Source organism: Mesorhizobium sp. L2C066B000, from assembly GCF_000502335.1.
Classification (GTDB): domain Bacteria; phylum Pseudomonadota; class Alphaproteobacteria; order Rhizobiales; family Rhizobiaceae; genus Mesorhizobium.
This window is the reverse complement of the sequence record NZ_AYWZ01000007.1, coordinates 1-188,088: the sequence shown is the minus strand read 5'-3', so window position 1 is coordinate 188,088 and position 188,088 is coordinate 1. Positions and strand designations below refer to the sequence as shown.

Here is a 188,088-nt window from a genome sequence, read left to right as displayed (position 1 = left end):
CTGCGATCAACTCTTCGCCGCCCAGAAGCTCAATCGTCTCGGCCCAGCCGTCATCAACAAGCGATTCGTGTGTCATCGCAGCGTAGAATCACACCCGATTCCGCAAGGCAATACCTATCTTAGCGCCTATGCCCTCAAGGGGGGGAGATTATCCGCGTTCGGGGAACATCGCCTTCAACCCTTCGCGCGAAGCCTTGGCCACACCGCGCTCGGTGATCAGCCCTGTCACGAGCCGTGCCGGCGTCACATCGAACGCCGGATTGGCCGCCGGCGTCGCTTCGGGCGAAACCCGCACCTGCGCAATCTTGCCGTCCGCCGTCTTGCCCCAGACCAGCGACACCTCGTCACCGGAGCGTTCCTCGATCGGGATTTCGGTCAGCCCATCACCCACCGTCCAGTCGATGGTCGGCGAGGGCAGAGCGACGTAGAAGGGCACCTCATTATCGGAGGCGGCGAGCGCCTTGAGATAGGTGCCGATCTTGTTGCAGACGTCGCCATTGGCCGTGGTGCGGTCGGTGCCCACGATCACCATGTCGACCGCGCCACGCTGCATCAGATGGCCGCCGGCATTGTCGACGATCAGCGTGTGCGGCACGCCGTGGCCGGCCATCTCCCAGGCGGTCAGCTGGGCGCCCTGGTTGCGCGGGCGCGTCTCGTCGACATAGACATGGACCGGAATGCCGGCCTCGACGGCGAGATAGATCGGCGACGTGGCGGTGCCGTAATCGACCGTCGCCAGCCAACCGGCGTTGCAATGGGTGAGGATGTTGACCGGCTCGCCCGGCTTCTTGCGTGCCGCGATCTCCTTGATGATGGCAAGCCCGTTCTCGCCGATGGCGCGATTGAGACCGACATCCTCGTCGGCGATTTCCGCGGCGCGCTTATAGGCCGCCTCCGCGCGCTGTCCCAATACGATCGGCCTGAGGAACCGCCGCATCTCGTCCAGTGCCCAGCGTAGATTGATCGCAGTCGGCCGCGTCTTGTGCAGCGTCTCCCAGACCGCGTCGAGCGCTTCGTCAGACGGATCGTCCGCCATCTGGATGGCGACGCCGTAGGCCGCGGTGACGCCGATCAGCGGCGCGCCACGAACCCACATGTCACGGATCGCGGTGGCGATGCCGGCAACGCTCCCGATCGTCTCGACCCGGAACTCGTGCGGCAGCCAGCGCTGGTCGATGATCTCGACCGAACGCTGGTCGTCGCTCAGCCAGATGGTGCGGTAGTGGCGCTCGCCGACGTTCAAATCCTGCTCTCCCGTTCGATCAAAGCGGCCAGATTATTGACCTCGTCCATGCCGTGAATCTGGCGCCGGTTGACGGCGATGTGACGGCCGAATTTCAGCGCCTTGGCCTCGCAGGAGGCTCGCAGATCCTCGTCCTCGATGGTCTCGAAATCGGCATTGTGGGCGAGGCCGAGGATGCGCCGGTGCACCTCGATGCCGGCAAAGCCCAAGAGGTCGGTCCAGATCTGGTGCAGCACATGGTCGAGCGCCTGCTCCGAGGCGAGAATGTCGCCCTGATCCTCGAACAGGCTCTTCTGGTAAAGCATGCCGGTGCGCTCGGTGCGCCATAGATGCGAGAACTCGGCGCGGAACACCGTCCAGGTGTCGTTGGTCACCCCGAGCAGATAGGCACGCATGGCGTCACGCTTGCCCTTCTGTTCATGGCCGCGCTGCGAGAAGTAGGACATCCAGAAATTGGCGAGCAGCATGCCGACATCGAAGGCCATCGGACCGTAGAAGGCGAACTCCGGATCGATCATCCGCGTCTCGGTGTCGGTGACCATGATCGAGCCCGAATGCAGGTCGCCATGCAGCAGCGTCTCGGCGTTGGCGGCGAAGATATGCTTCAGCCGCTGCGCTTCGACCTTGAGGTCGCGGTCGGCGCGCAGTTCGGCAACCAGGCCGTCGAGCTGCGGCGAGGTGTGCCGGTTCAGCTTGGCATCGAAATATGGGTCGGAAAACACCAGGTCTTCGGTGATGCCGCAGAGCTCGACATTGTCGGCAAACAGCGCCAGGTCGGCCTTGCGGTCCTTGGTGGGCATGGAGAGATCAGAGCCGCGGAACAAAGTGCGGGCCATGAACAGGCCGATGTCGCGGGCGATATTTGGCAACTCGCGGCCGTCGATCAGGGCACGGCGCAGGATGATGTGCGGCGGCGCCAGATATTCCATGATGATCAGCGCCTGGGCTTCGTCGAAATGGAGGATCGCCGGCACCGAGCCCGGCGCGCGCGCCTCTTGCCGCGTCAGCGCGTGATACTCGAAGAAGGAGCGTTTGAGCGGCAACGGCCAGCTGTCGCCGACGAGGCGAACATAGGGCAGGGCCTGCTTGACCACGGCCGCACCCGAGCCGCCTTCGACGATGAAGACGAGGTTCAGATTGCCGTCGCCGACCTCGCGCACCTTCCAAGGGCCCTTGCCGATTTTGGCGCACAGCGCTTCGTTCGTACCGAGGCGCGTTGCAAGCGTCTCCACCGACAGTGCTTCAAACGGCAATTTCGCAGTCATTCCTCACCCTCCCGCTTGCTCGCTCCAATCATAGTGGAGCGATGGCGGTGAGGCCAAGCTAGGAAGCTGACTGGCAATTGTCAATCGAGTTGACAATTGATCACGTAGCCCATAGCGTCATCGTCAGGGAGGAACGAATGGGCAATGATGCCGTGTTCCGCGTGGACGGGCTGAGGAAATCCTTCGGCCATATCGAGGTGCTTGGCGGCGTCTCGCTCGAACTGCATGCCGGTGAGATCACCGTGCTGATGGGCGCCAACGGCGCCGGCAAGTCCACCCTCGTCAAGATCATCAGCGGCGTCTACGACCATGAAGGCGGCATCATGCACCTCGCTGGCGGCAACTTTGCGCCGAACACGCCGGCAGAGGCGATCCGCGCCGGTGTCGTTACCGTGCACCAAAACATCAATGACGGCGTCGTCGCCGATCTCGATGTCGCCACCAATCTGACGCTTGGCCGGCTGAGCGGCAAGGGCGCGCCGCTGCTGTTCAACCCCGGCCGGGTGCGCCGCGAAGCCAAAGCGGTGGCCGACCGCATGGGGCTCGCCATCGACCTCAAGGCCCGCATCAGCGACCTGTCGCTGGCCGATCGCCAGATGGTGGCCATCGCGCGCGCCATGGCGCACCAGCCGAAAGTGCTGATCCTCGACGAGCCGACCTCGTCGCTGTCCAGCGCCGAGGCCGACCGGCTGTTTGCGCTGCTCGACCGCTTGCGCGAGCAGGGCGTCGCCATCCTCTACATCTCGCATCGCATGTCGGATATCAGGCGGCTGGCCGACCGCATCGTCTCGATGCGCGATGGCGTCATCTCAGGCGTCTTCGACAGCAAGCCTCTCGACTATGAGGGTGCCGTTAACGCCATGCTCGGCCGCAAGATCCATCTTGACCGCATCGAAGCCAGGAGTTCTGCCAAGCCGATCCTGACCGTCGATTCCTTGCGCATCGCCCCTGGTGCCCGGCCATTCTCGCTGACGCTCGGCGACGGCGAGGTCGTTGCCATCACCGGCCTCGTCGGCGTCGGCAAGACAGCGCTCGCCGAGACGCTGTTCGGCCTGCGCAAGCCGCTGTCCGGCACGATGACTTTATATGGCAAGCCCTATGCGCCCGCGTCGACCGGCGAAGCCATCGCCGCCGGCGTGTTTCTGGTCGCCAAGGACCGTGGCGAAAACGGCATCGTCGGCGGCTTCAACATCCAGGAAAACATCAGCCTGCCCTTCCACAAGCGCATGTCGCGCTTTTCAGTTCTCAAAAGCGGCCTTGAACGCACTATTGCCCGCCGGCAGATCGAGGATCTCGGCATCGTCTGCCGCTCGGAGAAGGACGAGATGACCACTCTGTCGGGCGGCAACCAGCAGAAGGTGATGGTGGCCCGCTGGATGGCGCAGGACGCCCGATTGTTCATTCTCGACGAACCGTTCCAGGGCGTCGATATCTCCGCCAGGCGCGACATCGCCGCCAAGCTGAGGGCCAGCGCCAATGGCCGCGCCACGCTGCTGTTCGTCACCGAACTCGACGAGGCACTGGAGACGGCCGATCGCATATTGGTGATGTCCGAGCAGACCATCGTCGGCGAACACCGCAACGCCGATGTCGATCTCGACCGTCTGCTGGCCGAAGTCGCGGGCGGGCCGTTGCACAGTGCGGCCTGAGCCACGATGATTGAAGAACTGAGGGTTGGAATGGAGTGCACGGGTTTGAGTTGGGTATTGACGGCGGGCGCTGAATGACGCTGCGCGATTACGCTATCCGCTACGGGTTCATCGTGCTTCTGTTCGGGCTGATCGCGTATTTCGCCATCGCCGCCGACGGGTTCGTCTCGCCGCAAAGTGCCGTCTTCATTTTCCAGTCGGTCGCCATCACCGGCGTGCTGGCGCTGGGCGTCACCGCCACACTGGTTGTCGGCGGCTTCGATCTCTCGATCGGCTCGGTCGCCACATCGGCCATGATGGCGGCTGCCTATGTCATGGTGGTGCTGGAGCAGAACGTTGTCGTCGCTGTCCTCATCTGCCTGCTCATCGGCGCCCTTGTCGGCCTCATCAATGGCTGGCTGATCGTCTATATGCGCGTGCCCGATCTGCTGGCGACGCTCGGCATGATGTTCCTGCTCGTCGGCTTGCAGCGCATCCCGACTGAAGGACGCTCCATCGCCACCGGTATGACAATGCCGGACGGCTCGGTCGCCAACGGCAAATTCTCCGACGCCTTCCTGGCGCTCGGCCGCCACCGCTTCGACTTCTTCATCCCGAACCTCATTCCGGTCTCGGTGGTCGTGCTGATCGTGCTCGCCGTGCTGATCTGGTTCTTCCTCGAATACACACGCTTCGGCCGCATGATGTATGCCGTGGGCAGCAATGAACGGGCCGCCGAACTCGCCGGCGCGCCTGTCAAGGCATACAAGATCTGGGCCTACGTCATTTCAGGAGTTTTTGCCTCGATCGGCGGGATTTTGCTGGCCGCACGGCTTGGACGCGGTGACATCGCGTCGGGTAATAATCTGCTGCTCGATGCGGTTGCCGCGGCGCTGATCGGCTACGCGGTGCTCGGCGCCGCCAAGCCGAACGCCTTCGGCACCGCCATCGGCGCGCTGTTCGTCGGCATCCTGCTGCAAGGCCTGACGATGATGAACGCGCCTTACTACACGCAGGATTTCGTCAAGGGCGTGGTTCTCGTCGTCGCCCTTGTCTTTACCTTCGCCCTTTCCGGCCGGGGCAGGAGATAGAATGGCTGCCGGGACAGTTTTGGGTTCCACAAACGGAGGAAAGAACGTGAACATCACAAGACGACTTTTGGGGAAGGTCGCGCTCGGATTGGCCGGCGCAACAATGCTGATGCAGGTCCCGGCCTTTGCCGCCGACAAGCCGGCGCCGTTCGACAAGCCCGGCGTCAAGATCGCGCTGGTGCGCTATCTCTCGACCGGCGATTTCTTCCAGGCCTATCTCTCGGGCGTCGAGTCCCAGTCCAAGGCGCTCGGCATCGATCTGCGCGTGCTCGACAGCCGCCAGGACGCCGCCCTTCAATCCGACATGGTCGACCAGGCCATCGCACTCGGCGTGCAGGGCATCATCATCCAGCACGGCCTGACGGAATCGATGAAGGACGCCGCCCAGCGCGCGGTCGATGCCGGCATCAAGGTCGTCGCCTTCGACGTCAATGTCGAAAACCCCAAGATCCCGCAGATCGAACAGTCCGACAAGGACCTTGCGCGCCTGGCGCTCGAGCAGGCGGTCAAGGACAATGGCGAGAGCTGGAACGCCGGCTATGTCTATGTCGCTGGCATCGCGCCGCTCGACCGCCGCAACGAGACCTGGGTCGACGTGAAGAAGAAACATGCCGGCATCAAGGAAGTCGCGATGTTCGGCACGCTCGACAACCCGATCGCCAACTCGGTCGCCAACCAGGCGCGCTCGGTGCTGCAGGCGCATCCCGACATCAATGTGATGTTCGCGCCCTATGACGAGTTCGCCAAGGGTGTGAAGATCGCCGTCGACGAGGCGGGGCTGAACAAGAAGATCAAGATCTACTCCGCCGACATCTCTACCTCGGACATCGCGGCCATGCGCGAGACCGACAGCGCCTGGGCCGCCACCGCCGCCACCAACCCTGCCGTCGTCGGCCAGGTCTCGGTGCGCGCGCTGGCGCAGCTGCTCGCCGGTGAAGATCCCGGCCACAACGTCGTCGTGCCGCCGACGCTGATCACCCAGAAGGACCTGATCGACAAGGACATCAAGAACATGGAGGACCTGTCGGCCAAGCTGCCGCAATTCGCCCATGCCGATGTCGCCATGCCGGCCTGGATGCCGAACCCGAACGCGAAGTAGGATCGGTCGTCTGATAGATGCGAAGGGCGGCTATGGGCCGCTCTTTTCATATTGATGGTAAGCCTGCCGGCCTACAACCAATGGTCTGGATCGCGCATCCCGGGGACAATCGCCACAGCGATAACACCATCGGGCTGCGGCTCGTAGATGATGATATAGCGGTCTTCGACGAGCACGCGGGCCGTTGCGCTTAACTCGGGCCGTGCGCTGCCCATCTTGGGGTGCTGCGCCGCCAGCTCCAGTCTTTCGAAAATGCGCATCAACAGTCTGTCTGCTGCCTTTTCATTGTCGGCGGCGATGGTGTGCCAGATGTCTCGCAAATCCTGCGAAGCGCGCGGTGTGAGCCGATGGCTAGCCACGGGCGCGGCGTTCTGCCTTCAGGCTGCGAATGAACTCGGTGTGGTCGACAGCCACTGGCTTGCCGCTGCCCATCCCGTCGGCATAGGCCCGCTTCAAGTGCTGGAGTTCGAGCGTGCGCAATTCCTCGCGCTGCTCCCATAAGCGCAGGGCGTCGCGGACAATCTCGCTGTTGGAAGCATAACCGCCACCTTCGATAGCGCTTTGCAGGCGAGCTATCTGCTGCGCGGTAAGGGATATGGTGAGGGTGCGCATAGGTTCGTTTTTCATACCCACATTATAATGCAGCCAACAAGATCTAACAATATCTGTTAGGAATCTGCCCGTGCATCATGACCGCCCGACGCGCACCAGCCACCGCGCCGTCCTCGCCATGCAGGCGTGCAGCACCGGAACACCATATTCGATGGCAGGCAGGTCATGCGGCGCCCTTGGCGGGATCGCCAGCATCCGCCATGCCCGCCCGGCGGCAGGCAAAGCTGCGTCCCATCAGACGGTGTCGCCAGCGCGCCGTCCTTGAAATCGCTTAGCAGCCATTGGCCTTCGCGGGTGACGAAGGTGGGAACGGAGTCGTATTTCGCCGATCCAGAGTACGCATGACATGGTTGCCGAAAGCAGCGAAACCTCATGCTCGGCGGAGCGCCCGCCGAACAGCACGCCGACACGAAGTCTCTTCGCAGCCATCGACAACTCCACCAAGGATCAGGGTCGGAGCTCGCATGCGAAACACAAGGCGCGCCCTAAAGTGGTCGAGCAATAGGCCAAGGATTGGAGTGGATTTTGACCAGTTCGAGCAGTTTTTCAGCACGACCTGCAAAAGCAGTTCTCCGCCTGGAGTCCTTCAGGTGGGAGAGCGGTTCGTCGTTTTGGTGAACGATGAACCGCTCCAGGTCTATGTCTAGCGCAGCGCTGCGGCGATGTTGCCACCGTCGACCGTCGTCACATCGGCGGTGGTGCGTTCGGCCAATGCTTGGTGCAGGAAGGCCTGCGCCACGTCTTCTGCCGTCACCTCCTGTCCGAGCAGATTGCCCGACATGTATTCCTTCTCCGACACGCCGCGCGCGCCGGAACGGCTGGCGATCATGGCGTCGGTCAACAGGCCGGAGCGGATGCGGTCGGCGTTGACCGCATTGGAGCGGATGCCGTGCGCGCCGTAGTCGAGCGCATATTGCCGGGACAGGAATAGCGTCGCCGCCTTCGGCACACCATAGGCGCCGAATTTCGGACCCGGGTTGACCGCCTGCTTGGAGGTGTTGAACAACAACACACCGCCGGTGCCCTGTTCCAGCATGATGCGCACCGCGTTCTGCGCCGCCGACTGGTGGGCGAAGAAGTTGAGCTCGAAACTCTTGCGCAGCAGGGCATCGTCGAGCTCGCCGATGCGGCCTTCCCAGGCGGCACCGGCGTTGGAGACCAGAATGTCGACGCCGCCATAGACAGCGACAGCTTTGTCGAAGGCGGCGCGCAGCTCGGCCGGGTTGGTGATGTCGGCGCCGACGCCGATCGAATTGTTGCCGGCTGCCTTTGCCGCCTCGGCCGCCCTGGCCGCATCGAGATCGACGACGACGGCATGCGCGCCATTGGCGGCGAACNGCCTTTGCCGCCTCGGCCGCCCTGGCCGCATCGAGATCGACGACGACGGCATGCGCGCCATTGGCGGCGAACAGTTTTGCCGTCGCAGCACCGATCGCGCCGGCGCCGCCAGTGATCAGCACCACCTGGCCGGTCAGCGGCTTCGGCTTGTTGGAGGCGAGCTTGGCCTGCTCAAGCGACCAGTACTCCAGCGGGAAGAGGTCGGCCTTCGATAGAGGATGGAAGCTGCCGACGGCCTCGGCGCCGCGCACCGCCTCGATCCACATCTCGCCGACATCAGATGCGATCTTCGCATCCTTCAGCGTGCGGCCATGGCCGAACATGCCGAGGCCCGGCACCAGCGTCAGCCGCGGCATCGGGTCGAGCATGGTGCGCTGGACGTCGTCCAGCGCATCGTTGGTTTCGAAATAGGCGCGATAGTCGTTGGCGAAGGCGTCGACATGGCTCTTGATGACGGCCTTGTAGTCGCCAATCTTGTCGGCGTCTGGCGCCGGAACCGCCATCGGTCCGGTCTTGATGCGGATCGACAGGTCGGGCGTCGACACCCCGCGTCCGGCATAGTCTGCAATGCCGGCCGAATTGATGAAATCGACAATGGCATCCGAGGTGCGGAAGTCGCTGATCATGCGGTCGAAGCGGCCTTCGCCACGCGCCACCGCCACCGCGCCACGCAGCATCGGCGCGATCGCTGCCGGCGTTGCGAGCTTGGCCGGCAGTGCGGCTTTCGCTGCCTTCGGCTTGCCGTTCTTCGCCACATAGTCTTCGGCCACGTTCACATAATGGATCATGCGGTCATAGGCCTGCTTCGCAGCGTCGCCGAAGGTGAAGATGCCATGCTTGTCGAGGATCAGGCCTTCGACGCTGGGGTCGGCGTCGTAGACATCGGCGGCCACCTTGGCGAGGTCGAAGCCCGGCTTGATGTAGGGCACGTACCCCATCTTGTCGCCGAACACGGTCTTGATCAGCGGCTTGCTGTCCGCCTGGTCGACGATGGCGAGGATCGCGGTCGAATGCGTGTGGTCGACGAATTTATGCGGCAGGAAGGCGTGCAGCAGCGTCTCGACCGATGGATTGGGGGAGGCGGGGTCGATGAGGTTCGCCCGCTGCAGCGCCACCATGTCCTCGTCGGCGAGGCTGGCCAGCGCACGCGCCTTCAGCAGCGCGCCGAGCTTGACCGCCGGCAGGCCTTGCGGCTCGATCACACCCATGTCCCAGCCGCTGCCCTTGACGCACAGCACATCCCATTCGTCGCCGACGAGATCGGTGGCCTTGGTCTTGCAGGAGGTGTTGCCGCCGCCATGCAGCACCAGCCGCGGCTCGCCGCCGAGCAGCCGGGTCGTGTAGACGCGCAGCGCGAGGTCGCGGGCAACGCCCTTTTTCGCATAGTCGGCAACCAGTCTTTCCGCGTCGCCGTCATTCCAAAGGTTCTTCATGTCGCTATGTCCGCTTTGCTGTCTTTGATGTTGCTGTGAACAGGAGTGCCGCGACGCCTTGATGACAATGCGCCTGCTGCTGGGATTTCGTTGGTCAGGAAGCCTTTTTTGCCCCCGCACTGGCTCCGGCATGGTCGAGCAGCCGCCGCGCCATGCTGGCGCCGACGACGAGATGCGTGCAGAGTCCGCCGGCGAGCGCGGCGAGCAGCGGTTCGAACTTGCTGTCTTCCTGCACCACCATCAGCCGCTTTTCGATCTGGCGCAGTGACGACAGCGAGGCCGAGATGACGCGGCGGTTGTAGCTGCAGTCGAGCGCCTTGCCGGTGGCATCGATGATCTGGCCGGCAACGACGCCGGCGGCGCCCGCTTCGCGCAACAGCCCCATCTCGCCGGGGCTGAGCGCGCCGCATTTGACGACATGGCTGTCGCCATCGACGGTGCCGACCGAATAGAGCGCCAGATCGCAGTTGGCAATATCGGCCAGTTGTTCGCGGATCACCGGTTCGGCGCGCAGCCCATGCGCCAGCAATTCCGTCGTCAGCACCAGCGGCGCGTAGAAATTGAGGCCCTTGGCGTTGAGCCGCCGGGCGATCTCCATCGTGCACTGGTCGGGACGGTAGGAGTAGGGCGCGCCGAGATTGCCGCAGAGCTGCACAACGGTGACGTCCTGCAGGTCGGCATAGGACATGACGTCGGCGATGGTGTAGACGGTGCGGCCCCAGGCGACGCCGATCCGGTCGCCCTTCTTGACCAGTTCGAGAAAGACGCCCGCCGCCAGCACCGCAACGTCCGTCGAAGGGTCGACGACATAGGCATTCTCCGGCGCGATCCACACCGCATCAAGCTTGAGCGCGTCCTCGAGCTGGCGCGCAAGCACGTCGTCGGTGAACAGCTGCGTCGAGGTCGAGATGTTGACGATGCCGGTCTCGCGCGCCTTGCGCAAATACATGGCGACCGAGGCCCGGGAGATGTTAAGCTGGCTGGCGACCTGGTCCTGGCGCAGGCCATGGGCATAATAGAGCCATGCGGCCTTGTGGATAAGCTGTTCTGCCGGTCGGATCGCCATGCCGTCTCCTCGGCTGACATTATTCACGGCTCTCGACAAAAGTCAAACTGGCGTGGGTACACGATACCTCTTTGCCCATCGAATCTGGACGATCATTGCGCCAAATGTGCCCGGTCGGGAATCGCCGATGGTGACGTGGCGGGAAGCTGTGGTTAGAAGTTCTCAACAATGAAAATTCGGGGAGCACGGGATGGGCAGTCCCTACGAGCAGGATCTCGGCAAGAACGCCGCCAACCATCAGCCGCTGACGCCGCTCACCTATCTGGAGCGGGCGGCAAGCACCTATCCCGATCATGTCGCCATCATCCATGGCAGCCAGCGCATCACCTATCGCACCTTCTGGCAGCGCTCGCTGAAGCTCGCCTCGGCTCTGTCGAAGCGCGGCATCGGCAAGGGTGATACGGTGACCGTCATGCTGTCCAACACGCCCCCCATGCTGGAGGCGCATTTCGGCGTGCCGATGGCCAAAGCGGTGCTGCATTCGCTCAACACAAGGCTCGATGCCGCCGTCATCGCGTTCCAGCTCGACCATGCCGAGACCAAGGTGCTCATCGTCGACCGCGAATTCGCTGCTGTCGTCAAACAGGCACTGGCACTGGCCAAGGTGAAGCCGCTGGTCATCGACTATGACGATCCCGACTATGCCGCCGATGCACCCTATCCCAAGGGCGAGCGCATCGGCGCGATCGACTATGAGGCGTTCGTCGCCGGCGGTGACCAGGGCTACGCCTGGTCGATGCCCGACGACGAATGGGACGCCATCTCGCTCAACTACACCTCCGGCACGACAGGCAATCCGAAGGGCGTCGTCTACCACCATCGCGGCGCTGCCCTGATGGCTTACACCAACACCATCCATGCCGGCATGGCCAAGCACGCCGTCTATCTGTGGACGCTGCCGATGTTCCACTGCAATGGTTGGTGCTTCCCATGGACAATGGCCGTCCAGGCCGGCACCCATGTCTGCCTGCGCTGGGTGCGGCCGAAGCCGATCTATGATGCCATCGCCGACCACGGCGTGACGCATCTGTGCGGTGCGCCGGTCNGAAGCCGATCTACGATGCCATCGCCGACCACGGCGTCACACATCTTTGCGGTGCGCCGGTCGTCATGTCGGTGCTCATCAACGCCAGCGATGAGGACAAGCGCCACTTCCCGCAGACCGTTACCTTCAACACCGCTGCCGCGCCGCCGCCGGAAGCCGTGCTGTCAGGCATGGCCGACGCCGGCTTTGCCGTCACCCATCTCTACGGCCTGACCGAGACCTATGGCCCGGCGGTCGTCAACGAATGGCACACCGCCTGGGACGGTCTCGACAAGGGCGAACGCAGCGCCAGAAAGGCCAGGCAGGGCGTGCGCTATGCCGCACTCGAAGGCCTGACGGTGATGGACGCGGAGACGATGCAGAAGACGCCGGCCGACGGCGAGACCATCGGCGAGGTCATGTTCCGCGGCAACATTGTCATGAAGGGCTATCTGAAGAACAGGAAGGCGACCGACGAGGCTTTCGCCGGCGGCTGGTTCCACTCCGGCGACCTCGGCGTCATGCATCCCGACGGCTACATCCAGCTCAAGGACCGCTCCAAGGACATCATCATCTCCGGCGGCGAGAACATTTCATCGATCGAGGTCGAGGAAGCCCTCTACAAACACCCGTCCGTGGCGTCCTGCGGCGTCGTCGCCAAGGCAGACGACAAATGGGGCGAGGTGCCGGTCGCCTATGTCGAACTGAAGCCCGGCAAGGTGGCAAGCGAGGCCGAGATCATCGAACACTGCCGCGCGCTGCTCGCCCGCTTCAAGGTGCCGAAGGCGGTGATTTTTGCCGAGATCCCGAAGACATCGACGGGGAAGATCCAGAAGTTTCAGCTGCGGGAAATGGCGAAGGGATCTTAGTTCCAGAGCGCAACGGCACGCGCAAGGTCGAGTTCGCGCACACCCTCTGTCACCCTCTGTCACCAAATTATACGCGTACGTCGAATTCGCATTGACACTTCCCTCTTTTCGATTTACGACTGACGAAAGTTGAAATTCGTCACTCATAAATCGACAGAGAGCCATGTCCGAAGCCGCCAGCATAATGGCCGACTCCACCCGCCAGGAGAATGTCACCCGCATTCTCGACTGTGCCGAACGCCTGTTCCGGCACTATGGTTACGGCAAGACCAATGTCGCCGACATCGCCCGCGAACTCGGCATGTCGCCGGCCAATATCTACCGTTTCTTCGCATCCAAGGTCGAAATCCACCAGGCCGTTTGCGGCCGCATGCTCCTCGCCAGCTACAACATGGCCTACGAGATTTCCCGGTTGCCGATCAGCGCCGAGGAGCGGCTGCGCCGCTACGTGCATGCGCAGTACAAGATGACGCTGGAAGTCATGCTCGACGACCAGAAGGTCCACGAAATGGTCATCGTCGCGCTCGAGCGCGACTGGGGCGTCATCGACAAGCATATCGACAGCATTCACGACCTGTTTGCCGAGGTCATCCGCGAGGGCATCGAGGCCGGCGAGTTTGCCGACCAGGATCCGGTCATCGCATCGCGCTGCTTCGGCGCCGCCACCGTCATTCTGTGCCACCCGCAAATGGTGGCGCAGTGCCTTGCCAAGACCAATCGGGCGATGCCCGACGATCTCATCGATTACGCGATCAAGGCTCTGAAGTAATAGCCGCCGCCCGCCGGGCGCCGGTGTCGACCGTTCATCTCCAGTCGGGAGTACGAAAGTGTCTTTGTCCAGTTCCATCATCCGCAAGCTGCCGGTCGCCGGCCTGATCGTCGCCACGCTCGGGCTCGCCGCCTGCAGCCAGGAGAAGACCGAGGTCCAGGACATCATCCGTCCGGTCAAGGTGGTCGAGATCGGCCAGGCCGAAAAGAGTCGCGAACTCACCTATTCCGGCTCGGTGCGAGCCCGTACCGAAATGAACCTCGGCTTTCGCATCTCGGGCAAGGTCACTGAGCGTCTGGTCGACATCGGCCAGCATGTGACGACAGGCGATGTGCTAGCCCGTATCGATCCCACGGACTATGAGTTGTCGGTCAAGAGCGCCAAGGCCAGCCTCGACGCCGCCGAGCGGCAGGTCGAGACGGTCGATCTGTCCCGCAAGCGCGCCGAACAGCTTTTTGCCAAGAACTTCACCTCCAAGTCGCAGCTCGAACAGGCGACGCTGAGCTACAACCAGGCGGTAGCGACGCGCGATGCCGCCCGCTCTACCCTTGCCCAGGCGCAGAACCAGGTCGTCTACACCGATCTCAAGGCGAGCGAGAACGGCATCGTCACGGCGGTCTCGGCCGATGTCGGCCAGGTGGTCGGCGCCGGAACGCCTGTGATGACCGTTGCCGTCGACGGCGAAAAGGAAGTGCTGATCGCGGTTCCCGAAATGGACATCGCCGCCTTCAAGCCGGGAAAGGACGTCAAGGCCAGCTTCTGGTCCGATGACGCGCTGGCGCTCTCCGGCAAAGTGCGTGAAGTCGCCGGCAGCGCCGACCAGCAGTCGCGCACCTTTGCCGTCCGCGTCTCGCTGCCCGACGACCCGCGCGTGCTGCTCGGCATGACCGCCAACATCGAGGCCTCGGTGGCCAAGAAGCAGGAGATGGTGTCGATCCCGCTCAGCGCGCTTGCGGAAAAGGATGGTCGCAAGATTGTCTGGACCGTCGACCGCGCCGGCGAGACGGTGCACGAGCGCCTGGTCAAGGTTGCGGAGTTCACCGCCGACGGCGTCAGCGTCGCCGACGGGCTCAAGCCGGGGGATGTCGTCGTTGCCGCCGGCACCCAGTTCATGACCGAGAATCTCAAGGTCAAGCTGACCGGCGATGCGGTCCAGGCCGCCTCTGCGGAAGGCGATGCCGCAAAGGCCCTGCGCTGACCGCAGGCATGAAGCCGGCTTGATCGTCGCTTCGGCGAAAGGGCTGGGCAAGCGAATTCAGGGTTTCCGGGCGGCGAGCGCCCGATGGTCGAGACGCCAAGATCGAGTTCCCCCGCATCGATCCGCGCGTCCCACCGCGATGAGTGTCTCTCCGCTCGGAAAGCCTCGCCGCCCGGAAGCCAGCATCGGAATATCCTAGCTGCATGCAAAGCGTATGCGCGCACGATCAACGAATTGGACTGACGCCGATGACCACCACCGACAGCACTGAAAAGCAGCCTTTCAATCTTTCGCGCTGGGCCATCGGCCATCCCTCGATCGCGCGCTTCCTGTTCGGTCTGATCATCATTGCCGGCGCGCTCGGCCTAATGCGCATGGGCCAGAAGGAAGACCCCGATTTCACTTTCCGCGTCATGGTCGTCCAGGCGATCTGGCCGGGCTCCTCGATCCAGGAGATGGAAGACCAGGTCGTCAACAAGATCGAGCGCAAGCTGCAGGAAACGCCGCACCTCGACTTCGTCCGTTCCTACACCCGCGCCGGCAGCGCCATCATCACCGTCCAGATCAAGGGCGACACCAATGCAGAGGAGGTGAAGGACGCCTTCTACCAGGTGCGCAAGAAGGTTGGCGACATCTCCGGCGACCTGCCGCAAGGCCTGCTCGGGCCCTATTTCAACGACGAGTTCGGCGACACCTTCATCACCCTGCACTCGATCGGCGGCGACGGCTACAGCTATCCGGAGCTGAAGAAATTCGCCACCCAGGCTCGCGACATGCTGCTGACGACGCCGGGCGTCGAGAAGGCCGTCATCATCGGCGACCAGCCGGAGAAGCTTTATATCGACGTCTCGTCCAAGGCCCTGGCCGAACGCGGCCTGACGCTGACCGACCTGCAGAACGCCATCAAGGGCCAGAACAATGTCGATCCGGCGGGCTCCGTCGACACCGGCCTGCGCTCGGTGCGCATCTCGGTCGAGGGCGATGTCACCAGGGCTGCCGACATCAGGGAATTGCGCCTGCGCGCCGGTGGTCAGGTGACACGTCTTGGCGACATCGCCACCGTGAGTTCCGGTCTCGAAGATCCCTATCAGCGCAAGTACCGCTTCAACGGCCACGAAAGCGTCCAGGTCGGCGTCGTCATGGCCAAGGGTTTCAACGTCAGGGACGTCGGCACGGATGTCGAGGCGACCTACAAGCGCTTTGAGGAAGCGCTGCCCTACGGCGTTGCGGTTGACCAGATCTCCAACCAGCCCGAGGTTGTCAAGGACGCCGTCAACGAGTTCATGGAGGCGCTCGGCGAGGCGCTGCTGATCGTGCTTGCTGTCTCGCTGCTGTCGATCGGCTGGCGTTCCGGCCTGGTCATCGCCATTGCCATTCCGCTGGTGCTGGCCGCCACCTTCGCCATCATGTACGAGCTCGGTATCGATCTGCAGCGCATTTCGCTCGGCGCCCTGATCATCGCGCTCGGGCTGTTGGTCGACGACGCCATGATCGTCGTCGAGATGATGGAGCGCAAGCTGGAGGAGGGGCTGGTCAAGATCGAGGCGGCGAGCTTCGCCTATTCCTCGACCGCCTTCCCGATGCTGAGCGGCACGCTGATCACCATAGCCGGCTTCATCCCGGTCGGCTTCGCCGCCTCGACCGCAGGCGAATATGTGCGCACGCTGTTCTATGTGGTCGGCATCGCGCTGGTCGTGTCGTGGTTCGTCGCCGTCTATTTCACGCCGTGGCTGGGCTACATGATCCTCAAGCAGCGCAAGCATGCCGGCAACCATCATGACGCCTTCGACACCGGCTTCTACCGGCGGCTGCGCGCCACGGTCGGCTGGGCGGTGCGCCACCGCATCATCGTTCTGGTGATGACGCTGGTCACCTTCGCCACCAGCCTGTGGGCGTTCCAGTTCATCCCACAAAACTTCTTCCCGCAATCCTCGCGGCCGGAAATCCTCGTCGATCTCTGGTTGCCTGAGGGAACCTCGATCAAGGAAGTCGAGACGCAGGCCAAGGCGCTGGAAGCCCGGATGATGGACGACAAGGACAAGCGCTTCATCGCCACCTATATCGGCGAAGGCGCGCCGCGCTTCTTCCTGCCGCTCGACCAGCAATTGCGCAATCCGAACTATGCGCAGCTTCTGGTGATGGCCAATGACGAACCGGCGCGCGAGCGGCTGATCCTCAAGCTGCGCTCAATCTTGGCGCAGGATTTCCCCTCGATCCGTTCCAAGGTCGACCGTCTGTTCCTCGGCCCGCCAACCGGCTGGCCGGTGCAGATGCGCATCATGGGTCCGGACCGCCAGGAGGTGCGCCGCATCGCCGACCAGGTGAAGGCGAAATTCGCCGAAAATCCGCTGCTCGGCGCCGTCCATGACGACTGGCTGGAGCCGGTACCGGCGATGAAGCTGGTCATCGACCAGGACCGCGCGCGAGCGCTTGGCGTCACCTCGCAACGCATCCGCCAGATGCTGCAGGCAGCGATGTCCGGCGCGCCGCTCGATGACTTCCGTGATGGCGAGGAGACGGTTTCCATCGTCGCCCGCGAACCGGACGCCAGCCGCAGCCTGCTGTCCTCGGTCGACTCGGTCTATATCCCGACCGATTTCGGCGGCTTCGTGCCGCTGTCGCAGGTGGCCAAGGTGGTGCCGGTGCTCGAGCAGGGCGTCGAATGGCGGCGCGACCGCCTGCCGACCATCTCGGTGCGCGCCACGCTGCCGGATGGCGTGCAGTCGAACGACGTCGTCACCAAGCTCTACAATGACATGCAGGGCATGCGCGCCGGCCTGGCGCCCGGCTACAAGATCGAGATCCAGGGCGGTGCGGAAGATTCCGCCGAAAGCCAGGCCTCGATTGCCGCCAAGGCGCCGATCATGCTGGCCGTCATCGTCGTGCTCCTGATGATCCAGCTGCAGCATTTCGGCAAGGCGATGCTCGTGCTGGCCACCGGTCCGCTCGGCATCATCGGTGCGGCGGCGGCTCTGTTGATCAGCGGCGCGCCGTTCGGCTTCGTCGCCATCCTCGGTGTCATCGCGCTGCTCGGAATCATCATGCGCAACTCGATCATCCTGGTCGACCAGATCGATCAGGACATCGCCAGGGGGATGGACCGATCGGAGGCCATCATCGGCTCGGCCGTGCGCCGTTTCCGGCCGATCGTGCTGACGGCGATGACGGCGGTGCTGGCGCTGATCCCGATCTCGCGTGCGGTGTTCTGGGGACCGCTCGCCTACGCCATGATGGGCGGCATCCTCGTCGCCACCGTACTCACCATCCTGGTGCTGCCGGCAGGCTACGCGCTGTTCTTCGGCCGCGAGCCGAAGAAAGGCAGGAAGCCGGCTGATGAGGCCGTGCAGGACAATGACAGGCCGCCACTGGCGCTGGCCGCCGAGTAGGCGCTGCTGGGGCACAGGATCTTCCTTGGAAAATGCTGGAACGCCGTACGCTTGACGTGCGGCGTTCTGGCTTTCTCCTTGCCGGTGGCACCGAGCACCCAGGCAAGTATCTCAACACCAGGCGGGTTCATCAAAATAGGTTGAACGGCCACCTGTATGAAAATGCTTCGCGGCGCCGGTTTTGCAAAACAGAATTCCTTCCCAGGACGGCAAAGCCGTCCGATCCTGCTTACATATCGGAGCGGCAACGCTCGTTCGCATCAGGTGATCATCCCATGGCAGACAATAAGCAATTGCGGCTCGGCGCCTTCATGCGTCCGGTCAGTCTTCACACCGGGGCCTGGCGCTATCCCGGCTCATATCCCGATGCCAACTTCAACTTCGCCCATCTGAAGCGCTTCGCGCAGACGCTTGAGGCGGCGAAGTTCGACGCCTTCTTCATGGCCGACCATCTGGCCGTGCTCAACATGCCGATCGAGGCGCTGCGGCGCAGCCACACGGTGACCTCGTTCGAGCCGTTCACGCTGCTGTCGGCGCTCGCCGCCGTCACCGACCATATCGGCCTTGTCGCCACCGCATCGACGACCTTCGACGCGCCCTACCACATTGCCCGCCGCTTCGCCTCGCTCGACCATATCAGCGGCGGCCGCGCCGGCTGGAACATCGTTACCACATCCAATCCCGACGCCGCGCTGAACTTCGGCCTCGACGAGCATGTCGAGCATGACGAGCGCTATCACAATGCGCGGGAGTTCTATGATGTGGTGACTGGCCTCTGGGACAGCTTTGCCGACGACGCCTTCATACGCGACGCCGAGAGCGGGCTCTATTTCGATCCCGCGAAGCTGCATGTGCTCGACCATAAGGGCGAGCATCTCTCGGTGCGCGGCCCGCTCAACATTGCGCGGCCGGTGCAGGGCTGGCCGGTCATCGTCCAAGCCGGCGCATCTGAGGCCGGGCGGCAGCTGGCAGCCGAAACGGCGGAGGTGATCTTCGCCGCCCATTCCGATCTGGCGGCCGGGCAGCGCTTCTTTGCCGATGTCAAAAGCCGGGCCGAGAAGCTCGGCCGTTCGCGCGACGACATCAAGATCCTGCCCGGCGCCTTCGTCATCGTCGGCGACAGTGTCGAGGAAGCACAGGCCAAACGCGCCAAGCTCGACAGCCTGGTCTATTACGAGAGCGGCATTGCCTCGCTGTCGATCGCGCTGGGGCACGACGCATCCGGCTTCGATCCCGACGCGCCCTTGCCCGAAATCCCCGAGACCAATGCCTCCAAGAGCGGCCGTGAGCGCGTCATCGAGCTGGCGCGCCGAGAGACTTTGACCGTCCGCCAGCTGGCGCAGCGGCTCGGCGGCTATTCCGGCCTTGCTTTCGTCGGCACGCCGAAAACCATCGCCGATTCGATGGAGGAATGGCTGTTTGCCGAAGGGTCAGACGGCTTCAACGTCATGTTCCCCTATCTGCCAGCCGGGCTCGACGACTTCGCCGAGAAGGTGGTGCCCGAGCTGCAGCGGCGAAAGCTTTTCCGGCGCGAGTATGAGGGCACCACCTTGCGCGAGAATCTCGGCCTGAAGCGGCCGCCGAACCGGTTCTTCGAAGGCTCCGAAGGGGCCATTCGCAAGGCCGGCTGACGTCCTGCCATAAAAAGAAACAGGCGCGCCGAAGCGCGCCCATTCTTTTCAAGCCATCACTTTCAGATGACGAAGTACCAGTTGGCGAGCAGCATCACCACCACGCCGGCGACCAGCGTCAGGTAGGGCAGCATGCCTGCCTTTTTGACCGAGAGGTCTGCGCCCGCCATGCCGAGGTCGGCCAGCATGTGGTCGGGGAACTTGCCCTTGTCTTGGACGTAGTGCCGGTAGCAGAACACCGGGATGATCAAGGCGGCTGTGATCAGGCCGGCCCAGAGCGCCATCGGGTTCCACACCTTGGCGCCGGCGCCCATGAAGATGGCGTTTACATAGGCGAAGATGGCGCCGAGGCCGAGCAGCCAGCTCGGCGCCTTCCAAGGCCGGTTGATGTGGCCGTTGTCGATGCGGTGGATCCAGCCGGCATTGAGGTTGAGGAAGTTGAAGATGATGTAGCCGCAGTTCGACACGGCGAGGATGAAGAAGAAGCTCGTCGCGTCGGCCGAGGCGATGGCCAGCACGATCAGGTTGAAGACGAGATCGGTCCACATGGCGCGCGTCGGCGCGCCATGCTCGTTGACGTGGCTGAGATAGCGCGGCAGCCAGCCATCGACCGAGCCCTGGTAGAGCGTGCGCGACGAGCCGGCCATTGCCGTCATGATGCACAGCACCAGCGCCAGGATCATCAGCATCACCAAGAGGCTGTGGATCAATGCGCCACCCCCGACCATGCCGGCCAGTGCATCGGCGACACCCGAGCCGTCGACGATCGGCGTCGCCAGCATGCCGTTGAGGCCCAGCACGCCCTGGAAGGTGAAGGGCACCAGGATGAACAGAAGCATGCAGAGCAGGCCGGAATAGAAAATCGCCTTGAACGTGTCGGTGCCCGGGTTCTTGAACTCCGATGTGTAGCAGACGGCGGTCTCAAAACCATAGGTCGACCATGCGGCGATGAACATGCCGCCCAGCACCAGCGTCCAGCCGGCAATGTTCCACGAGCCGGGCTCCGGCGCGTAAGCCGCCGCCAGCGGCACCAGCGGCGAAAAGTTCGCCCAGTTGATCTGGCCGGTGACGATCGGCACGACACCGACGATCAGCATCGGGATGATGACCAGGAGGCCGATATACTTCTGCACATTGGCGGTGCCGAGAATGCCGCGATGCTGGATCGAGAAGATGATCAGCATCAGCACCGCGCCGATGAAGAAAGTGGCATTGAGGGTGAAGGAGACAGGACCTAGCGTGTGGCTGAACAGCGTCCAGTTGCGGATCGCCGGCGTGGCCGCCGCGGTCACCGCGGCGATGGCGTCGGCAGGCACCGTTCCGGCATGCGCCGCGATATAGGCGACGACGTCCGGCGACGCCTCGGTGAACAGCGGCACCGGCGCCAGCGCGTTGAGAATATAGGCGGCGGCGATCGAGCAGCCCAGCGACAGCACCGGCGACCAGGCGAACCAGTTGCACCACACCGACAGCGGCGCGATGAACTTGGAATAACGCAGCCAGGCGGTGGCGCCGTAGATCGAGGCGCCGCCCGACTTGTTCGGGAACAGGCCGGCGATCTCGGCATAGGTGAAGGATTGCAGGAAGCCCATGATCATGGAAGCGATCCAGATCCCGAAGGCCAGCGTTCCCGTCGTTCCGGCAATGCCGCCGATCGAAAACAGGACAAGGGCAGGAACGCCGCTCGCCACCCAGAAGGCGCCGCGCCAGTCGATGTTGCGGAGCAGCTTGCCTTCAGCGGGCTGCTCCAGGGCAGTGGTAATCGTGCTCATCTGTCTGAATTCCCCATTTTGTGTTCCCGGCCGGTGATGCCTCGGCTTCGCGAAGCTTGTTCCCCGGTACATGACCGCACGACTCCAGTGTTTCCACTCAGTCGTATTTTTTTCTTAACAGTGAAGATTGATCCGGCGCGCTTTCACGTCAAGTGATTTGTGGCGTCGTGCACATCACGGTTGCGAAACGCTCGCTTTGTCCTTCTCCCCTTGTGGGGTGAGAAGCGGTCCGCGGTAGCGGACGGAAAGCCAATTGCTTTCGAGCTTCGAACGCCCTGAGCCTGCGAAGGGCCGGGGGTGCAACCCTCAGGATCGCGGCCTGGTCTTTTGCGGATCGTAGTGGGCGAAGGCCACGACGCGCGCCGGCAGCCGCTTGGCATGACCGTCGAGCTTGCCGATCTCCACCTCTGTGCCGATTGCCGCGTGGGTGACGTCAAGCCTCGCCAGAGCGATGTTTTTGTTCAGCACCGGCGAGCGCATGCCCGAGGTGACGACACCGATCTGGGCGCGGCCGATATGGACGCAATCCCCATGGCCGACGGCGACATTGCTGTCGATGTCGAGGCCAACGAGCTTGTGCTGCGGATGTTCCTTGCGCCTTATCAGAGCCTCGCGGCCGATGAAATCGTCGGTCTTGGCCTTCAACGGTACGGTGAAGCCAATGCCCGCCTCGAACGGGTCGGTCTGGTCGGAGAATTCGTAACCGGCGAAGATCAGCCCGGCTTCGATGCGCACCATGTCGAGTGCCTGCAGGCCCATCGGCTTCAGCCCGTGCGGCTGGCCGGCCTCCCAGATGGCATCGAACACTTTTTCGGCGTCGCGTGGGTGGCACCAGATTTCGTAGCCGAGCTCGCCGGTATAACCGGTGCGCGACACCACGACCGGAATGCCATTGCCGCCGCCGATGCGCGCGACAGCGAAGCGGAACCATTCGAGTTCGTCGATCGACGGTTGCAGCGGCGAGGTCCAGACCACCTCTCGCAAAATGTCACGGCTCTTCGGCCCTTGGACAGCGACATTGTGCATCTGGTCGGTGGACGAGCGCACCAGCACGTTGAGGCCAAGCTTCTTTGCCGTCTCGCGCAGCCATTCGCCGGACAGGTCATCGCCGCCGACCCAGCGGAAATTGTCCTTGCCGAGCCGCAGCAGCGTGCCGTCGTCGATCATGCCGCCATGCTCGTAGCACATGGCGGAATAGACGACCTGGCCGACGCCGAGCTTCTTGACGTCGCGGGTCAGCGTGTATTGCAGCAGCGCTTCGGAATCGGGACCGGTGACCTCGAACTTGCGCAGCGGCGACAGGTCCATGATCACCGCGTCCTGCCGGCAGGCCCAGTACTCGGCGATCGGCCCCTCTTTGGCGAAAGAATTGGCCAGCCAATAACCCCGGTATTCCACGAAGTTGCGGGTGTGCTTGGCGAAGCTTGAATGGAAGGCGGTCTCGCGGGTCATTTTCGGTTCCGAATCGGGCGTCATGCGTCTGGCGATCGCTCGCGAGAATTTGTGTTGGCCGGAATAGGTTCGCACATGGATGTCGGTCGGGTTCCAGCCATTGGCCGGTGTCGTGTCGTCGGGACAGGCGGAGGAGACGCAGACGATGTCGGTGAGCGCCCTGAGCAGGACATAGTCGCCGGCGCGCGACCACGGCTCATCCGACACCATGACGCCATGGGCGTCGATCGCCGTGTTGAAGAAGAAGTTGATCGCCATCCAGCCGGCACGTGGGGTGACACCCTTGTCGGCCAGCGCGCGGTTGAAATTCTCCGAGCAGTTGGTGTGGCCGGGATAGCCGATGTCGTCGTAATATTTGGCGGCACACGCCAGCGCGAACGCGTCATGCCGGCCGCATGTGTCCTGGATAACCTCGACCAACGGCTCCATGTCCTGGTCGTAATATTTCGAGTGAAGGCCGGGCATCGGGTAGCTCGACCCCATCAGCGTGCGCGTCGTCGTTACGTCGAGCGGATGGTCCAGCCCCTTGTCCAGCTTGCGCGCCGAGAAGCACTGGAAATCGGTGCACTGGCGGCCGTCGACATCGATGATCTGCAGGTAGTCGCCCGCCTTGACGAAATAGGATTCGGCCGTCGCCGAATGGACGCGCAGGTCTAGCACCGGATCGGCGAGCGGATCGGCAAGCTGCGACTTCGTTTTCAGCCGGATGGTGTTGCGCCGCACGAGAACGGTGAGCGGCGTTGCCGTATCATGGCCGTCGACGAGCATCGGCCCGCCGGGTGCGGCAATCAGCATCGCGCCGTCGCGCGTGACCGTGAATGCCTGCTCGGTGCCGGCAGGCGTTGCGCCGCCGAACACACGCACCGCCTTGGGCTCGTCGAGCTGCACCTGGCGCTCAAGGCCACGACGGACGGAAGCCAGGCTGTCATCGCCTCCGGCCAGAAGCGCCTTGATCCCGGCGGCATTGCTGTTGGACTTTTCGCCGAGGATGGAAGGATCGGTGGCGCCGGTCCTGTCCCAGGCCAGCAACTCGCAAGCCTGCCCGCCCTCGACATTGCGCACGGTGAACGTATCGCCGGCCTCGACCTCGATCAGCACCGCGCCATTCCCCAGGATAGTATGGCGCTCCATGCCCGGCGGCAGCGCGATCTGGCCGGGCCTCAGGATGAGGCTCGGCCGCGGCGGCCCGGCTGTCACTGAAGGGTAGGGCGACTGGCTCATCTCAGCCTTGCGGTTACAGAAACAAGTTTGCCTGTGTGTAAAATTATTTTAGCAGCAAGAATAGCAGCGCGGTTGGGTTTGGCAAGGTGGAGGTGGCGTTCTCGACGCGGTCGCTGCAGGTTAGACCCTTCCAATCAAACCCATCTTCCGAACGCCAGCGCCGCCCCTCATCTGGCTGCCGCCATCTTCTCCTCGTAAACGGGGCGAAGGATGCTGTCGTCGCCGGTTTCGCCAATCGCCAGCGTTGCAGGACGAGCGCCGAGGCTGCGACCAGCTTCTTTCTCCCCGTCACTATACGGGGAGAAATGCCCGGCAGGGCAATGAGGGGCGGCGCCAACATCTGAAACTATCGAGCTAAAGCTCCTCGGAATGCCCGATAGCCACACCATACTCCGCAGCCGAATCCAACATCGTGTGCCACAGACTTTCGGCAAACGTCGCAAACACCAGGAGGTTGAACACCGCCTGCCCATCCGCCTTGTCACCACCACGCCAGAGCGTGACGCTGGTGTGATCCATCGAGGTCGCGGCAGCAGCGCCAACCGGAAACGCATCGGGATGCAAATCAATCGACGACAGTTTCGCCAGCATGGCGCGCGCCTTGAGGCCGCAGATGCTGATCAGCACGCGTGCATGCGATTGGTCGGATAGCGAAGCGGAAGATGCAAAGGTCTGAGCGAGCACCTCAGTCCTGCCACCCTTCGACAGGACAAAAAACTGATCCGGTCCCGACCAGATCAGCGTCGCATCAGCGGTGCCAACTGCCTTCGGCGTTTCCGGAGCCGCGACGCCGAAACGAGCGTTCGCGGCCTCGGCCAAATCACCCGCCTTGCCGCGCCGTGCCATCACCTGGACGAGGTCGAAATTGCGGATCTCGGTCAGCGACACACCGGCATCGCCTTGCGGGCCGCAAGCGCCAGGAGCGAGCGCGCGCTCGAGCGGGCTGCGAACATCCCAGAAAAAGTCAGCCACGCTGGCGCCCTCCATCGGGATCGTAGAAGACGGGATTGCAGAGTTCGATATCGTAGTCTTCACCGCGCAGCGGATCATGCGCGTGGACGATCTCGCCGATGCGTTCGCGGCCGCGCTCGACAAGGCCGAGACCGATCCACTGGTCGAGCGTCGGCGAGAAGCAGACCGAGGTGACGTAGCCCAGGTCGTTATCAGGCCCGGGCGTCTGGCCCTTCGGGATGATGTGCGCGCCGGAGCGCAGGCGGCGCGCCTTGTCGACCGGCTTGATGCCGACCACGACCTGCCGGTCCGGCGCCACCAGCGCCTCGCGGCCGGCCATGACGCGACCGATGAAATCCTTCTTGGTCGACATCATCTTGCCGAGGCCGAGATCGGCGGCGGTCGTCGTGCCGCTCAGTTCCGGTCCGGCGACATGGCCCTTTTCAACGCGCATGACGCCGAGGGCTTCTGTGCCATACGGCGTCACGCCGAACGGTTTTCCCGCCAGCATCAAATTGCGTGCCATCGCTTCACCGTAACGCGCCGGCACCGAAATCTCGAACGCCATCTCGCCGGAGAAGGAGATGCGGAACAGCCGCGCCTTGATGCCGCCGCGCAAAGCGACTTCGCGCACGCCCATGAATGGAAAACCTTCGTTCGAAAGGTCCTCGGCAGGGTCGACGATTTCCTTCAACAGGTCTCGCGTCCTTGGCCCGGCAATCGAGAATTGCGCCCACTGGTCGGAGACCGAGGTCAGTTGCACGTCGAGTTCGGGGAATAGCACCTGCCGGCAGAATTCGAGATGCTGCATCACCAGCCCGGCCTTCGCCGTGGTCGTGGTGAGGAAATAATGGTCATCGGCCAGCCGCGAGGTCGTGCCGTCATCATAGACGAGGCCGTCCTCGCGCAGCATCAGCCCGTAGCGGGCTTTTCCCACGGCAAGGTTTGAGAAGGTGTTGATGTAGACGCGGTCGAGGAAGGCGCCGGCATCGGGGCCGTGCACATCGATCTTGCCCAGCGTCGACACATCGCAGAAGCCGACGCCGCCGCGCACCGCCTTGACCTCGCGGGTGACCGATTCCAGCCAGTCTTTCTCGCCGGCGCGCGGATACCATTGCGCGCGCTTCCACAGGCCGGTGTCGACAAAAATCGCGCCTTGTTCGGCCGCCCAGTGATGCGACGGCGTCAGCCGCGTCGCATGGAAATTTTCGTCGCGATGGTGGCCGGCAAAAGCGCCGATGGCGACCGGCACGTAGGGCGGGCGATAGATGGTCGTGCCCGTCTCGTGAATGGATTTGCCCGTTACCGCCGCCATGATGGCGAGGCCGGCGACGTTGGACGTCTTGCCCTGGTCGGTCGCCATGCCGAGCGTGGTGTAGCGCTTCAGGTGCTCGACCGATTCAAAACCCTCGCGCTGCGCCAGCTCGACGTCGGACGCGGTGACGTCATGCTGCTGGTCGACGAAAGCCTTGCCTTTGCCAGCGACATGCCAGAGCGGGGTCAGCGAGAACGCCTCGTCGTCGGCGACCGGTGCCGATCCCGCATTGCCGATCCGGCTGGCGTCATGCGCCGCTGCGGCGCCGGCCTCGAAACCTGCGCGCAGGCAGGCGCCTAGCCCGAAGTCACCATTAGCCGCACCTGCGGCGACCATACCGGGCGGCGCGCCGTCCGGCACGAAGGCGGCGATGTCGTCGCGCCATTTCGGCCGGCCGCGATGGTATGAGGTCAGCCCGACCGCCGGATTCCAGCCGCCGGAAACGGCAAGCCCGTCGGCCTCGACCTCGGCGCGCGCGCCGCCGGTCAGCGACACCGCTATTTTTCTTACGCCGTCCTTGCCGCCGTCGACGCCGCTGACCGAACCATGCAGCACGGTGAAGCCGTTCCTGGAAGCGAGAGAACGATGGGCAGGCGAGACGTCAGGCCGCGCGTCGATCACCGCCGCGATCTGCAGCCCGGCGCCGAGTGCCGTCTCGACCGTGCGCCAGCCATCCTCATTGTTGGTGAACAGCGCGATCCGCTTTGCCGGCGTCGCCGCATAACGTGTGACGTAGGTGCGGATGGCGGACGCCATCATCACGCCGGGCGTGTCATTGCCGGCAAAGACGATGGGACGCTCAATCGCGCCGGCGGCGACGACGCAGCGCTTGGCCACGATGCGCCACAGGCGCTGGCGCACCTGATGCTCGGGCGGCACCGGCAGATGATCGTTGACCCGCTCGATCGCGCCATAGGTACCGCCGTCATAGACGCCGAACAGGGTCGTGCGGGTCATGATGCGGACATCCGGCATCGAGCTGAGCTCGGCCAGTGTGCGCGACAGCCACTCCGCGGCCGGCAGACCGTCGATCGTGCCGCCATCCGACAACAGACGGCCGCCGGGCGCAAAATCTTCTTCGCACAGGATGACGCGCGCACCGCTGCGGCCTGCAGCGAGTGCGGCGGCGAGACCGGCCGGACCGGAGCCGGCGATCACCACATCGCAATGCGCCCAGGCCTTGTCGTAGTGATCCGGATCGGGGGTGACCGCCGCGCGACCCAGACCCGCGGCGCGTCGGATCGCCGGCTCGTAGACCATTTCCCAGAATTTTGCCGGCCACATGAAGGTTTTGTAGTAGAAGCCGGCGACGAAGATCGGTGCGAACAGCTGGTTCACCGACATCACATCGTGGCGCAGCGACGGCCAGCGGTTCTGGCTGGCCGCTTCGAGGCCTTCATAGAGTTCGGCCGTCGTGGCCTTGGTGTTGGCCTCGCGCCGTGCGCCGGTGCGCAGTTCGACCAGCGCGTTGGGTTCTTCCGAGCCCGCAGTCAGAATGCCGCGCGGACGATGGTATTTGAACGAGCGGCCGACCAGCTTGACGCCATTGGCGACCAGCGCCGACGCCAGCGTGTCGCCCTGGAAGCCGGAAAATGTCGTGCCGTCGAAGCGGAAGGTGAGGGGGGTGGAACGGTCGATGAGACCGCCGGATGAGAGACGATGAGAGGTCACGATGTCCAGCCTCTGATCCATATGGTGTCATGGCGAAGGATGGCGCCGCCCCTTACCCTCCCCCTTGTGGGGAGGGTCGCTGCGCAGCAGCGGGGTGGGGGTGCGGCACCGACCCCCACCCGGACCTGCGGTCCTACCTCCCCACAAGGGGGAGGTAGGGGGCTGGCGCTTTTCGCGACGGCTGTGGTCTCGACAGAATAGCTCATGTCTCCACCTGGCTCGCACCAGCCCCCGCCGCCGGTTCCACCGCCGAGATCTCGTGCGTCAGCGTGTTGCGGGTGACCTTCAGCCAGGCCCGGCAGCCACCGCCGTGATACCAGTTCTCTGCCATCACGCCGGCGATGTTGTCGCGCAGATAGACGTAGTCGTAGACAGCATTCTCGCCGGCACCCGCCGCCGGCCGCGCCGGCTTGGCGTCGCCGAGATAGCTGAACTCGCCGAGTTCGCGTTCGCCGCAGAAGGGACAGACAATACGCATCTCGCCAGCCTCAGTGCAGGTTCGGTTGGGCGCCCTGGCCCTTTTCGTCGATCATGGCGCCAGTCCGGAAGCGGTCGAGCCGAAACAGCGCCGCCTCCTTGTGCGTTTCGTCACGCGCCAGAAGATGGGCAAAGACGAAGCCGGAACCGGGCGTCGCCTTGAAGCCGCCATAACACCAGCCGGCGTTGAGGTAGAGCCCGTCGACCGGCGTCTTGTCGATGATCGGCGAGCCATCCATCGACATGTCCATGATGCCGCCCCACTGGCGCAGAAGCCGCACGCGGCCGATCATCGGGATCAGCGCCATGCCGCCTTCGCAGACATCTTCCATCACAGGCAGATTGCCGCGCTGGGCGTAGGAATTATAGCCGTCGATGTCGCCGCCGAAGACCAGCCCGCCCTTGTCGGACTGGCTGACATAGAAATGCCCGGCGCCGAAGGTCATGACGCCAGGAATGAGCGGCTTGATCGCCTCCGAGACGAAAGCCTGCAGCACATGGCTTTCGATCGGCAGGCGCATGCCCGCCATCGCTGCGACACGCGACGATGACCCGGCGACTGCCATGCCGACCTTGCCGGCGCCGATCTTGCCGCGCGACGTCTCGACGCCAGTCACCTTGCCGTTGCCGTCCCGGACAAAGCCGGTGACCTCGCAGTTCTGGATGATGTCGACGCCGAGTTCGCTCGCCGCATGGGCATAGCCCCAGACCACCGCGTCATGCCGCGCGGTGCCGCCGCGGCGCTGCAGGAGGCCGCCCTGCACGGGAAAGCGCGCATGGTCGAAATTCAGGAACGGCAGCATCTTCTTCAGCGCTGCCTGGTCGAGCAGTTCGGCATCGATGCCATTGATGCGCATGGTGTTGCCGCGCCGCGCATAAGCGTCGCGCTGCGCATCGGAATGATAGAGGTTGAGGACGCCGCGCTGGCTGACCATGGCGTTATAGTTGAGGTCCTGCTCCATCCGCTCCCAAAGCTTCATCGAAAGCTCGTAGAAGCCGGTATTGCCGGGCAGGCCGTAATTGGAACGGATGATGGTGGTGTTGCGGCCGGCATTGCCGGAGCCGATCCAGCCCTTTTCCAGCACGGCGACGTTTCTGATGCCGAACTCGCTGGCGAGGAACCAGGCGGTGGCGAGCCCATGGCCGCCGCCGCCGATGATCACCACATCGTAGTGGTCCTTGGGCGCCGCATCGCGCCAGGTGCGCTGCCAATTCTTGTGGCCGGAAAGGGCAGCACGGGCGAGCGAGAAGATCGAATATTTCATCAGGTCATTCCGAGGTCGCTCGCACAGCGGGGACGATTATATGTCCAGCGTGTGGTCGCGCTCCCATTGCGTGAAGTGCGAAGCATAGGAATTCCATTCCTGGTGCTTCAGCTTTAGATAAGCCGACGAGAATTCCTCACCCAGCGCCGCCTTGAGCGATTTGTCCTTGTCGTATTCGCGAAGCGCGTCGAGCAGATTGAGCGGCAGCTTCGGCGCGCCTTTCACCGTGTGGCCGTTCTGGTACATGTCGATGTCGTAGCGCTTGCCGGGATCGGCCTTGGAGCGGATGCCGTCGAGACCGGCGGCAATGATGACGGCCTGCAGCAGATAAGGGTTTGCGGCGCCGTCCGGCAACCGCAGCTCGAAGCGGCCGGGGCCGGGCACGCGCACCATGTGGGTGCGGTTGTTTCCGGTCCAGGTCACCGTGTTCGGCGCCCAGGTGGCGCCCGAAATGGTGCGCGGCGCGTTGATGCGTTTGTAGGAGTTCACCGTCGGGTTGGTGATGGCGGCCAGCGCCGAGGCATGTTTCATGATGCCGCCGAGGAAATTCTTGCCCTTGGCCGACAGGCCGAGTTCCATCGCGTTATCGGCAAAGACGTTGACCTTGCCGGCCTTGTCCCAGACCGAAATATGGGCGTGGCAGCCATTGCCGGTCAGGCCCTGGAAAGGCTTTGGCATGAAGGTCGCGCGCAGGCCGTGTTTCTCGGCCACCGACTTGACCATGAACTTGAAGAAGGAGTGCTTGTCGGCGGTGGCGAGCACATCGTCGAAGGCCCAGTTCATCTCGAACTGGCCGTTGGCGTCCTCATGGTCGTTCTGGTAGGGGCTCCAGCCCAGCGCCAACATGTGGTCGCAAATCTCGGCGATGACATCGTAGCGGCGCATCACCGCTTGCTGGTCGTAGCAGGGTTTTGAAGCCGTGTCGTATTTGTCGGAGATGACGCTGCCGTCCGGCGAGATCAGGAAGAACTCTGCCTCGACGCCGGTCTTGACATGCATGCCGTCAGTGGCGGCTTCCGCGATCAGCCGGCGCAGCGTGTTGCGCGGCGCCTGCTCGACTTCCTTGTCGTCCATGATGCAGTTGGCGGCGACCCAGGCGACATCGGGCTTCCACGGCAGCTGGATCACCGAATCCGGATCCGGCACCGCCAGCATATCAGGATGCGCCGGCGTGAGGTCGAGCCAGGTGGCGAAACCGGCGAAGCCGGCGCCGTCCTTCTGCATGTCGGCGATCGCCTGCGCCGGCACCAGCTTGGCGCGCTGGCCGCCGAACAGGTCGGTGTAGGAAATCATGAAATATTTGACGCCGTTCTCTTTGGCGAATGCGGCGAGATCGTTCCCCATTATAGTTCCTCGCTTATTTTGATATGTTTTTTAGAAGCCGTTTTTCCCCGGTATCCAGTTGGTGCCGGCCAGCGGCACGCCGGCCATGGCGGCGGCTTCGATGGTGAGGGCTACGAGATCCTCGGGCTCGAGATTGTGCAGGCTGTTCTTGCCGCAGGCACGCGCAATGGTCTGCGCCTCCAGCGTCATCACCTTGAGGTAGTTCGCGAGACGCCGTCCCGCGGCGACCGGATCGACCCGCTTCATCAGTTCGGGGTCCTGCGTGGTGATGCCCGCGGGGTCGCGGCCCTCGTGCCAGTCGTCATAGGCCCCGGCGGTGGTGCCGAGCGCATTGTACTCCGCTTCCCAGCGCGGATCATTGTCGCCGAGTGCGACCAGCGCTGCCGTGCCGATCGACACCGCGTCCACGCCGAGCGCCAGCGCCTTGGCGACGTCGGCGCCATTGCGGATGCCGCCGGACACGATCAGCTGCACCTTGCGGTGCATGCCGAGATCCTGCAGCGCCTGCACCGCCGGCCTGATACAGGCAAGCGTCGGCTGGCCGACATTTTCGATGAACACTTCCTGCGTCGCCGCCGTGCCGCCCTGCATGCCGTCGACGACGACGACATCGGCGCCGGCCTTCACCGCAAGTGCAGTGTCATAATAGGGGCGGGCGCCACCGACCTTGACGTAGATCGGCTTTTCCCAGTCGGTGATCTCGCGTAGTTCGAGGATCTTGATCTCGAGATCGTCCGGCCCGGTCCAGTCGGGATGGCGCGAGGCCGAACGCTGGTCGATGCCTTTCGGCAGCGTGCGCATTTCGGCAACGCGATCGGAGATTTTCTGGCCAAGCAGCATGCCGCCACCGCCCGGCTTGGCGCCCTGGCCAACGACCACTTCGATGGCGTCGGCGCGGCGCAAATCCCTGGGGTTCATGCCGTAGCGCGACGGCAGGTACTGGTAGACCAGTTGCTTGGAATGGCCGCGCTCTTCCTCGGTCATGCCGCCGTCGCCGGTGGTGGTCGACGTGCCTGAGAGTGTGGCGCCACGGCCGAGCGCTTCCTTGGCCGGGCCGGACAGCGACCCGAAGCTCATGCCGGCAACGGTGATCGGGATTTTCAGCTCGATCGGCTTCTTGGCATAGCGCGAGCCCAGCACCACCGACGTGTCGCACCGCTCGCGATAGCCTTCCAGCGGATAGCGCGAGATCGAGGCGCCGAGGAACAGCAGATCGTCGAAATGCGGCAGCTTGCGCTTGGCCCCGGCGCCCCTGATGTCATAGATGCCGGTCGCCGCGGCGCGGCGGATTTCGGAAAGCGTGTAGTCGTCGAAGGTCGCGGATTTGCGCGGCGTCGTCGGCGGGTTCTTGTAGGTCATGCTGCCTCAATACGCGTCGGCGTTGTCGATATTGAAATTGTAGAGCGTGCGCGCCGAGCCGTAGCGCTTGAATTCCGACGGCTTGACGCCGGTGACGCCGGCGCGGTCGAGCAGTCCCTGCAGCAGTTCGATATGCTCGGGCCGCATCTCCTTGGCGATGCAGTCGGCGCCCAGGCTTTCGACCTTGCCGCGCACGAACAGCCGCGCTTCGTAGATGGAATCGCCAAGTGCGTCGCCGGCATCGCCCAGCACCACCAGATTGCCGGACTGCGCCATGAAGGCCGACATGTGGCCGATATTGCCGTGCACGACGATGTCGATGCCCTTCATCGAGATGCCGCAGCGCGACGAGGCGTTGCCCTCGATGACGAGCAGCCCGCCCTTGCCGGTGGCGCCGGCATACTGGCTGGCGTCGCCCTTGATGACGATCGAGCCCGACATCATGTTTTCGCCGACGCCAGGTCCGGCCGAGCCGTGCACGGTGATGGCAGCGCCGTCATTCATCCCGGCGCAGTAGTAGCCGACGCTGCCGCGCACATCGATGCTGACAGGCTGGTCGACGCCGACCGCAACCGAATGGCTGCCCTTCGGGTGCAGCACTTCCCACGCCGTTTCGTTGGAGCCGGGCGTCAGATTGTGAAGCGCCTGGTTGAGCTCGCGCAGCGACGACACATCAAGATCGAAGACCCGGGACGCCTGGTCTTGCGCCGCCTTCGAAAGTTTGGTTGCCGGCATGGGCTCAATGCTCCCAGAAATAGACGGTTGCGGGTTCCGGCTCCCAGACCCTCGCATTGTCTATGCCGGGCAGCTTGGTCAGCGCCCGATATTCCGAGCCAAAGGCGACATACTGGTCGGTCTCGGCCATGACGGCGGGCTTGCAGGCGATCGGATCGCGCACCACGCCGAAACCGTTCTTGGTGCCGACGACGAAGGTGAAGAAGCCGTCGAGGTCGGACAGCGTGCCTTCCAGCGCCTCGCCGAGGTTCTTGCCATGCGCCATCTGCGACGAGAGATAGGCGGCGGCGACCTCGGTGTCGTTCTCGGTCTCGAATTTCATGCCCTCCCGCACCAGCTCACGCCGCACATTGTTGTGGTTGGACAGCGAGCCATTGTGCACCAGGCACTGGTCGGCGCCGGTCGAGAACGGATGCGCGCCCATAGTGGTGACGGCCGATTCCGTCGCCATGCGGGTATGGCCGATGCCATGCGTGCCGGTCATCGAGCGGACGTCGAAGCGGTCGACGACCGCTTCCGGCAGACCGACTTCCTTGTAGATTTCCACCGCTTCGCCGGCGCCCATGATGCGCACGTCGGGGCGGATTGACTGCAGCGCTTCGCGCGCGGCATCGACCTTGTCGGGCGCGGTTCTCAACACTGCATGGGTGGACTTCACCGCTATGCTCACCGGCGCGCCGATGGCCTTCGCGAGTTCGGCGTCGAGGCCGCGGAAATCGCGCTCGGGCTTGGCGGACTGGATGGTGATCTTGGCTTCATTCCTGGAAGGCGCGCCATAGATGGCAATGCCGGCGCTGTCGGGGCCGCGATCGCTGAGCGATATCAGCATCTGCGACAGCATCGAGCCGAGCTGCGGCTCAAGCGACTTGTCTTTCAGAAAAAGTCCGACGATTCCACACATGTCAGCCTCCCGGCGTTACCACTAGACGATGATGTATCGAATGCGTCGTGCGAATTCAATCATATGAAAAAAATATTCCTGTAGTTACGTATGCGGTTCGATGCCGCTTGGTGCACTATCGCTGCCGTCGCGGGCGCTGTGAACCCATGTAGCGGTGCGGATGCGGGCGATTTTGTAGGCGTCGAGGATCGACAGCGCATAGATCAGGAAGCCGCCGGCGTGGCGGCCGACGAAGCTGGCGTCGGCCGGCGCGATCTTGGCTGTCACCCAGGCGAGGATCACCATGAAGAACAGGAATTGCAGGCCGCGCACAGGCACGCCCAGAATGACGTGGCCGCTGGCCGGCAAGACGATTGCGGCGCCGAGCACGAGATAGGGGTTTGCCGGTGGGGGTAGGGGGGCGTTCATGCCACCTGCCTTTCCTGTCTGTTGATGGCGTCGCGCAGCCCCGAGGCTGAGGTGAGCAACCTCTCGACCAGCGCCGGATCCAGCCTTGTGCCGCCGAATGCAGCCTGCCGGAACACGCCGTAGCGCGCCCGTTCGGCCTCGGCCAGCAGCCAGACGATGCGCACGCCGTTCGGGGTGATCAAGAGTTCCTTCGCGCGGCCTTCGGCAAAGATGTCGAGATGGCTGGCGATCAGGTTCTGCGGAAAGCGCGCCGCCCTGAGGTCGGTTCGCAGCACGGCTTCAGCCGGAAATCCCGGAGCCTTCGGCAGCGTATGCTGAAGATGATCGAAATTGGAGAAGGTCGTCGGCGAGCCCGGCCGCATCATCATGTCGAAGGTCGCCGGCACCGCAACCGGCTCTGTGATCGTGACACTCAACCATCGCGCCGGCAGCTTTCGCGTCGCCAGCGTGTCGACGATGGTGCGCAGCTGCACGCGCTGTCCGTTCCACGAACCCGCCCAGGTGACAACGCCGGCTGTGCCATCGGAGACATCAACGGCATGTGTGATGACGGTCCGGATACTGGCTGCCTCGGCTGCAAGATCAGCCTTGGCCTTTTTGCGGCTGGCGCGCGCATGCCAGGCGAGGTGCAGGACGAGAGCCACGGCGACCGCCCCGGCCAGCAATGCTGTCGTCACGTCAGACACCTCGTCACGCCATGCCCGCCCAAACCGGCAGGCCCTCTCCTGTCAATAGCCCTGCGGCTTCGGCCACGGCATGGTGAACTGGTCGCCGCGACGCACATAGCGGTAACGGTAGAAGTGGAACCACAGCGAGATCAGGAAGTAGAAGGCGACCATGGCGATCAGCTGCGTGCCGTAGCCGAGGAAGATCGCAAAGAAGGTCACCACGCAGAGGCAAAACAACACGATGGCCGGGATCGGGTGGAACGGGTGCGTATAGCCGCGGCGGATCGTGCCCAGCGGCCACTTTTTGCGGAACATCATGATGTTGATGCTCATGAAGGTGTATTGCAGCACGCCCGACAGGATCGAGAAGGTGATCGCCTGGTTGAGGTCGGCAATGAAGGCGAAGGCGAGCGCGATCGGCAGCAGGAACAGGATCGAGCGATAGGGCGTGCGGTATTTCGGGTGCACGGCCGAGAACCATGTCGGCAGATAGCGGTCGCGTCCAAGCGAGAACCACGCGCGGGCCGCATCGTTGATACAGCCATTGGCCGACGCCAGTGCCGCGAGCAGCGTGGCGACGAACAACAGGTTTTCCAGCAGCGGGCTGCCGGTCAGCTTGCCGGCGTCCCACAAGGGATAATAGGTGATACCGAGGTACTCCCAGGGCATCAGCGAGGCGCAGACATACCAGGTCATGGCGGCGGCGATCAAAAGCGTGATCATGCCGGCCATGGTGCCGTAAGGCAGCGAACGCGCCGGCGAGCGCACTTCCTCGGCGGCCTGCGTGGTGCCTTCGATGCCGAGATAGTACCAGATGCCGAACTGGAAGGCCGCGATGACGCCGATCCAGCCATAGGGCAGCGCATTGCCGGGGGTGACCAGCTCGTTGAGCTTCAGCACAGCACCCTGCGTCCAGGGGCTGACCGAGAAGAACAGGATAACGATCGAGACATAGGCGATCGCCGTGATGACGAAGTTGACGTTGAGCGTCATCAGCACGCCGCGATAGTTCAGCCATGCCAGCACGACGATGGTGGCGGCAATGAAGGAGTTGTGGGTGAGCCCTTCGACGCCGGCCTTGGCGACGATGGTGTCGCCGAGCAGGATGGCGTCCGAAACCTCCAGCATGGTGTAGGCAAAGACCAGGAACAGCGCGACGTTGAAGGCCATCAGGGGCCCGACAATGTGCTTAGCCTGCGCGTATTGGCCGCCGGCGGCGGCAACCGTCGATGTCACCTCGGAGTCGATCATGGCGACCGAAGTGTACAAGAGCCCGACCACCCAGCAGACGATCAGCGCCGCCAGTGCGCCGCCCTTGTCCGCCGAGAAATTCCAGCCGGTGAATTCGCCGACCAGCACGATGCCGACGCCAAGCGCCCAGACATGGGCCGGGCCGAGCACGCGTAGCAGTGAAACTCTGTCGCCGTGTATTGCCGGTTCAAGCGTGATCGTCATTTGTTCAATCCCCACTCAGATCCGGTGTTTTTCGGAAGCGGCTTCAAGCTCGCCTTCGCGCGAGGAAGTCAGCACCTCCTCGGAATAGGTCGTGTCGATCTTGAACCAGTCGTAGAGCATCCACAGCGCAAGCACGACCGAGATGCCCCACGATGCGTAAGAGAGTGCGACCCACATGAGCGTGCTTCCCCAAAATCTCTGGCGTTACTTGTCGTCGAACTTTTCGTTGATGACGTCGCGATATTCGCGGTCGGAGGCGCGGAACAGGAAGACGAAATAGCCGATCAGCACCGCCGCCATGATGATCAGCGTCGGCCAGTCGATGATGTAGTGGAAGCGGTTCTGGATGATGTCGTGCGCGGTCTCCGGCGTATAGCCGAGCTTTTCCCAGATCGAGGCCATGGTCGGGTTCTGTCCCAACGCTTCCCAGGTCTTGGCATCGAGCGCGTCGATGGATTTCGCCGCACCCGCCAGGCCGAGTTTCAATGGCAGCCACAGCGCCACGAAAATGGCGACCACGACGACCACGATATCGAAAATCTGCCCGGCCTTGCCTTGTTCCGGCGGCGTGTAGCGCGACATGTCTTCTACCCCTCAGGACGTTCTGTTTTCAGGACTTGCGGCTGCGGGCCGCGTCGGCGTTCTTGATGTCGAGACCGTAGATGAAGTCCTTGTCTTCCTTGTAGTGATTGACCATCGCCAGGATGGCGGCCGTGTTGAAGATCAGCACTGCGGCCGCCGCGATCGCGACGACGATCTTGATCCCGGTGTCCGGGATGTAGGGCCATGTCATCACGAGCACGAAGAGGATCGTCGCCCAAAGGCAGATGATCAGGAGCGCGGACCCGCGCAGGTCGGAACGGTACAGCACTTCGATGCGCTGCTGCAGGTCTGACATCGGTTTCCCCTTTTCCAGCGCCCGACCCCGAATTGGCCGCCCGCTGCCCTCTTTCAACAGAGTGAAATTTTTTTCATAAATTCGGGCCGAATCCAGCAATTGTCAAGCCGATTTTGCGTTGGGTTAACCGTTTGTCCCCAGCCGCGAATTTTGCCTGACAATGAAATTATTTGCTTGCGGGTATTGCGGCATCAGGACGTTTGCGATCAATATTCGACCAAATGCTCCCGCCTCCGCGCAGGGAGCCGGGAACACAATAGAATTTTCGAACGGAGGATTTGCGGATGACGGCATCCTGGAGATTTTCGACCCTGGCGGATCGCCATCGCGCGTTAGGCTCGAAGCTCGAAGACTGGAGCGGCATGGGCACCGCCTGGACCTACGACAAGGACGCCGACGAGGAATACACCGCCATCCGCACCAGGGCCGGGCTGATGGATGTGTCGGGCCTGAAGAAGGTTCACATCACCGGGCCGCACGCCTCACACCTCATAGACCTGGCAACGACGCGCGACGTGGAGAAGATCTATCCCGGCAAGTCGGCCTATGCCTGCATGCTGAACGAGGCCGGCAAATTCACCGACGACTGCATCCTCTACCGCACCGGGCCGAACGCCTGGATGGTGGTGCACGGCTCCGGCACCGGCCATGAGGAATTGCAGCGCGCTTCCGTCGGCCGCGACGTATCGCTGCGCTTCGACGACAATCTGCACGACCTGTCGCTGCAGGGACCGACCGCGGTCGACTATCTCTCAAAGCATGTGCCGGGCATTCGCGACCTCAACTATTTCCATCATATGCAGACGCAGCTGTTCGGCTTTCCCGTCATGATCTCGCGCACCGGCTATACCGGCGAGCGCGGCTACGAGATATTCTGCCGCGGCCAGGACGCCGGCACGATCTGGGACAGGATCCTCGACGAGGGCAAGAGCGCCGGCATCATTCCGTGCCGCTTCACCACGCTCGATATGCTGCGCGTCGAAAGTTATTTGCTGTTCTATCCCTATGACAACTCGCAGAAATATCCGTTCGAGAACGAAGGCCCCGGCGACACGCTGTGGGAGCTCGGCCTCGACTTCACCGTCAGCCCCGGCAAGACCGGCTTTCGTGGCGCCGAAGAGCATTACCGCCTCAAGGGCAAGGAGCGCTTCAAGATCTACGGCGTGCTGCTCGACGGCAAGCAACCCGCGGATGAGGGCGCGCCGGTCTATCGCGACGGCAAAAAGGTGGGCGTGGTCACCTGCGCCATGTATTCGCCGCTGGTCGAGAAATCGATGGGCATCGCCCGCCTCGACGTCGACTGCGCGGTCAAGGACACCAGGCTCGAGATCCGCAACAAGAGCGGTTCGATCAGGGCGACGGCGCAGCCTCTGCCCTTCGACGATCCCAAAAAAACCAAGCGCACGGCGAAAGGCTGAGGCACAATCGACAGCGAGGGTTTCGAGGTACGAAGTAGAGAATGGCAGCCAAAACGATCATCAGCCGGCCCATTTACGGAACCCTGTCCCCGCAGCCCGGCAAGCATCATCTTTTCGTGGCGGATGCGGAAGGCGCGCTGGCGATCGTCGATATGGCAAGGACGGCGCCCCCCGGCTTCTTCGACGGCGCCGAAATCGTCTTCATTCCCGGGGCCGACGGCAAGCACGTTGCCGCTCTTGAGGCACTGAAGTCCGCGCAATTTCATGTCGCGCCAACCTTCGCCAGCCTGCTGCCCAGGCTGAAGCAGACGCTTGCCAACGCGCATATGGGCCTGCGCCTCTATCTTGCCGGCACCGAAGGGCTGATCGGCCAGGCCATGCAGGTGGCGCTCGAAGCCGGCATCGATCATACCTCCATGCAGACCGAGCATCGCGGCTCATTGGCGCGGCGCATGCAGTGCGTGCATTGCAAAGGCATCACCGAAAATGTGACGACGCAGCCGGCCACCTGCGCGCATTGCGGCCTGCTGCTTCTGGTGCGCGATCATTATTCGCGACGGCTGGCAGCATTCCAGGGCGTCTGCATAAATGCCGAGGATCGCTCGGAGATTCCTCCCATCGAGGAGGTCTTCCCATGAGCGCCGGCACCACCAAGCTCGATGTCGTCGTCAGCGACGTCGTCCCGGTCAACGAACTGGTGACACGCTTCCATTTCCGCCGCCGTGACGGTGAGCTTTTGCCGACCTTTTCCGGCGGCGCCCATGTCGTGGTCGAGATGCGCGATGGCGACCGCACAAGGCTCAATCCCTATTCGCTGATGGGGTCGCCGCTCGACACCCGCGAATACACCATCTCGGTGCGCCGCGACGATGTCGGCCGCGGCGGCTCGCTGTTCATGCACCGGAGCGTCAAGCCTGGCCTGGAGATGGTGGTCAGCTACCCCGTCAATCTGTTCTCGCTCGACCTCAGGGCAAAGAAGCATCTGATGCTGGCCGGCGGCATCGGGATCACGCCGTTCATGGCGCAGACCGCGCAGCTCGCCGAGTCCGGCGGCAATTTCGAGCTGCACTACACCTGCCGCACCGCCTCGCTCGGCACCTATGCCGATGTGCTGCAGGAGCGCTATGGCCGTCGCGTCCGGCTCTATCACGACGACCGCGACGAGCGCATCGAACTCGACCGTCTGTTGTCCTCGCAGCCGCTCGGCACCCATCTCTATGTCTGCGGCCCGGCCGGCATGATCAACTGGGTGCGCGAGCGCGCTACGGCTCTCGGCTGGCCGGCGGAGACCGTGCATTACGAGCATTTCGCGGCACCCCAGCCCGGCCTGCCGTTCGACGTCACACTTGCCGTTAGCGGCAAGACCATCCGCGTCGGCGAGCAGCAGAGCCTGCTCGAAGCGATCGAGGCCGCCGGCGTCGATCCGCCCTATCTCTGCCGCGGCGGTGTCTGCGGCCAGTGCGAGACCAACGTCGTCTCGTATGACGGCAAGTTCATCCACAACGACCACTGGCTCAGCGAGGAAGACCATCGTTCCGGCTGCAAGATCATGCCGTGCGTGTCGCGCTTCGAAGGCAAGTCGCTGGTCCTGGAAAGATAGGAGGCGAGCTTGGGCATCACCTTTCGCAAGGAAACGTTTCGGGACGATTTCACCTTCAAGAACAGCCCGGAACATATCAGGCGGTTTCCGTTCCCGTTCCACGAAGACGCCTACATGTATGCGGTCAACATCGAGCCGCATGTGGTTGGCCCCAAGGGCAGCGTTCTGGAAAACCTGATCGACGTCGACGAGCACTATGTCGCCGAGATGCAGGACCGTGCACTGGTGCTGGCCGACGATCCGCTGCGCTGCCAGTCGCTGCCGCATATGACGCTGGCCGGCTGGGACCTGCTCGAACTTTTGATGGAGCAACAGGCACTTGGCTATCCCGAGCATTTCACCCTGACCCGCGACGGCGACCGCTGGCGCTGGATCAACCGGCCGCTCGGTATCGACGACACCTTCACCTTCGGCGACACCTCGACACTGCCTTACGGGCCGATGGAGTACATCACCCGCCAGAGCCAGGGCGATTTCTGCATCCTCGATCAGCGCGACGGCAATCTGTGGATGGACGCCGGCATGGTCACCACCCAGGCCGACTGGTCGCTCGATTTCGACATCGGCATGAATTTTTTCGAATGGCACGCGCCGGTGCCGCTGGCGCATGAAAAGGGCATTTTCGTCAGGGCGCTGAAGTTCCTCACCAACATCCAGCAGGGCAAGCCGGCGCGGCGTCTCAACTGGACGATGACCATAAACCCGCGCCTCGACACCAGTCCGGAGAATTACCACAAATGGGGCCCGGACCGCGCGACGGTGACGCCCGAAAATGTCGGCGACAAGGTGCATCTGCGCGTCGAACTGCAAAGCTTCTGGCGGCTGCCGCGCTCGAACGGCATCGTCTTCCCGATCCGCTGCTATCTCATCAAGATGGACGAACTGGTGACACAGCCGAAATGGGCAAGGCGACTGCACCGGGTGATCCGCGATTTGCCGGAAGAGCTGGCCACCTACAAGGGCCTGACGCGGTATCGGCCGACGCTGCTCGAATGGCTGTCGAAGTTGGATGATGGCAGTGCGACGTCACCGGGGTTCGGGCCGGACTAAAGATGCCCACAAAGCTGCTGATCTCCCCCCAAGAGGGGGAGATGCCCGGCAGGGCAGAGGGGGGCGCCGTAGAGTGCCGGCCCTTGCCCAATGTCCATCCCAGCGCTTCGGCGAAGCTCACGGCGCGCCGCTCAGCCCAGCCACAATCACGACATGCTGGCAGACATTGTCGATATCGCGAATGACATCGTCGTTCCAGAAGCGCAGGACCGTCCAGCCCAGAGCTTCAAACTTGGCGGTTCTTGCGGCGTCCGATTCCGACGTTTCGGCTTGGCCATGCTGGGAACCATCAAGCTCGATGATCAGCTTTTTGTCCGGGCACGCAAAATCGACGATATGGCCATCGATAGGCATCTGGCGCCGAAACTTCAGTCCCATCAGCCTGTGTGCCCTGATCTCGTTCCAAAGCTTGAGTTCGGCATCGGTCATCACCTTGCGCATCCTGCGGGCATTGCGGCGGTTGTTGGCGGAAACCAGATTATGCGTCATCGCGGTTCGCCCCCCTCTGTCCTGCCGGACATCTCCCCCTCAAGTGGGGAGATCGGATGTCACGTCGGCTTTCGCCGATCGCCGATGTTGCAAAGGGGGGCCGTCGCGGAACTACTGATCTCCGCACGAGAGGATCAAGGGAAGATCGAACTCCTACCCCGCGCTCTGCGGATAGCAAATAATCGACAGATACCGCATCGGAAGTTTCGTCAGTTGCTCCGGCCCGTGCGGCGCGTCGGCGTCGAAGAACAGGCTGTCGCCCGGCTTCATCGGATAGAGGTTGCTGCCGTGCCGGTACACCACCTCGCCCTCCAGCATGTAGAGGAATTCCATGCCCTCATGCTGGAAGGTCGGGAACACATCCGAATCCTCGGTCAGCGAGATCAGGTACGGCTCGACGACGACGCCGCTGGTGTTGGAGCCGATATGGCCGAGCAGATTGTATTGATGGCCGGCGCGGGTGCCGCGGCGCTCGACATCGAGGCCTTCCCCCGCCTTGACGAAAACGGCGCTACGCTCTTCCTCGAAACGCCGGAAGAAGGCGGTGACGGGAACGCCGAGCGCTCGGGAAAGAGCCTGCAAAGTGGTCAGCGACGGCGAGGTGATGCCGTTCTCGATCTTCGAGAGCATGCCGAGCGAAATGTCGGTGGCGACGGCGAGATCGGCGACGGTGATGCCGAGCTTCTTGCGGAAGGCGCGCACCTCGCGCCCGATCGCCACCTCCAGCACCTTTTCGCGGGTATCGCGAATGGCGTGCGGGTTCTGCGTCAGCGGCGCGCGAAGGGTTTTTCCGTCCACGGAGGCCTTTGCCGGTGGCTTTGCCCTTGTCGAAGCAGTCTTGGAGTCGGAACTTGTCTTCGCCATCTCGCTCCCGAATCCCTGTGACTTTATTTCACTCCAGGTGAACATATTCGGTGCCGATACAGAAACGCAACCGCGCAGCAAGCCCCTTAAGTCGAATGGTGTCCGCACCGGATTTGCGCCGTCATCCGTTTCCGGAAATCCGCTGGGGCGAAACGCGGTTTCTCCACAAGGCCTGTTGACAGCATCCAAGAGGCAATTACTGTCCTGTGAGTGAAATTTGTTTCGTAAGAGCAATTCCAAAAATCGAATGACACCGGGAGGCCTGCCATGAAAACGCGCGTTGCCGTCATTGGAGCGGGGCCATCCGGTCTGGCCCAGCTCAGGGCCTTCAAGTCGGCTGCCGACAAGGGCGCCGAGATCCCCGAAATCGTCTGCTTCGAAAAGCAGTCGGACTGGGGCGGCCTGTGGAACTACACCTGGCGCACCGGCCTCGACGAGCATGGCGACCCCGTCCACGGCTCGATGTACCGCTACCTCTGGTCGAACGGACCGAAGGAATGCCTGGAATTCGCCGACTATACGTTCGAGGAGCATTTCGGCCGCCCGATCGGATCCTACCCGCCGCGCGCCGTTTTGTGGGATTACATCAAGGGTCGCGTCGAGAAATCGGGCCTGCGCAAATGGGTGCGCTTCAACAGCCCGGTGCGCATGGTGACCTTCTCGGACGAGAGCAGGAAATTCACTGTCACCGCGCATGACCGCACCAACGACGTCACCTACTCCGAAGAGTTCGACAATGTCGTCGTCGCTTCCGGGCATTTCTCGGTTCCCAACGTTCCCTATTTCGAAGGCTTTTCGACCTTCAACGGCCGTATCCTGCACAGCCATGATTTTCGCGACGCCATGGAGTTCAAGGGCAAGGACATACTGATCATCGGCCGCTCCTATTCTGCCGAGGACATCGGCTCGCAATGCTACAAATACGGCGCCAGATCGATCACCTCCAGCTACCGCTCCAAGCCGATGGGGTTCAAATGGCCGGAGAACTGGAAGGAAGTGCCGCTGCTGCAGAAGGTCGTCGGCAAGACGGCGCACTTCAAGGATGGCACCACCAAGGACGTCGACGCCATCATCCTGTGCACCGGCTATCTGCATTCCTTCCCGTTCCTCACGGAAGAGCTGAAGCTGAAGACCGCCAACCGCATGTGGCCGGACGGGCTCTATGAGGGCGTCGTGTGGGAGAAGAACCCGAAACTGTCCTATATCGGCATGCAGGACCAGTTCTACACTTTCAACATGTTCGACGCCCAGGCCTGGTTCGCCCGTGACGTCATCATGGGCCGCATCAAGCTGCCGTCGGTACAGGCGATGGCCGAGCATGGCGCCAAGTGGCGGGCACGCGAAGAGACGCTGGAAGACGCCGAGCAGATGATCTGGTTCCAGGGCGACTACACCAAGGAATTGATGGACCAGACCGACTATCCCGGCTTCGACGTCGAGGCGGTCAACCAGACCTTCATGGAATGGGAGCACCACAAGGCGGAAGACATTATGAGCTTTCGCGACCACGCCTATCGCTCGCTGATGACCGGCACCATGGCGCCATTGCACCATACGCCCTGGCTGCAGGCGCTGGACGACTCGATGGAAAGCTATCTCCAGGTGAAGGGCGTGGCGGCGGAATAGGTCGGCGTGATGCAAAACAATGCGCCGGCACCGGCCCAGTTCAATTCAGAGGGTAGTCGGGAGCCGCATCGGTCTCCGTCACCTTGACCCACACCAATTCGCTATAATAGGCACCCTCCGGGCCGGTGCCGTACATGGACAGTCTGTCAGCCATCAGCAGATGTGTCATGTCGTTGAGTGCCCGGCCGGTCGGCTCCTCGGGCCAGGCGAAGACGCCGTCGGTTTTGGCGCCGAACCTCACATCGGTGCATCCGAAATCGATCTCGACCTTCCACGACAGCAACGGCCTGATATCGCTGAGCGGCGGGCGCGGCGGATCGGGCTGCTCGAAGTGATGGTCGACCGAGACTCTCGTCGGCACTGCCGGCGTGATGCCTTTGGCTTTGAAGGAGGCGATGGCGTCGTCGCCAAATCGTGCGAGCAGGCCAGCGTGCCATAACCGGTAGGTCGCGCGGAAAAAGCCGCTGACCCGGATAGATTCGCCATCGTTGTTGAAGACGTTCACAGCGGCGTAGAAACGGCGCAGTCGTGGCGCCAGCGCCCGCCAGTCGCATTCGGCCGGTGTCCCCGGCGTCGCGATGAAATCGTCAAGCAGATCGCTGCCGCGCACATTGGCGTTCAGCACCGTGCAATCCTCACCATGGATATGCCAGTGCCGCCGGAGCTCGGCTGCTGCGATTCCGGGCTTGCGCAGCTCTTCCACCGAGGCGCGAACCCGAGCAATCGCGTAGGACGTAGCCGCATCCAACGTCTCAAACCCCGAAACCACATGCTCGCCGGTCTTGGCCATGTCGAAGACGACGACAGTAAAAGGCGGTTCGCGCTGATCGGGCATTCGGCAGCAAGCTCAGGCTGGTCGAGGATGAAGCAGCTTTCCGCGCGAAAATGCGTCAAAGTCAAGAGCTGGAGCGCGGCCTGCCATTTCCAGAAGAGGCGAACTCCAGAAGAGGCGAAACCGTTCTATCCGAGCCGTGCTTGAGCTTTCGCGGCTCAGGGGTCGACGATCGACCGCGATGATGTCGATGGCAGGTTGTTGCCAGCCCGCGACAATGCCGCGACTTTGGACAGTGCGATGGACACTTCCGGGTCGAGATCGCGTGTGCCGACCGCGGTGCAGGTGACGATCATCCTTTCAATCCAGCGGATAGTCGGGAGGCGCCTCCGTCTCCGTCACCTTGGCGGTTAGTATCTCGCAGTCGTTGGCCCAGTCGGGGCCATCGCCGCGCATGGCCATCATGTCGGCCATCAGCAGGAACTGCATGGTTCTGAGCGCCCAGTCGGTGGGCTCTTGCGGCCAGGCGAAGATTCCGGCGGCGTCGCCACCGAACTTCACGTCGTGGCAGACGAAACCGACCTCGACCTTCCAGGATCGGAGTGCCGCGCCCGGCGGCGGATAGGGCGGGTCGGGCAGCTCGAAGTAATTGGCGACCATGAGCTTCGTCGGCTCCGCCGGCTCGATCTCCTTGGCATTGAAGGCGGCAATGGCGTCGTCGCCAAAGCGCTCGAGCAGGCCGTCACGCGACAGCCTGTAGGTCGAGCGAAAGAAGCCGCCGGCCCAGACGGATTCGTTGTTGCCGTTGGAGATCAGTAGCGAGGCGCGGAAGCGGCGCAGCCTGGGCGCCAGCGCCTGCCAGTTGCACTCGGCTGGCGTCGCCGGCGTCGCAATGAAATCATCGAGAAGATCGCTGCCGCGCACATCGACGTTCATCACCGAACAGTCTTCGCCATAGAGGTGCCAGAGCTGGCGAAGCTCAGCAGTGGCGATGCCGGGCTTGCGCAACTCCTCCACCGAGGCGCGAACCCGCGCAATGGCGTAGGACGTCGCCGCCTCCAGCGTCTCAAACCCAGAAACTACGTGCTCCCCGTCCGGCTCGCCGGTCTTGGCCATGTCGAAGACGAGTACGGCAAAAGGCGGTTCGCCGGGATTGGACATTCAACAATTACCCTAGTCGTGCCCGCGCCTTCGCCGTCCAGGCATTGAACAGCCGGTCTGCGACGATGCCGATGAAAGCGATGGCGAGACCCGCGACAATGCCGCGTCCGGAATCGGCCTTGGACAGCGCGATGAAGACTTCCTGGCCGAGGTCGCGTGTGCCGACCATGGCGCAGATGATGATCATCGCCAGCGCCATCAGGATCGTCTGGTTGACTCCCAGCATGATTTCAGGAAGCGCCAGAGGAATTTGCACGCGAAAGAAGGTCTGGCGCGGCGTGCAGCCGGAAACCTTCGCCGCCTCGATCAATGCCGGCGGCACCTGCCTTATGCCATGATTGGTGTAGCGGATCGCCGGCACCACGGCGAAGGCCACCGTGGCGATCATGGCGGTGACGTCGCCGACCCGGAACAGCATCACCACAGGAATGATGAAGCAGAAGGACGGCAGCACCTGCAGCGTGTCGATGATGGGCGTGACGATCTTTTCGAAGCGGTCGCTGCGCGCGGCCGCGAGACCGATCGGAATGCCGATCAGGCAGGCGATGAAGGCCGAGATGCCGCAGAGATAAACCGTCGCCATGGTCTTTTCCCAAAGGCCGGTGACGGCGCAGAAGGCGGTCAGCGCGGCGACGAGGGCGGCGAGACGCAGGCCTGAGAGGTGGTAGCCGGCGAGGCCGAGCAGGGCCACTGCGCCGAGCCACGGAAAGCCTTCGCAGAAGGCGCGCAGCGGGTTCAGTACATTGAGGATGAGCGCCACGCGAAACGCTTCGATCACGTCGAAGAAGTTGATCGTCACCCAGTTGACCGCCGCCTTCCACAGTGGCGCGGTGGTGAAGGTGATCTCCTTCGGCACCGCTGCGAACGCCGGTACGAACAGGCCGAGCAGCGTCGTCACGACCAGGATGGCGATGGCCAGCGACAGATTGGGATAGCGCCGCCAAACGCTCTGGTTCGCCTGCCGTTGAACGTGGCCTTTTGCCTGCTTATGCGCGATCGCCTGGCTCAGCCGGTCGAGCGCGATGGCGAGCGCCACAATGGCGAGCCCGGCTTCCATCGCTTCGCCGACCTTCAGCGCACGCAGCGCCAGCAGCACATCATAGCCGAGGCCGCCGGCGCCGATCATCGAGGCGATGATCACCATGTTCAGCGCCAGCATGATCACCTGGTTGACGCCGATCATCAGTGTCGGCCGCGCCGACGGCAGCAGCACGCGCCACAATTTCTGCCGCGCCGTGCAGCCGGCCATCTCTGAGAAATCGTCGATCTCGGAGGGCACCCGCGACAGACCCAGCATCGTTGCCCGCACCATCGGCGGCGTGGCGAAGATGGCGGTGGCGATCATCGCCGAGACCGGGCTGTTGCCGAACAGAAGCAGCATCGGGATGAGATAGGCGAAGGTCGGAATGGTCTGCATCAGATCAAGCGCTGGGGAGATGATCAGCCGCTCGGCCCATGGCTTGCGCCACGCCCAGATGCCGGCGAACAGGCCGGTGACGATGCAGAAGGGCACGGCGATGGAAATCAGTGCCAGTGTCAGCATGGCGCTGGTCCATTGGCCGAACAGCGCGGTGTAGAGGAAGCAGCCGCCGACCAGCATGCCAAGCTTTCTACCGCCCGCGGCGTGCCCGGCGATGAAGGCGGCTACGCAGACGCCGATCCAGGACAGGCGCGGCAGGACATAGGCATCGGCACCGTGACCAATCTTGAAATTCTTGGCCAGCAGGTCGAGCGCGAAATCGAGGGGAACGCCGAGCACCGCGGTGATCGAGCGGGTCAGCCAGGACAAGTTCGACTTGATCCAGCGCATCAGCGCACTGACCCAGTCGGCGACGGGAACGACCGCATCGGCCGGATAGTCGACCGCCCATGGCAGCCTCTCCTGCAGCAGGAATACCACCAGCACGGCGGCCAGCGCCAGCGCCCAGACCAGCAGCCAGCGCTGAACCGGCGGCCTCGATTGGCTGGCGCTTGCCGTGACCGTCATGCGCCAGCTCTTTGCTTGTCGATGCCGGCCAGCAGTCCGATCACGGCTTGCGGCGTCACCTCGCCGATCGGCTTGCCGCTGCCGTTGACCACCGCGAACGGTTTTCCCGAAGCGACGATGCTGGCCGAGAAGCTGGCGATCCTGGCGTCGGGCGAAACCGTGCCGCCATGTTCGGCGCCATCGCACGCACGCATCAGGCTGCGCGCCGAAATCACCTTGGCGCGGTCGACGTCTCTAGTGAACTCGGCGACATAGTCGGTCGCCGGGTTGACAACCAGCTGTTCCGGCGTGCCGATCTGGATGACCTCGCCATCCTTCATGATGGCGATGCGGTCGGCGAGCCTGATCGCCTCGTCGAAATCATGGGTGATGAAGACGATGGTCTTGTGCAGCATGGTCTGCAGCCGCATCAGCTCGTCCTGCATCTCGCGGCGGATCAGCGGGTCGAGCGCCGAGAACGGCTCGTCGAGGAACCAGATCTCCGGCTTGGTCGCGAGGCTGCGGGCAATGCCGACGCGCTGCTGCTGGCCGCCGGAGAGTTCGCGCGGATAGAAATGCTCGCGGCCGCGTAAGCCCACGAGATCGATCACCTCCCGCGCTCTCGCTTCGCGCGTCGGTCGGTCCTGGCCCTGGATGCTCAGGGGAAAGGCAATGTTGTCGAGCACGTTAAGATGCGGCAGCAGCGCAAAATTCTGGAACACCATACCCATGCGATGACGCCGCAGTTCGATCAGCGCCGCATCGGAAATCTTGAGCAGGTCGTTGCCTTCGAATTCGACCTTGCCGTGGGTCGGCTCGACCAGCCGCGACATGCAGCGCACCAGCGTCGACTTGCCGGAGCCGGATAGCCCCATGATGATGAAGATCTCGCCCTGGCGTATTTCGAGATCGACGGCGCGCACCGCACCCACCAGTCCTGCGGCAGCGACATCGGCCATGCTGGCCTTGCCGTCACGCTCGCGGATGAAGCTGGCCGCGTTCCATCCGAACAGTTTCCAGACATTGCGGCAAGCAAGCTTTATCGGCCGCGCATCCTTTGGCGTGCCAACTGCCTGCGGTTCAGTCGCTTCCGTCATCCAATGGTCCTTCTGGAAAATGGAGATAAGACCCGGCCGCTAGGCCGGGTCCGGCTTCCAGTCAGGCGATCACTGCGCCCAGGCTTTCCAGTCGGCTTCGTGGGCAGCGATCCAGGCGGCGGCAACGTCTTCCGGCGTCTTGCCGCCAAGATCGATCTCGCCGCTCATCTTGTTGAGCTCATCGGTGTCGATCGTGTAGGCCTTGGTCACCTTGTAGGCGATCGGCCATTTGTCCTTCATGCCGGACCAGGAGTATTTCCAGATCTCGCCATGCGGTTTGCCGCAATCGTATTTGGCATCCGGGTTGGTGCCCCATTTCGGGTCGGTGTAGCACTCGGGCGTATACTCCGGGAATTCGACCCACTCGCCCTTGTACTTGGCCGGCGCCCAATGCGGCGAATAGATCCACAGCATGATCGGCGCCTTGCGCTGATAGGCCGAGTCCAACTCGGCGAACATCGCCGCGTCGGTGCCGGCATGGATGACGGTGAAGGGCAGCTTCAGCGCCTCGACGCGCTCGTCGTCAAAGCCTTCCCAGGTTACCGGGCCGCCGAGATAGCGGCCCTTCGGCGCCGTCTCCGCTGTCGAGAACGCCTCGGCGCATTTCGGGTCCTTCAGCGCTTCCCAATTGGGCAGGCCGGGGCATTTCTCCTTCATATATTCGGGAAACCACCATTCCTCCTTGGCCTTCGGCCCGAGCTTGCCGAGCCGCTCGGTCTGGCCGGTGGCGTCTGAAGCCTTCATCGCCTCGCCGGCCGTCGTGTCCCAGAACTCCAGGCCGACATCGAGGTCGCCATTGGTGAGGCCGGTGGTCAGGCTGGAGAGGTAGTCGGCGGTCGGATATTCGACGGTATAGCCGAGCTTTTCGAGGATACCGCCAAGGATCTTGGCGTTGAGGTTGACGCTGGTCCAGTCGAACAGCGCGATCTTGATCGGGTCGTTGGATTCAGGTGCTGCTGCGTGGACCGGTGATGTAAGCGCACTTGCGGTGGCAAGCGCCAAGGCTCCCATTGATAGGTTCGAAATCACACTGCGAAATGACATGCTTGTTCTCCTGTCAAACCATGTGGAAATTTCTTGATCGTTCCCTTCTTGCGTCTTTTCTTGATTGTGTTGGAAAGGGGGGGGTCGTTACGCAAGCTCGTTCGCACCAAGCCAGTGCCGCGGCCGCAACTTGCGCAGGCGAAATGGTTGCTCGACTTGGTGTTTATGTGATGCCGGGCGGGCCCGCGTCATGGCATCGGATGGATTGCTGCGTGAGCAATCGTCAACAGATCGATCGCCGCTCCAGCGGCGCTCTCAGACGTGCGAGCCATCAAGGTCCCATGATCTCGGCCGGCGAGCCCCGTCCTCGCCAAGGCCGTTTCATGGGATGAAATTATATATACCAACGTTCATGCGGCGCAACGGCTGATGCCCTGTGCTGCGCCGAATTTCAGACTGGTCGATTGCCAACCGCCGGAGCGGACTTCACGACATGATCAGGCCGCCATCGACATTGATGGTCTGGCCGGTGATGTAGGTGGCGTCGTTGCTGGCGAGAAAGCTCACCAGGCCGGAAACATCCTCGCCGCTGCCGGCGCGGCCCATCGGGATGTTCTTCACCCATTCGGCCATCAGCTCGCCGGGCTTGTAGTCGCCCATCAGCTTGCCCCACGCCGCGTCATTATAGGCCCACATGTCCGTGTCGATGATGCCGGGGCAGATGGCGTTGACGGTGATCTTTTCCTTGGCCACTTCCTTGGCCAGGCTCTGGGTGATGCCGACGACGCCGAACTTCGACGCCGCGTAGTGCGGTGTGTAGATGAAACCCTGCCGCGCCTGGCCCGATGCCGTGTTGATCAGCCGGCCGCCATCGCCATGCTTGCGGATGCGGGCGATCGCTTCCTGACAGCACAGGAACACGCCCTTTGTGTTGACCGCCATCACCTTGTCCCACTCGGCTTCGGTCATCGCCTCGATCCGGGCGATGGTGATGACGCCGGCATTCTGCACCGAAATGTCGACGCGGCCGAATTCCTTCTCGGCGAGGTCGTAAAGCGCGGTGACCTCATCCTTCTTGGTAACGTCCATGCGCATCGACGCGACCTTGGCGCCTTCCGCTTTCAGGCCGGCGGCGACGTCCTCGACGCGGGTATCGATGGCGCTGACCACGACCGCCGCACCTTCTTCGGCAAAGCGCTTCGCCATCGCCGCGCCGATGCCGCCGCTCGCGCCGGTGATGACCGCAGTCTTGCCTTCAAAACGCTTCTGCACTTTTCTTCTCCTACCAGCAGACAAAGCCGCCATCGACGATCAGGTCGATGCCGGTGACGTAACTCGCGGCGCGGCTGGCCAAGAACACGGTCGGCCCGACCATCTCTTCCGGCGTCGCCATGCGGCCCATTGGTGTGTCGCGCTCGAATATCTTGATCTGTTCGGCGACCTCAGGCCGTTTGTTCATCGGCGTCAGCGTGTAGCCGGGGCTCACCACATTGACGCGCAGGCCGCGATCGGCCCATTCCATGGCGAGGCTCTTCGACATATGGATAACGGCCGCCTTCGACGAATTGTAATGCGCCTGGGTCAGGCCGCGATTGACGATCGAACCCGACATGGAGGCGATGTTGATGATCGAGCCCTTGCGTCGTGAAAGCATGGCGCGCGCTTCGGCCTGGCAGGACAGGAACACGCCGCTGACATTGACGTCGTAGATTTTCTGCCACGTCTCCAGCGGCAGCGTCTCGGCCGGCTCGGCCCCGGCGATGCCGGCATTGTTGACGGCGATGGTCAACGCGCCGAGTTCGTTCTCGGTGCGCTCGATCGCTGACGCGAGATCGGCCTCCGACGTCACCGTGCCGGTCAGCACCACCGCCTTGCGCCCAAGTGCCGAAATCTTGTGCGCCGTCTCGTCCAGCCCGCCCTTGGAGGTGTGGCCGAAACAGACGACATCGGCGCCGGCTTCGGCGAGCCCGATGGCAATGGCCTGGCCAATGCCGCTGCCGGCGCCTGTTACCAGCGCTACGTCGCCGCTGAGATCGAATAGTTTCATGTTGTTCCCCCTCCTGAAATGAAGGGGCGCCAGTCTTTGCTGGCGCCCCGCGCGGTCCGGTCCTTGGGAGGATACCACCTGCTGCGCTTTGTTCCGACTCCTGTCCTCAGCTCGTGGCGAGTTCCATCACCGCGACATTGCTCGCCTCGCTGCGGTCGAGAATGCCGCGCTGGCGGCCGCGGCTCAGCACCAGCACCCGGTGCGACAGCCCCAGCACCTCCTCGAGGTCGGAGCTGACCACCACCACCGCCATACCGGAGCGGGCGAGGTCGGCGATCACGTCGTAGATAGCCGCACGCGCGCCGACATCGATGCCGCGCGTCGGTTCATCGAGAATGAACACTTTTGGCGGCCGCGACACCCATTTGGCAATGATCACCTTCTGCTGGTTGCCGCCGGAAAGCTTGCTGACCGCCTGGCCAGGTTTGCCCTTGACCCCGAGCCTTGCGATGCCGGCCTCGGCGAATTTCTGCACCGCTTTCGGGAACACCCAGCCCTTCGGCGCGACATGGTCGAAATTGCCGAACGCCAGATTCTCGCCGATTGTCTGGTCGAGCACGACGCCTTGCGCCTTGCGGTCTTCCGGCACCAGCACGACGCCGGCCTTGATCGCCGCCGCCGGCCCGCTGAGATGCACCGGTTCGCCGGCAACACGCACCGAGCCGGACGAGATCGGATCGGCGCCGGCGATCGCCCGCACCAGTTCTGTGCGGCCGGCGCCGATCAACCCGGCAATGCCGAGAATCTCGCCTGCTTTGACCGAGAAGGAGACGTTGTTGAAACTCTTCTCCGGCGAAGACAGGTTCTCGACCTCGAGCAGTGTTTCCTCGCGCGGCGGCGTCAGATGCGGGAACATCCGCTCGACCGAGCGGCCGACCATCTGCTCGACCACTGTGCGCACGGGAATATCGGCGCGCTCGTGGCGGGCGACGATGCGTCCGTCGCGCATCACCACCACGCGGTCGGCAATCTGCGCGATCTCGTCGAGACGATGGCTGATATAGATGAAGGACATGCCTTCCGCCTTGAGCTTGCGGATCTGCTGGAACAAAAGCTCCGTTTCCTCGCCGCCAAGCGCTGCGGTCGGTTCGTCGAAGATCAGCAATTCGGCATTCAGCGTCAGCGCCTTGGCGATCTCGACCTGCTGCTGGGCGGCGATGCGCAGCGTGCCCACCTTGCGCTCGGGCGAGACGTCGAGGCCAAGCCGCTTCAACTGCGCCGAGGCCTTGGCGTTCATCTCCGCGCGGTCGATGCGGCCGCCGCGCATCGGCAGGCGCCCGACATAGACATTTTCCGCCACCGACAGGTCCGGCAGCAGCTTCAGTTCCTGATGGATCATGCCCACACCGGCATCGATTGCCGCGGCAGGCGAGGCGGGGGAATAGGGCTTCCCCCGCCAGATGATGGTGCCCGCGTCGGGCCGGGTCGAGCCGGCGATGATATTGGACACCGTCGACTTGCCGGCGCCGTTTTCGCCGAGCAGCGCCACAACCTCGCCCGGCCGCACCTCAAAGCTTGCATCGGCCAGGACCTGGACCGGTCCGTAGCTCTTGCAAAGGCCGTTGACGAAGAGCCCGTTGTGCGGGCTTTCGCTGTGGCGAGGATCAGGAGACATCGTGGTGCTCTCTTAAGCGGTGCCGGTCGTTACGGATGCTTGGCGATGAACTGCTCGACATTGTCCTTGGTGGTCAGCGTCGCATCCTGCAGCTGCTCGGCCGGGACGCTTTCGCCGGCCACCAGCTTGATCGCCGCATCGACGGCGAGACGGCCCATGCCTTGCGTCTGCTGCGTCGCGGTGACGTCGAACACGCCGTCCTTCAGCGCCTTGAGCGCGGCCACGTCGCCATCGAAGCCGGCAACCCAGACCTTGTGGCCGGGATTGGCGACCTTGACCGCCTGCGCCGCACCCAGCGCCAGCGCATCGGCCTGGCCGATGACAATGGAGACGTCGGGATGCGACTGCAGCAGGTCCTGCGTCAGCTTGAAGCCTTCGTCCTGGTGCCAGCCTTCGCTCCACAATTCGCCGACCACCTTGATATCGGGATAGGCCTTGAGCGCTTCGCCGCAGCCCTTCGAGCGATCCACTTCCGGCGTGGTGCCCTTCTGGCCGTGGATGATGATCAGTTCGCCTTTGCCGCCGGCCTGCTTGGCGATGTAGTCGCACACCGCCTGCGCCGAGGCGACGCTGTTGGTGGCGATGAAGGTGTCGCCGGGCGCGCCGTCGGCGTTGCGGTCGACATTGACGACCGGGATGCCGGCAGCCTTGGCGGTCTTGGTCGGCACGGTGGCGGCTGTGGCGCCGGCCGGAATGTAGATCAGCGCGTCGATGTTCTGCGTGATCAAATCCTGTACCTGGCTGACCTGCGTTGCCGAATCGCCCTTGGCGTCGACGGTGACGATCTCGATGCCCTTTTCCTTGCCGTAGGCTTCGACCGACTGCTTGATCTGGTTGAAGAAGTCGGCCTGCAAATTGGCCACGGCGAGGCCAAGCTTCTTGGCCTCCTTGGCCGAGGCCATGTCGGTCAGCCCGAGCAGCGGAATGATGGCGGCCGCGGCAAGCAGCAATGAACGTTTGGTCAGCATGTGTTTCCTCCGTTGATAGTCAAACTGTCCCGCCAGCGCATCGCGCCCCTTGGAACATCCCAGTTTCGGATCGACCGATCCGTTATCGCCCGGACGTTCCGGGCGAATTCTCAATTGTGCCCCGCTCTCTATCGCGCCCTGCGCCGCCAGGTGTCGCTGGCGACGGCCAGCGCGATCACCACGCCGATCACCACCTGCTGGATGAAGGGCGAGACGCCGAGCAGATTGAGGCCGTTGCGCAGCACGCCGATGATGAGCACGCCGACCGCTGTGCCGCCGATCGAACCGACGCCGCCCGAGAGGCTGGCGCCGCCGATCACCACCGCCGCGATGGTGTCGAGTTCATAGCCCAGGCCGGAACTCGGCTGCACCGAATCCAGCCGCGCGGCGAGCACGATGCCGGCCAGTCCGGCCAGTACGCCGCAGATCGTGTAGACCCAGTTGGTCAGTGACTTCACCGGAATGCCGGAGAGCCGCGCCACCTCGGCGCTGCCGCCGATGGCGTAAAGGCTGCGGCCGGTGGCGCGGTAGTTGAGGAAGATGGCGAAGACGATCGCCAGCACCATCATCACCCCGACTGTGACCGACAGGAAGCCGAAATGGCGGATGATTGACAGGCTGGTGAACCAGTCGGGAAAGCCGACGATCTGCGAGCCGTCGGTGATCATGTTGGCAAGGCCGCGCGCCACCGACATCATCGCCAGCGTCGCGATGAAGGGCGGCAGCCGGGTGACGGTCACCAGCAGGCCGGACACCAGTCCGCAAAGGCCGGCGACGACCAGTGCTGCAACGACGCCGGCCGCAAGGCCGAGATTGAGATAGTCGGGATGGGAGACAAAGCCCATCACCATGGCGGCCAGCGCCAGCACCGAGCCGACCGAGAGATCGATGCCGCCGATCAGGATCACCAGCGTCATGCCGATTGCCATGATGCCGAGCACCGTGATCTGGTCGAGCACGTTGAGGATGTTGCGCACGGTGAGGAACGTGTCGGTGGTCAACGTCAGCGCCAGGCAAAGCAGCAGCAGTCCGATCAGCGGTCCCATGGTTCCGGCAAACAGCGCCGAAAGCTTCGCGGCCGTCGCACCTTGAGCGCCGGGCGCGGCTTTCAACCCGCCAGCCTTCGACTCGCTTGCATCATTACTCACGGCCACTTCGTCTCCTCCGTAAGCGAAACGGCGATGGCCTGCCGTCCGCTCTTGTTCACCAGGCACCTCCCTGTGAACAATTTATCTTTGATATGCAATTTTGTTCAGCTAAACTGTTCATTAGAAAATTGTCAAGAGCCGTTGCGCCATTCGGCGGTGGTTTGCGCCACAGGGCGGTTTGTCCTAGGGAAGGCCAGGGGGCGGCGCTTGCGGAAAGATTTCCGAAATCTGCCGCGGGAGGGCAAAAGATGGCGACCGTCGAAAACGAGAAGGCCTCGCGCTTCCCCGATGCCGAGCTCAAGGCCCGGGCCGCCTGGCATTACTATGTCGAAGGTCTGACGCAAGAGCGCATCTCCGAGATTCTTGGCGTCGGCCGCATCAAGGTGCACCGGATCCTGTCGGCCGCCCGCGAGGAAGGCATTGTCCAGTTCCGCATTCGCGACAGTGTCGTCGAATGTGTGCAGCTCGAGGAGAGCCTGAAGCAGCGCTTCGGGCTAAGCCAGGCGGTCGTGGTGCCGTCGGCCGCCGATCGCAGCAACGCGCCGCTGATGATCGGCCACGCGGCTGCCGCCTATCTCGCCGACAATGTGAATGCCGGCGACGTCATTGCGCTGGGCTGGGGTCGCACCCTGAAATTCGCCATCAACGAACTGCCGAGGCGGCCGATCGCCAGGACGACGGTTGTCTCGATGCTCGGCGGCCTCACCCACGCGCAGCCGCTCAACCCGACCGAAAGCGCCTGGGAGTTCGCCGAAAAGATCGGCGCTGAATGTTTCCTGCTGCCGGTGCCGGTCTATGCCGACAAGCCGGAACAGCGCGATGCCTTCATGAGCCAGCGCAGCGTTCAGGATGTCGTCTTCCGCGCGCGCCGCGCCAACATCGCCGTGCTCAGCGTCGGCTCGTTTTCCAAGGACAGCCCGATCGCCAATTACGGCTTCATCAAACCGAGCGAACTAGAGGAATTGCAGGCGGCCGGCGCGGTCGGCGACCTCTTGTGCCATTTCATCGACGCCGAGGGCCACTCTGTCGACCATGAGGTCAACCGCCGCGTCTGCGCCTATCCGCTGCAGGATCTGTCCGATATTCCGAGCATCATCCTGGTGTCAGGCGGTCAGGAGAAGGTCGCCGTCATGCGCGCCGCGCTCGCCAACACCAGGATTTCGGTGCTCATTACCGATGAGGATGCGGCCAAAGGCCTGCTCAACCGTTGAGCGCTGTCGGCGTCGGTCAGAATTCGCAGGGCTCCGGACGACTGTCGTCCGACCAGTCGGCCAGTGCGATCGGCACGAATTTTCCCGCGACCGGTTTGCCGTCGTCCAGGTCCTTTGAAGCGGTACCTTTGCCGGTGAGAAAATTGATGTCGCAGCCGCCCAGCGTCGTCCCGACCGAGCCGTCGGCTTTCTGCACATTCCAGTCCCAGTCGCGACTGTAGCCGGCGACAAGGAATTTACCGCCGCGCCAGACGATGGTCAGCGTCGCATCCCATGATTTGTTGGCGCCGCAGCCGAAGCACGAGGTGACGACAAGCGATCCCTTGCCCTTGCTTTCGAGCCCGAGAATACGGTCCTGCGTCAGCGCCCTTTTGACAAAGTCAGGCTTGCGCGAAGGATCGAGCTTTCCTTCGCCGGCAGCCAGATAGATCGAGAGATCCGCCAGCCCGGTTTCGGAATCCGCCGCGATCGCGGCCCGATCCATCCTGCCGTCATTGTCCATGTCGAGCGTGACCTCGAAGGGCGGCTCGTCCTGCGCACGCGCCGTCATTGGAGCTGCCGCAAGCGCGACAATCCAGGGCAGGGCGGCAAGGTGAAATACTGCTTTCATGAGCCTGATGAGTCTAGCATTGGCCGGGCAGGACGCAAAATCGGCAAGCTGGGCAGGTTGGGCATGGGAGCCTCACGCAGGCAAGCTGCGCTTGAACTCAGATCGCACCGAGCCGCGCGTGGATGTCGCGTGTCGCGTGATAGAGGTCGCGGTAGATCGCCTTGCGCGCCCGGTAAGCCGGCACCAGCGTCATATCCGGATCGACACGCCTGGCCGGCGCCGCCGCCATCGCCTTGGCGGCGTCTTCCGGCGAGGCAAACCAGCCGATCGCCGAAGCCGCCAGCATGGCCGCGCCAAGGGCCGCCGCCTCGTTGACCGGCGACACGAACAGCGGCCGCTCCAGCACGCTGGCCATGATCTTCATCAGCAGCGCCGAATTGGTGCCGCCGCCGGCGGCAATCATCTCTCCCGGCTTGCCGCCGCTTTCGGCCTCCATCGCCTCGCTGGCGATGGCTTGCTCCAAAGCGATGCCTTCCAGCGTGGCGCGGAAGAGATGCCTGGGCTCATGGTCGAGCGACAGGCCAACAACGGCGCCGCGCGCCGCGCCATCCCAATAGGGGCTCATGACGCCGGCCCAATAGGGCATGACCAAAAGACCGTCGCTGCCGGCCGCAACATCGACCGCACCCTTCTCCAGTTCTGCCGCGGAAGACGCGCCGGTGGTGCGCACGATCCAGTCGACCAGTTGCATGCCCGAGCGCAGCACGGTTTCCAGCATGAAGCCCGAACCGGTGGGCGAGACCAGCGTGCGAAACGCGTCCGATGTGGTGACTGTGCCGGAATAGCAGCCGCAGACGACACCGGAGCCGAGCGAGAGATAGCTCCTGCCGGCACCATAGACGCCCATGCCGAGACCCATGGCCTGGCCATCGCCGGCGCCGGCGACAATTGGCGTGCCCGCTTTGAGGCCAGTCAGCTGGGCAATGCTTTCGGCAAGGCCGCCGCAGATTTCGCCTGGGCCGATCAGCGCCGGCAACTGCCGTGGCTGCAGCCCTGCAGCCGCCACAAGCTCAGCGTGCCATTCGCCTGTCGCGACATCGAGCAAGCCGAGCGGGTCGGCACTTGCCGTGCTGGTAACCAGCTGTGCGGTCAGCCGGTGAACGAAGAAGCCATGAACATCGACCAGGGCGGCGGCGTTGGCCAGCACCTGCGGCTGGTGTTCCGCCAACCAGGCGATGGCATAGAGCGCCGGCGTCGGATCCGGCGGCTTGCCGCTCCAGTCGCGGATCGCTTCGCGGCCGAGTTCGGCCGACAGCCGGGCGACTTGTGGCCGGGCGCGCTCGTCAAGCCACAGGATCGCCGGGATGAGCGGCGTGCCGGCCTGATCGATCAGGGTGAAGGTCTCGCGCTGATGGGCTATGGCAATTGCCGCCACGCGCGCGGCGCCGACCTTGTCGGCAACCTGCTTCAGCGCACTGACGAGGGCTGCCCACCAATGTTCGGCATCCTGCTCGAAATGGCCGGGCTTCGGATTGGCCAGCGGATAGGCCTCGCGCGCCTGGAACAGCTCCGCGCCGTCGCGGGTGAAGGCGATTGCCTTCACCGCCGTCGTCGAGGCATCGATCCCGATAACGACATCGTCCATCACAGGGAGATCCCGAAGGTTCAGGCGGCGTTGGTCACAAACTGTCCGTCCGACTGGTCGAGACGGCGGCGGATCTGCGTTATCACCATCGAATCGTCGGGTACACAATTTTCATAGGTGAGGAAGTCGCCGGTCTTGACCGGCTTGACCACCTTGGCGCGTTCGGCAATCCCGAGCGGCAGCGCGCCCTTGGCGCGGGCGTCCTCCCAGGTCATGGCGAAGCCGCGATAGTCGTTCTCGCCGATCATGCCGAGCGATTGGCCCGCGCCGAGATCGCTCTTGGCCACCGCCACCGCTTCGGCGACCGGATGGTCGAGCGGCTCCATGTCGGCGCGCTTGTAGACAACGGCGCGCGCCGCCGACAGCGGCACTTCAAGGCTTGTCAGGTGATAGGGACGGTAGATCGTGAAATAGGGACCCTTGCCGACCTTGAGGTCGACCATGCGCTCCAGCACGCGCGGATGCCTCGTTTCGATGATGCAGAACACGCCGGGCGCCACGCCCTTGCCGATGGAATAGTCGACCACGCCCTTGCGGTGCAGCACGCCGCCATCCTCGCGCGGGCAAAGCACGCTGGCCAGTTCCTCCAGCGTCGCCGTCGGGCCGTGCATGCCCGGCACGTCGGGCACCAGCCCGGTGGCGTTGGCAATCGCCACCATCTCGATCGCCGTCTTGGAACCGTCGACGAACTCGACCAGCATGCGCGCATTCATATTGCGCTCGGCCGCTTCCTTCTCGTAGTCGGCGGGCATGGCGTCGATCTTGAGCGGGTTGTTCTTGCCCTTGCCGGCGGCGATGATGTTGAAGCCGAGGCTCTTGGCGAAGCCGATGATCTCCAGCGTGCAGGCGGGTTCGTCGCCGGCCGCACCGGTGTAGACCACGCCGGCCTTGCGCGCTTCCTCCTTGAGGAAGCGGCCGATCGTAATGTCCGCCTCGACATTGAGCATGACGATGTGCTTGCCGTTCTTCATCACTTCGAGCGCAAACAGCGTGCCGATGTTGGGATTGCCTGTCGCGTCGATGATGACATCAATGCGGCCGGCCGCGGCCAGCGCATGCAGATCTTCGGTGACAGCGATCTTGCCGGCCTCGATGGCGCGGTCGATGGCAGAGGCGTTCGCAGCCTGGACGATGTCGGAGCGGTCATGGCCGGCGAGCAGTGCGGCATCGATCGCCGCTTGCGGGCGCACCTCGGAAATGGCACCGATCCGCATGCCCGGCATCAGCGCCACCTGGACGACGATGTCGGTGCCCATCTGCCCGGCGCCGGCGAGACCGATGGTGATAGGCCCTTGGGCTTCAGCGCGCTGCAGAAGTTCCGCTGCAAATTGCGGATGGGCCATATCGCTTCCTCCAGTCACGACGCGCCGCAGCGTCAAATCATCATTTTGAACATTCCTATTTCCATTTGAAAAATATTTCAACCCGCAAATCGGAGAATGGCTGCAGGACCAAATCTCCCACGGAGGATTCGTGGGGTGACAGCTTCATGCTGCGCTTGATCTCAGCCGATCCCTAGGAAAGGCTTGCCGAGCAGGTCGGGCACGACATCGATGCCGAGGCCGGGCCCGTCGGGAATGCCCATGTGGCTGCCGGTGACCGGTGGGGCGTTGGAGGCCGTGCGCACCGTCACCCACTCATGGAAGGCGATGGCGTGCAGCCGGCGTTCTTCCGGCGTCGACAGCGACAGATGTGCCATCGCCGCCGTGTCGATCTCGGCGCCGCCCGTATCCTCGACGGTGATCATGAAACCGAGATCGACGGCGACGTCGCGGATCTGCCTTGTCCTGGTTACGCCGCCAAGCCGCGAGATCTTCAGCGTCAGCCCGTCGGCGGCGCCCAGGCGATGGATTTCCAGCATCGCCTCGAGCGAGATGACGCTCTCGTCCAGCACCATCGGCTTGTCGAGCATGCGGCGCACCGACATGTTCTCCTCGATCGTTGTGCAGGGCTGCTCGAACGTGTAGTCGATGCCGCGCGTTGCATCGGCGAACTGCCGCGCCTGGTAGGGTGTCCAGCCGGCATTGGCGTCGCAGAAAATCACCGTGCCTTTCGGCACGGCCGAAGCGACCGCGCTCACCCGCTCGATGTCTTCATGCACATTGCCGCCAACCTTGACCTGCAGCCGGCGGCAGCCTTCGGCGATGATCCTTTTGGCCAGTGCCGCCATCTGGTCGAGCGTGCCGTGGGTGACGACGCGGTAGGTCTCCGCCATGTCGCTCTCGCGGCCGCCAAGCATGGTCACCAGCGGCACGTCGGCGGCGCGGGCCGCCAGATCCCAGCAGGCCATGTCGAGCGCCGACTTGATGTAGGGATGGCCCTTGAACACCGTATCCATCAATCGGCCGATGCCGGCGAGGCCACGCGGGTCTTGGCCGATCAGGTGCGGCGCGATCTCGACCACGCCCGCGCGCGTTCCCGCCGGAAACGCGGCCGAATAGAAGTTGCCGAGCGGCGCCATCTCGCCCCAGCCGGTCACGCCGCTGTCGGAGGTGATGGCGACGATCACCGCGTCGAAACAGTCGGCCACACGCCCCTTGGACATGCGGTAAGGCCCGTCCACGAAGGGCTGCACGACGCGATAGGCCTTGATGGATTTGATCTGCACTTGTCTGTCCGTTGTCTCTAGGTGTTGAGGAGGGTCAGCCCTTCGATGTTCCGCTGCTCGAGGCCACGCGCATAGGCAAGCAGCTCTTCGAAATCGAGGTCGATATGTTCGCGCGCATGGCGCTGGGCAGCGCGCATGTCGGCGCCCTTCAAGAGCCGCACATAGGTCTCGTGGAGATCTTCGGCCGGCACCGGCTCCTTGCGGGCCCGCTGGTGCAGGGCAAAATACATCTGCAGCCGGCTGGTCAGCCGCTGCCAGGTTTCCAGCAGCACCGAATTGTCGGCCCATTCATAGATCAGCCCGTGCAATTGCAGCGCGGCTTCGATCTGGCGGGTGGTGTCGCGCGCGCGCGTCGCCTGCTTCACTGCCTCGTGCCGGCGGTCGAGTTCGTCGAAGAAGCGCTGGTCGCGCAGCTTCCATGTCCGCTCGATGGCGAATTCATCGAGCACCTTGTTCAGCGAATAGGCGTCGTCAATGTCCTTGGCGGTGACATCGATGACGAAGGTGCCGGCATAGGGAATGCTGGTCAGGATGCCTTCCTGCACCAGCTCGCGCATAGCTTCGCGCAAAGGCGCGCGGCTGACCCGCATCTGCTCGGCGATCCTCAGCTCGCTCAGCCTTTGGCCGGGTTCCAGCTGGCCGGTCAGGATCGCCCGCCGCAACAGCGCAACGATCTCGGCTCGGCGTGTCGTATCCGCGATCGGATTGAAGTCCAGCTTGGCCATTCCGTCACTCCAGTGAGAGCCGGAAACAGACAAGCAGATTGTCGACAATCCTACAATATGTCTGTTCCGGATTCTTGTGCCTTGCGGTTACTCCCAAAAACGCGTGCGGCGCTCCATAAAAAACGGCGCCCTCGGCGTGGAAGCCGAAGGCGCCGCAGGACCGGGGCTGATGGGGGTTATCAGCTGGCCGGTTTCTCCTGGGGCAACGGCGAGATCGGCATTCCTGGTCCGATTTTCTGCAGATTGCCCGTTATCACCTGGTCGCCTTCGGCAACGCCGCTGAGGACCGCCACAAGGTCGCCGCTGGTCGCGCCGAGCGAGACGATGCGCTGGTCGACCGTGTTGCCCTTGCCGACGACATAGACATATTTGCCGAGCTGGCTCGAACCCAGCGCCACCTGCGGCACCATCAGCGCGTCGGGCAGCTGCTTGATGTGCAGCCGCACCCGGACATACTGGCCCGGCAGCAGCGAGAACTTCGCATTGCCGATGGTGGCGCGCGCCGTAATCGTGCCGGTCGAGTGGTCGACCGTGTTGTCGATGAAGGTGAGTTCGCCCTTCTGGCTGGCTTCGGTCTCGCCGGGCAGCAGCACCTCGACCTCGATCGGGCCGGCGGCCCGGGCCTGTTCGATTTCGGCCAGGTCCGTCTCGCTCGGATTGAAGGTGACGTAGATCGGGTCGAGCTGCACCAGCGTGTTCAGCACCGTGCCGGCGACGCTGACCAGCGTGCCGACCGAAGCCTGGTTGCGGCCGACGCGGCCGGCAAACGGAGCGTGGATTTCGGCGTAGCTCAAATTGAGCTCGGCCGTGCGCACCGCCGCCTGGTTGACGGCAAGCGACGCTTCGGCCTGGCGCAAGGTGCTCGTACGCTGGTCGAACCCATCCTTGGCCAGATAGCCGCTCTTGGCGAGTTCGGAGCCGCGGCCGAGATTGGAGCGCGCATAGTCGAGGCTCGCCTGGTCGCGCTGCACTTCGGCCTTGGCCTGGTCGAGAGCCGCCTTGAAGTCGTCAGGCGAGATCTTGTACAGCAGATCACCCTGGCGCACATCCGCGCCGTCCTTAGCCGTCTGCTCCTGCAGATAGCCGGGCACGCGGGCCTGCAAGGTGACGCTGCGGATCGCCTCGATGCGGGCGGCGTAGTCGAGGTAGATCGGGATCGTCTTCTTGACCACGCTCGTCACCGGCACCGGCATGACGAATGCCGCAGGTGCTGCCGTCGCTGCCGCCGTGCCGGCATTGAGGCTGAGATTGCCCATGTCGAGGAAGTGGACGCTTGCCACCGAGATCGCTCCCAGGGCGACGGCCGTTCCCAAAGCTATTTTCCATTTACGCATTTTGGTCTCCAATTCTATTCGGCTGCTTCGGCCAGGCGCATCGGCGCTGGTTCGGCAGTCGGTTCATTATTGTCCTGGTCATGAGCAGCGTTCGGTTCGCTGCGCACGCGGCCTTCGCGCAGCTGTTCGATGACCGCGTAGAAGACTGGCACGAACACCAGCGACAGGATGGTCGCCGCGACCATGCCGCCAAACACGGTGGTGCCGATCGACTGCCGGCTTGCCGCACCCGCACCCGTCGCAAACATCAGCGGCAGCACGCCGAGGATGAAGGCGAAGGCCGTCATCAGGATCGGCCGCAGCCTCAGCCGCGCAGCTTCCATTGCCGCGTCGACAATGCTCAGTCCCTCCTCGCGCCGCCGCCTTGCAAACTCGACGATCAGGATCGCGTTCTTGGCGGCGAGGCCGATCAGCATGACGAAGCCGATCTGCGAGTAGACGTCGATCTGCATGCCGCGCAAGAACAGGGCTGCGAAGGCGCCGAACAGGGCCAGTGGCACCGCCAGCAGCACCATGAACGGCATCGCCCAGCTCTCATACTGCATCGCCAGGATCAGGAAGACGAAGACGATGGCGAGGCCGAAGACGACCGACGCTATCGATCCTGCCTTGAGCTCCTGGAAGGTGATGCCGGTCCATTCGAAACCGAAATCCCTGGGCAAAGCGGTGGCGGCGGCCCGTTCCATCGCGGCAACCGCCTGGCCCGACGAGAAGCCGGGGGCTGCGCCGCCATTGATCGTGGCCGAGGCGTTGTTGTTGTAGTGCGGCACGGTTTCCGGGCCGACGAACGGCACCAGTTTGCCCAGTGTGCTCAGCGGCACCATGCCGCCGGAGGCGTTGCGCACATAGAGCCGCGAAAGGTCGCCTGCGTCGGCACGTGCATCCTTGTCGGCCTGGATGGTCACCCGGAAGGTGCGGCCGAACAGGTTGAAGTCGTTGACGTAGAGCGAGCCGAGATAGATCTGCAGCGTGTTGAAGACGTCGGGCAGGTTGAGGCCGAGCAGTTTGGCCTTGCTGCGGTCGAGGTCGTAGTTGAACTGCGGCGTCGAGGTCGAGAACGGCGAGAACAGCTGCTGCGGGTTGATTTCCGGCTGCTTGCGCGCCTCGGCGATCACGGCTTGCGTCGCGTCGTTGAGGGCTGAACTGCCTCGCCCGGTGAGGTCCTCGACGACGAATTCGAAGCCGCCCGTGGTGCCGATACCCGGGATCGAAGGCGGATCGAAGGACAGCGCGAAGGCTTCCGGAATCTGCATCAGCTTGCCGCGCACATCGGAGACGAGCTTGGACGCGCTCTGGTCGGGGCCGCGCTCTTCCCACGGCTTCAGGATGGCGAACTCGACAGCCGAGTTCGACTGCGCCGCACTGGTCAGGAAGTTCAGGCCGCTGATCGAACCGACAATCTCGACTCCGGGCGTAGCTTGGAGGATGTCGCGCGCCTTCTGGGCCACCGCGTCGGTGCGCTCCAGCGAGGCGCCGTCAGGCAGCTGGATGACGACGAAGAAGTAACCCTGGTCCTCGACCGGAAGGAAGGTCGAGGGCAGCTTCTGCCAGACGAAGTAGGTGGCCACCAGGCCGGCCGCGAACAGACCGAGCATGATCCAGCGCAGCCGGATGAGGATACGGACGCCGTGCGCATAGGCATGCGACAGTCTATCGAAGCCCGTGTTGAACCAGCGGAATGGGGCGAACTGCGTCTCGCCGCGATGGCGCAGGAAGGCGGCACTCAGCGCCGGGCTGAGCGTCAGCGAGTTGAAGGCGGATATGCCGACCGAAATCGCCACCGTCAGCGCGAACTGATTGTAGAGCTTGCCGGAGACGCCAGGAATGAAGGCAACGGGCACGAAGACGGCCATCAGCACTGCGGTGGTGGCGATGATCGGTCCGGTGACCTCGGCCATCGCGGCCTTGGTCGCCGCCAGCGGTTTGAGGCCCGCCTCCAATTGTCGCTCGACATTCTCGACCACCACGATGGCGTCGTCGACGACGAGGCCGATGGCCAGCACCATGCCGAGTAGGGAGAGCATGTTGAGCGAGAAGCCCATCATTTCCATGACCACCATCGTCGCCACCAGCGACACCGGAATGGCGATGGTCGGGATGATCGTCGTGCGCCAGCTCTGCAGGAAGATGAACACCACGGCCACGACCAGCACCAGCGCTTCGCCAAGCGTGATCAGCACGTCATGCATCGATGCCGACACGAAGCGCGTGGTGTCGTAGTGCATGGCGTAGCTGACGCCCTTGGGAAAACGGGCCGACAGTTCCTGCATCTTGTCCTTGACGTGCTGCTGAAGATCGAGCGCGTTGGAACCCGGCATCTGGTAGACGGCGAGCACCACCGTCGGGTCCTTGCCGAAGAAGGCCGACGACGAATATTGCAGCGCGCCGAGTTCGATGCGGGCGACGTCGCGGAGCCGCACCAGCGAGCCGGTGCCGGTGTTGGCGCGCACGACGATGTCGCCGAACTCCTTGGGGTCGCTCAGGCGGCCGACGGCGTTGACCTGCATCTCGAAGGCGGTGCCGGCGGGCGCCGGCGACTGGCCGATCTTGCCGGCGGCCACCTGGACGTTCTGTTCCGAGATGGCATTCTGGACGTCGACGGCGGTGATGCCGAGATTGGCGAGCTTGTCCGGGTCGAGCCAGACGCGCATCGAGTAGCGGCGCTCGCCGAATATCTGGACGTCGCCGACGCCAGGCAGCCGCTTCAGCGGATCGACGACCTGCAGATAGGCGAGGTTACTCAGCGCCACCGGATCGACCGAACTGTCGGGCGAGGTCAGGTTGACGATGAGGACGAAATTTGGGTTCTGCTTCTTGATCGTCACGCCGCCCTGGTTGACGATCGCCGGCAGCGAGGAGGCCGCTTGCGAGACGCGGTTCTGGACGTCGACGGCCGCGGTGCTCAAGGAATAGCCGACATCGAAGGTGATGGTGATGGTCGAGGAGCCGTCATTGGAGCTCGACGACGACATGTAGGTCATGCCTTCGACGCCGTTGATCTGCTGCTCCAGCGGCGTCGTCACCGTATCGGCGACCACTTGCGCGCTGGCGCCCGGATAATGCGCGCTGACCACGACCTGCGGCGGCGTGATGTCGGGAAACTGCGAAACCGGCAAAAGGAAATAACAAATCGTCCCGGCGAGCACCATGATGATGGCGATCGCCGAGGCGAAGATCGGACGATGGATGAAAAAATTTACCACGACACGCAAACCTCTTTAGATGAACCGGCCTCTTTAAAAGAATGGGCAGACCGGGACAGCCGCCTGCCGCGCACTGAGCCCGGGTCCTGCAAAAAATACGAAGACGGCGCCGCGCCGCTGAGGCCCTGCTCATCGGCCACGGTCCTCAGCATCGCTTCGAAGGCGCGCGGGTTGACGCGGTCCGCTTTCATCACCAGCCGGATCATCGGATCCAGGATGGCTTCATCGATGGTCAAATCTTTGCGCTGCGACATTGGAGCGTCTCCATTCCAGCGATTCGCATCGGACGATCGCGAACCGGTTTTCATCTCTTCACCGGCCGGAGCCGCATGACCTGCAATTTTCACCCTTTGTGATCTGGCAGGACCAGATCACGGCCTTGTTATTGACGGAAGGCCACATAGGTGTTACCAGTAAGTAACATTCGGATAGTTACAGACCGGTAACACCCTAGTCAAGAGGTGAACCGAATTTTTAGGGAGACAAGGAGACTGCGATGGCAGACGGCATTACCGATCGCGTGCGCCCCCGGGACCGAATCCTGGAGACGGCGCAGGACATGTTTCACAAGCATGGCATCAAGGGCGTCGGTGTCGACGCCATCACGGAAGCCGCCGGCACCAACAAGATGACGCTCTACCGTCATTTTGAGTCGAAGGACGAACTGATCGTCCAATGCCTGCGCGCGTCGGCGGCTAAAGGCGCCGCGATGTGGGACCAATTCGAGGCTGAGCATCCCGGCGACAAGCTCGCCCAGTTGCATGCCTGGATTCGCATGGCCGCTGCTTGCCTGGCGGCTGACGGTCGCGGCTGCGACATGGCCAATGCCGCCGCCGAATTGACCGAGCCGGACCATCCCGCCAGGAGCGTGATCAAGGAGCTCAAGAGCGCTCAGCGCGATCGCCTCGTTGCGCTGTGCCGGGATGCGGGCATCGGTCAGGCCGAGCTTCTGGCCGATACGCTGTCGCTGCTGTTCGAAGGGGCGCGCGTCAGCGTGCAGACCATGGGCTGCCAGGGCCCCAGCACGCAGTTCGTGCGCATGGCTGAAGGCCTGATCAGCTCTTTCAGGGCGCGCTGAATTCCAGCTCACCGAGTTTGCAAGGCCCCCTCATCCGGCCGCTTCGCGGCTAGCTCCTCCCCGAGGGGAGAAGAGGCTGGCGCCGGCGCTGATGATCTCCTTTCGCTTTGGCGAGAGGTCGGATTGCAGCGAATTGCTCTTTGCAACTCGGTCTCGGCAATCCGGGTGAGGGGCTTTGGATATGCCAAGTTTCATTTGGGAATGAAAAAAGCCCGCTGCCGGGAGGAGGTGGCAGCGGGCTCGATTTCGAACGAGATGCGGGAGGAGGTGCACCGCGCTCAGCGTCGGCATCGCATCTGGGAGGAGTAGATGGCCGACACCCAGATGAGTACGGGTTGCCCAATGATTCGGCAACAATGAAAGTTGCATGGCTGCTGTGCAGATTTGCGGCATCTACCCCGACTTGTCGTACAAATCGGAGAAACCGCCACGGCGCGACTTCACTGCACCGGCACGTTTTCCTTGAAGATCAGCCGTGGCTCGATGAACTTCTTCGTCAGGTATGGCGCGGCGGATGCGATCGAGCCAAGCAGGCGGATCACAGATTGCTCCGCGATCAGCCGCGCATTCTGGTCGATGACGACATCGGCGAGGTCGTCGACGAGATAGCCGCGCGTTTCCTTGGTCAGGTCGTGGCAGATGAAGACCGGCTTCTTCTTTGGCTTGGCCTCGAGCAGCGCTCTCGCCACCCCTGAGCGCCCGGCGCCGACGCAATAGATGCCGAGCAGTTCCGGCTCGTTGTGCAGCGCCTGCATCGTTGCGGTGTAGCTGCCCTCCGGTTCGTCATTGATCTCGACCGCACTCGAGACCGTGAGATTGGGGAATTCCTCTGTCAGCACCGACCGAAAGCCCATTTCTCGCTCCTCGTGCCCGCGATAGGAACGCGAGCCGACGACCATCGCCAGATGACCCTGGCGGCCATTGAGGAAGCGCCCCATCAACAGCGCCGCCGTGCGTCCGGCAACCCGGTTGTCGATGCCGACATAGGCCGAACGCGGGGCGGCTGGAACGTCGGAGACCAGCGTGACAAGGCGGATGCCTGCCTCGACCACATCGCGCAATATGTTGCGCGTTCGCGGATGATCGACGGCAATGACGCCGACGCCATTGGCCTTCAGCGACAGATTTTCAACCGCCGCCTGCAGCGCTGCCGGCGAGATGCCGCCGAGATTGTGGATCCGGCACGAGGCGACCAGCGGCAGGCGCCCCGCATAGTCCTCGATGTGCCCGGCGAGGTCGATCATGAAACCGTTGGCGCCGATCGGCAGGAAGAATTCAAGATGCGCCGGCCGCGACGGCAGCGTCACCTGATCGACCACCGGCAAATAGCCGAGCTGCTTGGCCGCCTCCATCACCCGTTGGCGGTTGGCGGCGCTCGCGCCGGCCCGGTTGTTCAGAACCCGGTCGACGGTCGCGGTCGACAGGCCGCAGCTCCTGGCTATGTCGGCAACGGTGGCTTTCATGGCTGTAGTCATAGAGCATGATCCCGAAAAGTGGGAACCGGTTTTCTAGGACAAACGGGAACCGTTTTGTCAAAAGGTCATGCTCTACAACGAGTTAGAGCGGATGCGTTTCCGTGCCAGACGGCGCGAAGACGGTTCAGCCGTGCGATGGCCCGCCTTCGATGATGGCGTCGCGGATCTCCTTGTCGGACATCCCGGTGATGATGCGTTCGACCTCGGCCACGCTGGTCTTCTTCGGGTCGATGTCGTCGGCCACCACCTTGCCCCGGCGCATGACGACGATGCGGTCAACCACCTGGAAGACATGGTGGATGTTGTGGGCGATGAAGATGCAGGAATGCCCGGAATCGCGCGCGTTGCGCACGAAGCTCAGCACGCCTTGCGTCTCGGCGACGCCGAGATTGTTGGTCGGCTCGTCGAGGATGATCAGGTCGCTGTCGAAGTGCATGGCGCGCGCGATGGCGACGGCCTGCCGCTCGCCGCCGGACAGGGAGCCGATCGGCGTCGTCGGCGGGATGTTCTTGGAGATGCCGACCTGTTTCAACAGGTCGCGGGCGACATTGTTCATCGCCTCCTGGTCCATGCGGTTCAAAAAGCGCGGCGGTTTGATCGGCTCGCGGCCAAGGAACAGGTTGCGCGCGATCGACAGCTGCGTCACCAGTGCCGAATCCTGGTAGATCGTCTCGATGCCGTGCGCGATGGCGTCGCTGGTGCTGCGCAGATTGACCTTCTTGCCGCGGATGAAAATGTCGCCGCTGGTCAGCGGCACCGCCCCCGACAACACCTTGATCAGCGTCGATTTGCCGGCGCCATTGTCGCCGAGCAGGCCGACGATCTCCCTTTCGTTGACATGAAAATTGGCGTCTTCGAGCGCCTGCACGCGCCCGTAGGACTTTTTGATGTTGGACATGCGGATGAGCGGTTCAGCCATGGTTCTAGGTCCCTGCCTGATGCCGGCGTTCCAGCCATGAGTGCAGCGCCATCATGCCGAGGATGATGGCGCCGATGAAGATGTTGTAGGCCAGCCCGGGCACGCCGATCAGCACGATGCCGTTGCGCATGACGCGCAGGATGAGGATGCCGAGCACCGTGCCGATGATGGTGCCGCGCCCACCGGTCAGCGCCGTGCCGCCGATCACCACCATGGCGATGACTTCGAGCTCGTAGCCGGTGCCGCTGTTGGGGTTGGCGGCCGACGTGCGCAGCGACGAGATGACGCCGGCAAGCGAAGCCATCACCGACGACAGCACGAACAGGCCGATCTTGACGCCGCTGACGTTGACGCCGCGCGCCCTTGCGGCGCCTGGATTGCCGCCGGCTGCCTGGATCCAGTTGCCGGTCCGGCTTTGCGTCAGCACGTAGCCCAGTGCGATGGCCGCCGCGATGAACCAGAAGAGCGACATGTAGATGCGGAACGGGCCGATGAAGAAATCACCGACCAGCGCTTCGGCCAGCCAGCTGCCCTCGGCGCTCCACGTCCGCTGCGGAAAGCCGTCGGTGACGAACAGCGCGGTGCCGCGCACCACCAGCAGCATGCCGAGCGTCACCAGGAAGGATGGGATTTTCAGCTGCGTGACGAACCAGCCATTGACCAGGCCGATGAAGGCCGCGATCAGCAGCGCGGCGAGGAAGCCGACCTCCAGCGAGGTCAGGCCGCTGTTGAACAGCGTCCACATCAGCACCGGCGAAAAGCCGAACAGCGAGCCGACCGACAGATCGAATTCACCCGACGTCATCAACAGCGTCATCGCCAGCGCGATCAGCCCGAGCTCGACGGTGAAGGCCAGCGTGTTGGAGATGTTCTGCGGCGACAGGAAATCGTGGTTGATGCTCCAGAACACCGCGATTTCGACGATGAGCAGAACGAAGGGCCCGAATTCCGGCCTCGCGATCAGGCGTTGGATGAGCGAACGGTTTTCCACTGATAACCTGCGACAGGAAGGGGAAGGCTGAGCCCAGCGCGCAACGCGAAGGGCTCGGCGAAAAGACAGTCGCGACCGCGGCTGCGGCCGCGACTGTTGAAGGTCTGGGTTATTTGCCCGACAGGATGTCGTCGTAGACCTGCGCGGTGTCCTTTTCATAGAGCGCGCCGGTGATGACGTTGAAGCCCGGAGGAATGCCTGACGCCGCCATGTTGGCCAGCGACAGCGCGACGTAGCTGGTCGCCTGCGGGTCCTGCCACTGGCCGGCATTGACGTAGCCGGTCAGCACTTCCTGGGTGGTGTCGAGCGAGTTGCCCCAGCCGACGACCGGGATTTCGCCCGGCTTGATGCCGGCCTGGTCGAACACCCGCTTGATCGAGCCGGTGACCAGATCGCCGAGGCCGATGATTGCCTTGACCTTGGCCTTGTTGGCGGTGAGATAGTCGACCATGCGGTTGATGGCTTCGGCCTGGTCGAGGGTCGCTTCGGTGATCTCATAGGTGATCCCCAGCGGTTCGAAGACGCTCTTGATGCCTTCCTCTTCCTGGACGCCGTAGGTGGCGCCGGGGATTTCGACCGGCATCCAGACGAAGTCGCCCTTCTTCACCAGGCCCTTGTCGACCAGATATTGCGCCCAGTGCTTGCCGAAGGTGACGTTGTCGCCGCCGACATAGGCGTCGAAGCTTGCCTTGGGATCGGGCGTGTTGAAGTTGATGATCGGGATCTTGGCCGTGTTGGCTTCCTTGGCGATTTCGATCAGGCTGCCCGGATCGGGGCTGGTGGTGACGATGCCGTCGGCCTTTGCCGAGATCGCGGCGCGCACGGCCTCCTGCTGCGAGGCAACGTCGCCATTGTGGAACGAGGTGTTGACGGTGTTGCCGGTGTCCTTCGCCCATTGCTTGGCGCCGGCCAGGAAGTAGGTCCAGACCGGGTCGGCCGGGCCGCCATGCGAAATCCAGTAGAACGTCTTGGCCTGTGCCGCCGCCGGAACGGCCAGCGCCACAATCAAGCCAAGCACGAGTAATCGTAGCCTCGTCAGCATTTGCTTTCCTCCCATGTTGAAAAACGACCTCCACGTCCGGCGATGATCCGGGCCATGCCCTTGATCCTCTCCTCCTGCCAGCGCCGACCCGGATGCGCAGAGCATCTTCTTTTGCGGCCGATGGCAAGCCTCCATCCGCCCAATGGATGGTGGCGCGATGCAACGCGCCATCATCGATCCCATCAGATCGCATCAGTTAGAGGGCGATTCCAGGAAAAGTGTGAAACGGTTTTCCGTCCGGAATTGCGTCAACCAAGAGATAGAGATATTTCCCGGCAAGCAGGCGGGGCTTAAACTCAGGCGCGCGGATTTTCCTGAAAGCGCTCGGCCTGGCGGTTGCGCAGCACCTTGGCCAGCCGGTCGAGCGCGAGCGCCAGCACCATCACCGCGCCGATCACGAAGGGGCTCCATGCGGCGTCGATGCCGAACAGGGTCACGCCGCTCAAGATGACCTGGACGATCAGCATGCCGATCACCGCACCGAAGACGGTGCCGCGCCCGCCGGAAAGCGAGGTGCCGCCGATGATCGCCGCGGCAATCGCCATCAGCACGAAACCGCCGCCTTGGTCGACGTCGGTAACGGGAGAGCCAAGCCACAGCGCGCCCGCCAGCCCCGAGACGATGCCCATCAGCACCAGCGTCTGCAGCCGCACAGCACCTGTCGGGATGCCGGCATAGAGCGCCGCCTGCGGATTGCTGCCGACGGCCTGGATCCGGTAGCCGAAGCGGCTGCGGTGAAGCACGAGGTGCATCACCACCGCCATTGTGACGAAGACAAAGACAGCCGTCGGCACAAGGCCGAACAGCTTGCCGTGAACGATCTCAAAGAAGTCGCCGCCTGGGCTGGCCGGAGCTGTCGCTTGCATCTTGACGGCCACCGCCGCCAGGCCCCGGAACATTGCAAAGGTGCCCAGCGTAACGACGATGGCCGGCAGTCGCAGCGCCACCACCAGCAGGCCGTTGACGAGGCCGAGCCCGGCGCCGAGCAGCACGCCGGAAAGGGCGGCAAGCCACGGGTCGATGCCGGCGGCCAGAAGGAATGCGGTGAGAAGGGCCGCGAGATGGAATATCCAGCCGACGGAAAGGTCGATCTCGCGGAGTGCGAGCACGAACACCATGCCGATCGCCAGCATGCCGGGATACGCAGCGGTTTCCAGCAACGACAGCACATTGGCCTCGTCGAGGAAATCCGGCCGGGCAAAGCCTGTAATCGCCACAAGGACAACGAGCCCGATGAGCGGCCTGAGTTCGACGGGCAGGTGAAGGCTGCGCTTCGGGTGGGCAGCCGAACCGGCAAGCTGTAGCATGGGATCCAATCGTGTCATGCCATGGCTCCCACGAGTTTCTTTTTCGGCCGCTCCGCCTCCGGCATCTCGCCAGTGGTGGTCAGTTGCAGCACTGTCCTTCGCTTCATCTCGGCGCCGGACAGCTCGCCGGCGACCCGGCCGCGGTGGAAGACAAGGACGCGGTTGCTGAGGTTGGTCAGTTCGGACGGCTCGACCGAACGCAGCAAAACGATACAGCCATTGGCCGCCATCTGCCGGATCAGCGCATAGATCTTGCGCTTGGCAGCCGCCTCGATACCGCCAGCCGGATTGTCTAGGAGCAGCACTTGCGGCGCCGTCTCCAGCCATTTGGCGATTACGATCTTCTGCTGATCGCCGGCCAGCAGCGAATTCACCGGCGCGTCCGGCAGGCCCTTGATGCGCAGCGCATCGATCTGCCTTGCGGCGGCGGCGATCGCGGCCTTGGGCGAGTAGCGGCGAGACCCCCAGTTGCGGGCGCCGGTAGCGATGTTGCCTATGTTGAAGGCCAGCGACCGGTCGGGCATCAGGCCGTTGCACAGGCGGTTGGCCGGCACCAGGCCGATGCCGCGCCGCGCCGCTTCGGTCGGATTTCCAGGCAAGCCGTAGCCGTCGGGGAGCCGCACCCTGCCGCTTTGCGCCTCGCGCAGGCCAAACAGCATCTCGAACAGGTCTTCAACGCCCGACCCCTCAAGCCCGGCCAAGCCGAGGATCTCGCCGGAGCGGGCGGTGAAGCTGACGCCGGAAATCCGGCCGCCGCTCAGACCCTCCACCGTGATCCGCGGCCTTATCGTGCTGGCATTGGCCGGCAGTGCAGGCGGGAACAGGCTGCCGCGCTGCTGGCCGATCATGGCGTCGATCACATCGGCTTCGCTCAACGCCGAGCGCTCACTTGTCAGCACGTCACGGCCGTTGCGCATCACGGTGACCTGGTCTGCGATCGCAAACACGTCCTCCAGCCGGTGCGAGACATAGAGCACGCTCGTGCCCTTGGCCTTGAGGTCACTTAGTACGGTGAACAGGTGCTCGGTCTGGCGCCGGTCGAGCGCAGAATTCGGTTCATCGAGGATCAGCAGCCTCGGGCCTTCCAGAATTGCGCGGCCGAGTTCGACATAATGCCGTTCGCCCATGCAGATTGGCCAGCACCGAGCGGTCGGCAAACAGACTGAGCCCCTGGTGGACGACGCCGAAGCTGTGCTTGCGTGCAGCGATCGGGCTGTCGACGGTGACTATCTGGTCGCCGACACGGATGGTGCCGCTGTTGGACCGGAGCACGCCGGCAAGCACCTTCACCAGCGTCGACTTGCCGGCGCCGCTTTCACCGACGACAGCATGGATCGTCCCCTGTCCGACAGACAGGTTCATATCCCTTAGCGCGAAAACGCCGCCATAACGCATGGCGAGATTGCGCACCGATATCATCGGCAAACCGAGCATGCGATTCGGCCCCCACAGACCGCGCCCCGATCCTGGAGCGAATTTCCGATACAGTCACCCGGATTCCGCTAACAAACGGCTTACGAATCCCGGACAGGAACGTTTACCGGCTAGCCGTTCGTCCCGCTGCTCCGAAATCAGATCAGGTCGGCCTTGGCTAGGTCCCGCATGAGATGGCTGGCGCCGTAGGTCCAGTGCGGGCAATCGGGCGACAGAAGCACCCGGTTGACCAGCGCGCCGAATTTCTCCGACGAGATGGTGACGATGTCACCGACCTTGTGGGTGAATCCCTTGCCCTTCTCGCCGCGATCCTTCGACGGCACGAACATGGTGCCGAGATAAAGCGCCAAGCCGTCGGGATACTGGTGGTGCGGCCCCATGGCGGCCGCGACCAGTTCTTCGGGCGAACGGCTGATCTCGGCCATCGAGCTCGCGCCCTCCAGCGAAAACCCGTCCTCGCCCTCGACCTTCAGCCGCACAGTGGCGCGCTTGACATCGTCGATGGAAAAGCTTGCGTCGAACAACCGGATGAAGGGCCCAAGCGAGGCCGAGGCATTGTTGTCCTTGGCCTTGCCGAGCAGCAGCGCCGAGCGTCCCTCGACGTCGCGCAGATTGACGTCGTTGCCGATGGTGGCGCCGACGATCTTGCCGGTGCTGGCGGCGATCATGGCGATCTCCGGCTCGGGGTTGTTCCAGGTCGACACCGGATGCAGCCCGACATCGGCGCCGAAGCCGACGGACGCCATCGGCTGGCATTTGGTAAAGATCTCGGCGTCGGGGCCGATGCCGACTTCCAGATATTGCGACCAGGCGCCGCGCTGGATGAGCTTGGCCTTGATCTCCATCGCCTCAGGCGAGCCGGGCTTCAGCTTGGACAGATCGTGGCCGATCAGCCCGGCAATGTCGGCGCGGATGGCGTCGGCCTTTTCCGCCGAACCGCGCGCCTGCTCCTCGATGACGCGTTCGAGCAGGCTGACCACGAAGGTCACGCCCGACGCCTTCACCGCCTGCAGGTCGACAGGCGAGACCAGATAGGGTTTTGCCGGGTCGCGGGTGGCCTGAAAACTGTTGGCGGCGATCGCGTCGAGCGAGCCGATCGGTTCGCCCTTGGCAGAGCGCACGTGTCCGGCCGGATCGGCCATCTCGCAGATGTCGCGCACTGTGGGTGCGGTGGTCGAGGTGACGTCGAAAACGATGCCGTCGCGCACGGTGACCACCAGCGGATGCGAGGCATCGCTTGCCCTGGCTCGGCCGATGAAGAGCCCGTCGGCGGGAAGCTGCGTTGGGTTCGTCATGGCTTACGGTCCTTTGATGATCGAGATGGCAGCTGGGCCGCTGCACTTTCACCGGATTCACGCCAAAGGTCTATCCCGTGGCGCAGGCAATTGTCAGTTCTGACATGAGGCCCGCTCTTTCAAAAAAATGAAACTGGAACTAGAATTTTCATTTTCCGCATACTCCAGGTGAAGCCTTGCCCGCACCGTTTTCCGTTCCGATCTGGCAGAAGCCGCAGACCGCATCCGCCTTCCAGTCGCTCGTCCCGGCGCCGGTTGACGTTGCCATCATCGGCGGCGGCTTCATGGGCCTGTCGACCGCCTTGCACGCAGCCCGGCTCGGTCTCGGTGTACAGGTGCTGGAGGCTGGCGAGATCGGCCAGGGCGCCTCGGGCCTCAATGGCGGCCAGGTCATTCCCGGCCTGAAATATGATCCCGAATGGCTGCTCGAGCATTTCGGCCCCGAGCGTGGCCAAGCGCTGGTCGATTTCGCCGCCTCGACGGCGGAGACGGTGTTCGATCTCATCCAAGACGAAAAGCTGGCGGTGCCGTTCATGCGCAATGGCTGGATCCAGGCCGCGCATACCGAAACCGCATTGAAAGCGGCGGCGAACAGGGATCGTCAATGGCGGGCGCGTGGCGCCGATGTCCGGCTTCTGAATGAAAGCGAGATCGCAGCTATGACCGGCGCGCAAGGCTATCTCGGCGGCTGGCTCGACCGCCGCGCCGGCATCATCGATCCGCTCGCCTATACAGTGGAACTGGCGCGCATCGCTGCCGCCGCCGGCGCCAGCATTGCCGAGCGGCAAAAGGTGGTGAAACTCCGCAAGGAGGCCGGTCTTTGGCGTGTCTCAACCGAAAGCGGCGCCGAGGTGCGGGCGAAAGCGGTTGTCCTGGCGACGAACGCCTATACCGATGGACTGCTTCCGGGCCTCGCCGAAACGATCGTGCCGCTGCATTCCTTCCAGGTCGCCACCGCGCCGCTGTCGTCCAACCTTGCGGCGACGATCCTGCCGGAAGGGCAGGCGGTGTCCGACTCCAGGCGCATTCTCGTCTACTACCGCAAAACAGCCGACGGCCATCTGGTGCTTGGCGGCCGCGGCCGCATGGCGCGGCCGAGGAGCGAGGCCGACTGGGCGCATCTGCAGCACGCGCTGGTGCGGCTCTATCCGGCCTTGGCCCATATCTCGATCGAGAAACGCTGGTTCGGTCGTGTGGCGATGACGCCGGATCACCTGCCGCACATCCATGAGCCGGAAAAGGGCCTGCTCGCCGTAGTTGGTTGCCAGGGCAGGGGCGTCGGCCTGATGACCGCGCTGGGAAAACGCATGGCGGGCTACCTCGCGGGCGGCGATGTCAATCAATTGCCGTTCCCGCTGTCGCCGGTCCGGCCGATTCCGTTCCACGCCTTCCGCCAGGTCGGCGTCGCCGCGACCATCGCCTGGTACCGGATGCTCGACGCCTTCGAGCGCTGATTGGGCGCCAGTCGCCTAGGCCTCGTGGATTCAGCTTGACAGTTTCACAAATATGAAAAAAGCTAAGCCGATTTCATATTTCCGTTGAGCAGTCCGATGTCGAGCATCGTTGCAACAGAAGCGCCGGCAGGGTCGTCCCGAGGCTTCCGCTTCGCCATGTTGCTGCCGGGCGGGCTGGTCACCTTGTTCCTGATCCTGTTTGCCCTTGGCCTCGTGCTGTTCCTCGCTTTGCGCGGCAATGACGGTTCGCTGCTCGGCGCCGGCTTCACGGCAGGCAACTTCATCACCGTGGTCTCCGATCCGCTCTACTGGACGGTGACGCTGCGCTCGCTGGTGATCGCCGGCCTGGTGACGCTGGCGACCGTCGTCACCGCCTATCCCGTCGCCTACTATCTCGCTTTCTATGCCGGCCGCCGCCGCAGCCTGCTTTTGTTTCTGGTGACCCTGCCGTTCTGGACCAGCTATCTCCTGCGCGTCTTCGCCTGGAAGATCGTGCTCGCCTACAATGGCGTGCTGAACTCGGCGCTGATCGACAGCGGCATCTGGTCGGAGCCGACGCTGGCCTTCCTCAACACGCCGGCGGCGGTGGTCGTCACGCTGGCGCATGCCTATGCGCCCTTCGCCATCCTGCCGATCTATGTGGCGCTGGACACCATCCCGAAATCACTGCTCGAAGCCGCCTCCGATCTCGGCGCCAGACCGTTCACGGCGTTTCGCCGCGTCGTCTTGCCCAATTCGATGCCGGGCGTTCTGGCGGCCGCCCTCGTCGTCTTTGTGCCGACGGTCGGCGACTATGTCACCCCGGCCATGGTCGGCGGTCCCGCCAGCACCATGATCGGCACATTGATCCAGTCGCAGTTCGGCAAGGCCAATGACTGGCCGTTCGGGGCGGCACTTTCAGTCTGCGTGATGCTGGTCATCCTCTGCGTGGTGCTGGTCGCACGCGGCGCCGACCGCAAATTCGGCAGCCGCACATGAGCGCAGCGCGCACCGAAGGCGGCCGCTGGCTTGGCGTTTACGTCATCGCCTATCTCGTCTTCCTCTATCTGCCGGTGCTGTTGATCCCGCTGTTTTCCTTCAACAACTCCATCCAGGCCGCGTTTCCGCTGCAGGGCTTCACGCTCGAATGGTATGCCACGCTCTATGGCAATCCGGCGCTGTCCGGCGCGCTTTTGAACAGTCTCGTCATTGGCGTCGTGGCCGCCGCCGGCGCCACGCTCTGCGGCATCACCGTCTCCTATATGGACCTCTACGGTCGTTCGCCGCTCGCCGCCACCATCAGCGCCATCTCCAGGCTGCCGATCCTGATCCCCGGCGTCATCGTCGGCATATCGTTGCTGATCCTCGTCAATCTCATCGGCCTCGGCCCGTCGCGCATCTCCATCGTTCTCGGCCACATACTGGTGGCGCTGCCGACCACCGTGGTGATCATGCGCAGCCGGTTTGCCGCAATTCCGAAAACCATTCGCGAGGCCGCACTCGATCTCGGCGCTTCCGACTGGACGACCTTCCGGCGGGTGATGTTGCCGCTCTCGCTGCCGGCCATCGTCTCGGCCTTCATGCTGGCCTTTCTGATTTCCTTCGACGAGTTCATCGTCGTCTTCTTCCTCGCCGGCACCGAGCCGACGCTGCCGCTCTACATCTGGAGCCAACTGCGTTTTCCTCGCTCGCTGCCGACCGTGATGGCGCTGGGGACAGCTATCCTTGCTGTGTCCGTCATCATCGCCGGCATCGCCGAAATCCTGCGCCATCGCGGGCTGAGCACAGCCCGNGGCGCCCACCAGTCCAGCCTGAACCATAACAAAAGAGGAGAACCGAAATGGCATTCGACCCGAAATCAATTACTGGGCTGAAATCGATCACTGGCCCGAAATCGATCACTGCAAAGACAGCCCGCACCGGGCTTGCCGCGCTTGCAATCGTCCTGTCGTCGACTGTCGCCTTCGCCGCCGACAAGCTGCAATATTTCACCTGGTCCGGCTATGAACTGCCAGACTTCAACAAGAGCTTCCTGACGGCCCATCCCGATGGCGTCGAGGCCTCGATCTTCGGCGACGACGACGATGCCTTCACCAAGGTCAAGGCCGGCTTCCGCCCCGATATCGCCCATCCCTGCTACGACAAGGTGGCGCGCTGGAACAAGGAAGGCCTGCTGCAGCCGATCGATACCAAGCGCATCAAGAACTGGGATTCGATCTTCCCGGTGTTCAAGAACCTGCCCGACATCCAGGCCGGCGACGGCAAGGTCTGGATGGTGCCGTGGGATTGGGGCAACACCTCGATCCTCTACCGCACCGATCTGGTGAAGAACCCGGAAGCGAGCTGGAACCTTCTGTGGGACAAGCAATATGCCGGCCGCATGGCGACCATCGATGCCGTGCATGACACGCCGATCGTTGCAGCACTTCTGGCCGGCGTAAACCCCTTCGATATGACGCCGGAGCAGATGGACAAGGTGGCGGAAAAATTGCGCGAGCAGCGTCCGCTGCTCTCCAACTACACCACCGACATGACCTCGGTCGAACAGGCGCTGGCCAGCGGCCAGCTGGTCGCCGCCATGACCTGGAACGCGTCGGCAACCTCGCTGAAGAAGCAGGGCGTGCCGGTCGAGTTCATGAAGCCGAAGGAGGGCATGCTGACCTGGGCCTGCGGCTTCGTCATGCTCAAGGACGCCAAAAACGTCGACCTCGCCTATGACTTCATCAACAGCCGGCTCGACGCCGACTCGGGTAAGTACCTGATCCAGGCCTACGGCTATGGCAGCTCGCTGAGCACCGCCTTCGCCGGCGTGGCGAAGGACGAACTGGACAAGCTGCAATTGCCGGCGGACCCGGAGGTGATGCTGAAGACCACCATCTTCACCGGCCCGATGAAGCAGAACGACGATGTGGCGAAGATGTTCGAGAAAGTGAAGGCGGGCGGCTGAGGGATCCATCGCCGACGGTTGCGCTGCCCCCTCACCTGCCTGCCGGCATCCTCTCCCCGTATAGTGACGGGGAGAGGGGCGCTGTCACCAGCGATTTCGCAAATCGCAAACGTTGCAGAAATGGCGCCGAGTTTGCGACCAGCCGCTTTCTCCCCGTCACTATACGGGGAGAAATGTCCGGCAGGACAATGAGGGGCAGCGCCGACGGCAGGTAATTGTGACTAATCTCCTGAAGCCCGCGGGTCTTGCCGCCGCGCCAAAGACTGCAACAAGGACCAACTGATGGACATGCTTGAAGCGAAACCAAAGGCCGACGCCGACATTCGCGTCGGCCGGCGCGTGCGGGCGCTGCGGCTGGAGCGCAATTTGTCGTTGGCCGAGCTGGCAGCAAAAGCCGGCGTCTCCATCGGTGCGCTGAGCCAGATCGAGCGCGGCCTGTCTTCGCTGCGCGTCAAGGTGATCTGGCCGCTTGCGGCCGCGCTCGACATCGAGCCTTCGGCGCTGATCACCGACGGCAACGAAGCCGCCAACGATCTCTATTGCGTGCGCGCCGACAAAAGGCGGCAGCTCCCGGTCAAGTCGGAAGGCATCGCCAAGGCGCTGCTGTCGCCGCCGGGCGCGGCGCTGACCGGCCTCTTGGTGACCGTGGAAGCCGATGGCGGCACGGCGGAAGCCTATGCGCATATCGGTCACGAGTTCGGCTATGTCCTGTCGGGCGAGGTCGAACTGGTGGTGGACTCGACAAAATACGTGCTGAAGAGCGGCGACTCCTTTGCCTTCAAGAGCACGCTTCTGCACGCCTTCCGCAATCCCGGCACCGAGCCTTGCCAGATCCTCTGGGTCAACACCACCAAGCCGTCCGAGGTTCGCGATGGCGCCTGATGCGCTGGTACGCCTGGACACGGTCTCGAAGGTTTTCCCCGGCGGCATTGTCGGGCTCGATGCCGTCGATCTCGATATTATCAGCGGTGAGTTCATCACCCTGCTCGGGCCGTCGGGCTGCGGCAAGACCACCAGCCTGCGCGTCATTGCCGGTTTCGAAAGCCCCTCGGGCGGCAAGGTGCTGCTCGATGGTCGCGACATCACCGCGCTGAGGCCCTTCGAGCGTCCCGTCAACACCGTGTTCCAGGATTATGCGCTGTTCCCGCATATGAACGTCGCCGAGAATGTCGGCTTCGGCCTGTCGCTGCGCAAAATGTCCGGCGCCGAGCAGGCAAAGCGCGTCCGCGAAGCCCTCGACATGGTCGGCCTCGCCGACAAGCTCGGCGCCCGCGTTTCCGAACTGTCGGGTGGCCAGCGCCAGCGCGTCGCGCTCGCCCGCGCCATCGTCTGCGAGCCGCGCGTGCTGTTGCTCGACGAGCCGCTGTCGGCGCTCGATGCGCATCTGCGCGAACAGATGCAGGTCGAACTGAAGCGGCTGCAGTCGCGGCTCGGCACCACCTTCGTCATGGTCACCCACGACCAGACCGAAGCGCTGTCGATCTCCGACCGCATCGTCGTCATGAACAAGGGCCGCATCGAACAGATCGCGCCGCCGGCCACGCTCTACGACCGGCCCGCGACGAAATTCGTCGCGAGCTTCATCGGCACGATGAACCTGCTGCAATCGCGCTTCATCGGCCGCGATGGCGACCGCCTGCGCTTTGCCGCCGGCGGGCTCTCGCTGGAGGCAACATCCGAAACCGGCGACACGCCCGGCGAAGGCACTGAGCGCACCATCGGCGTTCGCCCCGAGGACTTGCTGGCCACCACCGATGCCGCCGCCGGCACCGCGCCGGCGCGCGTCAACTCCATCGTCTTCCACGGCCGCACGCTGCGGCTGCATGCTGAGCTGGGGCAGGGATTGCCGGTGGTGATCGACGCGCCGCGCCAGGCCGAAGGTTTTCAATTCAGCGTCGGCGACGTGGCGCATGTCAGCCTGCGCCGTGGTGCCAACTGCCCTATGCTGCCAAGCTGATCCAACCCAATCCCTTCATCGACGGTTGGATTTAACCTGCTGTGAAGATCGCCAAGGTGGAATTAAGTGTGAATTGACTCGCAAAGGAATATATTCCTACTTTGCGGGATGCCCGAACTAAGCACCCGACCGCGCCGAAATGTGCAAACCCTCTGCTTGGCGCATGAAGTCGGGCAGCTAATTCGTGTTCGATGTCGGAACTGCAACATCACTCGACACTATCTGCCTGGCGATCTCGCAAAGCTGGTTGGTGATATCCCCTTTTGGGATGTGGAGCGGCACATGCGGTGCGAGCGCTGCAAAGGTCGTGAGCTCGATGCAGGCATCATTCTGCCAAGCGCTGCTGAACGCCTTAAAATTCGCGTCAGACGTCTTGTCGAAATCCGCATGGTTCGCCGGGTAATCTGGCGAGACGACGATTGAGGAGAGCCGATTTCGGGCTAAAACAGAGACCCTTGGGCCGGGGCCTGTGGTGGGAACTTGATCTGTGTGGCTGGCTTCTCAACGATCACCAACGCGTCGTTGGGCGCCGTCCGCTGCAAACGCCGTGCTTCCGACCATGGCGCCGTCAGCCAAGCCTCGGTTTCCTCCGGCGTGGTGAGGATCACGGGCATAGCCTTCTCATGTATCGGCGCAATGAGAGCATTAGGCTTGGTGGTCATGAAGGCGTATAGCTCGAAGTCGCCGGGACCGTCCTTGACCTTTCGCACGCCCTGCCAAGACGTCCAGAAACCAGCGAAGAAGAACAGCGGCCGGCTCTCGCCACGGGCAAACCAGTAATTTCGCTGGATTCCTGTTTCCGGGTCTTTATCGTTCGCCGCAGGGCTGGGCTCGGCAAAGCTGGTCACCGGCACGACACATCTGTGCTCGACGCCCACATATTGCTGCCAGTGCGAATATTGCGGATTGCGAACGTTGGTGGTGCCGTAGTCGGCCTTACCTTTCATGCGCTCGGGCGGCGTTGGCAACCCCCAAAGCAGTTTCGCCAGTTCACGCTGCCCATCCGTCCTGTTGCGAACGACAAGCCCAGGTTGATTGGGATAGACATCAAGCGAAGGTTCGAGGTTGCCGCTGATATCGCGCAATGTGCGGGTCCATTGGCGGACCGCCTCTTGCGTCGTCGTGATGTTGTAGAGGTTGCACATGCACCCAGCATTGCGGAATTGGCTTTTGTCTGCAACCGAAGTCGCTGTCCGACGCCGCCGCAATCGTCGTCACACAGCCGCGCTATATCATCGTCCTGACACACCTTGTCAGCTGTCGTGCGGGTAAAGGTGGCGGGCCGGCAAGCGCTTCCCTACTTCAAACCAGTCTGAACAGGAGGAACACACATGACCATCGCGGATGTTGCCAAGGATTTCACCGAAATGCTCCAGCAGGGGGATCACCTGGGTGCTGGTGAAAAGTACAATGCCGATGATATCGTCAGCCTCGAAGCGATGGAGGGGCCGATGGCCATTGCCCGTGGCAAGGAAGCTCTCAGGCAAAAGGGCGAATGGTGGCAAGCGAACCACGAACTCCATGGCGGCTCTGTCGAAGGCCCCTATGTCAACGGCGACCAGTTCGCGGTGCGCTTCAAGTTCGACATAACGCCCAAGGCCACCGGCGAACGGGTCACCATGGACGAGGTTGGCCTGTACACGGTCAAGAACGGCAAGATCACAGAAAAGCGCTTCTACTACTGAGCCCGGGTGCCGTCGGGTTCCGGCGCGCTTCGCTGCACGACCCAAAAACCAGGCGGCCGGGACAAAAGTCCTGGCCGCAGTGGGAAAAGCTCAAATGGTCTTCACATACTGCGCCAACTGATCGGCCACCGTGCCCCAGCCGTCGAAGAACCCCATCTCTTCATGATTGTTGCGGGTAGCCTGGTCGCGATGGATGGCCGTTGCCGTGTAGCGCGTGCCCTTGTCATCCGACTGAAGCGAAATGACTGCGGTGATGAAGGCCTCGCCCGAGGGCCGATAGCCCGGCAGCAGCGCATCGGTCCACACCAGCCGCTCGTTCGGCACGATCTCGAGATAGCAGCAATGGCGGTCGTTGACCTCCTTGCCGTCGGGCGATTGCATGCGCGTCCGGAACAGTCCGCCCGGACGAAGGTCGATCTCGCAATCGGTGATCAGCCAGGGCTTGGGCGTGAACCATTGCTTGACATGCTCCGGCACCGTCATCGCGCTCCACAAGAGTTCGCGCGGCGCGTCGAGCTTGCGCTCCAGCACAAGGTCCAGTCTGGGGTCGGGCTTGAAGGGATAGCTCACTTTTCTTGCTCCTTGAGGCTCATCACATAGGCGTCGAATTGATCGAGTCGGCGCTCCCACAGCGTGCGCTGTTCGGCCAGCCAGTTTTCGGCGAGCTGCAGCGGTTCGGGCGCCAGCTGATAGGTCCTGGTGCGGCCGATTTTTTCCGATCGCACCAGACCGCAGCCTTCCAGCACTTTCAGATGCTCGATGAAGGAAGGCAGCGCCATCTCGAAAGGCTGCGCCAACTCGCTGACCGAGGCCGGACTGCGGTTCAACCGCTCGACCACGCGCCGCCGCGTCGGGTCAGCCAGCGCGCGGAAGATGCCGTCGATCGGCGGGAGACTTGTAGTTGGGGCGTGGAGGCTTGGCATGGGCGATCCTGAGGTCCGTCGACGGGTATAGAAAGATACTTAGGAAAATTCCTTAGTATTGGCAAGCCCTAAAAATGGGCTGATGTGACCGGGGTGCTGGCAAAGCGGGAAGGACGGTTTTAGGCTGTCCGGCGGATTCGACCACCAGCCCAAGGGAAGTGCGTTTTGACGATCACCATGTACGGCATCACCACCTGCGACACGATCAGGAAGGCGCGCACCTGGCTGGAGGGCCACGATGTGCCTTACCGTTTTCACGACTACCGGGCCGAGGGGATAGAGGTGGGCAGACTGGATGGATGGATCGGCAAGGTTGGCTGGGAAAAGCTGCTCAACAAGGGCAGCACGACCTTCCGCGAACTGCCCGACAAGCACAAGCAAGGGCTCGACGAGAAGAAGGCCAGGAAGCTGATGCTGGCCAACCCGACGATGATCAAGCGCCCGGTGCTCGAGGTCGGGGATGAGATTTTGGTGGGGTTCAAGCCGGAGGCTTATGAAGGGGTGGTGAAGTAGCGTAGCCCTGCCTCGTCCAGCCTATGGCGTAGCAAGGAGCGAAGCGACGCAGCGCAGACACGAGGATGACGAACGCGTGGAGGGCGATCGCTAATTGTGAAGGCTTTCGCTTGCGGCGTATGCAGCGGTTCGCTGTCTCTCAACCCGTCCAGCGCAAATACCCCGCCAACGCCACCGCATTGTTATGCGCCTCGTCATGTGCGCCATAAAGCAGCGTCACCTTGGCCTTGCCGAGCAAGCCACGCAGTTTCGCCACCGCTTCTCTATTCCCATCCAGCTCGACCGAATACCGCACCTGAAACTCCGCCCATCGCGCCGGCTCATGTCCGAACCACCTCCGCAATTCATCGCTCGGCGCGATCTCCTTCAGCCACAGCGTCAGCGCGGCATCCTCCTTGCTGATGCCGCGCGGCCAGATGCGATCAACCAGCACCCGCTGCCCATCATCGGGCGCGGGTGCTTCGTAAATTCGCTTGACCGTCAGGTCGAAGGCCATCCGCCCTCCGCGAGCTTACGCCCACTCACCCTTGCGCATCACCGGCACCTTGCGGCCATCCTTGTGCACGCCGTCTATGTCGATCTTGTCGGAGCCGATCATCCAGTCGATGTGGATAAAACTCTTGTTGCCGCCGCGCTGGGCGATTTCGTCCTGGGTGAGCGAGGCGCCGTCGACGAAGCATTTTGAATAGCACTGCCCGAGCGCGATGTGGCAGGCGGCGTTCTCGTCGAACAGCGTGTTGAAGAACAGCAGGCCGCTGGCCGAGATCGGCGAGGAATGCGGCACCAGCGCCACCTCGCCGAGCCGGCGCGAACCCTCGTCGGTGTCGAGCACTTTCTTCAGCACGTCCTCGCCCTTCGAAGCCTTGGCCTCGACGATCCTGCCCTCTTCGAAACGCACCGAGATATCGTCGATCAGCGTGCCCTGGTAGGACAGCGGCTTGGTCGAGGATACACGGCCGGAGACGCGCCGTGCATGCGGCGTGGTGAAGACCTCCTCGGTCGGGATGTTCGGATTGCAGGTGACGCCGTTCTTGGCAGTCGAGGCGCCGCCCATCCATTCATGGCCATCGGCCAGCCCGACGGTGAGGTCGGTGCCCGGGCCGCTGAAATGCAGATCATGGAAATTGTGCTCGTTCAGCCACTTTGTGCGGCCGCGCAGCGCTGCATTGTGCGCCGTCCAGTTTGCGATCGGGTCTTCCACATCGACCCGTGATGCCGAAAAGATCGCATCGGCGAGCTTCACCACGGCGACATCGTCGGCATCGCCGGGGAAGACCTGTTTTGCCCAGGCGAGATCCGGGTAGGCGACGATGTTCCAGTTGATGTCGAAGCCGGTGATCTTTTCCAGCGCCGGCTGGTAGGCCATCGAGTTCGCCTTGTTGGCGCGCGCCACTTTCGCCGGGTCCTGCGCCGACAACAGCGACGGGTCCTCGCCGCGCACGGCAAGCCGCGCCGCATTGTTGGAAAAGGCCTTCGCCATGCCTTCATACATCCAGCCGGCGGCGCGGTCGAAGCCGGCATCCGCGCCGTAGCGGAAGCGCGCCAGCGTGATCTCGTCATCGTTGAAGATCGGCGTCACCAGGCCGGCGCCCGCTTTATAAGCGTGCTCAACGATGCGCCTGGTCAGCGGCAGTGCTGCGATCGACGAGGTCAGCACCAGATCCTGCCCCGGCTGCAATTGCAGCCCGACCTTGATGGCGACTTCCGCCAGCCTGTCGAGCTTCACCGGGTCGATCGTTGCGGAAACGCCGCGCGAATGTGTGGTCATGATCCTGCCTGCCTTGGTCCGGGAGTGAGAGTTCCAACATAGGCCGGCGCGGCTGTCCTTTCCAGCACCGTCGCGACGGACAGCCCTAGGCAGCGCTTTCCAGCGCGCTAAACTGCGCCACGGTCGCCGCGATTTCCTCGCGGATCCAGATCTTGAAATCGCGCACCTTGCGGCTTTCGGTCTTGGTCGCCGAGGTCACCAGCCAGTAGCCGAGGCCGCTCTGCGCCCGCACGCCGAAAGGCGCGACGAGGCGGCCGTCGGCCAGCGCATCGGCGGCCAGCAATTGCCAGCCGAGCATGACGCCATGGCCGGCGATCGCCGATTCCAGGCACAGCATCGGGTCGGTGAAGCGCGCGCCCTTGCGGAAGCTGACCGGCTCGGCCCCGGCAGCCTTGAACCAGCTCTCCCAGTTGATCATCGCCCGTTCGTCGGTGATGGCGCAGGTCTGCGCCAGGTCTTCGATCGACTTCAGTTTCTTGGCGATCACCGGCGCGCAGACCGGAAAGACTTCCTGCGCCAACAAAAGTTCCGCCCGGCCGCCCGGCCATTTGCCGTCGCCAAGCCGGATGGCGATGTCGATGTCGGAGCGCTCGAGATCGGCCAGCCGCACCGAGGCGTCGATGCGCAGCAGCACGTTGGGATGGCGGTCGAAATGCCGCGACAATCGCGGCAGCAGCCATTTCGAAGCGAAGGCCGGCGCCACCGAAACCACCAGCGTGCACTGGCTTGCCTCGTCGGCCAGCGCCACCGCTTGCGCCAGCTCGCGAAAACCGGCGCCAAGCCGGGCGGAAAAAACCGTGCCGAACTCGGTCAGCACCAGCCCGCTCGCCGTTCGTTCGAACAGCGCCTGTCCAAGCTGCTTTTCGGTGCGGTTGATCTGCTGGCTGACGGCGCTGACGGAGACGTTGAGCTCGCCGGCAGCGGCCGCCAGCGAGCCGAGGCGGGCGACGGTTTCGACGGCGCGCAGGCCGTTGAGATGGACGCGGTTCAGCATAGCCATTTCAGTTTTTCTAAACCGGCGCGGCTGAAATCTCAATTGAAAGACAGCCCGACAAGGCAGATTTTAGTGGGACAGTCAGACCGAGGAGGCGAGGATGACGATCGTATCATTGTTCAAGATCTTAGCCGCTGCCGGCCTCCGGCCGGACCGCTATGATGGGATGCACGGCGGCGATGTCATCGACTGGGTTACCGACCCATTGTCGCATCCGGTGCTGGACACCATGTCGGAACGCGAACTCGGAGATATCCCGTTCCGGCTGACGGCGCGCCGCACCGCCTACGAGACCGGGGCGGTCGGCTGCGGCTGAGATGCGGGGGCGTTAGTCGCGCCCGCTGGCCCAACACAAAGCGGATTGTTTCATCGGTCGCCAATTCTATGGTGCGCTGCAATGAACGCCGCTCCATCACCCTTGCGCCTTGCTCTCGCTGGCATGATCGCCATGGCCGTCGCCATGGGCATTGGCCGTTTCGTCTACACGCCGATCCTGCCCGGAATGATGGAAGAACTGCATCTGTCGCCGGCCGATGCCGGCTGGATCGCGTCGGCCAATTATCTCGGCTACCTCGTCGGCGCGCTTGCGGCGGCAGGCGGCTGGGCGCATGGGCGCGAGCGCCTGCTGATGTTTGGCGGCCTTGCCGCCAGTGCTGCGCTCGCCGCCCTGATGGGGCTGAGCGAGACGATGACCGCCTTTGTCGTCCTCCGCTTCCTTGCCGGTCTCGCCAGCGCCTTCGTCATGGTGTTCATGGCCTCGATCGTCTTCGGTCACCTGGCAGCCGCCAACAGAAGCGACCTGCAGGCGCTGCATTTCGGCGGCGTCGGCCTCGGCATCGCGGCATCCTCAGCGCTGATGGCGGTTCTGGTCACCGAACATGCCGGCTGGGCTTCGGGCTGGCTGTGGTCGGCAGCGATTTCCGCCGGCGGCCTTGCGGTGGTCGCCTTGCTCGCCGGCGGCACCGCACCTGGCCGCGGCGTGGCCGACCGCGAACCGGCACTGCCGAGGGACCGGTCGTTGGCAAAAGTCATCGTTGCCTACGGCCTGTTCGGCTTCGGCTATGTGGTGACGGCGACCTTCCTGGTCGCCATCGTGCGCCAGGGCGGCGGCGGCCGCGTCTTCGAGGCAAGCGTCTGGATGGTCACCGGCCTTGCCGGCTTTCCCTCGGTCTGGCTGTGGCAGAAGGTAGCGGCACGGATCGGGCTTTATACCGCCTATGCCTTGGGCTGCCTGGTCGAAGTGGTCGGCGTCACCGCCAGCGTCGCCATCGGCGGCACCGCCGGGCCGCTGCTGGCGGGCGTCCTGCTCGGCGGCACCTTCATCGCCATCACCGCGCTCGGCCTGCAGACGGCAAGGCAGCTCGTGCCGGAGGCGCCGCGCCGGATTTTTGCGCTGATGACCGCTTCCTTCGGCATCGGCCAGATCGTCGGCCCGATCGTCGCCGGACTGCTGGCGCAAGCCTCGGGCAACTTCTTCCTGGCCTCGATCGTCGCTGCTGGCGTATTGCTGGTATCTGCTGGGATCACCTGGTCGGCCGCGCCAAAATCGCCATGATTGTGGTCTTGCTCGATGCCGGGCATCGGGTACGGGCATTTGCTTTCCACCTAATGTGTGACTTTATGCCCGCCGAACCCCGCTGATTTGCGCACCGACCGAGGATTTCACCACAGTGTTCGTATCCTTCTTCCCGCAGCCGAAGCTGTTTTTCATCTCGGCCGTCGTCTGGACTGCGGTTCTCGTGGCAGCCTGGTTCCTCGGTGCTGACCAGCTTGGCGCGTTTCTCGGCTTGCCTCCGGCTCTTGCCGACGCGCCGCCCATCATAGGCGTCTCGGTGTTCTGGTCGCCTCCGTTCCTCTGGTTCTACATCTACTATGCGCTTGGCGTTTTGATATTCTATGGCTTCTGGCACTGGTATTCTCCGCACCCGTGGGACCAATGGTCTATCCTCGGCAGTTCGCTGCTCCTGTTCACGACCTACTTTCAGGTGCAGGTAAGCGTGGCGATCAACGCATGGTATGGACCATTCTGGGACCTCATTCAGGGCATCGTTAGCAAAACGGTCAAGGCAACCGAGGCTGATCTTTACGCTCAAATAATCACTTTCCTCGGTATCGCTCTTGTCGCGGTTACCGTGTTCGTTTTGACAAACTTCTTCGTCAGCCACTGGGTGTTTCGCTGGCGCACTGCGATGAACAATTACTACATGTCCTATTGGCCGAAGCTGCGCCATATTGAGGGCGCTGCACAGCGTGTGCAGGAAGACACGATGCGGTTTTCCAAGATAATGGAAGACCTTGGCACTAGCTTCGTCGATTCCATCATGACGCTTATCGCTTTCATGCCGATCCTGCTCAGTTATTCTAAGCATGTCACAGAGTTGCCATTGATCGGTCATGTTCCTCAGCCGCTGGTTTTGGCTGCGATCTTCTGGGCAGTCTTCGGTACAGTCATCATTGCGACCGCAGGCATCAAGCTTCCTGGCTTGCAGTTTCGTAACCAGCGCGTCGAGGCAGCATATCGCAAGGAACTCGTCTACGGTGAGGACGATCCGGCCCGGGCGCAGCCGCCGACCGTCGCGGAGCTGTTTGCGAGTGTGCGGCAAAACTACTTTCGCCTGTATTTCCACTATGTGTATTTCAACGTGGTCCGCTATCTTTATCTTCAGACCAACAACGTCTTCTCCTACTTCCTGATGGTGCCTTCCATGATCGCTGGAACGCTGACGCTGGGTCTCATCAACCAGGTCAGTTCAGCCTTCAGTCAGGTAACCAACTCATTCCAGTATCTCGTCAATTCTTGGTCGACGATTGTCGAGCTTCTGTCAGTTCACAAGCGCCTTCGCGCCTTCGAGGCGACGATTCGCGGCGAGCCGCTGCCCGACATTGACCGCCACTTCATGGAGCGTCAGGAACAGGCAAAGGAACCCGACCCGGCTTGATCCTATCTGCATAGACGGTTGGCGGCTCAGCCGCCCACCGCCGCCTGCCTCTCGCTACCACGTTGCCGCTGCACATAATCGCGAAAACTGATGCATTCGACGTCGGCTTTCACGCACGTCTCGTCGGCAAAGCGCTCCAGCGCATTCCAGTAGGCGCCGTCATTCATCAGCGTGAAATGGAAGCTCAGCACCAGCGGGATGCGCTTGCCCTGATATTGCTTGTCGAAGGCAGCACGGAAGGCCTGGTAGGTCCGATCGCTGAACTCGGCTGCCTGGCTCGGCCGTTCGAAGCCGCCGGAGTGGCGGACATAAAGATTGTAGTCCATGGCGATCACCGGCCTGCCGCTCCGGCCTTCCGGGATCTGCGGCAGCGAAAAGCGAGTGAGGCCGCCGCTGGTCGGCGGCTCGACCGGGCCGTTCGAAACGCCGCTGGCGTCATAGTCGTAGCCTGCTTCAGCCAGGGCCTTGTAGAGCCCTTTGCCGGTCGAGAGGTAGGGTGCGCGAAAGCCGACCACGGCATGGGCAATAGCGCGCCAGCCTGCGGGCTCGGGCGCAATGCCGTTGATTGCATAGGCGTTCTCCAGAATGCGCTCGAACGATGCGAATTCCTTCAGCCAGTCGGCCTTGCTCCAGTCCTTGCCGTCGAAATGGCCGCAGCCATGGCTGGCGATGTCATGGCCTTCCGAAGCGGCGAGCCCGATCTGATCGAGCCGATCGGCGACGTCCTGCTTCGAAGCGGCAAAGCCGATGTTGGATTTGCCCGCGGACTTGCCGGGCGCTGTATATTCGGCGCGCGTCTGCGGCGACAGCAGGAAGACGCAGGACAGAAAGTAGGTGAAATGCGCGCCGGTGCGCTTGGCCAGCGCCCGGCTGCGCTGCCATTGCGAAATCTCCCGGTCACTGTCGAACGAGATGATGACGATTTGCTTCGGCTTTGCCGGGGCAGGCGGCGCCGGCGGGTCGGCGAAAGCAGTGCCCGCCATGGCAAGCACGGCTGAGGAAAACGCAACAACGCGGGACAAACGAGGCATCGGCAATCTGGGCTTGATCGGAGGCAGTCCAAGCCGGCTATCGGCAAAATGTGGCGTGGGTGCGATCAAAGTCGGCAGCTATGCGCCCGGCGATTAGCCGATTTTCCTGCCCAGCCCCTTCCATGCCCGCGAAATTTCGCTAAAACGCGGGCTCAAGAAGCGCCCCTGTTGGGGCAGCAATGGTTTTGATTGATGTCCGACGACAGTTTTATCCGCGAAGTCAACGACGAGATGCGCCGCGAAAAGGCGCAGGCGCTGTGGGATCGTTTCGGTCCGGCGCTGCTTGGCCTTGCTATCCTGGTGGTGCTCGGCACCGCTGCCTTCGTCGGCTACCGCTATTGGGATGAGACCCGCGCCAACCGCTCGGGCGATGCCTTCTCGCAGGCGCTGAAGCTTGCCAATGACGGCAAGAGCGACGAGGCGCTGACAGCGCTCGAACAGCTGGAAAAGGATGGCTACGGCGCCTATCCACTGCTCGCCCGTATGCGCGCCGCAACCGTCAAGGCCGACAAGGGCGACTTTGCCGCCGCCGTTACGGATTTCGATGGCGTCGCCGCCGACACCGCCATTCCGCAGGGCATTCGCGACATGGCGCGCCTGCGGGCAGCCCTGCTGCTCGTCGACCACGGCTCCGTCGCCGATGTCTCCAGCCGCGTCGAGGCGCTGACCGCCGACAACAACACGCTGCGCCACACGGCGCGCGAAGCGCTCGGCCTTGCCGCCTGGAAGGAAGGCAAGACCCAGGATGCGCTGAAGCTGTTCGACCAGATCGCCGCCGATGACGGCGCCCCGCGCAATGCGCGCCAGCGGGCGACGCTGATGTCCGAACTGATCCGCGGCTCGGGCGCGTCATGATACGCATCGCCCAAAATGCGCTGCGGTTTTGGGCGATGGATGACGGATTGTAGGGCCGGATGAGCTTCAAAGTCGCCATTATCGGCCGTCCCAACGTCGGCAAATCGACGCTTTTCAACCGGCTGGTGGGACGGAAGCTGGCGCTTGTCGACGACACGCCGGGCGTCACCCGCGACCGTCGCGTCCACGCGGCCAAACTCTACGATCTGCATTTCGATGTCATCGACACCGCCGGTTTCGAAGACGCCGCCGCCTCGACGTTGCCCGGCCGCATGCGCGCGCAGACCGAGATCGCGATCCGCGAAGCCGACCTGATCTTCTTCACCATCGACGCCAAATCAGGCCTTTTGCCCGACGACCGCACCTTTGCCGAGATCGTGCGCAAATCCGGCAAGCCGGTCGTGCTGGTCGCCAACAAGGCCGAGGCCAAGGGCGCCCAGGGCGGCATGCTGGAGGCCTGGGAACTCGGCCTCGGCGAGCCGATCCCGGTCTCGGCCGAGCACGGCCAGGGCATGCCCGATCTGCGCGACGCGGTGATCGAGGCGCTGGGCAAAGACCGCGCCTTCGGCGAGGAAGAAGACGAGGCCGAGGACGTCGCCGCCAGCGAGGTGCTGATCGGCGAGGACATCACCGATCCCGACGCCGAACCCGCCTATGACGACACCAAGCCGATGCGCATTGCCGTCGTCGGCCGGCCCAATGCCGGCAAGTCGACGCTGATCAACGCGCTGATCGGCGAGGAGCGGCTGTTGACCGGCCCGGAAGCCGGCATCACCCGCGATTCAATCTCCGTCGACTGGGACTGGCATGGCCGCCGGCTAAAACTGTTCGACACTGCCGGCATGCGGCGCAAGGCCAGGATCCACGAGAAGCTGGAAGTGATGTCGGTGCAGGACGGCTTGCGCGCCATCCGCTTTGCCGAGATCGTCATCATCGTGCTCGACGCCACCATCCCTTTCGAGAAGCAGGATTTGCAGATCGCCGACCTAATCATCCGCGAGGGCAGGGCGCCGGTCATCGCCTTCAACAAATGGGACCTGATCGACAATCCGCAGGAACTGCTGGCCGAGTTGCGCGAAAAGACCACACGGCTTTTGCCGCAGGTGCGCGGCATCCAGGCGGTGACCGTTTCGGCCGAGACCGGGCGCGGCCTCGACAAGCTGATGGATGCCGTCATCAAGACGCACAAGGTGTGGAACAGCCGCGTTTCCACCGGCAAGCTCAACCGCTGGCTGGAAAGCATTCTGGCGCATCACCCGCCGCCCGCTGTCGCCGGCCGCCGGCTCAAGGTCAAATATGTCACCCAGGCCAAGACCCGGCCGCCGGGTTTCGTCGTCCAGTGCTCGCGGCCCGACGCGATGCCGCAATCCTATGTCCGCTACCTCTCCAACAGCCTGCGCGAAGCCTTCGACATGCCCGGCGTGCCGATCAGGATAGCGCTGCGGACTTCGGACAACCCGTTCGCGGGGAGAGCGAACAAGCGCAAGTGAGCGGTGACGGTTGCGAAATTCTCCGCAAGATTGGCGGGACAGCACCCCCCTCTGCCCTGCCGGGCATCTCCCCCTCAAGGGGGGAGATCAGTCGTTTCGTCTTTGGAGCCTCTCTTGCAACGTTGAAAATTGGCGAAAGCATTCGCGAGATCCAATCTCCCCCCTGCGGGGGAGATGTCCGGCAGGACAGAGGGGTGTGACGGAACGCTACGCTGGACAGCCGCTTCCGTCTAAGCGACCTCTCTCAACCGCTCGTCCTGCGGCAGCGCCGCCACCGCCGCGTGCCACAATATATCCGCCAGCCGCGCCGCCACCGGGTCCAGTTCGGCGTCTTTCTGGTGCAGCACCAGCGCCATGGTCGGCAGCGCGGGCAAGCCCAGCGTTTGCGGCGCCATCGCCCTGACATTGGCCGGCAGGCCGATATCGGTGCGGATCGTCAGGCCGAGGCCGGCGGCGACCGCCGCCCAGATGCCGCCAAGGCTGGGGCTGGAGAAGGCCATCCGCCATGGCAGGCCGGCGCGGTCGAGCGTTTCCGTCGTCACCGTGCGCAGCAGGCATGGCGCTTCCAGCGCCACCAGCGGCAGTGCCTCGCCCTCGCGCAGCCTGGTCTCGATAAGCTTTGCCGGCCCGATCCAGCGCAATTGCGCGTCGCCGACATGCCGGCTGTAAGGCAGCGCCTGGCCGCTGTCCCAGGCCAGCGCAATGTCGAGATTGCCTGATGTGATCCGCTCGGCGAGTTCATAGCTGCGCCCGATCCGCGCCTCGATCTTGACCTTGGGGTGCGCGCGGGCGAAGCGTCCGAGCACCTCCGGCAGCACCGCCTCGCCGAAATCCTCCTGCAGGCCGAGCCTGACCCAGCCTTCCAGTTCCACGTCGTGGATGGCCGAGGCCGCCTCGTCGTTCAACTCGAGCAGCCGCCTGGCATAGCCGAGCATGGTTTCGCCGGCTTCGGTCAACGCCAGTCCGCGGCCCGACTTGCGGAAGATCGGCGTCGCCGCCTGGTCCTCCAGCTTCTTCAGTTGCGCGCTCACCGCCGAGGTCGAGCGTCCAAGCCGGTCGGCGGCCTTGGCGAAGCTGCCGAGTTCCATGCCGGTGACGAAGCTTCGAAGGACATCGAGGTCGAAGGTTACGCGGCGCATCACAACGATCCTGTTTTTCGGGAACAATTGTCAAAAACTTCCCGATATCCGGGATGAAGTTATGGCGGTAAAGACGAGGCGTCAAGGTCCCGAAAGGGCATCAACAGGAGTCCCGCCATGTCGATTGCCGACGCAAATTGTGAGCCAGGCCGGGTTGGCCGAGCCGCCGCCGTCACGTCGAAGGTTGAACGATTTCGCGCCAATCATCGCTGGAAGGTGCTTGGCATTGGCGTTGCCGCCAATGCCAGTTTCTCCGCCACCTTCGCCGGCATACCGGCGGCGGCGGTGTTTCTGCGGTCGGGCTATCACTTGAGCAATGGCAATCTCGGTCTGGTCCTCGGCCTTCTCGGACTGGGCGTCGCCTTGAGCGAACTGCCCTGGGGTCTGCTCACCGACCGCTGGGGAGATCGCGGCGTGCTGTTGACCGGCCTTGGTGCGACCGCGGCGTGGCTCGCCCTGATGGCGTTGTTCATCGTGCCCTCAGTGACCTATGTGCCTGGCGTCGCAATGCTGGCCGCATGCCTTCTGGTCGCCGGCCTGCTCGGCGGCAGCGTCAACGGTTCCAGCGGCCGCGCCATCATGGCCTGGTTCCACGAAGGCGAACGTGGCTTTGCCATGAGCATCAGGCAGACTGCGGTCCCGCTCGGCGGCGGGCTCGGCGCGCTGGTCCTGCCGTCGCTGGCATCGGTGCACGGTTTCGCGGCGGTCTTCTGGCTGCTGGCCGCCATGAACGCCGTCTCTGCGCTGTTTGCCTGGCGATGGCTGCACCAGCCGCCGGAACTGGACAATGCCGGCAGCATGGCCATGGCAAAGTCGGGCGGTCCGGCGCCGCTGCGCAATGTCGAGGTCTGGCGCATCGCCACCGCCATCGGCCTGCTCTGCTTTCCGCAAGTGGCGGTGCTCACCTTCGCCTCCGTTTTCCTGCACGATTTCGCCGGCATGGCCACGCTCACGATCAGCGCCAGCCTTGCCGCGGTGCAGACCGGCGCCATGGTGATGCGCGTCTGGAGCGGCCGCTTCACCGACCGCCATGGCAACCGCCGCTGGTTCCTGCGCCTCTGCAGCATGACGAGCGCGCTTGGTTTCGCGGCCCTCGGCCTGCTGGTTCTGGCGGCAGGAGCCACGCCAGGCTCCCATGCCGCGTTGATCACGGCGATCGCCGTGCTGCTGGTCGTTGCCGGCATTTCGGTCTCCGCCTGGCATGGCGTCGCCTACACCGAACTCGCCACGCTTGCCGGTGCCAGCCGCGCCGGAACCGCGCTCGGTCTTGCCAACAGCTTCGTCTTCATCGCCTTCTTCGTGGTGCCGACCGCCATTCCGGCTTTGCTGCTTGTCTGGTCGTGGCCTGGCGTCTGGCTGGTGGGCGCGCTCTGCGCCATGATTGCATGGCCAATTTTCCTGCGGCCGAACTGACGGGTTGCCGGCCGGCAAACGGCGTCCCATTTCGGGCCGCTTCGGAACAACACGATCGACCGCGTTAACCCCGCATCAAGGTTAATGCTTCACTTTGGCTCTCCAGTGGCTCAGTGGCGTTTCTGGAGAGTTCCCCGTGCATCGACGTGTCCTGAAGCGGCTGGCCGCCGCCGCCGGTGAGAAAAAACGTTCCTTCGTATCGCCATTGGTCGTCGGGCTCGGCATCTGGATCGGCTTTCCGACCGTCGTCGCCTACCAGGACATGGGCAGCTTGATTTCCGGCCTCGAAGCATCGGGCTCCCGCTGGAACTCTTATGTCGAGCGCTCCGTCGCCGGCTCGGTTCATGCCGCCGAAATGCCTTTCATCGATTCCGTCACCACCGGTTCGCTCTCGGGCTCGGGCGTACGCCTGCCCGGCGTCGGCAAGGTCTCGTTTCGCGGCAAGGGCAATGTCGCCGGCATCACGCCCGACGAGGACCGCGTCATGCGTGCCGACAAGAAGGGCCGCATCATCCAGGTCTCGCCGGTGGCGCCGCCGAAGAACTTCAATGCCGGCTCTATCTTCCAGCGCACGTCCTCGCTGCTGCGGCCGAGCATGGACAGCGGCCTGAAGCTCGCCTTCGCCAAGCCCGGCATCAAAGGCAAGGAAATCCAGATCGCCCAGGCCTTCCACACCAATGTGGACAAGAAGCCCGATCCCGGCGTGCCGGCCATGCTTGCCGCCCTCGTCAACAATGACAGACCGGACGTGCTGGCCACCGCCTATGCCCAGGCCGAACCCGATTACGCCAAGGCCTCGCCCTTCGAAGCGCTGCTGCAGGACGAGGAGCCGAGCAGCGGGCGCTTCATTCCGCCGATGGCCAAGGGCGATCATTCGTGGATCCAGAACCCGCTGCCGGCCAGCGTCTTCTCCACGAAGGAGCAGGCCTGCCTCGCCAACGGCATCTATTTCGAGGCGCGCGGCGAATCCGTGCGCGGCCAGGCCGCCGTCGCGCAGGTCATTCTCAACCGAGTCCGCAATCCGGCCTATCCGAACTCGATTTGCGGCGTCGTCTACCAGAACGACAACTGGCTGAACCGCTGCCAGTTCTCCTTCGCCTGCGACGGCCGCAAGAAGCGCATCGAGAGCCCCGCCCACTACAAGACCGCGCAGGACGTCGCGATGGCGGTCACCGCCGGCAAGATCTTCATTCCCGAAGTCGGCTCATCGACCCATTACTACGCCAACTATGTCCATCCGGGCTGGGCGCGCACGATGCAGAAGATGACCAAGATCGGCCTGCATATCTTCTACCGCACGTATGGCGGCGGCTGGAGCTGAGCCCTTCGGCTTGCCTGTCGCAAACGAACCGCAAAGGCCCTGGAAGCCGAAATCGGACAGCGGTCGCCGGACGGATTCGGGGCATGTGCCGACCCGATAGTGCCGGGCACGATGTCGCACCTCGCCAAGTGATTGATTCCAATAGAAAAAATACATGGCTTTGAAGTCCCGCCCGTGGCTTGACGGGCGCAAACCCTCTAACTATGTTGCCGGCGACTTTAGAAGCGGACGGACGGTGACGGTCTGACCGGGCAGGGGGGTTACGATGGCCGACAAGAACGGGCCAGACGGAACCGGAGAAACCGGCCGCGGCAGCAAGCACGAGGCCGACATCCGCGACGAAGATCTCGAACGCCGCCGGCGTGAGCTTGGAGCATCGCTTGCGACAAGACGGCCGGATCAGCTCGAGGGGAATGACGGCGCGAAAGCGACGGCCGGATATGGCCAGGCGCTCAAGCTGTCCAGCGAGTTCATCGCCGGGATAGTGGTGGGTGTGGGCCTTGGCTGGTTTCTGGATCGTGTGGCGGGAACCTCGCCATGGGGTCTGGTCGTCGGCTTGTTGCTGGGCTTTGGCGCCGGCGTGCTCAATGTCCTGCGTTCGTCAGGTGTTGTGGCGGAATTCGGAAAAAGCGAGAAGTCGCACGATCCGAAAGAATGAAATGGCGCCGCCAACGGCGCACAAGGACACTTAAGGCCGTTCGCGGCTTTGACGGGGATGTAAATGGCTACTGACAAGGTCGATCCGATCCACCAGTTCCATATCGTCAAGCTGATTCCGATCAACATCGGAGGCTATGACCTGTCCTTCACCAATTCGTCCCTGTTCATGGTCGCGACCGTCCTCGTCGCATCGGCGTTTCTGTACCTCTCGACCTCGAGCCGCAGCCTTGTTCCCGGGCGCCTGCAGTCGGTTTCGGAAATGGGCTACGAGTTCGTCTCCAACATGCTGCGCGACGCCGCCGGAACGCAGGGCATGAAGTTCTTCCCCTTCGTGTTCTCGTTGTTCATGTTCGTACTGGTCGCCAACCTGCTTGGCCTTTTCCCGTACTTCTTCACCGTCACTAGCCACATCATCGTCACCTTCGGCCTCGCAGCCCTGGTGATCGGAACCGTCGTTGTCTACGGCTTCACGAAGCACGGTCTGGGTTTCCTCAAGCTCTTCGTGCCGCATGGCGTTCCGGTGTTCCTGCTGCCACTGGTGGTGCTGATCGAAGTGATCTCCTTCGTGTCGCGCCCGGTCAGCCTCTCGGTTCGTCTGTTCGCCAACATGCTGGCCGGCCACATCACACTGAAGGTGTTTTCGGGCTTCGTCGTCAGCCTGAGCGCGCTCGGCGCCGTCGGCGTTGCCGGTTCGGTGTTGCCGCTGGCCATGGCAGTCGCGCTGACCGCGCTGGAATTGCTGGTCGCTTTCCTGCAGGCCTACGTCTTTGCGGTGCTGACCTGCATGTATCTGAACGACGCCCTGCATCCCGGGCACTGACCTAGAATTTCCGGCATCTTTCGCCGGATGGAATTGCAACGAATTACAGATCCAAAGGAGTTTAAAATGGACGCAGAAGCAGCAAAGTACATCGGCGCCGGTATCGCTTGCCTGGGCATGGGCGGCGCGGGCATTGGCCTCGGCAACATCTTCGGCAGCTACCTGGCGGGCGCCCTGCGCAATCCGTCGGCCGCCGATGGCCAGTTCGGCCGCCTGATTTTCGGCTTCGCCGTGACCGAAGCTCTGGGCATTTTCTCGCTTCTCATCGCGCTTCTCGCCCTGTTCGGCTGAGCCCCTGTTCGGCCAATTATTGGTCGGACGAGCATTGGGAAGAATTGGCTGGCCGCATTCCTGCGGCCATGCCTGATATCAGGGGATAGTCCATGTTCGTGACATCTGCGTTTGCGCAAGAGTCCGCACCCGCCGCTGAAGGCGCCCATACCGGTACGGAAGGCGACACGCATTCCGGCACCGGCGTGCCTGCCGAGGCGCACGGCACGTTCCCGCCATTCGATCCGGCGACGTTTCCGTCCCAGCTTCTGTGGCTGGCGATCACGTTCGGGCTGTTCTATTTGTTCCTGAAGAAGGTGGTGATGCCGCGCCTTGGCGGCATCATCGACGTCCGCAGCGATCGCATCACGCAGGACCTCGACCAGGCCGCCAGGCTGAAGGGCGAGGCCGACGCCGCCGTTGCCGCTTACGAGCAGGAACTGGCGGAAGCCAAGGCCAAGGCCAACGCGATCGGGCAGCAGGCCAACGACGCTGCCAAGGCTGAAGCCGAGGCTGCCCGCAAGAAGGTCGAGGCCGCCCTCGACAAGAAGCTCGGCGAGGCCGAGGCCAGCATTGCTTCCATCAAGGCCAACGCCATGAAGGAAGTCGGCACGATTGCCGAGGACACCGCTTCAGCCATCGTCGATGCGCTTGTCGGCGGCAAGACCAGCAAGGCCGAGATCTTGGCTGCGGTCAAATCCGTGGCCCGGTGAGGAGCACATTATGGACGCCACATCTCTCGCAACGCTCTGGGCAACGGTTGCCCTCGTCATTTTCCTCGGCGTTGCCGTTTACATCAAGGTGCCGGGCCTGATCGCCAAGTCGCTCGACGCCCGCGCGACCAAGATCAGCGACGAGCTTGCGGAAGCCCGCCGGTTGCGCGAAGAGGCCCAGCAACTGCTCGGCCAATACCAGAAGAAGCGCAAGGAAGCCGAGCAGGAGGCCGCAGCCATCGTCGCTGCCGCCAAGCGCGAGGCCGACATGCTTGCCGCCGAGGCGCACAAGAAGACCGAAGACTATGTCACCCGTCGCACTGCGCTTGCCGAGCAGAAGATCGGCCAGGCAGAGCGCGAAGCCGTCGCCGAAGTGCGCGCCAGCGCCGTCGACATCGCCGTCGAGGCGGCCCGCACGCTGCTCGCCGGCAAGATCGACGCCAAGGCCGGCGCGGATCTTTTCAAGTCCGCGCTGCAGGACGTGAAGGCCAGGCTGAACTGAGCGGGGTTAACTCGCTGACATCAAGCCGCCCGGGCAACCTGGCGGCTTTTTTGTTGAGCGGCGACGGACATTGGCGAAGGCGGTGGTGCGCCTGATCTCCCCCCTCGAGGGGGAGATGTCGCCAAAGGCGACAGAGGGGGTCGGTTCGACCAGGCGCGACGCTCTTTCTGCGACCAAGAAGGGCTAGCGCTTCACGCGCGGTGACCCCCTCTGGCCTGCCGGCCATCTCCCCCTCAAGGGGGGAGATTTAGCTGTCCAACCCGACAAACCCTTCTTCCTCAACCACCTCAACCCCACCCAGCCTGAACGGCGCGAATGACGCCCGGTGCAGCCTTGCCACCGGCCCATGCGCTTCGATCGCGGTGCGGTGCCGCACGGTGGCGTAGCCCATATGGACCTCGAACCCGTAGCGCTCGTGATGGCTGCCGCAGCCGCACATCATGCGGTCGCGCATCACCTTGGCGACGATCGAGGCGGCGGCGATCGATTGCGAGCGCTGGTCGCCCTTGATCAGCGCGCGGCCTTCGCAGAGGAGACCCGGCGGCACATCGCGGCCATCGGCCAGCGCCAGCTTTGCCTGGATCGGCAGGCCGGCAAGGGCGCGGCGCATGGCTTCCAGGCTGGCCTTGAGGATATTGCTGCCGTCAATGCCTTCGGCGCTGACCGAGGCCATCGACACGCCGAGCGCTGACCCCAGGATTTTCAGGAACAGCGCCTCGCGCTGCAAATGGTTGAGCCGTTTGGAATCGTCTAGCCCGTCGGGAATGTTGGCGGGATCGAGGATCACCGCCGCCGCCACCACCGGCCCCGCCAGCGGACCGCGGCCGGCCTCGTCCATGCCTGCCACCGGCCAAAGGCCTTCAGCCATCGCCTTCGTCTCGAAGGAGAAGTCGGGCTTTTCGACGATTTCGAAAAGAAGCGGAGAATCGGAACGCGCGCGAGCCATGTTGCGGCGAGGTTCGCATCGGCTCCGATTCTCCGCAAGTCCCTCCAGGGTCGAGTGGGGCAAGACCGGGAGGGCACCGTCTGCAGGCCGGGGGACAGGCCGGACGGGATTCTTGGGTCGCCTGCCAACCACGAGGGCAGGGCAGGCGCTACTTTCAGAGCAGCATCAGCTGCTCGGTCGCCTTGGCGGCGGCTACAAACTGGTCGGTTCGGAGCGTGCGCCGCTCGGCGTTGAGGCCGAGCCGCTTGGCCGTGATCTCGAAGCGCCGGCCGATCTGCCAGGCATAGGGGCCGGCGCCTTTCATCCGCTTGCCCCATTCCGAATCATAGTCCTTGCCGTCGCGCATCGAACGGATCAGCGACATCACGTGCCGGTAGCGGTCGGGATAATGGCGCAGCAGCCAGTCCTTGAAGATCGGCGCCACCTCGAGCGGCAGGCGCAGGATCACATAGCCGGCCTCGCGGGCGCCTGCGGCGCGTGCCGAATCGAGGATACGCTCCATCTCCTGGTCGGTCAGGCCGGGGATGATCGGCGCCACCATGACAGAGGCCGGGATGCCGGCATCGGAAAGCTGCCGGATCGCCTCGAGGCGCTTGGTCGGCGTCGACGCGCGTGGCTCCATGGTGCGCGCCAGCATGCGGTCCATCGTCGTCACCGACAGCGCCACCTTGGCCAGCCCGCGTTCGGCCATGCGCGACAAGATGTCGATGTCGCGCGTCACCAGATGGGATTTGGTGACGATGCCGACCGGATGGCCGCGCGCCTCCAGCACTTCGAGGATCTCGCGCATAATCCGGTATTGTTTCTCGATCGGCTGGTAGGGATCGGTGTTGGTGCCGATGGCGATGGTGCGCGGCTGATAGCCATCCTTCGACAGTTCCTTGTCGAGCAGCCGCGCCGCATCCGGCTTGGCAAACAGCTTCGCTTCGAAATCCAGCCCCGGCGACAGGCCCATGAAGGAATGCGTCGGCCGGGCGAAACAATAGACGCAGCCATGCTCGCAGCCGCGATAGGGGTTGATCGAGCGGTCGAAGGAAATGTCGGGCGATTCGTTGCGGGTGATGATGGTGCGCGGCTTCTCGACCTGCACTTCGGTCTTGAACGGCGGCAATTCCTCCAGCGAATTCCAGCCGTCGTCGAACACATGCCGGCTGACCGGCTCGAACCGGCCGGACGGGTTGATGCCCGCGGAACGGCCGCGGTTGCGATCCGGACGGACGCGCATGCCGCTCTGTTCGATCATCGCATTGGCCATCTCGGCTCGCCCTGCTCCGAAAGCAGCAATGTCCGCACGCACGATATGTTCCATTTTGGCCCTTTCCCAAGGACTGTCGGCTGGCTGTCGAATCGCTCTGTTCATGAAAATAATCCTATTTCGCTGATGAGAACAAAGCAAGAACTTTTTCGTTGGGCCATGCAAAACTGGCGCTGCGCCGGGCTTTCCGCTATTCGGCTAAAAATGCTCAGCGTTCTCATCGAAACCCGGGATGACGAAGAAGGCCTTGCCCGCACGCTCGCCTCGTTGATCGGCGGCGCGGTCGAGGGCGTGGTGCGCGATGTCATCGTCTGCGACACCGGCTCGACCGACCAGACGCATCGGGTTGCCGATCATGCCGGCTGCCACTTCGTGGCCGGCGGCATTGCCGCGGGAATCAGGCAGGCGAAGGGTGACTGGCTGCTGTTTCTGGAACCCGGCGCAAGGCTGGCGGAGGGCTGGATCGACGACGTTGTCGCTCACACGGCGCGGCAAACCATGCCGGCGCGCTTTTGCCGTGCGCGCGGCAGCCGCACGCCGTTCCTGTCACGGGTGTTTTCGGGCAACCGGGCGCTGGCCGAAGGGCTGGTCATCAGCAAGCGCCAGGCCGCTGCCCTGTCGAAGAACGCGCACAGCGCCGAAGCCCTTGCGCGCGGTCTCGCCACCAGGCGGCTCGACGCCGAAATTTGGCTGGCGCCGAAGAAGTGATGTTTCTCCCTTTTCCCGTTCCCAGGGAGAAGGGTGCCCGAAGGGCGGATGAGGGGCAGCGTCGGCGTCTCATCCGCATTGGCACGGTCGCAGCACCATCCCTCTTTTTCGCCGCAAAAAGCTATTGTGCATTGCACAAAAGCTGACGCGGGATTAGCATTCCGTTGATGCGGGATATCGGGGTTTGGGTAGTGCCGGAGCGGTAAGCAAGCGCCGCGTCGTCGTTGCTGCCGTTCATATCTGAGGACCCCGATGAACCTTTCGTCCCCTGACAAATCCGGCGCCCCCAGCCTGGAAGCCATTGCCCGCAACGGCAGCCTGCTCCGCCGCGTTGCGGTGCGTATTCCGACCTATCTCTCCGACCTGCGCGAAAATCCCGCATGGCTGCCGATGTTCGTGCTTGCCCGCACCATGCCGGCGCGCAAGCTGCACTGGCTTGGCGCCAAAGCCGCGCGCCCCGCGCAGAGTGCCGGAGCTACGATGTTCAGGGGCGTCGACCTCAAGTCGATCCTCGCGGCGCTGCGCACCGATGGCCTGTTCTCCGGACTGGTCCTTCCGCAGGCAATCCACGAAGAGATCGCCAGCTTTGCTCAGAGCACGCCGTGCTTCGGCAATTTCGACCGCCGGCTCGAATTCATGCCCGGAGAACACGCAGAAGCCGAGAAGCGGTTCGGCCGCTCTTTGCTCAGCGGACACTATTTCGAGCGCATCCTCGGCTGCAAGGCGGCACTCGCCATCCAGAACGACCCGCTGCTGCTCGACATCGCCCAGCACTATCTGGGCGGGCAGGCAAAGCTGATCACCACGCGTATCTGGTGGAGCTTTCCGACCGGCGAGGCTTCCGACGCCGACAAGAACCTTGCCTCGCTCGGCAAATATCATTTCGATCTCGACGACTGGCGGATGCTGAAATTCTTCTTCTATCTCAAGCCCTGCGATGCCGGCACCGGCCCGCATGTCTATGTCAAAGGCAGCCACAACAGGCGCAGCCTCAAGCACCAGTTGACGCTGCTGGTCGGCCATCCGGCGCAAGACGTGCTCAAGGTCTATGGCGACGACAGCCCGGTCACGCTGACCGGCGAGGCCGGCCTCGGCTTCGTCGAGGACCCGTTCGGCTTCCACATGGGCACCGTGCCGTCCACCACGCCACGGCTGATGATGGAGGTCGGCTTCGGCGTCTCGCCGCCCTCGCGCCGCCGCTTCCACGGCGAACCGGTCATCCGCTGAGGCCGGAGCGGATCTCGACCGGCATCCAGCGCGCTTGCCGCCGGGCAATGCGACCCTCTTTGTTCTCGGCATCATAGTCCATTGGGACCGGCTCGCGGTTGAACCGCGGCCGGTCATCCAGCGCATTGACGATGACGATCGCTCTCGGTTCGCCGTCGGTGGTCACAGCAGCGACATAGACGCCGCAGTCCCGGCAGATGAGATAATCGGCGGTGCGCAATCCGAACCGGTATCGGTGCAGCCGCGCCTCGTCCTCGACCGAGACGATCAATCGGCCCTGCGGATCGGCGGCGGCGCGTGAGCCATGCCGGACGCAGAAGGCGCACTGGCAGGCGCGGATCTCCATCTCGGCCGGCTCCATTCCCGTTTCGAACGTCAGGTGGATGTTGCCGCAATGGCAGCCGCCGCGGTGCGCGCTCATTGGATCTCTTCCGTCTTGACTTGGCGACAGACTATCCGCCCGACGACCCGGAGGAAATGACCTCTCGAAGGCGCAGCCGCCATTCTGCCTGACAAAGGCAGCACTTGGCCGGCACTTTGCCTTGGTTTACGAGGCGGCCTTGCCGCGCCGCAAATGCTCGTCCAGGCGCGGCATGATCTCGACGAAGTTGCAGGGCATGTGGCGGTAGTCGAGCTGCGGTTTCAGGATGCCGTCCCAGGCGTCCCTGCAGGCGCCGGTCGAGCCCGGCAGCACGAAGACGAAGGTCGCGTTGACGACGCCGCCCGTCGCCCGACTCTGCACTGTCGAGGTGCCGATCTTGTCGTAGGAAATGCGGTGGAACACTTCGGAAAAGCCATCCATGCGCTTCTCGAAGATCGGCTCCAGCGCCTCCGGCGTCACGTCGCGGCCGGTAAAACCGGTGCCGCCGGTGGTGATGACGACATCGATGTCTTCGTCGCGCGACCAGCCCAGCACCTTGTCGCGGATTTTCTCCCGGTCGTCGGTGACGATGTCGCGCGCGGCCAGGACATGGCCGGCCTCGACGATGCGATCGGCCAGCGTCCGCCCTGATTTGTCGTCGGCAAGGCTGCGCGTATCGGACACCGTCAGCACCGCGATGCGCACCGGGATGAACGGGCGGCTCTCGTCAATTTTGGCCATCGGCCCCCTCCGAAGCGATGCTTCGTGTCGCGGCGACAAACCACTCCGGTTCGCGGCTGCGAATCTCGGCGGCGGCGCGCTTGGCGACATTGCCGGTCTCGAACAGCCCGAAGCATGTGGCGCCGGAGCCCGACATGCGCGAAAATCCCGATCCGGCCCGGTTCAGCAGGGAAACCGCTCGGCCGATGGGCGGCTGGATCGCCTGCGCCGCCGATTCGAGATCGTTGCGGGTGATCTCCAGCCAGTTGCGGACGCTGTGGAAGTCAAATGCACGCGGCAGCGGCGGCAATCCCTCATTGTCGCGTTTCTCAAGTGCGTTGAACACATCAGGCGTCGAGACGGCGACGCCGGGATTGACCAGCACCAAAGCGAGCGCCGGAAAATCCGGCACCAGCGACAGCTCATCGCCGACGCCACGCGCAACCAGCGGTTTTGCCGCAAGACACATCGGCACGTCGGCGCCGAGCGTGAGACCGATCCGCGCCAGTTCGGCCTCGCCGATGTCGAGACCCCAGGTCCGGACAAGACCCTGCAATACCGCCGCCGCGTCGCTCGAGCCGCCGCCGACCCCGGATGCGACCGGCAGGTTCTTTTCCAGCCGGATGGCAACCGGCGGCGTGCTCTGCTGGCCGGCCTGCCTGCGCAGCGCCTCGCGCGCCTTCACCACCAGATTGCTGTCGTCGATCGGCACGGAAGTCGCGTAACGGCCCGATACGGAGAACCGGTCGGCGTCGGCAGGCTCGATCTCGACCCTGTCGCCGAAGCGGGTGAAAACGACCAGGCTCTCGAGCAGATGGTAGCCGTCGGCGCGCTTGCCGGTGATGTGCAGCGCCAGATTTATCTTGGCGGGCGCAAGCCACGTCCGGGCTGCGGCATCCAAACTGTCGGCTGCTGACGGGATGATGCTCAGTCCTTGGCCAGGCGGTATTCGCCGGTCTTGGGATCCTGGACCAGCGTGCCGTTGGTGCCGTTGGCTGCCTGCTTTTCGGTGCGCCGCACCTTGGCGGTCACACGTTCGGCCTCGCGGACGAAGGTGCGGTAGCCGAAATAAGCGGCTGCGCCGACAACTGCGAAGAAAATGATCTGAGGCATTTCAAAGCTCCTCCCTCGCAAGGCGGCAAGGCAGACTGTCAAGCCCTCATGCTAGACGCTTTCCCTGCTTTTTCAAAGCCCGAAGCGCGCCCACAATGCGCGCTCTTCCGCCGCATCGATCACGCCGCTTGCGGCGGCGGCGGCAATATCGGGCGCTGAAAAGTTCGAGCCGAACAGGCCGATGCGGCCAAACAGGCCACGCGGCGCGGTGACCAGCCTGAGCTGGGTTTTCGCGCCGAAGCGGGTTTTCAGTACCGTGCGCATGTCGCTCAACGCATCGACGAGGCCAAGCTCCAGCCCTTTCTTGCCGGTCCAGAACAGGCCGGTGAACAGGTCCGGATCGTCCTTCAGCTTGGTGCCACGGCGCTCCCTGACCAGATCGATGAAGGTCTCGTGCACTTCCAGCTGCAGCGCCTTCAGGCGCTCGACGTCTTCCCTCTTCTCCGGCTTGAACGGGTCGAGCACCGCCTTGTTCTGGCCGGCGGTGTGGACACGGCGCTCGACACCGATCTTCTTCATCAACTCGGGAAAGCCGAACGAGGCCGAGACGACACCAATCGAACCGACGATGGAGGACGGATCGGCAAAGATCTCGTCGCCGGCGACCGCGATCATGTAGCCGCCCGAGGCCGCCACATCCTCGACGAAGACCAGCACCTTCTTGTTCTTCTCGACCGCGAGGTCGCGGATGCGCTTGAAGATCAGCCGCGACTGCACCGGCGAGCCGCCAGGCGAATTGATCGAAATGGCGACGGCGGGCGCATCGAACAGGAACGCCTTTTCGATGAGGGCGGCGGTGGACGCCAAGGACAGGCTCGGCCGGAACGGGCCGCCGCCGGCCATGATGGTGCCATGCAGCCTGATGACGGGAATGGTGACGACGCTGGATCGCCAGGATTTCGGCAGCAGGCGGTTGAAAAGGCGTTTCACGAGGTGGCTGTCTCCAAATGGCTTCAACGCATGTAGGGATTTGCCGGTCAACGGCAATGCTGCAATCCATCTCAGCCAACTGTGTGCCGGTTTTGCGGCAACGACACTGACGGGCCCAAAATCAATCGCCAAACAGCGACGCCAGTCCGTTGTTGATCATCTCGGTTCGTTCCGACGGGCCGTCGCCCGTTTGCCCATGCAGCATCAAAGGCGGGCGGATCGACAGCTTGCCGCGCGCGCCGAGCGCTGCCCTGACGACAATGCGGATTGCGGCTGCTTCCGGGCGCGGATGCACGGCCAGCATCTCGGCGTCGCCGAAGCGGCCCGACAGCGCATGGAGGAGGTCGCCAAGCTGTTCCGGCCGCGCAATGACGGCCAGGCCGCCGCGCGGCTTGGCGACGGCAGCCGCACTCCGGATCCAGCTTTCGAACAGCCCCTGTTCCATCACATGCGCCTGCCGCCGCAGCGGATCGGGCGTGGCGCGGTCTTGCGCCGCGTTGAAGGGCGGGTTCATGATGACGAAATCGAAGGAATTGTCGGCAAGGCCGGCTTGCGTCCGCGCCCGGCCCGACAGCGTGACGTCGGCGGTCAGCACCGAGGCGCGATTGCCGAGATGCGCATTGCCGGGATGGGCGAGCGTGGTTGTGGCGAAGCCTGCCATCTCGGTCGACCGTTCGACGAGCACGACCTGCGCCTCTGGGCAGCGCGACAGCACGGCAAGACCCGCCGCACCGGCGCCGGCGCCGAAATCGGCGAGGCGTCCAGCAAAGCCGGATGGAACTGCTGCCGCCAGCATCATGGCATCCATCCCGGCGCGATGCCCTGTCCTGGGCTGGACCAGCCAGAAGCGGCCGCGATGGAAGGCATCGACCGTGTGGGCCGGCGTATCGCTGGTAAGCGCGCTCGCTTCAGCCATTATGTCTGGCGGATTTCGTTCTCGATGCCGGCGTCTTTCAAGATGCGCCGCGCCTGATCGGCCTGGTCGGCATCGACCATCACGCGCTTCTGCAAAAGACCGATCGACCCTTCGAGAATGCTCATGTTCTGGTCGGCGACGAAGCAGGCGATCCCGGCATCGCGCATCAGCGATTCGACGAAGGAGATGATCACGGCATCGTTGGTGCGCACGAGTTCTATCATCGGACGAAGTTCGCAGGTTGCAGCGTTGATGTAAACGCCGGAGCATGGCGCCCAAAAGTGTGGAGCGGTTTTCGGGCAACGGTATGCGGTCGCTAAGGTTGACACGCCGTCACCGCAGCCGCGCCAATTCGCCTCTTGCCGTGCCCGTATGTGCCGCCCTAGAGTCCCAGGCGGGACCAGGGTGCCGTCGCACGCGTGATCAAAGACGGGAGTGTTTGTTGGTGGGTGTCGTTCTCAACATCGAAAACGGGAAGCGGGAACCCGCCTCCATCAAGGATCTCATCGACCTGACAGCAGCCGATATGGGGCGCGTCAACAAACTGATCCTGTCCAAGGCCGGCTCCGACGTCGAGATGATCCCGGAGGTCGCCAATCATCTGATCTCGTCGGGCGGCAAAAGGCTGCGTCCCATGCTGACGCTCGCGGCGGCCCAGATGTTCGGCTATTCCGGCGAGGGCCACGTCAAGCTCGCCACCGCGGTCGAGTTCATGCACACCGCCACGCTGCTCCATGACGACGTCGTCGACGAGAGCGGCATGCGGCGCGGCAAAAAGACTGCCCGCATGATCTGGGGCAACCAGGCGAGCGTGCTGGTCGGCGATTTCCTGCTCGGCCAGGCTTTTCGCATGATGGTCGATGTCGGTTCGCTGGAAGCGCTCGACATCCTGTCCAGCGCCGCCTCGATCATCGCCGAGGGCGAGGTGATGCAGCTGGCGGCCGCCAAGAACCTCGATACCACCGAGGACGAGCATTTCGCCGTCATCAAGGCCAAGACCGCGGCGCTGTTCTCGGCTGCCGCCGAGGTCGGCCCGGTCATCGCATCGGCGACGCGCAACGATCGCGCCGCCTTGCGCTCCTACGGCATGAATCTCGGCCTTGCCTTCCAGCTCATCGACGATGCGCTGGATTATGGCGGCTCCAGCCAGGAGCTGGGCAAGAATGTCGGCGACGATTTCCGCGAAGGCAAGGTTACACTGCCGGTCATCCTCGCCTACCGGCGCGGCACCAAGGCCGAGCGCACCTTCTGGAAGCGCGCCATCGAGGACAATGTCACCGACGATGCCGGCCTGGAAAAGGCGATCGGCCTGATGACCCGCCATGGCGCCATTGCCGACACCATCGGACGGGCCCGCCATTTCGGCGAGATCGCCCGCGATGCGCTGGCACCGCTGGAGGCGACGCCGCAGAAATCGGCGCTCATCGACGTCATCGACTTCTGCATCAGCCGGGTGAACTGACCCGCGCCTGGCGCCAAAGCAAGTTTGCACGCAAAATCGGGCAATCACCGCTCGACAATCGGCAGCAGTGCAAATTATCTATAAAACATGGCAAAGACCGCAGACGACACCATCGCCGTGCGCATCAGCAAGGTGCTGGCGGATCGCATCATATCGGGCGCGATCGAACCCGGCGCCCGGCTGCGGCAGGATCACATCGCCGAGGAATTCCAGACCAGCCATGTCCCGGTGCGCGAAGCCTTCCGGCGCCTGGAGGCGCAAGGGCTGGCGGTCAGTGAGCCCAGGCGGGGCGTGCGCGTCGCCGCTTTCGATCTCGGCGAGGTAAGGGAAGTCGCCGAAATGCGGGCAGCCCTCGAAGTGCTGGCGCTGCGCCATGCCGCGCCGCATCTGACGGCTTCCATTCTCAACCTTGCCGAAGAAGCCACAAAGGCCGGCGACAAATCCCGCGATGTCCGCTCTTGGGAGGAGGCCAACCGCACCTTCCACCGGCTGATCCTGGCGCCCTGCGGCATGCCGCGGCTCATCGCCACCATCGACGATTTGCACGCCGCAAGCGCCCGCTTCCTGTTCGCCGCCTGGCGCTCGGAATGGGAAATCCGCACCGACCAGGATCATCGCGCGATCCTGAGCGCGCTGCGGCAAGGCAACACCGAATCGGCCGCGGCCACGCTTGGCCGGCACGTTCAGTGGATCGGCCAGAAACCGGTCAAGACCGCGTCGGGCAAGATGCGCGAAGCGTTTGCCATCGTCGGGTAGGGACGAAGGGACAAGTCGTCGGATTCCGCGCGTAGCGATCCTTCACACCCCCCTCTGTCCTGCCGGACATCTCCCCCGCAAGGGGGGAGATCAACAGCTTTGCCGTTGCGTTAGTCCTGCAACGTCGGCCATTGGCGAAAGCAAAGGCGACATCCGATCTCCCCACTTGCGGGGGAGATGGCCGGCAGGCCAGAGGGGGGTGCTGTCCCGCCAGCCTTTCCAAATGTCCTTTATTCGACACGCAAGCCCAAGCCTTTTTAGGGGCGAGGGTTGCCATTCCCGCGCAAATATGGATTCGATAATAGATCGAACAACAAAATTATCTATAATTCAAACCAGCCAGGGAAGCCGCCATGACCGACATCGCCTTTTCGCCCTCCAAGCCCTCCTTCAGCCCGTTGCGCCTGCAAACCCGCTCGTATGCCTGGCAAGCCGCGGCCATCGTCATCGGCACGCTGTCCATTGCGCTCGCCTCCTACATGGAAGTGCCGATGCTGCCGGTTCCAATGAACATGCAGACCTTTGCGGTGACGCTGGTGGGCGCGCTCTACGGCTGGCGGCTCGGCGCGATCACCATCGCCGCATGGCTCGTCGAGGGCGCTGTGGGTTTGCCGGTGCTGTCGGGCGGAGCTGCCGGCATCCAGCATTTTGCCGGGCCGACCGCCGGTTATCTCTTCGCCTTCCCGCTTGTCGGCGCGCTCGTCGGCTGGCTGGCCGAGCGCGGCTGGAACGGCAACCGCGTGCTGCTCGCCTTCGCCGGCATGGTCCTCGGCAACCTCGCCTGCCTGGTTCTCGGCACGGCCTGGCTCGCCCTCATGATCGGCCTCGAACAGGCCATCGCCTTCGGCTTCTTGCCCTTCCTCGTCGGCGGCCTGCTGAAATCGGCGCTCGGCGCCGCGACGCTCAAGCTGTTTTGGAGCAACAAGGCGGACCCGGCAGGAGCATGATCCCGAAAAGTGGAGTCCGGTTTTCGGAAGAGATCATGCTCAAACAAAGAGATGGAGCCCCATCCCGATACCATCGGGATGGAACAGGCTCCGCTGGTGCGTCCTGACCGATGACCGTCCGGCTGCGCTCCCACCATCTTCTTTGCCTGCTGACCTATATCGGCGAAGGGTACAGCGCAGCCTTCGTCGCCAACTATGACGTGATCGCGAAACGTCTGGGCCGGGGCGAGGATATTCTGATCGTCTCCGGCCCCGACGACATCTGCCAGCCGCTGCTCGGCGGGGCGCAGCCCCACTGCTTGCGCGAAAGCGCCGCCGGCCGGGACGAGCTGGCAGCACGCGATGTCGGCAAGCTGCTGACCCGGCCGATCCGGGCCGGCGTCCGCTTCAGCCTCGACGCGGCAACGCTTGCCGGCTTGCGCGCCGCCTTTGCAGCCGGCGTGACGCGTGAGGCCTGCCAGGGTTGCGAGTGGGCCGGCCTGTGCAGCACTGTCGCGGCAGGCGGATATCGCGATGTCAGGCTGTAGCTCCCAACCCCGATCTGCTATTGTCGGAACCGATAGTGTCTGCGTCGCCATGGTTTGTTAATCGGGTGACCCGATTGTGAATTCGGCCCGGATTGAAGCCTGACCCCAAAAAGGCCATGCTTTGTCAGGAAACATCGAGTCTATGGCTTCTCCGCGCCGACGCGGGATGGCGCTTGGCTGAAAGGGATACGATGCGGCAAGGACGTGCGCGCTGGCTCGCGGGGCTGGCAATTGTGGCAGGGATGGCGATTTCTCCGCTGCCTGCCTACGCCAAGGAATCGACCGACCCGGTCAAGATCACCTCCTTCTCGGGCGCCTATCTCGCCGCCCGCATCGCCGAAGGCGACAACGACCTCGACAATGCCATCGCTTATTACAAGCAGGCGCTCGCCTTCAATCCCGGCGACACCTCACTGCAGCAAAGCCTGATGCTGTCGCTGATCGCGCAAGGCCGCTTCGAGGAATCGCTGGTCTATGCCGACAAGCTCAAGGGAGTTCCCGACGTCGAGCGCTTCTCGCGTCTGGCTCTGGCGGTCGATTCCTTCCACAAGAAGGATTTCACCAAGGCGCAGTACTGGCTCAAGCTGTCGCTCGAATCCGATCTCGACCGACTGATTTCCGGCGTCATGTCCGGCTGGGCACAAGAGGGCGCCGGCGACCCCACCGGGGCGATGGCCTCGATCGACAAACTGCAGGGGCCTGACTGGTTCGGCCTGTTCAAGTCCTTCCACCGCGCGCTGATCGCCGATGCCGCAGGCCTATCGGACAAGGCCGACGCGCTTTATGACGCGACCCTGACCGACGTCACGGCCGGCGGTGCCGCGCCCGAGACATGGATGCGCAACGCCCAGGCCTACGCGTCTTTCCTGGCGCGCAAGGGCAACAAGAACAAGGCGCTCTACGTGCTCGACAAGGCCGAGGCGTTCGCGCCCGGCAAGCTCGACATCCAGGCGCTTCGCGACAGGATCAGCAAGGGCGACAAGATCGAGCCCTTCGTCGCCAGTCCCTCCGAAGGCGCCGCTGAAATCCTGCTCGACCTCGCCATCGCGCTCAATCGCGGCGGCGGCGAGCCGTTCGTGCGCCTCTATCTGCAATATGCGCTCGCGCTCAAGCCAGACAGCGACGCCGCTTTGGTGCAGCTTGCCGCCGTTGCGGAGCAGCTGAAGGACGGCGAAGGCGCCATTGCGCTCTATAGCCGCATTCCAGCCTCCTCGCCGCTGAAGGAGCTTTCCGACCTGCAGCTCGGCCTCAACCTTGCCGATCTCAACCGTCACGACGAGGCGATCGCCCATCTCAAGGCATTCGTCGAAGCTCACCCCGATGACATGCGCGCCTATCTGGCGCTGGGCGGGGTCTATGCCTCGAAGGAGGATTTCCGCTCCGCCGCCACTCTCTACGACAAGGCGGTCGCGGTGCTGAAGACGCCGACCAATGCCAACTGGAACATCTACTATCAGCGCGGCATCGCCTATGAGCGGCTGAAGGAATGGCCCAAGGCCGAACCGAACTTCCTCAAGGCGCTGGAACTGTTCCCCGACCAGCCGCAGGTGCTGAACTATCTCGGCTATTCCTGGGTCGACATGAACATGAACCTCAAGGAAGGCCTGGCGATGATCCAGAAGGCCGTCGACCTCAGGCCGAGCGACGGCTACATCGTCGATTCGCTGGGCTGGGCCTATTTCCGCATGGGCCGGTTCGACGACGCCGTGCGCGAAATGGAGCGCGCCGTGTCGCTCAAGCCGGAAGATCCGGTGCTCAACGACCATCTCGGCGATGCCTATTGGCGCGTCGGCCGCAAGCTCGAAGCCACTTTCCAGTGGAATCAGGCGCGCGACCTGAAGCCGGATCCCGATGTGCTTGCCATTTTGCAGCAGAAGCTGATGAAGGGCCTGCCGCCGATCGAATCCAACACGGCGCAGGAAACCCCGAAGGTCAAGCCGGCCACCCCGCCAGCGCCGAAGGGGTGATCGGGCCATACTTCTGATGAAACGGGGCTCGCTGAGCCCCGTTTTTGTTTCGGCTAGGCGTCTTAGAGCAATTCCAGGAAAAGTGTGCGCGGTTTTCCGCTCGGAATTGCGACAGAAACAAAGAGATAGAGACGCCCTATCGCGATCGTCATTCTATGGCGGAGCAAGGAGCGAAGCGACGCGGCGCAGACCCAGCGTTGGCGCTCATTCTAGAACAGCTTTCGGTAGACGACGAAGCCCGAGAGATCGCCGATCTTGTCGTAGAGCTTCATCGCCGTGTGGTTGGTTTCGTGTGTCAGCCAGTAGACGCGGCTGGAGCCTGCGGTTTGCGCCCTGGTATAGACGTCTTCGATCAGTGCCCGGCCGACGCCCTTGCCGCGCGACGCCTCATTGGTGAAGAGGTCCTGCAGATAGCAGTTCGGCGAAATCGCCGTCGTGGTGCGGTGATAGAGATAGTGGACAAGACCGAGAAGCTTGCCTTCGCTCTCCGCGACCAGCGCATGCATAGGCTCATAGGCATCGAAGAAGCGCGACCATGTCATTGCAGTGATGTCACCGGGCAGGGCGGTCTCGCCCGAGCGGCCGTAAAACGCATTGTAGCCGTCCCACAGCGGCAGCCATTGCTCGTAATCCTCTCGGGTGACGGGGCGTACGGTGAGCTGGCCTTGCATGGCTGAACCTCTGTCGTTGAAGCTGGGCGAGCAAACGGCCACCGGCACCGTCCGGCAATGGGCCAGTCCGAAGCAAAGCGTTCAACCTCTCATCAAGGCGGCGATAGGCGCTGCCTTGACGCTAGCCGGCCCGGCAACTAGGGAATGGGATCATTTCAGCGCTTTCCGAGGCCGCCGTGACGTCAGACAGTCCAGCCCATATACATCCCAGCCGCTCGTTCCAGGGGCTGATCCTGACCCTGCACAATTACTGGGCCGCCTATGGCTGCGTCATCCTGCAGCCTTACGACATGGAAGTCGGCGCCGGCACCTTCCATCCGGCCACCACGCTGCGCGCGCTCGGGCCCAAGGGCTGGAACGCCGCCTATGTCCAGCCCTCGCGCCGGCCCAAGGACGGCCGCTACGGCGAAAACCCCAACCGGCTGCAGCATTATTACCAGTACCAGGTGATCCTGAAGCCCAACCCGCCGAACCTGCAGGAGCTCTATCTCGGCTCGCTCAAGGCGATCGGCGTCGATCCGTCGCTGCACGACATTCGCTTCGTCGAGGACGACTGGGCAAGCCCGACGCTTGGCGCCTGGGGGCTCGGCTGGGAGTGCTGGTGCGACGGCATGGAAGTGTCGCAGTTCACCTATTTCCAGCAGGTCTGCGGCATCGAATGCGCGCCGGTGGCGGGAGAACTGACCTACGGCCTGGAGCGGCTGGCCATGTATGTGCAGGGCGTCGACAATGTCTACGACCTCAACTTCAATGGCCGAGAAGGCGCCGAAAAAGTCACCTATGGCGATGTCTTCCTGCAGGCCGAGCAGGAATATTCCAGGCACAATTTCGAATATGCCAACACCGCCATGCTGCTCAGGCATTTCGAGGACGCCGAAGCCGAATGCAAGGCGCTGCTCGCGGCCGGCGCCCCGGCTTCGAACGACAATCTGCCGATGCACCGCATGGTCTTCCCGGCCTATGACCAGTGCATCAAGGCCAGCCACGTCTTCAACCTGCTCGACGCGCGCGGCGTGATTTCGGTGACCGAGCGGCAGAGCTACATCCTGCGGGTGCGCAATCTGGCGAAAGCCTGCGGCGAGGCATTTTTGCAGACCCAGGCCGGCGGGCTCGCCGCCTGAGGCTCACTTCATCATTTCGAGGGAAATGTTGATTGGGGCCAACATCGGGCCAGTCGACCCCGCCATGGTCCGCATAGCCTGCCGTACGCCCGGCATCGAGAAGGCGCCATGCACCTGCGCGGCGAAACAGGCGCTGAGCGCGATGATCTGGAGAAGTCTCGATGCCGTTTTCATGGTCGTTCAGCCAATAGGTCCCTGCCTGAGCGTTGGTCGCTTCAGCGCTGCGTTTGGTTCATGGAAATCTTTGATCAAAGGACGGGCGGGCTGGTTGCGGCCCGACAGGGGGGGTCAAAATTCCTGGAAACAGCGGTCAGCCGAGTTGCCATGCCCTCTTACCTCCCCCTAGATGGGGGAGGTCGCCGCGAAGCGGCGGGTGGGGGTGACAGCGCGACGTTCCATGCCAAAACTCGATCGATTCAAGCTGCATTCTGCGCAAAGGCTTCGCGCGGCGATGACCGACGAGGAACGCATCCTGTGGCGGCATCTGTGGCGCATTCCAGTAGAAGGCACTCATTTTCGCAGGCAGGCGTCGGTAGGCGTTTACTTCCCTGATTTCATCTCCCACCGGCTGAAGCTGATCATTGAGGTGGACGGTGCCCATCACAGCTTCGATGACCAGCTGCGCCATGACGAGCGTCGAACGAAATGGTTCGAGAGCCAAGGCTACCGCGTCATTCGCTTCTGGAACCATGAAATCAAAAACGAACTGGATTCCGTGCTCGATACGATCTATGCGGCGGTGGAAGAACGAAAATCACACCTGCGTTTGCGCGATGGTGCCGAAGGTATCGGCGGCTGAGAGGTCGCCACCCCACCCCGGCGCTACGCGCCGACCCTCCCCATCAAGGGGAGAGTGGGAGCTTAACCATGCCAGACCTGCTCTTAGAACTTCGCTCCGAGGAAATCCCCGCCCAGCCGCGCGTCCGCAGCGCCGGAGGCGCGAGGACGCGCAATCAGGAAGAAGGCATGCGGGTGGAGAAACTCTGATGCCTGATCTTTTGCTAGAACTTCGCTCCGAGGAAATCCCCGCCCGNAGAAGGCATGCGGGTGGAGAAACTCTGATGCCTGATCTTTTGCTAGAACTTCGCTCCGAGGAAATCCCCGCCCGGCCGCGCAACCGCAGCGCCGGAGGCGCGAGGACGCGCAATCAGGGAGAAGGCATGCGGGTGGAGAAACTCTGATGCCGGATTTGTTGCTGGAACTTCGCTCCGAGGAAATCCCCGCCCGTATGCAGCGCAAGGCGGCGGGCGATCTCAGGAAGATGCTGACCGACGGTCTGGTCGAGGCGGGTCTGACCTATGACGCCGCGCGCGAATACTGGACGCCGCGGCGCCTGGCGCTCGATGTCAGGGGCCTGACCGCGCGCTCGAAGGATATCCACGAGGAGATCAAGGGGCCGTCGACGACGGCGCCGGAACAGGCGGTGCAGGGCTTTCTGCGCAAGGCAGGTCTTGCCTCGGCTGCCGAGGCGCATGTCCATTCCGATCCGAAGAAGGGCGACTTCTACGTCGCCCATATTTCGAAGCCGGGCAGGGCGGCGGAAGAAATCATCGCCGAACTGGTGCCGGCCATCATTCGCGGCTTCCCCTGGCCGACATCGATGCGATGGGGGCCGGCTTCGGCGAAGCCCGGTTCGCTGCGCTGGGTGCGGCCGCTGCAGACGATTCTGTGCACCTTCGGGCCGGAGACCGAGGAGCCGGTGGTGGTCGATTTCGAGATCGATGGCATCCGCTCGGGCAATATCACCTACGGCCATCGTTTCATGGCGCCGGGTGAAATCACCGTGCGTCGCTTCGACGATTACGTGACCAAGCTGGAAGCAGCCAAGGTCGTGCTCGACGGCGACCGGCGCAAGGAGATCATCCTTGCCGACGCCCGCAACCTCGCCTTCGCCAACGGGCTCGATCTGGTCGAGGACGAAGGGCTGCTGGAGGAAGTGTCGGGCCTGGTCGAATGGCCGGTGGTGCTGATGGGCGAATTCGAGCAGGCCTTTCTTGCCATTCCGCCCGAGGTGGTGCGGCTGACCATTCGCGCCAATCAGAAATGCTTTGTCACCCGTCCGCAAGGCGACGGCGAAAACCTTTCCAACCGCTTCATCCTCACTGCCAACATCGAGGCGAAGGATGGCGGCAAGGAGATCGCGCACGGCAACGGCAAGGTGGTGCGCGCGCGCCTGTCGGATGCGCTGTACTTCTGGCGGACCGACCAGGGCGATCTGCCCGATCTGGGAGAGCTCGAGGCATCGGCAAAAAAGTTCGGGCTCGATCTGAAAAAGCCGCTCGACCAACGCATGGCCCGCCTCGACCATCTCGGGGTGACTTTCCACGCCAAGCTCGGCACGCAAGGCGAGCGGGTGGAGCGGATCAAGCGGCTGGCGGAAGAGCTGGCGCCAACAGTGGCGCAGTCGATCTCCCCCCTTGAGGGGGAGATCGCCGGCACGCCAGAGGGGGTCGCTTCGGCTGCCGCGACGCCGTCCGGTCTCTCGAAGAAAGAGGGAGTTGGCGCTCCACGCGAGACGACCCCCTCTGTCGCCTTCGGCGACATCTCCCCCTCAAGGGGGGAGATTACCGCGCTCGCGGCCCGCGCCGCGGTGCTGGCCAAGGCCGATCTTACGACCGAAGCAGTGGGCGAGTTTCCGGAACTGCAAGGCGCCATGGGGCGCAAATACGCGCTGCTGCAGGGCGAGCATCCGTCCGTGGCTGCGGCGATCGAGGAGCACTACAAACCGCAAGGTCCGTCGGATAGCGTGCCGACCAATCCGGTGTCGATTGCCGTCGCGCTGGCCGACAAAATCGATACGCTGGTCGGCTTCTGGGCAATAGATGAAAAGCCGACGGGATCAAAAGACCCCTATGCGCTGCGCCGGGCGGCGTTGGGCGTGGTTAGAATATTGATTGAGAATCGTATCCGTTTGGCGCTGACACCCATCTTTGGGAGCGCTTACGAGTGGGCGAACTATCTCGATAAGAATGCTGCTTCAACGCTGGAAGTGAGGGCGGAGCAGATTTATCGCTCCGACCTCCTCGCCTTCTTCCACGACCGCCTGAAAGTCTATCTCCGCGACAAGGGCGCCCGTCACGATCTCATCGATGCGGTCATCACGCCGCAGTCGGACGACCTCCTGCAGATCGTCCGCCGCGTCGAGGCGCTAGGGTCCTTCCTCGACACCGAGGACGGCAAGAACCTGCTCGCCGGCGCCAAGCGCGCGGCCAACATTCTGGCGGCCGAGGAGAAGAAGAAAACGCGCGTCGCCGCAACTGTAGAGCCGGCGCTGTTTCGCGAGGAGGCCGAGAAATCGCTGTTTGCGGCGGTGAATCAGGCGGAGAGAGAAGCCGGCGAAGCGATTCAAAACGAAGACTTTTCCGCCGCCATGCTGGCGCTTAGCGTGTTGCGTGAACCGGTTGATTCATTCTTTGAACGCGTTCTCGTGAATGATGAGGACCAGGCCGTGCGCGCCAACCGCCTGGCGCTGCTGGCTCGCATCCGCACGGCCACCGATCAGGTCGCGGATTTTTCCAGGATAGCTGGCTAAAGGGCAGATAAGCCCGAAGACAGCGACGACAAGGGCGGTGCTCACACGCCGCCCTTCTTGTCCGTGACCAACGTGTCAGTCTTGAGGCTGACTCCGTCAGTCCTCCCGAGGTTGACGAAGTCAATCCTCCAAAATGCTGACATGCACGCTGTCTGAATAGACGTCGACCTGGATCAGCGGCTCGCCATTGACGATGGCGTTCCGTGTCGAGGAGCTCATCGCGCCACCGCGCTTCAGCATGCGTTCCAGATACGCGCGATCATCGTTGCTGCGGAACCAGTCATCGCCCTGGTCGTCGGCATCGCGCCGGTGGAACTTGTGCCAGTTGGCACGGTCCTGCCGCACCATCTGTGCTGCGCTGCTCAGCTCATAGCCGTCGCTGGCATGGTGGTCGCGATCGGAAATGCGCGCGACGTAGGACCCTAGCTCGTCACCGGCCTGCGCGCCGCCGACAGCTATAGGTGACGCCAGCAACAGGCCGGCAATGGTCAAAGATTTCGTCATGTTCATGATAACCCCTCGCTCTCCTAGAACCCGGCGCGCTCATGCCAAACCCGATTGGCGAAATTGGGGCCGCCGCCGCCAAGCCGATCGTGCGCCGGGGCGTCGATCGGCGTCAAGCGGCATGGATCGGCCGACTGTCTTGGCCGACTGTCTTGGCTGAATGGCCTACTCGGCTTTGCCGACGCCCTCGATCGGCTGCTGCGGTGTTGCTGCCGGCTGCGGCGCTGCCGGTTGCGACTCGGGCTTGCCGTTCGATGCCGTTGCAGTTCCGGCTGGCGCGGTCTCTGCCGTCGTCTCCGCTGCCGGCGCCGCGGCGCTCGCCCTGGCCGGAGCCGGCGCGGCGAAGGCGCCGCCGACGACGCCGCCGCGAATGATCATCGGGTCCTGCCTGGGCTTTTCGGGGATCGCCGCGACCTTTTCATAGGTCACATCGGGCTGGGCATCGCCGAGCGCGACGATCGATGGCGACGAGGCGATCCTGACCGGTTCGGCTCCGCCGATCTTGATGATTGACGGCGTCGAGTTCGAGACGCCGAGAAAGACGATCGACGAGGCGTGCGCCCTACCGGTCATCGCCGCCAGGGTGAAACCAAGCGCTCCAAGCACACGCATCGACATCGAAACCGTCCCCTTGCCCAACAAGCTGCCAGCCCTAACCCAGGTAGCCTAGCCCCAGTGGATTGATGCCGCCTTGCAGGGAAACATAGCATTTTAGGCATTGATAATTCGCCAACGCTGGCTTGCCCGAAAACCACTGCCGTATTAGAGCAATTCCAGGAAAAGTGAGTAGCGGTTTTCCGTCCGGAATTGCGCAAAAACAAATACTTAGAGCGTTTCAGCGAACAGCTGAACCGCTCTAACGCATGTCGCTCAAAAGTGGCCCCGGTTTTGAGAGAACGACATGCATCAAAACAAAGACCTAAAGCGCGTCGCATGAATCCGGTTCAGCGCGACGCGCTCTAGGTCCGGTGCCTGTGAGGTGAAGCGAGTGGCTGAGATACTATCCGTCGGCGAAGCGATGGAGCAGGCGTTGGCGCTGCTTGAGGGCGGCGACGTCGTCGCCATCCCGACGGAGACCGTCTATGGACTGGCCAGCGACGCGACCAATGGCGTCGGCGTCGCCCGCATCTTCGAAGCCAAGGGCCGGCCGCGCTTCAACCCGCTGATCGCCCATGTCGCCGATCTCGCGATGGCCGAGCGCATTGCGATCTTCGACCCGCTTTCGAAGCGGCTGGCCGAGGCGTTCTGGCCGGGGCCGCTGACGCTGGTGCTGCCGCTCCGACCCGGCAACGGCATCCATCCGCTGGTCACCGCCGGGCTCGATACGATCGCGCTGCGCATGCCGAGGGGCTTCGGCGGCGAGCTGATCGCCAGGCTCGGCCGGCCGCTGGCCGCGCCCAGCGCGAACTCTTCGGGCAAGATAAGCGCCACGACGGCGCAAGCCGTGGCGGCCGATCTCGGCGCCAAAATCCGGCTGGTGGTCGATGGCGGCGCCACCCCGGTCGGGCTGGAATCGACCATCGTCAAGGTCGAAGGCAACAGCGTGCGGCTGCTGAGGCCAGGCGGCATCGCTGCCGCCGATATCGAGGCCGTCACCGGCATCAAGCTGCAGCGCGGCGCGACAGCCGGCATCGAGGCGCCCGGCATGCTGGCGTCGCATTATGCGCCGAGCGCATCGGTGCGGCTCGATGCACAGAGTGTGGCTGAAGGCGAGGCCTTGCTGGCCTTTGGTGGCGACCGCGCCGAAGGCTGGCAAGCGGCGGCCGCCTTGCGCAACCTGTCCGCGTCAGGCGATTTGCGCGAAGCCGCAAGCAATCTGTTCGCGTATTTGCAGGAACTCGACCGCAGCGGTGCGGCGACGATCGCCGTCGAGCCGATCCCGTTCGATGGGCTCGGCGAGGCGATCAACGATCGGCTGTTTCGTGCCGCTGCCCCCCGTGACAAGCTCGACTGAGCGCCATAGTTTGCGCCGATGAACGACTCCCCCTTCGACCTCGATCCCGCTCTCATCGACCGCTTCACTGCCATTGTCGGCGAAAAATATGCACTGCGCGACCAAGCTGATATTGCGCCGTATCTGACTGAGCGGCGCGGGCTGTGGCACGGCAGGACGGCCTTGGTGCTGCGTCCCGGCAGCGTCGACGAGGTCAGCCGGATCATGCGGCTGGCGAGCGAGACGGGAACGCCGGTCGTGCCGCAAAGCGGCAACACCGGGCTGGTCGGCGCCCAGGTGCCGGATGCCTCCGGCCGCGAGATCGTGCTTTCTTTGTCGCGGCTGAACCGCATTCGCGAGATCGACGTCTTCTCCAACACGGTAACAGTCGAGGCCGGCGTTATCCTGCAGACGCTGCAGGAAGCGGCCGATGCCACCGACCGGCTGTTTCCGCTGTCGCTCGCCGCGCAAGGGTCCTGCCAGATCGGCGGCAATCTCTCGTCCAATGCCGGCGGCACCGGCGTGCTTGCCTATGGCAATGCGCGCGAACTCTGCCTCGGCGTCGAAGTGGTGCTGCCGACCGGCGAAGTCTTCGACGATCTGCGCAAACTGAAGAAGGACAACACCGGTTACGATCTGAAGAACCTGTTCGTCGGCGCCGAAGGCACGCTCGGCATCATCACCGCGGCGGTGCTGAAACTGTTTCCCAAGCCCAAGGGGCGCGAAGTGGCCTTTGCCGGCCTGTCGTCGCCGGAAGCAGCGCTTTCGCTGTTCAGCCTGGCGATGGACCGGGCAGGGGCGGCACTCACCGCCTTCGAGCTGATCGGCCAGCGTCCTTATGATTTCACGCTGCGCCATGCGCAGGGCGTCACGCGGCCGCTGGCGCAGGATTGGCCATGGTATGTGTTGATGCAGGTGTCGTCGGGCCGTTCGGCCGAGGACGCCAGGGGGCTGATCGAAGAAGTGCTGTCGGCAGGCCTCCAGCAAGGCATCGTCGGCGACGCGGTGATCGCGGCCAGCCTGGCGCAGGGCGACGCGTTCTGGAACTTCCGCGAGGTGCTGCCGGATTCGCAAAAGCCCGAAGGCGCTTCGATCAAGCATGATATTTCGGTACCGGTGGCATCCATCCCGGCGTTTATCGAAAAGGCGGCCGGTGCAGTGGCTTCGGTCAGTCCGCAGGCGCGCGTGGTCTGCTTCGGCCATATGGGCGACGGCAATCTCCACTACAACATCTCCCGGCCGGAGGGCGGTGACGACGAAGCGTTTCTCGGCCTCTACCACGCCATGAACCATGCCGTGCACGATGTCGTGCGCTCCTTCCACGGCTCGATCTCGGCCGAGCACGGCATCGGCCAGTTGAAGCGCGACGAGCTGATCGCCACCGCGCCGCCAATGGCGATCGAGCTGATGCGCCGGGTGAAGGCCGTCTTCGATCCGGCCGGCATCATGAATCCCGGTAAGGTTATCTGATCCTTTCAACATTTTGTGGCTGGTCTCATTCCGATAACCATTGCCTGAGATCAGCAAAATTTAACTGACTTTCTTAAGCCGGGCGGCAGAAGCTCGCGCTAATGTTTCACACAACGAGGCCGGGAAAACCGGCCCGGAGAGACCCGCAAAACGGCTCTCAGGAGAAACACAGGAAGGCAGCAGATGAACAGTGTATTGAAGCCCGTCTGGGCCGGGCGCAACATGCGCCTCGACCCATTCCGCCTGCCGCAAGTGGTGAGCTATGCCACGCGCGACGACTATGGCGACGTTACCTTCACCATCGACCAGCGCGGCGCCGTCATCCGCCGCACGCTCGAGATGAGCGGCGTGCCGGCGATCATCGCGCTGCCCGCCAACGCGTTTCGCGGCGTCGCCGCCCGCGCGATGGAGGATGCGCAAGGCAATGTCACGGTAACCCTCGAACTCCTGCACAACGACCCGATGCTGTCGGTGCCGCTGCTGGTGGCCGACGATCTCGACGACGTCGCCGCCGACTGGCGCGCCTGGGCCGATGCTTACCGGCTGCAGATGCTGCTGATCGAATCCGACGGCATTGCCCGCACGCTTGAGGAATCGCTCGGCGCCGCCATCAAGGCGCTGCCGGCCAAGGATCGCCGCAAGGGCCGGGTCTCGACCACGCGCCGCCCGCGCTTCCTCGCCCGCCGCAGGGCCGGCAATCTCGGGCTGAGACTGGTGATCGACGGCCAGGAGATTATTTCGCGGGAGTAGCTTGACCGGCGATTGGCGAAACCGCCGACGACAGCCTTCTTCTCCCCGTCACTATACGGGGGTTGAGGAGCGGTCCGCGTAGCGGACGAAAAGCCAATTGCTTGGCTTTTCGAGTGACCAACGCCCTGCAGGGCGATGAGGGGCGGCGCTGACCGAGGCATTTCTCGCAATATCGCCGCTGTGCATCTCACCTCAACTGCAAAGATTGGCGCTGCCCCTCATCCGGCTGCCGCCACCTTCTCCCCGTGTAGTGACGGGGAGAAGGAGATTAAACCAGCGGCTTTAGCGCCACCCACAGCGCACCGCCGATCAGGCCGATGAAGATCAACCAGCCGACCTGGTTGTTGGATTTGAACAGCCGCAGGCATTGATCGGGATCGTCGATATCCAGAACCGCTATCTGCCGCGCCATATGGGCGCCGGCGGCGATCAGCCCGGCCAGCGCCACCACCGGCACCTGCGCCGAGGCGAACGCGATGGCGAAGCAGACCAGCGTGCCGCCATAAAGCCCGACCAGCCAGGTCTTGGTGTTGTCGCCGAACAGCCGCGCCGTCGAGCGCACGCCGACGATTGCGTCGTCTTCCTTGTCCTGATGTGCATAGATGGTGTCGTAGCCGATCACCCACAGGATCGAGCCGATATAGAGCATGATGGCCGGGCCATCGAGATCGCCGAACTCGACCGCCCAGCCCATCAGCGCACCCCAGGAGAAGGCGAGCCCGAGCACCAATTGCGGCCAGTTGGTGAAGCGCTTCATGAAGGGATAGACGGCAACGATGACCAGCGAGACGATGCCGAGCGGAATGGCGAAGTCGTTGAACTGCAGCAGCACGACGAGGCCCAGCAAGGCCTGGATGACCAGGAACGCCCAGGCTTGGCGGCGCGTCACCTTGCCGGCCGGCAATGGCCGCGAGCGCGTGCGCTCGACCTTGTTGTCGATGTCCTGGTCGACAATGTCGTTATAGGTGCAGCCGGCGCCACGCATGGCGACGGCGCCGACAAAGAACAGGAACAGGAACCACGGCGACGGCAGCAATGTGAGCAACGGGTCTGCCGGGCGGGGATAGGCGCTGGCCGCAAGCGCTGCCGACCACCAGCAGGGCCACAGCAGCAATTGCCAGCCGATCGGCCGGTCCCAGCGCGCAAGCTGCGCGTAAGGCCACAGCCAGCGCGGCAATATCTTGTAGACCCAATGGCCGCTCGGCGCGTCGGCGACGCGGCCCTGTGCGGCTTTCGACTGGATGGTTTCCATCGTGCTGGAGTGGCAGCAGCGGCGTGCGCCGTCAAGCGGCCGCATTGTCGCTCAGGCGGTGAAAATATCGTGGCTGGCAAACCATTCCTTCGCCACCTCCGTGAAGGCCAGCGCCGCCTTCGACAGCCTTTGCCTTGTGTCATGGGTGAGGATGATGCGCTGCATCGGCAGCGGATCGGACAGCGGCTTGCAGACCAGCGGCAGCCCGTCATAACTCCTGTCGCCATAGGGCCTGGTGTAGCTCACCGCGACGCCGAAGCCGTTGGCGACCATGCTGCGCTGCAGTTCGAACGAACTCGCCGTCGATTGCGAGACCGGCGACAGGCCGCGGCTGAGGAACAGGTCCAGCATATGCTGCCAGCTATGCGGCTGGTCGGTGGTGATCAAGGGATGGGTCGCCAGCTCCGCCAGGCTGACGCTCGCTTGGCTGGCCAGTGCGTGGCCTTGCGGCAGAAGCGCGTGTGGCCGCAGCTCATGCAGCAGGATGCGGGCGAAGTGCGAGGGCAGGCCGAGATCGTAGGTCAGGCCGAGATCGATTGCCGCATCGCCGAGCCGCCGGCCCAGCGTCTCGAAGGTCTCGTCGCGGACCACCACGGTGACCGCCGGGCAGCGTTGCGAAAAAGCGCGGATCAGCGCCGGCGCGAAATAGGGCGCCAGATCCTCGAAACAGCCGAGCACAAGTTCGCCCCCGACATCGGCGTCGCGCGTCCCGAGCCCAACCAGTTCGTCCGCTTCGGCCAGCACCTGCTTTGCCTTCGCCACCGCGCTGCGGCCGAACGAGGTCAGCGCGATGCCGCTGCCGCGCTGGCGCACGAACAGTTTCTGGCCGAGCGTCGCTTCGACATTGTCGATCGCCACCGAGATCGACGGCTGTGAGACGTTCAGCATCCGCGCGGCCGCGGTGACGCTGCCATGCCGTGCGACGGCGACGAGGTAACGCAGCTGGGTGAGGGTCAGATTCATAGTCTAAAACTATAAGAGAGATGAGAAATTATTATTTTACGCGATGTGCGGCGGCTGCGATAGTCGGTCATCGAAACAGGGAAGACATGAGATGGCCGCCAGACATATTGATGCCGCAGCGATTGCCGACTACCAGCGCGACGGCGCGGTCTGCATACGCGGCGCCTTCAAGGACTGGGTCGGCACCATCGCCGCCGGCATCGAGCGCAACATGCAAAACCGCAGCGCCACGGCCTCGGACATCGCCAACGGCAAGGGCAGCTTCTTCGACGATTACTGCAATTGGGAGCGCATTCCCGAATTCGTCGACGTGGTGCGCAATTCCCCGGCCGCGGAACTCGCGGCAGCGGCGATGCAGTCGCGCAGCGCCCAGTTCTTCCACGACCATGTGCTGGTCAAGGAACCGGGCACGCAAAAGCCGACGCCTTGGCACCAGGACATCCCGTATTACTTCGTCGATGGCACCCAGACCGTCAGCTTCTGGATTCCGATCGATCCGGTCAAGGAAGCGACGCTGCGGCTGGTCGCCGGCTCGCACAAATGGGACAAGATGATCCTGCCGGTGCGCTGGCTAGATGACAGCAATTTCTATGCCGGCGAGGGCGACTACCTCCCCGTGCCGGATCCAGACAAGGACCCGTCGCTGAAGGTGCTCGAATGGGAGATGGAACCGGGGGACGCCATCCTCTTCGACTTCCGCACCGCGCATGGTGCGCGCGGCAATCCGACCGCGGCGCGGCGCCGGGCGCTGTCGCTGCGCTGGGTCGGCGACGATGCGCGCTATGTCGAGCGCCCCGGCCGTACCTCGCCACCCTATGCCGGCCATGACATGAAGCCCGGCCAGAAACTGCGCGAGGACTGGTTTCCAGTGGTCTTCCAGAGCTGATACCGGCCGGGGACGCCGTGCTCTCGGCGCGACGTTCCCGTGCGCAACCGGTATGGCGCAAGGTAAAACTCTTGACCCGCGCCGCCCGGGGCAATAGCGCAGTCCCTGTCGTGAAATGACAAGGGACATCGGCATGCGCGTTTTGTTGATCGGCTCCGGCGGCCGCGAACATGCCCTGGCCTGGAAGATCGCGGCCTCGCCGCTTTTGACCAGGCTCTATGCCGCGCCCGGCAATCCGGGCATCGCCCACGAGGCCGAACTGGTCAAGCTCGACATCGCCGACCATGCCGCTGTTGCCAGCTTCTGCCAGGACAACGCGATCGATCTCGTCGTCGTCGGGCCGGAAGGGCCGCTGGTCGCCGGCATTGCCGACGATCTGCGTGAGCAGGGCATCCGCGTCTTCGGCCCGTCGAAGCGGGCAGCGCGGCTCGAAGGCTCGAAAGGTTTTACCAAGGACCTTTGCGCCAAATACGGCATCCCGACCGCCGCCTATGGCCGCTTCACCGATCTTGCCTCGGCGAAAGCCTATGTCGAAAAGGTCGGCGCGCCGATCGTCATCAAGGCCGACGGGCTTGCCGCCGGCAAGGGCGTCACCATCGCCATGACGCTGGACGAGGCGCGCGCCGCCCTCGATGCTTGTTTCGACGGCGCATTCGGTGACGCCGGCGCTGAGGTAGTAGTCGAGGAATTCATGACCGGCGAGGAGGCGAGTTTCTTCTGCCTGTGCGACGGCACGACCGCACTTCCCTTTGGCACCGCGCAGGACCACAAGCGCGTCGGCGATGGCGATACCGGCCCCAACACCGGCGGCATGGGCGCCTATTCGCCGGCGCCGGTGATGAGCCCCGAAATGGTCGAGCGCACCATGCGCGAGATCGTCGAGCCGACCATGCGCGGCATGGCCGAGCTTGGCGCGCCGTTCGCCGGTATTCTGTTTGCCGGGCTGATGATCACCGACAAGGGGCCGAAGCTGATCGAATACAACACCCGCTTCGGCGATCCCGAGTGTCAGGTGCTGATGATGCGGCTGAAGGACGATCTGCTGGTGCTGCTCAACGCCGCCGTCGACGGCCAGTTGGCGCACAGTTCGATCCGCTGGCGCGACGATGCCGCGCTGACCGTGGCGATGGCGGCACAGGGCTATCCCGGGACGCCGGAAAAAGGCTCGGTCATTCGGGGTCTCGACGAAGCCGCTGGCGAAGGCGTTGAGATTTTCCATGCCGGCACTGCCATCAATGGCGGCGCGCTGGTCGCCAATGGCGGCCGCGTGCTCAACGTCACGGCATCAGGCAAGACGGTGGGCGAAGCGCAAAGCCGCGCTTACGCCGCGCTCGACCGTATCGACTGGCCGCAAGGCTTCTGCCGCCGCGACATAGGCTGGCAGGCGGTGGCGCGGGAAAAGGCCAGCGCCGCCACATAAGCCTCAGCGCTCGCGAACCAGTTCCGTCGAAGCGGTGCTGACCGGGTCGGCGGCCTGCGAGAAGGCGGCCTCGAGCAGAGCCTCCGAACGATACGTGGTCCGCTTCCAGGCGACATACTCGGCAATGCCGAAGCGCGCGCGGCGCGGCACCGTCTTGACCACCGGCATGCGGAAGGCGGCGCGGAATGTCTGCCAGCGCGCGCCGAGCACCGCCACCATTTCCTCGACCGTCGGTGGCGTCGCCACATCGGCGTATGTGATGGTGACTTTGCCGGCGAGCCCGGCCGCGCGCGACACCGGCACCGGTATCGAGGCGAGGTAGTCGGGCGGCACGTCGATCAGGCCGCCGAAGGGCCATTGCTGGCGCAGTGCCGCCGCGTCCATCGGCGCGACGTTGACGTCGATGTCGTTGGGCGTGCCGGCGACGCGGTAGGGGCAGCGCAGGCGCCCGCAATTGGCCTGCGCCGAGAACTGCCACAGCGCATAGCCCTGCCAGTTGCCCATCGGAAAATGCACGTCGATGTCGGGCTTGTAGCGCGCATACCAGAGCGGCAGCCGCGACAGCAGACGGTATTGGTAGCGGTTGTCGGCGATGTACTGGGCGGTCTTGCCGTTGGTGTAGAGGATCGGGAAACGGCCGAGCCGCCGGTGCACCTGGCGCACGAATTCCTCGGCATCCTCGAGCGACATCCATTGCGAGGGGTCGTTGCCTTCGAGATCGAGGGCGAGCAGATCGTCAGGGGCTGGCTCGGCGAAATCGATGAAACTGTTGGCCTGCTCGAGCGGATTGCCGGGGCGGGCAAGATGATACGCGCCCCATTTCAGGCCGAGCGCCTTGGCCACCACCTTGCGCGTCTGAAACAGCTCGCGCGTCACCGCAAAGCGTTTCCACAATGTCTTGCAGAGTTTGACCGTAGGCTCGTCGCCGTAGCAGAAATAGGGCGGCGGCAGCCCGTCGGAGGCCTTGTTGATGAAGCCGACAATGCGCTTGTCGGTGGCAAGCTGCGCCCAGTCGATGGAATTGTATTCATAGGCGTCGACCACCAGCGCGCGGTCGCCATCCCGCCAAGGCTCGGAAAAGTCCGAGGCTGTAGCCGCTGACGTCAGCGCCATCATCGCCGCGAGAGCGATCGCTGAGCGGCGAAGAAGATGCGCCGGCGTTTTCAAACAGGGGATCCCCGCTGACCAAACACCGATGGTGGACCGGTATGGTTAAGGAAGTGCTTTCGGGCAGGAGTCCTGTCGCTCTCGCGATTTCGTCATTCTATGGCGAAGCAAGGAGCGAAGCGACGCGGCGCGGACCATAGTATGCATTCCGCGACTTCGAAGCGCTGCCACGGCGCGGAATTCTGCACCGTTGCGCCCCTGGCGCGAGGTCGCGACATGGTACTCGGCGTCCGCTACGCTCCCGCTCCACCTGTGGACGACGAAGTTCGATGAAAATCCGCGTGACAAAGTTTGACGTTTACGTAAAAAGAAGGTCGGAGGCCGCCCAGAGGCGGATGGTTTTGCATCGGCCCGGGTCCTAGGATCGAGCGGCCGGAGCAGCGGAGGAGAAAGCGGCATGTACAAGGCCCCGGTCGACGACATTTCGTTCACGCTCAAGCATGTCGCCGGGCTCAAGCCGGCGCTCGACCGCGGCACGTTCGGGGACCTCGGCGAAGACCTTGTCAACGCCATCCTGTCCGAGGCCGGCCGCTTCGCCAGCGAGGAGGTGGCGCCGCTCTACAAGATCGGCGACCAGCATGGCGCGGTGCTGAAGGATGCGACCGTGACCACGCCGCCCGGCTGGAAGGCGCTTTACCGCAGCTGGATCGACGGCGGCTGGAACGCGCTGTCGGGACCGGAAGAATTCGGTGGCCAGGGCCTGCCGACCATGCTCGGCGTTGCCGCGCTCGAAATGTGGAACTCCGCCGCCATGGCCTTTGGCATCGGCCCGACGCTGACCATGGGCGCGGTCGAGGCGCTCGACAAGCATGCTTCCGAAGCGCTGAAGGCAAAGTATCTGGCAAAGCTCGTCTCCGGCGAGTGGATGGGGACGATGAACCTGACCGAGTCGCAGGCCGGTTCCGATCTCGCCGCCTTGCGCAGTCGCGCCGAGCCTGCCGGCGACGGCACCTACCGCATCTTCGGCCAGAAAATCTTCATCACCTATGGCGAGCATGATTTCACCGACAACATCATCCATCTGGTGTTGGCGCGGCTGCCCGACGCACCGGCCGGCACGCGCGGCATCTCGCTGTTTTTGGTGCCGAAATTCCTGGTCAATGATGACGGCTCGCTCGGCGCCCGCAACGACGTCTTCTGTTCCGGCCTCGAGCACAAGCTCGGCATCCATNCATGCCTCGCCGACTTGCACCATGATCTATGGCGACGGGTTCCAGGGTGCTGCGCCCGGCGCCATCGGTTGGCTGATAGGCGAGGAGAACAAGGGGCTCGCCTGCATGTTCACCATGATGAACAACGCGAGGCTTTGCGTCGGCATGCAGGGCGTGGCAGTGGCCGAAGCCGCGACGCAGAAGGCGATCGCCTATGCCAATGAGCGCCGCCAGGGCAAGGCATCGGACTTTTCAGGCGCCGGGATGGCGCCGATCGTCCATCACCCCGACGTGCAGCGCAATCTCTTGACCATGAAGGCTTTGACCCAGATCGCCCGCGCCATCTCGTATTCCTGCGCCTATGCCATCGACTTCGCGCGTGTGTCGACAGGCGAGGAGGCCGCGCATTGGCGCGATCGCGCCAATCTGCTGACGCCGCTGGCCAAGGCCTTTTCCACCGATATCGGCGTCGATGTCGCATCGCTCGGCGTCCAGGTCCACGGCGGCATGGGCTTCATCGAGGAGACGGGCGCGGCCGCGCTCTATCGCGACGCCCGCATTGCGCCGATCTATGAAGGCACCAACGGCATCCAGGCGATCGACCTTGTAGCCCGCAAATTGCCGCTTGGCGGCGGCGAGCATGTGCATGGCTATATCGCCGAACTGAAGGCCATCGCCGACGAGGTGCGGACCTCGAACCTGCAGGGCTTCGGCCGCACCGCCGAAGCGCTTGACCAGGCGTTCGACGATCTCACCGAGGCGACGCGCTTCCTGCAGAAGCTGCTGGCCGACGGCCGTCTGGACGAAGCGCAAGCCGGTGCGACCCCCTATCTCAGGCTGATCTCGCTTGCTGCCGGCGGCGCTTATCTGGCGCGTGGCGGACTTGCCCAGCAGAGCCGCATCGCCCTTTGCCGCTTTTTCGCCGAAAACCTGCTCGGCGAAGTCAGCGCCTTGAAGGAACGCGTCATCGATGGCGCCGAGAGCCTCGCTACCGCCGGCAAGGCGCTGATAACGGCCTGAATACCAGAGCGCTCACCAGGGAAGAATGACCGTGACAGACCATATCCTCGTCGAGCGCCAGGGCGCCATCCAGATCATCCGCATGAACCGTCCCGACAAGAAGAACGCACTGACGCGCGCCATGTACGCGACAATGTCCAAGGCGCTGGCCGATGGCGATGCCGACCCGGCGGTTCGCGTCCATGTCTTCCTCGGTGTGCCTGGCGCCTTCTCTTCCGGCAACGATCTCGCCGATTTCCTGGTCATCGCCACCGGCGGTGAGGGCGGCAACGAGGTCTGGGACTTCCTGATGGCGCTGGCCAAAACGGAGAAGCCGATGGTCTCCGGCGTCGACGGCATTGCGGTCGGCATCGGCACCACGCTCAATTTGCATTGCGACCTGACTTTCGCCACGCCGCGCACGGTGTTCCGCACACCCTTCGTCGACCTCGGCCTGGTGCCGGAGGCGGGCTCCAGCCTGCTGGCGCCGCTCATCCTCGGCAGGCAGGGCGCCTTTGCGCTGCTTGGACTCGGCGAAGGTTTTTCCGCCGAACGCGCCAAGGCCGCCGGCCTGATCTATGAGGTGGTCGAGGAGGACGGGCTAGAAGCCGCGGCACTCGCCGCGGCCGGCGCGATCGCCGCCAAGCCGCCGCAGGCGCTGAAGATCGCTCGTGACCTGATGCGCGCCCCGCGCGACGAGCTTGTCGCCCGCATCAAGGTGGAGAGCGAGCATTTCTCCGAGCGGCTGAAGTCCGACGAAGCGCGCGCCGCGTTGACGGCCTTCATGACGCGCAAGAAGGCCTGAACTTATCCTCAGGGATAAAGCCGTGTCTTGTCCCAGCCGCCTTCGGCGTTGCGCGAAAAGACCAGCCGATCGTGCAGCCGGAATGGCCGGTCGTGCCAGAACTCGATCGCCTGCGGCACGATGCGGAAGCCCGACCAGTGCTTTGGCCGCGGGATTTCGCCGATAGGGTAGCGCGCCGTGTATTCGGCCACCGCCTTCTCCAGGGCAAAGCGGCTTTCCAGCGGCCGCGACTGTTTCGAAGCCCATGCGCCGATCCGGCTGCCGCGCGGCCGCGTCGCGTAATAGGCGTCGGCTTCAGCGTCGCTGACGATCTCCACCGGACCGCGTATGCGCACCTGGCGGCGCAGCGATTTCCAGTGGAAGCACATCGCCGCCTTCATGCTGCCAAGAATCTCGCGGCCCTTGGCGCTCTCGAAATTCGTGTAGAAGACAAAGCCGCTTTCATCGAAGCCCTTGAGCAGCACCATCCGCACATCCGGCATGCCGTCGGCATCGACGGTTGCAAGTGCTACGCCGTTGGCGTCGTTGATTTCGCTTTTCTTGGCGTCCTCCAGCCACTCAGCAAAGAGCCGGAACGGCTCGGCGGCTTCGGTAAAGTCACTACTTGTTAACTCAGTGTCACTCATAGTTTTTCTCAAATTGTCTCGAGCTTCAGGAGGTTGCCGATTGTCGCGTATCGCGCAAGCTTTTGACAGCGGGCAATGGAGCGTTATCGCTTCGGCCAGTTCGAAAGCCGTGATCGTGATTATCGCACTGCCGCTTGCCGCCTGCGGCGCCGGCGGCTTCAGCCTGGAAAAGGCCGAGGTCGATCGTTCCATCGTCACCTCAAGCGCGCCGGCCAGGGTGACATCGACGGACGCCGACAGCGCTTCCGACCAGACCACGATCGGCAATGCGGTGTCTTCGGCCGACATCGAGGAGCTTCGCGGCCAGGCCGTGCCGTGGGCGAATGCCTACACCGGCTCGCGTGGCTCCATCACCGAACTCGCCGAAGTGCAGGACAACGGCCAGGCCTGCCGCAGCTTTACCGCCTCGCGCGAAAGCTTCGACGGCGTCGCTTTGTTCAAGGGGCAATTGTGCATCGCCGCGGCCGGCGGCTGGCACATGCAGGACTTCAAACCGCTCTGATTTTCGAGGTTTGCGGGCATCGCAATTTCAACCCTCGATAAGCCTGCGCGCCACTGGAATTTCTTCCTATGGGAGCGCATATAAGGGCCAACGTGGATTTAACTCATTTTCCAGGGCAGGACGCATGCGCGACCCCTATGAGGTGCTGGGCGTTGCCAAGAACGCATCGGCCAAGGACATAAAATCGGCTTACCGCAAGCTCGCCAAGAAGTATCATCCGGACCAGAATCCGAATGATCCCAAGGCCAAGGACCGTTTTGCCGCCGCCAATCAGGCCTATGAGGTCGTCGGCGACGAGAAGAACCGTGCGGCCTTCGACCGCGGCGAGATCGACGCCGACGGCAAGCCGAAATTCCAGGGCTTCGAGGGCGCAGCCGGCGGCGGCGATCCGTTCGGTGGCTTCCGCCGCCAGCAGGGCGCCGGCGGCTCGCGCTTCGAATTCCGATCGGGGCGTCCGGGCGGCGATCCGTTCGACGGCAACAGCGACATTTTCAGCCAGATCTTCGGCGACGCCTTTTCCGGCGCGCGCGGCGCCGGAACAGGCGACCGCCGCCAGCAGGCGACCGCCGCCGATCTGAACGTCACGCTCGACGTCACCATCGAGGAGATAGCGACCGCCGAAAAGGTGACGGCGATGTTCCCCGACGGCCGCAAGATCGCGGTCAAGCTGCCGGTCTATGTCGAGGATGGCCAGACCATCCGGCTGAAGGGCCAGGGCGAGCAGGGGCCGGGACAGCCGGGCGATGCGCTGGTCAAGATCCGTATCCGCAGGCACCCGCGCTACCGCATCGAGGGCCGTGACTTGCATGCCGATCTGGAGGTAGCGTTGGCCGACGCGGTGCTGGGCGCCAAGGTGCCGGTCGACACGCCGACCGGCAGGCTGGCGGTCAACATTCCGGCCTGGTCGAGTTCCGATAAGGTGCTGCGCCTGAAGGGCAGGGGCTTGCCGGAAAAGGCCGGCGGCCATGGCGATCTCTACGCCCATGTCCGCATCATGCTGCCGGAAGGCGGCGACAGCGAACTCGAAGCGCTGATGCGCAGCCGCAAAGGCTGACGCGGCTCGACTTCGCTGGCTAACTGCCGGGCGCCACTTCCTCCATCCGCCGGATGGTTTCGCCGAAGCGGCGCAACGCCTGCCGCACCGGGACATGCGGGCTCTCGATCTCAAGCAGGATCATCGTCTCGCTGCCGAGGAAGGCGGCGCTGACCAGGCTGGTTACTTCGGCGGCGGAGAATGGCCCGAGGCCGCCGAACCGCCGCTCCGCCTCTTGCGCCAGTCCGTCCAGCAGTTCGAACCAGCCGCGCAGGTCGCGGCGCACCGCCTTGGCGATCTCGGGGCTCGACAGGCTTGCCGCGATCATCTCGTGCAGGATCCGGACATAGCCGGACGCCAGATCATCGTCGAGGAAATCGCAAGCGCGCTCCCAGCGTTGCCACAGCGGCATCGGTGCCGCAAAAGTCTCCGCCTGGCGCTTCAGCAGGCCCTCGTTCAGATGGTCGAGCAGGGCCAGGAACAGCCGTTCCTTGGAGCCGAAATGGTAATGGATCTGGCTGAGCGGAACGCCGGCGATCTCGGCAACGCGGCGCGTCGACAGATCGGCATAACCGCCTCGATGGAGGCATAACTCGGCAGCCGAAATCAGTTCGGCGCGCGTGTCGCGCTTTTGCTTGTTCTGCGGCGGGGTAACGGCTTCGGCAGCGTCCGTCATGCGGCGTGGCTGCCGCTGGTAGCGGTGCAATCTGGGCGGATCATAGCTTCTCCTGTCGGGGGCTGGACGTCCCTCCACTCTATCTCGGTCGAGCGACCGATCAAGTTGACTCGTCAGAGAATTTATGGTTTTTGACACTGAATTCGGTCGACCGACCGAATCCTGATGCTTGCATGGAGGGGCAGTCATGGCGGGCGTAATCACCCTTATCTACGGCGTTGCCGCATACCTGATTTTTCTCGGTTCGTTTCTCTTTGCGGTCGGTTTCGTCGGCAACATGGTCGTGCCGAAATCGATCGATTCCGGAGTCGCTGGAAGTCCGGTCGAAGCCGTCATCGGCAATGCACTGCTGCTCGGCCTTTTCGCCGCCCAGCACAGCATCATGGCGCGGCCGGTTTTCAAGCGCTGGTGGACACGGATTGTCCCGCACGCGGCCGAACGCAGCACCTATGTGCTTTTGGCCAGCCTCATCCTGCTGCTGCTCTACTGGGAATGGCGGCCGATTCCCGGTCTCGTCTGGACGGTCGAGAACCCGGTCTGGGTCGCCGTCATCCATGGCGTGTTCTGGCTCGGCTGGGCGGTATTGTTGACCAGCACCTTTCTGATCAACCATTTCGAACTGTTCGGCCTGCGCCAGGTTCTCGCCGCTTTGCGCAAGAGCGAACCGGCGCCGCCCGTGTTCAGGACGCCGCTGTTCTACAAATGGGTCCGGCACCCGCTCTATGTCGGCTTCCTCCTGGCCTTCTGGGCGACGCCGTCCATGACATGGGGCCATCTCCTGTTCGCGGTGGGCAGCACCGGCTACATCTTGCTCGGCATCTTCCTCGAGGAACGCGATCTCGTCGCGATGTTCGGCGATCAGTACCGAAGCTACCGCAAGCAGGTGGGAATGCTCATTCCCTGGCGCAAAATGGCTGGATAGGGCCGATGCGTTGCCGGCCAGCCGATTCGGCTGGTCGGCCGGGCCTGGGCCATCAAGGCGCGCTGGCCGCAGTGAGGCGTTCAAATCTCACAACAACCTTATTATCCCCCATTCGTTGTCACGCCGAGTGTCTGAATTGAACGCGCGCCCCGTCTGTGCTTGATGCGCCTTTCTGCCTGTGCGATAGGCACTCCAAAGCAGAAAACCTTTCGGAGAGCGCTGACATGGCGGGTGGACAGGGCCTAATGGCCGGCAAGCGCGGGCTTATACTGGGCGTCGCCAACAACAGATCGATTGCCTACGGCATCGCCAAGGCCTGCGTCGACCATGGCGCCGAGATCGCGCTGACCTATCAGGGCGAGGCGTTCAAGAAGCGCGTCGAGCCGCTGGCTGCGGAATTGGGCGCCTTTGTCGCCGGTCATTGCGATGTCACTGATCCGGCGAGCCTCGACGAGGTGTTTGCCAATGTCGCTACGCATTGGGGCGGCAAGCTCGACTTCCTCGTCCATGCCATCGCCTTTTCCGACAAGGACGAGTTGACCGGACGCTATGTCGAGACGACGCGCGACAATTTCCTGCGCACCATGGACATTTCGGTCTATTCCTTCACCACCATCGCCAAGCGCGCCGAAGCGCTGATGACCGATGGCGGCTCGCTGCTGACGCTGACCTATTATGGCGCCGAAAAGGTTATGCCGCATTACAACGTCATGGGTGTCGCCAAGGCAGCGCTCGAAGCCAGCGTGCGCTATCTCGCCGTCGACCTCGGCGGCAAGAAGATCCGCGTCAACGCTATCTCGGCCGGGCCGATCAAGACCTTGGCTGCTTCGGGCATCGGCGACTTCCGCTACATTTTGAAGTGGAACGAATACAATTCGCCGCTCAAGCAGACCGTCACCCAGGAAGAAGTCGGCGATTCCGCCGTCTATTTCCTGTCGGACCTGTCGCGTGGCGTCACCGGCGAGGTGCACCATGTCGATTCCGGCTATCACGTCGTCGGCATGAAGTCGGTCGACGCGCCGGATATTTCGACCGTCAAGGAATAGTTCTGCCGCGGTTTCCGCCTGCCTGTCCTGATTTCCGGAAGACCTGATGGTTCCGCTCGTCTACATCGTGCGCCATGGCCAGACGCAGTGGAATGCCGAGTCGCGGCTGCAGGGCCAGGCCGACACCGATCTCAACGCGCTCGGCCGCGAGCAGGCGACCCGCAATGGGCGGCGGCTGGCCGAGCTGATCCAGAACCCTGAGGATTTCGACTTTGTCGCCAGTCCGATGAAGCGGACGCGCGAGACGATGCAGCGGCTACGCTTGGCGATGCAACTCGATCCCGATGCCTACCGCACCGACCCGCGTCTGGTCGAGGTGCACTTTGGCGACTGGCAGGGCTTTACCTATGCCGAACTGGATACGCGAATGCCGGGCTCGGCGAAGGCGCGACGGCGCAACAAATGGAATTTCCAGCCGCCGGGGGAGGGCGCCGAAAGCTACCAGATGCTGCTCGAACGGGTGAAGCCGTGGTTCGACGCGCTCGACCGCCAGACGGTCTGCGTCACGCATGGTGGCGTCGTGCGGACCCTGTTCAGGATGGTCGAAGGTGTTTCCGAACACGAAGCGGCAAACCTGGAAGTGCGGCAGGACCGGGTGCTCAGGCTGCAGGACGGGCGTCTGGATTGGCTTTAGATTGGAGCAGATAAACAGGACGACTGTCCTGTTTATCCCGGCAGGGCTCCGCCGAGCGGCAAGACCCTGTTCGGCGTCGGTCTTATTCGGTGTCGGGCAGTTCCATATCGGTGACGACGTTCTCGCCATTCGTCACGTCATAGGCAATGACGATATCCATGCCCGGCTTCAGCGAATCGAGATCGGTCTCGGCGTTGAGCTTGAAGGACTTGCCGTCCTCCAGCGTCAGCGTCAGCGCGTCCTTGTCGACCTTCTTGATCAGGCCTTCGGTCTGGCCGGCATAGGCGGCGGTGGAAATCAGCAACATGGCGGCAGCAGCGCCAATCAGGGTACGCATCGTCGTCCTCTTTGTCATTGCGCCTGCACGGATGGCGGCGAGCTTTCAACGGGCGGATGGAAGAGAGCAGAAACCAACCGAATGTGTCAAAACTAAAACCGCCGGATCACAGTTTGACCGCTGTGGAAAACGACAATAGAACGCACCTTTGATCCGGTCCGCTGCCGGGCAGGGCTAAAATTCATGTCTCACAACACGTTCGGCCATCTCTTCCGCGTCACCACCTGGGGCGAAAGCCATGGCCCGTCGCTCGGCTGCGTGGTCGATGGCTGCCCGCCCGGCATCCGCTTCACGCGGCAAGAGATACAGGCCGAACTCGACAAGCGCCGTCCCGGCCAGTCGCGTTTTGTGACCCAGCGCCGCGAACCGGACGAGGTGAACGTGCTATCCGGCTTCATCCTCGACGAGGACGGCGAGACGATGATCACCACCGGCACGCCCGTCTCGATGCAGATCGAGAATGTTGACCAGCGCTCCAAGGACTATGGCGACATTGCCCGCCAGTACCGTCCCGGCCACGCCGACTACACCTATGAAGTCAAATACGGCGTGCGCGACCATCGCGGCGGCGGTCGTTCCTCGGCGCGCGAGACGGCCGCTCGCGTGGCGGCCGGCGCCTTGGCGCGCAAGGTGGTGCCCGGAATGGTGGTGCGCGGCGCGCTGGTCTCGATGGGCGAAAAATCGATCGACCGCGCCAACTGGAACTGGAATTTCATCGGTGACGCCGAAAACCCGTTCTTCACCCCCGATCCGGCCTCGGTTCCGGTCTTCACCAGCTATCTCGACGGCATCCGCAAATCCGGCTCCTCGGTGGGCGCGGTTATTGAAATCATCGCCGACGGCGTGCCAGCCGGCCTTGGCGCGCCGATCTATGCCAAGCTCGACCAGGACATCGCGTCCGGCCTGATGTCGATCAACGCTGTCAAGGGCGTCGAGATCGGCAACNAACGGCTTCGAGGCCGCGCGCATCACCGGCGAACAGAATGCCGACGAGATGCGCATCGGCAATGACGGCAAGCCGGTCTTCCTGTCCAACAATGCCGGCGGCATTCTGGGCGGCATCTCGACCGGCCAGGCGATCGTCGCCCGGTTCGCCGTCAAGCCGACCTCGTCGATCCTGACGCCGCGCAAATCCATCGACAAGGACGGCAACGACGTCGACGTCATGACCAAGGGCCGCCACGATCCCTGCGTCGGCATCCGTGCCGTGCCGATCGGCGAAGCCATGGTTGCCTGCGCCATCGCGGACCATTATCTGCGGCACCGGGGACAGACAGGCCGGGGATTAGGCAGTAGGGATTAGGCAATAGGCCAGCCCGTCCTTCCTTCCCTAACTCCTACTGCCCAACCCTATTCCCTGCGAGCGAAGCGAGCCAATGCCATACGATCAGAAGAAAATCGTCGAAGCCATCCGCGCCTTCGAACGCGGCGAGATCGTCGTCGTCATGGACGATGACGGGCGTGAGAACGAGGGCGACCTGATCGTTGCCGCCGTGCATTGCAGCCCGGAGAAAATGGCCTTCATCATCCGTCACACCTCCGGCATCGTCTGCACGCCGATGCCGCGCGAGGAGGCCAAGCGGCTCAATCTGCAGCCGATGGTCGCCGACAATGATTCCGCCCACACCACGGCCTTTACCGTCAGCGTCGATTTCAAGCATGGCACCACCACCGGCATTTCGGCCGAGGACCGCACGCTGACCGTGCGCAACCTGGCCAACGGCAATGTCGGCGGTTCGGATTTCGTCCGGCCCGGCCACATCTTCCCGCTGATCGCTAGGGAAGGCGGCGTGCTGATGCGCTCGGGCCATACCGAAGCCGCGGTCGATCTCTGCAAGCTTGCCGGCCTGCCGCCGGTTGGCGTGATCTCGGAACTGGTCAATGACGACGGCACCGTCAAGCGCGGCCCGCAGGTTGCGAGCTTTGCCGAGGAACACGGCCTCAAGCAGGTCTCGGTCGCCGACCTCATCGCCTACCGGCAGCGCAAGGAAACGCTGGTCGAACGCGTCGCCTGCTCCGAAATCGACACACTCGGCGGCAAGGCACAGGTCTTCACCTACACGCTGCCCTGGGATTCCATGCACCATGTCGCGGTCGTTTTCGGCGACATCCGTGACGGCGAGGACGTGCCGGTGCGGCTGCATTCCGAGGATGTGGTGACCGATGTGTTCGGCACCAGCCACCGGCTCGACGCCATCATGAAGGCGATGGGCGAACGCAAGCGCGGCGTCATCGTTTACCTCCGAGAGGGTTCGGTCGGCGTCGCCCATCAGGAGCGCAACCGGCCGATGAGTGCCGACCGTGAGGACCACGAAGAGGCCCGCCGCCGTGAGAACGAGTGGCGAGAAATCGGCCTCGGCGCCCAGATCCTGAAGGACCTCGGCATTTCCTCGATCAACCTGATCGCCTCGCGCGAGCGCCACTATGTCGGGCTTGAGGGCTTTGGCATTCATATCGCCAAGACCGAGATTTTCTAGGGGACAGGGGGCGGTCGGATGAGCTTCGAGGCCTATCTCAATTGCTTTGAAGATGGCGAAGAGAGCTACTTCCCCACATCGATCGTCGAGGATGCCTTCGCGCCGTTCGTCACCAGGCGTGAACCTGAATTCACCTGCTGGGTCGTCGCCTATGACGATGCGTCGTCGGCCGACCTCTATCTCAATTTCGACCCCGGCGATGCCTCGCGATGTTCAGGCTTCACCGTCGCGCGGCCGCCCGACGATCCGCGCCTCTACGAAGCGCTGTGGAAAATCCTGCGTGTCACCAGCTCGGTCGTGTATTGCGCCGGAGAATGTCCGCCGATGGTCGGGCGCGCTGAAACCATACCCCATCTGAACCCGGATATGGTTGAGACACTGGGAAGTCCTGTTGTCGTTCTCGATGGAAACGAGATCCGCAAGAGGCTTGAACAGTCGTAGGGAGCCGCGCTCCTTTGGAAAAGCTGCGTCCGATCCGCGTTCCCGACCGGACGCTTGTGCGTTTACTCCGCGGGAACGGCGGCCGCGTCGCATCCGTCCAGCTCGCATGTGTGGGTGGCCAGGCTGCGCTGGCCCAGCAACACCGTGACCAATGCGATGACGCCGGCCGCCACCGAGACCCAGAACCCGTTGCGGGCGCCGAATTCATCCACCACCGCACCGGCGGCAAACGAACCGAGCGCCATGCCGATGCCGATGCCTGTCATCACCCAAGTGATGCCTTCGGTCAGCATCGCTTCCGGCACGTGGCGTTCGATCAGGCCGAAGGCGGTGATGAAGGTTGGCGAGATCGCCACGCCGCTGATGAAAACGGTCAGCGCCAGCAGCGGCACCGTGTCGGCGGTGAGCGGCAGCAATGTGCCGAGCGCAACGAGGGCGACCGCGAGGGCCAACTGGCGCTGCAGCGGCGCTTTCAGGTTGAGCGCACCGACGACGAGGCCGAGCACGAACGATCCCAGCGCATAGACGCCGATGACGAGGCTGGCGGCGCCCGGCTGGCCGAGTTCCTTGGTGATCGCCACCGTGCTCACTTCCGTCGTCGCGAAGGTGGCGCCGACGAAGATCAGGGCGAAGGTGATGATCTGCACCGGCCTGAGCCGGATTGCTGAGCCGCTCGAGACATGATTCACCGGCCGCACTTGTGGTTCGGTCGAACGCTGCAGGATGAAGGCTGCCGAGCCAAGGGCGAGGAATAGCGTGCTGACCAGGACACCGGCTTCCGGGAACAGAGCGGCACTCAAGCCCACCGACAGCGATGCGCCTGCAATGTAGACGAGTTCGTCCGCCGCCGATTCGAAGGCGAATGCGGTGTTCATCTGCGGCCGGCCGCGAAAAATCTCGGTCCAGCGCGCGCGCACCATCGCCGGCATGCTGGGCATGGCGGCGGCCGCCAGTGCCGACACAAACAGCGTCCACACCGGCCAGTCCTGATTGGCTGCGGCAATCAGCACCGCGAAGGCGAGCACGGTGAGGATGGTGGTCGGAACCACGATCCGCGTCTGGCCGAGGCGATCGACCAGCCGTGATATCTGCGGCGCCACGAAAGCGTTGCTCAGCGCGAACGTCGCCGAGACAGCTCCCGCCAGCCAGTATTCGCCACGTGTCTGCGACAGCATGGCCACGATGCCGATCGGCGCCATGGCGATCGGCAGCCGCGCGAGGAAGCCCGCGGCGGCAAACCCCTTGGCTCCAGGGGCACGAAAGATTTCCGAGTATGGGTTTTGCATGGCTGGTTCCTCGACAAAGGCCAATTCGACAATTACATACGGTGCGTATGAATATAGGTAGTCGATACGCCGCGTATGTCAATTGGCATACGAAGCGTATGTGAATAAGGCCAGAACCATGCACAGACCCCGCAAGGAGATGATTGCCGAAACGCGCGCCAAGCTGATCACGGCGGCCCGCCACGCTTTCGGCACGATCGGCTATGCCGACGCGTCGATGGACGACTTCACCGCCTCGGCCGGGCTGACGCGCGGTGCGCTCTATCATCATTTCGGCGACAAGAAGGGCCTGCTGCAGGCCGTCATCGCCGAAATCGATGGCGAGATGGCCGTCCGCATCCATGAGATTGCGTCGCGGGCGCCAAGCCGCTGGCAGCGTTTCGTCGACGAATGCACGACCTATATCGAGATGGCGCTGGAGCCGGAAATCCAGCGCATCATGTTTCGCGACGGTCCGGCTGTGCTCGGCGATCCGGCGCAATGGCCGAACGCCAATGCCTGCGTCGGCTCGATGACCGATCATCTGACGGCTCTGCAGCAGGAGGGGGTGGTCGTCCCCGGCGTCGACCCCGAAACCGCCGCCCGGCTGATCAACGGCGCCAGCAGCCAGGCGGCGCAGCGCATCGCCAACTCGAACGACCCCGAAGCGACGTCGAAGACCGTGGTGGCAGCCTTCCAGCAACTGCTTGAAGGGCTTCTCAAAAAACAGGGTTCGCAGCCGGCCTGAAATCTGGTCGGCCGAGACCCGGCATTTGCCGAGATTGACAATTCCCGGCCCGGGTTCATCCTCGCCGTCCATCTCTGAGGGGAGATTCGGGCGCATGTGGGATTTCGAAATCGGCAGGTCGGTGTCCATCATGATCAGGACATGGCCATTCATCGTCTTTCGCATGATCGTCTATTTCGGCATCACGCTCGCCTATATCGTGGCGACCGGCAGCGGCGCCTCGGTCGGCTATGGCGTCGGCCATATCTCCACCGATCCCGACGGGCCGCTTTCCTTTGCACTGTGGGGCGGCATCGTCGGCATCGGCATCGTTTCGATCGCGCTCTACTGGATCCGCGAATACATCCTCTACGTCGTCAAGGCCGGCCATATCGCCGTCATGGTGCATCTGATCGATGGCCGGGACGTTCCCAGTGGGCAGGACCAGATCGCCTACGCCAAGGACGTGGTGAAGGAGCGTTTCGCCGAGGCCAACATCCTTTTCGTGGTCGACCAGCTGGTCAAGGGCGCCATCCGCGCCATCACCGGCCTGATCGGCGGCATCGCCGCCTTCCTGCCCATTCCGGGCCTCGGCGGTCCGGTCGCTTTCATCAATACGGTGATCCGCCTGTCGCTGACCTATGTTGACGAGATCATCCTCGGCTACAACATCCGCATCAACTCGTCGTCGCCCTTCGAAACCGCCCGGCAAGGCGTCGTGCTCTATGCCCAGAACGGCAAGACCATGGTCAAGAACGCGGTCTGGCTGGCTGTCATCATGTGGGCCGTGTCCTTCGTCATCTTCCTTTTGATGCTGGCGCCGGCCGCCGCCATCATGTGGTTCATACCGGGGCAGCTCGGCGGCTGGGCCTTCGTGCTCGCCATCCTCCTTGCCTGGGCCTTCAAGGCGGCCTTCATCGAACCCTTCGCCATCGCCTGCCTGATGCAGGTCTATTTTAGGACTATCGAAGGCCAGGTGCCGAACGCCGAATGGGACCAGCGGCTGGCCGAGGCGTCGTCCAAGTTCAGGGAACTCAGGGACAAGGCGGTGGCTTCCTTCGGCGGCTCGCGCTGGACGCAGCCCGCGCCCGGGGTGTAATCCCTGTTGAACGTCGGGGCGGTGAGGCGTCAAACCATGGTCAAAGCGGCCGGGCGCGCCTATATCGGGTCATGGTCACCAGGCTCTACACCCATCCGATCTTCCTCGAACATCTGACGCCCCCCGGTCATCCGGAGCGGCCGGACCGCTTGCGCGCTATCGAGCGCGTGCTCGACGACGAGGCCTTCACCGCACTCGATCGGGTAACGGCGCCGCAAGGCGACGAGGCCACAATCCTCTACGCCCACCCCGAGGATTTCGTCGCCCGCGTCCGCGCCGCGATCCCTGAAAGCGGCATTGCCTCGATCGACGCCGACACCAGCGCCAGCCCGAAAAGCTGGCAGGCGGTGGTCACTGCCATCGGTGCGGCCAACGCTGCCGTCGACGATGTTTTCGAGGGCAGCGTCGCCAACGCCTTCGTCGCCGCGCGTCCGCCCGGCCATCATGCCGAAAAGACCACGGCCATGGGCTTTTGCCTGTTCAACACCGCGGCGATCGCGGCCCGCTACGCGCAGAAGAAACACGGCGCCGAGCGTGTCGCCATCGTCGACTGGGACGTGCATCACGGCAATGGCACGCAGGACATTTTCTGGGACGATCCCTCGGTGCTCTATTGTTCGACGCACCAGATGCCGCTCTATCCCGGCACCGGGGCTAAAAACGAAACCGGCGCCGGCAACATCGTCAACGCGCCGCTGGCGCCGCAGACCGGCTCGGACATGTTTCGCGATGCCTTGCTGTCGCGCGTCCTGCCGGCACTCGACAATTTCGCGCCCGATCTGATCATCATTTCCGCAGGCTTCGACGCTCACCATCGCGATCCGTTGGCCGAGATCAACCTCAGCGAGGACGATTTCGACTGGGCGACCGGCCAGTTGCTGGAACGCGCCGGGCGCCACAGCGGCAACCGGCTCGTCAGCCTGCTCGAGGGCGGCTACGATCTGCAGGGATTGGCATTTTCGGTCGCTGCCCATGTCGGGCGGCTGATGAAGGGATAAAGTATGGCTGGCGAAGCAAACGAAGACGTCAAGGCGATGAGCTTCGAGCAGGCACTCGACGCGCTGGAAAAGATTGTCGATGATCTCGAACGCGGCGACGTGCCGCTCGACCAGTCGATCAAGATCTATGAGCGCGGCGAGGCGCTGAAGGCCCATTGCGACCGGCTGCTGAAGGCCGCCGAAGACAAGGTCGAGAAGATCAGGCTGTCGCGTGATGGCAAACCGGTGGGAACGGAGCCGCTCGACGCGGAGTAGTGGAATGGGGCGGGCATAAAGCAGATAGGAGTTCAAGCATGTGCAGAAACATCAAGACCCTGTTCAATTTCGAGCCGCCGGCGACCCATGACGAGATCCGCGACGCCGCGCTTCAATTCGTGCGCAAACTGAGCGGAACGACGCGGCCCTCGCAGCGCAACCAGGCGGCCTTCGACCGTGCCGTCGAGGCGATCGCCGAATCGGCGCATGAATTGCTGCATTCGCTGGAAACCACGCATCATCCGCGCAATCGCGAAGAGGTGGCGGCCAAGGCAAAAGCCAAATCGGCGCTCCGCTTCGCCTGAGGACATCCAGATGAGTTTCTTCCCCGGCAAGGACCCTGAGCCTGGCGATGCCTTCGCCAGCGACCAGATCGAGCTCATGGTCATTCCAAACGCCAAGGATATTGGCGGCTTCCAGGTTCGCCGCGCTCTGCCGACGGCAAAGCGGCGGCTGGTCGGTCCCTTCATCTTCTTCGACCGCATGGGGCCGGCGATCTTGCGCGCCGGCCAGGCGATGGATGTGCGCCCGCACCCGCATATCGGGCTTTCCACCGTCACCTATCTGTTCGACGGCAATATCAGGCACCGCGATTCGCTCGGCACCGAGATGGTCATCCAGCCCGGCGACGTGAATTTGATGACCGCCGGCCGCGGCATTGTCCATTCCGAGCGCACGCCCGAAGAACTGCGCGGCGCGCCGATGTCGGTCTCCGGCCTGCAGACATGGCTGGCTTTGCCCGACGGCAAGGAGGAAGTGGCGCCGGTGTTCGAGAACACGGCCGCGCTCCTTCTGCCCGAGATCGACGCCGAAGGTGTTTCCGGCCGCGTGGTGATCGGCGATTTCCAGGGACTGCGCTCGCCGGTAAGAGCCGACACCGAGACGCTCTACGCCGATCTGAGGCTGGCGCCCGGCGCCAGCGTCAAAATTCCCGCCGACGCCGAGGAACGCGCCATCTACACGCTGGACGGCGATGTCTCAATCTCGGGCGACCGTTTTCCGGCCGAACGGCTGCTGGTGTTCCGGCCTGGCGACGAGATCGTCGTGTCGTCCGAGCGCGGCGCCCATTTCATGCTCTTCGGCGGCGCTTCGCTCGGCTCCCCGCGCCACATCTGGTGGAACTTCGTCTCGTCGTCGAAGGAACGCATCGAACAGGCCAAGCAGGAATGGAAGACGGGCCGCTTCGATATCGTTCCCGGAGACGAGGAAGAGTTCATTCCGTTACCGGACAATTAACGTCAGCATCACCCGCGTCACTGACACGCATTTACATTCCGGCGACGCAGGCATATTTCGCCATGATCGACGCGCATCATAGCTGAGCAGGCCCTTTACCAGTGAACGCAACGCTGCATACGCCGCTTCTCGACAAGGTCCGCATTCCAGCCGACCTGAAGAAGCTTGACGAAAGCGAGCTGCCGCAGCTGGCCTCGGAGCTGCGCGCCGAGCTGATCGATGCCGTCTCGCATACGGGCGGGCATCTCGGCGCCGGCCTCGGTGTCGTCGAACTGACGGTGGCGCTGCACTATGTCTTCAACACGCCGGAAGACCGCGTGATCTGGGATGTCGGCCACCAGGCCTATCCGCACAAGATCCTGACCGGCCGCCGCGACCGCATCCGCACGCTGCGCCAGGAGGGCGGCCTGTCCGGCTTCACCCGTCGCGCCGAGAGCGAATACGACCCGTTCGGCGCCGCGCACTCCTCGACCTCCATTTCCGCTGGCCTCGGCATGGCCATGGCGCGCGACCTCTCCGGCGGCCACAACAATGTCATTGCCGTCATTGGCGACGGCGCCATGTCTGCCGGCATGGCCTATGAAGCCATGAACAATGCCGGCGCGCTCGATGCTCGCCTGATCGTCATTCTCAACGACAACGACATGTCGATCGCGCCGCCGACCGGCGCCATGAGCGCCTATCTGGCGCGGCTTGCCTCTGGCAAGACCTATCTTGGCCTGCGCGACTTCGGCAAGAAACTGACCTCCTATCTCGGCAAGCGTGCCGATCGCGCCATCAAGCGGGCGGTCGAGCATGCGCGCGGCTACGTCACCGGCGGCACGCTGTTCGAGGAGCTTGGCTTCTACCATATCGGCCCGATCGACGGCCACAATCTCGAGCATCTGATCCCGGTGCTGAAGAACGTCCGCGACCATGCCGACGGTCCGGTGCTGATCCATGTCGTGACCCAGAAGGGCAAGGGCTACGCGCCGGCCGAGGCTGCGGCCGACAAATATCATGGCGTGAACAAGTTCGACGTCATCACCGGCGCGCAGACCAAGGCCCCGGCCAATGCGCCGGCCTACACCAAGGTGTTTGCCGAAAGCCTGGTCCAGGAAGCCCGCCTGGACGAACGTATCGTCGCCGTCACCGCCGCCATGCCGAACGGCACCGGCCTCGATTTGTTCGGCGAAGCGTTTCCGACCCGGACCTTCGATGTCGGCATTGCCGAGCAACATGCCGTGACCTTCGCCGCCGGCCTCGCCAGCGAGGGCTACAAGCCCTTCGCCGCCATCTATTCGACCTTCCTGCAGCGCGCCTACGATCAGGTCGTCCATGATGTGGCGATCCAGAAACTGCCGGTGCGTTTCCCGATCGACCGCGCCGGTTTCGTCGGCGCCGACGGCGCCACTCATTGCGGCGCCTTCGACACCACCTTCCTGGCGACGCTGCCGGGCTTCGTGGTGATGGCGGCCGCCGACGAGGCGGAGCTTCGCCACATGGTGCGCACCGCCGGCTATTATGACGAAGGCCCGATCGCCTTCCGCTATCCGCGCGGCAATGGCGTCGGCGTCGACATGCCGGAGCGCGGCTCGGTGCTCGAAATTGGCAAGGGCCGCATCGTCAGGGAAGGCACCAAAGTGGCGCTTCTGTCCTTTGGCACCCGGCTGCAGGATTGCCTGCTGGCGGCCGAGGAACTCGGCGCGGCCGGATTGTCGACAACGGTTGCGGATGCCCGTTTCGCCAAGCCGCTCGACGAGGATTTGATCCGCCGTCTTGCCCGCTCGCACGAAGTGCTGGTGACGGTGGAAGAGGGCGCTGTCGGCGGTTTCGCCAGCCACGTGCTGCAGTTCCTCGCCCATGAAGGCTTGCTGGAAAGCGGTCTGAAAGTTCGGCCGCTGGTGCTGCCAGACGAGTTCACCGACCACGCCAAGCCGGAAAAAATGTATGCCGATGCCGGGCTCGACGCGGCCGGCATCGTGCGCACCGTGTTCGTCGCGCTCGGCCATTCCGCGCGCGCGCAGCGCGCCTGAATCAAACCTCACGCAGCTGAAGCAGTTGCCTGTGCAAGCTTAACACTTTGTTAACGCTTCTCTTTGGCGTTTCGCTTACCGTCTCTTTTGGCCGTTTTTCAACGCCGCCCTGCTAGAACTGCCTCTAGGCAGGGAGTTAAAAACAATGCGAACGCTTCTGTGCGGCGCGGCCCTTTTGGCCGTCATCGCCGCGCCGGCCATGGCCGAGACGCGCTATGACCGCAAGCTCGAACAGGCGGTGGCAGGCATCGTCGCCCGCAAGATGGGCGATATCAGGGGCGCTTTTTCCTACAAGCAGGTGCCGCAGCTTGTCGTCGTGCCGGACGCACCAGTCGTTGCTGTCGAGCGCCCGCGCAAGCAGGCTTCAGATGACGGAAGCGACGGCCTGATGCCGGCCGTTGAACGGCAGGTCTCACGGACGATCTTCTAAAACCACATATCGCGCACGCAGCGCCCATCGCGCGGCAGGTCGTCATAAGTGTCCAGCCCGTCGAAATGGTCGATCGGCAGGTCGGCGACCGCCTCAGGCGGTGCCAGCCTGACATTGACGGCGATACGCGTGCGGCCGCTGTCGCTGCGGCGCAAACCGCGCCAGGCAAGCACACAGGCACATGTCGGGCAAAACAGGATTTCCAGCGACGGCGTCTCCTTGCCGGCGCGGGTGTAGGACTGCACAGGCCCCGCAAGCCGGATACGCTCGTCGACAAAGTCATAGGCCCAGAGCGTGCCATAGCGGCGGCAAAGCGTGCAATTGCAGGCCGTGATCGGGCCGGGATCGCCTTCCAGCGTCCAGTGGGCGGCGCCGCAATGGCAGGTTCCCGTCAGCATTCGTCTTCCTCCGCATTGCCTGAGCCTCTACATCTTGCCGGACTGGCTGCGCTATTCAACCGGGCGGACTGGCTTGCGGCCCGGGTCTCGACGTCCTCCCATGCCAATGTCCTTGCCTTCGCGGCCGGCTTTCGCCATGAAGGCCGATGAACTCCCCTCTGCCAGCCAGCACACGCCAGCGGCTCGACGAAATGCTCGTCCAGCGCGGCCTGTTTGCGAGCCGCTCGCGCGCCCGCGACGCGGTCGAGCGCGGCACCGTGATGGTCGACGGCGTGGTCGCCCGCAAGCCCGGCCAGACGGTTCTGCCGCGCTGTCTCATCGTCATCGACGACCCGGCGCAGGGTTATGTCTCACGCGCGGCGCTGAAGCTGATCGCCGGGCTCGACCATTTCAGTCTCGATCCCGCGGGCAGTGAAGCTCTCGATATCGGCGCCTCGACAGGCGGCTTCACCCAGGTGCTGCTCGAACGCGGCGCGGCCCATGTCACGGCCATCGATGTCGGCCACGGCCAGATGCATCCCGACATTGCGGGCGACCCGCGCGTGACGGTTATCGAGGGCCTCAACGCTCGCGCGCTCGCGGCTGCCGATCTCGGCGGCCGTATCCCCGATTTCATCGTCTCCGATGTAAGCTTCATCTCGTTGAAACTGGCGATGCCACCGGCGTTGGCATTGGCACGGGACGGCGCTCGTGCGGTGTTTCTGGTCAAGCCGCAATTCGAGGCCGGCCGCGAGGCGATCGGCAAGGGCGGTCTTTTGAAAGACCCTTATGACGCCGCCCGTGTGGCCGGCTTGCTGCAGGAATGGCTCGAAGGCGTCCCTGGCTGGCGTACATTGGGCTTGCACATGTCGCCGATCGAAGGCGGGGACGGCAACCGCGAATTCCTGCTTGCCGGGATCAAGGATGCCGGGACCAAGGATGCCGGGACCAAGGACCGATGAGCACGGGCTTCACCATCAAGAGACTGGGTTCGCAGGGCGACGGCGTCGCCGAGACGGAAACCGGCGAGCTGTTCATTCCCTTCACCCTGCCCGGCGAGACCGTCACCGCCGCGCGCGAGAGGGATCGCGCCATGCTGATGGCGGTATTGGAGACGTCGCCGCTGCGTATCGATCCGGCCTGCCGGCATTTCACCGAATGTGGCGGCTGCGCCGTCCAGCATCTGCAAGCCGACGCTTACCAGCAATGGAAACGCGACAAGGTCGTGCATGCCTTGAAAGGCATTGCCGGCGACATCGGCGCCCTGGTGCCGTGTGCGCCACACACACGCCGCCGCGTCGTGCTTGCCGCCAGGCGCGCCGACACAGGCATGCTGCTTGGCTTCCATCGCCATCTGTCGCCGGAAATCATCCCCATCGAGGAATGTCCGATCTCGCTGCCGGAGATCGTTGCCGCGCTCGATCGCTTGAGGTCGGTCGCCGACCTGGTTTGCGCCACCACCAAATCGTTCCGGATGGCGGTCACTGTGACGGGCTCGGGGCTTGACGTCGCTGTCTATGAGTCGGGCAAGCTGGGCGAGAACCAGCGCCGGGTCGCCTCCAACTTCATCATGGCCAATGGCTTTGCCCGGCTTTCGATCGACGACGAGATTGTCATCGAGCCGAAAAAGCCGGTGGTCATGTTCGGCACCGTCGCTGTCGCCATACCGCCTGGCGCCTTCCTGCAGGCAACGCAAGCCGCCGAACAGACGATGGCCGATCTCGTTGGCGGACATCTGAAGCGTGCCAGGAAAGTCGCGGATCTTTTCGCCGGCTGCGGCAGCTTTGCGCTTCGGCTGGCGGCCAAATCCGAAGTCCACGCGGTCGAAGGCGACGCGGCAGCCCTTTCGGCGCTCGACCGCGGATCGCGCTTCGCCACCGGCCTGAAGCGGGTAACCGGCGAACGCCGCGACCTGTTCCGGCGGCCGCTGACGTTCAAGGAGCTGAATGCTTTCGATGGCGTCGTCTTCGACCCGCCGCGCGCCGGCGCCGAGGACCAGTCGAAGCAGATCGCCCGCTCGGATGTGCCGTTCGTCGCCGCCGTCTCCTGCAATCCGGTGACGCTGGCACGAGACCTGCGCATCCTGATTGACGGCGGCTACATCTTGAAGAGCGTCACGCCCATCGACCAGTTCCTGTGGTCGCCGCATGTCGAGGCCGTGGCGCTGCTGGAGAAGCCGAAACGGCGACGTTAATCCGCCGATTTTCACAAGGCCGTGCTTGAGTTTGCCGCCCCCCGCAAGACGTAGCCGGCTGGCAAACTAGCCTTCGCGAACGCTTTCGTACCCGGCCGCTTGTGCGGCCTTGATGAACTTACGGTCGAAGGACACAAATGCTGAGCAGTGCGAGGACTTGCCCAGATGGAGCGCATCGGCGAAATCCATTCCCGTCTCGGCTAGATCGACCGCGGAAGAGACCATCGCAGCATCCTCTATCTCGACAGTGGGAAGCCCGCCGAACACCCGCAGTGCATTGACGATCGAGGCCTGATCATAACCATAGCCGCTGCGCAGCACCCACTCAGCCTCCAGGATCACCGTGACGGCGACGAAAACGGGCTGACCGTCGATCAGCCGCCGGGCTCGCGGGGACTGCTCGGGATCGTCGTTCGTCAGATACCTGACGACAACGTTGGTATCAATCGCGAGCATGGCGCCGCCGTGCTTCAGCAAGGACGGCCGCGTCCATCTCCTCCAAGGTCTTCGGTCTGCCACTGTGCGGCAGGACACCAAAGACATCTTCTGGTCGTGTCGGGGCAAAGGCAGGCGCCGGTCTCAAAAGTACACCGTCCGGTGTGTCTTCGACCTGCAGGCGCGTGCCCGCGCCCCAGTCCCTCCGTTTGCGGATAGCGCTGGGCAGGATGACTTGTCCCTTGGTCGAGACGGTCGTTATAAGCTTTTCTATTGCACCCATTGCGGTATTACCCTTGTGTAAGACAAAGGTAAGATATCCCTGTGAGGGGAACTATTCAAGCCCGCCGACGTCTCCTCGCTCAAACCCTGGTGCCGCCGACCGTCATCTGGTTCATCCTGAGATGCGGCTGGCCGACGCCGACCGGCACGCCTTGTCCGGCCTTGCCGCACATGCCGATGCCGGTGTCGAGTTTCATGTCGTTGCCGATCATCGACACACGGTGCATGGCGTCCGGTCCGTTGCCGATCAGCATGGCGCCCTTGATCGGCTGCGTCACCTTGCCGTTTTCGATCATGTAGGCCTCGGTGCAGCCGAACACGAACTTGCCTGAGGTGATGTCGACCTGGCCGCCGCCGAAGGATACGGCATAGATGCCGTTCTTGACCGAGGCGATGATCTCGTCCGGCTCCATGTCGCCCGCCGTCATATAGGTGTTGGTCATGCGCGGCATCGGCTGGTGCGCATAGCCTTCGCGCCGGCCGTTTCCCGTGGCTTTCATGCCCATCAGCCGGGCGTTCTGGCGGTCCTGCATGTAGCCGACAAGCTTGCCGTCCTCGATCAGCACATTGCGGGCCGAAGGCGTGCCTTCATCGTCGACGGTCAGCGAACCCCGCCGCTCCGGCATGGTGCCGTCATCGACCACGGTAACGCCCTTGGCGGCGACCTGCTGGCCGAGCAGGCCGGCAAAGGCGGAGGTCTTCTTGCGGTTGAAGTCGCCCTCCAGCCCATGGCCGACGGCTTCGTGCAGCATCACGCCTGGCCAGCCGCTGGACAAAACGATGTCGAACGTTCCGGCCGGCGCGGGAATGGCTTCGAGATTGACCAGCGCCTGCCTGAGCGCCTCCCTGGCCGCATGCTTCCAGGCGTCCTCGACCAGGAACTCGCCGAACGCCTTGCGCCCGCCCATGCCATAGGAGCCGCTTTCCTGGCGGTCGCCGTCGCCGACGACGACGGAAACGTTGATGCGGACCAGCGGGCGGATGTCGCGCACGATCTGGCCGTCGGCGCGCACGATCTCGACATGCTGCCAGGACGCCGCGAGCGAGGCCGTCACCTGGCACGCGCGGGTCCTCGGCGCGCAGCCATGCGTCGATTTCCTGCAACAGCTTGGCCTTGACCTCGAAGGAGGGCGAGGGGATCGGGTTCTCCTCGCCATAGAGATGGCGGTTGGTGCGCGCGGGTGCCGCGGCAAGCGTGCCGGAATAGCCGCCCCTGACTGTCGAGACGGCGTCGGCGGCGCGCAGCAGCGACGCCTCCGAAAGATCGCTGGAATGAGCGTAGCCGCTGGCCTCGCCGGCCACGGCGCGCAGGCCAAAACCCTGGTCGGTGTTGAAATTGGCGGTCTTCAGCCTGCCATTGTCGAACATCAGCGCTTCGCTCTCGCTGTATTCGAGGAACAGTTCGCCGTCGTCGGCGCCGTTCAGTGTGTCGGCGACGATCCGCTTGATGCGATCATCTGAAATGTCGAATTGGCCGGTCAGGCTGTTCATGGCAGGTCCGCTCACAGGAGGAATGGTGTTGCCACGATGTAGGCGCGAAGACGCGCCTGCACAATCCGCAATGACGATCCGCAGCAGGTAGGAGCGGGTAGCCCCGCCCCTGAACATGACATCCATCTTGAAGTTCGACCCGTCACCCGAAAAGGCCTTCACCCAGCGATATTTCTTGTTCCATTCATTGGCCTGGTCGGCCGTGAAGGGGTCGGTATAGCCCGAGGAGAACTGGATCGACTTGCACTTCTCATGGTTTTCGCAGCCATAGAAGTAGATGACATATTTCATGCCCTGAAGCCGGCCCGAGACCATCGGATCGCCCCGTCGTCCTTGTCCATCTTGGCCGAGCCATAGCCTTTCGCAAGCTCGAAAATGACGGCCGGATCGGGCGCCGTGATGATTTCGGAATCCTCGGCAAAGGCGACGGAAGCGGCGCCGGTCAGGATTAGACCGGTCGACAAAAGCAAAGAACAAGCACGCATGATGACCCCCACAGCCAAAGATCAAACCCGTGGGAATTGTGAGGAAAGACGGTTTCGCAAGCATCAAGCTCAGGGCAGGGCGGCAAAACCGTCGGCGAAGCCCTTGAGGTCGACGGGGATGCCGATGCCTTCTTCCGGCGTCTGGAAGACGATGAAGGTGGCCGACGTCCCGGTCTTCAGCGTATCGAGCAGCGGCTTTTCGAGAATGACCTCGGCATAGCAGCCGTCCTGGAAGCAGCGCACGAAATAGGCGCGGCCGATATCCTTGCCGTCGACATTGAGGCCCAGGCCATTGGGCAGCAGAACGCCGAGCGGGGCCAGCACGCGCAGGATCTCGGCCTTGTTGTCGGCGGTGCGCAGGACGACGACGGACAGTCCCATTTCCGGGCGATCCTCGGCAACGACGTTCTGCATCATCACGCATTGTTCCGAGGTGGCGCCGGCCGGCGTGTCGCAGATGATCGACCACGCGCCATGCGTTGACTTGACCGTGCCGCTGGGCTGCGCTGCATTGGCGACGCCGGTTGCGGACGAGCCGATACCGATCAGGGCGGCGAGAAAAACGACCTTCGCCCCGCTTCTCGAAAGCCAAGCGCTTTTCGAATGCCAGGCGCTCTTCGAATGCCAGGCGTTTCTCGAAAGCCAAGAGGTCATGACGGCTCCATTGCGAATCACGGCACTTTAAGCCGCGCCAAGGCCAAGTAAAGGATAGGGCGACCGCCGGTCAGCCCCGGCTGGCGCAATAATGCGCTTTTCCCTAGCAAATTCGCCCGAATTGCGACCGTCGGGCGCATTCCGGACACAAGCCCGCATAGCCTGTCTGTCGACGACCCGCGCGGGCCACGAGGCCGTCGAAACAGCGCGGCAGCACTTGCGCGCAAAAATGCCGCACGGTTTCGCCCGCTCCTTTCTTGCGGAGGGAAATAGAGTATGGTTTGAACCACCCTTGGGACTGTCCGGGATTCCCATCCCGGCATTGTTCGATATTCTTGCGTCGCGATCGCGAGGAACCGGGAGATGAAGAGGGCGATGAGAAAATTCCCAGCAAGCGCCAAATTGATGGCAACGGCAGGCGCCGCCGCCGCATTTTTCGCCGGTGCCTCCGCCCATGCGGCCCAGCCGCAGCCGTGGGAGATGACTTTTCAGCCGCCGGCGACAGACATGATGCGGCAGATCGAGTGGTTCGGGAACTACACGATGTGGTTCGTCGTCCCGATCACTGCTTTGGTTCTGGCGCTTCTCGCCTGGTGCATCTTCAGGTTCCGCGCCAGCAAAAACCCGGTTCCGTCCAAGACCAGCCACAACACGCTGATCGAGATCATCTGGACAGTCGGGCCGGTCGTCGTCCTGCTGTTCATCGCCATTCCCTCGTTCCAGTTGCTGACGGCGCAGTACACGCCGCCGGAAGAGGCCAAGCTGACCGTCAAGGTAACGGGCAATCAGTGGAACTGGGACTATGAGTACCAGACCGAGAACACGCTCTCCTTCAACTCGGCCATCCTGCAGGACGCCGACCGAGCCGCGATCGGCAAGGAAGACCGCAAGGTCTATCCGCGCCTGCTGGCGGTCGACAACGAGCTGGTCGTGCCGGTCAACACCATGACGCGCGTCCTGGTTACCGCAGCCGACGTGATCCATTCTTTTGCCGTTCCGGCCTTCGGCATCAAGATGGACGCGGTTCCCGGCCGCACCAACGAGACGTGGTTCAAGGCGGAAAAGGAAGGCATCTATTACGGCCAGTGCTCGCAGCTCTGCGGCAAGGACCATGCCTTCATGCCGATCGCCGTCCGCGTCGTATCCGATGCGCAGTACAAGACCTGGCTGGCAGCAGCCAAGACCGACCTCCCCGGCGCCAACAAGGCGCTGATGGCCGAGGTCGACGGTACCAACAAGGTAGCGGCCGCCGGCAATTGATGCCGCGGGTTAGCAAGAATTAGGGAACGGAGCCGACCATGGCAGAAGCTGCAGCTCACGACGACCACGACCACAAGCCCTATCATGGCTGGGTCCGGTGGGTGTACTCCACCAACCACAAGGACATCGGCACGCTCTACCTGATCTTCGCGATCTTCGCGGGCATCGTCGGCGGCGCGCTTTCGGTCGTCATCCGCATGGAGCTGCAGGAGCCGGGCATCCAGATCTTCACCGGTCTGGCGCAGATGGTCTATGGCATGAACGGCGATGCCGCCATCGACGGCGGCAAGAGCATGTACAACGCCTTCGGCACCGCGCACGCGCTGATCATGATCTTCTTCATGGTCATGCCGGCGCTGATCGGCGGCTTCGCCAACTGGATGGTGCCGATCATGATCGGCGCGCCTGACATGGCCTTCCCGCGCATGAACAACATCTCGTTCTGGCTGCTGCCGCCGGCCTTCCTGCTGCTCATCGCTTCGGCTTTCATGCCGAGCGCGCCCGGCGCCTATGGCGTTGGCGGCGGCTGGACGCTCTATCCGCCGCTGTCGACCTCCGGCCAGCCCGGGCCGGCCATGGATCTGGCGATCCTGTCGATCCACATTGCCGGCGCGTCCTCGATCCTCGGCGCCATCAACTTCATCACCACCATTTTCAACATGCGCGCGCCGGGCATGACGCTGCACAAAATGCCGCTATTTGCCTGGTCGGTTCTGATCACCGCCTTCCTGCTGCTCTTGTCGCTTCCGGTTCTGGCCGGTGGCATCACCATGCTGCTTACCGACCGCAATTTCGGCACCACCTTCTTCGCCCCGGATGGCGGCGGCGATCCGATCCTGTTCCAGCATCTGTTCTGGTTCTTTGGTCACCCCGAAGTGTACATCCTGATCCTGCCGGGCTTCGGCATCATCAGCCACATCGTCTCGACCTTCTCGAAGAAGCCGGTGTTCGGCTATCTCGGCATGGCCTACGCCATGGTCGCGATCGGCGCCGTCGGCTTCATCGTCTGGGCGCACCACATGTACACGACCGGCCTGTCGCTCGACACGCAGCGCTACTTCGTCTTCGCCACCATGGTCATCGCCGTGCCGACAGGCGTGAAGATCTTCTCCTGGATCGCGACGATGTGGGGCGGCTCGATCTCGTTCAAGACGCCGATGCTGTGGGCGCTGGGCTTCATCTTCCTGTTCACGGTCGGCGGCGTCACCGGCGTCCAGCTCGCCAATGCCGGCCTCGACCGCTCGCTGCATGACACCTATTTCGTCATTGCCCACTTCCACTATGTGCTGTCGCTGGGTGCGGTCTTCGCCATCTTCGCCGGCTGGTACTACTGGTTCCCCAAGATGACCGGCTACATGTACTCGCCGGTGATCGCCAACACCCACTTCTGGGTCACCTTCGTCGGCGTCAATTTGATCTTCTTCCCGCAGCATTTCCTCGGCCTCGCCGGCATGCCGCGCCGCACCATCGATTATCCCGACGCGTTCGCCGGCTGGAACATGGTGTCGTCCTACGGCTCCTATATATCGGCCGTCGGCGTGGTGATCTTCCTCTATGGCGTGTTCGAGGCCTTCCAGAAGAAGCGCGTCGCCGGCGCCAACCCGTGGGGCGAGGGTGCAACGACGCTCGAATGGCAGCTGCCTTCGCCGCCGCCCTTCCACCAGTGGGAACAGCTGCCGAAAATCAAGTAAGGCAGCCCGAATACGAAGCCGCCGGCCCGCTGGCGGTTTTCGGCCAACGGAATGATTGGACTTATGTACGCATGGCCCTTGTCGACGACCCAATGATTGACGAAGCGGGCTTTCGCATGTCGGAAGCCACGTCGGGCGATTTCTTCGCCCTGCTGAAGCCGCGCGTCATGTCGCTGGTGGTGTTCACGGCCTTTGTCGGCATGGTCGCTGCGCCCGTGACCATCAACCCGTTGCTGGCGGTGATCGCCATCCTGGCCATTGCCATCGGCGCCGGCGCCTCTGGTGCGCTCAACATGTGGTACGACGCCGACATCGACGCGGTGATGAGCCGGACCGCCGGCCGCCCGGTACCGTCCGGCCGCATCCTGCCCGGCGAAGCCCTGAGCTTCGGCCTTGTGCTTTCGGTGCTGTCGGTGATGACGCTGGGCGTGCTGGTCAACTGGCTGTCGGCGGCGTTGCTTGCCTTCACCATCTTCTTCTACGCCGTCGTCTACACGATGTGGCTGAAGCGCTCGACGCCGCAGAACATCGTCATCGGCGGCGCCGCCGGCGCCATCCCGCCGGTCATCGGCTGGGCCGCGGTGACCGGAACGGTGAGCCTGGAAAGCCTCGTCCTGTTCCTGATCATCTTCCTGTGGACGCCGCCGCACTTCTGGGCGCTGGCGCTGTTCAAGTCCGACGACTACGCCAAGGCTGGCATCCCGATGATGCCGAACGTTGCCGGCCAGGCCTCGACCCGCCGCCAGATCTTTGCCTACGCCCTGATCCTGGCGCCGATCGGCGTGCTGCCCTGGTTGCTCGGTTTCACCACCGCCTTCTATGGCGTCGCATCAGTGGCTCTCGGCGCCGGCTTCGTCTGGTATGCCTGGAAAGTGCTGTGCATGACCGATAGCGACCGCGTCATGAAGCCGGCCAAGGCTCTGTTCGCCTATTCGCTGCTCTACCTCTTCGCCATCTTCGCCATCTATCTTGCCGACTGTGTCGTCGGTCGCGCTTTGGCCATCGGTGGAGCATGACCATGATCGACAAGAAGCTTGAACTGGTCACGCTGACCGAAAGCCAGAAGAAGGCGCGGCGCAACCGTTCGGCGGCGATCGGCGTCGCGCTGGCGATTCTGGTCGTCATCTTCTACGTCGCGACCATCGTGAAATTCGGCCATACCGGATGAGGCCGATGATGACCCGCCAGACCGTGACCGATCCCAGGAAGAAGAACACCAACCGCGTCGTCGCCGCCGTCTGCGTCGCCTTTTTCGGCGGCATGATCGGGATGGCCTACGCCGCGGTGCCGCTCTACAAGATGTTCTGCCAGGCCACCGGCTATGGCGGCACGACGCAGCGCGCCGAAAAGCAATATGCCGGCCGCATCCTCGACCGCGACATCACCGTGCGCTTCGACGCCAACACCAACGGCATTCCCTGGCAGTTCCAGCCGGTCGCCCGCTCGGTCACCATCAAGATCGGCGAGACCACGCAGGCGCATTACAGCGCCACCAACAAGTTCGACCGCGCCGTTACCGGCCGCGCCACCTTCAACGTGCAGCCGGAACTGGCGGGCCCCTACTTCAACAAGGTCGAGTGTTTCTGCTTCACCGACACGACGCTGAAGCCCGGCGAGACGCTGGACATGCCGGTCGTGTTCTATGTGGATCCCGATATCGTCAACGTGCCGGAACTGAAGGACTTGAAGACGATCACCCTGTCCTACACCATGTTCCCGGTCCAAAAGAACAAGCCGGTGGCGTCATCGACGCCGAACAGCAGCAGCAAAGTTTCAGATACCGAAGCAAATCTCGGGGGTTGATATGGCAGACGCGCACGCAAAACCACAACACGACTACCATCTCGTCAACCCGAGCCCGTGGCCCTTCCTGGGGTCGATCGGCGCGCTGGTGACTGCAGTCGGCGGCGTCGCCCTGATGCAGTATCTCAAGAACGGCGATTTTCCGATTTTCGGCCACAACATCGCCAATCCATGGCTGTTCTTCATCGGCCTGGTCATCGTCCTCTACACGATGTTTGCCTGGTGGTCGGACACCATCAAGGAAGCGCATGAGGGCCACCACACGCGCGTCGTGTCGCTGCATCTGCGCTACGGCATGATCATGTTCATCGCTTCGGAAGTGATGTTCTTCGTTGCCTGGTTCTGGGCCTATTTCGATGCCAGCCTGTTTCCGAGCGAAGTGCAGAATTACGCCCGCACCGCTTTCACTGGCGGCGTCTGGCCGCCGAAGGGTCTCGAAGTCCTCGATCCGTTCCATCTGCCGCTCTACAACACCATCATCCTGCTTCTGTCGGGCACCACGGTGACATGGGCGCACCATTCGCTCATCCATGGCGACCGCAAGGGCCTGATCAACGGCCTGGTGCTGACCGTCGGCCTCGGCATGCTGTTCACCATGGTGCAGGCCTACGAGTACATGCACGCTCCGTTCGGCTTCAAGGATTCCATCTACGGCGCCACCTTCTTCATGGCGACCGGCTTCCATGGCTTCCACGTCATCATCGGCACCATCTTCCTGCTGGTCTGCCTGATCCGCGCCTGGAAAGGCGACTTCACGCCCAAGCAGCATTTCGGCTTCGAGGCGGCTGCCTGGTACTGGCACTTCGTCGACGTGGTCTGGCTGTTCCTGTTCGCATCGATCTACGTCTGGGGATCGGTCGGCGCGGTGATCGAAGGCCACTGACGGCTTTCACCGAACCGACAAATCAGAAGGGCGGTCGCGGCAACGCGGTCGCCTTTCTTCTTTTCGGCGCCCATCAATGGCCAACGGATTCGGCTGGTCGGGCTGGCTGCTTCAATTGGTCGACTGGACCGATGGCTGCATTGGGGTTACCGACTGCGACATGGACGAAATCTGGACTATGGTGCCGGATGGAACGCTGATCGAAATCGAGCCGTAAAGCATGACTATCCATGAGTGAAGATAGGGCGATCTGGCCACCCATCGAGCCGATCTCGGCCGGCCTGCACGGACGCTGCCCGCGCTGCGGCGAAGGACGGCTGTTTTCCGGCTTCCTCACCGTCGGCAAGCGCTGCAACAATTGCGGCCTCGACTATTCCTACGCCGATGCCGGCGACGGCCCGGCGGTGTTCGTCATCCTGATCATCGGCTTCATCGTCGTTGGGCTGGCGCTGTGGGTGGAGGTGAAGCTGAGCCCGCCGCTGTGGCTGCATTTCATCATCTGGATACCGCTGGCCGTGGCGCTGTGCCTGACGGCGCTGAGGCTGATCAAGGGGGTGCTGCTGACGCTTCAATACGCCAACAAGGCGGCCGAAGGCCGCCTGGACCAGGGGCAATGAACGAGGCGCTGACGAAGCCCGCCGGCCGCTCGCGGCCGAAGACGGCATTGCTGCTCGGCCTCGGCCTGGTGGTGTTCGTCATCCTGCTCGGGCTTGGCACATGGCAGGTGCAGCGCCTGTACTGGAAGGAAGCCCTTCTGCAGACCATCGACCAGCGCACCCATTCAGCGCCGCAGCCGCTGGCGGACGTCGAGAAGGAATTCGCTGCCACCGGTGATGTCGACTACACGCCGGTCACCGTCAGCGGGACGTTCCTGCACTCCGGCGAGCGGCATTTCTACGCCACATGGGAGGGCGACGCCGGCTTCAACGTCTATACCCCGCTGGCCCTCGACGATGGCCGCTATGTCCTGATCAACCGCGGCTTCGTTCCCTATGATCTCAAGGATGCCGCCAAGCGCCCGCAAGGGCAGGTGACCGGCAAGGTCACGGTCACCGGCCTGGCGCGCAACCCGCTGCCGGCCAAGCCGTCGATGATGCTGCCCGACAATGACGTGGCCAAGAACATCTTCTATTGGAAGGACCGCGATGCCATGGCGGCGAGTGCCGGCCTGCCGGCGCGTGCCGTGCTGGTGCCGATCTTCATCGACGCCGACAAGACGCCGAACCCGGGCGGGCTGCCGGTCGGCGGCGTCACCATCATCGACCTGCCGAACTCTCATCTGCAATATGCCTTCACCTGGTTTGGCCTGGCGGCGGCTCTTGCCGCGGTTCTGATCGTCAGGCTGCGCCGTCCGGCAAAGACTGAATGATCCAGAGCATGATCCCGAAAACTGGGAACCGGTTTTTCGGACAAGATCATGCTCCAACAAAGAGTTGGATCAGGTTGACCATTCAACCTGATCTCAACTGCCCTTGACAGGGCAGGGGTGCACACCTCATTTCGCGTCACGATACGATCAACCGATCTGGAATCATGCTGCAGACCGCCACAAAACCACCGCTGACGATCCGGCTCTGCCAGCCGCGCGGCTTTTGCGCCGGCGTCGACCGCGCGATCCAGATTGTCGTGCTGGCGTTGAAGAAATACGGCGCGCCGGTTTATGTCCGCCACGAGATCGTTCACAACCGCTATGTCGTCGAAGGCCTGCAAAGCCTTGGCGCGGTTTTCATCGAGGAACTCTCGGAAATCCCGGCCGAGCACCGCAAGTCGCCGGTTGTCTTCTCGGCCCACGGCGTGCCGAAATCGGTGCCGGCCGACGCCAAGGCACGCGAGCTCTTCTATCTCGACGCCACCTGCCCGCTGGTGTCCAAGGTGCACAAGCAGGCGATGCGCCATCAGCGGCTCGGCCGCCATGTGCTTTTGATCGGCCATGCCGGCCATCCCGAAGTGATCGGCACCATGGGCCAGCTGACGGAAGGCGCCGTCACGCTGATCGAGACCGAAGCCGACGCTGGGACCTTTGCCCCCGCCGACCCGGAAGCGCTCGGCTTCGTAAGCCAGACAACGTTGTCGGTCGAAGACACTGCCGGCATATTGCGGGTGCTGCAGGAGCGCTTCCCGCAACTGCATGCACCGGCCGCCGAATCGATCTGCTACGCCACCACCAACCGCCAGGAAGCGGTCAAGGAAACCGCCGCCGGCGCCGATCTCTATCTGATCGTCGGTGCGCCCAATTCCTCCAATTCGCGCCGTCTTGTCGAAGTGGCGGAGCGCGCCGGCGCCACCATGTCGCTTCTCGTACAGCGCGCCGCCGAAATTCCGTGGAATGACTTCACAAACATCTCGACGCTCGGCCTGTCTGCCGGCGCGTCGGCGCCGGAGATCATCGTCGACGAGATCATCGACGCCTTCCGCCAGCGCTTCGAGGTGACCATCGACCTGGCGATCACGGCCACCGAAACGGAGGATTTTCCAGTCATGCGGGTTCTGCGCGATGTCGAACTGACGCGGGCCGACATGGCCTTCGTCAACGGAGCCGCGTGAAGAGCCCATGGCGGTCTACACCGACGTCAATGAGGGCGAACTCGGCGCGTTCCTGAGGGCATATCCTGTCGGCGAACTCTTGTCCTACAAGGGTATCGCCGAAGGCACGGAGAATTCGAATTTCCTGCTGCACACCTCAAGCGGCTCTTACATACTGACGCTCTACGAGAAGCGCGTCGACAAGGCCGACCTGCCGTTCTTCCTCGGCCTGATGGGCCATCTCGCCCGCAAAGGCATTTCCTGCCCGCTGCCGGTGACCGCGCATGACGGCACCGTCATCGGCACGCTGGCCGGCCGTCCCGCGGTCATCATCACCTTCCTCGAAGGCCTGTCGCTGCGGCGGCCGACAGCGGCGCATTGCGCCGAGGTCGGCAAGGCGCTCGCCGCCCTGCATTTGGCCGGGCAGGATTTTGCGATGACGCGTGACAACGCACTGGCCATCGAGGGCTGGCGCAAATTGTGGAACGCCTCGCGCGACCGAGCCGACGAGGTCGAGCCGGGACTGGCGGCCGAGGTCGACGCTGATTTCGCCGACTTCGGACGCCATTGGCCGCAGGGCCTGCCGACAGGCATCATCCATGCCGATCTGTTTCCCGACAATGTCTTCTTCCTCGGCGAAAGACTGTCCGGCCTCATCGACTTCTATTTCGCCTGCAACGACCTCTACGCCTATGACGTCGCCACCTGCCTCAATGCTTGGTGTTTCGAGAAGGATTTCTCCTTCAACCTGACCAAAGGCACGGCGCTGCTGGCCGGCTATCAGAGCGTGCGGCCTTTGAGCGATGGCGAGAAAGCAGCGCTGCCGATGCTTTCGCGCGGCTCGGCGCTGCGCTTTATGCTGACTCGGCTCTATGACTGGCTGACCGTTCCCGACGGCGGGCTGGTCATGAAGCGCGATCCGACCGAATATATCCGCCGCATGCGCTTCCACCGCGCGATCAGGTCGCCTTCGGAATACGGACTGACATGACCAAGCAGGTTGAAATCTTCACCGACGGCGCCTGCTCGGGCAATCCCGGTCCCGGCGGCTGGGGCGCCATCCTGCGCTTCAACGGCAAGACCAGGGAATTGTCGGGCGGCGAGGCCGAGACGACCAATAACCGTATGGAGCTGCTGGCCGCCATCTCGGCGCTGAATGCGCTGAAGGAGCCGTGCGCCGTCGAGCTTCACACCGACAGCAAATATGTCATGGACGGTATCTCCAAATGGATCCACGGCTGGAAGAAAAACGGCTGGAAGACCGCCGACAAGAAGCCGGTCAAGAACGGTGAACTGTGGCAGGCGCTGGATGAGGCCAATGGGCGCCACAAGGTGACCTGGAACTGGGTCAAGGGCCATGCCGGCCACACCGAGAACGAACGCGCCGACGAACTCGCAAGGGAAGGTATGGCGCCGTTCAAGAGGGGCTCAGCCAAACCTGCGGCGCCGAAAGTGGCGCTGAAGCCGGCGGCATCCGAGAAGCAGCCGGCGCCACGGGCACGGCGCTCGACCCAAAGCTATTGAGCTCAAGCTATCGGCAAGGGGATCTCACTCATGCCGATCGTATACTACATCACCCATCCCCAGGTTCAGATCGATGCCAACGTTCCCGTGCCGCACTGGGGGCTGTCCGAGATCGGACGAGCGCGAGCATCAGCCATGCTCGATCAGCCATGGGTCGGATCGATCCGCCGTGTCGTCTCGTCGGCCGAGCGCAAGGCGATCGAAACCGCCGAGATCCTTGGCAAACACCTCGGCCTCGCGGTCGAGGTGAAGGAGCGCATGCATGAGAACGATCGGTCGGCAACCGGCTTCCTGCCGCCGCCGGAGTTCGAGGCGGTCGCCGACCAGTTCTTCGCCAATCCGCACAAAAGCATTCGCGGCTGGGAACGGGCCATCGACGCCCAGCAACGCATTGTCAGCGAGGTCGAAACGGTGCTGGGTGCTGCCGACGGCGGCGACATTGCCTTCGTCGGCCATGGCGGCGTCGGAACATTGCTGCTGCTCTCGCTCAGCGGCCGCGCAATCAGCCGCGCGGCGGACCAGCCGACCGGCGGTGGTAATTACTTCGCCTATGATGTCGGCACGCGCCGCGTCGTCCACGGATGGCGGCCGATAGACAGTCTGGCGCCGCGCTAAAGCGGATATCAGGAGATCATCGATACCGTAGCCGCGATGAAGCCGCGCGCGACCAACAGATAGAACCCGTCCTCAGCGGATCAGCAGGGCCGTGCCGTAGAGGCCGAGCGCGAACACCGTGTGCGAGATCACGTTGAAGGCGCGGATCTGCATCGCGTTGGGGCGCTTTGAGGCAGCCCAGCCGCCGCCCATGCCGGGCGCCAGCAGGAACCAGCCGGCGCCGATGGTGACCATGCCGAGGATGAAGGCCGGCAGGAAGGTCGGCGCGTCCAACCATGCCGTGCCCACCAGCGCCACCAGGATTAAGCCGTAGACGATGCCGGTGACATAGTGGAAAGCCCAGCCCAGCGCCTGCTCATGCGCATAGGGTGCGGCTTGGGCGATATCGTCGTGGAAAACCTTGCCTTCCCTAAGGTGCCAGACCCAGCGGCCGGGCGGCCCCCAGTTCGGCCGCGGCTGACTGAGCGCCAGATGCAGGAACAGCGCCCAAAGATCCATCAGCACCGTGGCGCCGATGCCGATCGCAATGCTGCGCCAGATGATGTCAAACATCGTCGATNCATCGTCGATGTCCCCCAAAGCAGGCAATCCGGCTGGAAGCGCGTGGTCGTCAGGCCATGGCGTTCATGAGCCGAGGCGGCCGCCGCGGTTTAGAGCTGGCTCAGAATGTGAGCGGCACCCGACGTGTCGACTCCTGGCTTGGTCTCGACGTTGAGCGCGGTGACCTTGCCGTTGTCGACGATCATCGAGAAGCGCTTCGAGCGCAATCCCATGCCGCCGCTGGAATAGTCGGAGTCGAGGCCGATCGACCTGGCGAAGTCGCCATTGCCGTCGGCGAGATAGAGGATCTTGCCTTGACCGCCGGTGAAATTGGCCCAGGCGCCCATGACATGGACATCGTTGACGGACACGACGGCGATGGTGTCGACGCCGCGGGCCAGGATGGCATCGTGGTTCTCGAGATAGCCCGGCAGATGATTGTTGCTGCAGGTCGGCGTGAAGGCGCCTGGAACGCCGAACAGCACGACCTTCTTGCCCGCGAAAATCTCGGCCGAGGTGATCACCTTGGCGCCGTCGGCGGTCATTTCCTTGAAGGCCGCATCGGGCAGTTTGTCGCCAACGGCAATCGTCATGATGGTCCTCGTGTGAAAAGCAGGGAAGGTTTCTTGCGATAGCGAAATCGGGCATCTCCCGCAACCGCCGACAAGGCCTGGATCAAGGGAAAGCCCGGATCGGGTTCGGTATCAGGGGAACGGCAGAACGCCCTCGACCGCGCCTTCGGCACTTGTCAGGGTGTAATACAACCCGCCATCGGTCGGTGTCGTCGACGGCCGGTCGAGGATCGGAATGGTAAATACCAGCCGGCCGTCCTTTTCGCTGCGTGCAGGCGCCCCGAACATATAATCGCGTCCCCCGGCGACGAATAAATCCGCCGCCTCCGGATCTCCGGGAAAAGTCGCCTCGACCATCAGCGTCTCATGGTCGCCCGGCAGCACCTTGATCCCGAAATCGGGCTTGGCAGGCGCGGGCAAGGTGGCGAGTGCAGCCTTCACCAGCGCCGCATCCTCGGCATTGTCGGGATCGGCGGCGGGATCGACGCTCAGCCGCGTCTGCACCGGAATACAGATCGTCTCGCAGATGCCAAGAAAGATGTCGGCATCGATGACGGCCGCATCCCCAGGCGACGACAAAGTGAATGTCACCGGCAGCGAGACCGGATGGTTGTAGCCGGCCCATTTGCCGTAGCCGTCGTCATGGCGCTGCGGCGGCGGGAAGGAAAACGCCGCATCGGTGATGTTGGTGCTGGCCGAAACGTCGATCTGCGGCGGCACGCCGGCGTCGCCCGGATCGCGCCAATAAGTTTTCCAGCCGGGCTTGAGCGCGATGTCGAGCACGCCCTGTATGCGACCGGCCTCGTCGGCCTTGCCTGTTGTCACCAGCCGCACCTTGCCGCCTTCGCTGTTGTACCATTCCGACGAGGAGGCGGCGGCGGGCAGGACTGCTCCGCATCCGATAGCAATACCGAGCAGCAGGATTTTCAAGCTTTGCATGGCGTTGATTTGATCGTCAGTTCATGGCCGCGCAATGTTTTCATGGCGCTCTGCGTATCATATTTGCGTGACCTTCGGGCAAGGAACAGTTGGCTTCAAGCAATCGGCCGAGTGAAGTTCGCAGTCAAGATTCCGTTGTTCCAACCGTTGGGCTTTGGCCGAATCGCACGCGGCGCATCTTTTCGGCGTCCCGGAAACGCGTTACGCTCCCGTCCATGGACTTGTTGCGCCACAAAAAGACAGCCGGTGGACGCGGCTTTCTTGACGACCAGTTTCTGATTGCCATGCCCGGCATGAAGGACGATCGCTTCACGCGCTCGGTCATCTACATCTGTGCGCACAGCGATGAAGGCGCCATGGGCCTGATCATCAACCAGACGCAACAGATGCTGTTTCCCGATCTTCTGGTGCAGCTCGGCATCATGAACGAGCAGGAGGCGATCAGGCTGCCGGCGCAGGCCCGCGACTTCGTCGTGCGCAATGGCGGCCCGGTGGACCGCAGCCGCGGCTTCGTCCTGCACTCGGGCGACTACCGGGTGGAATCCTCGCTCACCGTCTCCGACGATATCTGCCTGACCGCGACGGTCGACATATTGCGCGCCATCTCGTCCGGCCGCGGCCCGCGGCGCGCGTTGATGGCGCTCGGCTATTCCGGCTGGGGCGCCGGCCAGCTGGAAACCGAGATCGCCGAGAATGGCTGGCTGACCTGTCCGGCCACGCCGGAGCTGCTGTTCGACGCCGACATCGAGCGGAAGTACGACCGCATCCTGGCATCGATCGGGATTGATCTGGCGCATTTGAGCCTGGCCGCGGGGCACGCCTGAGGCCTCGCCTTCGCCGACGTTCCGCCGAACCTTCGCGACTAGCCGAAGCCGCCCGCCACTTTCGCCATCCTAAGGTCTGCGCCGCGTCGCTGCGCTCCTTGCTTCGCCCCAGGATGACGAAGGCGCGGTCGCTTCAGGGGTTCATTCCAATGTGACCACGCGCCTGCACGACGCATGCCTCACCCGTCACGCCTGCGTCATCGGGTACTGCTCTTTCAACGCCTTCAGCACCTGGTCGCCTGGCATCGGCGCGCCGAACATGAAGCTTTGCACATATTCGCAGCCCATCTGGCGCAATTCCAGCGCATCGCTTTCGTCGGAAATGCCCTCGGCCACCACCGACAGGCCGAGTTCATGCGCCATGTTGACCATGGATTTGAGCAGCACCGCCCGCTTCGGCGTCGCGTCGTCGACGAAGCTCTTGTCGATCTTGATGGTGTCGAAGGGGAAGCGGGTCAGATAGGCGAGCGAGGAATAGCCGGTGCCGAAATCGTCCAGCGACAGGCCGATGCCGAGCTGCTTGAGTTTGGTCAGCACATGCGAGGTCTGCTCTGGATTGTCCATGACCAGCGATTCGGTAAGTTCGAGCCGGAAGCAGCGCGGCTTCAGATTGGCGCGGGCGATGACCGAGCGGACATCGCTGACCAGGTCGCGGCGGATCAGCTGGCGGCTGGACAGATTGACCGACACCGACAGCGGGGTGTCGCCGATCTGCTTTTGCCAGCCGGCGAGGTCTTCAGCCGCCTGCTGCATGGCAAACAGCCCAAGCTGCACGATCAGGCCACAGCTTTCGGCGACCGGAATGAAATCGCCGGGCGGGATCATGCCGCGGCGCGGATGGTCCCAACGCAGCAGCGCTTCGAAGCCGGCAATGCTGCCGTCCTCCAGCCGCACGATCGGCTGGTAGGCAAGGGTGAATTCGCGCCGCTCGATGGCGCGGCGCAGATCGGATTCGAATTGCAGCCGGTCGGTGCCGACGGTGCGGAAGGCCGGCCGGAACGGCTCGATCCTGTCGCCGCCGAAGCGCTTGGCCTGGTGCATGGCAAGCTCGGCGTCCTTGACCATGTCTTCTGCCGAAGTCTGCGCCGAGGTCCAGGTGATCAGGCCGATCGAGGCAGTCAGCACGATCTCGCGCTTGGCGAAGGTGATCGGGTTGTTGATGGCGTGCTTGATGGCGTCTGCCACCGCCGCGATGCGGGAGGGTTCCTGTTCGGAGAGCAGCATCAGGGCGAACTGGTCACCGGCAAAGCGCGACAGCGAATCCTTCGGTTTCAACAGCCGGTGCAAGCGGCGCGCAATGGTGAGCAGGATGGTGTCGCCGGCTGAGATGCCAAGCCCGTCATTGACCTGCTTGAAACGGTCGATGTCGATGACGAAGACGGTCGGGCGCACCTTCTCTTCGGTGCGCGCGATCGAGATGATGGCTTCCAGCCGGTTCATCAGAAGTTCGCGGTTGGGCAGGCCGGTCAGATTGTCGTGAACGGCATCGTGCAGCAGCCTTTCCTCGGACTTTTTCTGCTCGGTGACGTCGACCATGGTGCCGACGCAGCGAATCACTTCGCCGTCCGAGCCGATCACCGGCCGCGCCCGAAGCAAGAACCAGTGGTAGTGCCCGTCGGCGCCGCGCAGGCGGAAATTCTGCGAGACCCGGCCGCGCCGATGTTCGAGCACCACGTCGAGGGTGGTGCGGAACGTGTCGCGGTCGTCGGCATGCAGCACCGGCAGCCAGTTGCGGGCCGCACCCCCCAGGCTGTTGGGCGCCAGGCCAAGCTGGATGCTGACGTCGGGCTTGGTGACGACGCGGTCGCGCAGCACGTCCCAGTCCCACACCGTGTCGCCGGAGCCGGCGACGGCCAGCGCCTGGCGCTCAAGATCGGAGAACAGGCCCTGATGCAGCGCGCCGCCGGCAAAGGCATGCTGCATGACGGTGAAGCCGATCAAAAGGATGATCAGGATCAGCCCGCCGCCCAATGCCGGCTGGGCGATGTCGTTGTCGAGCATGCCGGTGATTGCCATCCACGACCCGCACAGCCATAGCAGCACCATCACCCAACTGGGCACCAGCATGATCGCACGGTCGTAACCACGAAGACCGAGCAGGATGATGAGGCCGAGCCCGGTCAGCGCGGTGGCGGCAAAGGACAGCCGGGCAATACCGGCGGCGACGGCCGGATCGATGATGGCCACACCCGCAATCAGCACCAGACCGAGGATCCAGACCAGCGCGCCATAGCTGAAATGGCCGTGCCACCGGTTGAGGTTGAGATAGGCGAACAGGAACACCACGAAGGTCGCCGCAAGCGCCACCTCCGTTCCCGCCCGCCACATCTGCTCGTTCCCGGGCGATATCTCTATGATCTTGTTTAGAAAGCCGAAATCGACGCAGATATAGGCAAGTACCGCCCACGCAAGTGCGGCTGTCGCCGGAAACATCGAGGTTCCCTTGACGACGAAAAGGATGGTCAGGAAGAGCGCCAGCAGCCCGGCGATGCCGATAACGATGCCGCGGAACAGCGTATAGGAATTGACCGAGTCCTTGTAGGCTTCCGGCTCCCATAGATAGACCTGCGGCAGCTTCGGCGAGGCGAGTTCGGCGATGAAGGTGATCACCGTTCCCGGGTTCAGCGTCACCCGGAACACGTCGGCGTCGGAGCTTGACTGGCGGTCGAGCGCGAAGCCCTCGCTGGGGGTGATCGCGGCGATGCGGGTGGCGCCGAGATCGGGCCAGAAGATGCCGGAATTCACCAGCCGGAAATGCGGCGCCACGATCAGCCGGTCGAGCTGCTGGTCGGTGGTGTTGGCGAGCGCGAACACCGCCCAGTCGCCGCTCGAGCGCGCGTCATTGGCCTCGACCTCGATGCGCCGCACGATGCCGTCGGGACCGGGCGCGGTCGACACCTGGAAGTTTTCGCCCTGATTGACGTAGATCTGGACGGCGCGCGACAGGTCGAGCGCGACATCGTCGCGGGCAATCTTGATCGGTTCGACGGCGAAGGCCGGGAGCGCCGCGCAAAGCGTGACGACAACCGCCAGAACAAAGGCCAACAGCGACCCGTTTCGCAGGAAATTCGTCAAAAATCAGTCCTTCGTTCCAGCGCCCGGCGGATCGTCCGCGATCCGGGCGTAGAGGTAGTGGTCCTGCCAGATGCCGTTGATCCTGAGGTAGGATCGCAGAAGTCCTTCGCGCCGGAATCCGGCTTTTTCAAGCACGCGGATCGACCGGACATTGTCGGGAATACAGGCAGCTTCGATCCGGTGCAACCTCAGCGTATCGAAGGCGAAGCGGCAGACCACCTTGACCGCGTCGGTCATCAGGCCGCGGCCGCCGAACCGCTCCCCGATCCAGTAGCCGACATGGCCGCTTTGCGAGACGCCGTGGCGGATATTGCCGAGCGTAATGCCGCCTGCAAGCTTGCCGCTCGCCTTCTCGAAGATGAAGAAGGCGATGGCGGTTCCCTGCGCATAGTCTTCGCGGTAGCGGCCGATGCGCAGCCGCCAGGCGGTGCGGTCGAGTTCATCGGGCGTCCAGCGCGGCTCCCACGGTTCGAGGAAGGCACGGCTTTCGCCGCGCACCGCCGACCATTCGCGATAGTCGTTGGTGTAGGGCACGCGCAGCATGACCCGGTCGCCTTTCAGTGCCGGCAGGTCACGGCGAAAGAAAGGGAGCGCGAACACCGGCGCTTGAAGGCTTAGACGGCGAGCTTGCGGGCCGTGGTGTGCGTGCCCGCAAGCGAATCGAGAATCGCCTCATAGGGCGCGAGCGTACCCACCGGTCCAACCGCAGTCAGCGTCGGCTTGGTCGAAAACAGCCGGGACGAAAGGTCGGTCAGCCGCTCGACGGTCAGCGCCGACAGCCGTTCCATCAACTCCTCCTTGGCGATCGGCCGGCCGAACAGAAGCAGCTGCCTGGCGATCTGCGAGGCGCGGCTGGCCGGGCTTTCAGCCGACATGATCAGGCCGGCGCGATATTGCGCGCGGGCGCGGTCGAGCTCTTCCTGAAGGATATTCTCGCCGGCCTTCTGCAGCTCGTCGATAATGACCGGCACCAGTTCGGCAATGTCGCTCTGCCCGGTCGCGGCATGAACGCCGAAGATGCCGGTATCGGAAAAACCCCAGTGGAAGGCATAGACCGAATAGCACAGGCCACGCTTTTCGCGGACCTCCTGGAACAGCCGGGACGACATGCCGCCGCCGAGGATCATCGACAGCACCTGCGAAGCGTAGAAATCGCGCACATGATAGGCTCGGCCTTCGAAGCCGAGCACGATCTGCGCGTCCATCAGGTCGCGATCCTCGCGGAAATCGCCGCCGACATACTGCGCATATTGCGGCATCGTGCTGTCGGACTTGCTGCGGAAACCGCCGAGCTGCTTTTCGACCTCGCGCACGAAATTGTCATGCTTGATGTCGCCGGCCGCGACGATCACCATCTTCTCGGCGCCATACTGGCGCTCGATGAAATCATGCAGCTGTTTGGAGGTGAAGGATTTGACGGTTTCCGGCGTGCCGAGGATCGAGCGGCCGATCGTCTGGTGGCGGAAGGCGGTCTCGGTGAAACGGTCGAAGACGATGTCGTCGGGCGTGTCGTGCGCGGCGCCGATCTCCTGCAGGATCACATGCTGCTCGCGCTCCAGTTCCTCCGGGTCGAATTCGGACTCCTGCAGGATATCGGCAAGGATATCCACCGCCAGCGGCACATCGTCGGACAGCACCCTGGCGTAATAGGACGTCGTCTCGACTGATGTGGCGGCATTGATCTCGCCGCCGACATCCTCGATTTCCGAGGCGATCTCGAAGGCCGTCCGCCTTTTCGTACCCTTGAAGGCCATATGCTCGAGCAGATGGGCCATTCCGTGCTCGTCGTCACGCTCATTGCGGGCGCCGGACTTGACCCAGGCGCCAAGGGCAACGGATTCGAGGCTTGGAAGGGTTTCGGTGGCGACTGTCAGGCCGTTCGACAGACGGCTTACCTCAACACCCATATGGCAAGTACTCCCTAACGCGCTGCCCTTGAGTGGCGGCTCACGTAATCTTCCACCATTTTCAGGTCGGATGGAAGTACCGTGTACTTTTCGTCGGCTGACATCAAGGACCCCAGCCATGCCGGCAGGGCCGGCGACACGCCGCAGGCGGCTTCGACCGCGGCCGGGAACTTGGCCGGGTGCGCCGTGCCCAGCACCACCATCGGCACTGCACCGTCAGCCTTGCCGGCGGCGACATGCACGGCCGCGGCCGTGTGCGGATCGAGCAGATAATTGCTGGATTCGAGCGTTGAACGGATGGTGGCGGCAACCTCGTCCATATCAGCGCGTCCGGCGTCGAATTCGGACCGCATCCGGTCGATTTCTGCGGTTTCGATGGTGAAGGCGCCGGATTGCTTGAGGCCGGCCATGTAACGCCGCACCGTCTCTGCGTTACGGTCGCAGGCCTCGAACAGCAGTCGCTCGAAGTTCGACGATACCTGGATGTCCATCGATGGCGACGTCGTCGCAAACACACCCTTGGTGCGGTATTCACCGGTCGCGAAAGTGCGCGCCAATATGTCGTTGTCGTTGGTGGCGACGATCAGCCGCTCGATCGGCAGGCCCATCTTCTTGGCGGCGTAACCGGCGAAAATGTCGCCGAAATTGCCGGTCGGCACGGTAAAGGAGACCGGCCTGTCCGGCGCGCCGAGCGAAAGCGCCGAGGAAAAATAATAGACGATCTGGGCCATGATGCGGGCCCAGTTGATCGAATTGACGCCCGACAGCGACACGCGATCACGAAAACGATGATCGTTGAACATATCCTTCAGCAGGCCCTGGCAATCGTCGAAATTGCCTTCGATCGCCAGCGCCTGGACGTTGGCGGCAGTCGATGTCGTCATCTGCCGCTGCTGCACCGGCGAGACGCGGCCATGCGGGAACATCACGAAAATGTCAGTTCGGTCGCGGCCGGCGAAGGCATCGATGGCGGCGCCGCCAGTGTCACCCGAGGTCGCGCCGACGATGGTGGCGCGCTGGCCACGCTCAGTCAGTACATGGTCCATCAGCCGGGCAAGCAGCTGCATGGCAACGTCCTTGAAGGCCAGCGTCGGACCGTGGAAGAGCTCGAGGATGAACGTGTTGGCGCCGGTCTGCACCAGCGGGCAGACGGCCCGGTGGCGGAAGGTGGCATAGGCTTCTCGCACCAGGCGCTCGAAGACGGGTGCGGCGATCTCGCCGCCGAGGAAGGGCGTCAGCACGCGGATGGCGAGGTCCGCATAGGGCAGGCCGCGCATGGCGCGGATCTCGGCTGCCGAAAACTGCGGCCATGTCTGCGGCACATAAAGCCCGCCGTCGCGGGCCAGCCCCGCCAGCACCGCATCGGCAAATCCAAGCACGGGCACATCCCCGCGGGTACTCACATAGCGCATCGTCAAAGGTCCATTGCTGCCGCCGGTTTCATCCACGGCAATTGGTTAATTTTCCGAGCCGCCTCAGTCGCATTTTTGCCGTGGCGTTGCTATACGTCACCAACTTTGCGAGAGGGAAGTGCAGTTTCATGGCGTTTCATAGGTTCAACCGTCGCTTTGTCGCGGGTCTGGCGCTAACGGGCTTTATGCTTGCCGCCGCCGGTTGCCAATCGAGCGACAATGGCATCCTCAATCTCGGTTTCGGCAAGAAGACCGACCCGAATGCGCCAATACCGCCTCAGGATCCCAAGGTTCTCGCCAGCCAGTTGCAGGCCTACTGCCCGAAAGTGACGGTGCGTGACGGCACCGCATACTTCAATACCTACGCCAAGGGCGCGCCGCAGCCGAAAAAGAAAAAGGCTGATGCAACACAGGATGCCGAGGCCGCTGCCGCCGCGCAGACGGCGCCTGACGGCTCCATCGTCGATCCGAACAAGGATCCGGCCAAGATCATCTACCAGGCCTCGATCAGCGATGTGAGCCGCGATTGCAGCCGTGCCAACGGCCAGTTGACGATGAAGGTTGGGGTTGCCGGCAAGATCGTGCCGGGACCGCTGTTCGCCCCCGGCACCATCACCATGCCGATCCGCATTGCCGTCATGCACGGCCCCGACGTACTTTATTCGCAGATCCACCCCTATCAGATCCAGGTCAGCGATCCCTCGACCGCCACCCAGTTCGTGTTCACCGATCCCAACGTCGTCGTGCCCGAACCCTCCGCCCGGGATTACACTGTCTATGCCGGCTATGACGACACCGCGCCGGCGGCGGTGGACAAGAAGTCCGGCAAGAAAAAGAAGCGCGCTCCCGCGACGAACTAAGCGCCTGGGCGCCGTCGCTGCTGCGACGGTGCCGGTCAACTCTTTGAAAGATCCAAACGATCCGATCGTAATCCTGCAGGCGTGCGCCTGCGGCAGGTCGCGTCTGCGCTTTAATCTCGATCCATTCCGCCAGCGCACTTGACTCATCCATATCCCGGCGGTTATACGTCAATCAATAGCTCGCAGGTTATTGATCTCGATGCCGGACGCCCACGATACTTTGTTCAGAACGCTTGCCGACCCGACCCGGCGGGCCATCTTCGAGCGCTTGTGCCGCCAAGGTGAGCAGACCGTGGGGGCGCTGACGGCGCAGTCCGGGGTTTCGCAACCGGCGGTGTCGAAGCATCTCGGCGTCCTGAAGCTGGCCGGGCTGGTGCGTGACCGCCACGCCGGACGCCAGACCCACTACAGCGCGCAGCCCGAGGCACTTGGTCCGCTGACCGACTGGACAGTTCAAATGACAGGATTCTGGGAGGGCCGCTTCGATGACCTCGAAAACCTGCTTAAAAGGATGGACCAGTGAGCAATCCCGAACTGCGCACCGTCGTCGTCGAACGTGAAATATCCTGGCCGGCGGAGAAGATCTGGCGCGCGTTGACGCAGCCGCATCTGATGGAGGAATGGCTCATGAAGAACGATTTCAAGCCTGTCGTCGGCCACAGCTTCAATCTTCGCGGCGACTGGGGCGGCGTGCTCGATTGCGAGGTCCTCGCCGTCGAGCAAGGCAGGACGCTGTCCTACAGCTGGGATTTTGCGCATGAGGATGCCGCCTACAATCTGAAGAGCGTGGTGACGTTCACGCTCACGCCCACCAGCAAGGGGACCCATCTGCGCGTCGAGCAGTCGGGTTTCCATCCGAGCCAGAAGCAGGCCTATGGCGGAGCCATGGCCGGGTGGCAGCAATTCCTCACCAAGCTGGAGCAGCTTCTGGCGAAGCCGGATTGAAGCCTGCCGGTACCATGCCCTGATCGCGGGGCACCGAATGCAAAAAGGAGGAAATCGATGAAGATCAAGCTGACCAGCGTCTATGTGGACAACCAGGACAACGCACTGCGCTTCTACACCGACGTGCTGGGCTTTGCTGTGAAGGCCGATTTCAGCAATGGGGCTTTTCGTTGGCTGACCGTCATCTCACCCGATGAGCCCGAGGGAGCCGAGCTACAGCTGGCGCTCAACGACAACCCGGCCGCCAAGGCCTACCAGCAGGCCATCTTCAAGCAGGGGCAGCCCGCGCTCATGCTGTTCACCGACGACGTCAAGGGTGATTACGAGCGCATCAAGGGACGCGGCGGTGCGTTCGCCATGGCGCCGACAGAAGTGACCGGCTCGACTATCGCCCAGCTCAACGACAGCTGCGGCAATCTCATCCAGATCACCCAACTGGCGCGTTGGTAGGCGCTGGTTTCAAGAGGAAGTTGCAATGAACTTGAGCAAATGGATACGTCAAACCCATCGTTGGCTGTCGATCATCTTCACGCTGACCGTGGCAGCCAATTTCATCACCATGGCGTTCGGGCAACCTCCGGCCTGGGTGGTCTATTCGCCGCTGCTGCCGCTATTCCTGCTGCTGTTCAGCGGCCTCTACATGTTCGTGCTGCCTTACGTCGCGAGATCGCGTGGCGAGCAGGGCGCGCAAGGGTAGGACATGGCCAAGGCGCCGGGAAAATCGAAGGTCGCAAAACCGGCCCCAGACAAGCCGGAAAAGCCGGTCCTGCTTTCGGGCGGCAACCCGCAGATCCCGAAGGCCTATGGGGACGCTCCGGTGCAGGCCTATATTGCTGCCATGCCGGGCTGGAAAAGCGATGTCGGGCGCTGGATCGACGCACTTATCGTCAGCGCCGTCCCCAGCGTCTGCAAGGCGGTGAAGTGGAACTCACCGTTCTATGGCATCGAGGGCGAGGGTTGGTTCCTCAGCCTGCATTGCTTCACCAGATACGTCAAAGTCGCCTTCTTTCGCGGCACGTCGCTCGATCCTGTGCCTCCCGGCGGTTCCAGGCAAAAGGAAGTGCGCTATCTCGACATCCATGAAGGCGAAGAGATCGACGAAGCCCGCTTCGCCTCCTGGGTGAGCCAGGCCAGCCGATTGCCCGGCGAGAAGATGTGAACGGAGGCAGACCATGAAGGTCAGCATGTCGAGCAAGGACGAGGGAGGCGCCTCTGCCTCCGAGCGGATAGATGCCCGAATCCGGGAGCTGGACGATTGGCGGGGCAAGACGTTGGCCAGCCTGCGCAAGACCATCCTCGACGCCGACCCGGAAATCATCGAGGAGTGGAAGTGGATGGGCAGCCCGGTATGGTCGCGCGACGGCATGATCGCCGTCGGCAACGCTCACAAGGACAAGGTGAAGCTGACCTTTTCTCACGGCGCCAGCCTGCCGGATCCCGACAGGCTGTTCAACAACGGGCTCAACGGCAAGGTGTGGCGCGCCATCGATGTGGCGGAGGGCGACGAGATCGATGCGGATGCGCTGAAAGCGCTCGTCCGTGCCGCGATTGCCTACAACAGGGCAAAGAAGAAACCGGCCAAGTCGGCCAAAGCCAAGGACTGATCGGTTCAGGCGTCCGACCATTCCGACAGAGCGGCAACCACACTTTTCAGTTCGGCCCAGCGGCGGATGACGGTTTCGGCGCCGGCTTCGGTCAGCACATCGGCATGGCCGGGATAGCTGTGCGCGGCGCCGGTGAAGCCGATCACGCGCATGCCAGCGGCCCTGGCGCCGGTGACGCCGTGCACCGAATCCTCGATGACGAAGATGTTTGCCGGATTGGCGTTGAGTTGCTGCGCCGCGATCAGGAACACATCCGGCGCGGGCTTGGTTTTCTTGCTTGGTATTTCCAGCGCTGAAAAAATCCGGCCGGCGAAGAACGGCAGCAGGCCCACTTTCTCGAGCATGAACTCGATCCGCTCCAAGCGTGAGTTCGAGCAGACGCAGCGCGGCGCGGTGACCGCGGCGACCGCCTCGCGCACGCCGTCGATGGCGCGCACGTCGCTGCGCAGTTTGCGGTCGACCAGCTCTTCGGCCCGGTCGATCATCGAGGCCTGGAACGGGATGGCGGATTTTTGCTCGACCCGCATCATGATGTCCTTGAAGGTCAGTCCGGCATAGGTTTCGGCGTATTCCTCAGCCGAGATTTCATATCCGGCCAAGGTCAGCAATTCGGCCTCGACGCGGGCTGCGATGATTTCGGAATCGACGAGCACGCCGTCGCAATCGAAGATGACAAGATCTGGCTGGGGCATGGCAATCCGAACGAGGGAGGGTGATGGAGGCCCGGCAAGGCTCAAGCGGCGCGACATACACCAACGGGCCGGGCTGCGCAAATTGACGACGTCAGGGCTGCCTGGACCGTTGCGTCCTTCACCGAATATTTACGCTGATCGGTAACCATAACGGGGAGTAAACAGTAACGCGTGCCTTGGGTGTAAAAATGTCTGCCGTGCGTCTTCTCGCCGACCTGTCCCACGCCCCCCAGCAATCCGAGTGGCTGGACACGATCCTCAAGGGCGATTGTGTCGCCGCGCTCGACCGGCTGCCGGAAAAATCCATCGACGTCATCTTCGCCGATCCGCCTTACAATCTGCAACTCGACGGCGATTTGCACCGGCCCGACCAGTCCAAGGTCGACGCCGTCGACGATGACTGGGACCAGTTCGAGAGTTTCGAGGCCTATGACGCCTTCACCCGCGCCTGGCTCCTGGCGGCACGCCGCGTGCTGAAGCCGAATGGCACCATCTGGGTCATCGGCTCCTACCACAACATCTTCCGCGTCGGCGCCAAGATGCAGGATCTCGGCTTCTGGATCCTCAACGATGTCGTCTGGCGCAAGACCAACCCAATGCCTAATTTCCGCGGTCGCCGCTTCCAGAACGCGCATGAGACCATGATCTGGGCCTCGCGCGACCAGAAGGGCAAGGGCTATACCTTCAACTACGAAGCCATGAAGGCATCGAACGACGACATCCAGATGCGCTCCGACTGGCTGTTCCCGATCTGCACTGGCGGCGAGCGGCTGAAGAACGACAATGGCGACAAGCTGCATCCGACGCAGAAGCCGGAAGCGCTGCTCGCCCGCATCATGATGGCCTCGACCAAGCCGGGCGACATCGTGCTCGACCCGTTTTTCGGCTCCGGCACCACCGGCGCCGTGGCCAAGCGGCTTGGCCGCCATTTCGTCGGCATCGAGCGCGAACAGGCCTATATCGACGCCGCCAATGAGCGCATCGATGCGGTGCGGCCGCTGGAAAGCGCCGATCTCGCCGTGCTCACCGGCAAGCGCGCCGAGCCGCGCGTCGCCTTTGTCAGCCTCATCGATACCGGGCTTATGCAGCCCGGCGCCACGCTTTACGATGCCAAGAAGCGCTGGTCGGCCAAGGTACGCGCCGACGGCACGGTTGCCATCGGTGACAGCGCCGGCTCGATCCACAAGATCGGCGCCGAAGTGCAGGGCCTGGACGCCTGCAACGGCTGGACCTTCTGGCACTATGAGCGCTCGGGCGGCCTGACCCCGATCGACGAACTGCGCCGCATCGCCAGGCTCGGCATGGAACGGGCAGGGGCCTGACGCTACCACATAAAGGTCGGCGCCCTACGGCGCCCCCCTCTGGCCTGCCGGCCATCTCCCCCACGAGGGGGGAGATCGCGCGCTTCATTGTTTTCGCCAACCTTTAACGTTGTAAGAAAGAGCCGTCGGCGAGGCTGCCAATCTCCCCCCTCGTGGGGGAGATGCCCGGCAGGGCAGAGGGGGGCGCCATAAAGCGCTACCTCGACCCCTCTGCGTAGCTCAGGTCGCGATGCCATACCGCTCAAGGTCCGCCTTGAGCGTTTTTGCATCTGTGAACAGCACAGCATTCCAGCCAGCCGCCCTGGCTCCGTCGACATTCCTGGGGCTGTCGTCGATGAACAGCGTGGCGGAGGGCTCCAGGCCGAACGCGACCACGTGATGGTCGTAGATGGCGCGGTCGGGCTTGATCTCACGGATATCGGCCGACACGGTCACGCCGCGCGGGCGGCTAAGGAAATCGAAGCGCAGTCTTGCCTCGGCAAGCGTGTCGGCGGCGAAGTTCGTCAGCATGGTCACGTCGCGGCCGCTCTCGATCAGGCCGAGCATGATGGCGACGCTGTCCTCATAGGCATGCGGCACCATGTCGTTCCAATAGCGCCGGAAATTGCGAATGTTTTCAGCATGATCCGGGTAATCCGCGATCAGCAGCGCTTCCGCCTCTTCCCACGTCCGGCCACGATCCTGCTCGATGTTCCAGTCATGCGTGCAGACATTGTCGAAGAACCACTTGCGCTCTTCGGCATCGGGAATGAGGCGGCTGAACGGAATGTTCGGATCGTAGTGGAGCAAGACGCGGCCGATGTCGAACACGATATGGCGGATTTCACTCATTTCTGGCCTTTCAAAGCGAATGCTAGTCAATTGGGCGGTGTTTTTTGGTTGCGCCCGGTATCGCTGCTTCGATGACCTTTTTCATGACGGTCGGCAGCGCTTCTCCGGAAATGTCATGGGCCAGCGACCAGAAATGCCCTTCCGGCGCATCACTTTTCACTTGAGCGTGAAAAACTTCGAGCTCGAGCGCGAAATGGGTGAAGACATGCGCGATCTCTCCAGCGCGCCGCCAGTCGGCAGGGAAGGGCGCTGCCTCCGAAGTGGTTGCACCGTCGATCCGCGCTGTCCAACCTGTGGTCGGCACCTCGGTCATGCCGCCGAGCAGGCCCTTGTCAGGCCGCTTGCGCAACAGGATGGCGCCGTCGCCGCGCTCGGCGACGAAGGCGGCACCCCGCCTGAGTGGTTTGTCGACCTTGGGCAGGCGGACCGGAAAGCGCTCGGGGTCGCCGGACAGGATGGCGCTGCAATCCTCGCGCACCGGGCACAGCATGCAGCGCGGCCGTCTTGGCGTGCAGATCGTGGCGCCAAGGTCCATCATTGCCTGGGCGAAGTCGCCCGGCCTTGTCTGCGGAACCAGTCTTGCGACGAGCGCGCGGATTTCAGGCTTTGCCTCGCTGAGCCGCGTTGCGATCGAATAGAGCCGCGAGATGACACGTTCGACATTGCCGTCGACGACCGCCGCCGGACGGTCGAAGGCGATCGCCGCGATCGCCGCCGCCGTATAGGCGCCGATCCCCGGCAATTCCCTCAATCCCGTTTCGTTGTCGGGAAAACGGCCGCCCTGGCTCGCAACCAGATCGGCGCAGGCCTTGAGGTTGCGCGCCCGTGAATAATAGCCGAGCCCGGCCCAGGCCTTCATCACATCCTCGGCCGGCGCAGCCGCCAGCGCCTTCACATCAGGCCATTTCTCGACAAAGGCGCGAAAATAGGATTTTACCGCTTCGACCGTGGTCTGCTGCAGCATCACTTCCGAAAGCCAGATGCGATAGGGGTCCGGCCGTGCACCGCCGGCCGCGGCGTGCGGCGTGATCCGCCACGGCAGTTCGCGATGGTGCGCGTCGTACCAGGCAAGCAGACGCGCGGCGATCTCTCCCGATAGAGTTGGTCCGGATGCGGCCTTGCGGGTCTGTTCGTGCAGTGCCATTGATCGCGGGCTGGCTCTAGGCTGGTGAGGAGCGTGGCTGGAGAACGTACATGGCAGGGAGAACGCCTTACGGCAATCCCGTTCCGGTGAGCGATCTCGCGACCGCGATCCTCGACCCCGTGCTGCGCAAGCGGGCCGGCATTTCGATCGGGCTGGTGCAGTCATGGGAAGAGATCGCCGGCCCCAGGCTCGCCGGCCATTCGCGCCCCGAAAAAATCCAGTGGCCGCGCCGCATGCATGAGGACGATCCGTTCGAGCCGGCGGTGCTGGTCATCGCCTGCGAGGGCATGGCCGCGCTGCACCTACAGCACGAGACCGGCGAGATCATCAACCGCGTCAATGCCTTTCTCGGCTTCAACGCGATCGGCAGGATCCGGATCGTGCAAAAGCCGGTGCTGAGGGACAAAGCCCGGCCGAAACCGACGCCGAGAGCACTGACTTCCGTCGAAAAGGCCAAATTGTCCGATACCGTCGGCAAGATCGAGGATGAAGGCTTGCGCGCCTCGCTGGAGCGTCTTGGCGCCACAATTCTTGGCCAAAGGAAGCGGCCAAGGTAATCAACCGGTAATCAGTCGGTCATGAACGCGTCATCTATCTCGCGCATTCGTGATCCTGCATGTAGAGTTTGGCGATTGGAATGGGGACGGCGATGCCTTAATTCCCGCCAACTCTCGCCTTTTCTAGCCTTTGCGTTGCAAAATCAAACCACAGTCAGGTGATTCGCATGAACCGTAGCTTGTCCCGCAGAAACCTCCTGTCTTCGCTGGCCGTCATTCCGGCAGTGGCTATGCTCGCCGCATGCAGCGATTCAGGCGAGGATGCCAAAGCAGCGGATGTGAAGCCTGCGGCTCCCGCGGTGCCTGCTTCGACGCCTGCCACTCCGGCCGCCGTCAAGGTCCCGGAGTCTTCCGGCAATGTCGACATGGCCGAACTGCTGAAGCCCGGCGCTTTGCCCGACAAGCAGCTCGGCAAGGATGACGCCAAGGTCACCATCGTCGAATATGCTTCGATGACCTGCCCGCATTGTGCGCATTTCGCGGCGACCACCTTCCCTGAGTTGAAGACCAAATACATCGACACCGGCAAGGCGCGTTACATCCTGCGCGAATTCCCGTTCGATCCGAGCGCCGAGGCCGGTTTCATGCTGGCGCGCTGTTCGAAGGACAATTATTTCCCGATGGTCGACGTGCTGTTCAAGCAGCAGGCCAACTGGGTCGGCGTCAACAATACCAAGGATGCGCTGCTGCAGATCTCCAAGCTCGCCGGTTTTACACAGGAGTCCTTCGAGGCCTGCTTGACGGACCAGAAACTTCTGGACGATGTGAGATCGGTCCAGAAGCGCGGCGCCGATGAATTCAAGGTCGACTCGACGCCGACCTTCTTCATCAACGGGAAAACCTACAAAGGTGCGATGTCGATTGAGGAAATATCGGCCATCATCGACCCTCTGCTCTGACGTCCAGGCGGCGCCGGAGCGACTGCGCTTCGGCGTCAGCGCACCTTTGTGCCTTCCAGGCAGGCGCGAATGAAGTTTTCGCGCCTTCGCCTCCTCGGCTTCAAGTCCTTCGTCGAACCCGGCGAGTTCGTCATCGAACGTGGCCTGACCGGCATTGTCGGGCCGAATGGCTGCGGCAAGTCGAACCTTGTCGAGGCGATGCGCTGGGTGATGGGCGAAAGCTCATACAAGAACATGCGCGCGTCCGGCATGGACGACGTGATCTTTTCCGGCTCGGGAACGCGCCCGGCCCGCAACACCGCCGAAGTCACGCTGTTCCTCGACAATAGCGACCGGACCGCGCCCGCCGCCTTCAACGACGCCGATGAATTGCAAGTGTCGCGCCGCATCGAGCGCGAAGCCGGCTCGCTCTACCGCATCAACGGCAAGGAAGCCCGCGCCAAGGACGTGCAGCTTCTGTTCGCCGACCAGTCGACCGGCGCGCGCTCGCCTTCCATGGTCGGACAGGGCCGCATCGGCGAACTGATCCAGGCCAAGCCGCAGGCGCGCCGCGCGTTGCTCGAAGAAGCCGCCGGCATTTCCGGCCTGCACACGCGCCGTCACGAGGCCGAGCTTCGGCTGAAGGCGGCCGAACAGAATCTGGAACGGCTGGACGATGTCGTCGGCGAACTGGAGAGCCAGATCGAAAGCCTTAAGCGCCAGGCGCGCCAGGCATCGCGCTTCAAGAACCTGTCGGCCGATATCCGCAAGGCGGAAGCCACGCTCTTGCATCTGCGCTGGACTTTGGCCAAAACCCAGGAGGGCGATGCGCGGTCGGCGCTGGCGGTTGCCACAGCTCTGGTCGGCGACCGCGCCGCCGCCCAGATGGCTGCCGCCCGGGAGCAAGGCATCGGCGCCCACCGGCTGCCGGACCTGCGTGACGCCGAGGCCGCGGCTGCCGCCGCCTTCCAGCGCCTGTCGATCGCCAAGGCGCAGATCGAGGAGGAGGCAGGCCGCATCCGCGCCCGCCAGGCCGAACTCGAGCGCCGGCTGCAGCAGCTCGACGGCGACATCGCGCGCGAAGAGCGCATGGTGCGCGACAATGCGGATATTCTTGAGCGCCTGCGCGAGGAAGAAGCCACGCTCAATTCCGAAAATGCCGGCGCCGCCGAACGCGAGGCCACGACGCGGGCCGCTTTCGAGCAGGCCGGCGCAACGCTGTCGCAGAGCGAAGCCAAGCTCGCTGCGCTAACCGCCGAACGCGCCGAGGCCGCCGCCGCGCGCAATCAGATCGAACGCACGCTGCGCGAAAACGCCGAACGCCGCGATCGCTTTGCCCGCCATCTGGCCGATGTCGACCGCGAATTGTCCGAGATTATGTCGAAGGTTGCGGGCTTGCCCGATCCCGCCGAGAAGCGCGCTCTGGTCGAGGACGCGCTCGCCCGGTTGGAGGAGGCCGAGGCCGGCGCCATTGCTGCCGAACAGGCGGTCGCCGAGGCGCGCGCCACCGAGAGTGCCGCCCGTCCGCCGCTGCAGGATGCCAGGGCCGAACTCGCCGGCATCGAGACCGAAGCTCGCACGCTGGCCAAGATCCTCAATGCCGCCAGCGGCGATCTTTTCCCGTCGGTGCTGGAGCAACTCAGCGTCGAACGCGGCTATGAGACGGCCCTTGGTGCTGCGCTTGGCGAGGATCTCGACGTGCCGCTCGACCGCAGCGCGCCGGTGCACTGGGGCGAAAGCCAGGTTCAACCAGGCGATGCGGCCTTGCCGGAAGGCCTCAAGAGCCTCGCCAGCGTGGTGCGCGCGCCTTCGCAGCTTGCCCGCCGGTTGGCGCAGATCGGCATCGTCGATGCCGCCGACGGCAAACGCCTGCAGACGCTGCTTGCCCCCGGCCAGCGGCTGGTCAGCCGTGACGGCGCGCTGTGGCGCTGGGACGGGCTGACCGCCAGCGCCGATGCACCCACCGCGGCCGCGCAAAGGCTGGCGCAGAAGAACCGGCTGGCCGAGCTCGATGCCGAGGCGGTGCAGGCGACGCAGATCATGCGCGAGGCA

183 protein-coding genes and 7 pseudogenes are annotated in these 188,088 nt (G+C 63.5%); 95 read left to right on the top strand and 95 right to left on the bottom strand.

Translation table 11 applies throughout. The features are described 5' to 3' along the window. Nucleotides 1–148: 148 nt before the first annotated feature. Both mtnA and mtnK read right to left on the bottom strand, forming a co-directional pair. The gene (mtnA, locus tag X733_RS148735; RefSeq protein WP_023819031.1) at nucleotides 149–1,243 is read right to left on the bottom strand and encodes an S-methyl-5-thioribose-1-phosphate isomerase; all 1,095 of its coding nucleotides are present in this window, start codon (nucleotides 1,241–1,243) and stop codon (nucleotides 149–151) included. After that, nucleotides 1,240–2,508, bottom strand: coding sequence for an S-methyl-5-thioribose kinase (mtnK, locus tag X733_RS148740; protein WP_023668574.1), 1,269 nt, complete (start codon nucleotides 2,506–2,508; stop codon nucleotides 1,240–1,242). The genes mtnA and mtnK overlap by 4 nt, the downstream gene beginning before the upstream one ends. Nucleotides 2,509–2,645: 137 nt before the next feature. Here mtnK and X733_RS148745 point away from each other — a divergent pair, with 137 nt between their 5' ends. The 3 genes from X733_RS148745 to X733_RS148755 all read left to right on the top strand — a co-directional run bounded on the left by X733_RS148745 (nucleotide 2,646) and on the right by X733_RS148755 (nucleotide 6,326). Then, the gene (locus X733_RS148745; protein ID WP_023819030.1) at nucleotides 2,646–4,157 is read left to right on the top strand and encodes a sugar ABC transporter ATP-binding protein; all 1,512 of its coding nucleotides are present in this window, start codon (nucleotides 2,646–2,648) and stop codon (nucleotides 4,155–4,157) included. Between the two features lie 74 nt (nucleotides 4,158–4,231). Next, nucleotides 4,232–5,227, top strand: coding sequence for an ABC transporter permease (locus tag X733_RS148750; protein WP_023668572.1), 996 nt, complete (start codon nucleotides 4,232–4,234; stop codon nucleotides 5,225–5,227). A 46-nt stretch (nucleotides 5,228–5,273) separates the two neighbouring features. Further along, on the top strand, nucleotides 5,274–6,326 hold the full coding sequence (locus X733_RS148755; protein WP_023687049.1) for a substrate-binding domain-containing protein: 1,053 nt from the start codon (nucleotides 5,274–5,276) through the stop codon (nucleotides 6,324–6,326). Nucleotides 6,327–6,397: 71 nt separating this feature from the next. Here X733_RS148755 and X733_RS148760 read toward each other — a convergent pair whose 3' ends face one another. The 5 genes and pseudogenes from X733_RS148760 to X733_RS148770 form a co-directional block, all read right to left on the bottom strand. Then, entirely contained in the window at nucleotides 6,398–6,685 is a 288-nt protein-coding gene (locus X733_RS148760) for a type II toxin-antitoxin system RelE/ParE family toxin (protein ID WP_023704831.1), read from the bottom strand. Continuing rightward, the gene (locus X733_RS148765; RefSeq protein ID WP_023704832.1) at nucleotides 6,678–6,938 is read right to left on the bottom strand and encodes a type II toxin-antitoxin system ParD family antitoxin; all 261 of its coding nucleotides are present in this window, start codon (nucleotides 6,936–6,938) and stop codon (nucleotides 6,678–6,680) included. The genes X733_RS148760 and X733_RS148765 overlap by 8 nt, the downstream gene beginning before the upstream one ends. A 94-nt stretch (nucleotides 6,939–7,032) precedes the next feature. Continuing rightward, nucleotides 7,033–7,373, bottom strand: a pseudogene (locus X733_RS1000000170875) (D-alanine--D-alanine ligase A); the annotation flags it as partial. Between the two features lie 208 nt (nucleotides 7,374–7,581). Next, nucleotides 7,582–9,709, bottom strand: a pseudogene (locus X733_RS1000000171470) (bifunctional aldolase/short-chain dehydrogenase). Nucleotides 9,710–9,803: 94 nt separating this feature from the next. Continuing rightward, nucleotides 9,804–10,775, bottom strand: a complete 972-nt coding sequence (locus X733_RS148770; RefSeq protein WP_023684445.1) for a sugar-binding transcriptional regulator — start codon at nucleotides 10,773–10,775, stop codon at nucleotides 9,804–9,806. A gap of 190 nt (nucleotides 10,776–10,965) precedes the next feature. Here X733_RS148770 and X733_RS01000000166310 point away from each other — a divergent pair. The 5 genes and pseudogenes from X733_RS01000000166310 (at nucleotide 10,966) to X733_RS148790 (ending at nucleotide 19,652) form a co-directional block, all read left to right on the top strand. Continuing rightward, nucleotides 10,966–12,668 (top strand): annotated as a pseudogene (locus X733_RS01000000166310) (acyl-CoA synthetase). A gap of 163 nt (nucleotides 12,669–12,831) precedes the next feature. Continuing rightward, nucleotides 12,832–13,437, top strand: a complete 606-nt coding sequence (locus tag X733_RS148775) for a TetR family transcriptional regulator (RefSeq protein ID WP_023668564.1) — start codon at nucleotides 12,832–12,834, stop codon at nucleotides 13,435–13,437. Nucleotides 13,438–13,495: 58 nt separating this feature from the next. Then, complete coding sequence (locus X733_RS148780) at nucleotides 13,496–14,635, top strand: efflux RND transporter periplasmic adaptor subunit (RefSeq protein ID WP_023692166.1); 1,140 nt, start codon at nucleotides 13,496–13,498, stop codon at nucleotides 14,633–14,635. Between the two features lie 248 nt (nucleotides 14,636–14,883). Beyond that, nucleotides 14,884–18,021, top strand: a complete 3,138-nt coding sequence (locus X733_RS148785) for an efflux RND transporter permease subunit (protein WP_023687056.1) — start codon at nucleotides 14,884–14,886, stop codon at nucleotides 18,019–18,021. A gap of 275 nt (nucleotides 18,022–18,296) precedes the next feature. After that, nucleotides 18,297–19,652 (top strand): LLM class flavin-dependent oxidoreductase, encoded by a 1,356-nt coding sequence (locus X733_RS148790; RefSeq protein WP_023819026.1) that lies wholly within the window; start codon nucleotides 18,297–18,299, stop codon nucleotides 19,650–19,652. Nucleotides 19,653–19,714: 62 nt separating this feature from the next. On the opposite strand, the gene X733_RS148795 is transcribed toward X733_RS148790, so the two are convergent. The 16 genes from X733_RS148795 to X733_RS148870 all read right to left on the bottom strand — a co-directional run bounded on the left by X733_RS148795 (nucleotide 19,715) and on the right by X733_RS148870 (nucleotide 37,643). Then, on the bottom strand, nucleotides 19,715–21,424 hold the full coding sequence (locus X733_RS148795) for an APC family permease (RefSeq protein ID WP_023684441.1): 1,710 nt from the start codon (nucleotides 21,422–21,424) through the stop codon (nucleotides 19,715–19,717). Between the two features lie 306 nt (nucleotides 21,425–21,730). Then, nucleotides 21,731–24,097: an aminomethyltransferase family protein gene (locus X733_RS148800; RefSeq protein ID WP_023819025.1), complete on the bottom strand. Its 2,367-nt coding sequence runs from the start codon at nucleotides 24,095–24,097 to the stop codon at nucleotides 21,731–21,733. A gap of 354 nt (nucleotides 24,098–24,451) precedes the next feature. Continuing rightward, nucleotides 24,452–25,069, bottom strand: coding sequence for a sarcosine oxidase subunit gamma family protein (locus X733_RS148805; RefSeq protein ID WP_031193443.1), 618 nt, complete (start codon nucleotides 25,067–25,069; stop codon nucleotides 24,452–24,454). Further along, on the bottom strand, nucleotides 25,062–28,055 hold the full coding sequence (locus X733_RS148810; protein ID WP_023819023.1) for a sarcosine oxidase subunit alpha: 2,994 nt from the start codon (nucleotides 28,053–28,055) through the stop codon (nucleotides 25,062–25,064). The genes X733_RS148805 and X733_RS148810 overlap by 8 nt, the downstream gene beginning before the upstream one ends. A gap of 181 nt (nucleotides 28,056–28,236) precedes the next feature. Beyond that, complete coding sequence (locus X733_RS148815; protein WP_023819022.1) at nucleotides 28,237–28,512, bottom strand: sarcosine oxidase subunit delta; 276 nt, start codon at nucleotides 28,510–28,512, stop codon at nucleotides 28,237–28,239. A gap of 10 nt (nucleotides 28,513–28,522) precedes the next feature. After that, complete coding sequence (locus tag X733_RS148820) at nucleotides 28,523–29,776, bottom strand: sarcosine oxidase subunit beta family protein (protein WP_023819021.1); 1,254 nt, start codon at nucleotides 29,774–29,776, stop codon at nucleotides 28,523–28,525. Between the two features lie 36 nt (nucleotides 29,777–29,812). Then, complete coding sequence (gene glnT, locus X733_RS148825) at nucleotides 29,813–31,120, bottom strand: type III glutamate--ammonia ligase (protein ID WP_023668553.1); 1,308 nt, start codon at nucleotides 31,118–31,120, stop codon at nucleotides 29,813–29,815. A gap of 30 nt (nucleotides 31,121–31,150) precedes the next feature. Beyond that, entirely contained in the window at nucleotides 31,151–32,479 is a 1,329-nt protein-coding gene (locus tag X733_RS148830; RefSeq protein WP_023668552.1) for an FMN-binding glutamate synthase family protein, read from the bottom strand. Between the two features lie 6 nt (nucleotides 32,480–32,485). Beyond that, nucleotides 32,486–33,214 carry a GXGXG domain-containing protein gene (locus tag X733_RS148835; RefSeq protein ID WP_023668551.1) on the bottom strand — a complete coding sequence of 243 codons (729 nt, stop codon included), beginning with the start codon at nucleotides 33,212–33,214 and terminating at the stop codon, nucleotides 32,486–32,488. Nucleotides 33,215–33,218: 4 nt separating this feature from the next. Further along, nucleotides 33,219–34,115 carry a glutamine amidotransferase family protein gene (locus X733_RS148840; RefSeq protein WP_023668550.1) on the bottom strand — a complete coding sequence of 299 codons (897 nt, stop codon included), beginning with the start codon at nucleotides 34,113–34,115 and terminating at the stop codon, nucleotides 33,219–33,221. 84 nt (nucleotides 34,116–34,199) lie between these two features. Then, nucleotides 34,200–34,523, bottom strand: a complete 324-nt coding sequence (locus X733_RS148845; protein ID WP_023752575.1) for a hypothetical protein — start codon at nucleotides 34,521–34,523, stop codon at nucleotides 34,200–34,202. After that, nucleotides 34,520–35,209, bottom strand: coding sequence for a hypothetical protein (locus X733_RS148850; RefSeq protein WP_023709931.1), 690 nt, complete (start codon nucleotides 35,207–35,209; stop codon nucleotides 34,520–34,522). The genes X733_RS148845 and X733_RS148850 overlap by 4 nt, the downstream gene beginning before the upstream one ends. A 42-nt stretch (nucleotides 35,210–35,251) precedes the next feature. Next, a complete protein-coding gene (locus X733_RS148855; protein WP_023668547.1) occupies nucleotides 35,252–36,646 on the bottom strand; it encodes an APC family permease in 1,395 nt (464 codons plus the stop codon). A 15-nt stretch (nucleotides 36,647–36,661) separates the two neighbouring features. After that, complete coding sequence (locus tag X733_RS1000000168200; protein WP_023668546.1) at nucleotides 36,662–36,823, bottom strand: hypothetical protein; 162 nt, start codon at nucleotides 36,821–36,823, stop codon at nucleotides 36,662–36,664. 27 nt (nucleotides 36,824–36,850) lie between these two features. Continuing rightward, nucleotides 36,851–37,228, bottom strand: a complete 378-nt coding sequence (locus tag X733_RS148865) for a hypothetical protein (protein WP_023668545.1) — start codon at nucleotides 37,226–37,228, stop codon at nucleotides 36,851–36,853. A 28-nt stretch (nucleotides 37,229–37,256) separates the two neighbouring features. Beyond that, complete coding sequence (locus X733_RS148870) at nucleotides 37,257–37,643, bottom strand: hypothetical protein (protein WP_245274443.1); 387 nt, start codon at nucleotides 37,641–37,643, stop codon at nucleotides 37,257–37,259. A 185-nt stretch (nucleotides 37,644–37,828) separates the two neighbouring features. On the opposite strand from X733_RS148870, the gene X733_RS148875 reads away from it, so the two are divergent. Genes X733_RS148875 through X733_RS148890 form a run of 4 tightly spaced genes read left to right on the top strand, consistent with a single transcriptional unit; the run spans nucleotide 37,829 to nucleotide 41,612 of the window. Further along, nucleotides 37,829–38,962, top strand: a complete 1,134-nt coding sequence (locus tag X733_RS148875) for an aminomethyltransferase family protein (protein ID WP_023684428.1) — start codon at nucleotides 37,829–37,831, stop codon at nucleotides 38,960–38,962. A 41-nt stretch (nucleotides 38,963–39,003) separates the two neighbouring features. Further along, a complete protein-coding gene (locus X733_RS148880) occupies nucleotides 39,004–39,600 on the top strand; it encodes a dimethylamine monooxygenase subunit DmmA family protein (protein WP_023668542.1) in 597 nt (198 codons plus the stop codon). Then, nucleotides 39,597–40,562 (top strand): PDR/VanB family oxidoreductase, encoded by a 966-nt coding sequence (locus X733_RS148885; protein WP_023819019.1) that lies wholly within the window; start codon nucleotides 39,597–39,599, stop codon nucleotides 40,560–40,562. The genes X733_RS148880 and X733_RS148885 overlap by 4 nt, the downstream gene beginning before the upstream one ends. A gap of 9 nt (nucleotides 40,563–40,571) precedes the next feature. Continuing rightward, complete coding sequence (locus X733_RS148890) at nucleotides 40,572–41,612, top strand: DUF3445 domain-containing protein (RefSeq protein ID WP_023819018.1); 1,041 nt, start codon at nucleotides 40,572–40,574, stop codon at nucleotides 41,610–41,612. 117 nt (nucleotides 41,613–41,729) lie between these two features. Here X733_RS148890 and X733_RS148895 read toward each other — a convergent pair whose 3' ends face one another. Together X733_RS148895 and X733_RS148900 are read right to left on the bottom strand one after the other, a co-directional pair. Then, the gene (locus X733_RS148895; protein ID WP_023701508.1) at nucleotides 41,730–42,101 is read right to left on the bottom strand and encodes an endonuclease domain-containing protein; all 372 of its coding nucleotides are present in this window, start codon (nucleotides 42,099–42,101) and stop codon (nucleotides 41,730–41,732) included. A 153-nt stretch (nucleotides 42,102–42,254) separates the two neighbouring features. Continuing rightward, nucleotides 42,255–42,965 carry an XRE family transcriptional regulator gene (locus tag X733_RS148900; RefSeq protein ID WP_023819017.1) on the bottom strand — a complete coding sequence of 237 codons (711 nt, stop codon included), beginning with the start codon at nucleotides 42,963–42,965 and terminating at the stop codon, nucleotides 42,255–42,257. Nucleotides 42,966–43,232: 267 nt separating this feature from the next. On the opposite strand from X733_RS148900, the gene X733_RS148905 reads away from it, so the two are divergent. Then, a complete protein-coding gene (locus tag X733_RS148905; protein WP_023819016.1) occupies nucleotides 43,233–44,591 on the top strand; it encodes an NAD(P)/FAD-dependent oxidoreductase in 1,359 nt (452 codons plus the stop codon). 40 nt (nucleotides 44,592–44,631) lie between these two features. Here the strand turns inward: X733_RS148905 and X733_RS1000000167210 are convergent, their stop codons facing one another. The 11 genes from X733_RS1000000167210 to X733_RS148945 all read right to left on the bottom strand — a co-directional run bounded on the left by X733_RS1000000167210 (nucleotide 44,632) and on the right by X733_RS148945 (nucleotide 56,262). Continuing rightward, nucleotides 44,632–45,426 (bottom strand): hypothetical protein, encoded by a 795-nt coding sequence (locus X733_RS1000000167210; RefSeq protein ID WP_023819015.1) that lies wholly within the window; start codon nucleotides 45,424–45,426, stop codon nucleotides 44,632–44,634. A gap of 155 nt (nucleotides 45,427–45,581) precedes the next feature. After that, a complete protein-coding gene (locus X733_RS1000000169615) occupies nucleotides 45,582–45,719 on the bottom strand; it encodes a hypothetical protein (RefSeq protein ID WP_023819014.1) in 138 nt (45 codons plus the stop codon). 4 nt (nucleotides 45,720–45,723) lie between these two features. After that, nucleotides 45,724–46,524, bottom strand: a complete 801-nt coding sequence (locus X733_RS1000000167205; protein WP_023819013.1) for a hypothetical protein — start codon at nucleotides 46,522–46,524, stop codon at nucleotides 45,724–45,726. A gap of 7 nt (nucleotides 46,525–46,531) precedes the next feature. Further along, the gene (locus tag X733_RS148910) at nucleotides 46,532–48,511 is read right to left on the bottom strand and encodes an ABC transporter permease subunit (RefSeq protein ID WP_023819012.1); all 1,980 of its coding nucleotides are present in this window, start codon (nucleotides 48,509–48,511) and stop codon (nucleotides 46,532–46,534) included. Further along, the gene (locus X733_RS148915) at nucleotides 48,508–49,587 is read right to left on the bottom strand and encodes a glycine betaine/L-proline ABC transporter ATP-binding protein (RefSeq protein ID WP_023754058.1); all 1,080 of its coding nucleotides are present in this window, start codon (nucleotides 49,585–49,587) and stop codon (nucleotides 48,508–48,510) included. Before X733_RS148915 ends, X733_RS148910 begins: the two co-directional genes overlap by 4 nt. Nucleotides 49,588–49,656: 69 nt before the next feature. Beyond that, nucleotides 49,657–50,631 carry an ABC transporter substrate-binding protein gene (locus tag X733_RS148920; RefSeq protein ID WP_031193440.1) on the bottom strand — a complete coding sequence of 325 codons (975 nt, stop codon included), beginning with the start codon at nucleotides 50,629–50,631 and terminating at the stop codon, nucleotides 49,657–49,659. 426 nt (nucleotides 50,632–51,057) lie between these two features. Further along, complete coding sequence (locus X733_RS148925; protein WP_050588669.1) at nucleotides 51,058–51,876, bottom strand: SDR family oxidoreductase; 819 nt, start codon at nucleotides 51,874–51,876, stop codon at nucleotides 51,058–51,060. Next, nucleotides 51,854–52,618 carry an SDR family oxidoreductase gene (locus X733_RS148930; RefSeq protein WP_023819010.1) on the bottom strand — a complete coding sequence of 255 codons (765 nt, stop codon included), beginning with the start codon at nucleotides 52,616–52,618 and terminating at the stop codon, nucleotides 51,854–51,856. Before X733_RS148930 ends, X733_RS148925 begins: the two co-directional genes overlap by 23 nt. 106 nt (nucleotides 52,619–52,724) lie before the next feature. Then, entirely contained in the window at nucleotides 52,725–54,233 is a 1,509-nt protein-coding gene (locus X733_RS148935) for a sugar ABC transporter ATP-binding protein (RefSeq protein ID WP_023819009.1), read from the bottom strand. Nucleotides 54,234–54,262: 29 nt separating this feature from the next. Continuing rightward, the gene (locus X733_RS148940) at nucleotides 54,263–55,201 is read right to left on the bottom strand and encodes a sugar ABC transporter substrate-binding protein (RefSeq protein ID WP_023684414.1); all 939 of its coding nucleotides are present in this window, start codon (nucleotides 55,199–55,201) and stop codon (nucleotides 54,263–54,265) included. Nucleotides 55,202–55,329: 128 nt separating this feature from the next. Beyond that, on the bottom strand, nucleotides 55,330–56,262 hold the full coding sequence (locus tag X733_RS148945; protein WP_245274444.1) for an ABC transporter permease: 933 nt from the start codon (nucleotides 56,260–56,262) through the stop codon (nucleotides 55,330–55,332). A gap of 335 nt (nucleotides 56,263–56,597) precedes the next feature. Between X733_RS148945 and X733_RS148950 the strand changes: the two genes are divergently transcribed. Further along, nucleotides 56,598–57,560: a sugar-binding transcriptional regulator gene (locus tag X733_RS148950; protein ID WP_023684411.1), complete on the top strand. Its 963-nt coding sequence runs from the start codon at nucleotides 56,598–56,600 to the stop codon at nucleotides 57,558–57,560. Between the two features lie 16 nt (nucleotides 57,561–57,576). On the opposite strand, the gene X733_RS1000000167200 is transcribed toward X733_RS148950, so the two are convergent. The 8 genes from X733_RS1000000167200 to X733_RS148985 all read right to left on the bottom strand — a co-directional run bounded on the left by X733_RS1000000167200 (nucleotide 57,577) and on the right by X733_RS148985 (nucleotide 67,879). Then, nucleotides 57,577–58,170, bottom strand: coding sequence for a hypothetical protein (locus X733_RS1000000167200; RefSeq protein WP_155924217.1), 594 nt, complete (start codon nucleotides 58,168–58,170; stop codon nucleotides 57,577–57,579). Between the two features lie 97 nt (nucleotides 58,171–58,267). Beyond that, nucleotides 58,268–59,755 carry an FGGY family carbohydrate kinase gene (locus tag X733_RS148955; RefSeq protein ID WP_023684409.1) on the bottom strand — a complete coding sequence of 496 codons (1,488 nt, stop codon included), beginning with the start codon at nucleotides 59,753–59,755 and terminating at the stop codon, nucleotides 58,268–58,270. A 20-nt stretch (nucleotides 59,756–59,775) separates the two neighbouring features. After that, the gene (locus tag X733_RS148960) at nucleotides 59,776–61,098 is read right to left on the bottom strand and encodes a homoserine dehydrogenase (protein ID WP_023668524.1); all 1,323 of its coding nucleotides are present in this window, start codon (nucleotides 61,096–61,098) and stop codon (nucleotides 59,776–59,778) included. 161 nt (nucleotides 61,099–61,259) lie between these two features. Next, a complete protein-coding gene (locus X733_RS148965) occupies nucleotides 61,260–62,363 on the bottom strand; it encodes a mandelate racemase/muconate lactonizing enzyme family protein (protein WP_023716138.1) in 1,104 nt (367 codons plus the stop codon). A 17-nt stretch (nucleotides 62,364–62,380) separates the two neighbouring features. After that, a complete protein-coding gene (locus X733_RS148970; protein ID WP_023819006.1) occupies nucleotides 62,381–63,088 on the bottom strand; it encodes a GntR family transcriptional regulator in 708 nt (235 codons plus the stop codon). A gap of 179 nt (nucleotides 63,089–63,267) precedes the next feature. Continuing rightward, nucleotides 63,268–64,422: an efflux RND transporter periplasmic adaptor subunit gene (locus X733_RS148975; RefSeq protein ID WP_023740662.1), complete on the bottom strand. Its 1,155-nt coding sequence runs from the start codon at nucleotides 64,420–64,422 to the stop codon at nucleotides 63,268–63,270. 14 nt (nucleotides 64,423–64,436) lie between these two features. Next, complete coding sequence (locus tag X733_RS148980) at nucleotides 64,437–67,625, bottom strand: multidrug efflux RND transporter permease subunit (RefSeq protein ID WP_023735605.1); 3,189 nt, start codon at nucleotides 67,623–67,625, stop codon at nucleotides 64,437–64,439. Further along, a complete protein-coding gene (locus X733_RS148985; protein ID WP_023819005.1) occupies nucleotides 67,619–67,879 on the bottom strand; it encodes a hypothetical protein in 261 nt (86 codons plus the stop codon). The genes X733_RS148980 and X733_RS148985 overlap by 7 nt, the downstream gene beginning before the upstream one ends. Nucleotides 67,880–68,121: 242 nt before the next feature. Here X733_RS148985 and X733_RS148990 point away from each other — a divergent pair, with 242 nt between their 5' ends. Continuing rightward, nucleotides 68,122–68,703 carry a TetR/AcrR family transcriptional regulator gene (locus tag X733_RS148990; protein ID WP_023668517.1) on the top strand — a complete coding sequence of 194 codons (582 nt, stop codon included), beginning with the start codon at nucleotides 68,122–68,124 and terminating at the stop codon, nucleotides 68,701–68,703. A gap of 440 nt (nucleotides 68,704–69,143) precedes the next feature. On the opposite strand, the gene X733_RS148995 is transcribed toward X733_RS148990, so the two are convergent. From X733_RS148995 to X733_RS149030, 8 genes are all read right to left on the bottom strand, one after another. Further along, nucleotides 69,144–70,166, bottom strand: coding sequence for a LacI family DNA-binding transcriptional regulator (locus X733_RS148995; RefSeq protein ID WP_023668516.1), 1,023 nt, complete (start codon nucleotides 70,164–70,166; stop codon nucleotides 69,144–69,146). 136 nt (nucleotides 70,167–70,302) lie between these two features. After that, a complete protein-coding gene (locus tag X733_RS149000; RefSeq protein WP_023668515.1) occupies nucleotides 70,303–71,097 on the bottom strand; it encodes an ATP-binding cassette domain-containing protein in 795 nt (264 codons plus the stop codon). A gap of 4 nt (nucleotides 71,098–71,101) precedes the next feature. Beyond that, nucleotides 71,102–72,088 (bottom strand): ABC transporter permease, encoded by a 987-nt coding sequence (locus tag X733_RS149005; protein ID WP_023668514.1) that lies wholly within the window; start codon nucleotides 72,086–72,088, stop codon nucleotides 71,102–71,104. Nucleotides 72,089–72,197: 109 nt separating this feature from the next. Beyond that, complete coding sequence (locus X733_RS149010) at nucleotides 72,198–73,130, bottom strand: substrate-binding domain-containing protein (protein ID WP_023687083.1); 933 nt, start codon at nucleotides 73,128–73,130, stop codon at nucleotides 72,198–72,200. Between the two features lie 296 nt (nucleotides 73,131–73,426). Next, nucleotides 73,427–74,455, bottom strand: a complete 1,029-nt coding sequence (locus X733_RS149015) for an ABC transporter permease (protein ID WP_196813737.1) — start codon at nucleotides 74,453–74,455, stop codon at nucleotides 73,427–73,429. Then, nucleotides 74,452–75,564 (bottom strand): ATP-binding cassette domain-containing protein, encoded by a 1,113-nt coding sequence (locus X733_RS149020; protein WP_023819004.1) that lies wholly within the window; start codon nucleotides 75,562–75,564, stop codon nucleotides 74,452–74,454. Before X733_RS149020 ends, X733_RS149015 begins: the two co-directional genes overlap by 4 nt. Then, nucleotides 75,494–75,871, bottom strand: a complete 378-nt coding sequence (locus X733_RS1000000168195; RefSeq protein WP_081740678.1) for an ATP-binding cassette domain-containing protein — start codon at nucleotides 75,869–75,871, stop codon at nucleotides 75,494–75,496. The genes X733_RS149020 and X733_RS1000000168195 overlap by 71 nt, the downstream gene beginning before the upstream one ends. Before the next feature lie 137 nt (nucleotides 75,872–76,008). After that, nucleotides 76,009–77,166, bottom strand: coding sequence for a fumarylacetoacetate hydrolase family protein (locus X733_RS149030; protein ID WP_023749139.1), 1,158 nt, complete (start codon nucleotides 77,164–77,166; stop codon nucleotides 76,009–76,011). Nucleotides 77,167–77,342: 176 nt separating this feature from the next. Between X733_RS149030 and X733_RS149035 the strand changes: the two genes are divergently transcribed. The 6 genes from X733_RS149035 to X733_RS149060 all read left to right on the top strand — a co-directional run bounded on the left by X733_RS149035 (nucleotide 77,343) and on the right by X733_RS149060 (nucleotide 83,503). Continuing rightward, nucleotides 77,343–78,620: an FAD-binding oxidoreductase gene (locus X733_RS149035; protein WP_023819002.1), complete on the top strand. Its 1,278-nt coding sequence runs from the start codon at nucleotides 77,343–77,345 to the stop codon at nucleotides 78,618–78,620. Between the two features lie 96 nt (nucleotides 78,621–78,716). Next, nucleotides 78,717–79,598 (top strand): ABC transporter permease, encoded by an 882-nt coding sequence (locus tag X733_RS149040; protein ID WP_023819001.1) that lies wholly within the window; start codon nucleotides 78,717–78,719, stop codon nucleotides 79,596–79,598. Next, nucleotides 79,595–80,473: an ABC transporter permease gene (locus X733_RS149045; RefSeq protein ID WP_023819000.1), complete on the top strand. Its 879-nt coding sequence runs from the start codon at nucleotides 79,595–79,597 to the stop codon at nucleotides 80,471–80,473. Before X733_RS149040 ends, X733_RS149045 begins: the two co-directional genes overlap by 4 nt. Beyond that, entirely contained in the window at nucleotides 80,440–81,546 is a 1,107-nt protein-coding gene (locus tag X733_RS149050) for an ABC transporter substrate-binding protein (RefSeq protein WP_023668506.1), read from the top strand. Before X733_RS149045 ends, X733_RS149050 begins: the two co-directional genes overlap by 34 nt. A 282-nt stretch (nucleotides 81,547–81,828) precedes the next feature. Next, on the top strand, nucleotides 81,829–82,428 hold the full coding sequence (locus X733_RS149055; protein WP_023684396.1) for a cupin domain-containing protein: 600 nt from the start codon (nucleotides 81,829–81,831) through the stop codon (nucleotides 82,426–82,428). Then, complete coding sequence (locus X733_RS149060; protein ID WP_023818999.1) at nucleotides 82,418–83,503, top strand: ABC transporter ATP-binding protein; 1,086 nt, start codon at nucleotides 82,418–82,420, stop codon at nucleotides 83,501–83,503. Before X733_RS149055 ends, X733_RS149060 begins: the two co-directional genes overlap by 11 nt. A gap of 440 nt (nucleotides 83,504–83,943) precedes the next feature. Here the strand turns inward: X733_RS149060 and X733_RS149065 are convergent, their stop codons facing one another. After that, on the bottom strand, nucleotides 83,944–84,648 hold the full coding sequence (locus X733_RS149065; RefSeq protein ID WP_023818998.1) for an SOS response-associated peptidase: 705 nt from the start codon (nucleotides 84,646–84,648) through the stop codon (nucleotides 83,944–83,946). Between the two features lie 186 nt (nucleotides 84,649–84,834). Between X733_RS149065 and X733_RS149070 the strand changes: the two genes are divergently transcribed. After that, nucleotides 84,835–85,188: a nuclear transport factor 2 family protein gene (locus X733_RS149070; RefSeq protein ID WP_023818997.1), complete on the top strand. Its 354-nt coding sequence runs from the start codon at nucleotides 84,835–84,837 to the stop codon at nucleotides 85,186–85,188. 90 nt (nucleotides 85,189–85,278) lie between these two features. On the opposite strand, the gene X733_RS149075 is transcribed toward X733_RS149070, so the two are convergent. After that, nucleotides 85,279–85,758 (bottom strand): SRPBCC family protein, encoded by a 480-nt coding sequence (locus X733_RS149075; protein WP_023732139.1) that lies wholly within the window; start codon nucleotides 85,756–85,758, stop codon nucleotides 85,279–85,281. After that, nucleotides 85,755–86,111, bottom strand: coding sequence for a metalloregulator ArsR/SmtB family transcription factor (locus tag X733_RS149080; RefSeq protein WP_023687094.1), 357 nt, complete (start codon nucleotides 86,109–86,111; stop codon nucleotides 85,755–85,757). The genes X733_RS149075 and X733_RS149080 overlap by 4 nt, the downstream gene beginning before the upstream one ends. 165 nt (nucleotides 86,112–86,276) lie before the next feature. Between X733_RS149080 and X733_RS149085 the strand changes: the two genes are divergently transcribed. Next, nucleotides 86,277–86,624, top strand: a complete 348-nt coding sequence (locus tag X733_RS149085) for an ArsC family reductase (RefSeq protein ID WP_023687095.1) — start codon at nucleotides 86,277–86,279, stop codon at nucleotides 86,622–86,624. 139 nt (nucleotides 86,625–86,763) lie between these two features. Here X733_RS149085 and X733_RS149090 read toward each other — a convergent pair whose 3' ends face one another. The 3 genes from X733_RS149090 to X733_RS149100 all read right to left on the bottom strand — a co-directional run bounded on the left by X733_RS149090 (nucleotide 86,764) and on the right by X733_RS149100 (nucleotide 89,392). After that, entirely contained in the window at nucleotides 86,764–87,120 is a 357-nt protein-coding gene (locus tag X733_RS149090) for a DUF488 domain-containing protein (RefSeq protein ID WP_023704867.1), read from the bottom strand. Between the two features lie 15 nt (nucleotides 87,121–87,135). Continuing rightward, nucleotides 87,136–88,392 carry an aminopeptidase gene (locus X733_RS149095; RefSeq protein ID WP_023684389.1) on the bottom strand — a complete coding sequence of 419 codons (1,257 nt, stop codon included), beginning with the start codon at nucleotides 88,390–88,392 and terminating at the stop codon, nucleotides 87,136–87,138. Nucleotides 88,393–88,477: 85 nt separating this feature from the next. Beyond that, nucleotides 88,478–89,392 carry a LysR substrate-binding domain-containing protein gene (locus tag X733_RS149100; RefSeq protein WP_023687096.1) on the bottom strand — a complete coding sequence of 305 codons (915 nt, stop codon included), beginning with the start codon at nucleotides 89,390–89,392 and terminating at the stop codon, nucleotides 88,478–88,480. 94 nt (nucleotides 89,393–89,486) lie between these two features. Here X733_RS149100 and X733_RS149105 point away from each other — a divergent pair, with 94 nt between their 5' ends. The 3 genes from X733_RS149105 to sbmA all read left to right on the top strand — a co-directional run bounded on the left by X733_RS149105 (nucleotide 89,487) and on the right by sbmA (nucleotide 92,325). Then, entirely contained in the window at nucleotides 89,487–89,702 is a 216-nt protein-coding gene (locus X733_RS149105; RefSeq protein ID WP_023668495.1) for a hypothetical protein, read from the top strand. Between the two features lie 81 nt (nucleotides 89,703–89,783). After that, nucleotides 89,784–90,941, top strand: a complete 1,158-nt coding sequence (locus tag X733_RS149110) for a YbfB/YjiJ family MFS transporter (protein ID WP_031193435.1) — start codon at nucleotides 89,784–89,786, stop codon at nucleotides 90,939–90,941. Between the two features lie 115 nt (nucleotides 90,942–91,056). Continuing rightward, nucleotides 91,057–92,325 carry a peptide antibiotic transporter SbmA gene (sbmA, locus tag X733_RS149115; RefSeq protein ID WP_023704870.1) on the top strand — a complete coding sequence of 423 codons (1,269 nt, stop codon included), beginning with the start codon at nucleotides 91,057–91,059 and terminating at the stop codon, nucleotides 92,323–92,325. Between the two features lie 26 nt (nucleotides 92,326–92,351). Here sbmA and X733_RS149120 read toward each other — a convergent pair whose 3' ends face one another. Further along, nucleotides 92,352–93,356, bottom strand: a complete 1,005-nt coding sequence (locus X733_RS149120; protein ID WP_031193433.1) for a polysaccharide deacetylase family protein — start codon at nucleotides 93,354–93,356, stop codon at nucleotides 92,352–92,354. 192 nt (nucleotides 93,357–93,548) lie between these two features. Here X733_RS149120 and X733_RS149125 point away from each other — a divergent pair, with 192 nt between their 5' ends. After that, nucleotides 93,549–94,211 (top strand): tetratricopeptide repeat protein, encoded by a 663-nt coding sequence (locus X733_RS149125; protein ID WP_023692117.1) that lies wholly within the window; start codon nucleotides 93,549–93,551, stop codon nucleotides 94,209–94,211. A gap of 59 nt (nucleotides 94,212–94,270) precedes the next feature. Then, on the top strand, nucleotides 94,271–95,701 hold the full coding sequence (gene der, locus X733_RS149130) for a ribosome biogenesis GTPase Der (RefSeq protein ID WP_023729305.1): 1,431 nt from the start codon (nucleotides 94,271–94,273) through the stop codon (nucleotides 95,699–95,701). Between the two features lie 230 nt (nucleotides 95,702–95,931). Here the strand turns inward: der and X733_RS149135 are convergent, their stop codons facing one another. Next, a complete protein-coding gene (locus X733_RS149135; protein WP_023668489.1) occupies nucleotides 95,932–96,840 on the bottom strand; it encodes a LysR substrate-binding domain-containing protein in 909 nt (302 codons plus the stop codon). A gap of 117 nt (nucleotides 96,841–96,957) precedes the next feature. Here X733_RS149135 and X733_RS149140 point away from each other — a divergent pair, with 117 nt between their 5' ends. The 7 genes from X733_RS149140 to X733_RS149170 all read left to right on the top strand — a co-directional run bounded on the left by X733_RS149140 (nucleotide 96,958) and on the right by X733_RS149170 (nucleotide 102,539). Beyond that, nucleotides 96,958–98,253 carry an MFS transporter gene (locus tag X733_RS149140; RefSeq protein WP_031193431.1) on the top strand — a complete coding sequence of 432 codons (1,296 nt, stop codon included), beginning with the start codon at nucleotides 96,958–96,960 and terminating at the stop codon, nucleotides 98,251–98,253. Nucleotides 98,254–98,389: 136 nt separating this feature from the next. Then, the gene (locus tag X733_RS149145; RefSeq protein ID WP_023818992.1) at nucleotides 98,390–99,574 is read left to right on the top strand and encodes a cell wall hydrolase; all 1,185 of its coding nucleotides are present in this window, start codon (nucleotides 98,390–98,392) and stop codon (nucleotides 99,572–99,574) included. Between the two features lie 265 nt (nucleotides 99,575–99,839). Then, nucleotides 99,840–100,232, top strand: coding sequence for an AtpZ/AtpI family protein (locus X733_RS149150; protein ID WP_023668486.1), 393 nt, complete (start codon nucleotides 99,840–99,842; stop codon nucleotides 100,230–100,232). Between the two features lie 63 nt (nucleotides 100,233–100,295). Next, entirely contained in the window at nucleotides 100,296–101,054 is a 759-nt protein-coding gene (locus tag X733_RS149155) for a F0F1 ATP synthase subunit A (protein ID WP_023818991.1), read from the top strand. A gap of 66 nt (nucleotides 101,055–101,120) precedes the next feature. Continuing rightward, entirely contained in the window at nucleotides 101,121–101,345 is a 225-nt protein-coding gene (locus tag X733_RS149160) for a F0F1 ATP synthase subunit C (protein ID WP_006206606.1), read from the top strand. Between the two features lie 92 nt (nucleotides 101,346–101,437). After that, the gene (locus X733_RS149165; protein WP_023738460.1) at nucleotides 101,438–102,037 is read left to right on the top strand and encodes a F0F1 ATP synthase subunit B; all 600 of its coding nucleotides are present in this window, start codon (nucleotides 101,438–101,440) and stop codon (nucleotides 102,035–102,037) included. A 10-nt stretch (nucleotides 102,038–102,047) separates the two neighbouring features. Then, complete coding sequence (locus X733_RS149170; RefSeq protein ID WP_023668483.1) at nucleotides 102,048–102,539, top strand: F0F1 ATP synthase subunit B; 492 nt, start codon at nucleotides 102,048–102,050, stop codon at nucleotides 102,537–102,539. 247 nt (nucleotides 102,540–102,786) lie between these two features. Here the strand turns inward: X733_RS149170 and X733_RS149175 are convergent, their stop codons facing one another. Both X733_RS149175 and X733_RS149180 read right to left on the bottom strand, forming a co-directional pair. Beyond that, nucleotides 102,787–103,485 (bottom strand): ribonuclease HII, encoded by a 699-nt coding sequence (locus X733_RS149175; protein WP_023726390.1) that lies wholly within the window; start codon nucleotides 103,483–103,485, stop codon nucleotides 102,787–102,789. A 154-nt stretch (nucleotides 103,486–103,639) separates the two neighbouring features. Beyond that, nucleotides 103,640–104,794, bottom strand: a complete 1,155-nt coding sequence (locus X733_RS149180) for a PA0069 family radical SAM protein (RefSeq protein WP_023684378.1) — start codon at nucleotides 104,792–104,794, stop codon at nucleotides 103,640–103,642. Nucleotides 104,795–104,944: 150 nt separating this feature from the next. On the opposite strand from X733_RS149180, the gene X733_RS149185 reads away from it, so the two are divergent. Together X733_RS149185 and X733_RS149190 are read left to right on the top strand one after the other, a co-directional pair. Further along, nucleotides 104,945–105,448 carry a glycosyltransferase gene (locus X733_RS149185; RefSeq protein ID WP_023687105.1) on the top strand — a complete coding sequence of 168 codons (504 nt, stop codon included), beginning with the start codon at nucleotides 104,945–104,947 and terminating at the stop codon, nucleotides 105,446–105,448. 252 nt (nucleotides 105,449–105,700) lie between these two features. Next, the gene (locus X733_RS149190; RefSeq protein WP_023818989.1) at nucleotides 105,701–106,675 is read left to right on the top strand and encodes a hypothetical protein; all 975 of its coding nucleotides are present in this window, start codon (nucleotides 105,701–105,703) and stop codon (nucleotides 106,673–106,675) included. Here the strand turns inward: X733_RS149190 and X733_RS149195 are convergent. From X733_RS149195 to X733_RS149225, 7 genes are all read right to left on the bottom strand, one after another. Continuing rightward, a complete protein-coding gene (locus X733_RS149195; RefSeq protein ID WP_023818988.1) occupies nucleotides 106,665–107,096 on the bottom strand; it encodes a hypothetical protein in 432 nt (143 codons plus the stop codon). The two genes, X733_RS149190 and X733_RS149195, sit on opposite strands and share 11 nt — an antisense overlap. A gap of 126 nt (nucleotides 107,097–107,222) precedes the next feature. Further along, nucleotides 107,223–107,777 carry a molybdenum cofactor biosynthesis protein B gene (gene moaB / locus X733_RS149200; protein WP_023818987.1) on the bottom strand — a complete coding sequence of 185 codons (555 nt, stop codon included), beginning with the start codon at nucleotides 107,775–107,777 and terminating at the stop codon, nucleotides 107,223–107,225. Beyond that, nucleotides 107,764–108,657, bottom strand: a complete 894-nt coding sequence (locus X733_RS149205) for a 4-(cytidine 5'-diphospho)-2-C-methyl-D-erythritol kinase (protein ID WP_023818986.1) — start codon at nucleotides 108,655–108,657, stop codon at nucleotides 107,764–107,766. Before X733_RS149205 ends, moaB begins: the two co-directional genes overlap by 14 nt. 26 nt (nucleotides 108,658–108,683) lie before the next feature. Then, nucleotides 108,684–108,869, bottom strand: a complete 186-nt coding sequence (locus tag X733_RS149210) for a membrane protein (RefSeq protein WP_023668475.1) — start codon at nucleotides 108,867–108,869, stop codon at nucleotides 108,684–108,686. A 72-nt stretch (nucleotides 108,870–108,941) separates the two neighbouring features. Further along, nucleotides 108,942–109,799 (bottom strand): S49 family peptidase, encoded by an 858-nt coding sequence (locus X733_RS149215; RefSeq protein ID WP_023668474.1) that lies wholly within the window; start codon nucleotides 109,797–109,799, stop codon nucleotides 108,942–108,944. Nucleotides 109,800–109,920: 121 nt separating this feature from the next. Continuing rightward, nucleotides 109,921–110,715: a tRNA1(Val) (adenine(37)-N6)-methyltransferase gene (locus X733_RS149220; RefSeq protein WP_023818985.1), complete on the bottom strand. Its 795-nt coding sequence runs from the start codon at nucleotides 110,713–110,715 to the stop codon at nucleotides 109,921–109,923. Further along, complete coding sequence (locus X733_RS149225) at nucleotides 110,715–110,939, bottom strand: DUF2007 domain-containing protein (RefSeq protein ID WP_023692106.1); 225 nt, start codon at nucleotides 110,937–110,939, stop codon at nucleotides 110,715–110,717. The genes X733_RS149220 and X733_RS149225 overlap by 1 nt, the downstream gene beginning before the upstream one ends. A gap of 221 nt (nucleotides 110,940–111,160) precedes the next feature. On the opposite strand from X733_RS149225, the gene X733_RS149230 reads away from it, so the two are divergent. From X733_RS149230 to X733_RS149250, 5 genes are all read left to right on the top strand, one after another. Continuing rightward, complete coding sequence (locus tag X733_RS149230; RefSeq protein WP_023668471.1) at nucleotides 111,161–112,177, top strand: polyprenyl synthetase family protein; 1,017 nt, start codon at nucleotides 111,161–111,163, stop codon at nucleotides 112,175–112,177. Between the two features lie 87 nt (nucleotides 112,178–112,264). Next, the gene (locus X733_RS149235) at nucleotides 112,265–112,933 is read left to right on the top strand and encodes a GntR family transcriptional regulator (RefSeq protein ID WP_023687112.1); all 669 of its coding nucleotides are present in this window, start codon (nucleotides 112,265–112,267) and stop codon (nucleotides 112,931–112,933) included. Nucleotides 112,934–113,286: 353 nt separating this feature from the next. Continuing rightward, a complete protein-coding gene (locus X733_RS149240) occupies nucleotides 113,287–113,880 on the top strand; it encodes a biotin transporter BioY (RefSeq protein ID WP_023684369.1) in 594 nt (197 codons plus the stop codon). A 110-nt stretch (nucleotides 113,881–113,990) separates the two neighbouring features. Beyond that, nucleotides 113,991–114,407 (top strand): DUF1284 domain-containing protein, encoded by a 417-nt coding sequence (locus tag X733_RS149245; protein ID WP_023684368.1) that lies wholly within the window; start codon nucleotides 113,991–113,993, stop codon nucleotides 114,405–114,407. Between the two features lie 191 nt (nucleotides 114,408–114,598). After that, nucleotides 114,599–116,374, top strand: coding sequence for a tetratricopeptide repeat protein (locus X733_RS149250; protein ID WP_023828033.1), 1,776 nt, complete (start codon nucleotides 114,599–114,601; stop codon nucleotides 116,372–116,374). 209 nt (nucleotides 116,375–116,583) lie between these two features. Here X733_RS149250 and X733_RS149255 read toward each other — a convergent pair whose 3' ends face one another. Beyond that, nucleotides 116,584–117,045 (bottom strand): GNAT family N-acetyltransferase, encoded by a 462-nt coding sequence (locus X733_RS149255; protein ID WP_023684366.1) that lies wholly within the window; start codon nucleotides 117,043–117,045, stop codon nucleotides 116,584–116,586. Between the two features lie 176 nt (nucleotides 117,046–117,221). On the opposite strand from X733_RS149255, the gene X733_RS149260 reads away from it, so the two are divergent. From X733_RS149260 to glyS, 3 genes are all read left to right on the top strand, one after another. After that, entirely contained in the window at nucleotides 117,222–118,166 is a 945-nt protein-coding gene (locus X733_RS149260) for a glycine--tRNA ligase subunit alpha (protein ID WP_023818984.1), read from the top strand. 397 nt (nucleotides 118,167–118,563) lie between these two features. Continuing rightward, a complete protein-coding gene (locus tag X733_RS0134965) occupies nucleotides 118,564–118,965 on the top strand; it encodes a DUF559 domain-containing protein (protein ID WP_050588668.1) in 402 nt (133 codons plus the stop codon). Between the two features lie 381 nt (nucleotides 118,966–119,346). Beyond that, nucleotides 119,347–121,698, top strand: a complete 2,352-nt coding sequence (gene glyS, locus X733_RS1000000167195) for a glycine--tRNA ligase subunit beta (protein WP_050588667.1) — start codon at nucleotides 119,347–119,349, stop codon at nucleotides 121,696–121,698. A 120-nt stretch (nucleotides 121,699–121,818) separates the two neighbouring features. Here the strand turns inward: glyS and X733_RS149265 are convergent, their stop codons facing one another. Next, nucleotides 121,819–122,202, bottom strand: coding sequence for a hypothetical protein (locus X733_RS149265; protein ID WP_245274442.1), 384 nt, complete (start codon nucleotides 122,200–122,202; stop codon nucleotides 121,819–121,821). Between the two features lie 165 nt (nucleotides 122,203–122,367). Beyond that, nucleotides 122,368–122,820 (bottom strand): hypothetical protein, encoded by a 453-nt coding sequence (locus tag X733_RS149270; RefSeq protein ID WP_023818980.1) that lies wholly within the window; start codon nucleotides 122,818–122,820, stop codon nucleotides 122,368–122,370. 370 nt (nucleotides 122,821–123,190) lie between these two features. On the opposite strand from X733_RS149270, the gene X733_RS149275 reads away from it, so the two are divergent. The 3 genes from X733_RS149275 (at nucleotide 123,191) to X733_RS149285 (ending at nucleotide 126,355) form a co-directional block, all read left to right on the top strand. After that, nucleotides 123,191–124,156: an L-threonylcarbamoyladenylate synthase gene (locus X733_RS149275; protein ID WP_031193423.1), complete on the top strand. Its 966-nt coding sequence runs from the start codon at nucleotides 123,191–123,193 to the stop codon at nucleotides 124,154–124,156. Between the two features lie 18 nt (nucleotides 124,157–124,174). Beyond that, a complete protein-coding gene (locus X733_RS149280; RefSeq protein ID WP_023818978.1) occupies nucleotides 124,175–125,605 on the top strand; it encodes an FAD-binding oxidoreductase in 1,431 nt (476 codons plus the stop codon). A 183-nt stretch (nucleotides 125,606–125,788) separates the two neighbouring features. Further along, a complete protein-coding gene (locus tag X733_RS149285) occupies nucleotides 125,789–126,355 on the top strand; it encodes a DUF6101 family protein (protein ID WP_023668457.1) in 567 nt (188 codons plus the stop codon). Nucleotides 126,356–126,623: 268 nt separating this feature from the next. On the opposite strand, the gene ubiA is transcribed toward X733_RS149285, so the two are convergent. Both ubiA and X733_RS149295 read right to left on the bottom strand, forming a co-directional pair. Next, entirely contained in the window at nucleotides 126,624–127,607 is a 984-nt protein-coding gene (ubiA, locus tag X733_RS149290; RefSeq protein ID WP_023706640.1) for a 4-hydroxybenzoate octaprenyltransferase, read from the bottom strand. 51 nt (nucleotides 127,608–127,658) lie between these two features. Beyond that, nucleotides 127,659–128,570 carry a LysR family transcriptional regulator gene (locus X733_RS149295; protein WP_023668455.1) on the bottom strand — a complete coding sequence of 304 codons (912 nt, stop codon included), beginning with the start codon at nucleotides 128,568–128,570 and terminating at the stop codon, nucleotides 127,659–127,661. A 91-nt stretch (nucleotides 128,571–128,661) separates the two neighbouring features. Here X733_RS149295 and X733_RS149300 point away from each other — a divergent pair, with 91 nt between their 5' ends. Continuing rightward, nucleotides 128,662–129,456 (top strand): phytanoyl-CoA dioxygenase family protein, encoded by a 795-nt coding sequence (locus X733_RS149300; protein WP_023818977.1) that lies wholly within the window; start codon nucleotides 128,662–128,664, stop codon nucleotides 129,454–129,456. Nucleotides 129,457–129,589: 133 nt separating this feature from the next. Then, a complete protein-coding gene (purD, locus tag X733_RS149305) occupies nucleotides 129,590–130,876 on the top strand; it encodes a phosphoribosylamine--glycine ligase (protein WP_023818976.1) in 1,287 nt (428 codons plus the stop codon). A 3-nt stretch (nucleotides 130,877–130,879) separates the two neighbouring features. Here the strand turns inward: purD and X733_RS149310 are convergent, their stop codons facing one another. Next, complete coding sequence (locus tag X733_RS149310) at nucleotides 130,880–131,992, bottom strand: glycoside hydrolase family 25 protein (RefSeq protein WP_023723281.1); 1,113 nt, start codon at nucleotides 131,990–131,992, stop codon at nucleotides 130,880–130,882. Nucleotides 131,993–132,440: 448 nt separating this feature from the next. Here X733_RS149310 and X733_RS01000000166295 point away from each other — a divergent pair. Together X733_RS01000000166295 and X733_RS149315 are read left to right on the top strand one after the other, a co-directional pair. Continuing rightward, nucleotides 132,441–134,214: pseudogene (locus X733_RS01000000166295) on the top strand (acyl-CoA dehydrogenase family protein). A gap of 31 nt (nucleotides 134,215–134,245) precedes the next feature. Continuing rightward, nucleotides 134,246–134,998: a crotonase/enoyl-CoA hydratase family protein gene (locus tag X733_RS149315; protein WP_031193421.1), complete on the top strand. Its 753-nt coding sequence runs from the start codon at nucleotides 134,246–134,248 to the stop codon at nucleotides 134,996–134,998. An 8-nt stretch (nucleotides 134,999–135,006) separates the two neighbouring features. On the opposite strand, the gene pdxH is transcribed toward X733_RS149315, so the two are convergent. Beyond that, a complete protein-coding gene (pdxH, locus tag X733_RS149320; protein WP_081725434.1) occupies nucleotides 135,007–135,636 on the bottom strand; it encodes a pyridoxamine 5'-phosphate oxidase in 630 nt (209 codons plus the stop codon). Nucleotides 135,637–135,664: 28 nt separating this feature from the next. Here pdxH and X733_RS149325 point away from each other — a divergent pair, with 28 nt between their 5' ends. Together X733_RS149325 and X733_RS149330 are read left to right on the top strand one after the other, a co-directional pair. Next, nucleotides 135,665–136,126, top strand: coding sequence for an RT0821/Lpp0805 family surface protein (locus X733_RS149325; RefSeq protein WP_023818973.1), 462 nt, complete (start codon nucleotides 135,665–135,667; stop codon nucleotides 136,124–136,126). Nucleotides 136,127–136,250: 124 nt separating this feature from the next. Then, complete coding sequence (locus X733_RS149330) at nucleotides 136,251–137,180, top strand: J domain-containing protein (RefSeq protein WP_023692090.1); 930 nt, start codon at nucleotides 136,251–136,253, stop codon at nucleotides 137,178–137,180. A 19-nt stretch (nucleotides 137,181–137,199) separates the two neighbouring features. Here the strand turns inward: X733_RS149330 and X733_RS149335 are convergent, their stop codons facing one another. After that, the gene (locus X733_RS149335) at nucleotides 137,200–137,835 is read right to left on the bottom strand and encodes a TetR/AcrR family transcriptional regulator (protein WP_023818972.1); all 636 of its coding nucleotides are present in this window, start codon (nucleotides 137,833–137,835) and stop codon (nucleotides 137,200–137,202) included. A 187-nt stretch (nucleotides 137,836–138,022) separates the two neighbouring features. On the opposite strand from X733_RS149335, the gene mddA reads away from it, so the two are divergent. The 3 genes from mddA to X733_RS149350 all read left to right on the top strand — a co-directional run bounded on the left by mddA (nucleotide 138,023) and on the right by X733_RS149350 (nucleotide 140,437). Then, on the top strand, nucleotides 138,023–138,757 hold the full coding sequence (mddA, locus tag X733_RS149340) for a methanethiol S-methyltransferase (RefSeq protein WP_023818971.1): 735 nt from the start codon (nucleotides 138,023–138,025) through the stop codon (nucleotides 138,755–138,757). 224 nt (nucleotides 138,758–138,981) lie between these two features. After that, nucleotides 138,982–139,803, top strand: a complete 822-nt coding sequence (gene fabI, locus X733_RS149345; protein WP_031193417.1) for an enoyl-ACP reductase FabI — start codon at nucleotides 138,982–138,984, stop codon at nucleotides 139,801–139,803. Nucleotides 139,804–139,849: 46 nt separating this feature from the next. Further along, complete coding sequence (locus X733_RS149350; RefSeq protein WP_023747553.1) at nucleotides 139,850–140,437, top strand: histidine phosphatase family protein; 588 nt, start codon at nucleotides 139,850–139,852, stop codon at nucleotides 140,435–140,437. 82 nt (nucleotides 140,438–140,519) lie between these two features. On the opposite strand, the gene X733_RS149355 is transcribed toward X733_RS149350, so the two are convergent. Further along, nucleotides 140,520–140,774 carry a DUF1344 domain-containing protein gene (locus X733_RS149355; protein WP_023685405.1) on the bottom strand — a complete coding sequence of 85 codons (255 nt, stop codon included), beginning with the start codon at nucleotides 140,772–140,774 and terminating at the stop codon, nucleotides 140,520–140,522. Nucleotides 140,775–140,957: 183 nt separating this feature from the next. Here X733_RS149355 and aroC point away from each other — a divergent pair. The 3 genes and pseudogenes from aroC (at nucleotide 140,958) to X733_RS149365 (ending at nucleotide 143,692) form a co-directional block, all read left to right on the top strand. Continuing rightward, a pseudogene (gene aroC / locus X733_RS01000000166290) lies at nucleotides 140,958–142,077 on the top strand (chorismate synthase). A 73-nt stretch (nucleotides 142,078–142,150) separates the two neighbouring features. After that, the gene (gene ribB / locus X733_RS149360; RefSeq protein WP_023685407.1) at nucleotides 142,151–143,251 is read left to right on the top strand and encodes a 3,4-dihydroxy-2-butanone-4-phosphate synthase; all 1,101 of its coding nucleotides are present in this window, start codon (nucleotides 142,151–142,153) and stop codon (nucleotides 143,249–143,251) included. An 18-nt stretch (nucleotides 143,252–143,269) separates the two neighbouring features. Further along, nucleotides 143,270–143,692 carry a hypothetical protein gene (locus X733_RS149365; protein WP_023685408.1) on the top strand — a complete coding sequence of 141 codons (423 nt, stop codon included), beginning with the start codon at nucleotides 143,270–143,272 and terminating at the stop codon, nucleotides 143,690–143,692. 62 nt (nucleotides 143,693–143,754) lie between these two features. Here X733_RS149365 and X733_RS149370 read toward each other — a convergent pair whose 3' ends face one another. Beyond that, complete coding sequence (locus tag X733_RS149370; protein ID WP_031193415.1) at nucleotides 143,755–144,978, bottom strand: MFS transporter; 1,224 nt, start codon at nucleotides 144,976–144,978, stop codon at nucleotides 143,755–143,757. 118 nt (nucleotides 144,979–145,096) lie between these two features. Between X733_RS149370 and X733_RS149375 the strand changes: the two genes are divergently transcribed. The 8 genes from X733_RS149375 (at nucleotide 145,097) to X733_RS149410 (ending at nucleotide 151,717) form a co-directional block, all read left to right on the top strand. Further along, complete coding sequence (locus X733_RS149375) at nucleotides 145,097–145,705, top strand: TetR/AcrR family transcriptional regulator (protein WP_023708733.1); 609 nt, start codon at nucleotides 145,097–145,099, stop codon at nucleotides 145,703–145,705. A 94-nt stretch (nucleotides 145,706–145,799) separates the two neighbouring features. Further along, nucleotides 145,800–146,783 (top strand): hypothetical protein, encoded by a 984-nt coding sequence (locus X733_RS149380; RefSeq protein WP_023698510.1) that lies wholly within the window; start codon nucleotides 145,800–145,802, stop codon nucleotides 146,781–146,783. 71 nt (nucleotides 146,784–146,854) lie between these two features. Continuing rightward, on the top strand, nucleotides 146,855–147,781 hold the full coding sequence (locus X733_RS149385; protein WP_023685412.1) for a histone deacetylase family protein: 927 nt from the start codon (nucleotides 146,855–146,857) through the stop codon (nucleotides 147,779–147,781). A 3-nt stretch (nucleotides 147,782–147,784) separates the two neighbouring features. Then, nucleotides 147,785–148,036, top strand: coding sequence for an exodeoxyribonuclease VII small subunit (locus X733_RS149390; RefSeq protein ID WP_023668433.1), 252 nt, complete (start codon nucleotides 147,785–147,787; stop codon nucleotides 148,034–148,036). Nucleotides 148,037–148,074: 38 nt separating this feature from the next. After that, entirely contained in the window at nucleotides 148,075–148,341 is a 267-nt protein-coding gene (locus X733_RS149395; protein WP_023668432.1) for a DUF2277 domain-containing protein, read from the top strand. Nucleotides 148,342–148,351: 10 nt separating this feature from the next. Next, nucleotides 148,352–149,272, top strand: a complete 921-nt coding sequence (locus tag X733_RS149400) for a pirin family protein (protein WP_023685413.1) — start codon at nucleotides 148,352–148,354, stop codon at nucleotides 149,270–149,272. A 101-nt stretch (nucleotides 149,273–149,373) separates the two neighbouring features. Next, nucleotides 149,374–151,287, top strand: coding sequence for a 1-deoxy-D-xylulose-5-phosphate synthase (gene dxs, locus X733_RS149405; RefSeq protein ID WP_023818966.1), 1,914 nt, complete (start codon nucleotides 149,374–149,376; stop codon nucleotides 151,285–151,287). A gap of 145 nt (nucleotides 151,288–151,432) precedes the next feature. Beyond that, nucleotides 151,433–151,717 (top strand): hypothetical protein, encoded by a 285-nt coding sequence (locus tag X733_RS149410; protein ID WP_023668429.1) that lies wholly within the window; start codon nucleotides 151,433–151,435, stop codon nucleotides 151,715–151,717. Here X733_RS149410 and X733_RS149415 read toward each other — a convergent pair. Further along, nucleotides 151,714–152,115 carry a GFA family protein gene (locus tag X733_RS149415; RefSeq protein WP_023687142.1) on the bottom strand — a complete coding sequence of 134 codons (402 nt, stop codon included), beginning with the start codon at nucleotides 152,113–152,115 and terminating at the stop codon, nucleotides 151,714–151,716. The two genes, X733_RS149410 and X733_RS149415, sit on opposite strands and share 4 nt — an antisense overlap. Nucleotides 152,116–152,261: 146 nt before the next feature. Between X733_RS149415 and X733_RS149420 the strand changes: the two genes are divergently transcribed. Together X733_RS149420 and X733_RS149425 are read left to right on the top strand one after the other, a co-directional pair. Further along, entirely contained in the window at nucleotides 152,262–153,056 is a 795-nt protein-coding gene (locus X733_RS149420; protein WP_023818965.1) for a TlyA family RNA methyltransferase, read from the top strand. Next, entirely contained in the window at nucleotides 153,053–154,288 is a 1,236-nt protein-coding gene (locus X733_RS149425) for a class I SAM-dependent RNA methyltransferase (RefSeq protein ID WP_023668426.1), read from the top strand. The genes X733_RS149420 and X733_RS149425 overlap by 4 nt, the downstream gene beginning before the upstream one ends. Before the next feature lie 66 nt (nucleotides 154,289–154,354). Here X733_RS149425 and X733_RS149430 read toward each other — a convergent pair whose 3' ends face one another. The 5 genes and pseudogenes from X733_RS149430 to X733_RS149440 form a co-directional block, all read right to left on the bottom strand. After that, nucleotides 154,355–154,744: a type II toxin-antitoxin system VapC family toxin gene (locus tag X733_RS149430; protein ID WP_023687145.1), complete on the bottom strand. Its 390-nt coding sequence runs from the start codon at nucleotides 154,742–154,744 to the stop codon at nucleotides 154,355–154,357. Further along, nucleotides 154,731–155,006, bottom strand: coding sequence for an AbrB/MazE/SpoVT family DNA-binding domain-containing protein (locus tag X733_RS1000000168165; RefSeq protein ID WP_081725433.1), 276 nt, complete (start codon nucleotides 155,004–155,006; stop codon nucleotides 154,731–154,733). The genes X733_RS149430 and X733_RS1000000168165 overlap by 14 nt, the downstream gene beginning before the upstream one ends. 79 nt (nucleotides 155,007–155,085) lie before the next feature. After that, nucleotides 155,086–156,496 (bottom strand): annotated as a pseudogene (gene tldD / locus X733_RS01000000166285) (metalloprotease TldD). 287 nt (nucleotides 156,497–156,783) lie between these two features. Continuing rightward, complete coding sequence (locus X733_RS1000000170860) at nucleotides 156,784–156,981, bottom strand: hypothetical protein (RefSeq protein ID WP_023687147.1); 198 nt, start codon at nucleotides 156,979–156,981, stop codon at nucleotides 156,784–156,786. A gap of 69 nt (nucleotides 156,982–157,050) precedes the next feature. Next, nucleotides 157,051–157,635 (bottom strand): invasion associated locus B family protein, encoded by a 585-nt coding sequence (locus X733_RS149440; protein ID WP_023668422.1) that lies wholly within the window; start codon nucleotides 157,633–157,635, stop codon nucleotides 157,051–157,053. A 375-nt stretch (nucleotides 157,636–158,010) separates the two neighbouring features. Between X733_RS149440 and coxB the strand changes: the two genes are divergently transcribed. The 13 genes and pseudogenes from coxB to X733_RS149500 all read left to right on the top strand — a co-directional run bounded on the left by coxB (nucleotide 158,011) and on the right by X733_RS149500 (nucleotide 167,934). Further along, nucleotides 158,011–158,895, top strand: coding sequence for a cytochrome c oxidase subunit II (gene coxB / locus X733_RS149445; RefSeq protein WP_023687148.1), 885 nt, complete (start codon nucleotides 158,011–158,013; stop codon nucleotides 158,893–158,895). 38 nt (nucleotides 158,896–158,933) lie between these two features. Continuing rightward, nucleotides 158,934–160,586 (top strand): cytochrome c oxidase subunit I, encoded by a 1,653-nt coding sequence (gene ctaD, locus X733_RS149450; RefSeq protein ID WP_023668420.1) that lies wholly within the window; start codon nucleotides 158,934–158,936, stop codon nucleotides 160,584–160,586. Between the two features lie 71 nt (nucleotides 160,587–160,657). Next, on the top strand, nucleotides 160,658–161,602 hold the full coding sequence (locus X733_RS149455; protein ID WP_023735579.1) for a heme o synthase: 945 nt from the start codon (nucleotides 160,658–160,660) through the stop codon (nucleotides 161,600–161,602). Nucleotides 161,603–161,604: 2 nt separating this feature from the next. After that, nucleotides 161,605–161,754, top strand: a complete 150-nt coding sequence (locus tag X733_RS149460; RefSeq protein WP_023698516.1) for a hypothetical protein — start codon at nucleotides 161,605–161,607, stop codon at nucleotides 161,752–161,754. Between the two features lie 8 nt (nucleotides 161,755–161,762). Beyond that, nucleotides 161,763–162,389, top strand: coding sequence for a cytochrome c oxidase assembly protein (locus X733_RS149465; protein WP_023727487.1), 627 nt, complete (start codon nucleotides 161,763–161,765; stop codon nucleotides 162,387–162,389). A gap of 1 nt (nucleotide 162,390) precedes the next feature. Further along, entirely contained in the window at nucleotides 162,391–163,272 is an 882-nt protein-coding gene (locus X733_RS149470) for a cytochrome c oxidase subunit 3 (RefSeq protein WP_023668416.1), read from the top strand. Nucleotides 163,273–163,354: 82 nt separating this feature from the next. Then, nucleotides 163,355–163,489 (top strand): annotated as a pseudogene (locus X733_RS1000000168155) (L,D-transpeptidase family protein); the annotation flags it as partial. 13 nt (nucleotides 163,490–163,502) lie between these two features. Next, nucleotides 163,503–163,889: a DUF983 domain-containing protein gene (locus X733_RS149475; RefSeq protein WP_023740707.1), complete on the top strand. Its 387-nt coding sequence runs from the start codon at nucleotides 163,503–163,505 to the stop codon at nucleotides 163,887–163,889. Continuing rightward, nucleotides 163,886–164,641 (top strand): SURF1 family protein, encoded by a 756-nt coding sequence (locus X733_RS149480; RefSeq protein ID WP_023740708.1) that lies wholly within the window; start codon nucleotides 163,886–163,888, stop codon nucleotides 164,639–164,641. The genes X733_RS149475 and X733_RS149480 overlap by 4 nt, the downstream gene beginning before the upstream one ends. A gap of 164 nt (nucleotides 164,642–164,805) precedes the next feature. Next, the gene (gene ispH / locus X733_RS149485) at nucleotides 164,806–165,816 is read left to right on the top strand and encodes a 4-hydroxy-3-methylbut-2-enyl diphosphate reductase (protein WP_023732092.1); all 1,011 of its coding nucleotides are present in this window, start codon (nucleotides 164,806–164,808) and stop codon (nucleotides 165,814–165,816) included. 7 nt (nucleotides 165,817–165,823) lie between these two features. Beyond that, nucleotides 165,824–166,786: a homoserine kinase gene (locus X733_RS149490; protein WP_023818962.1), complete on the top strand. Its 963-nt coding sequence runs from the start codon at nucleotides 165,824–165,826 to the stop codon at nucleotides 166,784–166,786. Continuing rightward, a complete protein-coding gene (gene rnhA / locus X733_RS149495; protein WP_023818961.1) occupies nucleotides 166,783–167,319 on the top strand; it encodes a ribonuclease HI in 537 nt (178 codons plus the stop codon). Before X733_RS149490 ends, rnhA begins: the two co-directional genes overlap by 4 nt. 30 nt (nucleotides 167,320–167,349) lie before the next feature. Further along, nucleotides 167,350–167,934 carry a histidine phosphatase family protein gene (locus X733_RS149500; protein ID WP_023818960.1) on the top strand — a complete coding sequence of 195 codons (585 nt, stop codon included), beginning with the start codon at nucleotides 167,350–167,352 and terminating at the stop codon, nucleotides 167,932–167,934. Nucleotides 167,935–168,006: 72 nt separating this feature from the next. Here the strand turns inward: X733_RS149500 and X733_RS149505 are convergent, their stop codons facing one another. The 3 genes from X733_RS149505 to X733_RS149515 all read right to left on the bottom strand — a co-directional run bounded on the left by X733_RS149505 (nucleotide 168,007) and on the right by X733_RS149515 (nucleotide 169,985). Further along, nucleotides 168,007–168,486 (bottom strand): DUF2938 domain-containing protein, encoded by a 480-nt coding sequence (locus tag X733_RS149505; protein WP_031193408.1) that lies wholly within the window; start codon nucleotides 168,484–168,486, stop codon nucleotides 168,007–168,009. A gap of 98 nt (nucleotides 168,487–168,584) precedes the next feature. Then, the gene (locus X733_RS149510; protein WP_023818958.1) at nucleotides 168,585–169,067 is read right to left on the bottom strand and encodes a peroxiredoxin; all 483 of its coding nucleotides are present in this window, start codon (nucleotides 169,065–169,067) and stop codon (nucleotides 168,585–168,587) included. Between the two features lie 111 nt (nucleotides 169,068–169,178). Then, nucleotides 169,179–169,985, bottom strand: a complete 807-nt coding sequence (locus tag X733_RS149515; RefSeq protein ID WP_023706670.1) for a protein-disulfide reductase DsbD domain-containing protein — start codon at nucleotides 169,983–169,985, stop codon at nucleotides 169,179–169,181. A 215-nt stretch (nucleotides 169,986–170,200) separates the two neighbouring features. Here X733_RS149515 and X733_RS149520 point away from each other — a divergent pair, with 215 nt between their 5' ends. Further along, nucleotides 170,201–170,809, top strand: coding sequence for a YqgE/AlgH family protein (locus tag X733_RS149520; RefSeq protein WP_023668405.1), 609 nt, complete (start codon nucleotides 170,201–170,203; stop codon nucleotides 170,807–170,809). A 186-nt stretch (nucleotides 170,810–170,995) separates the two neighbouring features. Here X733_RS149520 and X733_RS149525 read toward each other — a convergent pair whose 3' ends face one another. From X733_RS149525 to thrC, 4 genes are read right to left on the bottom strand one after another with little or no spacing between them, the layout of a single operon-like run. Beyond that, a complete protein-coding gene (locus X733_RS149525; protein ID WP_023706671.1) occupies nucleotides 170,996–173,884 on the bottom strand; it encodes an EAL domain-containing protein in 2,889 nt (962 codons plus the stop codon). 3 nt (nucleotides 173,885–173,887) lie between these two features. Then, nucleotides 173,888–174,484 (bottom strand): GNAT family protein, encoded by a 597-nt coding sequence (locus tag X733_RS149530; RefSeq protein WP_023668403.1) that lies wholly within the window; start codon nucleotides 174,482–174,484, stop codon nucleotides 173,888–173,890. 14 nt (nucleotides 174,485–174,498) lie between these two features. Next, nucleotides 174,499–175,791 (bottom strand): pitrilysin family protein, encoded by a 1,293-nt coding sequence (locus X733_RS149535; protein ID WP_023668402.1) that lies wholly within the window; start codon nucleotides 175,789–175,791, stop codon nucleotides 174,499–174,501. Nucleotides 175,792–175,805: 14 nt separating this feature from the next. Further along, a complete protein-coding gene (gene thrC, locus X733_RS149540; protein WP_023740714.1) occupies nucleotides 175,806–177,203 on the bottom strand; it encodes a threonine synthase in 1,398 nt (465 codons plus the stop codon). Between the two features lie 128 nt (nucleotides 177,204–177,331). Between thrC and X733_RS149545 the strand changes: the two genes are divergently transcribed. The 7 genes from X733_RS149545 to X733_RS149575 all read left to right on the top strand — a co-directional run bounded on the left by X733_RS149545 (nucleotide 177,332) and on the right by X733_RS149575 (nucleotide 180,612). Further along, nucleotides 177,332–178,063 (top strand): hypothetical protein, encoded by a 732-nt coding sequence (locus X733_RS149545; protein ID WP_023740715.1) that lies wholly within the window; start codon nucleotides 177,332–177,334, stop codon nucleotides 178,061–178,063. A 199-nt stretch (nucleotides 178,064–178,262) separates the two neighbouring features. After that, nucleotides 178,263–178,586 (top strand): metalloregulator ArsR/SmtB family transcription factor, encoded by a 324-nt coding sequence (locus X733_RS149550; protein WP_023740716.1) that lies wholly within the window; start codon nucleotides 178,263–178,265, stop codon nucleotides 178,584–178,586. Further along, complete coding sequence (locus X733_RS149555) at nucleotides 178,583–179,008, top strand: SRPBCC domain-containing protein (protein WP_023740717.1); 426 nt, start codon at nucleotides 178,583–178,585, stop codon at nucleotides 179,006–179,008. Before X733_RS149550 ends, X733_RS149555 begins: the two co-directional genes overlap by 4 nt. A 57-nt stretch (nucleotides 179,009–179,065) precedes the next feature. Then, nucleotides 179,066–179,458 carry a VOC family protein gene (locus X733_RS149560; RefSeq protein ID WP_023687162.1) on the top strand — a complete coding sequence of 131 codons (393 nt, stop codon included), beginning with the start codon at nucleotides 179,066–179,068 and terminating at the stop codon, nucleotides 179,456–179,458. 25 nt (nucleotides 179,459–179,483) lie between these two features. After that, nucleotides 179,484–179,705, top strand: coding sequence for a hypothetical protein (locus X733_RS149565; protein ID WP_023668396.1), 222 nt, complete (start codon nucleotides 179,484–179,486; stop codon nucleotides 179,703–179,705). A 3-nt stretch (nucleotides 179,706–179,708) separates the two neighbouring features. Beyond that, nucleotides 179,709–180,167, top strand: a complete 459-nt coding sequence (locus X733_RS149570) for a DUF1801 domain-containing protein (protein WP_023668395.1) — start codon at nucleotides 179,709–179,711, stop codon at nucleotides 180,165–180,167. A 13-nt stretch (nucleotides 180,168–180,180) separates the two neighbouring features. Next, complete coding sequence (locus X733_RS149575) at nucleotides 180,181–180,612, top strand: DUF1801 domain-containing protein (protein ID WP_023668394.1); 432 nt, start codon at nucleotides 180,181–180,183, stop codon at nucleotides 180,610–180,612. A 5-nt stretch (nucleotides 180,613–180,617) separates the two neighbouring features. Here X733_RS149575 and X733_RS149580 read toward each other — a convergent pair whose 3' ends face one another. Beyond that, nucleotides 180,618–181,304 (bottom strand): HAD family hydrolase, encoded by a 687-nt coding sequence (locus X733_RS149580; protein ID WP_023740718.1) that lies wholly within the window; start codon nucleotides 181,302–181,304, stop codon nucleotides 180,618–180,620. Between the two features lie 188 nt (nucleotides 181,305–181,492). On the opposite strand from X733_RS149580, the gene X733_RS149585 reads away from it, so the two are divergent. Next, entirely contained in the window at nucleotides 181,493–182,626 is a 1,134-nt protein-coding gene (locus X733_RS149585; protein ID WP_023687165.1) for a site-specific DNA-methyltransferase, read from the top strand. Nucleotides 182,627–182,845: 219 nt separating this feature from the next. Here the strand turns inward: X733_RS149585 and X733_RS149590 are convergent, their stop codons facing one another. Beyond that, entirely contained in the window at nucleotides 182,846–183,457 is a 612-nt protein-coding gene (locus X733_RS149590) for an HAD family phosphatase (protein ID WP_023818955.1), read from the bottom strand. Nucleotides 183,458–183,479: 22 nt separating this feature from the next. Then, entirely contained in the window at nucleotides 183,480–184,601 is a 1,122-nt protein-coding gene (mutY, locus tag X733_RS149595) for an A/G-specific adenine glycosylase (protein WP_023668390.1), read from the bottom strand. A 50-nt stretch (nucleotides 184,602–184,651) separates the two neighbouring features. Here mutY and X733_RS149600 point away from each other — a divergent pair, with 50 nt between their 5' ends. The 3 genes from X733_RS149600 to X733_RS149610 all read left to right on the top strand — a co-directional run. After that, nucleotides 184,652–185,158, top strand: a complete 507-nt coding sequence (locus X733_RS149600) for a DUF721 domain-containing protein (RefSeq protein WP_023687168.1) — start codon at nucleotides 184,652–184,654, stop codon at nucleotides 185,156–185,158. 167 nt (nucleotides 185,159–185,325) lie between these two features. Further along, on the top strand, nucleotides 185,326–186,057 hold the full coding sequence (locus tag X733_RS149605) for a DsbA family protein (RefSeq protein ID WP_023687169.1): 732 nt from the start codon (nucleotides 185,326–185,328) through the stop codon (nucleotides 186,055–186,057). A 69-nt stretch (nucleotides 186,058–186,126) separates the two neighbouring features. Then, a partial coding sequence (locus tag X733_RS149610; RefSeq protein WP_023818954.1) for a chromosome segregation SMC family protein occupies nucleotides 186,127–188,088 on the top strand: 1,962 nt, incomplete at its 3' end.

Excerpts from the sequence above, each read along its gene's own strand:
- mtnK (WP_023668574.1), bottom strand. The coding sequence starts at position 2,508 with ATGACTGCGAAATTGCCGTTTGAAGCACTGTCGGTGGAGACGCTTGCA.
- X733_RS148745 (WP_023819030.1), top strand. The coding sequence starts at position 2,646 with ATGGGCAATGATGCCGTGTTCCGCGTGGACGGGCTGAGGAAATCCTTC.
- X733_RS148750 (WP_023668572.1), top strand. The coding sequence starts at position 4,232 with ATGACGCTGCGCGATTACGCTATCCGCTACGGGTTCATCGTGCTTCTG.
- X733_RS148765 (WP_023704832.1), bottom strand. The coding sequence starts at position 6,938 with ATGCGCACCCTCACCATATCCCTTACCGCGCAGCAGATAGCTCGCCTG.
- X733_RS148770 (WP_023684445.1), bottom strand. The coding sequence starts at position 10,775 with ATGGCGATCCGACCGGCAGAACAGCTTATCCACAAGGCCGCATGGCTC.
- X733_RS148775 (WP_023668564.1), top strand. The coding sequence starts at position 12,832 with ATGTCCGAAGCCGCCAGCATAATGGCCGACTCCACCCGCCAGGAGAAT.
- X733_RS148785 (WP_023687056.1), top strand. The coding sequence starts at position 14,884 with ATGACCACCACCGACAGCACTGAAAAGCAGCCTTTCAATCTTTCGCGC.
- X733_RS148790 (WP_023819026.1), top strand. The coding sequence starts at position 18,297 with ATGGCAGACAATAAGCAATTGCGGCTCGGCGCCTTCATGCGTCCGGTC.
- X733_RS148795 (WP_023684441.1), bottom strand. The coding sequence starts at position 21,424 with ATGAGCACGATTACCACTGCCCTGGAGCAGCCCGCTGAAGGCAAGCTG.
- X733_RS148800 (WP_023819025.1), bottom strand. The coding sequence starts at position 24,097 with ATGAGCCAGTCGCCCTACCCTTCAGTGACAGCCGGGCCGCCGCGGCCG.
- X733_RS148810 (WP_023819023.1), bottom strand. The coding sequence starts at position 28,055 with ATGGATCAGAGGCTGGACATCGTGACCTCTCATCGTCTCTCATCCGGC.
- X733_RS148815 (WP_023819022.1), bottom strand. The coding sequence starts at position 28,512 with ATGCGTATTGTCTGTCCCTTCTGCGGCGAACGCGAACTCGGCGAGTTC.
- X733_RS148820 (WP_023819021.1), bottom strand. The coding sequence starts at position 29,776 with ATGAAATATTCGATCTTCTCGCTCGCCCGTGCTGCCCTTTCCGGCCAC.
- glnT (WP_023668553.1), bottom strand. The coding sequence starts at position 31,120 with ATGGGGAACGATCTCGCCGCATTCGCCAAAGAGAACGGCGTCAAATAT.
- X733_RS148830 (WP_023668552.1), bottom strand. The coding sequence starts at position 32,479 with ATGACCTACAAGAACCCGCCGACGACGCCGCGCAAATCCGCGACCTTC.
- X733_RS148835 (WP_023668551.1), bottom strand. The coding sequence starts at position 33,214 with ATGCCGGCAACCAAACTTTCGAAGGCGGCGCAAGACCAGGCGTCCCGG.
- X733_RS148840 (WP_023668550.1), bottom strand. The coding sequence starts at position 34,115 with ATGTGTGGAATCGTCGGACTTTTTCTGAAAGACAAGTCGCTTGAGCCG.
- X733_RS148845 (WP_023752575.1), bottom strand. The coding sequence starts at position 34,523 with ATGAACGCCCCCCTACCCCCACCGGCAAACCCCTATCTCGTGCTCGGC.
- X733_RS148855 (WP_023668547.1), bottom strand. The coding sequence starts at position 36,646 with ATGACGATCACGCTTGAACCGGCAATACACGGCGACAGAGTTTCACTG.
- X733_RS1000000168200 (WP_023668546.1), bottom strand. The coding sequence starts at position 36,823 with ATGTGGGTCGCACTCTCTTACGCATCGTGGGGCATCTCGGTCGTGCTT.
- X733_RS148865 (WP_023668545.1), bottom strand. The coding sequence starts at position 37,228 with ATGTCGCGCTACACGCCGCCGGAACAAGGCAAGGCCGGGCAGATTTTC.
- X733_RS148875 (WP_023684428.1), top strand. The coding sequence starts at position 37,829 with ATGACGGCATCCTGGAGATTTTCGACCCTGGCGGATCGCCATCGCGCG.
- X733_RS148880 (WP_023668542.1), top strand. The coding sequence starts at position 39,004 with ATGGCAGCCAAAACGATCATCAGCCGGCCCATTTACGGAACCCTGTCC.
- X733_RS148885 (WP_023819019.1), top strand. The coding sequence starts at position 39,597 with ATGAGCGCCGGCACCACCAAGCTCGATGTCGTCGTCAGCGACGTCGTC.
- X733_RS148895 (WP_023701508.1), bottom strand. The coding sequence starts at position 42,101 with ATGACGCATAATCTGGTTTCCGCCAACAACCGCCGCAATGCCCGCAGG.
- X733_RS148900 (WP_023819017.1), bottom strand. The coding sequence starts at position 42,965 with ATGGCGAAGACAAGTTCCGACTCCAAGACTGCTTCGACAAGGGCAAAG.
- X733_RS148905 (WP_023819016.1), top strand. The coding sequence starts at position 43,233 with ATGAAAACGCGCGTTGCCGTCATTGGAGCGGGGCCATCCGGTCTGGCC.
- X733_RS1000000167210 (WP_023819015.1), bottom strand. The coding sequence starts at position 45,426 with ATGCCCGATCAGCGCGAACCGCCTTTTACTGTCGTCGTCTTCGACATG.
- X733_RS1000000169615 (WP_023819014.1), bottom strand. The coding sequence starts at position 45,719 with ATGATCGTCACCTGCACCGCGGTCGGCACACGCGATCTCGACCCGGAA.
- X733_RS1000000167205 (WP_023819013.1), bottom strand. The coding sequence starts at position 46,524 with ATGTCCAATCCCGGCGAACCGCCTTTTGCCGTACTCGTCTTCGACATG.
- X733_RS148910 (WP_023819012.1), bottom strand. The coding sequence starts at position 48,511 with ATGACGGTCACGGCAAGCGCCAGCCAATCGAGGCCGCCGGTTCAGCGC.
- X733_RS148915 (WP_023754058.1), bottom strand. The coding sequence starts at position 49,587 with ATGACGGAAGCGACTGAACCGCAGGCAGTTGGCACGCCAAAGGATGCG.
- X733_RS148920 (WP_031193440.1), bottom strand. The coding sequence starts at position 50,631 with ATGTCATTTCGCAGTGTGATTTCGAACCTATCAATGGGAGCCTTGGCG.
- X733_RS148925 (WP_050588669.1), bottom strand. The coding sequence starts at position 51,876 with ATGGCGGCTTTGTCTGCTGGTAGGAGAAGAAAAGTGCAGAAGCGTTTT.
- X733_RS148930 (WP_023819010.1), bottom strand. The coding sequence starts at position 52,618 with ATGAAACTATTCGATCTCAGCGGCGACGTAGCGCTGGTAACAGGCGCC.
- X733_RS148935 (WP_023819009.1), bottom strand. The coding sequence starts at position 54,233 with ATGTCTCCTGATCCTCGCCACAGCGAAAGCCCGCACAACGGGCTCTTC.
- X733_RS148940 (WP_023684414.1), bottom strand. The coding sequence starts at position 55,201 with ATGCTGACCAAACGTTCATTGCTGCTTGCCGCGGCCGCCATCATTCCG.
- X733_RS148950 (WP_023684411.1), top strand. The coding sequence starts at position 56,598 with ATGGCGACCGTCGAAAACGAGAAGGCCTCGCGCTTCCCCGATGCCGAG.
- X733_RS1000000167200 (WP_155924217.1), bottom strand. The coding sequence starts at position 58,170 with ATGAAAGCAGTATTTCACCTTGCCGCCCTGCCCTGGATTGTCGCGCTT.
- X733_RS148955 (WP_023684409.1), bottom strand. The coding sequence starts at position 59,755 with ATGGACGATGTCGTTATCGGGATCGATGCCTCGACGACGGCGGTGAAG.
- X733_RS148960 (WP_023668524.1), bottom strand. The coding sequence starts at position 61,098 with ATGGCCCATCCGCAATTTGCAGCGGAACTTCTGCAGCGCGCTGAAGCC.
- X733_RS148970 (WP_023819006.1), bottom strand. The coding sequence starts at position 63,088 with ATGGCCAAGCTGGACTTCAATCCGATCGCGGATACGACACGCCGAGCC.
- X733_RS148975 (WP_023740662.1), bottom strand. The coding sequence starts at position 64,422 with ATGCGTAAATGGAAAATAGCTTTGGGAACGGCCGTCGCCCTGGGAGCG.
- X733_RS148985 (WP_023819005.1), bottom strand. The coding sequence starts at position 67,879 with ATGTCGCAGCGCAAAGATTTGACCATCGATGAAGCCATCCTGGATCCG.
- X733_RS148990 (WP_023668517.1), top strand. The coding sequence starts at position 68,122 with ATGGCAGACGGCATTACCGATCGCGTGCGCCCCCGGGACCGAATCCTG.
- X733_RS148995 (WP_023668516.1), bottom strand. The coding sequence starts at position 70,166 with ATGAAAGCCACCGTTGCCGACATAGCCAGGAGCTGCGGCCTGTCGACC.
- X733_RS149000 (WP_023668515.1), bottom strand. The coding sequence starts at position 71,097 with ATGGCTGAACCGCTCATCCGCATGTCCAACATCAAAAAGTCCTACGGG.
- X733_RS149010 (WP_023687083.1), bottom strand. The coding sequence starts at position 73,130 with ATGCTGACGAGGCTACGATTACTCGTGCTTGGCTTGATTGTGGCGCTG.
- X733_RS149015 (WP_196813737.1), bottom strand. The coding sequence starts at position 74,455 with ATGACACGATTGGATCCCATGCTACAGCTTGCCGGTTCGGCTGCCCAC.
- X733_RS149020 (WP_023819004.1), bottom strand. The coding sequence starts at position 75,564 with ATGGGCGAACGGCATTATGTCGAACTCGGCCGCGCAATTCTGGAAGGC.
- X733_RS1000000168195 (WP_081740678.1), bottom strand. The coding sequence starts at position 75,871 with ATGCTCGGTTTGCCGATGATATCGGTGCGCAATCTCGCCATGCGTTAT.
- X733_RS149030 (WP_023749139.1), bottom strand. The coding sequence starts at position 77,166 with ATGACGAACCCAACGCAGCTTCCCGCCGACGGGCTCTTCATCGGCCGA.
- X733_RS149040 (WP_023819001.1), top strand. The coding sequence starts at position 78,717 with ATGTCGAGCATCGTTGCAACAGAAGCGCCGGCAGGGTCGTCCCGAGGC.
- X733_RS149050 (WP_023668506.1), top strand. The coding sequence starts at position 80,440 with ATGGCATTCGACCCGAAATCAATTACTGGGCTGAAATCGATCACTGGC.
- X733_RS149055 (WP_023684396.1), top strand. The coding sequence starts at position 81,829 with ATGGACATGCTTGAAGCGAAACCAAAGGCCGACGCCGACATTCGCGTC.
- X733_RS149060 (WP_023818999.1), top strand. The coding sequence starts at position 82,418 with ATGGCGCCTGATGCGCTGGTACGCCTGGACACGGTCTCGAAGGTTTTC.
- X733_RS149065 (WP_023818998.1), bottom strand. The coding sequence starts at position 84,648 with ATGTGCAACCTCTACAACATCACGACGACGCAAGAGGCGGTCCGCCAA.
- X733_RS149070 (WP_023818997.1), top strand. The coding sequence starts at position 84,835 with ATGACCATCGCGGATGTTGCCAAGGATTTCACCGAAATGCTCCAGCAG.
- X733_RS149080 (WP_023687094.1), bottom strand. The coding sequence starts at position 86,111 with ATGCCAAGCCTCCACGCCCCAACTACAAGTCTCCCGCCGATCGACGGC.
- X733_RS149090 (WP_023704867.1), bottom strand. The coding sequence starts at position 87,120 with ATGGCCTTCGACCTGACGGTCAAGCGAATTTACGAAGCACCCGCGCCC.
- X733_RS149095 (WP_023684389.1), bottom strand. The coding sequence starts at position 88,392 with ATGACCACACATTCGCGCGGCGTTTCCGCAACGATCGACCCGGTGAAG.
- X733_RS149100 (WP_023687096.1), bottom strand. The coding sequence starts at position 89,392 with ATGGCTATGCTGAACCGCGTCCATCTCAACGGCCTGCGCGCCGTCGAA.
- X733_RS149105 (WP_023668495.1), top strand. The coding sequence starts at position 89,487 with ATGACGATCGTATCATTGTTCAAGATCTTAGCCGCTGCCGGCCTCCGG.
- X733_RS149110 (WP_031193435.1), top strand. The coding sequence starts at position 89,784 with ATGAACGCCGCTCCATCACCCTTGCGCCTTGCTCTCGCTGGCATGATC.
- X733_RS149120 (WP_031193433.1), bottom strand. The coding sequence starts at position 93,356 with ATGCCTCGTTTGTCCCGCGTTGTTGCGTTTTCCTCAGCCGTGCTTGCC.
- X733_RS149125 (WP_023692117.1), top strand. The coding sequence starts at position 93,549 with ATGTCCGACGACAGTTTTATCCGCGAAGTCAACGACGAGATGCGCCGC.
- der (WP_023729305.1), top strand. The coding sequence starts at position 94,271 with ATGAGCTTCAAAGTCGCCATTATCGGCCGTCCCAACGTCGGCAAATCG.
- X733_RS149135 (WP_023668489.1), bottom strand. The coding sequence starts at position 96,840 with ATGCGCCGCGTAACCTTCGACCTCGATGTCCTTCGAAGCTTCGTCACC.
- X733_RS149140 (WP_031193431.1), top strand. The coding sequence starts at position 96,958 with ATGTCGATTGCCGACGCAAATTGTGAGCCAGGCCGGGTTGGCCGAGCC.
- X733_RS149150 (WP_023668486.1), top strand. The coding sequence starts at position 99,840 with ATGGCCGACAAGAACGGGCCAGACGGAACCGGAGAAACCGGCCGCGGC.
- X733_RS149155 (WP_023818991.1), top strand. The coding sequence starts at position 100,296 with ATGGCTACTGACAAGGTCGATCCGATCCACCAGTTCCATATCGTCAAG.
- X733_RS149160 (WP_006206606.1), top strand. The coding sequence starts at position 101,121 with ATGGACGCAGAAGCAGCAAAGTACATCGGCGCCGGTATCGCTTGCCTG.
- X733_RS149165 (WP_023738460.1), top strand. The coding sequence starts at position 101,438 with ATGTTCGTGACATCTGCGTTTGCGCAAGAGTCCGCACCCGCCGCTGAA.
- X733_RS149170 (WP_023668483.1), top strand. The coding sequence starts at position 102,048 with ATGGACGCCACATCTCTCGCAACGCTCTGGGCAACGGTTGCCCTCGTC.
- X733_RS149175 (WP_023726390.1), bottom strand. The coding sequence starts at position 103,485 with ATGGCTCGCGCGCGTTCCGATTCTCCGCTTCTTTTCGAAATCGTCGAA.
- X733_RS149180 (WP_023684378.1), bottom strand. The coding sequence starts at position 104,794 with ATGGAACATATCGTGCGTGCGGACATTGCTGCTTTCGGAGCAGGGCGA.
- X733_RS149185 (WP_023687105.1), top strand. The coding sequence starts at position 104,945 with ATGCTCAGCGTTCTCATCGAAACCCGGGATGACGAAGAAGGCCTTGCC.
- X733_RS149190 (WP_023818989.1), top strand. The coding sequence starts at position 105,701 with ATGAACCTTTCGTCCCCTGACAAATCCGGCGCCCCCAGCCTGGAAGCC.
- X733_RS149195 (WP_023818988.1), bottom strand. The coding sequence starts at position 107,096 with ATGAGCGCGCACCGCGGCGGCTGCCATTGCGGCAACATCCACCTGACG.
- moaB (WP_023818987.1), bottom strand. The coding sequence starts at position 107,777 with ATGGCCAAAATTGACGAGAGCCGCCCGTTCATCCCGGTGCGCATCGCG.
- X733_RS149210 (WP_023668475.1), bottom strand. The coding sequence starts at position 108,869 with ATGCCTCAGATCATTTTCTTCGCAGTTGTCGGCGCAGCCGCTTATTTC.
- X733_RS149220 (WP_023818985.1), bottom strand. The coding sequence starts at position 110,715 with ATGGCTGAAGCGAGCGCGCTTACCAGCGATACGCCGGCCCACACGGTC.
- X733_RS149225 (WP_023692106.1), bottom strand. The coding sequence starts at position 110,939 with ATGATAGAACTCGTGCGCACCAACGATGCCGTGATCATCTCCTTCGTC.
- X733_RS149235 (WP_023687112.1), top strand. The coding sequence starts at position 112,265 with ATGGCAAAGACCGCAGACGACACCATCGCCGTGCGCATCAGCAAGGTG.
- X733_RS149240 (WP_023684369.1), top strand. The coding sequence starts at position 113,287 with ATGACCGACATCGCCTTTTCGCCCTCCAAGCCCTCCTTCAGCCCGTTG.
- X733_RS149245 (WP_023684368.1), top strand. The coding sequence starts at position 113,991 with ATGACCGTCCGGCTGCGCTCCCACCATCTTCTTTGCCTGCTGACCTAT.
- X733_RS149250 (WP_023828033.1), top strand. The coding sequence starts at position 114,599 with ATGCGGCAAGGACGTGCGCGCTGGCTCGCGGGGCTGGCAATTGTGGCA.
- X733_RS149255 (WP_023684366.1), bottom strand. The coding sequence starts at position 117,045 with ATGCAAGGCCAGCTCACCGTACGCCCCGTCACCCGAGAGGATTACGAG.
- X733_RS0134965 (WP_050588668.1), top strand. The coding sequence starts at position 118,564 with ATGCCAAAACTCGATCGATTCAAGCTGCATTCTGCGCAAAGGCTTCGC.
- glyS (WP_050588667.1), top strand. The coding sequence starts at position 119,347 with ATGCCGGATTTGTTGCTGGAACTTCGCTCCGAGGAAATCCCCGCCCGT.
- X733_RS149265 (WP_245274442.1), bottom strand. The coding sequence starts at position 122,202 with ATGACGAAATCTTTGACCATTGCCGGCCTGTTGCTGGCGTCACCTATA.
- X733_RS149270 (WP_023818980.1), bottom strand. The coding sequence starts at position 122,820 with ATGTCGATGCGTGTGCTTGGAGCGCTTGGTTTCACCCTGGCGGCGATG.
- X733_RS149280 (WP_023818978.1), top strand. The coding sequence starts at position 124,175 with ATGAACGACTCCCCCTTCGACCTCGATCCCGCTCTCATCGACCGCTTC.
- X733_RS149285 (WP_023668457.1), top strand. The coding sequence starts at position 125,789 with ATGAACAGTGTATTGAAGCCCGTCTGGGCCGGGCGCAACATGCGCCTC.
- ubiA (WP_023706640.1), bottom strand. The coding sequence starts at position 127,607 with ATGGAAACCATCCAGTCGAAAGCCGCACAGGGCCGCGTCGCCGACGCG.
- X733_RS149295 (WP_023668455.1), bottom strand. The coding sequence starts at position 128,570 with ATGAATCTGACCCTCACCCAGCTGCGTTACCTCGTCGCCGTCGCACGG.
- X733_RS149300 (WP_023818977.1), top strand. The coding sequence starts at position 128,662 with ATGGCCGCCAGACATATTGATGCCGCAGCGATTGCCGACTACCAGCGC.
- purD (WP_023818976.1), top strand. The coding sequence starts at position 129,590 with ATGCGCGTTTTGTTGATCGGCTCCGGCGGCCGCGAACATGCCCTGGCC.
- X733_RS149310 (WP_023723281.1), bottom strand. The coding sequence starts at position 131,992 with ATGATGGCGCTGACGTCAGCGGCTACAGCCTCGGACTTTTCCGAGCCT.
- X733_RS149330 (WP_023692090.1), top strand. The coding sequence starts at position 136,251 with ATGCGCGACCCCTATGAGGTGCTGGGCGTTGCCAAGAACGCATCGGCC.
- X733_RS149335 (WP_023818972.1), bottom strand. The coding sequence starts at position 137,835 with ATGACGGACGCTGCCGAAGCCGTTACCCCGCCGCAGAACAAGCAAAAG.
- mddA (WP_023818971.1), top strand. The coding sequence starts at position 138,023 with ATGGCGGGCGTAATCACCCTTATCTACGGCGTTGCCGCATACCTGATT.
- fabI (WP_031193417.1), top strand. The coding sequence starts at position 138,982 with ATGGCGGGTGGACAGGGCCTAATGGCCGGCAAGCGCGGGCTTATACTG.
- X733_RS149350 (WP_023747553.1), top strand. The coding sequence starts at position 139,850 with ATGGTTCCGCTCGTCTACATCGTGCGCCATGGCCAGACGCAGTGGAAT.
- X733_RS149355 (WP_023685405.1), bottom strand. The coding sequence starts at position 140,774 with ATGCGTACCCTGATTGGCGCTGCTGCCGCCATGTTGCTGATTTCCACC.
- ribB (WP_023685407.1), top strand. The coding sequence starts at position 142,151 with ATGCCATACGATCAGAAGAAAATCGTCGAAGCCATCCGCGCCTTCGAA.
- X733_RS149365 (WP_023685408.1), top strand. The coding sequence starts at position 143,270 with ATGAGCTTCGAGGCCTATCTCAATTGCTTTGAAGATGGCGAAGAGAGC.
- X733_RS149370 (WP_031193415.1), bottom strand. The coding sequence starts at position 144,978 with ATGCAAAACCCATACTCGGAAATCTTTCGTGCCCCTGGAGCCAAGGGG.
- X733_RS149375 (WP_023708733.1), top strand. The coding sequence starts at position 145,097 with ATGCACAGACCCCGCAAGGAGATGATTGCCGAAACGCGCGCCAAGCTG.
- X733_RS149380 (WP_023698510.1), top strand. The coding sequence starts at position 145,800 with ATGTGGGATTTCGAAATCGGCAGGTCGGTGTCCATCATGATCAGGACA.
- X733_RS149385 (WP_023685412.1), top strand. The coding sequence starts at position 146,855 with ATGGTCACCAGGCTCTACACCCATCCGATCTTCCTCGAACATCTGACG.
- X733_RS149390 (WP_023668433.1), top strand. The coding sequence starts at position 147,785 with ATGGCTGGCGAAGCAAACGAAGACGTCAAGGCGATGAGCTTCGAGCAG.
- X733_RS149395 (WP_023668432.1), top strand. The coding sequence starts at position 148,075 with ATGTGCAGAAACATCAAGACCCTGTTCAATTTCGAGCCGCCGGCGACC.
- X733_RS149400 (WP_023685413.1), top strand. The coding sequence starts at position 148,352 with ATGAGTTTCTTCCCCGGCAAGGACCCTGAGCCTGGCGATGCCTTCGCC.
- X733_RS149410 (WP_023668429.1), top strand. The coding sequence starts at position 151,433 with ATGCGAACGCTTCTGTGCGGCGCGGCCCTTTTGGCCGTCATCGCCGCG.
- X733_RS149415 (WP_023687142.1), bottom strand. The coding sequence starts at position 152,115 with ATGCTGACGGGAACCTGCCATTGCGGCGCCGCCCACTGGACGCTGGAA.
- X733_RS149420 (WP_023818965.1), top strand. The coding sequence starts at position 152,262 with ATGAACTCCCCTCTGCCAGCCAGCACACGCCAGCGGCTCGACGAAATG.
- X733_RS149425 (WP_023668426.1), top strand. The coding sequence starts at position 153,053 with ATGAGCACGGGCTTCACCATCAAGAGACTGGGTTCGCAGGGCGACGGC.
- X733_RS149430 (WP_023687145.1), bottom strand. The coding sequence starts at position 154,744 with ATGCTCGCGATTGATACCAACGTTGTCGTCAGGTATCTGACGAACGAC.
- X733_RS1000000168165 (WP_081725433.1), bottom strand. The coding sequence starts at position 155,006 with ATGGGTGCAATAGAAAAGCTTATAACGACCGTCTCGACCAAGGGACAA.
- X733_RS1000000170860 (WP_023687147.1), bottom strand. The coding sequence starts at position 156,981 with ATGCGTGCTTGTTCTTTGCTTTTGTCGACCGGTCTAATCCTGACCGGC.
- X733_RS149440 (WP_023668422.1), bottom strand. The coding sequence starts at position 157,635 with ATGACCTCTTGGCTTTCGAGAAACGCCTGGCATTCGAAGAGCGCCTGG.
- coxB (WP_023687148.1), top strand. The coding sequence starts at position 158,011 with ATGAGAAAATTCCCAGCAAGCGCCAAATTGATGGCAACGGCAGGCGCC.
- ctaD (WP_023668420.1), top strand. The coding sequence starts at position 158,934 with ATGGCAGAAGCTGCAGCTCACGACGACCACGACCACAAGCCCTATCAT.
- X733_RS149455 (WP_023735579.1), top strand. The coding sequence starts at position 160,658 with ATGGCCCTTGTCGACGACCCAATGATTGACGAAGCGGGCTTTCGCATG.
- X733_RS149460 (WP_023698516.1), top strand. The coding sequence starts at position 161,605 with ATGATCGACAAGAAGCTTGAACTGGTCACGCTGACCGAAAGCCAGAAG.
- X733_RS149465 (WP_023727487.1), top strand. The coding sequence starts at position 161,763 with ATGACCCGCCAGACCGTGACCGATCCCAGGAAGAAGAACACCAACCGC.
- X733_RS149470 (WP_023668416.1), top strand. The coding sequence starts at position 162,391 with ATGGCAGACGCGCACGCAAAACCACAACACGACTACCATCTCGTCAAC.
- X733_RS149475 (WP_023740707.1), top strand. The coding sequence starts at position 163,503 with ATGAGTGAAGATAGGGCGATCTGGCCACCCATCGAGCCGATCTCGGCC.
- X733_RS149480 (WP_023740708.1), top strand. The coding sequence starts at position 163,886 with ATGAACGAGGCGCTGACGAAGCCCGCCGGCCGCTCGCGGCCGAAGACG.
- ispH (WP_023732092.1), top strand. The coding sequence starts at position 164,806 with ATGCTGCAGACCGCCACAAAACCACCGCTGACGATCCGGCTCTGCCAG.
- X733_RS149490 (WP_023818962.1), top strand. The coding sequence starts at position 165,824 with ATGGCGGTCTACACCGACGTCAATGAGGGCGAACTCGGCGCGTTCCTG.
- rnhA (WP_023818961.1), top strand. The coding sequence starts at position 166,783 with ATGACCAAGCAGGTTGAAATCTTCACCGACGGCGCCTGCTCGGGCAAT.
- X733_RS149500 (WP_023818960.1), top strand. The coding sequence starts at position 167,350 with ATGCCGATCGTATACTACATCACCCATCCCCAGGTTCAGATCGATGCC.
- X733_RS149505 (WP_031193408.1), bottom strand. The coding sequence starts at position 168,486 with ATGTTTGACATCATCTGGCGCAGCATTGCGATCGGCATCGGCGCCACG.
- X733_RS149510 (WP_023818958.1), bottom strand. The coding sequence starts at position 169,067 with ATGACGATTGCCGTTGGCGACAAACTGCCCGATGCGGCCTTCAAGGAA.
- X733_RS149515 (WP_023706670.1), bottom strand. The coding sequence starts at position 169,985 with ATGCAAAGCTTGAAAATCCTGCTGCTCGGTATTGCTATCGGATGCGGA.
- X733_RS149520 (WP_023668405.1), top strand. The coding sequence starts at position 170,201 with ATGGACTTGTTGCGCCACAAAAAGACAGCCGGTGGACGCGGCTTTCTT.
- X733_RS149535 (WP_023668402.1), bottom strand. The coding sequence starts at position 175,791 with ATGGGTGTTGAGGTAAGCCGTCTGTCGAACGGCCTGACAGTCGCCACC.
- thrC (WP_023740714.1), bottom strand. The coding sequence starts at position 177,203 with ATGCGCTATGTGAGTACCCGCGGGGATGTGCCCGTGCTTGGATTTGCC.
- X733_RS149545 (WP_023740715.1), top strand. The coding sequence starts at position 177,332 with ATGGCGTTTCATAGGTTCAACCGTCGCTTTGTCGCGGGTCTGGCGCTA.
- X733_RS149550 (WP_023740716.1), top strand. The coding sequence starts at position 178,263 with ATGCCGGACGCCCACGATACTTTGTTCAGAACGCTTGCCGACCCGACC.
- X733_RS149560 (WP_023687162.1), top strand. The coding sequence starts at position 179,066 with ATGAAGATCAAGCTGACCAGCGTCTATGTGGACAACCAGGACAACGCA.
- X733_RS149565 (WP_023668396.1), top strand. The coding sequence starts at position 179,484 with ATGAACTTGAGCAAATGGATACGTCAAACCCATCGTTGGCTGTCGATC.
- X733_RS149570 (WP_023668395.1), top strand. The coding sequence starts at position 179,709 with ATGGCCAAGGCGCCGGGAAAATCGAAGGTCGCAAAACCGGCCCCAGAC.
- X733_RS149575 (WP_023668394.1), top strand. The coding sequence starts at position 180,181 with ATGAAGGTCAGCATGTCGAGCAAGGACGAGGGAGGCGCCTCTGCCTCC.
- X733_RS149580 (WP_023740718.1), bottom strand. The coding sequence starts at position 181,304 with ATGCCCCAGCCAGATCTTGTCATCTTCGATTGCGACGGCGTGCTCGTC.
- X733_RS149585 (WP_023687165.1), top strand. The coding sequence starts at position 181,493 with ATGTCTGCCGTGCGTCTTCTCGCCGACCTGTCCCACGCCCCCCAGCAA.
- X733_RS149590 (WP_023818955.1), bottom strand. The coding sequence starts at position 183,457 with ATGAGTGAAATCCGCCATATCGTGTTCGACATCGGCCGCGTCTTGCTC.
- mutY (WP_023668390.1), bottom strand. The coding sequence starts at position 184,601 with ATGGCACTGCACGAACAGACCCGCAAGGCCGCATCCGGACCAACTCTA.
- X733_RS149600 (WP_023687168.1), top strand. The coding sequence starts at position 184,652 with ATGGCAGGGAGAACGCCTTACGGCAATCCCGTTCCGGTGAGCGATCTC.
- X733_RS149605 (WP_023687169.1), top strand. The coding sequence starts at position 185,326 with ATGAACCGTAGCTTGTCCCGCAGAAACCTCCTGTCTTCGCTGGCCGTC.